Genomic DNA, 227,498 nt, shown 5'->3' on the forward strand with positions numbered 1-227,498 from the left:
CTGGAGCGAGCCGCGGGCGTGGGCCGGTGAGACGGGCCTGACCGGCGGTGGCCGGATGCCGGCCCCCTTCGTCGGCGGAATCCTGCTGTGCGAGTGGCTGCTGCACGGCTGGGACCTGGCCGTGGCCACCGGTCAGGAACTGCGGGTGGACGACGATCTCACCGCTGCGGTGTACGAGAACGTGGCCGCCAGGGCCGAGACGGCCCGACGGTACGGCGTGTTCGGCCCCGAGGTTCCGATGCCCGGTACGGCACCGCTGTTCGACCGCGCCCTGGGCCTGGCGGGCCGCGACCCCGCGTGGAAGCGCGGAACCTGACCGCTCGGCGGCCGGGACCACGCCGGTAACGTGGTCTCACCCGGTTCCCCTCGTCCGCCGCAATGGAGCACCAGCGTGAGCAACTCCCTGTTCGTCAAGATCTGTGGCCTGAGGACCGAGAGGGACGTCGACACGGCGGTCGAGGCGGGGGCCGACGCCATCGGGTTCGTGTTCTCGGAGAGCCCGCGCCGCATCGACGTCGCCACGGCCGCACGACTGTGCGCTCGCGTGCCGGAGGGCGTGCTGACGGTGGGCGTCTTCCGCAAGGAGCCCCTGGACGAGGTGCGGTCCGTGGCCGCCGACGCGGGCATCGGCGCCGTACAACTGCACGGGCCGGAGGACCGCGGGTACTACGGCGAGCTGGCCACGGGCGGGTGGACGCTGATCCGGGCCGCGGCCTTCGGCGACCTGGTACCGCGCTTCGGGGACATGGGCGAGGACATGCTCCTCCTCGACGCGCCCGTGCCGGGCTCCGGCGTCGCCTGGGACTGGAACAGCAAGCCACTCGCGGGGTCCGGAGAGAAGTGGCTGCTCGCCGGCGGCCTCAGCCCGGACAACGTACGGCACGCCGTCGACGCCACGGGCCCGTGGGGTGTCGACGTGTCCAGCGGGGTGGAGCAGAGCCGCGGGGTCAAGGACCCCGCCCTGATCAAGGCGTTCGTGAAGGCCGCCCGCGCACAGTCCTGACGCCGCTCAGCCCGAACCGCGGGACGCCTGGCCCGCCGAGCGGCGGTACTCCGCGTTGATGCGCTGAGCCTCCTCGAGCTGGTCCTCGAGGATGACGATGCGGCAGGCGGCCTCGATCGGTGTGCCCCGGTCGACGAGCTCGCGGGCCCGGGCGGCGATCCGCAGCTGGTAGCGGGAGTAGCGGCGATGGCCGCCCTCGGAGCGGAGTGGAGTGATCAGACGGGCCTCGCCGATGGCGCGGAGAAAGCCCGGCGTGGTGCCGAGCATCTCGGCGGCCCGGCCCATCGTGTAGGCGGGGTAGTCGTCGTCGTCCAGACGACCGCTGAGCGGAGTATCTGCTGTCATGTCACCTCGTTGAACCAACGCGTCGAGGGGCCCTGGCGCCGTACGGCACCAGGGCCCCGAAGGAAATTGAACACCATCTGTCGGCCCTACTGCTGTGCCGACCTGCTACGTCCGCCGCCCGGCCCAGAAGGGCGGGACTGCGGGGATCGCGGCTGCGTGACCGGGGACCACCTTCCAATCCGGGGTCTTGCGGTACCCGGCCCGAGCGTGCTCGGTCCGGGCGATCCTGATGGCGTCTGCTCCTCCGTCCTTCCTTGCGACCAGGCAGTTCGTGTCTGCCGGGCTGTGCTGAACCATGTCTACGAGAGAAACGCTACCTGGGGCATCGGCCAATGTCTACTCCCTCAAAAGTAGATTTGGGCTCAGGGGGGTGCCAGGTATTCTGCGGTTCGCACGGGGGCCGCGCGGCCCGGCCCGGCCGCCGCATAGAATCGGCTTTCATGCCGAACCCTGACGAGCTGCTCATCGCCATCTCCGCCATGGTGGAGTCGGAGCAGAGCAATCAGATGTCGCTGACCGTGGTCGTCTCAGGTGCCGTGATCACCGGCCGACTGGCACCCGAGGCCGTGTGGCGGGAGCGGGTGTCGGAGGTCCTGAAGGACTCGGACCACCTGGGCCCGTTCGCCGACGTCTTCACCGCCGGCCGGGCCGAGCGCCGGCCCGACCCCGGCGAGACGCCCACGCATCTGCACTTCCATCTGGCCCGGATCCTGCAGGGCACCGTCGGGATCCCCGACACGGGCGGAATGTACCGTGTCGCGATCAAGGACGTCAGCGCCTGGACCGTGGGCGACTTCAGCTACTCCGACCAGTGAGAACAGCAGTGAGGGCCCTGCCGACGTCTGTCGGCGGGGCCCTCACTGTCGTCCTGAGGTGGCTTGCGCCCGTCCTCACGCCTCCTGGTGCTCGGGGGTGCCGAGCAGGGCCGACGCGGTCTGGAGCGGGCTGAGGACCGGTGCCACCGGCACGGCCTCGGGGTGCTCGTGACAGGTGAAGCCGAGGCGGGCCATCGCGCGGGTGACCTCGGCGGCGGAGAAGTCGCGGCGGTCCTGACGGGTGATGATCTCGCCCACCTGCTTGACGGGGTAACGGCGACGGCCGATGGTCACGGACTCACCCGTGACGAGTTCGGGCTTGATGCCCTTCATCGAGTCCAGGACCCCCATCTTCGTGAGATCGAAGGGGTAGCGGGCGATGACACAGCGCATGATGCCTCACAGGGAGAAGGGGAACGGGCTGACCGCGTGTCCGCCGAGGATGTCCCGCAGCCGGATCCGGTCCGTGTACGCGGAGCTGGCCCGGAGGCGGGCGAGCTGGGCCCGGGTGATCGAGCCGGTGCTCTCGTCGTCACCGTCGCACACGAGCAGATGCTGGACCCGGGCGCCGACCATGACCGACAGTGCCACTTCGACCGTCATGTCGTCACAGACCCGCGGCCCGGACACGTCCACGTCCACGTCGACCACAGTAGTGGTGGCGGGACCCGCCGAGTGCCGCCGCATCTGAACCGATGTCAAAGAGTGCCTCCTGCGAGATGGCGGACGGGGCGAAGAGGGGTTGACGCCGGTGAGCGGGGGACGGCCCGCCCCAGATGGGCGTGCCGTCCNGACCACAGTAGTGGTGGCGGGACCCGCCGAGTGCCGCCGCATCTGAACCGATGTCAAAGAGTGCCTCCTGCGAGATGGCGGACGGGGCGAAGAGGGGTTGACGCCGGTGAGCGGGGGACGGCACGCCGCAGATGGGCGTGCCGTCCCCCGTGTCTCCGAACGATCGCTACAGGTACTAGGCCGCCGAGCCGTAGGAGGTCCTGCGCCGCGCGGTGCCGCGTCCGGCCTCGCTGGTGGAGCGGCTCTGACCGCCACGGCTCTGGCCGCCCTGACCGCCACGGCTCTGGCCGCCCTGGCCGCCGCGGCTCTGACCGCTCTGCGTGCCGCTCTGTCCGCCCTGGGCGCTGCCGCGGCCGCGACGGCCCCGGGAGGAGGACGAGGACGCGGAGCGACGGGGGCGTTCCACCACCGGGTTGGTGATGACCACCGGGATGCCGGAAGGAGCCTGGGCGCCGGTGATACGGCTCAGCTCCTCCTCGCCCGAACGCACCGGGGTCACCGTCGCGTTGATGCCGGCCGACATCATCAGCCGCGTCATGTCGCGACGCTGATCGGGCGTCACCAGGGTGACGACGCTGCCGGACTCGCCGGCACGGGCGGTACGGCCGCCGCGGTGCAGGTAGTCCTTGGGGTCGGTGGGCGGGTCCACGTTCACGACCAGGTCGAGGTTGTCGACGTGGATGCCACGGGCCGCCACGTTGGTCGCCACCAGCACCGTCACATGCCCGTCCTTGAACTGGGCGAGGGTCCGGGTGCGCTGCGGCTGGGACTTGCCGCCGTGGAGGGCCCCGGCGCGGACGCCGCTGCTCAGCAGGTGCTTGGTCAGCCGGTCCACCGCGTGCTTGGTGTCCAGGAACATGATCACGCGGCCTTCGCGGGCCGCGATCTCGGTGGTCGTCCGCTGCTTGTCCGTGCCGTGGACGTGGAGCACGTGGTGCTCCATCGTGGTGACCGCGCCCTGGGACGGGTCGACGGAGTGCACCACCGGGTCGGTCAGGTAGCGGCGGACCAGCAGGTCCACGTTGCGGTCCAGGGTGGCCGAGAAGAGCATCCGCTGGCCGTCGGCGCGCACCTGGTCGAGCAGGGCGGTGACCTGGGGCATGAAGCCCATGTCCGTCATCTGGTCGGCCTCGTCGAGGACCGTGATGTCGACGTCGTCCAGTCGGCAGTCGCCGCGGTCGATCAGGTCCTTGAGCCGTCCCGGCGTCGCCACGACGACCTCGGCGCCGCCGCGCAGCGCGCCGGCCTGCCTGCCGATCGACATTCCGCCGACGACGGTGGCCAGCCGCAGCTTCACGGCGCGGGCGTACGGGGTGAGCGCGTCGGTGACCTGCTGGGCGAGCTCGCGGGTGGGCACGAGGACCAGGGCGAGCGGCTGCCGGGGCTGGGCGGTGCGACCCGCGGTGCGGGCCAGCAGCGCGAGGCCGAAGGCGAGGGTCTTGCCCGAGCCGGTGCGGCCACGGCCGAGGACGTCACGGCCGGCGAGGGAGTTCGGCAGGGTCGCGGCCTGGATCGGGAACGGTACGGTCACGCCCTCGTGGCCCAGTGCGGCCAACAGCTTCTCCGGCATGTCGAGTTCGGCGAACGCCTCGACGGCGGGCAGAGCGGGGGTGACGGTCTTCGGCAGGGCGAACTCGCCCTGCACTGCGGTCTGTCGACCGCCGCGGCCGGGATTGCCGCGCTTCTTGGAGGCCGCACCCGAGGACATGCCTCCGGTGCGGGTACGGGCGAAGCGGTCGTTTGTGCGGGTGCGCGTGTAGGCGCGGTTCATATGGAACCTTCCTTGATGCGGCACGTACCAAGGAATTCCCGCAGCAGATGAGCAGCGCAGAGAATTGCAAGAACGAGCCGAATGTGAATTCCAACCGATATGATTGAGCAATGGATATCGGGAATTCGATATCCGGTTTCGGGCGCGGTATTTCTACGCGGCGCCCGGGAACGCAGCGAGCTGGGGCCCGCACCCCAAGGTGCGGGCCCCAGCTGCGAAGTCAGCGTCTGATTCAGTGTCAGGCGGGGACGATGTTCTCGGCCGTCGGGCCCTTCTGGCCCTGAGCGATGTCGAAGGACACCTTCTGACCCTCCTGAAGCTCACGGAAGCCCTGGGCGGCGATGTTCGAGTAGTGGGCGAAGACGTCGGGGCCGCCGCCGTCCTGCTCGATGAAGCCGAAGCCCTTTTCCGCGTTGAACCACTTCACGGTGCCAGTAGCCATAATGTTTCTCCTTTGGGACGGTGTTCGGAGTTCGCCGTGTGCGGACTCCGGTCGCCGTGATGATCAGCCCGTCGGAAAAAACCTTCTGGCAACCACACCTGCAACTGAGATCGACAGTAGCAGGTCGCGTTCGGCCGTGCACGGTCGATGATTTCGCCTGGTCGGCCGACCCGGGAATACTCATCGCGCGTCGCGTCGATTTCTCACTTCACGGTCACAGATATTGCTCCCGTGGTCAGCGAATCGGCCGCCGACGGACCCGCCGAGCCCCTCGTGCCGTGATGAAGACCACATCGGCCACGAACAGCACGACACCGATGGCCAACAGGTATCCCAGACCGTCCGCCGCGGCGCCGATGATGCCCAGCGCGACGGCCACGAGGACGAGCAGCAGGAAGATCACCATCGACTCGTACACCTCCCGGTGCCGCGGATGAGGGGTCAGCGGCGCGCGAGTTGGCGTTCGCCGTTGACGCCCGGCCGGTACGGCATGCCGTAGTGCTGGAAGATCGCTTCCTCCCGCTCGGCGGGCAGGACGTCGTCCGTGCCGATGGAAGGGGCCTTCCGCACCTCCCCCTTGGGGTGGGAGACCTGGACGTAGCCGGGGCCGACGACCGCCTCGTCGAGCGGGACGAAGACCAGTCGCCGGCGGGAGGGCAGTCCGGTGCGGACCGTGACCACGGACGGTTCGTCGGTGGTGGTGTCCACGTAGACCGCTTCGAGCATGCCGATCCTGTGGCCCTTCGGGTCGACCACGTCATGGTTGCGCCACTCGCGGATGTCGGCTGAACGGATCATGCCTGCTCCCTGTGTGCTGGCCCACTTGTCATCGTAGGACCGGCGGACCCTTCCGGCATCACCCGCGTACACCTCGTCCGCGGCCTTTCAGCCCAGCCGGACCGGCAGTTCGGCCAGGCCCCGCAGCAGAGTGCTGGTCCGCCATCGGAGTGTCGCCGGTTCGGTGGCGAAGGTGAGGCGGGGGTGGTGCGCCAGGAGCAGGCGTACGGCGATCTCGGCCTCCAGGCGGGCCAGTGGGGCGCCGAGACAGTGGTGGAGGCCGTGGCCGAAACCGAGGTGTCCCTGGACGCGCCGGGTGATGTCGAAGCGGTCGGGGTCGGGGAAGTGCAGCGGATCGCGGGAGGCCGCGGCGAGGGAGACCAGGACCGCGTCGCCGGTGCCGATGCGGGTGCCCGCGAGGTCCAGGGGCTCGGCGGCGAAGCGGAACGCGGTGGCGTGGACCGGTGAGGTGTGGCGCAGCGACTCCTCGACGGCGCGGCCGGTCAGCCCGGGGTCGGCGCGGAGCAGGTCGAGCTGGTCCGGATGGGTGAGCAGGCCGTGGAGGGTTCCGGAGATCAGGTTGACCGTCGTCTCGTGGCCGGCGACGAGGATGAGGAAGGCCATGCCGAGGAGTTCCTCGTCGGTGAGAGGGGCCCCGTCCGTCCTCTCCCTCTCCTCGTCGGCGGACACCGGTTGTTCGCGGGCCGTCGCGGCCAGATCGCCGAGCAGGGTGCCGTCCGGGCCGGCGGCCTTGCGGTCGATCAGCTCGGTGAGACTGCCGGCCAGTGCGCCCGCGGCCGCGGCCGCCGCTTCCTCGGAGGTGGGCATGACCAGCTCGTTCGACCAGGTGTGGAAGGCGGAACGGTCCGCCGCGGGGACACCGAGGAGATCGCAGATCACGGTGACCGGCAGCGGGAGCGCGTACCGGCTCACCAGGTCCGCGGTCCCTTCTCGGGGCAGCGCGGCGAGCAGGTCACGCGCGGTGCCCTCGATCAGCGGGCGTGACGCGGCGACCCGGGCCGGCGTGAAGTGGCCCGCCACCAGCCGGCGCAGCCGGGTGTGCTGCGGGGGATCGCTCTGGAGCATGTTGCGGCCGAGGGCGTGGCCGCCGTCGGTCCGCCAGGACGAGGAGTGCCGGATGTCGTTGCGCAGGCGCGGGTCGGTCAGCGCGGCGCGTGCCGCGTCGCGGGTCACGACCAGCCAGCACTCTCCGCTCCCCGGCACGAGCACGCGGTGCACGGGCCCCTCGACGCGCAGGGCCGCGTAGACGGGATACGGGTCACTGGCCAGGTCGTGGCCGTCGGGGGCCAGCTCCTCCAGGGTGCGGGCCTGCATGGCATCGCCTTTCGTCGAGGGCTGGCGGTCGGCTATCGCTCGCTGCTACGGCCGTGCCATACGTCGGCCACGGTGTCGGCGAGGGCGGTGGCCTGGGCGTGCCCGGCGAGGGCGGCGTCCAGGCGGTGGGCGTCGGCGGTCATGTCGCGTCCCATGGCCCGGCGGGAGGCGCGGTCCGGGGCCAGCAGCGTGACGGCGACGCCCTCGGCGGCGAGGGCGGCGGCCTCCTGCCGCGCGTGGGGGTGCGGTCCGACGGCGGACGGGATCGGAGCGACGGCCACCACCCGCCGACAGCCGCGGGCCAGGTGGAGGTTGGTGGTGGAGCGGCTGCCGCCGTCCATCCAGTGGCGGCCGGCGGCCGTGACGGGCGGCCAGACCAGGGGGACCGCGCAGCTGGCGGCGACCGCTTCGACGAGGGTGAGCGTCGAGTCCGCGCCGAAGGCCGCCACCTGCCCGGTGTGGGCGTCGACCGCGGCGATCCGCAGGGCGCGCGCGGGCCATCGCGACGCCCCGCGCAGCAGTGGTCGCAGGACTTCCGGCAGGTCGGGCCCGGGGGCGGGCCGGGCGGCCAGGGCGGCGCGGCCCAGACGGCGTACGGAGCGGTCGGGGTCGCGGGATCCGAGCGCCGCCCACAGGAAGCGGAGGGTCTGGGCCGCGGTCACGCTCATGACCAGCCGGTCGACGCCGGTGAGTTGACGCTCGTACATCTCGCGCGGCGGCTCCCCGCACGCGAGCCGGGAGCCGAAGATCGCGCCCGCCGAGGTGCCGATGACGACGTCGGCCCGGTCGAGGTCGATGCCGGCGTCCGCGAGACCGGCGAGCACACCGGTCATCCAGGCGCCGCCGACCGGGCCTCCACCGCCGAGTACGAGTGCCGTGCCGCCTGTGCTGTCAGTGCCGCTCGTGGCGCCGGTGCCGCCCGTGCCGCTCATGTCCCGCCCTCCCGAGCACGCGAAATGGGGACTGGTCCCCGTTTTGGGTTCCGACGATAACATCGCTGCCGGGGAGTGCTCCCCACTTCCGGGATTCCGGGGCAGTGCGGCTTCGTGGGTTCGTGGGTTCGTGAGTTCGTGGCTCCGTGCGGAGGGTGACGATGACCGTCGAAGGACACCGGGCGACGCCTCCGCGGCGACGCGACGCGCGGCGCAGCTGGGATCTCCTGGTGGCCGCGGCCCACGAGGTGTTCACCGAGCAGGGGCTCGAAGCGCCGCTGGACGTGATCGCCCGCCGGGCGGGCGTCGGAAACGCGACGCTCTATCGGCACTTCCCCACCCGCGCCGCCCTCATCGACGCCGTCTTCCACGACCTGCTGACGGACACGATGACCGCGGGCGAGCAGGCCCGGGCCGCGCCGGACGCGTGGGCGGGCCTGAACACGTACCTCCGCGCCGTCTTCACCACGCTGGCCGCCGACCGCGGCACCAACGACCTCATGACCACCCGGCTGGAGGGCGTCGACGCGCTGCGGGCCGTGCACGTCCACAACCGGGTGACGGTGGAACTCCTGTTGCGGCGCGGTCGGGACGAGGGCACGGTCCGCGAGGACGTCACCGTCGAGGACGTCCTGTTCGCGCTCGCGGCCCTCGGCCGTGCCGTCCCGGCCCTGACCACCGCGACGACCCCCGACGCCTGGCGCCGCCCCCTCGCCCTGCTCCTCGCCGGCCTGCAGGCCTCGCCGAGCGCGTCCTCGCCCCTCCCCGGCCCGGCCCTCAGTCCCGACCAACTCGGCGATGTTCTACAGGAGTTGGGCCCGCACCGGAACAGCAGATAACCCCCGGGCCATGGGCCGGGGGGTTATCTGCCGTCGCCGTCGCCGCTACTCCTCCGGAGAGGGGGACGGGGACGGGGACGGAGACGCCGAGGCGGCGTCCGAGGGCTTGCCCGGCAGGGGCTCGAAGGCCAGGGCGTCCCAGGCGATCGAGTCGTCGCCGGTGCCGTCGGCCGTGTCCGAGCTCAGCGAGACGCTCGGGGTGCCGTGGAACTCGTACGAGTCCAGGGAGACCCAGGCGTTCTTGCCACCGGTGTCCTGCGAGATCGTCTTCTCCACGACGGTGCCGTCACCGAGGTCGATGCGGTAGGTCGCCTGGCCGGTGTCGGCCTCGTGGTCCGGCAGGTGGACCATGACCCGTGCCCAGCCGTTGACCGACCGGTCGGGCGTCCAGGTGCCGGTGACGACCGAGTCGGTGAGACTCGGCGCCCGGGTGTGGGTGAACCAGAAGTGACCGCCGAAGCCAGAACCCAGCTGGTGGAAGTCGATCTTCGACGGGTAGACGGTCGCGCCGTTCTGCACCGCGGAGCCGAAGGTGAACGTCAGGGTGCCCCGGCTGGTCCAGTTCTTCGCGTCGGCGCAGGGGTTGGTGCTGCCCACCCGGAACTTCACCGTGTTCGGCACGTCGTCCACGATCAGCGCGTTCTGCGGCAGGGAGGAGGTGCAGGACGCCGGTCGGGGCGAGGTGGCCTTCGGCTCGGGGTCGCTCGCCTCGTAGGCCGGCACCTCGGTGCCGCACGTGGTGGCGCAGTCCGTCCAGGTCGAGGACGCGTGCCACCAGCACTTGAAGTCGTCGCGCTGGCAGGGGCCTTCGGGCTGGCTCGAACCTTCCACCTTGCGGAGCTTGGAGGTGTCGCACTCGTTGTCGGCGGGCTTGCAGAAGGCGTCGTGCGGCGGTTCGGCGGCCGGCGCGCCGCCGGCGGGCCAGTCGCCGACGGTGAAGGCCGCACCGGACGCGCCGGTCGCCGGGTCGGTCTTCTGCTGGGAGTACGCCGCCCAGCCCAGGACCCGTTCCGGGTACGTCCACAGATTGGGGTTGCGGGCGTCGTCGTAGCCGGAGGACAGGAACATCTTCCGGTCCGGCGGGTAGAGGCCGTTGGCCGGGTTGTTGAACCAGCCCAGGCCCCAGGGAGCGGCGGTGTCCGACGCGGTCGGCTCGTTGAAGCCGCTGTTGTACGCCCACAGCGCGAACCACCAGTTCTCCAGGTACCGGGGGTCACCGCCGTTGGCGAGGATGCCGTGCGTGTACAGCTGGTTCCACTTGTCCTGGAGGATCTGCAGACCGGCCGCGATGTTCGCCGCGTAGTCGACGGTGATCGCCTTCTGCTGCTCGGCGGTGTACGTGGTGTCCGAGCGGGCCATCCCGCTGGTCACCTGGGAGATGCCGTAACCGCAGTCGGCGGCCGACCAGTCGACGGTGTGGACGCTGCCGCCGTTGCCGTAGTAGCCGCCCTGGATGAAGTTGCCGCTCTCGCCGGCGGCCGCCCGCGAGGTGGCCTGCACGAGGTTGGACTCCTGGGTGAGCACACCGAGCATGATCTGCGCGGGCACTCGTCCGCCGCCCTTGAGCTCGACCGGCGGGAACATCCCCTGGGGGGTGTACGACGAGAGGTCGGTGCCGTTCCATCCGCTACGGCGGCGGACGTCGAGCTCGCCCTGTACGGCGAGGTCCGTCGCCCACTCGACCATGGCGGGGGACGGCTGGAGCGCCTGGAGGCCGGGGTCGTTGCGGGAGACGGCGCAGGCACGGTCCGGGTCGGTGGTGGTGTGCTCCGGGCCGTCGTCGTCGACGCTGTCCAGCCGCATGCCGGCCGACGGACCGTGGAGGCTGTCCGTGCGCATGCCGGCGGACGAGACGTCGAGGCTGTTCGTGTGCATCCCGGCGGACGGGCTCTCGCCGCTGCCCGCGGTGGTGAGGGGGGCCAGGGCCGGGGACTGTTCGGCGCCCTGGCCCTGCTGCGGCGCCCTGGGCTTCACGCGGAAGTCGAAGGTGGCGCCGGTGCCCGTGGCCAGGGCGTTGATGCCGACCGGCTGGGCGGTGCCCGCGGCGAGGGCCCTGCCGACGCCCTTGCCGCCGGCCGCCTCCGCGCCGTTGCCGACACTGGTCAGGGCGAGCGCGCCGGTGGTGGAGACCTCGGACGCGGCCGGGACGTCGAGGACCTTCCAGCCCTTCGGCCAGCTCTGCGGAGTGTTCTCCGGCGAGCTCCGCGGCGAGTTCTCCGGGTGGGCGGAGCCCCGGATGTCGTCCTGGGCGTCCGTCCCGGTGACGAAGACCCGGCCGCCGGTGCCGTGCACCGCCAGCGCGCCGAGCGCGCCTGAGCCGAGCAGTCGGTCGGAGCCGTCCTGCGTGACCCGGCGGACCTGCACCTTCTTCCCGGCGGCCGGGGCCTGGTAGGCGAGGCCGCCGTGCGCGTCCGGCACCAGCCGGAACGGCGTGCCCGCCGTACGGGCCAGGGTGCTGACGTCTCCCCGACGGTTCACCGAGACCACCGAGGTGCCGTTGGCCGCCGCGATGCCGGTGCCGAAGGGCACGGCGGAGGTCAGCTGGCCGGGGACGGTCTGCCGACGGGTCAGCTTCCCCTGCCGCGCGTCGACGGTGAGCAGTTGCGTGCCCTCGCCCTGCGGCCTGGAGAGCACGGCCTGCTCGCCGTCGCCGCAGCCGGGGTTGAAGTAGGCGAGGGAGACCAGTTGCGGCAGCTTGGTCACGGTCCCGTCGGTCAGGTCGACCACGGCCGCGAACGCGCCCTGCTGGAAGCCCTCCTGATCGTTGATCACCTGGCGGGGCGCGTAGACCACCACGGCCCGGTCGCCGGACGCGGTCACACAGCTCTGCCCGATCCACTGGTCGGTGTCGATGCCGGGCTCGGACAGGGTGGCCGCGGTGCGCCATGCGTAGGCGTGCGCGGCGTCGGCGACCAGTACGTGCAGTCCGGTGCGGTCTCCGTCGTACGTGACGATCCGGTCGTCGGACTGCCGCCATCCCGAGGGCAGTTGCGAGGTGTCGGTCACTCGGTCCGGCGGTGGCGCGGCGCCGCGCTGGGGGGAGGAGTCGGTGAAGGCCGCCGATGCCAGTGGGGCGACGAGAGCCATCGCCACCACGGATGTCGCGCCGGCCGCGAGTATTCGGCCGCGTCGGCTCTTCGGCACCCGCCAGCGGTGCCTTCCTCCTGCATTTTCACGAGAAGTGCGCAAGGCATTCCGTCCGGGTTCACTTGTCAAGGTCTGGTACCGGCTTTCATGGTTCCCCCGGGCCGGTGAAGCGGAAGCTATCAGTCCGATATGACGGCGGTTCACGCCCCGGGATCCTTACCGGGGGGTATCCACGAAATATCCACGAGAGGTGAAGAAGTCTTCATCTCCCGCTTCCTGGCGTCGAGTTGGCGAGCGACGCTCCCGCCGTCCGCCTCGTCCTTTCGGCCGATACGCCGGGTGCCGACCGCGCCTACGATGCGGTTCAGTTCACTCAAGCGAATCCGAAGGATCAGCGAACGTGTCGTCGAAGAACAGTCGTCTCAGGGTCGCTCTCGTGGCCCTCGTCGTGGCAGCGGCCGGTCTGGCCATGGCCGGACCCGCCGCGGCAGCCACCCAACAGGCCCCCGCGGCAGTGTCCTCGGCCCTGCCCGAGCAGGAGCCCGCCATACTCACCGGCTTCGTGGACCTGCCCACGAGCGCCCTTCCGGCCGACAGCCGGAAGCACAGGTTCACGGTCACCTACCGCAACGACTCCTCGGTGGACCAGACCGTCGCCCCGCAACTCCTGGTGGAGTCCCCGGACTCGGGACCCTTCCTGGACCCCTCGGACGTCAAGGTCGAGCACCGCACCGCGAGCGGCTGCTGGGAAGCCGTCCAGCTCGGCAGCCAGACCGGCACCCTGTACACCGACCTCTCGACCGCACAGCGCACGCTGCACGCGGGCGAGACCCTCACCGAGCAGTACCGCCTCACCGTCCTCGACCCGGACGCCGAGGGCACGGTGCACCCACGGGTGGCCCTCTACGGCTGAGTCTGACGACTGATCACCTTCTCTCGCACACGGCGAGCGGGCCCGGGTCCCGGACCCGGGCCCGCTCGCCGGGTGGTTCAGGAAGTGACCGTCAGGAAGCCGGTTCGGCGCCGCGTAGGTGACGGCCTGTGCCGTCGGCTCCCCGCTCACGCGGCTGACAGGACGGCGGGCGGCCGGACCGACCGGGGGACCGTCACCGTCACCTTCGCCCGCACCGGGACCGGCCCCGAAACCCGCACCGGCACCGTCGTCCGGCTGCGGCCGGCGGCGAAGACGAACAGGCGCAGGATCAGGAAGCGGCCGAAGCCGGCGAGGCCGGAGGCACCGAGGTAGACGATCTGCTCGGTGAGCATCCCGGGCGACGCCTGGACCAGGTGCAGGACGAACACCGCGGCACAGGTCACCGCGTAGGCGACCGCGGCCGAACCCGCGGACTGCCAGTGGCGCCGCCATCCGGCGCGCCGGCCCGACCCGAAGGTGAAGCGGGCGTGGAGCTCCGTGCACAGGAGGGTGGAGGCCACGGTGACCAGCGCGTTCGCCACCGCCCACGGCATCAGTCCGGCGAGCGACGGTATGGCCAGGCTGGAGAGGACGCCGAGCCCCCCGCCGAGCACCACGAACCGGGCGAAGGAGGCGAACGGTCCGGGTGCGGCCGGGTTCCGGGGCGCGCTGTCCATGGCGGTCTCCATCCGCTCCGTACGCCGCGCCTCGCTCGGCCGCGTATGTTTGCTTGACTTACTCAAACATAAATGGATTGCTTGAGTTACGCAAGTAGATATCGAGGTCAGGAGAGAGCCGTGGCGGGATTTCAGCAGTCAGCGGGCACGGGCCGAAGACGGCGAGGGCGATCTCGCCGGCCGTCCAGGTGCCGCCGATGAAGGAGAAGACGCTCCGGCAGCCGTGGCCGCGTCGTCCGCGTCGTCCGCGCCCGCCGGGTACTCAGCCGGGAACGTCGGGATTCCACTCGTCCCGCGACCACTCGGAGTCACCGAGCGGGTAGATGTACGCGGGACGCCCCACGTTCCCGCTCGTGCGGAAGGGCTTGCCCTTGTCGTCGATGCGTAGGGTGCCCTGTTCGTCGCCGCTGGACCAGTCCAGTTCCAGGTACCAGCTCACGTTGTGCGTCCGCGCGTCAGCGAAGACGTAGAAGACCTCGGGGTCGGACTCGCTCACCTTGTACGGGAAGTCGCGCTGCCCGGCCCTGGGGGAGAGCGCGGGCCGCCCGGCGTCGAGGTCCACACCGAACGCCGCCGTGTCGACACCGCCGCCGCATCCGACGCCCATCGCGAAGTCGTTCCAGGTGAGCGGCGCGCTCTTCTCCACGACCCGCACATGCAGTTCGTCCAGGACGACGGTGGCCTTCCCGGTGCCCTGCACGGTCAGCGCGAGCATCTGCTGCCCGGCGGCGACCCCGCCGAGCGCGGTGACCCAGCCGCGGGCGTCGGGTTCGCCCGGCGGCGGGGGCACCTGTTCGGGGTTCTGGTCGACGAGGTAGTGCTGGCTGCACGGTCCTTCCCACTGGTACGGATTCACGGAGACGGCGGGCGCGGTGGCCCCGCCCTCGGCTCCGCCCCCCTGGACCGCCCCGGCCGCCGCACCGTTTCGGGAGGCGGAGGCGGAGGCGGAGGCGGAAGCCGTGGGGCTGCCGCTGCGCGAGGCGGACGGCGAGGCCGACCTGCCCTTTTGATCCGCCGACTTGGAAGCCGCCGGACTGTCGTCGACGGTCTCGGAGGCGGCCCCCGCGGACTGCTTCCCGCCCTGGTCGTCGTCGCCCGTACCGGGCACGAGGTGCATCGCGAGCGCGACCGACACGAGGGCGGCGGCCACGGCGGCACCGGCGAGGACGGCGGTACGCCGCCGCCGCGTCACGGGCGTCACGGGCGTCTCGGTCGCCTCTGCCGGATCCCCCCGCTCGACCTCGGGAACGGTCTCGCCCTCTGCCGCCGAGGTCTCGTCCTCCGCCGCCGGGGTCTCATCCCCGGCCGCCGGGGTCTCGTCCCCCGCCACCGGAGTCCCGCCCTCCGTCACCGGGGTCTCGTCCTCCGCCGCTGTCGGCGCCGTCCCCCGCGACCGCTCCTCAGCAGGGTTCTCCTCCGCCTTCCGCCCCCGCAGGGCGTCCGCGAGAACCCATCGCCGGTGCAGCTCCACCAGCTCCTCGGGCGTCGCCTTGCACACCCGCGCGAACCGCTCCACGGGCGCGTAGTCCGTCGGTACGGCGTCCCCGTTCACGTACCGGTGAAGCGTGGAGGTACTCGTGTGCAGCCGCTTCCCGAGCACCCCGTAACTGAGCCCGGACCGCTCCTTCAACTGCCCGAGCAGCTCCGAGAACTCGTCCCCCGCCACCGTTCCTCCCCCTCCAACGTCCCGGGCCCCCGTTCCAGGGGCAGGTCATTCCCCCAGGTCAGAGGCGTTGCATGCGTTCCAGCGTCCCGGATGCCCCGGCAGTCGTGGCGGCCGGGACGGATCACCGCACAAGCTTGGGCCATCCAAGCACGCCGCTCCCGGCACCCGGTCGAGCGCCCCGTGCCAACACCCGTACACACCTGGGGGATTCACTCATGTCCGCACGCACCACCCGCGTCCACCTGCTCGCCGCCGCGTTCACCATCGCCACGCTGACCTTGACGGCGTGCAACAACGGAGAGGGCGTCAAGGACGAGGGAGCGTCGGCGGGCTCGGCGTCCACGTCGGCGCCCGCGGCCTCCGCCACGGCTTCGCCCAAGGCGAGCGGCGGAACGTCCACGGGGGCGGGACAGACCGACGCCGGGGGCTCGACCGGCGCCGCCGCCGGCTCGGGCGGTACGGCGGGTTCCACGGGCACCTCCGGATCCACGGGCACGTCGGGCTCGGGCACCTCGGGTTCCCAGGGCACTGCGGGATCCAAGGGCACCTCGGGCTCCTCGGGTTCGAAGGACTCGCCGGCCGCCCCCGCGAACTGCTCCAGCACCGCCACCCGGACGACCGCCACCGTGGTCTCCCGCCCTTTGAACCACCTCCTCCTCACCGTCACCAACACCGGCTCGAAGAACTGCAACCTCACCGGCTACCCCGTCGTCCGGTTCGGCGAGGCCCAGTCCGTCCCGCCGGCCTTCGAGGACTCCAAGCCGCAGGCGGTGGTGACGCTGGCCCCCGGCGAGTCCGGCTACGCGAGCGTTCTCCTCGCGGCCGCGGACGGCAGCGGCTCGAACGGGTACACCGCCAAGTCCCTCGCGGTCTCTTTCAACGACGGCGCGGGCACCGCCCGCCCGTCACTCCCCGCGAAGGGCGTGTACGTCGACGACTCGATCGGCGTCTCGTACTGGCAGGCGACCATGGCCGACGCACTGGCCTGGTGACCCACCGGTGAGTCGGGCACCCCGCGTCGTCGGCGCCGGGTGCCCGCTGTCTCTCCCCCGTCCGGCGATAGCACGTCGGCCTGCCGCGAGCGACCATGGCTGGAGGGCGGGGAGGAAGGACGAACCCATGCCTGAGCTGCCTGACGTAGAGGGGTTCCGCGAGGTGCTCGAGTCCTGCGCCAAGGGCAGACTCATCCAGCGCGTCGACGTCCGCGACGCGGGTGTCCTGCACGAGGTGAGCGTGCGACGGCTGCGCCAGGCGCTGGAGGGCCGGCGCTTCGGCAGGCCGGAGCGGCACGGGAAGTGGCTGCTCGCCCGCACCGACGACGGCCCCACGGTCATGCTGCACTTCGGCATGACCGGCCGCCTGGTCTGCGGCCGTCCGGGCGACGAGATCGAGGCCCACGACCGCGTCCTGTTCACCCTGGCGGGCGACCGCGCGCTCCGGTACCGCGACCAGCGCAAACTCCGGGGGCTCTGGCTGGCCGACGACGACTTTGACGTCGAACGGCTGCTGGACGGGCAGGGCCCCGACGCGATGGCGGTGGATCGTGACGCGTTCGAGGCCGCGCTCGCCTCCCACCGCGGCCGCGTCAAGACCGTCCTCACCGACCAGTCCGTCGTGGCCGGGCTCGGCAACCTGCTCGCCGACGAGATCCTGTGGCGGGCCGGGCTGAATCCCACCGGCCGGGCGAACGACCTCAGCGAGCCCGAACGCCGCCGCCTCTACACCCACATGCGCCGCACCCTGCGCTCCGCGGTCGGCGCCGGACGCGTTCCCCCACGCGACACCTGGCTCACCGGCCACCGCGATGCCCCGGACCCGACGTGCCCCCGCTGCGGCACCTCCCTGTGCCGCACCCGCCTGGCGAGCCGCACCACGGTGTGGTGCCCGCACTGCCAGCCGGACGACTCCTGAGCCTTTTACGGACCCGGTCACCAACGGCCCGGTCAACAATGGCGGGAATGCCACCCTTTCGATTGGCACCCGACAGCCGCCTGGCATGGTCCGTCGCAATTGGATCGACCCTTTTCGCATGATCGTGGCACCCCCCCGTAGCCTTTTCGGAAGGTGTGTTCTGCCGTGACGCCCCCCGTATCCGACCTGCAATTGCCACCGATTTACTGCCCGCTGGAGTCCGCCGTACATCCTCATGTACGGCGGATCGAGAAGCGGGCCGTCGAATGGATCGGCAGCAGCGGCATGTGTGCCACCACGCGGGAAGAGGCGTGGGTGGTGGCCACGCACAGCACCGACTTCTTCGCCCGGTTCGCCCCGGTCGCCGCCGACGACGACCGGCTGCTCGCGGCGGCCCTGTGGGTGTACTGGGGCTTCGCCTTCGACGACGCCCGCTGCGACAGCGGGCCGCTGAGCAGTCGACCCGCGCAGTTCAACGCGCTGGCCGGTCCGGGCACGGGCGGGCCGGCCCAGGCCGGTGCCATGGTCGCGGCCACCAGCGCGAGAGCGGCGCACAGGGCGGCGCGAGTCGTCTGCCGCATCCCGGTCATATTCTTTTCGCTTTCCTTCGTCATCGGTTTTCCACCGTTTGGGCCCGCGGTCGGGGATTCGTATGGGGAGGTGTTTTTGCTTCGTGCTTCTGCCGCTTCGTTCGGGGTAATGCCGCCTTTCTCGGTGTTCTGAGGAGGGCCGTGCTGGCTAGGGTTGCTTTCGCCCCCTCTCTCTTTCTTCTGTCTTTCTGCGTGGAGTTTTGTCATGTCGTTGCTGCTTCGCCGTGTCGCTGTGGTGTCGCTGGCCGCGCTGGCGCTGACGGCGGGCGGGACCGCGGTCGCCGGTGCCTCGGTCGTGCCGGCGCCGGTCGTCGGTTCGCCCGGCTCGGACGGGTTCGGTGGCCACCACCAGCAGCCGTGCACTTCGGCCCGTTCGAGGTCCCGAGGTCCGCCAGCCTCTCCGGCGGTTTCTCCTGGGGCATGGGCCACTAGGGGCCGGTCCCGCCGGATCGCGGATGATGAGGGTCGTCGTCGGACGGCCTTCATCGTCATGTCAGCGCTTCAGGGTGGCGGCGCTGGCGACGAGGACCACGATCACGCACGCCAGGATCAGCAGCGCGTCCCGGACGAACATCCCGGTGACGCCGGTGTGGGTGGCGGCCTCGCCCGCGGCCTGGACGGCGTAGGCCATCGGCATGGCCTTGGCCACGGCGGACAGGGCGCCGTGCATGTCGTCGCGGGGCACGAACAGGCCGCACACCAGGAACTGCGGCAGCACGCCGGTGGGCAGGAACTGCACGGCCTGGAACTCGTTGCGGGCGAAGGCGCTGACCAGCAGGCCCAGGGCCAGGCCGAGCAGCGCCCCGAGCATGGCGATGACCATCAGCAGATAGGCCGGACCCTTGATGTCCAGACCGAGCGGGCCGATGGACAACAGGGTGGACAACACGGCTTGGACCAGCGCCAGGAAGGCGAAGGCGAGGCTGTAGCCGAGCACGATGTCCAGGCGCCGTACCGGCATGGTCAGCAGCCGTTCGGCGGTGCCGGAGGTGCGTTCCCGCAGCGTGGACACGGACGCCACCAGGTACATGACGATGACCGGGAAGATGCCGAAGACCTGCGGACCGACCCGCTCGAAGGTGGGCTCCGCGCTGTGGAACATCAGCTTCAGCAGCACCATGAGCATGCAGGGGATGCCCAACAGCAGGGCGGTGCTGCCGCGGTCGCGGGAGATCTGCTGCAGCACGCGTACCGCGGTGGCACCGGTGATGGTGGGCGAGAAGGGCAGCTGGTCGGCGACGGGTGTGATGCTCACGTGAGGGTGTCCGTGGCGAAGTAGGCCCGTTCGGTGTCGGGCGGGCCGGCCTGGTCGAGCAGGTGCGGCACCGTGCCGCCGTCGACGGCGGCACGCTTCCGGGCGCGCGCCACCGCGGCGCCGGCGGCTCGGACGAGATGCATGAAGGCCTCCTCCACATCGGCGCAACCGGTGTGCTTGAGTACGGTCTCCCGGTCGGCGCTGGCCAGGAGCCGGCCGGCGCGCATCAGCAGCAGCCGGTCGCAGCGGTCGGCCTCGTCCATGACATGGCTGGAGACCAGCAGCGTGGTGCCCGCCTCGGCCAACCGCTGGAAGACCAGCCACAGTTCGCGGCGCACCATCGGGTCGAGGCCGACCGTCGGTTCGTCCATCACCAGCAGGTCGGGCTTGTTCAGCAGCGCCACCGCGAGCGACACGCGCGAGTACTGTCCCCCCGACAGCCGGGCGACCGGCTTGTCGGCGTAGGAGGCGAGGTCCACCTCCTTCACCACGCGGACCACGGCGTCCTCCCGCTGCCAGCCCCGCATGTTGAGGGCGGCCGCGAAGTACCGCAGGTTCTCCAGCACGGTCAGGTCCGCGTACACCGAGGGGGCCTGGGTGACGTAGCCGACGCGGGTGCGCAACGGCCAGGCGCCCGCGGAGTGGCCGAGGACCTGGACGTGGCCGGCGGTGGCCTGCTGGACCCCGACCACACAACGCAGCAGCGTGGTCTTGCCGCAGCCGCTCGGGCCGAGCAGGCCGACGATGGAGCCCCGGGGGATGGTGAACGTGATGTTCCGGAGCACCGGGTGGGAGCCGCGCGTCACCTGCAGTCCGTAGGCGGCGACGGCCGGGAGGTCACTGCTGTGCTCGGTGTCCTGCACGGCTCCACTGTGTTTCGTCATGAGAAGGACCGCGGTGGGAGACCAGGGGCGGTCGGGAAGGGCGGTCGAGGCCGCCGACGGAACAACGGCAGGGCCCGGTGCGAAGTCACGGGGCCCGCCTCGGTCCCGGGGCGGTGGTCCGGCCCGGCGGGGGTGTCAGGACTCGCGCCGGGTCATGGCCTGGGCGATGTCGTGCAGTTGCCGGTACGCGTCCGCCGTCGGCTGCGCGAACGACAGCGCGCGCAGGGCGGCCGTCATCTGCCGCCGCGCTTCCCGCGTGGCGGCTTCCCGCCCGCCCGCCTCCTCCACCAGGCGGCGCACCACCTCGACGTCCTGCTCGTCCAGGGGAAGAGAGGAGCGGTACAGGTCCCGCAGCCGCTCCGCGGCCGCGCCCGTCCCGGCCAGGGCCGCCACCACGGGCAGGGTCTTCTTTCGCGCGGCCAGGTCCGCACCCACCGGCTTGCCGCTTCGTGACGTCCGGCCCCAGATACCCAGTACGTCGTCGGCGCACTGGAAGGCGACCCCCAGCCGCCGCCCGAACTCCCGCAGCCCGCGCACCCGTGCGGCGTCCGCGCCGGCCAGGACTCCGCCCAGGGCGCAGGCGCAGCCCATCAGCGCGCCCGTCTTTCCCTCGGCCATGGCCAGGTACTCCGCGACCGACACCTCGGGTCTCTTCTCGAACGCCACATCAAGGCTCTGGCCCTCCATCAACTCGAGGAGGGCGGCGACGAGTTCCTGCACCGCGGCGCCGGCCCGCCGGGGCGGCGCCGCGGCCAGTGCGCGCATCGCCATCACCAGCAGCGCGTCGCCGGTGAGCACCGCGGCCGGCGTGCCGAACAGGGACCAGACGGCCGGCCGGTGCCGGCGCAGCGCGTCACCGTCGATGACGTCGTCGTGGATCAGCGTGAAGTCGTGTACCAACTCCACCGCCACCGCGCCCGGTACGGCGATCGAAGGGGGCCCGCCCACCGCGACCGCCGACAGCAGCGTGAGAGCGGGACGCACCGACTTGCCCCGGCCGGCGGACGACGGCGGTGTCGCCGTGCCGTCCGCCTCGCACCAGCCCCGGTGGTACCGCGCGACCTGGCTCTCCGCCGCCGGCAGCGCCTCGACCGCCGTCCGCAGGGCCGGGAACAGCAAATCGTCGACCCAGCCGAGTCGCGGAAACGCGTGCACCGGGGCCGGGTCGGTGATCTGCGACATGCACTACTCCTCACAACCGCAAAGACATGGCGGGCGTCGCATAGAGATGCGCCGGATGTCCCGCCAGTCAATCGGTTGCCGCACCGCGTCCAGAACCTCGGCGCACCTCCCGGGGCGTAAGGATCACTGAAGCGGCCCAGCCCTACGACGATGCACCCAGCCGACAATCGGGCCGCCCCCCGCCGGGGGTCAGCTCGGCCGCAGGACGACGGCTTGGCCGCCCGCACCGGCCATGACCACGTCCAGCGTGGTCGCCGACGTGACGGTCTGGGTGCTGACCACGACCGGCGTCCGGTACGGGCTGGTGCCGGGCGCTCCGTCCGCGTACACGGTCGCCGTGTAGGTGCCGTCGTCCAGGAACGACAGCGGGAGCGACAGCGTCCGGGCCGTCTCGTTGGTCATCGCCCCGAGGTACCAGGTGGAGCCGCCTCGGCGGGCCACCGCCACGTACTCGCCGATCGATCCGGCCAGGGTCCTGCTCTCGTCCCAGGTCGTGGGGACGTCGTTGAACCAGGGCAGTCCGGGCCAGCCCGCCTGGTTGGCGTACTTGGACGGCTTGTCGTACCAGAAAAGGAAGTTGAGCGGCTGGTAGTAGACGGCGGCCATCGCCATCTGGTGGGCGTTGGTGGTCTTGTTGCGCGACTGGCCATAGCAGATGGTGTAGTCGAGCGGGCCGCCGATGTTGCGGGCGAAGGGCAGTGTCACGTTGTGGGTGGCGGTCGGGAACTGCTCGTTGCCCCGGACGCCTTCCAGGCTGATCCAGTTCGGGTACGTGCGCTCGTAGCCGAACGGCCGGACGTCGTCGTGCATGTCGATCAGCAGCCGGTACTTCGCGGCTGTGTCGGCCCAGCCGATGATCTGGTCGGTCATCGCCCGGGTGCCGTCGTTGATGAAACCGAGCTTGATGCCCGCGACGCCCCAGCTCTTGTACAGGCCGAACAGGGAGTCCCCGTCGGACAGGGCGAGCCGGTTGACGTAGAGGAAGACGCCGATGCCCTTGGCGGTGGCGTACGAGATGACCGAGGGCAGGTCGATGGCGGCGATGGGGGTCGTCGCGTCGGTGGTGGTGAACTCCGGGCCGTACCAGCCGGCGTCGTACTCGATGTAGTCGATGCCGCGGGCCACGGCGAAGTCGACGCCCGCGAGGCCGGCGGCGGTGGACAGTTCGCAGCGGAAGACCTTGCCCGGCTTGATCCACGAGGTGTCGGGCAGGACGTTGGCCGGTGCCAGGTTGAGCACCAGCTCGGCGTTGTCGACCAGCTCGGCGTGCGTGGCTCCGATGACCACCGCGCGCCAGGGCGTCGCGAAGGGGGTGTCGACCGTGGACGTCGTCTCCACCGGCCCGGTGCCGCGGGCGGTGTGCTCCATCAGGAAGGCCGCCAGGGTGCCCGGCTGCCCGTCGACCGCACCGAGCATCAGGCGGGGGAAGCCCGCCCGGGACGACTCGCAGACGCAGGCGAGGTACCCGTTGGCGAGGGAGGCGGTCAGCGGCAGGTCGGTCAACGGGCCCTGGTCCGTGCTCGACGTGCCGGTGACGGGGATCGAGCCGGGAGCGACCGGGAGGTAGGCGTCCTCGTCGCGGGCGCTGTAGACGGTGGTGCCGTCCGGGAAGGCGAACGTGGTCAGCTCGTCGGAGATGGTGGCGGTGCCCTCGTCGAGCAGGACGTAGCGGAGGGCGACGCCGGTCCGGTAGGCGCGGATCTGGACGGCGAAGCGGATGCCCGAGGCGGTGTCCCTCAGATCCCAGCGCTGCTCCTGGTAGAGGTCGGTGACGGTCGCGTTGCGGCCGTACACCGGAGACCAGGTGTCGTGGACGGTCCGGTACCGGCTCCGGGTCACCGTCACGTCGGCGCCGAGGACGGTTCCGTCGCTCAGCGCGAGCCCCAGGGCCGAGGTGTCGACCACGGTCTGGCCGTTGCGCCTGGCGGACCACCCGAGGGCCCCGTCCACCACCGACATGGTGATGGACGTGCCGCCCATGCGTGCGGTCGCGCGGGCCGCGTCGGCCGGGGTGTCCGCCGCGTGGGCGGGCTGCGTGGTGCCGAGCCCCACCGCCGCCATCCCGACGGTGACGGCCGCGCCCTTGAGCATGCCCCGGCGCGACAGCGCGGGCTGTGCCGGCTCTCCTGGAGTTCTCATCGTGAAGGGACCTCTCCTTCGAGGATCGCGTCGATACGCGCTCGCAGGCGGACGGAATTTGGGTAGTAACCGGTTACTTCCGTGGGAACGTACGCGCCGGGGAATCTTGGGTCAAGGGCTACAACCAACCGCGAACCAGCCCTCGATGCCGGTGACGGGGCTGCGCTGTCGCCGTGGCCTGCTCACGAAATCGCATGGCATACAGTGAAAAAGGGTGAATGGTGCCATAACGGGGCATGTGCAGCCCGGTGGGAGTGAAGAGTTCAGCGAGAGCGAGATGAACGGTCATGGAGCGGCGTTTCGTCGACGACCCGGGAGCGAGCCCCGGCCCGGAGGTCGCCCGTGGGGCGCTCACCGCGCGCGCCACCGTCGACGAACACGGCACCGTGACCGGCTGGAGCGAGGGCGCCGAACACCTGCTCGGCTACTCGTCGCCGCAGATCCTGGGCCGGCCGGCTGCCTCGCTCCTCGCCGAGCAGCCCACGGCCGGTGACCTCCCGCCGCTCTCCGGGCTGCCGAGGTGGCACGGCACGCTCGCTCTCCGGCACCGCGACGGCCACCGCGTCGAGGCCAGGGTCCTGGCGCATCACAGGACGCCGGACGACGGGGCCCGCGACTGGCTCCTGGTCTGTGCCGTGACCGGGTCGCGGCCCCACCCCGACGACGACGCACTCATGCGGCAGGGACTCCTGCTCTCCCCGTTCTGCGCGACATCGGTACACGACACCGATTTGCGCATGCGCAGGTCGAACCGGGCCTCCAGCGGCGCACTGGGCCTGAGCGACGACGAGATGCGCGGGCTGCGCCTGTCGGACATGCTGGACGACCCCATGGTCGGGGAGGTCGAGCGGCTGATGCGGCGGGCCCTGGAGACGGGCGAGCCGCAGTACATGGAAAACCATGCGCGTGCCCCCGGCGAGCCCCGGGAGCACGCCTGGTCGGTCCACCTCTACCGCCTGGAGGACCCGGACGGCCGCGTCCTGGGCGTGGCCTCCACCGGGCACGACATGACCGAGCAGTACTGGGCCCGCAAACGCCTCCAGCTGATCGCCGAGGCCGGCCAGCGCATCGGCAGCACCCTCGACGTGACGCGGACCGCACAGGAACTGGCGGACGTGGCGGTCCCCGACCTCGCCGACTTCGTCAGCGTCGACCTGCTGGCGTCCCTCGACGACCTGCACGAGGAGGCCCCGGCGATCGCGGCGGCGGTCAGCTCCCTCGTCCTGCGGCGCATCGCCCACCAGTCCGTGTATCCGGGGAGCCCCGAGGCGGTCGTGACGCCCGGCGAGGTGGACGAGTACCCGGACGGCTCCCCGCCGGTGGAGAGTCTGCGGTCGGGACGCGCCGTACTGCGCGCGGTGACCGAGCCCGCGATCGCCGACTGGGTGGCCAAGGACCCGCTGCGTACCTCCCGGATCCGCGACTTCGGCTTCCACTCGGTGATGGCCGTGCCCCTCTCGGCGCGCGGAACCACCCTGGGCGTCGTCGTCTTCGCCCGTCACCGGCACCCCGACCCGTTCCAGCAGGACGACCTCGTACTCGCCGAGGAACTCGCGGCGCGGGCGGCCGTCTGCCTCGACAACTCCCTGCGTTACACCCGCGAACGCGGCACCGCCGTCACCCTGCAGCGCAGCCTGCTGCCGCAGAGCCTGCCCGACCAGGCCGCGGTCGAGGTCGCCACCCGCTACCTCCCGGCCGGAGCCCGGGCCGGAGTCGGCGGCGACTGGTTCGACGTCATCCCGCTGTCCGGAGCCAGAGTGGCGCTGGTCGTGGGCGACGTCGTGGGCCACGGCATCCAGGCCTCCGCCACCATGGGCCGACTGCGCACCGCCGTACGCACCCTGGCCGACATCGATCTGCCCCCCGACGAACTCCTCACCCACCTCGACGACATGGTGGGCCGCCTCGCCATCGAGGCGGAGAACACGGAGCCGCGGACCGCCGGGGAGGCGGACACCGCGGGAGACGTCGGAGCGACCTGCCTGTACGCCGTCTACGACCCCGTCTCCCGGCACTGCACGCTCGCCCGCGCCGGGCATCCGCTGCCGGCGGTGGTGAGCCCCGACGGCACCGTGGAACTGCTCGACCTTCCGGCGGGACCGCCACTGGGCCTGGGCGGACTCCCCTTCGAGTCGGTCGACATCGAACTGCAGGAAGGCAGCCTGCTCGCCCTCTACACCGACGGCCTGGTCCAGTCCCGCGACGACGACTTCGACGTCGGCATCTCCCGCCTGCGCCAGACCCTCGCCCGTCCCGCGGTCTCCCTGGACGTCCTGTGCGACACGGTACTGGGAGCCGTACTCCCCGAGCGGCCCACCGACGACGTAGCCCTCCTCATCGCCCGCACCCGCGCACTCGACGCCGACCGGGTCGCCGCCTGGGACGTGGCCCCCGACCCCTCCGCCGTCGCCGAGGCCCGCAAGAACGCCGTGGCCCGGCTGGAGGGCTGGGGCCTGACCGACGCGGCCTTCATCACGGAACTGGTCGTCAGCGAACTGGTCACCAACGCCATCCGGCACGCCCGGCCACCCATCAAACTGCGCCTCATCCACGACAACAGCCTCATCTGCGAGGTCTCGGACGCCAGCAACACGGCACCCCACATGCGCCGCGCCCGCAGCTACGACGAAGGCGGCCGCGGGCTCCTCCTGGTCGCCCAGCTGACCCAACGCTGGGGCACCCGCCCCACCCCCAGCGGCAAGACGATCTGGGCGGCACAGAGCCTGGATCCCGTCCCGCCCCTCGGCGGGGCCTGAGCGGGCGCAGCGGACCCCGGCGAGCCGAGGCCGACCTGCTTACTTGGGCCGTGTATGCCGGTGCGCGCGTCGGCGCACGGTGAGGATGCAGGCGAGCATGCCGAGGCCCCAGGCGATCAGCAGGGCGCCCCACAGCGGCATCGTCACCAAGGGGACGAGGAGGCGAATCTCCACGCTCGCTCGGTTCTCGAAGATGAAGACCAGAGCGATCGCGGTGATCAGAACGAACGGTATGAGGCGACGCACGCCGGGGCGGGACAAAAACGGCGTGTGCGCCTTGTGGTCTGTACTGGGCTGGGTCATGGGGTGTCTCTCCATCACGTTGCCCCTGAATCCAGCGTCCTCTGTCGGCACGCGGCGCGCCACCGAAGGACCGCGAGCGGGCGCGGCGACGCCGGTCCGCGGCTGTCCGACGGGTTCTCGCCGGACGACACCCCGCCTCCCGTCCGATCCGTGTGATCCTTTTCGGCCAGCCGTACAGCCGCGTGGAACGGGACCGTACGCCGACCTGACACCGGTGTTCCGGGCCGAGCGGCGCGGGGATCCTGGAAGCCGAACCGCAACCACAGTGGCTGAAAGTGTGTCTTTGGGTGCATGCTCCGTGCTCCGGGGCGGATGAGTTTCCGGCAGCACGTGCGGCCTGGGGGGCTGGAATGAACACATGGGCAGTGCCCGGATACACCGAGTCACTGGAACTGGGGTCGGGGGCGAGCGGGCGGGTCATCCTCGCCGTGCACGAGGAGACCGGCGTCGAGGTCGCGGTGAAGTACCTCAGCGAGTCACTGCGCACCCGGCCCGGCTTCGTACGCGACTTCAGGGCGGAGGCACGGCTGCTCGGCGGTCTGGAGAGCCCGTACGTCACCGGGTTGTACGAGTACGTCGAGAGCCCGGACGGCGCCGCCATCGTGATGGAGCTGGTGGAGGGCGTCTCGTTGCGGACCCTGCTGACCAGGCAGGGCCCGCTCGGTCCCGAGGCCGCGCTCGTGGTCCTCAAGGGGTCGCTGCTCGGCCTGGCCGACGCGCACCGTGTCGGCGTCGTCCACCGCGACTACAAGCCGGCGAACGTCCTGGTCCTACCGGACGGATCGTCCAAGCTCGTCGACTTCGGGATCGCGGTGGACGCCGGCACCAGCGTCGGCGTGGCGGGAACCCCCGCCTACATGGCCCCGGAGCAGTGGACCGGCGCGCCCGCCTCTCCCTCCGCCGACGTGTACGCGGCCACGGCCACGTTCTTCGAGTGCCTGACCGGCCACAAGCCCTACTCGGGCGACAACCTCGCCGAACTCGCGCTGCAGCACGTCGATGCGCCCGTCCCCGCCGAGGAGGCGCCCGAGGAGGTGCGGGAGCTGGTACGCCGTGGCCTGGCCAAGGATCCGCGGGAACGGCCCGGACACGCCGAGGCGTTCGTCGCGGAACTGGAGACGGCCGCCCGCGTCGCCTACGGGCCCCACTGGGAGGAACGCGGCCGCGGCCGGCTCGCCGCGCTGGTGGCCCTGCTGCCGCTGCTGCTGCCCTCCGCCCGCAACGGCCCGCGGACCACGACGGACACCGCACGCACGGTCCTGAGCCCCGGACCGGGCCTCGGCCCGGCGCGGTCGTGGCGTCCCGGCCGGCCGGGGATGCTGGTGGCCGGAGCGGCCGTACTCCTGGCCGTCCTCCTCTCCTACGGCATCCAGGACACCCCGGGAGCGGATCCGCAGCAGGCGGTGCAGGCCCTGGCCACCACCAGTGCCCACCCCGGCGCGGAGTCGGGAGGGCCCGCCTCCCCGGCCGCGTCGGCGGACTCCTCCTCGCCGCCCCCGACGTCCACCGTGTCCGCCGGCCAATCGCCCTCGGACCTGGCGACGAGCGGCACCGGCGAGCCCTCGGCGTCCGCCGCCACCACGGCTCCGGCCTCCGAGGCGACGACACCCGGCGCGGCGGCCACCGAGGCGACGCCGACGACCGCTTCCCCCACCTCACCGGCCGCTCCCGCCGTCAAGGACGTCGCGGTGTCGGCCTTCCAGCAGACGGGTGCGACGACGGCCTCGGCAACGATCGAGATCACCACGGACGGCACCGGGCCGATCTCCCTCACCGTCTCGTGGTCCACGGGCGACACCGGGCTCCAGCTCGGCACCACCCCGGACGGTGCGTCCCAGACGTTCGAGCGCAGCGGCGCCACCCACTACACGATCACCGTCGACCACACCTTCCAGGGCACCGGCTGTTACTGGGCGGTGCAGGCCACGACCACTCCGGCGTCCGCCGACGGCGGCGCCTCGCAGCAGCTTCTGACCAGGCGGTGTGACATCCGATGACCGCTCACGACGACCGCGCTCCCGCGTCTGCCGAAGACGGGGAACCCACGCGGGTGCTCGGTCCTGGCGACGAGCCCGTCTCGACTCTTCGTCTCGGTCCTGGCGACGAGCCCGTCTCGACTCTTCGTCTCGGTCGCGGCGACGAGCCCGTCTCGACTCTTCGTCTCGGTCCTGGCGACGAGCACATCCCCACCCTCCGTTTCGACGCCGGCGACGAGCACGCGCCGAGTGAGGGACACGCCCCGAGCGACGAACCCGGTTCCGCCGACGCCGAGTACAGCGCGACCGTGCTGGCCAGCCACTGGATCCAGCGCCCCGAGCCGGACGCCACCCTCGTCGGACCGCCTTCCACGGAGATCCTGCCGACGCCGACTCCGACGCCCACGCCGCCGACACGGCCGGATCGCGTGGAAGGCACCGTGCTGCGTTTCGGACCGGGGGTGACAGCCGTCGTCGCCCACCGTCCCCACCTGACGCTGCCGGCGGTGCCGCCACCCCACGTGCCTCCGCGCCGGCGTCTGCGCAGACACGCCCTGCCCGCGCTGGTGCTGGTCCTGGTCATCGCCTTCCTCGTCTGGCAGCGCCATGGACCCGCCGTCGCGGTGCGCTCGGTGGCGGTCACGGCCCGGCCGACGGTTCTGGGGTGTGACGGCACCGCGGACCTCGTCGCCCTCGTCGCCACGAACGGCCGGCCGGGCGCGCTCTCCTACCGCTGGACCCGAAGCGACGGCACCGCCTCGGGCGTCCTGCGCGAAGTGGTGGTCCGGGGCCAGCACGAGGCACGGCTGCACCTGCGGTGGACGTTCCAGGGCAAGGGCCACTACGCGGCACGGGCCGAACTGCGCCTCCTCACCCCTGCCCACGACGCGGTCACGGCCCGCTTCACGTACGACTGCCCCTGACCTCGGCGTCCCCGATTCGGACCGGTATGCAGGTCTTCATCCCTCCGTAGGCGGGTACCCGGCGGCGTGTGCAACGGTCGTCAAACCGTCAGTGAGGAGGAGCCCGTGAGCACGGTGAAGGAAGCAGTAGACGTCGAGGTTCCCGTCCACACCGCTTACAACCAGTGGACGCAGTTCGAGGATTTCCCGAACTTCATGGAGGGCGTCGAGGAGGTGCGGCAGCTCGACGAGCGGCACAACCACTGGACGACCAAGATCGGGGGAGTGCGGCGCGAGTTCGACACGGAGATCGTCGACCAGCTACCGGACGACCGGATCACGTGGCGGGTCGTCGAAGGCGAGACCCGGCAACGGGGGTCGGTCAGGTTCGAGCGGCTGGACGAGACGCACACCCGGGTGGAACTCACCATGGATGTCGAGCCCTCCGGCATGGTCGAGAAGGGTGCGGACATGCTCGGCATGATCGACCGCCGGGTGAAGGGAGACCTGCACCGCTTCAAGGACTACATCGAAGGGCGCCGTGGCGAGACAGGCGCCTGGCGAGGACGGATCCGGCCCGAGGACCCCGGTTCGACCCTCTGACACGCGAAGACGCAAGACGCGAAGGCGCGAAGACGGGCGGCGGGGCCCGTCGCCCCCCGGATCCGTGAGGGCCGACGGCATGCAGACTTTCCTGCCCTATCCCGACTTCAGAGCCTCGGCGTCGGTCCTCGACCGTCGCCGACTCGGCAAGCAACGGGTCGAGGCGCTGCAGGTCCTTCGCGGCCTCATCGTGCCGGGCTACGGGTGGCGTCGGCATCCGGCCGTGCGTATGTGGGCGGGATACGAGGAAGCGCTGGTCCGGTACGGCCTGGAGGTCTGCGAGGTGTGGTGCGAACAGGGTCATCCGGACACCTGTGCGGCCACACTGGTCGCTGATCTCGCGGCGTTCCGTCCTGACGTACCGACACGTGACCAGCCGCGACTGGCGGCCGCCGGGGAACTGCCCCCTTGGCTCGGCGAGGACGCCTTTCACCGCAGCCACCGGTCGGCGCTGGTACGCAAGGACCCGGCCGCCTACGCCCCGCTCTTCCCCGACGTGCCGGACGATCTGCCGTACGTCTGGCCGACGTCGGACCGGGAAAGTGACGCACCGTCCGCCGGGAGACGCAGCTCCGCCCGGTAGTCGCACCCCGTGCACGAACACCCACGGCCCACGAACACTCACGGAGACAACGAGCGAACCCCAGGCCACCGGCCTGGGGTTCCTCTGCGTCGGTGCCGACCGGCCTGCCGGAGCCGTGGGGGCGTCGGTCGTCGCCGGTCTGAGGAGCACAGAGGGGTGCGTGGCGAGGCGTACGGCGAGGCCCCGGGCGTACGCGTGGTCTCAGCGCCAGTCGGGTACGCCCGGGACCGGCGGCAGGTGGGTTTCGATCTTCGCCCGTGTCTCCCGCATCACGGAGACGATCCGGACCTCGTGTTCCGGGGTCAGCCGGGCCACCGGGACCGAGCAGCTGATGGCGTCGGTGGCCGGTGCGTCGTACCGCAGTGCGAAGCCGAACCCGGCGATACCGGTCACCGTCTCCTCGCGGTCGATGGAGTAGCCGCGCTCGCGCACCTGGGCCAGGTCGGCGAGCAGTGCGGCACGGTCGGTGCGCGTGTTCTCCGTGAGGGCCGTCAACGGCCCGAGCCTCGTGTGCAGTTCGTCGTCGGTGCGCTCGGCGAGCAGCGCCTTGCCGAGGGCGCCGGCATGGGCGGGGACGCGGCGGCCGACGCGGCTGATGGTGCGCAGGTACTCGTGGGACTCGCGGGTGGCGAGGTAGACGACGTCCGGGCCGTCGAGCCGTGCCATGTGGATCGTCTCGCCGAGCGCGTCCGACGCCTCGTCGAGGTACGGCCGGACCGCACGGATGCGCCGGTCGCCGTCGAGATAGCTGGTGCCGGTGAGCAGGGCGCGGATGCCGATGCCGTAGAGGGACCCGGTGGCGTCGGTGCGGACCCATCCGCAGTCGGCGAGCGTCTGGAGCAGCTGGTACATGCTGCTGCGCGGCACGCCCAGTTCCTCCGCGAGCTGGTCCAGACGCGAGGGCTGTTCGCCCCGGGCGGCGAGCAGTTCCAGCAGTGCGACGGTCCGGGCCGCCGACTTCACACCGCGGACGCCTCTCCCCTCCGACATGGGCCCATCGTAAATCGGCGCTGATCCGGCGCCGATCCGGGGCGATCCGCGTCGTTCCGCTTCGATCCGAGTCATCCCACCCGTTGACCCACTCCGTTCACGCATCTAGCCTCCATCTGCATACGTAGACGTCGTCTGCATACAGGGATGAGACATGCCAGGCGGCGGCGCGGAGGTCGCAGGGGTCGGGGCAGCAGAGGTCGCCGCCCGGCGAGTGCGACTGCTCACCCAACTGGTCAACGATTCAACAGTTCAAAGGGGAACTGCCTTGCCTCTCCTCGTAGTCGGGATCAGTGTTCTGATCCTGCTTCTCCTCATGACCAGGCTGAGGCTCAACGGCTTCGCGGCTCTTCTGCTCGTGGCGGTCGGCGTCGCACTGGTCCGGGGAATCCCGGTGGCCACCATCCCCGACGTCCTCTCCGAAGGCATCGGGGACCAGATCGGCGACACCATGCTCACCATCGGACTCGGCGCCATGGTCGGCCGTGTCATGGGTGACTCCGGCGCCGCACAGCGAATAGCCGGCAAGCTCCTCGACGCCTTCGGACCGCGCTGGGTCCAGGTCGCCATGGTGGTCACGGCCATGCTGATCGGCGTGACCATGTTCTACGAGGTCGCTTTCATCATCATCGTGCCGATCGCGTTCACCCTGGTCAGGGTCACCGGAACGAAGCTGCTGTGGGTCGGCCTGCCGATGTCCATCGCCCTGTCCACCATGCACAGCTTCCTGCCGCCGCACCCCGGCCCCACCGCCGTCGCCGCGACCTTCCACGCCTCCGTCGGACTGACGCTGTTCTACGGCCTGTTCATCGCCGTTCCCGCCGGCGCGCTCATCGCCCTGACCTGGCCGCGCCTTCCGTTCATCAGGGCGATGAACCCCTCCATCCCCAAGGGCCTGGTCAGTGACCGGGAGTTCACCGACGAGGAGATGCCCGCACTGGGCTGGTCGCTGTTCGTGGCGCTCTTCCCCGTGGCGCTGATCGTGGCCGCCGCCGTGACCGACATGGCCACCTCCGGCGAAAGCCCCTTGCTCCACTTCGTCGCCTTCATCGGCTCGGCACCGATCGCGCTGCTGCTGACGCTGTGCCTGGCGATCTGGGCGTTCGGTCCGCGGATCGGCCGGAGTCTGGAGGACGTCGGTGCCTCCTGCACCTCGGCGGCCCAGGCGATGGCGATGATCCTCCTGGTCATCGGCGCCGGCGGGGCCTTCAAGAACGTCCTCGTCGAAGGCGGGATCTCCGACTACATCAAGGACGTCACGGACGGCTGGTCCGTCTCGCCGATCGTCCTCGCCTGGCTCGTCGCCGTCATCCTGCGCATCGCGCTCGGCTCGGCGACGGTCGCCGTCGTCACGGCCTCCGGCGTGGTGCTGCCGCTCCTGGCGGGCAGCGGGGTCCACCCGGAGATGATGGTGCTCGCCGTCGCCTGCGGTTCCATCGCGTGCTCCCACGTCAACGACCCGGGATTCTGGCTGTTCAAGGAGTACTTCAACCTCTCCGTCATCGAAGCGATCAAGGTCCGTACCACCTATACGACGGTGCTCGCCGTCCTCGGCCTGGGCGGCGTCCTGGTGGCCGAGTGGGCCCTCGACGTCCTCAGCCTGTGACCCGAACCGACTCATCCATGACACAAGGGACTTGGACCAACATGAGCAGTCAGCCGACCGTCACCGAGTTCGCCGTCTACCCCGTCGCCGGCCGCGACTGCATGGAGCTGAACCTCTCCGGCGCCCACGGCCCCTACTTCACCCGCAACGTCGTCGTCCTCACCGACTCCGAGGGCCGCACGGGACTGGGGGAGGTGCCCGGCGGCGAGAAGATCACCCAGACGCTCCGCGACGCCGAACCCCTCGTCCTCGGGGCGACGGTGGGCGACTACAAGCGCGTCCTGCGCGAGATCGGCGACCGGTTCGCCGACCGCGACGCCGGCGGACGGGGCGCCCAGACCTTCGACCTGCGGACCACCGTCCACACGGTCACCGCCGTCGAGTCGGCGCTGCTCGACCTCCTCGGGCAGCACCTCGACGTGCCGGTCGCCGCGCTCCTGGGCGACGGCCAACAGCGGGACTCCGTAAGGGTGCTGGGCTATCTCTTCTACGTCGGCGACCCTGACCGCACCGACCTGGAGTACGTCCGCGAACCCGACTCACCCGTGGCGTGGTACCGGACGCGGCACGAGGAGGCCCTGACCCCGGAGGCGATCGTCCGTCAGGCCGAGGCGGCCTACGACCACTACGGGTTCCGGGACTTCAAGCTCAAGGGGGGCGTCCTGGCGGGCACCGAGGAGGTGGCGGCCGTACGCGCCCTCAAGGACCGCTTCCCCGAGGCCCGGATCACCCTCGACCCGAACGGCGCGTGGTCACTGCGCGAGGCGATCGAGCTGTGCCGGCCCCTGGTCGGCACGCTCGCCTACGCCGAGGATCCCTGCGGCGCCGAAGGCGGCTACTCCGGACGGGAGATCCTCGCCGAGTTCCGCCGCGCCACCGGCCTTCCCACCGCGACCAACATGATCGCCACCGACTGGCGCCAGATGACCCACGCCCTGAGCCTCCAGTCGGTCTCCATCCCGCTGGCCGACCCCCACTTCTGGACCATGCAGGGCTCCGTGCGCGTGGCGCAACTGTGCAACGCGATGGGCCTGACCTGGGGCTGCCACTCCAACAACCACTTCGACATCTCCCTGGCCATGGTGACCCACTGCGGCGCCGCGGCCCCGGGCGAGTACAACGCCCTGGACACCCACTGGATCTGGCAGGAGGGGCTGGAACGGCTCACCACCGCCCCGCCGCGCATCGTCGGGGGCGAGATCGCCGTCCCGGACGGCCCGGGACTGGGCGTCCGCCTCGACATGGACCGGCTCCTCGCGGCCCACGACCTCTACCGCAAGAAGGCGTTGGGGGCACGCGACGACGCCGTCACCATGCAACACCTCATCCCCGGCTGGCAGTTCGACAGCAAGCGCCCCTGCCTGGTGCGCTAGACGCCGGCGCGAGCACCTGTTCTTCGGGTCGGACATGGTGCCGAAGCCACGGGTCGGGCGGGCGGTCCAAGACGCGGGCCCGCCGCCACGGTCAGTGGCAGCGGGCCGTTCTCCTCACCACGAGGGCGTCAGCCGACGGTCCACTTCTGGCTCGTCGCACCCGTGCCCGTCAGCTGGACGACCGCCGCTCCGGTCGTCGTCGCGCTGTTCAGAACCCCGAGGTTCAGCCCGCTGTGCACGGCGACCAGCATGTAGACGCTGCCGGTGTAGCTGCCGACCAGGTCGAAGAAGAACTGCTGGTTGGTGCCGCCGTTGCAGGTCCACTGGATGAGCTGGCGGTTCTCGGCGGTCGACTTGCTGGGGACGTCCAGGCACAGTCCACTGTTGACGTTCTTCAGCGTGTAGATGTTGGCCGAGACCTTGGTGAGCGTCCATCGCTGGTCAGCCCCGCCCGTGCCGCTCGCCTGGATGACATTGGCGTTGGTGGCGGTGGACGCGCCGGTGACGTCGAGCAGCATGGAGCTGCCCGAGTTCGTCAGGGTGTGGGCCCCCGCACTCGGCACGCCGCTGTTCGGTGTCCAGGTGCCCGCCTGGACATCCAGCGACCAGGTCGGGTACTGGCCGAGGTTCACCGTCGTGCCGCTGATGGTCAGCGGCAGCCAGATGAGCTGGGACGTGCCGAGGTCGGAGGCGTTCCAGCGGTCACCGGCGTAGATGTACGTCGTACCGGAGGTGCCGGCCACCGTGATGATGTTGGCGGTCTGGCTGCCGTACGTCTTGGTGCCCGGGGCGGCGAAGTTCCTCATCGCCGACCAGGTGCCGCTGACGGAGGTGGCGGTGGAGTAGACGTTGTCGTTCAGGCTCCAGCCGGTCAGGTGTGAGGCCAGCAGGTAGTAGATCCCGTTGGCCTTGATCATCGCGGGTGACTCGAAGCTGTTGGCGCCGCCGCCGCTGCCGAGGATGGCGACGGTGCTCACCGGGGTGAGGTAGTCGCCGGCCAGCAGGTCGATGCGCAGGCCGTTGTTGCGGTCCTCCGACAGCAGGTAGGCGGTGCCGTCGGTGTCCTGGAACAGGCCGATGTCACGGCTCAGTTGGCCCAACGGGCGGGAGCTGCCCCGATAGTCGTAGGCGCCGCAGGGCGTGCTGCTGGTGGCGACACCGACCTTGGCCTCGGAGTAGGTGAGGCTGTCGATGTGCACGTACATCACGAACTTCTGGGTGGTGGCGTTGTAGATCACCTTCGGCCGCTCGACCACGCGGGACGGGCCGAGGTCGCCGCTGCTCTGCAGGGACAGCGCGTCGCCGCGGTACGTCCAGTTCGCGAGGTCGGTCGAGCTGTAGCAGGCGATGGCCTGGAAGGACGTGTCGGACGAGGTCACGCCCGTCTTGTTCTCGCCGAAGCCGTACCAGGTGTCGCCGACCTTGATGATGCCCATGCCGTGGAGCTGCAGGGCGTTGCCGCTGGTGTCGGTCCGTGCCGCGCCGGTCGTGAAGGTCACGGTGGCGGCCTGGGCGGCCGAGGCGGGTATCAGGAGCGCGGCGACACCTGCCAGCAGGGTCAGGAGCAGGACGCCGGCGGTGCGCCATGGTCCGCGTCCGCGGCTCTGGCCGGAAGACGTTCCTGGGGACATGCTTCAACACCTCTTCTTCGAGGTCCCGGGCCCGCGCTCGGCCGGAGGCAGGCACGGGTGTGCCGCTCGCGTGTCCGAAGCGGGGAGGGAGGGGGCCAGGTACGGAGGAACCCGGTACGGCGGGGGCCTGTTACGACGGCGCCGGGTCCATGACCGGCTGACGGGACGACGTGTTTCCGCCGTATGGCGGGTTAATGACAACTGTCGCCACAAGCTCTGTCAAGACATCGGCGTTGGATTCTGTTTCTTTTTGACTGGCCCAGTCGGGCCCGCGGGGGCGACGAGCCACGCGCCTGACGACCGGTCACATGTCGGCGTCACGCGTTTCCTGACGACCTGGATGCTGACCTCCCCCTGGCTGCCGCAAGGGAAGATGGTCGTACGCTCCGGCACTACATGACGGTTTGTCATGCTCTGGGTCCTCTTCGAGGGGAAACCTTTACGTCGAGCCGTTGACCAGCCGGAAGGGTGACGCGTAGAACAACCCGTGCGAGTCGCCAACAGTTCGTTACTGGTGGGTTTTGTTTGAGGCGCGTCGTCTCGGACCGCAGGGAAGACGCCACGCACGCGCGGTGCCGGATCTCGTCGGCTGCTGCGGCCCTCCCAGAAGAGGTGTCACGCCATGGAAGCTTCCGCATCCGGGAACCTGTCCGACCGCCCGCCCACGACCGAGCGATCCCGGGGAGTGTCCCGACGAGGGCTCCTCAAGGGGGCGTCGGTCACCGCAGGGGCTGTGGTCCTTGGCCTGGGCAACGTGTCCGTGGCCCAGGCGGCGGACGCGTCGATCACGGCGACCTCGCCGGACGGCGCGAACAGGATCACGATGTCCCTGGTCGGCGGGGTGCTCCAGTGGTCGGTGAAGCGCGGCGCCGCCCCCGTCCTCAACCCCTCGGTGCTGGGTCTGGTGCTGAGCAACGGCACCCGACTGGGCACCGGCAACGTTGTGGTGACGAACTACCAGCACTGGACCAAGGACAGCACCTGGACCCCTGTCTTCGGCCGCAACGCGACGATTCGGGACCACTACCAGGAGATGCGCTGGAACCTCCGGGACACCACCAGCGGCGTCAACTTCTCCGTCCAGCTGCGTGCCTACGACACCGGTGTCGCCCTGCGCTACGTCCTGCTCGACGCCGGCAGCGCCACCATCTCCGACGAGCTGACGACCTGGGCCTTCCCCGGCAACACGACGATCTACAGCGCCCGGGACGAGGACGCCTACAGCCCGATCGCGCCGGACGCCATCCCGTACACCGGCACCTCCAGCACCGACAACGGCAACCTCAGCGACCTGCCGCTGCTGGTCACCCTGGCCAACGGGCCGTATGCCACCGTCTGCGAGTCCTCCCGGGTCAACTACCCGCGCTCGATGGTCAGTTCCGTCACCGGCGCCGACAGCACGCTCAAGACGTACCTGATGAAGAAGTCCGCCCGTTCCTCGGGCACCGCGCAGAACACCACGACCGTCACCACGCCGTTCGCCACGCCGTGGCGTGTCCTGGTGCTCGGCGACGAGGCCGGCGACCTGATCGACAACGCCGAACTCGTCCTCAACCTCGCCCCGGCCTGCGCCCTGCCGGACACCTCGTGGATCAAGCCGGGCAAGGTGTTCCGCTGCGAGCTGACCACCGCCGCCGGCATCGAGGGCGTGGACTTCGCCGCGGCCCGCAGCCTGGACTACATCGAGTACGACGCCGACTGGTACGGCCCGGAGTTCACCACCACCGACGCGACGACCCCCATCGCCGCCATCGACCTGCCCTCGGTCATCTCGTACGCCACCGGCAAGGGCATCGGCGTCTTCCTCTACGTCAACCGGATCGCCGCGACGAACCCGGACACCCTGTTCGCCCTGTACAAGAGCTGGGGCGTGGCCGGTATCAAGCTCGGCTTCATCAACGACGGCACCCAGGCGATGACCAACCAGATCATCACCTGGGCCAAGGCCGCGGCCAAGTACCAGCTACTGATCGACATGCACGACGACGTCCGCTCCTGGGGTTACGAGCGCACCTACCCGAACTGGATCAGCCTGGAGGGCGTCCGGGGCAACGAGCAGTTCCCGACCGCCACCAACAACGTCCTGCTGCCCTTCGCCCGCAACGTGGGCGGCCCGATGGACTACACCATCTGCTACGGCCAGTCGCGCGACCAGACGACCAACACCCATCAGATGGCGATGGCCGCCGTCTACTACCAGCCGCTGAACTTCCTCTACTGGTACTCCAAGCCATCCGCCTACGCCACCACGGCCAACTGGCCCGGACTGTCCTGGTTCGACGCGATCCCCACCACCTGGGACGAGAGCACCACGCCCGCGGCCTCCCTCGGCGAGTACGTCGCGGTGGCCCGCCGCAGCGGCGGCACCTGGTTCCTCGGCGCGATGAACAACGAGACCGCGCGCACCGTTTCGGTCCCGCTGGACTTCCTCGACAGCGCCACGTCCTACACGGCCAGGATCTACGCCGACGGCACGGCGGGCAGTACCCCGCACGCGACCCCCACGGTCGTCAGCACCCGCACGGTCACCTCCGCCACCATCCTCGGCGTGACCATGACCAGCGGGGGCGGACAGACGATGGTCCTCACGCCGGTGAGCTGACTCTGCGGGAACCGGGGCACCATCGACCAGGCCCGGGGCTCAGCGCACCGGGAAGCCGAAGGAGTAGCCCTGCTCCTTGAGCCGGGGGAGGATCCGGCCCAGGGCCTCGACGGTCTGGGAGCGGTCGCCTCCCGCGTCGTGGAAGAGGAGCGTCGGCCCGTTGGGCAATTCCCGCTCGACGGTGGCGACGATGGCGTCCGTACCCGGCTTCTCGAAGTCCTTGGTGTCCACGTTCCAGCCCAGCGGGCGCATGCCGCGGGAGGCGGCGAGTGTGCGGCTGTACGGGGTGAAGGCCCCGCCGGGCGCGCGGTAGTACATCGGCCGTACGCCCCCGGACGCCTCGGTGATCATGCGTTCGGCGTCGAGGATCTGCTGCGACTGGTAGGCCTGGGACTGCTTGTCCATGGTGGTGTCGTGCGACACCGAGTGGTCGCACAGCCGGTGCCCGGCCGCGACCACCTTCTTCACGAGGTCCGGGTGGGCCTGCGCCTGCGTCCCCACCATGCAGAACGTGGCCTTCACCCCGTACTCCCGCAGCACGTCCAGCACTTGCGGGGTCCACACGGGGTCGGGGCCGTCGTCGATGGTGATGTTGACGCCGCGCGCGCCCTTGTCCGAGGCGTGCGCGATGGTCACCGCGACCGGCTTGACGTCGTTGACCGGCGTGGCCGACGCGCTCGCCTTCGGCGACGAGCCGCTGTCGACGTCGGCCTGCGCGGTCCACATCGAGGCGCCGGTGGCGAGCAACGTCACCCCGAACGCCGCGCCGAGCACCTTGCCGTACCAGCCCCGCCCGCCGCCGTGTCGCGCCATGTCCGCCCCGATCCCACGCAGTTCCTCGCCGATTCCTCGGTCGCCTCGCGACCAACTGTCAGGACGAGGAACGGTGGCCACGGGATGCGTCCGTTACCGATCAAGGACAATCCCGGAGTGGTTCCCGGACAACCGGCGAGCAACAGGCGTGACCGGGCCGCTCGGGCCGACGGTGGAGTGCCGCTCACACCGGTGGGAGCTCCGCCATGCTCCTCGACCGTCGGCGCCGGCACCGGGAGCGCCTGGACCGCGAAGTGCAGACACGTCGCGCCCTGTACGGCGACTGCCTGGCCTGTCTCTCCGAGGCTCGCCATACCTGCGGGAACGTGGCGCGGGATCCGGACATGGAACTCGCGACGCGCCGGACAACGGCTCGTGAGGCGTTCGGTCCCTGCATCGGCTTGCGGTACCAGATCACCATCGCGGCGCCCGCCGGCGTCGTAGCGGCCTCGGAGACCGCCTTCCGCCGCCTACCCCCACTGGTACCAGAACTGCAGTACCGGCTGCCCCCGGCCGGTCGGCGCGCTGCTCAGGGCTACTACATCGCCCCGCAGTCCTGAGCGGACCGAGTACACCAACAACTCGGCGGGCCCCGCCGGACCTCACGCTCCGGCGGGGCCCGAAGCCGACCAGGCACTCACCCCGGCCCGAGGTCTTCCCGGCATCGCGAGCCCGAGGATCACTTGGGCCAACCGGGGCACCTCACCGAGGCGACTCGCCCTTCCCCGACCGCGGCGGCCCGCGCCGGGTCAGAAGCGTCGTGTGGTGTTCTCGGCCAGGTCGCGCAGCCGTTCTTCGGCCTCCGTGTGCAACGTGCTGTCCAGGGAGAGGCGCGCCAGCCATCTGAAGCCGGCCTCGCGGTGTCCGTCCAGCTGGGCCAGGCACCAAGCCGTCCATACGCGCTCGCTGCCGCCGAAGGCGGTGTCCTCGACGAAGCGGGTCAGCAGAGCTGCCCCCGTCTTCCCGTACTCCTCCACACAGGCCAGCTGCGAGGCCGCCCACACACGTCCGTGGTCGTCGATCGCGGAGTCCTCGGCGAAGCGGACGAGCCAGGCCGCTCCGGCTGCCCGGTGCCCGGGGAGCACGGCCAGCCCCCGTGCGGCCGTCATACGATCCCGCGCCGCGAGGCCGGTGTCCTCGGTGAAACGGACCAACCACTTCGCACCGGCTTCGAGGTGCCCGTCGATCCGCGCCAACGCCTCGGCGACGGCCACACGTTCATCGACCTCGAGCCAGTGGCTCCAGCCGACCCAGTTGGTCAGCCAGGCGGCCGCGTACTCCTGCTGCCCGTCCAGCCGCCCGAGGAAGCCGACTGCTGTGATCCGGTCCCACACCCGGTTGCCGTCGTCCTGCGCGAACCGCTTCAACATCTCCGCACCGGTCTGCGCGTACTCGTCCAGCTGGGCCAGCCACCAGGCCGCGTAGACAGGTGCGTTCAAGGGGTCGTAAATACTCGGGTGCTCGATCAGGTGGTGCAGGCGGCGGATGACGGGCTCCATGGGAAGCCTGGTCATCAGGCCCGCCCCCAGCGCCATGAGCAGCGCCAAGGTCCTCATCTCGCCGTGCTCCGCCAGGACGCGCAGACGCCTCGCTGTCTCGGTCGCGCCAACATCGTCGGCGCCGAGTAGGCCGTCGAGAAGGAACCCCAGGTAGGACAGGGGAACTCTCGCCAGCCGCGGCGTGCCGTCGGTTGCCGGGTCGTACCCGGGAAGCAACTCGTCGAGCAGGTGGGCGCGCGCTGCCTCGTCACGTGTCGCGTAGCGCGCGGCGTGGTGCTCGAGAAACGTTCGATGGGGGAAGCCGAGACCTTCGGCGCGGTGCACGAGCAGCCCGGTGTGCAGGAGCAGATCCTCCAGGAACGCCTCCCAGCGGTCCGGCCGGACCAGGCGGGGACAGCGGACGGCCTCGTGCGAGGTCAGTGCCTCGGACACCGAGGACTCCTGGCCCGTGAACCACCGGTGGGCCATGTATTCGATCAGCTCGGGCAGCAGCACGTGGACCTGCCGCGCGGCCGCGTCCACCTCCTGACGGCCCCGCACGCTCTGCACACTCTCGACCAGACGCCGGATCGATGCCTCGTGGCTGTCCGCGACGTGCTTGCTCTCGTTGCTCTCGTAGAGCAGCCGGGTGAACTCCTGGTACGCCGCCGTGCGGCCGTCGGGCAGGGGGTGTTCGGGATCGACGACATGCAGCTGGCAGAGCATGAAAGCCATCAGCGGGGTGCGGGCCAGCTCCTCCAGGGAAGCGTTGCGCAGCGCCTGTGTGAACTGGCGGGCCCGGACAGCCGCCTCCTGGTCCGGCCACCGGCTGCGGAAGTACCGTTCGGCATAGCGGCTCAGGTCGTCGGCGGTGAACGGCTCCAGCTCGTAGCGCGGTACGTGGCGGCCGAGGACGCCGAGTTCGTCCTCGGCCAGGGGGCGGGTCGCGATGACGCACCGGTAGATCGGTGGATCGCTCGCCACGGCGTTGGCCAGTTTCTCCAGCACCGTGCGGCGTTCGGTGGCGGTGGGGAGCTCGTCGAGGTCGTCGACGAGCAGGTGCCAGTGGGCCCCGGGCCACGGCCGTTCCCGCAGCCGGCTCTCCGACAGCTCCGGGCACCGCCCGTACCGGCTGAGGTTCCTGGTGGCGGCGGCAAGTGCCTGCGCCACCTGGGTTTCCTCGCCGGTGAGCGCGTGTGCGCTCACCCACACCGGAACTGCTCGCTCCGCGTCCCCGGCGGTTCGCCCGCCCCCCAGCAAGTCGGCCGCCGCGTCACGCAACCGCATGCGCAGCGTCGTGGATTTGCCGCCCCCTGGGCCGGCGAGGAGGACGCACAGCCGGTCGGCCCTGTGGAAGACCGTCTCGACCGGCTCCGCCGAAGCCATGTCACGGGCCGCACGTGGCGCGACGATGCCGCCGTCACCGCGGGTCGACGCGGCCTGCCAGTCGCCGGAGACGCGGTTGCTTGCCTGGCGTACGAACACGTCGATCAGGGAAGGCGGCGCGCCCTGGACGAACAGGCTCTGGTACGGATGCCGCTCGCCGGCCCTGCAGGCCGCCTGAAGGTAGTCGCGCATCTCGTCGTGCGGTGCCACTGCCACACCCTCGGCGGTCAGCTCGTCCACGTCGGTACCGGTACCGGGGTGGCCGTGCCGGCTCACCAGGTCGGCGAAGTCCGGGCAGCGCAGGGCCTCGTGCACCGGGGCGGCCTGCAGGCGGCGCCAGGCCATCGTCCGATTGTCCTCGGCCACGACACCGACGAGCCTGCCGTGGCAGAAGACCGCCGAGCCAGACGCTCCGGCCCACGGGCGATCGCCATCCGCGCGCAGCCCCGGCCACTCGTGGCAGTTCAGCACCCAGCCCACCGATGCTGTCGAGACCGCCGGCAGTTCTCCGCGCAGATACTCGAACCGGACGTCAGTTCCCCGGCTGTCATCGGCGAAAGCGGGGAAACCCGCCCCCTCGAAGGGGATGGGGGCAACGCCACCCGGCCGCCCCCACCGTATCGGGCCACCCTCGGTGAGCACCGGCTTCTCAAGCCACAGAAGCGCCACATCCGGAGCGTCGTCGGAGGGAGCACCGCGCTGGGGGTCCGGCCAGCACACCCTTGCCGGCTCCTGGACCGGCCCTGCACCGTAGCGGGGGTGTCCCACCCTCGCCGACACCCGCCGGACCCAACGGCTCCCGTGCCGGACGACGTGCAGCGCGGTCAGGACGAGCTGCGGCCCCAACAGGTACCCGGAGCCGGAACCCTCCGGGCCACCGGTCTGCACCAGGACGAGTCGCTGCGGATCCACTTCACCCTTCCCACGGCCGCCGATGCCCGTCGGTCACGTCGGCTCGTGCGTCGCCGTCGTCCGGCCGCCCGGCGCCAGGTGACGGTTGCGGTGAGTCGTCCTCCGGCAGGGCCGGTCCGCCGACGAGCCGCCGGATCCTGGCCCTCTCGCCACCGACGGCCTCATCGCGCACCTGGAGCGTCAGCGTCAGCGTCTGCCGACTCGTACGGCCCAGCGCGCCACCTGCCTCCGCACCGCCCTTGGCGGCCCACGCGTTCACTTCGACCTTCACTCCGCCGCTGTCGTCCTGGCGGAACTCCAACTCCAGTGACAGCTCGGCCTTCTCCACCTCGAACCGGAACTGCTGCTGCGATCCGTCGGCCTGCGCCGCATACAGTTCGCGCCGCAACTCCGCCAACGCCTCGGAAAGGGAGATTCCCATGCCGTTCGCTTCCCCCCAACAGGTACCCGCTCTGAACGCCCTGGGCGAAGTCTGCCCGAACGCCGCCCGCTTCGGCAGCGGATCCGCTCCCTGCGGTCGATCGAGCTCGGAGTGCTGTCAAGGGGCGGCTCCACGGGACCGTTCTCGTCGAATTTCCTGCAAAAACCTCGCCGTGTCGTACGCCGTGTCCGCCACCCTCCCCCAGGAACCGAGCGGGACATGCCGAACGGGGGCGTCACCCGGGAACGGCGGGCTGAGGGCTCGCCCCGCTCATCTCCGGGAAATTGCAGGTCGGTGCCACTGGGCCATGATCGGGCTGCCATCCCAAGACATCCGTGCCCCTGCGTGCCCGGTCTCGGGGTGCAGAGGCGCCTGACAACGCAGCGACGGCTACGGCTCACCAATAAGCAAGCCCCAGGTCACTGACCTGGGGCTTCAAAGGGAGCGGGTGACGAGAATCGAACTCGCACTCTCAGCTTGGGAAGCTGATGTTCTACCACTAAACTACACCCGCGTAAGACGCCGGATTCGACCGGTGTCGGAACGCACAGTCACTTTACCTCATGTCCGGCCCCCGGCGCTGAAGCCGTGGGGCCGTGGTGCGTTTCGGGGGTGTGACGGGGCTGCGGGGGGCCGGAGTTGGGGCGTACGGTGGAGACGTGGGAGAGGGGCCGGGTGGGTCGGGGTGCCGCCTGGAGGGTCGCTTCTTTGATCCCGTAATGTGGCTTTTGTCGTTCGGCGAGTAGCAGCCGGACGGCGCGGCTCTTGGGGAAGGGACTCATGGACTTGATGGAGCGCACCGTCGTCCGTTGTGCCGATGGGCACGTGTTCAGCACCGCTTCGTTCCCGATGCAGCAGGCCGAGCGGCTCGGTCCCGGGCGGCTCGTCCGGTGTCCTCGGTGTGCCCGGCTCCGCAGTGCGGTGCCGGTGGTGTTGGAGAAGCACTAGCCGGAGCAGGTGTCCTGGCAGCAGTCGTGCAGGTAGTCGTATAGGCCGTCGTACAGAGAGCAGTGCTGGCGCGCGGGCCGTCCGATGGTGGTCGGTCCGCGCGTCTTGCGTATCCTCGGGGCGTGCTTCTCTCAGACAAGGACCTCCGGGCCGAGATCGACGCCGGACGGGTGCGGATCGATCCCTTCGACGAATCCATGGTGCAGCCGTCCAGCATTGACGTACGTCTTGATCGGTACTTCCGGGTGTTCGAGAACCACCGGTACCCCCACATCGACCCCGCCGTCGAGCAGGCGGATCTCACGCGGCTCGTCGAGCCGGAGGGCGACGAGCCGTTCATCCTGCATCCCGGGGAGTTCGTCCTCGCCAGCACGTACGAGGTGGTCACGCTTCCCGACGATCTTGCCTCGCGGCTCGAGGGGAAGAGTTCCCTGGGACGGCTGGGGCTGGTCACGCACTCCACCGCCGGTTTCATCGACCCGGGGTTCTCGGGGCACGTGACGCTTGAGCTGTCCAACCTCGCCACCCTCCCGATCAAGCTCTGGCCCGGGATGAAGATCGGGCAGCTGTGCATGTTCCGGCTCAGCTCGCCGGCCGAGTACCCCTACGGGAGCGAGCGGTACGGGTCCCGGTACCAGGGACAGCGGGGACCGACCGCCTCCCGGTCCTTCCTCAACTTCCACCGGACACAGGTGTGAGTGGCGTGAGCGGTGTCCGGGAGAACCTGACCTACGAGGCGTTCGGCACCGCCGTGCGCGAGCTGGCGCAGGCCATCGCCGACGACGGGTACGAGCCCGACATAGTGCTCTCCATCGCCCGCGGCGGCGTGTTCGTCGCCGGCGGGCTCGCCTATGCCCTGGACTGCAAGAACATCCATCTCGTGAACGTGGAGTTCTACACAGGGGTGGGGACGACGCTCGACATGCCCGTCATGCTCGCGCCCGTCCCCAACGCCATCGACTTCTCCTCCAAGAAGGTCCTCATCACCGACGACGTCGCCGACACCGGCAAGACGCTCAAGCTGGTGCGTGACTTCTGTCTCGACACGGTCGCCGAGGTGCGCAGCGCGGTCATCTACGAGAAGACCCAGTCGCTGGTGAAGTGCGAGTACGTGTGGAAGCGGACCGATGAGTGGATCAACTTCCCGTGGAGTGTCGATCCTCCGGTGATCAGGCGGGCGGGTCAGGTTCTCGACGCCTGACGGACTGAGCGCAGATGAAGCGCAGACGCAGTAGGCAGTAGGCAGTAGGCAGTAGAAGGGGCTCCCCGCAGCATGCGGGGAGCCCTTTTCCTATGCCTCTTTCGTACGGCTGGGGAACCTCAGAACGTGCCCAGCTTCACGATCGACAGCAGTGCGATCAGCTGGATCGCGGAAGCGCCCAGGGCCTTCGGCCACGGCAGGTCGTGGGAGCGGGTGACCATCAGGGTCAGCAGGGCGCCGGCCGCGACCCAGGTGGCCCAGCCCAGGATCTGGACGAAGCTCGCGTCGCCGCCGAAGAACATCGCGACGACCAGGCGCGGGGCGTCCGTGAGGGACATGATCAGCATGGAGAGGCCGACCGTGGGCTGCCAGGCGCCGTCGCCGCCGAGCTGGCGGGCCAGGGTGTGGGTGACCACGCCCAGGACGAAGGAGCTCAGCACCATCGCCACGGCGGTGATCAGGACGATCGGGACCGCGTTCGACAGGGTGGCGTTGATCGCGTCCTCGCGGGCGCCGTCGAAGCCGAAGACCGCGAGCAGGCCGTAGAGGAACGACACGACGAGGGCGGGGCCCCACACCGTGTAGTCGCGCATCTGGAGGAAGGTCTGGTTGGGGGCCAGGACGATGCCCCTCAGGAGTGCCTTCCAGTGCAGGCGGGGTCCGACCGGGGCCGTGGGGGCCGAGCCGGCGCGGTAGGTGCCGCCCTGGTTGTACGGGTCCTCGCCGACCGAGAACGCCTGGGTGTGACCCGGGTTGTTGGCGGCGTACGGGTCGGGCCCGGGCTGCGGCGGGTATGCGCCGCCGTCGCCGAAGTACTCCGGCTCGTCGTAGCCGCCCGCCTGGGTGCCGCCGCCGTACTGCTGCCCCGGGTGGGGCTGCGGCGACGGCGGGTAGCCGTACGACGGGCCCTGGGACGAGCCGTACGGCGGTCCCTGGGGCGCCTGCTGCTGCCCGTACGGAGGTTGTTGCGGTCGCGCGTGAGGAGCGCCGTTGTCCCGGCCGCGTCCGATCCTGAATCCAGCCACGTCTTCGAACGTACCTGGTCCCGGAGAGTGGCGTGCCGGGCCTGGCCTACCGGGCCCTGCTTTGCTGCCGAGCTGTGACATCCCCTAGGGGGACCCCTGGGCCCCTGGGCAGGGGTGTCGGGGGGCCCAGGGGTGCCGGGGTGCCGGTGGTGTTCTGGCTGATGGTGGCCAGGAGGTTGCATGTGACGCCGGACGCGTGATGATGCAGCTGTTCGGTTTGGGAGTCGGGGGAGGGCACTCATGCGCTCTGTGTTGTTCCGGGTGCTGTTCTGGGTGCTGGTCTGGGTCGTACGGCTGTGCGCGCTGGCGGGCTGGGTGGCGACCGCGGTCGCCTGTACGTGGCTGCTCGGCGTCGCGCCCACGCCCCGGCCGTGGAACGGGCCGCTGGTGTGGGGCGCCGTCGCGGCGGGGTGTGCGGTGGTGCGGGCGCTGGCACTGTGGGTGTTGCGGGTGCCGACCGCGGTTGCCTGGTGGCATGGCCGTCGGCGGCGTCCGAGCGGCGTCTCACTGAGCAAGGAGGGGAGTGCGGACCGCCGCTGGGATGCCTGGGGCGGCTGGGACAGCTGGGGCGACTGGGACGACGTCCACGAACTCTCCTTCCAGGGGCACGAGATCTGGACCAAGCTCCGCACCGCCGCCGTATGGCTGCTCGTGGCGTTCTCCTCGGGCGCGTTCTTCGTCGCGCTGCTGTCCGGTTCGGAGGCGGGAGGCAAGGCCGAGACGCTGCGGGACGCCGGCGCCGAGGTCAGTGCCGCGACGGTCGTGGAGAAGCCGACGGCGGTTCGGGCGGACGTCGACGACGAGGACGTCGTCCAGGGGTATGCGTCGAGGCTTGTCGTGTCCGTCGCGGGAGGGCCCGAACGGCTCACCGTGAAGGGCGCGTACACCTTCGAGAAGCCTCGCGAGGGGACCGAGGTCGACGTCCTGTGGGTCCGGTCCGCGACGCGGCTCGGCGGGTTCGTCCACGAGGGCAGGGACCTGCCGACGATCGCCGAGGGGCGCTGGAAGGCTTTCCCGGACAGTGAGTTGGGCGGCGCGATGATGTTCGCCTTCATCCTCCTCGCAGTGGTCTTCGGCGGTGTTATGACGCCCGTCTTCACGCTGGTGGCCGATGCCGACGCCCTCCAGGAACTGGCCTGGTCGCCAATCCTCCAGACGATCCGCGCCGCGCTGGCCGCAGTCGTGTTCCTGGGCTGGCGGCCGCTTCTGCTGGGGGAGCAGCCGCAGGTCGCGGAACTGCTCTTCGCCGGGGGCGGTTTCGTCCTCGTCTTCCTGGTGTACGTCTTCACGTCCATCCGCACCCTGGGTTGACGGGTTGACGGGTTGACGGGTTGACGGGTTGACGGGCGCGCGTACGACAACGCCCCCATGCCCGGTCAGGACATGAGGGCGTGGCGCCTCGACGCACTTGTGGAGTCGGCTACTTCACCGGCTGCGGCTCCGGCTCGCTCTCGGCGTCCGTCTGGCCCGCCGGGGGCTCGTCGTCCACCGGTGTCCTGACGGAGTCCAGGAGCAGCTGGGCGACGTCGACGACCTGGATGGACTCCTTGGCCTTGCCGTCGTTCTTCTTGCCGTTGACCGAGTCGGTCAGCATGACGAGGCAGAACGGGCAGGCCGTGGAGACGATGTCCGGGTTGAGCGAGAGGGCCTCGTCCACACGCTCGTTGTTGATGCGCTTGCCGATCCGCTCCTCCATCCACATCCGCGCGCCACCGGCGCCGCAGCAGAAGCCGCGTTCCTTGTGGCGGTGCATCTCCTGCTGGCGCAGGCCCGGGACGGCGGTCATGATCTCGCGCGGGGGCGTGTAGATCTTGTTGTGGCGGCCCAGGTAGCACGGGTCGTGGTAGGTGATGAGGCCCTCGACCGGCGTGACCGGGACGAGCTTGCCCTCGTCGATCAGGTGCTGGAGCAGCTGGGTGTGGTGGATGACCTCGTAGTCGCCGCCGAGCTGCGGGTACTCGTTGCCGAGGGTGTTGAGGCAGTGCGGGCAGGTGGCGACGATCTTCTTCGCCGACTTCGGCTTCTTCGACTCCTCGGTGAAGTTGCCCTCGTCGTCCATCTCCTCGCCGAACGCCATGTTCAGTGCGGAGACGTTCTCCATGCCGAGTTCCTGGAACAGCGGCTCGTTGCCGAGGCGCCGCGCCGAGTCACCGGTGCACTTCTCGTCGCCGCCCATGATCGCGAACTTGACGCCCGCCATGTGGAGGAGTTCCGCGAAGGCCTTCGTCGTCTTCTTGGCGCGGTCTTCCAGCGCGCCCGCGCAGCCGACCCAGTACAGGTACTCGACCTCGGACAGGTCCTCGATGTCGCGGCCGACGACCGGGATCTCGAAGTCGACCTCCTTCGTCCACTCCAGGCGCTGCTTCTTGGCGAGGCCCCAGGGGTTGCCCTTCTTCTCCAGGTTCTTGAGCATCGTGCCCGCCTCGGAGGGGAAGCTGGACTCGATCATCACCTGGTAGCGGCGCATGTCGACGATGTGGTCGACGTGCTCGATGTCGACCGGGCACTGCTCGACACAGGCGCCGCAGGTGGTGCAGGACCACAGGACGTCCGGGTCGATGACGCCGTTCTCCTCGGCGGTGCCGACGAGGGGGCGTTCGGCCTCGGCGAGAGCCGCGGCGGGCACGTCCTTCAGCTGCTCCTCCGACGCCTTCTCCTCGCCCTCCATGGTCTTGCCGCCACCCGCGAGCAGGTAGGGCGCCTTGGCGTGGGCGTGGTCCCGCAGCGACATGATCAGCAGCTTCGGGGAGAGCGGCTTGCCGGTGTTCCAGGCGGGGCACTGCGACTGGCAACGCCCGCACTCGGTGCAGGTGGAGAAGTCCAGCAGGCCCTTCCAGGAGTACTGCTCGACCTGGGAGACGCCGAACACGTCGTCGTCGCCCGGGTCGGTGAAGTCGATCGGCTTGCCGCCGGAGGTCATCGGCTGCAGGGCGCCCAGGGCGGTCTCACCGGTGGCGTTGCGCTTGAACCAGATGTTCGGGAACGCCAGGAAGCGGTGCCAGGCCACGCCCATGTTGGTGTTGAGCGAGACCGTGATCATCCAGATCATGGTCGTGCCCAGCTTGATCATCGCGGTGAAGTAGATCAGGTTCTGGAGCGTGCCGACGCTCAGCCCCTTGAAGGCCAGGACCAGCGGGTACGAGGCGAAGTACGCGGCCTCGTAGTGCTCCACGTGGTGGATGGCGCCCTCGAGGCCGCGCAGCACGTAGATGGCCAGACCGATGGTGAGGATGACGTACTCGACGAAGTACGCCTGACCCATCTTCGAGCCCGCGAACCGTGACTTGCGGCCCGGCCGCGAGGGCAGGTTCAGCAGGCGGATGGCCATCAGCGTGATGATGCCGAGGGACGTCATCGTGGCGATGAACTCGATGTACAGCTCGTACGGCAGGAAGCCGCCGATCACCGGGAGCGTCCAGTCGGCCTCGAAGAGCTGGCCGTAGGCGGTGATGATGGTCGGCGGCAGCGTCAGGAAGCCGATCGCCACGAACCAGTGGGCGATGCCGACGATGCCCCACCGGTTCATCCGGGTGTGGCCGAGGAACTCCTTCACCAGCGTCACGCTGCGCTGGTAGGGGTTGTCGGTCCGGGCGCCGGCGGGGAGCGGCTGGCCGAGTTTGAAGTACCGGACGAACTGGCCGATGGCGCGTGCGAGCAGCGCGACGCCGACCACGGTCAGAACCAGCGACACGATGATCGCGGCGAGTTGCATTTCGGGCTCCTCGGGCCTGCGAGGGGGGTCTTCACGGGAGATTACTAAGCGGTAACTTATGCAGTCCTCTGAGAGTACCCGCAATCCTGTGTCGCAATGTAGTCAGCCGCTCGGTGATCTGTGCTACTGAGGCAGACCTCAGTAAACCCTGCGTCGACCGGGTCACGCGGCGCGCCGGTCAGGTCCCGCCATTCATACCAAATCATGACATTCGGCTTAGCTTGGGTCCGTGCTCTACGGGATCGCCGCCGCCGTCATCGCCCTCCTCCTCGCCGCCGTCCTCACCGCTGCCCTGCGGGTGCCGGCCCTGCGCCTCGGCGTCCTCGACCGGCGCCGGCAGCGTCCGCTCCCACTGCTCGGCGGGATGGCCGTCGTGCTCGTCACCTGCCTGGTCGCGATGGCCGGGGAGTGGACCGGGTTCGCGCCGCTCGTCGACGGCATCGACACGCTGCTCTGCGGCGGGGCCGCCGTCGCCGCGCTGGGCCTGATCGCCGACCTGCGGCGGGTCAAGATGCGCTTCCTGGTGGGCGGTACGGCCGTGGCGGCGGCCTGTGTGGTGCCGTACGCGGAGACCGGCGTGGCGGGCGGGATGCTCGCGGTCGGCTGGATCGTCTTCGCCGCCGTCGGCTTCCGGGCGCTCGACCACGCGGACGCGCTGGCGGGCACCGTCGGGGTCGTGACCGCCTTCGGGGTGGGGGTGCTCGCGGCGACCGAGGTGCTGGACGGGCTGGCCTCGCTGCTGAGCGTGCTGGCCGCCGCGCTGACCGGCTTCCTGATGCACAACTGGCCTCCCGCGCGCGTGGGGCTCGGTTCGTGCGGGTCCCTGTTCACCGGGTTCGTGCTCGCCTCGGCGGCCGTGGCCACCCGGACCGGGCACGAACCCGCGTCCAACGCGGGGGTGTTGTTCGCGCTGACGGCCCTCGCGGGCGCGGACGTCGCCCTCGTCCTGCTCTCCCGTCGCCTCGCCGGGCGGCCCCTGCTGCGCGGTGGGCCGGACCATCTCGCGCACCGGCTGCGGCGGCTCGGCCTGACTCCTCAGGGGGTGACGGTTCTGCTCGGTGTCGGGGCGTCCGGCGGGGTACTCGTCGCGGTCCTCGTGCATCTGGGATGGATCGCGCGGTCCGGGGTGTTCTGGGTGGCGGCGGGCGCTCTGGTCGTCGTACTCGCCCTGCTGCGGATCCGGGTGTACACCCCTCGCAACCCAAGGCGGCTGGAATCGCCGCAGGTCACAGGGCGGTTGCGTGTAAGGAACGGATAAGAGTTGAGTCCATACGACTCAGGTCTGTTGACCAGGGCTGAGGCGTCGTGCACACTTGAGTCCGTTCCACTCAAGTCATCGCTGGAGGAATCAACCATGGCACGTGCGGTCGGCATCGACCTGGGCACGACTAACTCCGTCGTCAGCGTTCTGGAGGGCGGCGAGCCCACCGTGATCACCAACGCCGAGGGCGCCAGGACCACGCCGTCCGTCGTCGCCTTCGCCAAGAACGGTGAGGTGCTCGTCGGCGAGGTGGCCAAGCGCCAGGCGGTCACGAACGTGGACCGGACCATCCGCTCGGTGAAGCGTCACATGGGCACCGACTGGAAGATCGAGCTGGACGGGAAGCCCTTCAACCCGCAGCAGATGTCCGCGTTCATCCTGCAGAAGCTGAAGCGGGACGCCGAGGCCTACCTGGGCGAGAAGGTGACCGACGCGGTCATCACCGTCCCGGCGTACTTCAACGACTCCGAGCGGCAGGCGACGAAGGAGGCCGGCGAGATCGCCGGTCTGAACGTCCTGCGCATCGTCAACGAGCCCACCGCGGCCGCGCTCGCGTACGGCCTCGACAAGGACGACCAGACGATCCTCGTCTTCGACCTCGGTGGCGGCACCTTCGACGTGTCCCTCCTGGAGATCGGCGACGGCGTCGTCGAGGTGAAGGCCACCAACGGCGACAACCACCTCGGTGGTGACGACTGGGACCAGCGCGTCGTCGACTACCTGGTCAAGCAGTTCGCCTCCGGCCACGGCGTGGACCTCGGCAAGGACAAGATGGCGCTGCAGCGCCTGCGCGAGGCCGCCGAGAAGGCCAAGATCGAGCTGTCCTCGTCCACCGAGACCTCGATCAACCTGCCGTACATCACCGCGTCCGCCGAGGGCCCCCTGCACCTGGACGAGAAGCTCACCCGCTCTCAGTTCCAGCAGCTGACGGCCGACCTGCTGGAGCGCTGCAAGACGCCGTTCCACAACGTCATCAAGGACGCCGGCATCAACCTCTCCGAGATCGACCACGTCGTTCTCGTCGGTGGCTCCACCCGTATGCCCGCCGTCGCCGAGCTCGTCAAGGAGCTCACCGGCGGCCAGGACGCCAACAAGGGCGTCAACCCGGACGAGGTCGTCGCCATCGGCGCTGCCCTGCAGGCCGGTGTCCTCAAGGGTGAGGTCAAGGACGTCCTGCTCCTCGACGTGACCCCGCTGTCCCTGGGTATCGAGACCAAGGGCGGCATCATGACCAAGCTGATCGAGCGGAACACGACGATCCCGACCAAGCGGTCCGAGATCTTCACCACCGCCGAGGACAACCAGCCGTCCGTCCAGATCCAGGTCTACCAGGGCGAGCGCGAGATCGCGGCGTACAACAAGAAGCTCGGGATGTTCGAGCTGACCGGTCTGCCGCCGGCCCCGCGCGGCGTCCCGCAGATCGAGGTCGCCTTCGACATCGACGCCAACGGCATCATGCACGTCACCGCCAAGGACCTCGGCACCGGCAAGGAGCAGAAGATGACCGTCACCGGCGGCTCCTCGCTGCCGAAGGACGAGGTCGACCGCATGCGCCAGGAGGCCGAGAAGTACGCGGAGGAGGACCACGCCCGCCGCGAGGCCGCCGAGACCCGCAACCAGGGCGAGCAGCTCGTCTACCAGACGGAGAAGTTCCTCAAGGACAACGAGGACAAGGTCCCCGGCGAGATCAAGACCGAGGTCGAGGCCTCCGTCGAGGAGCTCAAGGCCGCGCTCAAGGGCGAGGACACCGCCGAGATCCGTACCGCCACCGAGAAGGTCGCGGCCGTCTCGCAGAAGCTCGGCCAGGCCATGTACGCCGACGCGCAGGGTGCGCAGGCCACCGGTGGCGCGTCCGCCGGTGACGAGGCGCCCAAGGCCGACGACGACGTCGTGGACGCCGAGATCGTGGACGACGAGCGCAAGGACGGTGCCGCGTGACGGAGGAGACCCCGGGCTTCGACGAGAAGCCCGACGTCCCTTCCGGCGCCACCCCCGACGACGCCGAGCCGCAGGCCGCCTCCCCCTCCGGGGAGGGGGCGGCCCCGGCCGGGGACGCATCAGCACAGTTGGCAGGCCTGACGGCCCAGCTGGACCAGGTACGCACGGCGCTCGACGAGCGCACCGCGGACCTCCAGCGGCTCCAGGCCGAGTTCCAGAACTACCGCCGCCGGGTCGAACGGGACCGGATCGCGGTCAAGGAGATCGCCATCGCGAACCTCCTGACCGAGCTCCTGCCGGTCCTCGACGACATCGGCCGCGCGCGGGAACACGGCGAACTCGTCGGCGGATTCAAGTCCGTCGCGGAGTCGCTGGAGACCGTCGCGGCGAAGATGGGCCTGCAGCAGTTCGGCAAGGAGGGCGAGCCCTTCGACCCGACGATCCACGAGGCCCTGATGCACTCGTACGCGCCGGACGTCACGGAGACGACGTGCGTGGCGATCCTGCAGCCCGGGTACCGGTTCGGCGAGCGCACCATCCGCCCCGCGCGGGTGGCCGTGGCCGAGCCCCAGCCCGGCGCGCAGGCCGTCAAGGGCGACGAGGCGGAGACGTCATCCGGTGCCTCCGGTGCCTCGGGTGCCTCCGCCGCCGACGACAAGGAGAGCGGTGGCCCGGACGAGGGCTGAGCTTGAATCCACGTGGAAGGAGGGACGTCGAGGATGAGCACCAAGGACTTCATCGAGAAGGACTACTACAAGGTCCTCGGCGTCCCCAAGGACGCCACCGAGGCCGAGATCAAGAAGGCGTACCGGAAGCTCGCCCGCGAGTTCCACCCGGACGCCAACAAGGGCAACGCCAGGGCCGAGGAGCGCTTCAAGGAGATCTCCGAGGCCAACGACATCCTCGGCGACCCCAAAAAGCGCAAGGAGTACGACGAGGCCCGCGCCCTCTTCGGCAACGGCGGCTTCCGCCCGGGGCCGGGCGCGGGCGGCGGCTCCTTCAACTTCGACCTGGGTGACCTCTTCGGAGGCGGCGCCCAGGGCGGCGGCTCCGGCCAGGGCGCCGGCGGCTTCGGCGGCGGCATCGGTGACGTCTTCGGGGGCCTGTTCAACCGCGGCGGCGCCGGCACGGGCACGCGTACGCAGCCCCGGCGCGGCCAGGACATCGAGTCCGAGGTCACCCTCAGCTTCACCGAGGCGATCGAGGGCGCGACGGTCCCGCTGCGGATGTCCTCGCAGCAACCCTGCAAGGCCTGCTCGGGCACCGGCGACAAGAACGGCACACCGCGCGTGTGCCCGACCTGCGTCGGCACCGGGCAGGTCGCCCGGGGCACCGGCGGGGGCTTCTCCCTCACCGACCCGTGCCCCGACTGCAAGGGCCGCGGCCTGATCGCCGAGCACCCCTGCCTCGACTGCAAGGGCAGCGGCCGGGCCAAGTCGTCCCGCACCATGCAGGTCCGCATCCCGGCGGGCGTCACCGACGGGCAGCGGATCCGGCTGCGTGGCAAGGGCGCACCCGGCGAGCGCGGCGGCCCGGCGGGCGACCTGTACGTCACGGTGCACGTGGGCGCCCACCCGGTCTTCGGCCGCAAGGGCGACAACCTCACGGTGACGGTCCCGGTCACGTTCGCGGAGGCGGCGCTGGGCGGCGAGGTCAGGGTCCCCACCCTGGGCGGCCCTTCCGTCACCCTGAAGCTTCCCCCGGGCACACCCAACGGCCGCACCATGCGCGCCCGCGGCAAGGGCGCGGTCCGCAAGGACGGCACCCGCGGCGACCTGTTGGTCACCGTCGAGGTGAGTGTTCCGAAGGACCTGACGGGGAATGCTCGTGACGCGCTAGAGGCGTATCGCGAGGCAACCGCGGACGAGGACCCGCGGGCGGAGCTGTTCCAGGCCGCGAAGGGAGCATGATCGAATGGACGGTCGTCGACGCAACCCGTATGAACTGACCGAGGAAACCCCGGTCTACGTCATCTCGGTGGCGGCCCAGCTCTCCGGCCTGCACCCGCAGACCCTGCGCCAGTACGACCGTCTCGGCCTGGTCTCCCCGGACCGCACCCCGGGGCGTGGCCGCCGCTACTCGGCCCGCGACATCGAACTGCTGCGTACCGTCCAGCAGTTGTCGCAGGACGAAGGCATCAACCTGGCCGGCATCAAGCGGATCATCGAACTGGAGAACCAGGTCGCCGCGCTGCAGTCCCGCGTCGCGGAGATGGAGGCGGCCCTCGAGGGCGCCGCCGCGGCGATGCGGCAGCGCGAGGCGGCGGTCCACGCGTCGTACCGCCGCGACCTGGTCCCGTACCAGGAGGTCCAGCAGACCAGCGCGCTGGTGGTGTGGCGGCCCAAGGGGCGGCAGGACTGACGTAAGCATGTGACAGGGGCCCGGGGGTTCATCCGAACCGCCGGGCCCCTTCGCGTGTCAGCGGCCGAAGAACGGTCCTCCCCAGCCCCGGTTCTGGTCGAGGACGAGGGCTGGTGCCGTGGGGCGGGCGGGCCGCTTGGTTCAGTGGCTCATGGTCAGGCTCCGCTCGGCGGGATCACGACGGGGGAGAGGCCGGAGAAGGCCTCCGAGCCGTCGGCGGCGACGGACGAGACGAGGTAGTGGCTGGTCGTGGCCGACGGAGTCGTGAGGTCGGTGTAGCCGCGGGCGTCGGCGGCCAGGGGTACGTCGGTCAGGCGGACGTACTGGTCGGCCGCGCGGTCCCAGCGGTAGACGTGGAAGCCGGCGGTGGTGCAGTCGGCGCCGGTGCAGGTCCACGAGAGTTTCGCGTGGGCAGACCCGTCCGCCGCGGCGGTCAGGGACCAGGGCGCGGTCGGCGCGGGCCGGTGCGACGGGGTGAGCTCGAACTCGTTGACGCTCACGTTGGCGACGTCGACGAGCGGGGAACCGCTGGTCGTGTAAAGGGAGTTGTTGTTCTTGTCCACCGCGTCCACGAAGTAGACCCAGTACTCGTCGTTCGGCACGTTGAGGTCGGTGAACCGGGTCGTCCCGGGCGGGAGGACGGCGATCCCCTCGTGGCCGCCGCCGTCGGCGGGGGCCCGGTGCACGATGTACGAGGCGAGGTCCGGTGCGGGGCTCTCGTCCCACTCCAGGACCGTGCCGTACTCCGTGCTGGTGTGGGTGAGGCCGGTGACGGCGGGCGGCGGGGTGGTGTCGCGCAGGCCCGCATGGACCGTGGCCGAGGGGGCCGACTCGCGGCCCGCGCTGTCGACGCTGGTGACGTAGTACCCGTAGGCCGTGGCAGCCGCGGCGGAGTAGTCCGTGCAGCCGTACTCCGGGTAGTAGTCGGCCTCGTTGCCGACCCGGTACGTCTCACAGGTGACCGGCGCCGGGACGGCGTTCGCGTCGGACAGGTCCCAGCGGTACGCCCGGTACTGCGTGGGCGCCGCCTTAGACGTCTTCCAGTGCAGGGTGATGCCGGTCTCTTCCGCGTTTGTGCCCGGGGACTCCATGACGGGTACGGCCAGCGGCCGGGCCAGGGAGACGACCTGCGAGGTGGCGGTGTTGCCGGCGGCGTCCTTGGCGACGATCTTGTAGTACGAGGTCTCCCCGTAGGGCGCGGTCTCGTCGGTGCGGCTCGACCCGTAGGAGACGCCGAGCTTCACGTACGGCCCGTCGGCGGAGGCGGCCCGGTAGACGTCGTACGTGACGTCGAAGGTGTCGTCCTGCCAGTCCAGCTGGACTCCGAGCACGGGGTCGTCGGTCGCGGACAGGACCGGTGTCAGCGGGGCGGTCCGGTCGACGGTGGTGACCGGCTTGTCGGCACTGCCCGACGACTCGTTGCCGGCCTTGTCGACGGCCCGGACCTCGTAGTAGTACGCGGCGCCGGTGGGCGCGAGGGTCTCGGTGAAGGAGGTACCGGTGACCAGGTTGCCGCCACTGACCAAGCGGTAGTCCTCGGTGCCCTTCAGCCGCCGGTAGACGCGGTACCCGGCGAGGTCCATCTCCTTGTTCTTCGCCCAGGTGAGTCTCGCCTTGCCGGTGGCCTGGTCGTACGTGACCGAAGCACTCGTCGGGGCGAGGGGCTTGACCTTGTCGACGGTGGCCGAGGTGCGGGGAGAGTAGGCGAAGGAGACGTTCGCTGTCCCGGTCCAGTTGACGAAGTCGACGCGCAGGGTGTGGCTGCCGGACGGGATCGTGACGTTGACGGTCTTCTTCACCGTCGAGGACACGTTCTTCCAGAGGTCGACCTTGCGGACGTTGTCGAGGTAGACGCGGATGCCGTCCTGGGCGGAGACGGGCAGGGCGAAGGGGCCGCCGGAGCCGAAGTCGCGTGTCACCGTCCAGCGGACGCCGAAGTTGTTCGACGGGAGGCCGGAAGCCGGGGCGCCCGTGCCCCAGTTCTGGTCGATGGTGCTGTCGCAGTCCGTTTTCTTCGGTGTACCCGAGAACGTGGTGTTCGCGAAGAACTGCCGCTTGAAGACCGGCGAGGTGCAGGTCGTCGCGGCGGACGCGGGGGCGGCGACGGCGGTGAGCAGGCCGCCCGCGGTGGCGAGCACGACGGCGGTCGTGGCCGCCATGGTCGTGCGTCTGGCTGGGTTCATTCGGTCCTCTGGTCGGTGATCGGAGCGGCAGAGGCAGCCGCTGTGATCACGACTCGCGAGGAATGGACTTGGTTGTACGGATCTTTGCCCTCCCGAGGGAGGGCATTTAATGGAGAGTCCGTAACGGGCGTTTGGAGAAGTTTCGCTATGCCTTCACATGCAAAGCGGAGCGTGGCGTTGCGCACTCGTTAAGTGGTTCCGCTTGACGCTGGGGGACGCCGACGCGTTGTCTTTTCAGACAGCTGGGTCGCACTGCTGCGCCCGCGTCCGAAAAGCACCAAGAAGTGAGCTCCCCAATGCGTCGTATCGCCATAGCCGTGGCCGCGTCCACGATGACCCTCTCGCTTGCCGCCTGCGGCGCGCTCGGGGTGACCGGGAGTGGCAGCGAGGCGAGCCCGACCAAGGGGAACGACATCACGGTCGGCGTGCTGATGCCGGAGAAGACGAACACGCGGTACGAGGAGTTCGACTACCCCATCATCCGGGCGAAGGTCGCCTCCCTCACCGCGAACAAGGGCAAGACCGTGTACGCCAACGGCGAGGCCGACGCGGACAAGCAGGCCAGCCAGATGCAGCAGATGATCGACGACCAGGTCGACGTCATCCTCCTCGACGCCGTCGACTCGCACGCCATCGCCGACACCGTGCAGAAGGCGAAGGACGCGGGCATCCCCGTCATCGCCTACGACCGCCTGGCCGAGGGCCCGATCGACGCGTACGTCTCCTTCGACAACGAGCTGGTCGGCGAGGTCCAGGGCCGCTCGATCATCGAAGCGCTGGGCCCGAACGCCGACACCTCGGACAAGATCGTCATGATGAACGGTTCGCCCACCGACCCGAACGCCGGACAGTTCAAGGCGGGCGCACTCTCCGAGCTGGAGGGCAAGGTGACGATCGCCGAGTCGTTCGACACCAAGGGCTGGAGTCCGGAGGAGGCCGAGTCCAACATGGCCGAGGCCATCAACAAGATCGGCAAGAGCAACGTCGCCGCGGTGTACTCCGCCAACGACGCCATGGCCGGCGGCATCATCAAGGCCCTCGACGCCGCGGGCATCACCAAGCTGCCCCCGATCACCGGCCAGGACGCGGAACTCTCCGCCGTGCAGCGGATCGTCGCGGACGAGCAGTACATGAGCGTCTACAAGCCGTACCCGCAGGAGGCGGAGGCCGCGGCGGAGATGGCCGTGGCCAAGATCCAGGGCAGGGACATCCAGTTCGACGCCCTCGCCTCCGACAAGGTGGACAGCCCCACCGACAAGGACATCTCCGCCCAGCTGGTGCCGGTGGTGGCCCTGACGAAGGCCAACATCAAGTCCACGGTCGTCGCGGACGGCATCTACAAGGTGTCCGACATCTGCACGAGCGACTTCAAGGCGGCGTGCGCGGAGATCGGGCTGAAGTAGCCCCCTCGCAGACCTTCCGACGCCGGCCGCGCGACCGGCCGGCCTGTCAGTCGGCGTCCACGACGTACCGGATCAGGGCGGCGAGGCCGGCGGGGGCGGTGCTCAGGATGACGTCCGGGGTGTCGCTCTCGCGGAGGCGGATCGTTTTGTCGGGGGCGGTGGCGACGTAGAGGCACTCGCCCTGCGGGCCGCCGCTGAACGTCGACTTCTGCCAGGTGAGTTCGGGCATCCGGGCCTCCTCAAAGGGTGTACAGCACGTGCTGGATGAGGGCCAGCGAGTCCTTCACGGAGTGTGCTTCCGGGGCCAACGATACGTCGATGGGGGCGAGGGCGTGCTCGGTGAGGCGCTCGAACAGCGCGCTGTACTGGGTAAGGCCGTCGCGATCGCCCAAGTACCGGAATCCAGAGGGATATTCGAGAACCACCGTGCCAAGTTCGGGAACCTCAGGGATGGCATGGACGAAGTTTCCGGTAAGGGCTGCGTGCGGCTGAGAGGTGAAAGGGTAGATCTGGACGGTCACGTTGGGCAGCCGGGCCAGTTCGGCCAGGCGGAGCAGTTGATCACGCAGCACCTCGGCGCCACCGAACCGCATGTGCAACGCGGACTCGTGGATGACGGCGTGCACGGAGGGCGGATCCTCGCGGGTGAGGACGTGCTGCCGTTCCATGCGGAACCTCAGGGTGTCCTCGATGTTCTCGAAGCCCAGGTCAGGGCTGGTGAAGAGGGCCCTGGCGTAGTCGGCGGTCTGGAACAGGCCCGGGATGAGCAGTGTTTGGTGCAGCCGAAGCGTGACGGCTCCTGCCTCTAGTTCCGCCAGGTTCAGCGGGCCCTGCTCCATGGGCTTCTTGTAGGCGGTCCACCAGCCCTTGCCGGTTGCCTCGGACATGGCGACGAGGGCGTCGACATACGTCTCATCTTTGCATCCATAGAGATGACACAGCTGGCGGAGCCGCTCCGTCAGGATCGTGGTCTTCGCCGTCTCGATCTGGCTCAACTGGGCTCGCCCCATACCGATCCGCTCGGCGACCTCTCCCGCACTGAACCCCGCATGTTCGCGCAGTTGTTTGAGTTCATATCCAAGTCGCCGCTGGCGTTCGGTGATGGTGGTGCGCAGTCCCACGGGTAACTCCTTGTCCAGTCGCCCAAAGTCTCCCTGGATCAGGGGAGTTCGTCCACCGATCTCGCGAACAGCTTGAAAATTGTAAACCTTCACCTCTACCGTAAGTGCAGGATCAGTCACACAGTGAGACGGCCCACCTTCCATCTGCCCATAAGCCGACAGAGCACCCGCACCCCGGGCACCGCCATCGCCGGGCAAACCCCCCTCGTACCCAGGAGCCTCCATGGACCCAGCCCGCCACCCCGCTCACCGTCCGGCCCAACTCACCCACGAATACAGCCTGTTCGCCCCCGGAGACGCCACCGCACCCCGCGTCTGCCGTGACTTCGTACGTGCCGTCCTCTTCACCCACGACCGTGAACTCCTCGTCATGCCCGCCGCCTTGTGCACGTCGGAACTCGTCACCAACGTCCACCTGCACACCAAGGGCACCGCGATGCTCCGCGTCCGCCTCACCCCGGCCCGCTTCCATGTGAGCGTCTTCGACGAGAGCCCCGACCCACCCGTCGTCACGCACCCCGCCGCCGGGGCCGTTGCCTGCTGGGGGAGAGGGCTCGCGCTCGTCGCGGAGATGGCGGACACGTGGGGTGTCGCCGCCGAGAGGGCGGGGCGGTTCGCCAAGGGCGTGTGGTTCGAGCTGGGTGGGGGCGGGGGATCGTTCCGCCCTCGCTCGAACGGATGAACTGGGGGCATGTCCCCTGGTCAGCCGTATAGCCGTACCTACCGTGATCGCGTTGCTTGTGCCCCAATCACGCCCAGCCCACACTTGAGGAGGTGATGCTGCCATGACCGCTCTTGCGCACGAGAGGCCCGAGACCATGCCTGAGACCAGGACCGAGTCCGTGTCCCTAGCCGAGAACGGCCCCGAGCTGGACGAGGTCCTGTGGCAGGTATGGAAGGCGATCGAACTCCCCGAGGGCTACCGCGCAGAGATCATTGAGGGAGCCATTGAGGTGTCGCCCACCGCTCGCCGCTCGCACGGCCTGATCACCAATCGCGTGCGAAGGGCCCTGGACAAGTTCTTGGACGGCGGCGAGTACGCCTGTCATCAGGATGTGAACGTGATCCACAACCGTAAGGCATGGATCCCGGACGCTTTGGTTGCTCCCGAGGACACGGAGCCGTGCGGCGACGAGGACGACATGGGCGTGAGGGCCGACTCAGTGCAGCTCATCGTCGAAGTCGTCTCCCCCGGTAAGCGCAACCAGGACCGCGACCGCATCCGCAAGCGCCGCGAATACGCCCGAGCCGGCATCCCCGTCTACGTCACCATCGACGACTACGACGGCCAGGGCGCCGTCACCCTCTTCACTGGCCCCCGCCCCGACAAGGCCGACTGGGAGGACATCCACCGCGTCCCCTACGGCACCGACGTCACCATCCCCGAAGGCCCGGCCAAGGGCTTCGTGATCGGGGAGACGATCACGGGCCCGAAGCGGGGCTGAGGCGAACCGGCGCCGAAGGGGACAACGCTGTCTCACGCCGCCCGCGTAACGCCCCCCGGCCTCACCCCACCCGCGTGAACTCCACCGTCACCTCCGGCAGCCCGCCCGCCACCCCCCGGTACACACCCTTGTGCGGCGTGACGTCGTCGTAGTCGCGGCCCCGGCCCACCACCACGTGGGACTCGTCGGCCCTCGTCCGGTTGGTGGGGTCGTAGCCGCACCAGTCGCCCGCCCAGTACTCGACCCAGGCGTGGCTCTGGCCGGGGACCGGGCGGTGGAGTTCCGCGTCCTGTTCTGGGTGGAGGTAGCCGGAGACGTAGCGGGTGGGCAGGCCCAGGCCTCGCAGGAGGGCGAGGGTGACGTGGGCGATGTCCTGGCAGACGCCCGCGCCCTGTTCCCAGGCCTCGGCGGCGGAGGTGGTCACCCCGGTGGAGCCGGGGAGGTAGGCGACCCGGTCGGCCACCAGGGAGGACACGACGGCGGCGGTCTCGTGCGGGTCGAGGCCGGCCGCCGCGTCCCTCGCCTGGGCCACCAGGTCGGCGGGGAGCGTCGTACGGGGGGTGTCGCCGGCGAACTCCAGCAGGCGGGAGCGTGCGGTGTGGGCGGCGACTTCCGGCCAGGTCGGTGGGTGCGGGAGGGGGTCCGGGGTGTGGGTCTCGACCAGGCTGGAGGCGGTGATGGTGAGGTCGGCGTGCGGGTCCATGAGGTCGAAGCCGGTGACCTGGGTGCCCCAGTAGTCCCAGTACGACCAGGTGGTGGCCGTCGGGCTGATGGTGACCCGGGAGTCCAGGGTGGTCTGGTGGGGCAGGGTCAGCGGGGTCATGCGGACCTCGTTGTGCGAGGAGACCGCGGCCTGGGCGTAGGAGACCCGGGTGACGTGCCGGATGCGGAGGCGACGAGCCATCTCAGGCTCCTTCCTGGGCCCACTCGACGGGGCCCTGGTAGGGGAAGAACCGCTCGGCCACTCCCTCGGCGGATGCCATGCAGGACTGCTGCAGGTCCCGGAGAAGGGCGGGGAGTTGGTCTTCCATGGCCTGCGAGTCGAGGTATTCCAGGCGGGTGCGCATCCGGCCGATCGGGCGGCGCGCCGGGTCCTGGCGGGGGCGGCCGAGGGCCGTCAGGCACTCCTCGGCGGTGGTCAGGGCGTGCAGGGCCGAGCGCGGGAAGTCGCGGTCCAGGAGCAGGAATTCGGCCACCCGCGGGGTGTCGCCGAAGCCGCTGTGCACGCGCGCGTACGCCTCGTCGGCGCCGGACGCGCTGAGCAGGGTCGGCCAGTCGGGTGCGTGGGCGGCGTCCAGGACGCGCACCGAGAGCAGTCGTACGGTCATGTCCACCCGTTCCAGGCTCCGGCCCAGGACGACGAAACGCCAGCTGTCGTCCCGGCTCATGGTGGAGTCGGCCAGGCCGAAGAAGAGGGCGGCCCGGCGTCGTACCAGCTCCAGATAGCCGTAGGGGCCTGTGCGGCGGGCCGCGAGCCGCTGGTCGGCGAGCGCGTGCCAGGTGGAGTTGAGGCACTCCCACATCTCGGAGGAGACCGCCTCGCGGGCGCTCCTCGCGTTCAGCCGGGCCGCGCCCAACGCGCCCTCGATGGAGCAGGTGGACCGGGCGTCGAAGGCCAGCTGGTCCAGGACCTGTTGCATGTCGACGCGCTGGTCGCCCGCGTCGACGCCGAGGATCGCGTACAGCGACCGGCAGGCCACGTCCTCGTCGCGCCAGGGGTCCTCCAGCATGCGGTGCAGGTAGGCGTCGAGGATGCGGCCGGTGTTGTCCGCGCGCTCGACATACCGGCCGGTCCAGGTGAGGGACTCGGCTATCCGGGACAGGATCACGTCGTTCACTGCTGCTGTGCCCCTTCCTGTACGACGGCGGGGGTGCCGTCGGGTCCGAGCTGGCGGGGGGCCACGTCGGGCAGCGAGCCGGGGGTGGTCGCGGCGGGCTGTTCTGCCGGTCCCTCGGCCAGTACCCAGGTGTCCTTGGAGCCGCCGCCCTGGCTGGAGTTGACGATCAGGTTGCCCTCCTGGAGGGCGACGCGGGTGAGGCCGCCGGGCAGGACCCAGACGTCGTTGCCGTCGTTGACGGCGAAGGGCCGCAGGTCTATGTGGCGCGGTGCCATGCGTTCGCCGGCCAGGGTGGGTGAGGTGGACAGGGCGACGGGCCGCTGGGCGATGAAGCCGCGGGGGTCGGCGGCGACGGCGGCGCGGGTGCGTTCGAGGGTTTCGCGGTCGGCCTTCGGGCCGATGACGATGCCCTGGCCGCCGGCGCCGTCGACCGGCTTGATGACCAGCTGGTCGATCTGGTCGAGGACGGCGTCCAGTTGGCCGGGTTCGTCCGGCCGGAAGGACTCCACATTGGGGAGAATCGGTTCTTCGGAGAGGTAGTAGCGGATCAGGTCCGGGACGTACGTGTAGAGCAGCTTGTCGTCCGCGATGCCGTTGCCGACGGCGTTGGCGAGGGTGACGTTGCCCGCGAGGGCGGCGCCCATGATGCCGGGGCAGCCGATCACCGAGTCGGGGCGGAAGTGGAGCGGATCGAGGAAGTCGTCGTCCAGGCGCCGGTATACGACATGGACGGGTACCTCGCCGCGGGTCGTGCGCATCCCCACCCGGTTGCCGCGGCAGACGAGGTCGTGCCCCTCGACCAACTGGACGCCCATCAGACGGGCGAGCAGGGCGTGTTCGAAGTAGGCGGCGTTGCTCGGCCCGGGGGTCAGGACGACCACCCGCGGATCCGTGGTGCCGTCGGGCGCGGCGGCCCGCAGGGCGGCGAGCAGGCGCTGCGCGTACCCGTCGACGGGCACGACGTGCTGCTCGGCGAAGAGGGAGGGGAAGACCCGGGTCATCGCGCGCCGGTTCTCGATCACGTACGAGACCCCGCTGGGCACCCGGACGTTGTCCTCCAGGACCCGGAAGTCGCCCGCCTCGTCCCGTACGAGGTCGATGCCGGCGACGTGGATGCGGACCCCGCCCGGCGGTTCGACGCCGTGGGCCGCGCGGTGGAAGTGGGGGGAGCTGAGGAGCAGCCGCCAGGGCACCACACCGTCCTCGAAGGCGCGGGCGGGCCCGTAGGCGTCGCCGAGGTAGGCCTCCAGGGCCCTGACTCTCTGACTCACCCCGCGTTGTATGAGATCCCATTCCAGGGCGTCCAGGATCCTGGGCACGAGGTCCAGCGGCCAGGGCCGCTCCTCGCCCGCGAAGGCGTAGGTCACGCCCCGGTCGGTGAACGCCCTGGCCATCTGGTCGGCCCGGAAGCGCAGTTCGCTCGGCTCGATCGGTTGCAGCGCCGCCAGCACCGGCTCATAGGCGGTCCTGACCTCACCCGGCCGCTCGAACATCTCGTCCCACGCGTCGGCCAACGCGTATGCGTCAAATATGTCCGCCATGACCTGACGTTAAGTGCGGTTGGTAACACGCTGATCTCTGCGTGATTTCCGGCAGCTCACGCGGGTGCGGGCGGGATCGTTGTGGTGCCGGGGGCGGGTGTGGCACGCCGGGCGGGGCCGCCCCCGCCCGGCCGCTCCCGCGGCTCGGGCGAAGCGGGTTCCAGCGTGCGTCCGGCGGGTACGGGACACCCCCGTCAGCTTGTTGCAACCGGACCGGTGGAGGCGTGGAGTCAGTGGGGCAAACCGGTGTTTTCTCCCTGTCGCGAAGGGAGGAGCCGTGTTGCGGAGAGGGTCGGGTCCGCGCATAGTGGCGCTGCAAAAGACGCCGGAACCGGGGGTGGGATGGGCGATGGCCGGGCACGGGGCGGAGGAGCATCCACACGGTGCCGACCGACTGTGCGACGCCGGGGACCGCGTGTACTCCCGGGCCGTGCGGCGGGGCCGCGTGCCGCGCGAGGACGCCGGGCCGGTGCCCTGTCTGCTGGAGCTGGCCCTGCTGCACCCGGATCCCGACGACATGGACTGGCTGGTGCCGACGGCACCCCAGGAGGTCATGACACGGCTGCTGCGCGGCATGTACGACGAGGTCAGCGCCAGCCAGCGGCGGGTGGGGTCGGCCGTGGCGGCCTTCGAGTGGTACGCGGGCCTCGGCCCACAACCGCAGGCGGCATCCGCCGAGGGCGGCGCGATCCGCGTCCTCGACGGTCTCTCCCGCATCCAGGCGGCGATGGACGAGGCGACGGAGGCCTGCACGACGGAGGTCCTGACCGTCCAGCCCGGCGGCATCCGCCCGGAACACGAGCTGACCGAGGGCCTGCACCGGGCGCTGGCGCTGCGCGGCCGGGGCGTTCGCATGCGCGACCTGTACACGCACGTGGCCCGGCACGGGCAGGGCCTGCTCAACTATCTGGAGCTGATGGGCGGCACGGTCCAGGCCCGCACCCTCGACGAGGTCATCGACCGCCTGATCCTCTTCGACCGCACGGTGGCCTTCATCCCGGCGAACGCGGACCGCACCCTGGCCCTCGAACTACGCCACCCCGCGCTGGTGGAGTACCTCGGCACGGTCTTCGAACGCCTCTGGCGCCTGGCGATCCCGCTCACCGCCCCCCTCCCCGACACCGGCATCGAGGGCATCTCACACCGGGAGCAGTCCATCGCGGCGCTGCTCGCGGAGGGCCACCAGGACGCGGTGATCGCGGAACGGCTGGGGATAAGCGTCCGGACCTGCCGGGCGCACATCGCGCGGCTGTCGGAGACGCTGGGCGCGGCCAGCCGCACCCAACTCGGCGTGCGCATCGCCCAGGTGGGCCTGGACGGCGGCGCCCGTCCCGCCGACGTGGGGCCGGGTCCGGGGTCGCTCAGCCTTCCTGATCAAGGATCCCGGACCGTCCGATGAGATAACCGAGCTGCGCCCTGCTCTCGCTGCCGAGGGTGGAGGCGAGTTTGGCGATGTGCTCGCGGGCGGTGCGAACGTTCAGGCCGAGGCGGTCGGCGATGACGGCGTCGGTGTGGCCCTCCACGAGGAGAGCGGCTATGGCGCGCTGGCGGGGGGTGATGCCGTTCAGGGTGGGCTGCTGGACCGCCTGGGGGTACATCGGCGTGGCCAGGTGCCAGAGGCGGTCGAAGGTGGTGGCGAAGAAGTCGACGAGCGCAGGATGGCGGACCTCCAGGGCGAGCGCGCGGTCCTTGCTGGCCGGGACGAAGGCGACGGCGTGGTCGATCACGACGAGGCGCTCGGTGACCTGGTCGAGGGTGCGTGCCTCGGCATCACCGTTCAGCCGCTCGTAGCGGGCGATCACGGCGGGCGAATGCCGCTGCGTGTGCTGGTAGAGGGTGCGGATGCGGCCGCCGCGGTCGAGCAGCGCCTGATCGCGGGCCAGGCTCTGGGCCAGACGGTCGGCGGGATTGCGACCGTCGTAGGGCTGGATGGCGAGCAGTTCCCGGGAGGCGTCCGCCATGGCCGTGGTGATGGCCTCGTTGATGCGGTCGAGCCCGCTGAGGACGCTGATGCCCGGCAGGTCCGCCGTCGCCGTGCGCCGCCCGTCGATCCGCATGAGCCGCTCGAAGGTCTCGGACAGCCGTTGCTCGCGCTGTCGTTCGTCGGCGATGCGGTCCGCGGAGGTGCGCAGCATCCGGTGCAGAGCGACGGCCGGAGCGACGGGTTCCAGCCGGTTCAGGTCTGCCACGGCGGGGTGCAGGAGCCCGAAGTCGACCAGACAGGGCGCCGCTTCCGCGTCTGCGGCGCTCACGTGTCCTTCGCGCAGGGCGGTCTCGTACAACTCCTTCGCCGCCACGCACAGGTCTGCCACGTCGTGTTGTGGGTGCGGCGCGCTCACTTCCTCCGTCGTCATAGGGTTGCGGACCGCGCTCACGGATGACCGTCTTCCCTCACGCCCGTGTGATCCTGGTCCAGGATCCCCGACTGCGCGATGAGAAAGCCGAGTTGGGCCCGGCTCCCACTGCCCAGGGCCGCCGCGAGTTTGGCGATGTGGGCGCGGCAGGTGCGGACGTTCATGCCGAGGCGCCTTGCGATCGCCTCGTCCACGTGGCCGTCGATGAGGAGCTTGGCGATGGTTCGCTGGACGCCGCTGATGCCCTCGGGTGTTGATTCGTACCGGACCTCGTCCATGAGGGGGGTCGCTCGCTGCCAGAGCTGCTCGAAGACCTTGGTGAGGTACTGCACGAGACCGGGGTGGCGCAGTTCCAGGGCGACCGTCCGGTCGTCCTGTGCCGGGATGAAGGCGACCGTGCTGTCGCAGATGATGAGCCGCTCGATGAGTTCCTCGAGCGTGCGGATCTCCACCTTGGCGCCGGCCATCTTGTCCATGTACGCGTAGGTGCTCTGGCTGTGCCGGACCGTGTGCTGGTACAGGGTGCGCATGGAGATGCCGCGCTCGATCAGCGGCTTGCTGCGCTTCAGCGCCTGGCTGAGGATGTGCTCCGGCCGGCTGCCGCCGGGCTGGACCGTCAGGACTTCGGTGCGGGCCTCGGCGATCGCCACGTCGAGCGCCGAGTGGATGCGGTCGATGCCTTCCAGCACGGTGATGGCGTGCGTGGTCGCGGGTTTCTGGGCACTGATCTCCAGGAACGGCTGGAAGGTTCCGGCGAGGTCGAGGGTGAGCCGGCGGCGGTCCTGGATCTCGCGTTCCAGGGGCTGGAGTTGCTGGGCCAGCACGACGGACGGCGGAACCGGGCGGAGCCACTGTGCGTCGTCCGGATCGGGGTGGAGCAGAGCGAACTCGAGCAGACACGGGGCAGGTTCGACCTCACGGCGAGAGACGCGTCCTGTGCCGAGGGCGGTGGCATAAATTCGCGCACCTTCCGCACATAGGTCGGCTATGCCATGTGGATGTGTCCCTTTTGTGCTCTTCGACGGCAAATCTCCACCCCCCAGGGTCCTGAACGTGCAGGAACATGATGCATCTCTTCTGTGGCATTGACGTGCCTGAATGAGCCATCGTCTTGTTTCACGGGGGAGAGGAAGCCATCAAGTGAGGACGAAGCCGACTATGAAAAAGAGAATGCTTCGCTCGGTGCTTGCCACTGCCTTCGTTGTTGCGCTGGCCAGCGGTGCGGCCGGTCCTCTCGACGTCGGCTGGGCGAGTCCCACTGGAGAGGCGAGCACGGCCGCGATGAAGGACGTCGGCTGGTCGACCGTCGCCGGTGGCAGTGGCGACGTCGGTTGGGTGATCACCGCAGGCGCCAGTGATGACGTCGGCTGGTCGACCCCGGCGGGCGCGGACGCATGACCACTCCACCCGACGACCGCTCCTTCCGCCGCGAAATGGCTACCGCCTACCGCTCGGGATGGCACTTCATCGACCTGGTCACCGCGATCCCCCACGCCGGTGACTCGTTGATGGTGACCGTCTTCGGTGAGCCGGTCGTCGTGACGCGGGACGAGGACGAGGACGTACGGGCCTATCGGTGCCTGCGGCGCCCCCGGGGTGCGCCGCAGCCCGTGCGGTGTGCCATCCGGTACGGAATGATCTTTGTGAACCTGGACCAGCGGGACCATCGACTGGTGGAGCAGGACGCTCCGCCCCAACGAACCATCTCAGCCACCCCCCGCAGTGCCTGACGCGATTCCCCCGTCGTAACAGATCGCGCAGGTACTTCCCCCCGCAGCGGGGGGGGCCGGGGCGGGNCTGGACCAGCGGGACCATCGACTGGTGGAGCAGGACGCTCCGCCCCAACGAACCATCTCAGCCACCCCCCGCAGTGCCTGACGCGATTCCCCCGTCGTAACAGATCGCGCAGGTACTTCCCCCCGCAGCGGCGTCACCGTGACCTGAACACGGTGACGCCGCTGCAGTTTGCGGACTTTTCCGGGTATCGGGCGAATCCGTGTGTGGCCGAAAATGGTCGCTCTTACGTGCGGTGCGGGTTCAGGCGGCTCTGTGCGGGTCCTGGCGGGCTTCCCGGGCCCGCCGCCCGCCCCTTTTCGGCCTCGCGCCGTCCCGGCCCCGGCCTCAGCTCGTCCTCGGTCCCGTCCTCAGCTCCGGCCTCGTCCTCAGCCCCGGCTCCGGCCTCAGCCCCGGCCCAAGCCCACGCCCCGGCCCCGGCCTCAGCCCCGTCCCATCGCCCGCGTCAGCCGGATCTCGATCGCCACCCGCGTCGGGTTCGGGCGCGGTGGGTGCCCGTAGCGCTCCTCGTAGCGGCGTTCCGCCTCCGTGACCTGTTCCGCCTCCGTGCGGACGAACGCCCGGCCCTCCAGGGTGGCCCAGCGGCGGCCGGCGACCTGGCAGACCGCGACCGGGGCGCCCGCCGGGCCCGCCGCCAGGATGTTGCGCACCTTCGTGCTGCCCCGGTCCGAGATCACCCGGGCAAGTCGGCTCTCGGGGTCGTATGTCACTCCGACCGGTACCACGTGCGGGCTGCCGTCGGGGCGGGGTGTCGTCAGGGTGCACAGGTGCCGTTCGCGCCAGAAGCTGAGGTACGACGCGTCCGGGGCACCCGGGTCCTGAGGATGTGCGGCCATGGCCCCGAACCTAGCCGCCCGGAGTCGCCCCGTGGTCACCTTGAGTGGAATAGACTCAAGTTTGTGTACGTTGATTGAGTCAGTGTGACGGGACGGCTGACGCAGGAACGCCCAGGAGGAGGAGACAGCGAACGTGGACGCCGAGCTGACCAACCGGAGCCGGGACGCCATCAACGCGGCCGGCAACCGGGCCGTGACCGAGGGGCACCCGGACCTCACCCCGGCCCACCTGCTCCTGGCGTTGCTCCAGGGGCAGGACAACGAGAACATTGTCGATCTGCTGGCCGCCGTCGACGCCGACCAGGCCGCCGTGCGGGTCGGCGCCGAGAAGGCGATCGGCGCGCTGCCCAGCGTGACCGGGTCCACCGTCGCGCCCCCGCAGCCCAACCGCGAGCTGCTCGCCGTGATCGCGGACGCCCAGGAGCGGGCCAAGGAGTTCGGGGACGAGTACCTCTCCACCGAGCACCTGCTGATCGGCATCGCCGCCAAGGGCGGCCCGGCCGGGGACGTACTCTCCGGGCAGGGGGCCACGGCGAAGAAGCTGTCGGAGGCCTTCCAGAAGGCAAGGGGAGGACGCCGCGTGACCACCGCCGATCCGGAGGGCCAGTACAAGGCCCTGGAGAAGTTCGGGACCGACTTCACCGCCGCCGCGCGGGAGGGCAAGCTCGACCCGGTCATCGGGCGGGACCAGGAGATCCGCCGGGTGGTGCAGGTGCTGTCCCGGCGGACCAAGAACAATCCCGTGCTGATCGGCGAGCCCGGTGTCGGCAAGACGGCCGTGGTCGAAGGGCTCGCCCAGCGGATCATCAAGGGCGACGTGCCCGAGTCCCTCAAGAACAAGCGGCTCGTCGCGCTCGACATCAGCGCCATGGTCGCCGGTGCGAAGTACCGCGGTGAGTTCGAGGAGCGGCTGAAGACCGTCCTCGCGGAGATCAAGGACTCCGACGGGCAGATCATCACCTTCATCGACGAGCTGCACACCGTTGTGGGCGCCGGAGCCGGCGGGGACTCCTCCATGGACGCCGGCAACATGCTCAAGCCCATGCTCGCGCGTGGTGAGCTGCGCATGGTCGGCGCCACGACCCTGGACGAGTACCGCGAGCGGATCGAGAAGGACCCGGCGCTGGAACGCCGCTTCCAGCAGGTGCTGGTCGCCGAGCCGAGCGTCGAGGACACCATCGCGATCCTGCGCGGCCTCAAGGGCCGCTACGAAGCCCACCACAAGGTGGTGATCGCGGACAGCGCGCTGGTCGCTGCCGCGACCCTCTCCGACCGGTACATCACCTCCCGCTTCCTCCCCGACAAGGCCATCGACCTGGTCGACGAGGCGGCCTCCCGCCTCCGCATGGAGATCGACTCCTCGCCCCTGGAGATCGACGAACTCCAGCGCGGTGTCGACCGGCTGAAGATGGAGGAGCTCGCGCTGGTCAAGGAGACCGACCCGGCCTCGCGCGAGCGCCTGGAGCGGCTGCGCCGCGATCTCGCCGACAAGGAGGAGGAGCTGCGTGGCCTGACCGCCCGCTGGGAGAAGGAGAAGCAGTCCCTCAACCGCGTCGGTGAGCTGAAGGAAAAGCTCGACGAACTGCGCGGACAGGCCGAACGCGCCCAGCGCGACGGCGACTTCGACACCGCCTCCAAGCTGCTGTACGGCGAGATCCCCACCCTGGAACGGGACCTGGCGGCCGCCTCGCAGGCCGAGGAGGAGGCATCCAAGGACACCATGGTCAAGGAGGAGGTCGGCGCCGACGACATCGCCGACACCGTCGCCGCCTGGACCGGCATCCCCGCCGGGCGCCTGATGGAGGGCGAGACCCAGAAACTCCTGCGCATGGAGGAGGAGCTGGGCCGCCGCCTCATCGGCCAGACGGAGGCCGTGCAGGCCGTGTCGGACGCGGTACGGCGCACCCGCGCCGGCATCGCGGACCCCGACCGTCCCACGGGCTCCTTCCTCTTCCTCGGCCCCACCGGCGTCGGCAAGACCGAACTCGCCAAGGCCCTCGCCGACTTCCTCTTCGACGACGAGCGGGCCATGGTCCGCATCGACATGAGCGAGTACGGCGAGAAGCACACCGTCGCGCGGCTCGTCGGCGCGCCTCCCGGCTACATCGGCTACGAGGAGGGCGGCCAGCTCACCGAGGCGGTGCGGCGGCGGCCGTACAGCGTCGTCCTGCTCGACGAGGTCGAGAAGGCCCACCCGGAGGTCTTCGACATCCTCCTCCAGGTGCTGGACGACGGCCGCCTGACGGACGGCCAGGGCCGGACGGTGGACTTCCGCAACGCGATCCTGGTCCTCACCTCGAACCTGGGCAGCCACTTCCTCGTCGACCCGATCACGAGCGAGGCGGAGAAGAAGGAGCAGGTGCTGGAGGTGGTCCGGACCTCCTTCAAGCCGGAGTTCCTGAACCGGCTCGACGACCTGGTCGTCTTCTCGGCCCTGTCGAAGGACGAGCTGAGCCGGATCGCCCGCCTCCAGATCGACCGCCTGGCCCAGCGGCTGGCCGAACGCCGCCTCACCCTGGAGGTCAGCGACGACGCCCTGGTCTGGCTCGCGACCGAGGGCATGGACCCGGCCTACGGCGCCCGCCCGCTGCGCCGCCTCGTCCAGACCGCCATCGGCGACCGGCTCGCCAAGGAGATCCTCTCCGGCGAGATCAAGGACGGCGACACGGTCCGGGTGGACGTGTTCGGGGACGGCCTGATCGTGGGGCCGTCGACCGGCAAGACGCTCTGACAAGACACTCTGAGCGGACCACGACACGGGCGGGGATGCCGGTCTTCCCGGCCCCCGCCCGGGTCACGGTCACGGTCACAGCGTGAACGCCACGAACCGCACCCGGGACCAGTTGGGCCCGTCGTGAGTGATGTCGACCTGTACGGCGCCGTGGTCGCCAAACTCCCCGGGGCCCAGGTTCAGGCAGAGGTCGGCCGTGGCCTCGCCGCACTGCGACGTCCGCGGCTCGGGCCCGCCTCGGTACGTGGCCGCCAGCCAGTCCCGCACCTGGTCGCGGGGCATACGGAAGCGGGCGTCGTAGCGGGTGTCGATGCCGGACTGCACCTCGCAGGCGGCGTCGTCCGCGCCGGAGGGCAGCTTCGCCCCGCCGAAGGCCAGCGCCTCGGCGCAGGGTGCCTTCTTGACCACCGTCCGCCCGGTGTCGTCCGTAAACAGCCACAGGGCGAGCAGCACGAGCGCTCCCGCCACCAGCAGGGCCGGTAACGCCACGATCGCCGCGAACACGCCCCAGCGGGTCCTGCCGGGCGTCCTCGGCTGCGTCACGGGTACGTCGCCGCTCCGCGTCATGAGTTCCCCTCCGTCGGGTACCTGTCGGTACCTGCTTCCTGCTTCCTGCTTTCTGCCTCCTGCTTCGATTCTGCTGACCGGATCATGTCAGCCCAGGGCTGACACACTCGCCTGGGCTTGCCACCCCCCTCCCCGCATGGGGGAGGATGGCAGGATCCGTACGAAGGGAAAATCACGGTGACCATCGACCCGTCCTCGATTCCGAACTTCGGGGGCCAGCCCGAGCCGCAGCCGTCAGGTCCGGCGGGCCCCGTCGTCCCGGATCAGGACCTCGTGAAGCAGCTCCTCGACCAGATGGAGCTGAAGTATGTCGTCGACGACGAGGGTGACCTCGCGGCGCCGTGGGAGCAGTTCCGCACGTACTTCATGTTCCGTGGTGAGGGAGACCAGCAGGTCTTCTCGGTACGGACGTTCTACGACCGCCCCCACAAGATCGACGAGAAGCCTCTGCTGCTGGAGTCCATCGACGACTGGAACCGGCGCACCCTGTGGCCCAAGGTTTACACGCACACGCATGACGACGGCACCGTCCGTCTGATCGGCGAGGCGCAGATGCTGATCGGCACCGGCGTCAGCCTGGAGCACTTCGTGTCCTCGACGGTCAGCTGGGTGCGGGCCGCCATCGAGTTCGACAAGTGGCTCGTCGAGCAGCTCGGCCTCGAGCAGGAGGTCAACGACGCGGAGAAGCCCGAAGAGGACGAGTAGGTCCTCCCGGGCCCGTAACAGCCCGTAACGGCCTGTAACGCCGTAGCGGCGACAGAGAGCCCGACCAGGGCGCCGACCCCCACGGTCGCGTGCCAGGGCCGGGCTCTCGCCGTTCGCGGGGTAACTGAGCCGGAGGGCGCGGCCCGTCATACCGAGGTCGACGAGAACCAGGAGGGTCGCACGACCCGCACCGGTCTTCACGTAAATCCATACGACGCAGCGGTGCGCGGCGGCTACGCCGCCAACCGCCGGATCCCAGTCGAGGCGACGGCCGACGGAGTGCAGGCGATGCCGTGACCTCAACCTGAACACCCCACGCTTCGAGCGTCCTGGCCGTCTGTACCAGGGTGACCCGCGAGAACGGGAACAGGGCGTGGCGTCGGCGGTGAGGTCGGCGCCGTCCTTCAGCGGGATCGCGAAGACGACCTTCCACGGCCGGAAGCCGTCCGGCAGACCGTGCCCCTTGCGGGCCTCGGCCACCTTCTCGGCGAACCGCTTCCTCCCCTCCGGGGAGTTCCGCAGTGTCTGTACGGCGACGAGCGCCTGGTTGAAGAGGTGACTCAGCGCGTCTGAGCCCTTGGCCCGCTTCACCATGACCAGGACGTCATCCGGGCTCAGCAGATCGCAGATCTCCACGCCATTCCGGCGGTGCAGCGCTCTCTGGACGTTGTCGCGGTCGAAGCAGCCATACCCGGGCCGCTGGTCAGGCAAGCTCGTCGACCACATCGACGACACGCTGTGGCCCGGCCTCGTGGAGGCGGTGGAAGCCGGTGACCGGGAGCGCGCGGTTCGGACCCTGGCGGAAGCGTGCGCGGTGGCACGGGAGACCGAAGCCGCCTACAAGCTGTACGAGGTCAACCTTCCAGTGCAGTACGAGTCGTCGCCGATGTCCCTGGGAGCCACGAACGACTACCTGAGCGACTTGGAAACATGGTGGGGACTGCCCAAGGCCGAGTGACCGGCGACGGGTGCCGAGCCGCACAAGTCACGTGGCTTCTGCCCTCCACGGCCAAGAGTGGGGCGCCCGTCCACAGCCTGTGGGCGGGCGCCCTCTTTCCGTGCGGTCCGTCTCAGCCCGCCAGTGCCTTGAGCCGGGCCGCCGCCTCCTCCAGCACCCCCGTCTTCTTGCAGAACGCGAACCGTACGAAGGGCGCGCCCGCCTCCCGGTGGTCGTAGAAGACGGCGTTCGGGATGGCTACGACGCCCGCCCGTTCGGGCAGCGCGCGGCAGAAGGCGAAGCCGTCCTTCTCGCCGAGGGGGCGGATGTCGGTGGTGATGAAGTAGGTGCCCGCGGGCCGGAAGACCTCGAAGCCCGCCTCCGTGAGGCCGCTCGCCAGCAGGTCCCGCTTGGCGAGCATGTCGTCGCGGAAGGCGGTGAAGTAGCTGTCGGGCAGCGCGAGCGCCTCGGCGACGGCGTGCTGGAAGGGCCCCGACGCGACGTACGTCAGGTACTGCTTCGCCGAGCGCACTGCGCTGACCAGCCCGGGGGCGGCCGTCACCCAGCCCACCTTCCAGCCGGTGAACGAGAACGTCTTGCCGGCCGAGCCGATCGACACCGTCCGCTCGCGCATCCCCGGGAAGGTCGCCAGCGGCACGTGCTCGGCCTCGTCGAAGACCAGGTGCTCGTACACCTCGTCCGTCACCACGAGCAGATCGCGCTCGACGGCCAGCTCGGCGATCGCGGTGAGCTCTTCACGGGTGAGGACCGTGCCGGTCGGGTTGTGCGGGGTGTTGACCAGCAGCAGCCGGGTGCGGTCGGTGACGGCGGCGCGCAACTCGTCGAGGTCGAGGCGGAAGGTGGCGCCCTCCTCGGTGACGTGCGGGCGCAGCGTCACCGGCACGCGCGTGCCGCCCGCCATCGCGATGCAGGCCGCGTACGAGTCGTAGTACGGCTCCAGGGCGACGACCTCGTCACCGGGCTCGACCAGTGCGAGCAGTGCGGCGGCGATGGCCTCGGTGGCGCCGGCCGTGACCAGCACCTCCGTGTCGGGGTCGTACGACAGGCCGTACCGGCGTTCCTGGTGCGCGGCGATCGCCGTACGCAGCTCCGGGACGCCTGGGCCCGGCGGGTACTGGTTGCCGCGGCCGTCGCGCAGCGCCCGTACGGCCGCCTCCCTGACCTCCTCGGGCCCGTCCGTGTCGGGGAAGCCCTGGCCCAGGTTGATCGACCCGGTCTTCAAGGCCAGGGCGGACATCTCGGCGAAGATGGTCGTCCCGAACTCGGCGAGCCGGCGGTTGAGGAGGGGGCGTGCGCTGGAGGTCATGCCGGTCATCCTGCGCCCAAGCTCTGGAGTTCCTCAACTCTGCTTTGGCGGGAGTGGCGGAGGGGCATCTCCACGGCACGCACCAAGCGAGGCGCCCACGGGGGGCCGCTTCGGGGGAATCGGAAGGAGGGTGGCGCCATGGTCATCGGCATCATCCTGGCGATCGTCTGCTTCGTTGTTGTAGGGGTTTTCATCGCCGTCGGCAGCCGTCGCCGACGTGGCGCGGCACGTCCGGTGGGCCGCGGTGGGGGTTACCGGTCGTCGAGCGGCGGCAGCCACAACAGCGGCAGCGGCAGCGACGCGAGCTGGTGGGTCGCCGGCGGCGTCGCCACCGGTGACGGCGGTTCGGGATCGTCCGACAGCGGCCCGAGGCATGACGGCGGCTCGTCCGGCGGGCACTCCGGCCACTCCTGCGGCAGTGGGTCGTCGTCCTGCGGTGGCGGATCGTCGTCGTCCTGCGGTGGCGGGTCGTCCTGCGGGGGCGGCGGTGGTGGTGGATGCGGGGGAGGCAGCTGACACGGGGCAGCTGAGCTCCCGGAAGGGGGAACCGCATCCGCATCGGGGGGGCGCGGGGGGGGGGGGGGGGGGGGGGGGGGGGGGGGGGGCNGTGGCGGGTCGTCCTGCGGGGGCGGCGGTGGTGGTGGATGCGGGGGAGGCAGCTGACACGGGGCAGCTGAGCTCCCGGAAGGGGGAACCGCATCCGCATCGGGGGGGCGCGGGGGCGTGGAGTCCGTATCTGGATCGGACTCCACGCCCCCGTTGCCGTGTCCGGCTCCCGGCCGATACCACAGCGCCCCGGCGCACGCCCAGACCGCCCCGGCACACGCCGTGGTTGAACAGTTGAGCTGTGGAGCCCTCGGAGGGATGGAAACCCCACGAAGTTGGGTAAAAACCCTGTGGCGGCGCCACAGTTCATGATTCCCTCTAAATCACCAAACCGGCCCCTCGGACATCCCGCGGACACCCGACCCGACACTCCGACTGGGCCGACCGGGCCGAATCCCCGGTGCCGACCGGGGTGCGCCGGACCCACACCTCCCTTTTTTTGCGTGCTAGCGGAGCCGACCCATGCTCACGACCCTGAAGACCTCCTACACCGACACGCGCGCGGCCGACCTCGCCTGGGCCCTGGGGCGCGAGCCCCTCCCCGCACTGGCCACCCTCGACCTCGAACTGACGGGCGCAAAGCTTCAGTTGAGACTCCTCGGCGCATCGCATCAGGTGCTCCTGGAGGAGGCGCGGGGCAGTTGTTCGGAGACGGTGGCGTGCATCTCGGGCAGCAGCACACCGCTCCCGCTGGGCGTGGCCAAGCGGGTGGGCGACTGGGAGTACGAGTTCGCGGCCCGGGTCGAGGTCCTCTCGCCCGGCTCCTTCGCGGGCCGCGCGCAGGAGTTGCTGGCCCTGGTCGCCGACCATCCGCACGGTCTCGCGGGCGTCTTCCCCGGCAACCCGCACGCCTTCACGGCGCTGCTGGCCCAGCGCCACGAGGGGCACGTGCACTGGCGGACCTGGCACGCGTACCCGCAGGACGGGCAGTTGGTGGCGACCAGGACGCGGGTGGGGATGAGAGCGCCGACGGCCCGCTCCGGGCCGCGGCCGGTGCATCTCGCCTTGTCCGGCGTCCGAGGAGCCCGGCAGGAGGCCGACAGGGTCCCGGCGGGATCTCGGCAGGATCCCGGCAGGATCCAAACCCCCGGATGCTCAACTGACCAAGAGTTCCACACGTGTGGGTGACGAAGCGTGCCGTTGCCGTGACGTAACGTCGCAACGTGATCGAACCGCACGCGCCCGCCCCACCCGGCACCACGCCACCCTGGGCGGGCCCCGCGCGGCTGCCCGTCCGCCCCGGCACGGGCCGGTTCCTGGTCCTCGCCTGCGTCTTCGTCTGCGCATCCTGCGGACTCGTGTACGAGCTCGAACTCGTCGCCCTGGCCACCTATCTGATCGGCGACTCGGTCACCCAGGCCTCCGTCGTCCTGTCCGTCATGGTCTTCGCGATGGGCCTCGGCTCCCTCGCCGCCAAACGGCTGTGCTGGCGGGCGGCGGCCGCCTTCGGAGCGCTGGAGGCGGCCCTCGCCCTCGTCGGCGGATGCAGCGCGATGGCCCTGTACGCCGTCTTCGCCTGGACCGGCGACTGGGGCGGCCTGTGGGCGAGCGGCCCCCGCTGCCTCCTGGTCGCCTTCTCCCTGGCCATCGGCCTGCTGATCGGCGCCGAGGTGCCGTTGCTGATGGAGCTGATCCAGCGCATCCGGCGCCAGGACGCGGGCGGGGCGGTGGCCGACCTGTTCGCGGCGGACTATGTCGGCGCACTCGTCGGCGGACTGGCGTTCCCCTTCCTCCTGCTCCCTCTCTTCGGCCAGCTGACCGGCGCACTGCTCACCGGCACGGTCAACCTCATCGCCGGCGGGGCGCTCGTCCTCGGCCTGTTCCGCCGCGACCTGAGCCGCCGCGCCCGCTGGCTCCTGCTGCTCGGCAACCTCGCCGTGTTCGCCGTCCTCGCCACAGCCGCCGTACTCGTCGACGACTTCGAACGGGCCGCGCGGCACGCCGTGTACGGCTCGGACGTGCGGGTCGCGCTGCAGAGCGACGTCCAGGAGATCGTCCTGACCGGCGGCACCGACGGCAGCCCTCTCGCCCTCTTCCTCGACGGCCGCCTGCGGGTCAGCGGCCGCGACGAGCACCGCTACCACGAGGCCCTGGTCCACCCCGCGATGAGCGGCCCGCACGCGCGCGTGCTCATCCTCGGCGGCGGCGACGGACTCGCCGCGCGCGAGGTACTGCGTCACGACGGCGTCCGCCGGGTCGACGTCGTCGAACTCGACGAGGCGGTCGTCCGGCTCGCCCGCCGCGACCCCGCCCTCGCGAAGCTCAACGGTCATGTCTACGGCGACCGGCGCGTCCACGTGGCGACCGCGGACGCCTTCCACTGGCTGCGTGGGGCGCCGCCGACGACGTACGACGTGGTGATCGCGGATCTGCCCGACCCGGGCATCACCGCGAGCACCAAGCTGTACGCGCAGGAGTTCTACGGTCTGGCCCAGCGGGCCCTGAAGGACGACGGCCGCCTCGTCGTCCACGCCGGCCCGGTCGCCTCGCGCCCGCACGTCTTCTGGACGGTGGAGACGACCGTGCGCGCGGCCGGCCTCCGCACGAGCCCCTACCGCGTGGGCGGCCGCGACTCCGGCTTCGCCGCGGGACCCGACCGCTCGGCAGGCGCGTCGAGAGCCCCGCACGACTGGGGGTTCGTGCTCGCGGCACCGGGGGAGCGGCCGGGCCTGCGGCTGGACCCGGACGGGCCGCGCCCCCGGACGATGACGCAGGCGTCGCTGAGGGCGGACGGCAGGGCGGCGGCGGGGACGCGGATCTCGGGGCTGCCGGTTTCGACGCTGGTGCATCCGCGGTACTGAGGCGGTACTGAGCAGGTACGGACGCGGTGGTGGCGCGTGGTGATGGGCTGGTCGGGCGGTCGTCATGGGGGCGGTGGCGCGGTCGTGGCGCGGTCCTGGCGCGGCTCTGAAGAGGGGCTTCCTCGACGCGCGGTCACTTTCGACCAACGGGGGTGCACGACGGCGCTCACTGGGTAGTCTCGGCTGCTATGGAGCATGAGGTGTTCGTTCCGGTTCCGGTCGATCGGCTCAGGGAGGCGCTGGCCGACCCCGCGCGGGTCGCCCGGGCGGTCCCCGGGCTCCAGCAGGACGCCGGTGCCGAGCCCGTCGCGGGGCGGCTGAAGGTGCGCGTCGGCAGTCACTCCGTCACCTACCGCGGCTCCGCACGCGTCTCCGCGCGGCCGGACGGTTCGTACGCCGTCGAGGGCGACGCCGTCGAGGCCCGCGGCGCCGGCGCGGTCAAGCTCGCACTCACCCTCCGCCTCCGGGACACGGACGGCGGCTCCACGGTGACCTTCGACGGCACGGCGTCGGCGGACGGCCGCGTCACGGAACTCCCGCCGGACGCGGTGGCCTCGGCGGCCGCCCGGCTGCTCGGCCGGTTCGCGGAGAACCTGGGGGCCGCGGCGGAGGAGCCGACGGCGGAGGAGCTGACGACGGTGGACGCCACGGATGCCGTTGACGCGCCGGGTGCGCCGGGCGCGCCGGGTGCGCAGGAGGCACCGGACGCCGAAGCGCCGGACGCCCCTGACGCCGCGGAAGCGCCGGACGTCCCGGCGGCTTCCGAAGCTTCGTCCGAGCCGTCCGAGCCGTCCGAGCCGTCCGAGCCCCCCTCCGACTTCGAGACCGAGGTCCCCCCGCCCGCCCTGTCCGGCGCCTCCGAGGACTTCACGGAGCCCGTCCAGCCGCCAGCCGAGGCGGCGCACGCGCGGCGGACGATGATCGGGCGCAGCGCGGAGGAGGTGGACCACGCCCCGCCGCGCGGCCGGTACGCCCCTGTCCCCGCCCCGCAGAGCTTCGCCCCCCACCAGACGCTGCGCTGGGCGGCGCCGGTCGCGGCGTTGGCGCTGGCCTCGGCGATCGTGGTGAGCAGGGCGTTGCGCAGACGTCAGTGAGGCGGCGTTCCTACCGCCCTCGGTGTCCAGAGTCCTCCGGGACTCCCGGTCCGGCCCGACTGCCCTCTTGATCAGCCCAGTAGGGTCGTCACGTGAGTAACGAAGACATCACGCTGACCGCGGGTGACGCGGAAGTGACCGTGCAGCCGGGCAACGGCGGCCGGGTGGGAGGACTCCGCGTCGGCGGGGTCGAACTCCTGCGCCAGGGCGACCGTTTCGGCTGCTTCCCGATGGTTCCCTGGTGCGGCCGGATCAGGGACGGCCGGTTCCGGGACGGCGCGACCGTCCGCCAGATGCCGCTCAACTCCCCGCCGCACGCCATCCACGGCACCGTGCGCGACGGCGCCTGGCGCACCGCCCGCACCACCGCCGACGAGGCGGTCATCACGTACGACCTCGTCGACCCCTGGCCCTACCCGGGCCGTGTCACCCAGGTCGTCGCCCTCACCGAGGACGCCCTGACGCTGACCATGTCCGTGGAGACGTACGAGTCCTCCTTCCCGGCCCAGATCGGCTGGCACCCGTGGTTCAACCGGAACCTGGGGCAGGAGGACGTGCGGCTCGGCTTCGAGGCCGCCTGGCAGGAGGAGCGCGGCGAGGACCACCTGCCCACCGGCAACCGCCTCGACCCGAAGCCCGGCCCCTGGGACGACTGCTTCGGCATGCCCGGCGGCGTGGACGTCACGCTCACCTGGCCGGGGCAGCTGGAGCTGAAGGTCACCAGCCCCGAGCAGTGGGTCGTCGTCTACGACGAGCAGGAGGCGGCCGTGTGCGTGGAGCCGCAGACCGGGCCGCCCAACGGGCTGAACACGCTGCCGCGCCTGGTCACGCCGCTGGAGCCGCTGGAGGCCTCGACCAGCTGGGCGTGGCGCCGCCTCTAAGCTGGCTGGCATGACGGACGTACGCGGAACGCTGCTGCAGCAGATCAAGGACAAGGCCGTGGTGCACGGCAAGGTGACCCTGTCGTCGGGTCTGGAGGCCGACTACTACGTCGACCTGCGGCGCATCACCCTCGACGGCGAGGCCGCCCCGCTCGTGGGTCAGGTGCTGCTGGACCTGACCGAAGACCTCGACTTCGACGCGGTGGGCGGGCTGACCATGGGCGCCGACCCGGTGGCCGCGTCGATGCTGCACGCGGCGGCCGCCCGCGGCAGGAAGCTGGACGCCTTCGTCGTACGGAAGGCAGCGAAGGCGCACGGGTTGCAGCGGCGCGTGGAGGGTCCGGAGATCGCGGGCCGTCGGGTGCTGGTCGTCGAGGACACGTCCACCACCGGCGGCTCTCCGCTGGCCGCCGTGGAGGCCGTGCGCGAGGCCGGCGCGGAGGTCGTCGCCGTCGCGACGATCGTCGACCGGGCGACCGGTGCGGCCGAGAAGATCGAGCAGGGCGCGGGTGTCCCGTACCGGTTCGCGTACTCGAAGGACGAGCTCGGTCTGGACTGATCCGGCGGTTGTCCGGCCATAGTCCGGCCATAGTCCGGCCATAGTCCGGCCATAGTCCGGCCGTTGGCCGGCCATAGTCCGGTCGGTTATCCACAGGCTGGACACGGGGGAGGGACCATCCGGCCAAGTCTGGAAAGATGGGGCCGACGATGACGTCACCCCCAAGGTCTAGGTCAGGGCCGTAGTACGCAGAACGCCAACCCGCACATACCAAGGAGCGGACAGATGCCCATCGCAACCCCCGAGGTCTACAACGAGATGCTCGACCGGGCGAAGGCAGGCAGGTTCGCCTACCCGGCCATCAACGTGACCTCCTCCCAGACCCTGCACGCGGCCCTGCGCGGCTTCGCGGAGGCGGAGAGCGACGGCATCATCCAGATCTCGACCGGTGGCGCCGAGTTCCTGGGCGGGCAGCACAGCAAGGACATGGTGACCGGCGCGGTCGCCCTGGCCGAGTTCGCGCACATCGTCGCCAAGAAGTACGACATCACGGTCGCCCTGCACACGGACCACTGCCCGAAGGACAAGCTGGACGGGTACGTACGTCCGCTGCTGGCCGTCTCCGAGGAGCGCGTCGCGCGCGGCGAGAACCCGCTGTTCCAGTCCCACATGTGGGACGGCTCGGCGGAGACCCTGGCCGACAACCTCTCCATCGCCCAGGAGCTCCTGGAGCGCGCCCGCGCCGCCAAGATCATCCTCGAGGTGGAGATCACCCCGACCGGTGGCGAGGAGGACGGCGTCTCGCACGAGATCAACGACTCCCTGTACACGACGGTCGACGACGCGGTGCGTACGGTCGAGGCTCTCGGCCTCGGCGAGAAGGGCCGCTACCTGCTGGCCGCGTCCTTCGGCAACGTCCACGGCGTGTACAAGCCGGGCAACGTGGTTCTCCGTCCCGACCTGCTGAAGGACCTCAACGAGGGCATCGCCGCCAAGTACGGCAAGCCGGCCGGCTCCCAGCCGTTCGACTTCGTCTTCCACGGCGGCTCCGGCTCCTCCGCGGAGGAGATCGCGACCGCGCTGGAGAACGGCGTCGTCAAGATGAACATCGACACCGACACGCAGTACGCGTTCACACGCCCGGTCGTCGACCACGTCTTCCGCAACTACGACGGCGTCCTGAAGGTCGACGGCGAGGTCGGCTCCAAGAAGACCTACGACCCGCGCACCTGGGGCAAGCTGGCCGAGGCCGGCATGGCCGCGCGCGTCGTCGAGGCCTGCGGGAACCTGCGCTCCAGCGGCACGAAGATCAAGTAGCGGCAGCGCTCAAGCGATTGCGGCGAGCCCGGTGCCACAGCACCGGGCTCGCTGTATACCTGGGGCATGCCCGATGTCCGGCTGGCCTCGCCGCAAGGCAAGTGGATCCTGTTCACCACCGTCCTCGGCTCCAGCATGGCGCTGCTGGACTCGACCGTCGTCAACGTCGCCCTGCCCCGCATCGGCCGCGACCTCGACGCGGACCTCGCCGCCCTGCAGTGGACGGTCAACGCGTACATGCTGACGCTGGCCGGGCTGATCCTGCTCGGCGGGTCCCTCGGGGACCGGTTCGGCCGCCGGAAGATCTTCGTGATCGGCGTGCTCTGGTTCGCCGCCGCCTCCCTGCTGTGCGGGCTCGCCCCGAACGCCGGTTTCCTCATCGCCGCCAGGGCGCTGCAGGGGGTCGGGGGCGCGCTGCTCACGCCGGGTTCCCTCGCCCTCATCCAGGCCTCCTTCCATCCCGACGACCGGGGCAGGGCCGTCGGTCTGTGGTCCGGGTTCGGCGGGGTCGGGGCGGCGGTCGGGCCGTTCGTGGGCGGCTGGCTGGTGGACGGGCCCGGCTGGCGGTGGGTGTTCCTGCTCAACGTGCCGCTCGCGTTGCTGTGCGCGCCGATCGCCATACGGCACGTTCCCGAGTCCGGGGACGGTCGTACGCACACCCGCTTCGACGTGCTGGGGGCGGTGCTCGGCGCGCTGGCCCTCGCTCTCGTGACATACGCGCTGATCGAGGCGCGGGAAGGCTCCCTGCTCGTCGTGCTCACGGCCCTCGCCGGGGTGGGCACCGCCGTGTTCTTCGTCCTCGTCGAGCGGCGCAGGGCCGATCCGATGATGCCGACGGACATCTTCGCGTCCCGCCAGTTCACCGCGGTCAACCTGGTCACCCTGTGCGTGTACGCGGCCTTCGGCGGCTTCTTCTTCCTCGCCGCGCTCCAGCTCCAGGTGGTCGTCGGCTACTCGGCCCTCGGCGCCGGTACGGCACTGCTGCCCACGACCGCCCTGATGCTGCTGTTCTCCGCCCGCTCGGGCGCCCTGGCCGCCCGCATCGGGCCGCGTGTCCCGCTCACCGTCGGACCGCTGCTGTGCGCCGCCGGGATGCTGCTGATGCTGCGGGTCGGGCCGGGGGCGTCGTACGTCGCGGACGTGCTGCCGGCGCTGCTGGTCCTCGGCCTGGGGATGGTGACCCTGGTCGCGCCGCTGACGGCGACCGTCCTCGGGTCCGTGGACACCGCGCGGGCCGGGCTGGCCAGCGGGATCAACAACGCGGCGGCCCGGGTGGCGGGCCTGATCGCCGTGGCGGCGCTGCCGCTGATCGCCGGGATGGGCGAGGAGGCCTACCGGTCGCCGGTGGCCTTCGACGCCGCGTTCGGACGGGCGATGACGGTGTGTGCGGGCGTGCTGGTGGTGGGGGCGGCGGTGGCCTTCACGACCGTGCGGAACCTTCCGCCGGACTGCCGCAAGCCGGAGTGCATCACGCACGGGTCCGTGACGGCGCCGCCGCTGGAGGGGCAGCGGGCGCGGAAGCGGCTGGCGTAGCGGCACGAGGCTGTCGTGCGGTGCCGTGCCGTGCCGTGCTGGCGCGGAAACGGCTGGCGTAGCTGCACGATCGCGCGCTGTCGTGTGTCGCTCTGCGGCGCGTCGCTCCGTCGGAGGTCGCTCCGTCGCGCGTCGCGCCGTCATGGGGCGCTCCGTCGCGCGTCGGATGGAGGAGACTTGGCCCATGTCCATTCACGAAAACCTTCTCGGGGGACCGCCCCCGACCCACCTCCCCGACGACCCGGAGCCGCGGGAGCTGCTCGCGAACGGCACCGCGCCGGCGGACGTCGCCGCGAAGTACCCGACCTCCTCGCTGGCCTGGGCCCAGCTGGCCGACGAGGCCTTCGAGCGGGGCAGCGTCGTGGAGTCGTATGCCTATGCCCGTACGGGCTACCACCGCGGCCTGGACTCGCTGCGCCGCAACGGCTGGAAGGGCCACGGCCCGGTCCCCTGGGAGCACGAGCCGAACCGCGGCTTCCTGCGCGCCCTGCACGGCCTCGCCCGCGCCGCGCAGGCGATCGGCGAGCAGGAGGAGTACGAGCGCTGCTCACAGTTCCTGAAGGACTCCTCGCCGACGGCGGCCCAGACCCTGGGCTAGACGTCGTACTTCCGCCGGGCCCGTCTGATGTGATCAGGCGGGCCTTGCCATTTCGGAGGACCATCGAAGAGGATGCCCGGCGGGGACCGGGGCCCCCGTGTCGGTAACGGCAGGGGCGGACCGCTACCCGGAGTACACAACAGGAGACAGCGATGTCCCACGAGGCTCACGAATCCCCGGAGCCCGAGACTCCGCATCTCGACTTCGCAGGCACGACGCCGTACGAGGACTACGTCAAGGCGGACGTGCTCACCCACCTCCAGCACACCCTCTCCGACGATCCCGGAGAGATGGTCTTCCTGGTCACGACCCAGGTGATGGAGCTGTGGTTCACCGTCATCGTCCACGAGTGGGAGACCGCGGCACACGCCCTGCGCTCCGACGACGTGCCCACGGCCGTGGCGGCGCTGAAGCGTTCCGTACGGGAACTGGAGGCGCTGAACGCCTCCTGGAAGCCGCTCGGCCAGCTCACGCCGGCTCAGTTCAACTCGTACCGCAGTGCCCTCGGTGAGGGCTCCGGCTTCCAGTCGGCGATGTACCGCCGGATGGAGTTCCTGCTCGGCGACAAGTCCGCGTCCATGCTGGTCCCGCACCGGGGCGCACCCCGCGTCCACGGGGAGCTGGAGAAGGCGCTGCACGAGCCGAGCCTGTACGACGAGGTGCTGCGGCTGCTCGCGCGGCGCGGACACGCGATCCCGGCCTCCGTCCTCGACCGTGACGTGTCCCGCCGCTACGAGCCGTCGCCGGAGGTGGAGGCGGCGTGGACCGCCCTCTACTCAGGTGAGGAGAGCGACGAACTCGCCCGCCTCGGCGAGGCGCTGACCGACGTGGCCGAGCTGGTCTGGCGCTGGCGCAACGACCACCTCGTCGCCACCCGGCGCGCGATGGGCTCCAAGACCGGCACCGGCGGCTCGGCCGGCGTCGCCTGGCTGGAGAAGCGCGCGCAGAAGAACGTGTTCCCCGAGCTGTGGACGGCGCGATCTCATGTCTGACATCACGGAACTCGCCTTCAAGGCACGGGAGTTGGACGCCGGCGACGAACTGGCCGGGGTGCGCTCACGGTTCGTGCTCGACGACGTCGTCTACCTCGACGGGAACTCGCTCGGCGCGCTGCCGACGGCCGTCCCCGGGCGCGTCGACGACGTCGTACGACGGCAGTGGGGCGAGCTGCGCATCCGCTCCTGGGACGAGAGCGGCTGGTGGACCGCGCCCGAGCGGATCGGCGACCGGATCGCCCCGCTGGTGGGGGCGGCGGCCGGGCAGATCGTGGTCGGCGACTCGACCAGTGTCAACGTCTTCAAGGCACTGGTGGGAGCGGTGCGGCTGGCCCGGCTCGGCGACTCGGCCCGCGACGAGATCGTCGTCGACGCGACGACCTTCCCGACGGACGGGTACATGGCGGAGTCGGCGGCCCGGATGACCGGGTGCACCCTGCGCCCGGTGACGCCGGCCCAGGTACCGGGCGTGCTGGGCGACCGTACCGCCGCCGTCCTGCTGAACCACGTCGACTACCGCACCGGACGGCTGCACGACCTGCCCGGTCTGACCGCCGCCGTGCACGCGGCGGGCGCGATCGCGGTCTGGGACCTGTGCCACAGCGCGGGCGCCCTGCCGGTCGGCCTCGACGAGCACGGCGTCGACCTGGCCGTCGGCTGCACCTACAAGTACCTGAACGGCGGCCCGGGCTCACCGGCGTACCTCTACGTCCGCCACGAGCTGCAGGACCGCTTCGACTCCCCGCTGCCCGGCTGGAACTCCCACGCCGAACCCTTCGGCATGTGCGCCGACTACGAACCGGCCCCCGGCGCCCGGCGCGGCCGCGTCGGCACGCCCGACATCCTCTCCATGCTCGCCCTGGAGGCGGCCCTGGAGGTCTGGGACGGCGTCCCGATCGACACCGTCCGGGCCAAGTCCCTCGCCCTGACGGACTTCTTCCTGGAGTGCGTCGCCGAGTACGTCCCGCCGGGCCGGGTGGAACCGCTGACACCGGTGGCCCACGAGGAGCGGGGCAGCCAGGTGGCCCTGAGGTGCTCCGACGCCGGTGAGGTCATGGAGCGGCTGATCGGACGAGGGGTCGTCGGGGACTTCCGACGCCCGGACGTCCTCCGCTTCGGCTTCACGCCGCTGTACGTCGGGTTCGCGGACGTGGAGCGGGCGGCGGGGGTGTTGGGGGAGACGCTGCGGGGCGGTGCGGGAGGCGAGGGCTGAGGCGGGATTCGGGTGGGTAGCGGGTAGCGCCCTGCAAGAGGGCGGGTCGCGGTTCGCCGTGCCGCCCCTGCAGGGCCCTGCCCTGTCGTCCCGGTGTCGGTGCGGTCAGATCGCGGTGGCGTACACACCGGCTTCCGCCGCCGCGACGGCCGCGTCCGCCGCGCGCTCGGCGTCGGCGGGGCCGGGGGCGACGCCGGTGGTGAGGAAGCCGTAGTAGAGGGGAGCCGAGACCGCCCGCACGACGGTCGCCGCGTCCGTGCCGGCCGGCAGCTCGCCCCGGGCGACGCCCTCCGCCACGCATGGCGCCCACTCCGCCACCCGTACCTCGTAGAAGCGCCGCAGCGCCTGGGCCGTACGCTCGTCGCACGCCGCGGCGGCGATGACCGCGCGGAACAGCGCGCCCTGCCGGGGGTCGGCGAGGGTCCGCCGGACCAGCGAGGCGTTCGCGCGCAGGTCACCCCGTACGGAACCCGTGCGGGTACGGGGCAGCGACTGCTCGGCCATGTCGGCGAGCAGGTCGGCGACCAGGCCGGTCACCGAGCCCCACCGCCGGTACACGGTCGTCTTGCCGACCTCCGCGCGCCGGGCCACGTCCGCGAGGTCGAGCCGGTCGAAGCCCTGCTCGGCCAACACGTCCCCCGCGGCCCGCAGTACGGCCGTACGGACTCGCGCGGTACGCCCGCCGGGGCGCACGGTGCCGGGCTCGGCGGACATATCGGCCTCCTTGATCCAGGTGCGGGGGCCACGGTGGACGGGTACGCGGGCCCCGGTGTCAGCGTAACGAAACAGCAGAACCGTTTAACCCTCACCGAGCGTGACATCCCCGTGTCCGCGCACGTCATGAGCCTGATAGCGTCCCCGCCAACGGCCGAGTCTCCCAACGGGATTGCCTCCCGGTCCGCCAAATCCTCCCCAGTGCCGAAAGCCTGGGAGGTACCCCCATCGTCGTTGAGAGGTTGGAGCATGCCGGACGACGCCGCAGCGCGCGATGCCGCAGCTGCCCGTGCCGCCGCCGAAGAGGAGTCGGCCTTCTCGCACCAGGCGGTCGACCCCGATGCCACCTCGGCGTACGGCGATCATCCCGACCAGGTGATCGACTTCTATGCCCCGCACCACGAGGTCGTGCCCGGGGTTCAGGCCCCGCTGGTCGTCGTCCTGCACGGCGGCGCGTGGCGTGCCCCGTACGACCGCCGTCACATCTCCCCGTTCGCGCACTTCCTGACCCGTCGGGGGTTCGCGGTGGCGAGCGTGGAGTACCGGCGGGGGGATGAGGGCGCCGGGGTGGAGGGAGGGGCTGGGGTCGAGGACGGGGCTCCGGTGCACGACGGGGCTCGGGTGGTGGACGACGGGGCTCGGGTGGACGACGGGGCTCGGGTGAGGGCCGGGTCCGAGGCCGGGGCTGGAGGCGGGGTCGGGGCTGGGGTCGAGGTGGGGTCCGGGGCGGCCGCCCCGATCGCGGGGCGCTGGCCGGACACCTTCGACGATGTCGCCGCCGCGCTGGACGCGCTGCCCGCGCTCGTCCGTGAGATCCTCCCGCAGGCCGACCCGCGCCGCATGCTGGTCGCCGGCCACTCGGCGGGCGGTCATCTCGCCCTGTGGGCCGCGGCCCGCCACCTGCTGCCGGCCGACGCCCCCTGGCGCACGGACCGCCCGGTGTCGCTGCGAGGGGTCGTCGCCCTCGCTCCGATCGCGGACTTCGCGGTGGCGGAGAAGCTGGACGTGTGCGGAGGGGCGGTACGCCAACTCCTCGGCGGGCAGGACGCGTTCGCCGAGCGCCAGCCCTACGCCGACCCCGCCCTCCTGCTTCCGACGGGCATCGCGACGACCCTTGTCCAGGGCCGTGCCGACGTGGTCGTCCCGCAGGCGGTCGCCGAGTCCTACGCGGACGCGGCGGCGAAGGCGGGGGAAGTGGTGGGCCTGACACTCCTGGAGGACGTCGGCCACTTCCCGTTGATCGACCCGGCGGCGGACGCGTGTGCGGTGGTGGCGGAGGAGATCGCGCAGTTGGCGTGGTGACGACCCGGAGCGGGGGTGGTCGACCCGGGGGTGCCGGGGGGTGCCGGCCCCCTGGGGTTCCGGCGGTGCCGGGGGGTGCCGGGGGTTCCGGCGGTGCCGGGGGGTGCCGGGGTGCCGGCGGTGCCGGGGGCCCACCCCGGTGGTGACTCTTCCCGGAGGTACCCGTAATACCTGGGAGCTAGGCCGCAGGTGAGCTCCCAGGCGTGACGCGGACGACGACCATGGATCCGTAACTTCCAATCTGGACAGGCCCGATGGGCCGGCGGACTGGGAGGGCGGATGATCGTGGGACGCGAAACGGGGGAGACCTCAAGGGCTACGACTGCGACGACACAGGCATCGGAGCCGACAGCCGCCGGGGCGGGGGCGGCAAGGGCCGCCGGGGCGGGGGCGGCGACGGCCGTTGTGGTCGGGACGGCAAGGGCCGTTGAACTTGCGATGGTTACGGCCGCTGTCGGCGAGACGTCCACGGCCGCCGACGTCGAGACATCCGCGGTCGCTGACGCAACCGGCAGGCGGCGCCGTGCGCAGAGGTGGTGCCGGGGCCTGCTCGCCGCGCTCATCACGGCCGCGGTCGTCGCTCCCCTCTCCGCCGCCGCCCGACCGCAGGTCCCCGCCCCGGCACCGGCCGCCCTCGCCCCGCTCACAGCGGCCACGCTGGACGAGACGTACGCCGCGAACCGGGCCAACGCCGAGGAGGCGTCCCGCATGGCCGCCGCCCACGGCGACCGGGATCGCGCCGCGGCGGACCGTGCGATGGCCGACCCGTCCCGCGACTTCCTCGCGTTCGACGGTCGCGGTTCCGGCCGAGCGACGGAGGTCTTCGGCGACCTGGCCCACGCGACCCGCACAGCGGTCCTGGTCCCCGGCTCCGACACGTCACTCGACACGTACGACCGTTTCCGCGCGACCGCGGCCCACTTGCGGCAGGAACTCACCCGCGAGGGCGCCGGTGCCGACACCGCGGTCGTGGCCTGGCTGGGTTACGAGACCCCGGGCACCATCAGCGCGACGGTCACGACGACGAGCAGAGCCGACCAGGCGGCCCCGCGTCTGCGGGAGTTCATACGGCAGCTGCGAGGCGTCGTCGGCGGGCACGCGCGGGTCTCCCTGGTCTGCCACTCGTACGGGTCGGTGGTCTGCGCCAGTGCGGCCTCCGCCGCCCCTGCCGCTTCCTCGGCCTCTTCCACCCCCGCCGCTTCCTCGACCTCCGCCTCCTCGCCCTCCTCGGCCTCTGCCTCCGCCTCCTCGCCCTCCTCGCCCTCCTCGGCCTCTGCCTCCGCCTCCGAGACCGCGCCCGCCCTGGACGTGGACGACATCGCCCTGGTCGGCAGCCCCGGCGTCGGCGTCGACTCCGCCGCCGCCCTGCACACGCGGGCCCGCGTCTGGGCGGGGCGGGGCAGTGACGACTGGGTACGGGAGGTGCCGCACATCAGGGCGGACCTGTTCGGCACGACCGTCGGCTTCGGCACCGACCCCGTCTCCCCGTCCTTCGGCGCCCGGGTCTTCGCCGCGGGAGACGGCGGCCACAGCGACTACTTCGCACCGGGCTCCGTCGCCCTGACCAACCTGGCCCGGATCGTCCTCGGCGAGACCCCGGAGGTCACCCATGCGTGAGACGGCCCCGCGCCGCGTGTGGGAGGGCATACGAGGGGGCGCCGGCCGGGTCGACGCCGCGACCCCCGCCGACCGGGACCGAGCCGTCGACGCGCTGCGTGCCTTCGCCATCCTCGGTGTGGTCCTCGGCCACTGGCTGGTGACCGCGCTGGTGGCGGACGGCGGCGGACTGCACACCGCGAGCCCGCTCCAGCACATGCCGTGGCTGGCACCGATCTCCTGGCTCTTCCAGACGCTGGCGGTGTTCTTCCTGGTGGGCGGCCATGTGGCGACACGGGGTTACACCTCGGCCCGGACGAGAGGCGCGACCTACGGCGAGTGGCTGACGGCCCGTCTGTCCCGCCTGTTCACGCCGGCGGCGGCCGTCCTCACCCTGTGGACGGTGACCGCGACCGCGCTCCTCCTCACCGGCGCCGAGTTCGAAACGGTCCGCACGCTGGTCAAGCTGGCACTCTCCCCCTTGTGGTTCCTGCTGGTCTTCGCCGCCCTGACGGCCGCGACACCCCTCCTGGTCCGACTCAACCCGCTCTGGCCGCTGGCCGTCGTCCTTCATGTGGACCTACTGCGCTTCGGCCTGGGTGGCCCGTCCTGGCTCGGCTGGGTGAACGTGGCGGCGGGCTGGCTGGTGCCCTACACCCTGGGCGCGGCCTGGACTCGCGGCGAGTTGGACAGCCGCCGCGCGGGCTGGCTCCTGCTCACGGGCGGCGCGGCGACCACGGCATTCCTGGTCGCCTTCGCGGGCTACCCGGCGTCGATGGTGGGCGTCCCCGGCGCCGAGGTCTCCAACCTCAACCCGCCGACGCTGGCCGCCGTCACCTTCGGCCTGGCCCAGTGCGGGCTGGCGCTGCTCCTGCGTGACCGCCTGCGCCGGACCATGCGTCGCCCCCTGGCCTGGGCGGCGGTGGCCCTGGTCAATCTCTCCGCGATGACGATCTTCCTCTGGCACCAGACGGCCCTGATGGCCACCACGGCCACGGCCCTTCTGGCAGGCCGCCTCCCCGGCCTCCACACATCCCCCGACGACCTGACCTGGACAGCCGCCCGCCTGACCTGGCTCCCGCTCTTCGCCCTGGCCCTGGCCGTCTGCTGGGCGGCCTTCCGCAGCTACGAACTGGGCCCCCGCCGCTCCCACAACCGACCGTCCCGGGTTGTTCGCTCCCACCTCCGCCCTCATCACAGCCAAGCGAAGGCGGCCCGAGATGCCTAGGGTTGACGCCGTGAACGCCGAAGGGACGGCCGCCGACGGCGCCAAGCCCGAACAGGGGCCACCCGCTCCCGCAACCGCTCGCCCACCCGTTTCCGTCTTCGCCCCCACCGCCACTCCCACCCTTTTCCCCAACCACCGCTGGCTCCGCCTGCTCACCCACTTCGCCTTCCTCTGGGCAGCGCTGGGCATCTTCCTGTCCGGCGGCCACGAGATGGGCACGGCCTACCGGCTCGGCTCGGGAATGGGTTTGTTCCTCGGCGCGCTCCAGGCCGCCGCCGTCATCCTGGCCATCCGCCTCCCCGGCACCGCATGGGCCCTGTCCCTCAGCACCACGGTCGTGACCGCCGCAGCGGTACGTCCTCACCTCATGGACACCCCGCTCCCCGGCCCCAACTGGCCCTGGAGCACTCCCGCGGTCGTGGCCCAGGCCCTTGTCCTCTTCCTCCTCGCCCTGCGCCCGTCCACCCGCAGAGCAACAGGAGCCCTCGCGGCAACGGCCCTCGCGACCTTCGTCCTCCAGGGCGTCATCGGAGGGCAGCGGTACTCCGGGACCGGCACGACCGCGGTCGCCGTCTTCGCCGTGGCCGTCCTCGTAGGCCTCGCCCTCCGCGGCCGCAGCGAAGCCCGCAGCCAACTCGTGGAACAGGAGACGATGACGGCGGAGGAACGGGCCCGCCGCACCCTGCTGGAGGAGCGCAGCCGTATCGCCCGCGAGTTGCACGACGTCGTCGCGCACCACATGTCGGTGATCTCCATCCAGGCCCAGGTGGCCCCGCACCTCGTGGACAACCCGTCCGAGGAACTGAAGGAGAACCTCGACGGCATCCGGGAGAACGCCCTGCAGGCGCTCGCCGAACTGCGCCGCGTCCTCGGCGTCCTGCGCTCCGAGAACCCCGATGACCCCTACGGCCTGGGCGAGGCCACCACCGGCTCCGCCCCGGACTCCCCGCAGCCCACGCTCGACCGTCTCGACGCCCTCATCGAGAACACCCGTGCCGCCGGACTGGACGTCGTCACCAGCGTCGAAGTCCCCGAAGGAGGCCCGCCCGCCTACCCACCGGGGCTGGAGCTGTCGGCGTACCGGATAACCCAGGAGGCGCTGAGCAACGCCCTGCGGCACGCACCGGGCTCCACCGTGCGCGTCGAGATCCACCACTTCCCCCGCGGGCTGTACATCGGGGTCATCAACTCCCGCCCCCGGCACCCCGTCCCGCCCTCGCCCGGCGCCGGCCACGGCCTGCTCGGTATGCGCGAGCGCGCCGCGATGCTCGGCGGGCACGTCACCGCGACCAGGACGCTCCACGGCGGCTTCGCGGTCACGGTGTTCCTCCCGAAGGACGGCACCGGGGACGACGGCAAGGCACCCTCGCACGACGGCACGCGGCACGCCCCACACCCGTCCCCGACAGGAGAAGAGACCCCATGACGAGCGGCACCGGCGGCACCATCCGCGTACTCATCGCCGACGACCAGCAGATGGTCCGGCAGGGCTTCACCGTGCTGCTCAACACCCAGCCCGACATCGACGTGATCGGCCAGGCGGTGGACGGCCTGGACGCGATCGTCAAGGTCGCCGAACTCGCCCCGGACGTCGTCCTCATGGACATCCGCATGCCCGAGCTCGGCGGCATCGAGGCCACGCGCCGCATCACCGGTGAACGACCGGACATCAAGGTGCTGGTGCTCACCACCTTCGACCTCGACGAGTACGTGTACGAGGCGCTCCGGGCCGGCGCCTCGGGGTTCCTGCTCAAGGACGCGTCCGCGGACAAGCTCGCCGAGGCGGTGCGGGTCGTGGCGGCCGGCGACGCGCTGCTCGCGCCGGGCATCACGCGGCGGCTGATCGCCGAGTTCTCCCGACTGGACGACAGACCCCGCGCCCCTCTCAAGGAACGCGTCGGCGGTCTGACCGAGCGGGAGACGGAGGTGCTCGCCCTGATCGCCCAGGGTCTGTCGAACGCGGAGATCGCCGGGCGTCTCGTCGTCGCCGAGCAGACGGTGAAGACCCACGTGGGCCGCATCCTGGTGAAGCTGGGGTTGCGGGACCGCACCCAGGCGGCGGTGTTCGCGTACGAGTCGGGGCTGGTGCGGCCCACCGGGTACTGAGCCGCGCCGCACGCGCCCGTCGGCCTCGGCACCGCAGGCCCGGCCGGTCGTATTGGCAGACCCGCGGTACCGGCAGAGCCGTCGTACCGGCAGAGCCGCGGTACCGGCAGAGCCGTCGTACCGGCAGAGCCGCGGTACCGGCAGAGCCGCAGTACCCGGCAGACCCGTCGTACGGCAGAGCCGCGGTACCGGCAGACCCGCGGTACCGGCAGACCCGCGGTACCGGCAGACCCGTCCCACCGGCAGACCCGCAGTACCCGGCAGACCCGTCCACCGGCAGACCCGTAGTACCTGAGAGGGACCGCGAAGGACCCCTCTCACTGGTGACGACCGTGACCCCCGCCTCCGCCTACCGTTCTGTACGTGACCGAGACGACCCAGATCCACATCACGCCGTCGGGCGACGGGGCCAAGTCGCGCAGCCCGGAGTTCCGGCTGGCCGCGGATGCCCTGCGCGGGCTGCGGCAGGACCTGTTCCACGACGCCTTCGCCTACCGCCCGCTCCCGCGCATGCGCACGGACGGGCCGCTCACCCGGCGGCTGCCCGACAAACCGCGGGAGTACGCGGCCTGGACGCCGCACGCGGTGATCACCGCGGTCGCCCTGATGGCACTGGCCATCGCGACCATCGACGAGGGCCTGGCCCTGCTGCTCGGCGCGCTCGCGGTGATCCCGATCCTGCTGACCATGGTCCGGCCGGTCGGAGCGTTCTGGCTGTCCATGGCGGCCACCCCGCTCGCCCTCCCGTTCGGCGACCAGTGGGGCGACTGGCCGTGGCTGCCCGGCAGCTTCGCCTGCCACCTGACGGTGCTGACGATCGTGGCCGTGCGGACCAGGCCTCGCACGGCGGGGTGGATGTGGGCGCTGACGGCGGCCTACGGCGTCGTGGCGGAGACTCTCTTCGGCTCGGACCGCTACTACGGCACCAACACCGCGCCGATGCTGGTCTTCTCCGCACTCGTCCTGCTGTGCGTCTCCGTCTGGCACATACGCCGCGACGCCAAGCAGGAGGTGACCGCCCAGCAGACCGTGACCGCGCACGAGCGATCCCGGCGCACCCTCCTGGAGGAGCGCACGACGATCGCCCGCGAGCTGCACGACGTGGTCGCGCACCACATGTCGGTCGTCGCCATCCAGGCGGAGGCCGCCCCCTACCGGGTGGAGAACCCGCCGCCGGAGCTGGAGCGGGCCTTCGTCACGATCAGGGAGAACGCGGTCGCGGCCCTCACCGAACTGCGCCGGGTCCTGGGCGTCGTCCGCGCCGAGGACTACGAGGCCCCGGACGCCCCGCAGCCGACCCTCGCCGACCTGGACGCGCTGCTCGCCAACGTGCGGGACGCGGGGCTGAGCGTGGACAAGACGGTGACCGGCGCGGTACGCGAACTGCCGCAGGGCGTCGAACTGTCGGCGTACCGGATCGTGCAGGAGGCGCTGAGCAACACCCTGCGGCACGCGCCCGGCGCGAGCGCCCGGGTCGAGATCGGTTACGTCCTCGGCGGGCTGGGCCTGCGCATAGTCAACGCCCCGCCGCCGGCGCCGGCCCTGGTGAAGCCCTCGCCCGGCGCCGGGCACGGCATCACCGGGATGCGTGAGCGGGTCTCCATGCTGAACGGCGAGATGACGGCGGGCGCCACGGACGAAGGAGGGTACGAGGTGACGGTGTTCCTGCCGGTGGCCATGGTGAACGAGGACGACGCATGACGATCCGCGTCCTGATCGCGGACGATCAGATGATGGTGCGCGAGGGCTTCTCGGTCCTGCTGAACGCGATGCCGGACATCGAGGTCGTCGGCGAGGCCGTCAACGGGCGGGAAGCGGTCGACCGGGTCCGCGAGCTCACCCCCGACGTCGTCCTGATGGACATCCGTATGCCTGAGCTGAACGGCATCGAGGCGACCCGGGAGATCGTCGCCGCGGACGGCACGGCGAAGGTGCTGGTGCTGACCACCTTCGACCTCGACGAGTACGTGTACCAGGCGCTGCGGGCGGGAGCCTCCGGCTTCCTCCTCAAGGACGCCTCGGCCCGCCAGCTCGCGGACGGGGTGAGGGTGGTGGCGTCCGGGGAGGCCCTGCTCGCCCCCTCGGTGACCAGGCGGCTGATCAACGAGTTCTCCAAGCTGTCCGAAGCACCACGCCTCATGCCCTCCGCGCAGGCGGCCTACGGAGATCTGACCGAGCGGGAGACGGAGGTGCTGGTTCTGATCGCCCAGGGCCTGTCGAACGCGGAGATCGCGGAGCGGCTGGTGGTGGCCGAGTCGACGATCAAGACCCACGTCAGTCGGATCCTCGTGAAGCTGGGCCTCAGGGACCGCACACAGGCGGCGGTGTTCGCGTACGAGGCACGGCTGGTCACGCCCGGCTGAGTACCGTGAGGCCATGGAACAGCGCGTCACGTTGATCACGTTGGGTGTGTCCGATCTCGCGCGGTCCAAGGCCTTCTACGAGGCCCTGGGCTGGCGAGGGCAGGAAGTCGAGGAGACCGTCTTCTTCCAGGCGGGCGGCCTGGGCCTGGTCCTGTGGAGCCGCGACAAGCTCGCCGAGGACTGCGGTCTGGAACCCGGCCCGGCGCCGGCCGGTTTCGGCGGGATCGCCCTGGCCCACAATGTCCGGTCCGACGAGGAGGCCGACGCGCTCCTCGCGACGGTGGAACAGGCCGGCGGCACCATCACCAAGCCCGCCGTCGTGAACGCCGTCGGGTTCTACTCCGGCGCCTTCGTCGATCCGGACGGCCACGCCTGGGAGGTCGCCCACAATCCCGGGTTCCCGCTGGCGGAGGACGGCTCGGTGACCATCCCCGACTTCGGCACACCGTGAGGTGACCCCAAGAGGCCCGTTGAGGCCGCCTCATGAGCCGTCCTCGTGAGGCGGGCTCATGAGGCCGCACCGTGCGCGTGTGCCCCGGTCGGTGGGACACCCCTGGTCAGGCGGGGGGCTGCCGGGCTAGCGTCCGTGCATGGCAGCCTTCGACCCCTGGGACCCGGCGTTCCTCGCCGACCCGTACCCCGCGTACGCCGAGCTGCGTGAGCGTGGCCGCGTGCAGTACTTCGAGCCCACCGGCCAGTGGCTGGTGTCGCACCACGCGGACGTCTCGGCGTTGCTGCGGGACCGGCGGCTGGGGCGGACGTATCAGCACCGGTTCACGCACGAGGACTTCGGGCGGACGGCTCCGCCGGCGGAGCACGAGCCGTTCCATGTGCTGAACGACCACGGGATGCTGGATCTGGAGCCGCCGGACCACACGCGGATCCGGCGTCTGGTGTCGAAGGCGTTCACGCCGCGCACGGTGGAGCAGCTGAAGCCGTATGTGCACGCGCTGGCGGACGAGCTGGTGTCGGCGCTGGTCGAGAAGGGCGGCGGTGACCTGCTGGCGGATGTGGCGGAGCCGCTCCCGGTGGCCGTCATCGCGGAGATGCTGGGGATCCCCGAGTCGGACCGGGCGCCCCTGCGGCCCTGGTCGGCTGACATCTGCGGGATGTACGAGCTGAACCCGCCGGAGGAGGTGGCGACGAGGGCGGTGCGGGCGTCGGTCGAGTTCTCCGACTACCTCCGCGAGCTGATCGCCGAGCGTCGCAAGGAGCCGGGCGAGGACCTGATCTCGGGGCTGATCGCGGCACACGACGAGGGCGAGCGGCTGACCGAGCAGGAGATGATCTCGACCTGCGTCCTGCTGCTGAACGCGGGCCACGAGGCCACGGTGAACGCCACGGTCAACGGCTGGTACGCGCTGTTCCGCAACCCGGACCAGCTGTCGGCCCTGCGCGCGGACCACTCCCTGGTCCCGTCCGCCGTGGAGGAGCTGATGCGCTACGACACCCCGCTCCAGCTCTTCGAACGCTGGGTCCTGGACGACATCGAGGTCGACGGCACGACGATCCCGAGGGGAGCCGAGATCGCGATGCTGTTCGGCTCCGCCAACCACGACCCCGAGGTCTTCGCCGATCCCGGCCGGCTCGACCTGACCCGTGGGGACAACCCGCACATCTCCTTCAGCGCCGGCATCCACTACTGCATCGGCGCCCCGCTGGCCCGTATCGAGCTGGCGGCGTCGATGACGGCTCTGCTGGAGAAGGCCCCGACGCTGAGCCTGGCGGCGGAGCCCCGGCGGAAGCCGAACTTCGTGATCCGAGGGCTGGAGGGTCTCAGCGTCGAGGTCTGAGGCGCCGTTAATGCCTTGCGGTCCGACGCCGAAGTCGGCAGAGAGTTGGGCGAGGTGTCGTGCTCGCACAGGTCCGTGACGCAGGTGGAGTGCGGCAGGGATGGCGAGCAACTAAACTTATGTACCGGTGAGTTGAGGCCCGCCACGCCGAAAGGGCTCGCTGCAGCGGCATTTCGTTTATCAGGCGTTGGCTGCGGATTGCTCGTGCGCGACCGCAAGGTCCGGCGTATTCTGGAATCAGACCGTTCGCGAAAGTGGCGGTACCGATCCGGCTTTCGCTTCGACAGCTAGTTCCCGCGTCAACTTCTTGCTGCGGTCGACCGCGATGCCTCTCGTTGCAGGTGCGGAAGAGAAGTGTTGGCGCCATTGGGAAAGCGGGGCATCTCATGGTTACGCACGCAACATCGGCGCAGGGCGACGTGGACTTCCTGGACAAACTCCTGGAGCCCGACAAGGCCAGTGAAGAGCAGCGAATCATCGATTACACGTCGTTCATTTTCCCGGCACATGGCGTGTTCGCGAGGCGGCTCATCTGCGGCCCTACCCTCAAGTCGTACAGCAGGGCATTCGTGTCGCTGTGTGAAGTCGACACGAACAACCGCCCGTTCCGGGGATTGGCAACCATGAGTGTTGCCAACGTCATTCCGTATGACGACGGAATTCTGGAAATAGTCGGAGCCATTCAGTGGAACTCTGACATCAAGGTGCGGGCCAGCGTGTTCTGGCAGTAGCACAGCCGCGACGCCGCTGCCGCGCGCATCGACGCTTCTCGACAATCGTGAGGAGTTGCTCGCCGGTGCTCACCGGGACCGGATGGTCCCAGTCGGCCACCGGGTCATGTCGCGCGGCAAGGTGTGCGAGCGCGCGTGTGGTTCCCGCGCGATGGGTGTGCGCTGTGAAACGTGGATGCGGCGGCAGGACGACCCTCCGGGAGCGGAAAGTGTCCGACGAAGACGGCGCGGGTGGACAACAGACGCAGGAGAGCCGGCTGTTGGGCCGGTATCCGGGTCTGCGTGAGTACGTCGAGTCGCTGCCGGAGTTCATCGCCTGGAACGAAAGGTCTCCCCTCGTGGAGGTGGACGCCGAGTCGTTCCGGGTCGCCCGGGGTGACCAACTCATGGACCGTGACCAGATGGTGGTCGAGTGGATAAGGATGTTCCGTCCAGGATTGTTGGAAAGGGGAATGGAAAATGACGAATAGCGCCCACGTGCGGCATCCCGAGATCGTCATCGACGGCCAGGTGTTTCACCGGGTGGAGGGCGATCTGCTGCTCGACCCCGACGAACTGGACGTCTACACGGAGACCCAGAAGGCGCTGCGGGCACAGCGCGAGGCCGCTCGGCTCCTGGCGGAGAAGGGAGTCGGCACGGTCGCCAGCCACGCAGGCGCGATCGGGCAGCCGAGCAGCGGGCTGCTCGGCATTGTCGAAGGCGGGAGGATCGTCCGCTGGGACCCGGGCACAGTCCTGAAATACTGCGTTCTGCGGAAGACCTTCCCGAAGGCGGAGTGGTACGCGGCAGTCGTCGAGAACATGCACCTCGCCACCGACGAATGGGCTGCGACCTGCGGCGTGCAGTTCGAGCACGTGGAGGCCGCTGACGAAAGTGATTCGCTGCGGCCACCCGAAGTCGTTTTCCCCGTACGGCACCTCGACACCGGAGGCCAGTTCATCGCTGCGGCCTTCTTCCCGAACGACCCGGAAAACCGTAGGCGGGTGTTCATCGACCCGTCATACCACACCACCAGTTTCGATCCTGTGGGCGTGCTGCGGCACGAACTGGGCCACGCCATCGGCTTCCGCCACGAACACATCCGCTCCGGAGCGCCTGCCGTCTGCCCTGACGAACCCAGCGTCGGAACGGTGGATCTCACGCAGTACGACCCGCAATCGGTCATGCACTACTTCTGCGGTGGCGTCGGATCACGTGAGCTCGCCATCTCCGGGCTCGACCGCGTGGGTGCCCAGAACGTGTACGGGCCTCCGCTGTCCCACTTCAACCTCCGCGCGGCCTAGTAGACGGCGCGGGTGGCAGACCAGGGCCCGGTGGCAGACCAGGCCCCGGTGGCAGGCCAGGGCCCCGGTGGAGACCAAGCCTCTCCACCGGGGCCGGGGCCGGCCAAGTGCCTTGCCGCTATCGCTCCTTGGTCTCCTCCAGCACGGTCCGCCCGATCAGGGCGTACCGCGACGGATCCCGGCGCCTGAGGTACTGGGCGTACCCGATGCCGGTCGCCGCGACCAGTACGACCAGCCATGGCGTCGCCTTCAGCACCAGTGAACCTGACTCCGTGCCGGCCGCCACACCCATGTTGGACACCAGCAGCACGACCACCGCGAGCATGGCCACCCCGCCCACCAGCGGGGCGACGGTGGTCTTGAACCAGTGGCGGCTCTCCGGGTGGTGGGAGCGGAAGTACGCGAGCACCGCGAACGAGCACACCGCCTGCACGACGAGGATCGCCATGGTGCCGAGGATGGCGAGGAGGACGTAGGTACCGGTGTACGGGTCCTTGCCGGCGATCCAGAACCCGGCGATGAGCACGCCGCTGACGATCGTCTGGACGAGGCCGGCGATGTGCGGGGAGCCATGCTTGGCGTGGGTGCGGCCGACGGTGTTCTTCAGGGACGGCAGGACGCCCTCGCGGCCGAGCGCGTACATGTAGCGGGAGGCGCAGTTGTGGAAGGCCATGCCGCAGGCGAGTGAACCGGTGATCATCAGCCACTGCATGACGTCGACCGCCCAGTGGCCGACGTACCGCTCGGTGGGGTTGAAGAACATCGCGAGGGGATTGGCGGAGGAGGCGGCCTTCACGGCCTCCGCCTCGCCGTTGCCGGTGATGGCCATCCAGGAGACGAAGACGTAGAAGACACCGACGCCGAGGACCGAGATCATCGTCGCCTTGGGGATGATCTTCTTCGGGTCGCGGGACTCCTCGCCGTACATCGCGGTCGACTCGAAGCCGACCCACGACCAGAAGGCGAAGAAGAGGCCGAGTCCGGCGCTCGTGCCCTGGAAGGCGTTGACCGGGTTGATCGGGCCGAAGGTGAAGCCGTTCGGGCCGCCGCCGTGGAAGGCGACCGAGAGCGCCATGGCCGCGAGGATCGTCACCTCGGTGGCCAGGAGCACCACCAGCACCTTCTCCGCGACGGAGACGCCGAACCAGGTGCCGGTCGCGTTGACGGCGAGCATCAGGATCGCGAAGAGCCACCAGGGGATGTCGAGCCCCGTCTGGTCCTTCAGGGTGGTCGTCGCGAAGGTCGAGAAGATGCCGATCAGGGCCGGCTCGAAGACGACGTAGGCGAAGGTCGCCAGGAGCCCGGAGGCGAGGCCGACGGTCCGGCCGAGGCCGTACGAGATGAAGCCGTAGAAGGCGCCGGTGGAGGTGATGTGCTTCGCCATCGACGTGAAGCCGACGGAAAAGATTGCCAGGACGACCATTGCGACGAGGTAGCTCGCCGGGGCGCCGATGCCGTTGCCGGACGACACCATGAACGGCACGTTGCCGGTCATCGCGGTGATCGGCGCGGCCGTCGCCACGGCCATGAAGACCACGCCGAGCAGGCCGATGGCGTTGGGCTTGAGCCGGTGAACGGTCTCCTCGCCGCCGGTCTTCGCCTCGGGGGCAACGCCCTCTTGTACTGCCATCGGGTGGCCCCTCTCCTGTCGGCACGCTTGGTCACTGGTCCGGAATCCTGGCGCGCGAATGAGTCACGCAGGAGGCGGAGAGCGTTAAATGCATGTCAACTAGACCTTTAAAATCCGGGCGTGGGGAACACCTTCGTTAACTCTGCGGCAGCTCGTGGACCGCGCCGGACCGCGCCTCGTAGCGTCCTCGGCATGAGCACCTACGCGTCCACCCTCGGCGGCGAGCGCCACCGCTTCGGCTCCCTCGCGCGCCTGCTCGCCGCCGCGAGCCCCGAGCGCTCCGGCGACCGGCTGGCCGGTCTCGCCGCGGCCTCCGCCCGGGAGCGCGTCGCGGCGCGCTGGGCGCTGGCCGAGGTGCCGCTCGCGGCCTTCCTCGCCGAGCCGGTGATCCCGTACGAGAGCGACGACGTGACCCGGCTGATCCTCGACACCCACGACGCGCTGGCCTTCGCGCCGCTCGCCGGGATGACGGTCGGGGAGCTGCGGGAGTGGCTGCTGTCGCCGGCGGCGGACGCCGAGACGCTGGCCGCGGTGTCGCCCGGGCTGACGCCGGAGATGGTCGCGGCCGTGTCCAAGCTGATGGGGAACGCGGACCTGGTGGCCGTCGCGCGCAAGGCGCGCGTCGTGACGGCCTTCCGCTCGACGATCGGCCTGCCGGGCAGGCTCGCGACCCGCCTCCAGCCCAACCACCCCACCGACGACCCGGCCGGCGTGGCCGCGGCCCTCCTCGACGGCCTGCTGCTGGGCTCCGGCGACGCGGTGATCGGCATCAACCCGGCGACCGACAGCCCGAAGGCCGTACGGGACCTGCTGGAGCTGCTGGACGGGGTCATCACGCGGTACGCGATCCCGACCCAGTCGTGCGTGCTGTGCCATGTGACGACCAGCGTGGACCTGATGGAACGCGGGGCGCCCGTCGACCTCGTCTTCCAGTCCATCGCCGGTACGCAGGCGGCGAACGCGTCCTTCGGGGTCACCCTGGGCCTCCTCGACGAGGCCTGCGAGGCGGCGCGCGGGCTGGACCGGGGGACGGTCGGCAAGAACGTCATGTACTTCGAGACCGGCCAGGGCAGCGCCCTGTCGGCCGACGCGCACCACGGGGTCGACCAGCAGACGGTCGAGGCACGGGCGTACGCGGTCGCCCGCCGCTACGACCCCCTGCTGGTGAACACCGTCGTCGGCTTCATCGGCCCGGAGTACCTCTACGACGGCCGCCAGATCCTGCGCGCCGCCCTGGAGGACCACTTCTGCGGCAAGCTGCTCGGCCTGCCCATGGGCCTGGACATCTGCTACACCAACCACGCGGACGCCGATGACGACGACGTGGCAACCATGCTGACGATGCTCGGCGTCGCCGGCGCCTCGTTCGTGATCTGCACGCCGGGCGGCGACGACATCATGCTCAACTACCAGTCCGCCTCGTACCACGACGCGTTGTACCTGCGTGAGGTGCTCGGGCTGCGCCCGGCGCCGGAGTTCGAGGCGTGGCTGGAGTCGATCGGCCTGCTGGACGAACGCGGCGGGATCCGCGAGGTCACCGCACATCCGCTGACGGACATCGGACGGGAGCTGGCGGCATGAGTGACACGGGAGTCGGCGACATGAGTGAACTGGTCGCGCACACCGAGGACTCGACGCTCTGGTCGACGCTACGACGTCACACCCAGGCCCGCATCGGCCTCGGCCGGGCCGGTTCCGGGCTGCCGACCCGGCACCGGCTGGAGCTCCAGGCCGCGCACGCGGCGGCGCGGGACGCGGTGCACTCGCCGTTCGACCCGGACACGGTCGCGGCCGCGCTGACCGGGACGCCGACGGTACGGGTCCGCAGCGCCGCCCCCGACCGGCTCACCTACCTCCAGCGTCCCGACCTGGGCCGCCGCCTGGACACCACCGACCGCGCGCATCTGCCGTCGGGGGAGTGGGACGTGGTGTTCGTGGTCGCCGACGGGCTGTCCAGCCGGGCGGTGCACGAGCACGCGGCGGCGATGGTGCGGGCGACGACGTCCCGCCTGCCGGCCGACTGGCGGGTGGCCCCCGTCGTCCTCGCCGAACAGGCCCGCGTGGCCCTCGGCGACGACATCGCCCACGCGATGGGCGCGGCGATGGTGGTCGTCCTGGTCGGGGAGCGGCCCGGCATGTCGGCGGCGGACTCCCTGGGCGCGTACCTCACGTACGGCCCGAAGCCCGGCGTGACGACCGACGCCGACCGCAACTGCCTGTCCAACATCCGCCCCCCGCAGGGGCTGACGTACGAGACGGCGGCGGGGAAGCTGGCGGCGCTGATGGGCAGGGCGCGGGAGCTGGGGCTGACGGGGGTGGGGCTGAAGGACGAGTCGGACGCGTTGTCGGCGGCCGGGGCGGTTCAGTCCATGTAGGGCTTGAGCCGGTCGGTGTCGAGAGTGATGCAAGTGAGCGATCACCAGGTGCCGCCACCGGCAACGTCAGCCCCTCATGCCACCGGCAACGTCAGCCCCTCATGCCACCGGCAACGTCAGCCCCTCACGCCACCGGCAACGTCAGCCCCCAGGCCCCCTCCCACACCGTCCACGTCCGCCTCCGTACCGGCCCCGACACCACCGCGTCCGCCCGGTACCGGAAGTCCGGCCCGGACACGGTGATCCGGCGCCCCGTCGCCAGCAGTGGGGTCGCCTCCGCGCCCACCGACAGCGGCCGAGCCTCGACCTCGGCCAGCCCGGAGGCGCCCGGGGTGACCGACAGGGCCTCCAGGGGCTGGTCCAGGTCCACCAGGGTGACCCCGTCGACCTCCACGCGCAGGCGGGAGTGGCCGAGGGCGGACGCCGGGGAGGGGGAGCGGGCGGGGCGGGCCGTCACCAGGGTCCGTACGAGGGACTGGCATGTCCGTATCCAGGGCCGGCCGGAGTCGAAGTCGGCGCCGTGCCGGTCCGGCTCCGCCGCGTCCTGAGGCATCCCCAGCAGGTGCGGAATCCGCAACGCCCCCAGCACCACCCCGTCGCTCTCGTCGACGAGCAGGTCCATGCGCCGCTCGGTGCCGTCCAGGACGGTCCGTGCCGCCGCCACCGCGCCCGCGGGGATGCCCAGGGAGCGGGCCAGGGCCTGGGCGCCTCCCACGGGCACCACGGACAGTCCACATCCGGCCAGCTCCCGCCACCGGTGCAGCAGGGACACCGTCCGCACCAGGGCCTGGTCGTCGCCGATCACGACCGGCCTGCGGGAACCTTTTCTCCGGAGTGCCCGGGCGAATTCCTCGGGCCCCTCCGGGAGGCACACTTTCGTGGTCGCACCCGCGCTGAGCACGTCTTTCGCGATCCGTACGGCCTCACCGTCGGTCCGGCGGGCGACCGGGTCTATGACCACCAGGAGCTGGTCGGAAGTCGCCACCTCGGTCATGCCTCGCTTCCTCGGGTAGCATCTTTGTGCAAGAGCCCCTTGCGCTATTGCGCCAGGGGCTTCGTCTATTCCGGGGCATCCGGTCCGACGGGTTGCGGCCAACGAAGGTCGCCGGTGTACGAAACAGGCTGTGCGAGGCACAGTCAATGGCGCGTACGCCTCTGACCTTGGACATGCCCCGCCCGGAAGGGGTGTACGCGCGTGCCCGCACTTGTGCTGCTCGGTGCTCAGTGGGGTGACGAAGGCAAGGGAAAGGCAACCGACCTGCTCGGTGGCTCGGTGGACTATGTGGTGCGCTACCAGGGCGGCAACAACGCCGGCCACACGGTAGTCGTGGGCGATCAGAAGTACGCCCTCCACCTCCTCCCTTCCGGAATCCTCTCGCCGGGGTGCACCCCGGTCATCGGCAACGGAGTCGTCGTCGACCCGTCGGTCCTGTTCTCCGAGCTGAACGGACTGAACGAGCGTGGCGTCGACACGTCCAAGCTCCTGATCAGTGGTAACGCCCACATCATCACGCCGTACAACGTCACCGTCGACAAGGTGACGGAACGGTTCCTCGGGAAGCGGAAGATCGGGACCACCGGGCGCGGCATCGGCCCGACGTACGCGGACAAGATCAACCGTGTCGGCATCCGCGTCCAGGACCTGTACGACGAGTCGATCCTCACGCAGAAGGTCGAGGCGGCCCTCGACGTCAAGAACCAGATCCTCACCAAGCTGTACAACCGGCGTGCGATCGCCGTCGACCAGGTGGTCGAGGAGCTGCTGACCTACGCCGACAGGCTCGCGCCGTACGTCGCCGACACGGTTCTGGTCCTCAACCAGGCCCTGGAGAACGACAAGGTGGTCCTCTTCGAGGGCGGCCAGGGCACTCTCCTGGACATCGACCACGGCACGTACCCCTTCGTCACCTCCTCGAACCCGACCGCGGGCGGCGCCTGCACGGGCTCCGGGGTCGGCCCGACGAAGATCAGCCGGGTCATCGGCATCCTGAAGGCGTACACGACCCGAGTCGGCGCGGGCCCGTTCCCCACGGAGCTCTTCGACGAGGACGGCGAGGCGCTGCGCCGCATCGGCGGCGAGAAGGGCGTCACGACCGGCCGTGACCGCCGCTGCGGCTGGTTCGACGCGGTGATCGCGCGGTACGCGACCCGCGTGAACGGCCTGACGGACTTCTTCCTCACCAAGCTGGACGTCCTCACCGGCTGGGAGGAGATCCCGGTCTGCGTGGCGTACGAGATCGACGGCAAGCGCGTCGAGGAACTCCCGTACTCCCAGACCGACTTCCACCACGCGAAGCCGGTCTACGAGATGCTGCCGGGCTGGTCCGAGGACATCTCCAAGGCGAAGTCCTTCTCCGACCTCCCGAAGAACGCCCAGGACTACGTCAAGGCGCTGGAGGAGATGTCGGGCGCGCCGATCTCCGCGATCGGCGTCGGCCCGGGCCGGACCGAGACGATCGAGATCAACTCGTTCATCTAGGACGGCTTTTCAGCACAGTTGCCTCGTGTGCCCCCGTCCGTTCCCGGACGGGGGCACACGCGTGTGGTCACTTGGAGGAGTTCATCGACGCGCATCGTCGAGCAGGGCTGACACGGCTCACGCCCGCGTGACACGAGTGCGCCCCCGGCCGACATCCGGGGGCGTACCCGTACCTGGGGAACCGGCCTCAGCGCGAGGTCAGCCTCCACAGGTGGTCGGCCGTGCCGTTGTCGGTCCACTGGAGGACCTGGGCGCCGGACGCGGTGCTCATCTGGTCCACGCCCAGCAGGAGCCCGCTGTTGTAGTTGGCGATCTTGTAGTAGCCGTCGCGGGCCGGGATCACCTGCCAGAGGTGGTCGGCGGTGCCGCTGTCGCCCCAGATCAGGGCCGTACCACCGTCACTCGTGCTCATGGTGTTGATGCCCAGCACCAAGCCGCTCTTCTGGTTGACGATCTTGTACAGGCCCGAGCCGGCTCCCACCAGGGTCCAGTTCTGGTCGGTGCCGGTGGTGGACGTGGCCTGGACGACCGAGGTGCCCTGAGCGGTGCCCGCGTTCAGGGTGTCCAGGGCGAGGCCGCTGTTCTTGTTGGTGATCTGGTAGCGCCCGGCCAGTGAGGTGTTGGTGCCGGTCGGGGTGATCACCACGTGGTAGCCGTCGGTGGCGTTCATCGTGACCGGCACGGTGACGGAGCCGCCGGACACCGTGTAGTCGGCGTCCGAGATGGCGATCGGGCCGGGGGACGCCGTGGTGCGGCCGGTGCCCGGGCTGTACTCCACCTTGACGTGGACCGTGCTGCCGAAGGCCGACAGGGAGGAGAGGCCGTTGACCGTCACCGCGCAGGAGCCCGTGCAGCCGCCCGCGACGACGCTGATCTGGTTGCCCGCGCTGTTGCGGGCGGCGATGCCGTCGATGCCGGTCTGCGCCGGGGGCGTGGTGACCAGCATGTTCCCCGACATGTCGCCGTACCACTTGTACGTCCAGTACGACCCGTTGGGCGAGCCGCCGGTGTCGGTCAGGGTGTCGCCGAGGGTGCCGTAGTGGTTCCAGAAGGCGAGTTCGGCGTCCCGTACGCCGGTCCGCTCGAATTTGGCGGCATAGCCGATGAGGGCGCCGGAGTTGCCCATCTCCGCGGGAGTGCCGTACTCCTCGATGGAGATCGGGCGCGGGCTGATGCCGAGGCTCGACTCCAGGGACCGGTACGCGGAGACGTGTGCCGCGATGTCCTTGCTGCCGTTCAGCTCGTGCCAGGCGATGACGTCGGGGACGGTGCCGCTGGCCTTGGCGTCGGTGAGGAACGAGCTCATCCAGGACTGGTTCCACGCCGAATAGCTCGGGCCCTGGATCGGGGTCGTCGTGTCCTTGGCGCGGACCTCCTTGAACGTGCGCGCCCAACCCGCGTTGAAGGCGCCCGCGTTGGTGGTGTCCCAGGTCCAGTCGGGCTCGTTCCACAGCTCGTACGCTTGGATGTTGGTGGCGCCGGAGGACTGAACGGACGCGACCTGCCTGTCGACCGCGGACAGCCAGTCGCTCCAACTCACCCATTGATACGGGAAGTTGGGGTACCAGTCCGGCATGCGGACCACCACCTTCGCTCCCGCCCGTGCAGCCTTCGGCGCTACGACGAGCGCGTCGCCCGCGGGACGGGGCTCGCCGTTGGGCAGCTGGGAGCCGCCCGGGGCCATCTGCACGAAGGTGTTCGGCTTGAGGGCGGTGACCAGGCTGTCGGTGGGGGTGGACGCGTCGGCCAGGCCGTAGAGGCTGCCGGTCGCCACATGGGTGACCGGGCGCAGGGCCTGGTTGGCGTTGACGACCAGGGTGGTGGCGGAGGTGGGGACCGCCTGGGCGGACGGCACGGTGAGGGCCAGTGCCGTGACGGTCAGCGCGGCGGCGCCGAGGGCGGCGGTCAGGCGCCTCGGGGTGGGGGGTCTTGTGCGGCTCATGACAGGGGTTCTCCTCGACGGAGGGGATGGGGGGACAGAGGTCCTGCGCGGCTCAGTCCTTCACCGCGCCCGCGGTGACGCCCGCGGCCACGTAGCGCTGCGCGAGGACCAGCAGCACCGCTGCGGGGACGGACGCGACGACGGCGGTGGCCATGATCGCGTTCCACTCCTGGTTGTTGTTGCCGATGTACTTGTAGATGCCGAGGGTGATCGGCCTCCAGTCGCCGCCGCCGTCGAGGGTGTTGGCGAAGACGAAGTCGGACCAGGCCCACAGGAAGCTGAAGAGCGAGACCGTGACGAGGGCGTTGCGGCTCACGGGCAGGACGATCGACCAGAAGGTGCGGAAGGTGCCGGCGCCGTCGATGCGGGATGCGGCGATCAGCTCGCCGGGGATGCCCGACATGAACGCGGTGAAGATCATGACGCCGAACGGCACGGCGATGGTGGAGTCCGCGATGATCAGGCCCCACCAGGAGTTGAGCAGGCCGAGGTCGAGGAAGATGCCGTAGAAGCCCATCGCCATGACGATCCCGGGGATCATCTGGGCGACCAGCAGGACCAGGCCGAGGGCGCCGCCGCCGAACGGGCGGAGTTTCGCCAGCGCGTAGCCGGCCGGGGCGGCGAGGACGAGGGTGAGGGCGACGGTGCCGAGGCCGATGAGCAGGCTGGTGCCGAGGTAGGGCAGCTGGTCGTCGAGGACGGCCCGGTAGCCCTCGAAAGTGGGATGCAGCGGGAACAGGTCCGGCGGGGTCTTGCGCATGTCCTGCTGCGGGGTGAGGGACACGTTCAGCATCCAGTACACCGGGAACAGCATCAGCGCGGTGAGGACGATCCCGATGACGGTGTAACGGCGGGAGGCCGTGCGCGACTTCACGCTTCCTGCCTCCTCTGGCCGGACTGGACGCGGATGTACAGCAGGCCGAAGACGAGGGCGATGAGGATGAGGATGTTGCCGACCGCCGCCCCCGGGCCGAACTTGGGCAGCAAGGTGCCGAATCCGAGCTGGTAGGACCAGGTCGCCAGGGTGGACGAGGCGTCGCCCGGGCCGCCCTTGGTCATGATCCAGATCAGGTCGAACACCTTGAGGGTGTAGACGAGACCGAGGAGCAGGGTGATCGCCGACACCGGCCGCAGCAGCGGGAAGGTGATCCGGCGGAACTGCTGCCAGGCGCCCGCGCCGTCCAGGGACGCCGCCTCGTACAGCTCGCCCGGGATGTTCTGCAGCCCGCTGTAGAGGATGACCAGGTTGAACGGGATACCGATCCAGATGTTCGCGATGATCACCGAGGTGAGTGCCCAGTCCGGCGAGGTCAGCCAGCCGACCGCGTCCACGCCGAAGAAGTGGAGGAAGTAGTTCACCACGCCCGACTCGCTGTTGAGCATCCACGACCACGAGGACGCCGACACGATCAGCGGCAGCAGCCATGGGATCAGGAACAGGGCGCGCAGGGTGGGCGCCAGGCGGAAGTGCCGGTTGAAGAAGACCGCGAGGGCGAGGCCGATGGCGTACTGGAACGCGATCGACACGAAGGTGAAGATCATGGTGTGGCGCATCGCCGGGCCGAACGTCGGGTCGTCCAGCACCTTCTGGAAGTTGTCCCACCCGGAGAACGGCGCGTCCCCCGACACGAACGACCGGACGGTGTAGTCGCGCAGGCTCAGATCGAGGTTGCGGTAGAGGGGATAGACGTAGAACGCGGCGAGGTAGGCGAGCAGCGGGGCGACGAAGGCGAGCGCGGTGAGCCTGGTCCTGCGCCTTTGCCGGCGCCGCAGCGGCAGGGAGTCGGCCGCCTTCGGTACGACCCGGTCCCGTGGCGGGCGGTCGACTCGGGCGAGGGTCATGACGTGGGACCTAGCCCTTCTCGGCGCTCGACTGGGCCGTGTCCAGGGCGTCCTGCGGGCTCTTGCCGCCGGACAGGGCGGACTGGACGGCGGTCCACATCGGCTGGGAGATGGTCGGGTACTTCGAGCCGAGTCCGCCGCTGGTGCGGCCGCGGGCCGCGGCGACCGCGGACACCCACGGCTTCAGCTTCGGGTTCGCCGCCACCTGCTGGGACTGCACGGCGGCCGTCGGGGCGATGTACGTCAAGGTCGTGTCCGTGGCCAGGAGGTTCACGCCGCTGGTCAGACACGTGACGATCTTCTTGGTGACGTCGTAGCGCGCGGTGTCCTTCTGCACGGGGACGGTGACGAACTCGCCGCCCGTCGGCACCGGTGCGGAACCCCCGTTCTGCGCGGGGACGTTGATGACGCCGTAGTCGAAGCCGGCCTTGTCGGCGTTGCCGAGCTGCCAGGTGCCGTTCTCGCCGAACGCGTAGTCGCCGGTGGCGAACTCCTGCCAGCTGGTGGTCTGCGTGTTGGTGAGGACGTCCTTGGGGGCGAGCCCGCCGTCCACCCACTGCTTCCACAGCGTGAGCGCGGCCACGCCCTTGTCGGAGTTCAGCTTGGTGAGGTCGCCGCCGGCGCCCCAGAACCACGGCAGGAACTGGAAGCTGCCCTCCTCCGTGTTGATCGCGGAGAAGGTGATGCCCTTCTTCCCGGCCGCCTTGACCTTCTGCAGGGCCGCGGTGAGGGACTTCCAGTCCTTGATGGTGGCCGGGTCGACGCCCGCCACCGACAGGACCTTCTTGTTGTAGTAGAGGGCGAGCGTGTTGGCGCCGATCGGGACGCCGTAGGAGGCGTCGTCGATGGTGCCCGCCCCGATGATGTTCTTCTGGATCGACTTGGTGTCGAGGCCGAGGTCGCTCGTCTTGTTGAGGATGCCCGCCTCGACGAGCGTGGAGACGACCGGGTTGTCCACCAGCATCACGTCGGGCGCGTTGCCCTGCTGGGCGGCCAGCAGGGCCTTGTTGCCGAGGTCGGTGGTGTCGTACGCGGTGCGCTTGACGGTCACCCCGGCCTTCGTCCCGCACCCGGTGACGAGCTTGCCCCACGGGGAGGAGGCGTCGAACTGCGGGTAAGGATCCCAGAAGGTGTACGTCCCTCCGGACGCGTCGGAGGAGCCCGACCCGTCGTCGGAGCCGCCTCCGCAGGCGGTGAGGGAGGCGAGGGTGCCGACGGCGGCGACTGCGGCCAGGAGGGTGCGGCGGGTGGATATCACGGGGTGACCTCGTTGTCGTGGAAGAGAGGAAGGCAGGGGGGCTTCAGGAGGTGGGCAGCCAGACGCGCATGCTGCCGTCCTCGCGGTTGGCCCAGGCGTAGTAAGGGACAGCGGTCAACTCGACCGGTTCGCCGCCCTGCTGGGGCGACTCGTCGGCGGAGGCGTACGGCCACCAGCCCGCGTCCGGGAGGTGCCGCCGGCTGCCCGCCGCCACGACCGAGGTGACGCCGCCGAGCAGGTCGGGGCGGTGCTTCACGGCGAGCGGGCGGGTGGTGTCGATGACGATGTCGTCCAGGCCGCCGCCGGGGTGGTCGACCCCTTCGAGGCAGTAGACGAGGGGTCCGCGTTCGATGGCCACGCAGCCGCGTACGGCGTCCACGCGCGGGTCGGCGGCGGTCAGCCGCGGCTCCAGGTGGAGTTCCAGGACGACCTGGTCCCCGGGCGCCCAGGTCCGCTCCAGCCGCAGCCAGCCGTCGGTGACGGGACCCTCGTACGTCTCCTCCCCGCACCGGGCCCGGAAGTCGCGGCACCACTGCGGGACCCGGAGAGACAGGGTCCAGGGGCGGTCGACCGGGGTCTCCTCGACGGTGAGGGCGATGGTTCCCTCCCAGGGATAGTCGGTCTCGCAGCGGACGGTGAGGTCGCCGACGGTGTAGCGGCCGGTGACGTACTGGTGGATCTGGAGGCCCTTGTCGTCACCGCTGGCCAGGTAGTGCTCCAGGGAGGCCAGCAGCCGCATGACGTTCGGCGGGCAGCAGGCGCAGCGGAACCAGCGGGTGCGGCGGGCCGACTGGTCGCCGCCGGGGTCGGTGTGGCCGTCGCGGACCTGGAGCGGGTTGACGTACAGCCAGCCCTCGCCGTCCAGCGACACCCCGGCCAGGAAGCCGTTGTAGAGGGTGCGTTCGATCAGGTCCGAGTAGCGGGCCTCGCCGGTGAGCAGGGCCATGCGCCAGCTCCACTGGACGGAGGCGATGGCGGCGCAGGTCTCGCAGTAGGCGCGCTCGTTGGGCAGCTCGTACGGGTCGCCGAAGTCCTCCTCGTCGTGGTGGGCGCCGAGCCCGCCGGTGAGGTGGGTCTTGGTGGTGGTCATGGCGTGCCACAACCGCTCGGAGGCGGCCCGGAGTCCGTCGTCCCCGGTCTCGGTGGCCAGGTCGGCGGCAGCGGCCAGCAGGTAGAGCTGGCGTACGGCGTGGCCCTCGACGTTCGTCGCCTCGCGCACCGGGACCCGGTCCTGGCAGTAGGCCTCGCCGCCGAGCAGCCCGTGACCGTGCCGGTCGACGAAGTAGGCGGCGAGGTCGAGGTAGCGGCGCTCGCCGGTCTCCCGGTACAGCTCGACCAGGGCGGTCTCGACCTCGGGGTGGCCGTCGATGCCGTCGATGGGTTTGCCGCTGCCGGGCGGGCCGAAGACGGAGTCGACGTGGTCGGCGAACTTCCGGGCCACGTCGAGGAGTTCGGGGCGGCCGGTGGCACGGTGGTGGGCGACGGCGGCCTGGATGAGATGGCCGGCGCAGTACAGCTCGTGCCCCCAGCGCAGGTCCTGGTACCGCTCACCGCCCTTGACCAGCTGGAACCAGGTGTTGAGGTAGCCGTCGGGCTGCTGGGCGGCGGCGACGAGATCGGTGATCCGGTCGACGTGTGCTTCGAGGTTCCCGGCCGGTTCCTGGGCGAGCTGCCAGGAGGCGGCCTCCAGCCACTTGTAGACGTCCGTGTCCACGAAGGGGTACGCGCCCTGGAACTTGCCCTGGAACTCGCCGTCGGCCGCCGCATGCGACAGCGCCTCCTCCGTGCCCGCCGCGAGCCGCAGGTTGTGCAGGTTCCCGGCGGACTCCAGCAGCTGTGGCCCCTGCGGGATGGAGGTGCGTGCGTTGACCTCGCGCCGGGCGTGCCACAGGCCCGCCTCGATGACGGCGGCGGCGGGGCGCAGCGCGGCGCGGGCGTCCGGACCGAGACGGACCGGGCCCGTCGCGGACGGGGCGGCGGGTGTGCGGGGCATGGCTCTCCGAGGGTTGAGCGGTATCTGTCGAGCGGCATCACTGGGTCACTATTTGAGCAACCGTTTTCCTGACGAGAAAGTAGAGGGGAGGCGGAAAGTCCGGTCAAGAGGCGCGACAGGATATTTTCCTGCTTTCTCACCCACTGGAACTCGGCACTGTTGGATGCCACGATGGTGGGCAGCGTTGTCACCCAGGAAAAGGTTTGCTCGTGACCCAGGCTGCAAGTGCTCCAGGCTCTCCCCCCGCCGGCCGGGCCCGGCTCGCCGACGTCGCCGCGCTCGCGGGCGTCAGCGTGGGCACGGCCTCCAAGGCGCTCAACGGCGGCGGGAGGATGCGCCCGGAGACCCGCCAACGGGTCATGGATGCCGTGGCGACGCTCGGCTTCCGCCCCAACCAGCACGCCCAGAGCCTGCACACCGGCCGTAGCTGGACCGTCGGCCTGATGACCACGGACGGCATCGGCCGCTTCAGCACCCCGGTGCTCCTCGGCGCCGAGGACGCGCTCGGCGCCGGCAAGATCTCCGTCCTGCTCTGCGACACCCGCGGCGACGCGATCCGGGAAGAGCACCACCTGCGCAACCTCATGGACCGCCGGGTGGACGGCATCATCGTCACCGGCCGCCGCACGGACCCCCGCCCGCCGCTGACCGGCATCAGCGGCCTGGAGACGATCCCGGTGGTCTACGCCCTGTCACCCTCCACGGACCCGGCCGACACCTCCGTCGTCTCCGACGACCGCGGCGGCTCCCGACTGGCCGTGGAACACCTCCTGTCCGCCGGCCGCACCCGCATCGCCCACGTCACCGGCCCCGAACACCACGCCGCCGCCCGCGACAGGGCCCGCCACGGCGTGGAACACCTGGAGGGCGTGGGGCTCGGTCTGTCCACCGGCCGGGTCCACTTCGGCGAGTGGAGCGAGGCCTGGGGGCGCCGCGCCGCCGACGCGGTGCTGCGTACGGCACCCAAGACGGACGCGTTCTTCTGCGGCAACGACCAGATAGCGCGGGGAGTGGCGGACGCGCTGCGCGAGCGGGGCGTGAACGTCCCCGGCGAGATCGCGGTCGTCGGCTACGACAACTGGGACACCATGGCGCTGGCCTCCCGGCCGCCCCTCACCACGATCGACATGAACCTCGCGGAGATCGGGCGCATCGCGGCGCTGCGGCTGCTGGAGGCGATCGACGCGGAGGAGAGTGCGCCGGGGGAGCACACGGTGCCGTGCCGGCTGGTGGTGCGGGAGTCGACCTGAGGGTCAGCTCTCGGGCGGCGCCTGGAAACCGGTGGTGTCGAGCGTGCAGTTGAAGGGGGTGGGACGGGATGTCGATCTTGTCGCCGAACTCCACGACATGGCCCAGGCCGAGGGCTCGCGGATCAAGAACCTGACGTACGACGGGAAGGCGGTGACCGAGGATCAGGTCTTCGTCGTCGCCGTCAACAACTACCGGGCGAACGGCGGTTCCGGCCCCGCACATCGCCGACGCCGGCATCGCGTACAGCTCCACCGACGAGATCCGTCAGCTGAGGATCGGCTACGTGGCGGGGAAGGGGAACGCTGGACCCGGCGGACCACGCGACCGCCAACTGGAAGTTGACGCAGGACGGCAAGCCGGTGTTCTGAGAGCAGACCGCACCGATCGACCACAGGTGCTCGATCTTCGCATTCAGCACGAGACGAACGTGCGTGCACCAACGATATATATCGGGCATATGGTGTGCGGGAAAGGGAAGGTGATCGCGATGCGCGTACTGCTCAAGGCGTCCATGGACACGGAGAAGGCGAACGAGGCCATCCGGAACGGCACCCTGTCGAAACTGATCGAGGCGTCGTTGGAACAGATCAAGCCCGAAGCGGCCTACTTCACCTCCGAGAACGGCCAGCGCACCGCCTACATGGTCTTCGACATGCAGGACAGTTCGCAGATGCCGGTGATCAGCGAGCCGTTCTTCATGAACCTGGGTGCCAAGATCACCTACACCCCGGTGATGAACTACGAGGACGTGCAGAAGGGCCTCTCCCAGCTGGGGCGCTGACCCTCAGCTGAAGATGATCATCGACCCCTGGGCCAGACTCCGCGTCGCCGCCGCGTGCAGGCCGAGCCACACGTGACGTTCGCGGGCGAAGGGGCTGGGATCGTAGGGCACCGGTGCGGCCGGCTCCTCCAGCTCCGTGGGACCGAGCGGTGCTTCCGGGGGCGCCGGGGGGTTGGCCGGGTCGATGCCGAGTGACGGGGCGACGAACTCCAGCTCCCGCAGCAACGTCTGGGACGAGCCGAGCGGGCCGCCGCCCGCGAGGAGTTCGTCGTTGGACAGCGGGTGCGGGAAGTCCACGGGGACGTACGCGCCCGCGTGGTCGTAGTGCCACACGAGGTGGGACTGCTGGGCCGTCGCCTCGAACATCTCCAGCAACTGCTCGTAGTCGCCGCCCAGTTCGTCCACCGGCGTCACCGGCAGCCCGCAGACCTGGAGCAGGTAGGCGCGGCGCAGGAAGTGCAGCGCGTCGTAGTCGAAGCCCGCCACCGGCGCGACCTCGCCGGACAGTCCCGGCATGTACTGGTACACCGGAACCGGCGGAAGCCCGGCCTCGGCAAGCACCTTGTTGTATTGCGCGAGTTCCTCGGCGAACGGATTGTCCGGGGTGTGGCACAACACGTCTACGAGCGGCACCAGCCACAGGTCACAGGCCAAAAGTCAGCTCCTCGGTCACTCGCAGCGCTGCGGTCGTCACAGTGGTCGTCACACGGTGGTCAAGGCAGGGTAGTCGGTGCGGCACCGGGTCGGCTGCCCCTGTGCACGTCACATACCCGGCCCGGCCCGGCGCTCACCCCGTGGCGAGGCGTTCGATCAGGGCCAGGGCGTCCGCGTTGTACGCGGCGACGACCGAGCGGGCGGTGTCGGTGTCGTGCTCGGCCAGGGCGTCCACCAGTTCGGTGTGGCCGTGCCACAGACTGCCGCGCAGGTCGGTGAGCCGGCGCAGGTGCTGCACCGTGCACACCCAGGACTGGACGCGCAGCCGGTGCAGGAAGTCGGCGAGGTAGGGGTTGCCGAACAGGCTGCTCAGTTCGCGCCAGAAGCGCAGGTCGTAGCCGATCAGCACGGTGAGGTCACCGGCGGCCGCGGCGCGCCGCGCCTCGTCGGCGCGGCGGCGTACTCCGGCCACGGCGGCGGCCGTCCGGGGGTCGTCCAGGTCGCGGTACCCGAGGTGGCCGTTGTCGAGCGCCTGGAACATGCCGTCGGTGACCAGGGTGCGGGCCTCGAGGATGCCCCGGAAGTCCTCGACCGAGTACTCGTGCACCCGAAAGCCCCGGTGCTGGTCGGCCTCCAGGAGCCCCTGCGCGGACAGGTCCACCAGCGCCTCGCGCACGGGTGTCGCGGAGACGCCGTACTGCTCGGCGATCTCCTTCACCGTGAACTCCTGCCCCGGCTGCAGCCGCCCGGCCAGCACCTCGTCTCGAAGCGCGTCGGCGATCTGCTGCCGCAGGGTGCTGCGGGTCACGGCGCCGCTGCCGCTCGGGCCGGGCATGGTCGGGGCGTCTCCCTCGTCGCGGTCGGGTGGCGTACACGTACATGTCTACGAGCACGCCACCTTACGCGTTCGAATCGGCGAGGATGTCGGCCCAGGTGACTACTCCGTGTACTCGTCCGCCACCGACAGCGCCGTGTCCAGCGCGGCCAGCCCTTCCTTCAGCTCCGCCTCACTCGCGTTGCACGGCGGCACCACATGCGTCCGGTTCATGTTGATGAACGGCCACACCCCGCCGGCCTTCACGGCGGCCCCGAACGCGGCCATCGGCGCGTTCGCCTCACCGGCCGCGTTGTACGGCACCAGCGGCTCGCGCGTCTCCTGGTTCTTCACCAGTTCGATCGCCCAGAACATGCCGACGCCCCGGACCTCGCCCACCGACGGGTGCCGCTCGGCCAGCTCCCGCAGCGCCGGTGCGACGACGTCCGCCCCGAGCCGGGCCGCGTTCTCGACGACGCCCTCCTCGGCCATCACGTTGATCGTCGCGACGGCCGCCGCACACGCCAGCGGATGCCCCGAGTACGTCAGCCCGCCCGGGTAGGGCCGCTTCCCGAAGGTCTCCGCGATCGCCCCGGAGATCGCGACACCGCCGAGCGGCACATACCCGGAGTTCACGCCCTTCGCGAACGTCATCAGGTCCGGCACGACGTCGAACAGGTCCGCCGCGGACCACTCGCCGGTCCGCCCGAACCCGGACATGACCTCGTCCAGGATGAACACGATGCCGTACTTGTCGCAGATCTCACGGACGCCGGCGAGGTAGCCCGGCGGCGGGACCATGATCCCGGCGGTCCCGGGAATCGTCTCCAGGATGATCGCGGCTATCGTCCCCGGCCCCTCGAAGGCGATCGTCGTCTCCAGGTGCTCAAGGGCCCGTGCGCACTCCTCCTCCTCGGTCCGGGCGTAGAAGCGGGAGCGGTACAGGAAGGGCGCCCAGAAGTGCACGACACCGGCCGCGGCACCGTCGGAGGCCCAGCGGCGCGGGTCACCGGTGAGGTTGATCGCCTGCTGTGTGCCGCCGTGGTACGAGCGGTACGCCGACAGCAGCTTCGGCCGGCCCGTGTGCAGCCGCGCCATGCGCACCGCGTGCTCCACGGCGTCGGCACCGCCGTTGGTGAAGAAGATCTTGTCGAGGTCGCCGGGGGTCCGCTCGGCGATCAGCCGCGCCGCCTCCGACCTGGCCTCCAGCGCGAAGGCGGGCGCGAAGGTGGACAGGGTCGCGGCCTGTTCCTGGATCGCGGCGACGACCTTGGGGTGCTGGTAGCCGATGTTGGTGTAGACGAGTCCGCTGCTGAAGTCGAGGTACCGGTTGCCGTCGTAGTCCCAGAAGTACGACCCCTCCGCGCCGGCCACGGCGAGCGGGTCGATGAGCTCCTGCGCGGACCAGGAGTGGAACACGTGCGCACGGTCCGCGGCCTTCACGGCGGCGCCGACCTCGGGGTTTGGCTGAGGGGTCATGGACCGAGAGTAAATGTCCGCGATGCGGAAGCGATATCGGCGTCCTGTCTGTGGACGGCGGCTTTCCGCGACAGGTTGTCGAAGAGGTAGGGGTGGCGGGTGCTGACCGGGGGAACTATTGACAGCCTCCTGTCGAAATGACAGCATGTTGTCATCAAGGAAACAGTGAACGGCCCGAGGAGGCAGCCATGAGCCGCAAGCCCGTACATCTCGGCGTGTACGACACCCTCGCCGACTGGGAGACGGGGCACGCGACGGCGTATCTCGCCCGCGCCGGACACGAGATCCGCACGGTCGGCCCGACCCGCGAGCCGGTGACCTCCATCGGCGGCCTGGGCATCCGGCCCGACCTGGCCCTGGACGAGGTACGGCCGGAAGACAGCTCCCTGCTGATCCTCCCCGGCGCCGACCTCTGGGACCTGTCCGACGACCTCGCCCCCTTCGCCCGCAAGGCCCGCGCCTTCCTGGACGCCGGCGTTCCGGTCGCCGCGATCTGCGGGGCCACCGCCGGGCTCGCCCGCGAGGGCCTGCTCGACGACCGCGACCACACCAGCGCGGTCTCCTTCTACCTCGCCGCGACCGGATACGGCGGCGCCGAGCGGTACGTCGACGCGGACGCCGTCACCGACCGCGGCCTGATCACCGCCGGCCCGACCGAACCCGTCGCCTTCGCCCGGGAGATCCTCCGGCTCCTCGGGGTGTACGAGGGCGAGGTGCTCGACGCCTGGTACCGCCTGTTCCACGACTCCGACGCCGAGGCGTACGCCGTACTGGAGAAGGCGGGGGCCCAGCAGTGAGCCGGGAGCGGCAGGACCTGTTCAGTCGCAGCGCGCTCGGCGTCTTCCGGCTGAACGGGCAGTTCCTCGCCGTGGCGGAGGAGCTGGCAAAACCCGCCGCACTCACCGCCGCCTGGTGGCAGGTGCTCGGCGCGGTGCTCGGCGAACCGCTGCCGGTCTCCGGCATCGCCCGGGCGATGGGCATCACCCGGCAGAGCGTGCAGCGCATCGCCGATCTGCTGGTGCAGAAAGGGCTGGCCGAGTACCGGCCCAACCCCGCACACCGGCGCGCCAAGCTGCTGGCGCCCACGCCGGAGGGGCGGGCGGCGATCTCCCGCATCGGCCCCGGCCACGCGGCGTTCGCCGACCGGCTGGCCCAGGCGTACGGCGACGACGCCGAACTCGCCGAGGCCGTCCGGGTGCTGGAACGGCTGTCCAAGGTGCTCGAACAGCTGGGCCCGCCTGTTACGGAACCGTAGACAACGCCCAGCTCACCGCCGGGTGGAGCCGCACTATCCTCGGGCTGTTGCTCACGTGCGGGGCGGGGGAAGGCGGCGCAACGATGGAGAAACTGGGACCTGGGGATCCACAACGGATCGGCGTCTACCGGCTGTTGGCGCGGCTCGGTGCCGGCGGGATGGGGCAGGTGTATCTGGCCCGGTCGGACCGGGGGCGCACGGTCGCCGTCAAGCTCGTACGGCAGGAGCTGGCCGCGCAGGACGAGTTCCGGGCGCGGTTCCGGCAGGAGGTGCAGGCCGCGCGGCAGGTCGGCGGCTACTGGACGGCGCCCGTGCTGGACGCGGACACCGAGGCCGTCGTGCCGTGGGTCGCCACCGGCTATGTCGCCGGACCCAGCCTCCAGCAGGTCGTCGGCCACGACCACGGGGCACTGCCCGAACGCTCCGTCCGCATCCTCGCCGCCGGACTGGCGAGCGCGTTGAAGGACATCCACGCCGGCGGAATCATCCACCGCGACCTCAAGCCGTCCAACGTGCTGGTCACGATCGACGGTCCCCGGGTCATCGACTTCGGCATCGCGCGCGCCCTGGAGACGGTGACGGACGGCGGGCTGACCAGGACCGGCGCACTCGTCGGCTCGCCGGGCTTCATGGCACCCGAGCAGGTCCGGGGCGACCGGATCACCCCGGCGTGCGACGTCTTCTGCCTCGGCTCGGTGCTGGCGTACGCCGCGACCGGCAGGCTCCCCTTCGGCGCCGCCAACAGCGGGGTCCACGCCCTGATGTTCCGCATCGCCCAGGAGGAGCCCGACCTGGAGGGCGTCCCCGAGGGCATCGCCGACCTGGTGCGCAGCTGCCTGAAGAAGGACCCGGGGGCGCGACCCACACTGGACCGCATCCTGGAGCGCACCGGCGCGCACGACACGGTGTCCGGTGGGCGGTCACGGGACCCGTGGTTGCCGGGGGCACTGGTGGCCCAACTCGGGCGGCACGCAGTGGAGTTGCTGGATGCGGAGGACCCGGAGGGGGTGGCGGACGACGGCACGGCAGCCGGCGCGACCCGGGTTCCCGAGGCGTCTCCCGAGCACGCCGCCGTCGCCGACCCCACGCCCCCCGGCCCACCCGTGCCGGGGCAACCGGGAAGTGGCGCGCGGCTGGACCACCTGCCCACCGTCGTCGCGGGCCAGGGCGGCCGGACACCCTCGCCGGGAGCCACGGCAAACCCGGGCGCTCCCGCCCCGGCCCACCCCGCGTACGGCTACCCGCAACCACACCCGCAGCCCTCGGCGTACGGCTATCCGCAACAGCCGGTCACCCCGCCCCCGTACAACCAGTACGGCAGCCTCGGACCAACCCCGCCCTACGGCCCTCCTCCCGCCGCCCAGGGCCCCGGGAACAACCGCCGCTCCACCGCCCTGCTCGTCCTCGTCGCCCTGGTCGTCGCGCTCGGTGCCGGCGGCTCGGTCTACACCCTGATGAGCGGCGACGGCGACAAGGAGGCGGGCGGCGGAGGGAGCCCCACCCCCACCGCGACCGCTCCCACGACCCCCGGCCCGAGCACGCCCGAAGACCCGTCCCCCTCGCAGCCGACGACCTCCGCCACGCCGTCGGACGGCGCGATCCCGGCCGACTACCTCGGCACCTGGACCACGACGATCGAGAACCCCGACGGCCTGCACACCCGCGAACTGACCCTCCAACAGGGCGAGACGGGCGACGCGGTCCTGTCCCTGGTCGCCGACGGCCCCACCGCGAACGGCAGCTACCACTGCGTCTTCAGGGCGGACCTGCTCGAAGCGCCGAGCGGCGATGGCCCGTTGAGCATCGGCCCGTCCGCGGTCACCAGCGGCGAGCCCCGCTCCTCCTGCAACCCGGGAGCACCGACCGAAATCACCCTGCTCCCGGACGGAACCCTGGAGCGCACGAACACGGGTACGGACGAGAAGCTGACATACACCCGACAGTGACCCCTCTCAGCCCGTCCGGCGTTTGAGGACGAGGCCCTTCGGGCCGAAGGCGGGGGTCTGGGGGCGCAGCCCCCAGGGACGGGAAGGGAAGGGGCGGCGGGGGCGAGAAACCCCCGCGCCATCACACCGCCCCCCCCCCCCCCCCCCCCCGGGCCGGGAAGGGAAGGGGCGGCGGGGGCGAGAAACCCCCGCGCCATCACACCGCCCCCCCCCCCCCCCCCCCCCGGGACGGGAAGGGAAGGGGCGGCGGGGGCGAGAAACCCCCGCGCCATCACACCGCACCCCCACCCGCCCCGCACCCCCACCCTCACCGCGGCTCCGGCGGCCGCTGACGAGGCATGTTCGGCCGGGCCCCCGCTCCCGGCGGCAGAAACCGCCCGTGAGAAGCCCCGACGTCCGCCCGTTGCCCCACGGCCACCGCCGACTGGATCCCCAGCGGCGACGCGCCCGTGTGGAACTCGACCATCCAGTCCGCCGTCTCCGTGCGCACCAGCTCCGCCACGTCCTCGGAGAACCTCCGCAGCACCCCCAGACACCGCTCGGCAGCCTCGCTCGCCGTCCCGTCCGCCGGCCCCAGCACCTCCCGCACGCACTCCGAGGCCCAGTCGAACTGGAGCACCTGCAGCCGCCGCTGCACGGCCTGGGCCGTGGCCACATCCCTTATCCAGCCGGAGGTCACCCCGAAGAACCGGTCCCCGGCGACGCACGCGACCGCCAGCAGCAGCGAGAGATACCCCCAGGGCGCGACGCCGGCCACGACCCCCGTCATGTCCAGCAGCGGCAGCGCGGCCCCAGCCACCGCGCCCCCCGCCGCCCCCGCCCGCAACCCCCGCGCCCCCCGCCGCTTCCACTCCCGGTCCGCGAGATACCAGGCCGCCGTCTCCAGCGCCCCGCGCTCCACCCACCGGTACAGCTCGTCCAGCCGTACGGCGGGCTCGCCCCAGTCCCCGAGCGGAAACGCCCGCCCGGTCAGATCGCCCGGCCGCAGCCCGGCCGCCCCCTCGCCCCGCCCGTCCTGAGGTGGACCCTCGGGCTGCATCTCCGGCTGACCCACCCGGCACTCCCTACCTGATCCCGACCGATCACGTTGCGTGACACCTGATGCTGCTGCGTCGGCCCCCTTCCTACCGCCCAATGGGTGGCTAAGGCGTAGCTTTCGTCTCTTTTCCGCCCGGAAGAGTCCCTTGATCAGGTATAGGATTCGCGGCCCACTCACTCGAAAGAGTGCTGGGGCGATGCCTGCGCGGAGCACGTAGGCTCGTGCTGACGGGACTCCGTACTCACCAAGGAGCTGATCGTGATCCCCGGTGGTGGCCAGCCCAACATGCAGCAGCTGCTGCAGCAGGCCCAGAAGATGCAGCAGGACCTGGCGAACGCGCAGGAGGAACTCGCCAGGACCGAGGTCGACGGTCAGGCGGGCGGCGGCCTGGTGCGGGCCACCGTCACCGGCGCCGGCGAGCTCCGCGCGCTGAAGATCGACCCGAAGGCGGTGGATCCGGACGACACCGAGACCCTCGCCGACCTGATCGTGGCGGCCGTACAGGCGGCCAACGAGAACGCGCAGACCCTCCAGCAGCAGAAGCTCGGTCCGCTGGCCCAGGGCCTCGGCGGCGGCAGCGGCATCCCCGGCCTGCCGTTCTAGTCCCTCGGGTCGCACCAAAACCAGTGCCCGGCCCGCCTTACCAACACGGGCACCCGGCAACTACCGTACGTACAGAAGGAACCCAGGAAGGACGGGCAGTCCGTTGTACGAAGGCGTGGTCCAGGACCTCATCGACGAACTGGGGCGGCTGCCCGGCGTCGGTCCCAAGAGCGCGCAGCGGATCGCCTTTCACATCCTGCAGGCGGAGCCGACGGACGTACGGCGTCTCGCGCAGTGTCTGATGGAGGTCAAGGCGAAGGTCCGCTTCTGCGCGACCTGCGGCAACGTCGCACAGGAGGAGCTGTGCAACATCTGCCGCGACCCCCGCCGCGACCTGTCCGTCATCTGCGTGGTCGAGGAACCGAAGGACGTCGTGGCGATCGAGCGCACGCGCGAGTTCCGCGGCAAGTACCACGTGCTCGGTGGAGCGATCAGCCCGATCGAGGGCGTCGGCCCCGACGACCTGCGGATAAGAGAGCTGCTCGCGAGGCTGGCCGACGGAACGGTCACGGAGCTCATCCTCGCCACCGACCCGAATCTCGAAGGCGAGGCGACGGCCACGTACCTCGCCCGCATGATCAAGCCCATGGGCCTCAAGGTCACCCGCCTGGCCAGCGGCCTCCCGGTGGGCGGCGACCTGGAATACGCGGACGAGGTGACCCTCGGCCGCGCCTTCGAGGGGAGACGACTCCTAGATGTCTGACGCCACGCTGCACGAGCGCAGCCAGAATCCCGATGACTTCGCGGTCCAGATCGCGGACCAGATCGAGAGCTTCCTGGTGGCCGTCACCGAGGTGGCGAGGGGCGACGAGCCGGACTCGGCGGTCCCCTTCCTCCTCCTGGAGGTCTCCCAGCTCCTGCTGGCCGGCGGCCGCCTCGGCGCCCACGAGGACATCGTCCCCGACGAGCGCTACGAGCCCGACCTGGGCCCGGAGGGAGACGTCGACGACCTCCGCGAGAACCTCGCGCGGCTCCTCGACCCGATCGACATCTACTCCGAGGTCTTCGACCCCTACGAGCCCCGCAAGGCGCCCGTTCCGGCCCGGATCTCCGACGACCTCGCCGACGTCATGACCGACCTGCGCCACGGCATGGCCCACTACCGCGCCGGCCGCACCTCGGAGGCGATGTGGTGGTGGCAGTTCTCCTACTTCTCCAACTGGGGCTCCACCGCGTCGGCGAGCCTGCGCGCACTCCAGTCGGTGGTCGCCCACGTCCGCCTGAACCAGCCCCTGGAGGAGCTCGACGGCCTGGACACGGACCAGGAAATCGGTGACGAGACCCTGGAGTTCGAGGCGGGCCGTGTGATGGCGGAGGAGATCGGGGGGCCGTTGGGCCTCCACCAGGCCGAGGCCAAATAACTCCGGCCCACCGGCCGCGAGTACCCGCCCGGCCTCCTGCGCCCCGGCCGCCACGGGCGTCATGATGGCCCTATGACGGGGCAGTCGAAGGCGTTGGTGTGGACGGGGATCGGGCTCTGTGTCGCGGGAGCGGCGGGGCTGGTCGTGGGTGGCGTGCTGGACGTGCACGCGGCGGATCCGTGGGCGAGCGTGGCCGGGGGAGCGGCCGGGCTGGTGGGGCTGGCGCTCACCGTCTACGCCCTCTTCTCGGGCGGTGGCGGCACGTCGGCGGTCACCGCCGGCGGTGCGAGGTCCGTCGCCGCGGGCGGGAACATCGGGGTGGCGGTGACCGGTGACGGGTCTGCCGAGCCGACGCCACCCGCGCCCCCTGCCCCTGCCCCTGCTCCTGCTCCTCCCGCTCCCACTCCCCGAGCCGGGGACGTGACCGCCTCCGGCGATCGTTCGATCGCCGCGGGAGGTGACATCGGCTCCGCGTCGACCGGCGACGGGCGATGAGCACGTCGTCGGCGGAGGCCTCCGGGGACCGGTCGGTCGCCGCCTCCGGGGACATCCACCAGGCCCTGACCGGCGACAACTCCCTCGCGATCCACGTCGACCGGAGCACCCACGTCGACCGGAGTACGCACGTCGACCGCCAGGTCGTCCTCCCGCCCGACTCCCCGGGCGTCACGCCCGCCCCGCCTCGCCTGCGCAACATCCCGGCCCGCCTGGGCTTCGTGGGCCGTCGCCACGAACTCGCCCTTCTCGACGAGGCGTTGAGCGCCGCCCGCGGTGTGGTCGTCCAGGCACTGCACGGGCTCGGCGGCATCGGGAAGTCCGCGCTGGCCGCGCACTGGGCGGATCAGCGGGCCGGGCAGTACAACCCGGTGTGGTGGATCGGTGCCGAGACGCGGGCCGACATGGACGCCGGACTCGCCGCCCTGGCCACCGCGTTACAGCCGAACCTCGCCGGGATCCTGTCCCAGGAGGCGCTGTGCGAGCGGGCGGTGCAGTGGCTGGCGTCCCATGACGGGTGGCTCGTGGTGCTGGACAGCGTCGCCGATCCGAAGGACGTCACCTGGCTGCTGGACCGTACGGCCGCCGGGCGTTTCGTCATCACCAGCCGCCGCGCGACCGGTTGGCACGGGGTCGGCGGATCCCTCTCCCTCGACGTGCTCGAACCGGCCGACGCGGTCGCGCTGTTCGGCCGTATCACCGGGTCCGACGACGAGGACACCGGCGCGCTCTGCGCCGAACTCGGCTTTCTGCCCCTCGCGGTGGAGCAGGCCGCCGCCTACTGCGTGGAGACGGGGACGACTCCGGCCGAATACCTCGGTCTGCTGGCGCGGTACCCGGCCGAGCTCTACGCCGACTCCGGCGAGGGGGGCGACAGCAGCCGGACCGTGGCCCGCATCTGGCGGCTGACCCTGGACCGGATCGCCGACGACCCGCTGGCCGGCCGGATCCTGCGGATCCTGGCCTGGTACGGCCCCGACGGCATCCCGTTCCCGCTGCTGGACGGCCTCGGCACCCCGCCCGCCGTGCGGCGGGCCCGCGGCCGGCTGGTCGCGCACAGCGTGATCAGGGCCGACGGCGACGGCCGGTCCGTGGCCGTGCACCGGCTGGTGCAGGCCGTCGCCCGCACCGCCGACCCCGAGGACCCGCACCGCGGACCCGAGGCGGTCGAGGAGGCCAGGGAGCTCGCCGTACGGCAGCTGGTCCGGGCCGTGCCCCTGGCCTGGGCGGACCCCGCGACCTGGCCCGCCTGGCGGGAGCTGTTGCCGCACGTCGACGCGCTGGCCGAGCATGCCCCGCCCGGGACGGACACTGTGGAGACGGCGTGGCTGTTCCACCTGTCGGGTCTCTTCCTGCTCAACCAGGGCGCGGTGGGCCGTGCCGTCGACCGGCTGGAGCGGGCGCTGACGGCCAGGTGGCGACTGCTCGGCGGGGATCACGCGGACACCCTGCGCACACAGCACGAACTCGCCGCCGCGCGGCGGGGGGCGGGTGCGACGGAGCGCGCCGTCGAACTGGCCCTGGAGACGGTGGCGAACTGCCTGAGGGCTCTCGGGGAGGATCACCCCGAGACGCTGAGCGCCTGGACCGTGCTGGCCGACGCGTACCGGGCGACGGGCAACGCACGGCAGGCGATCCCGGCCTACCAGGTGGCGCTGCAGGCCCGCCGACGGGCGCTGGGCGAGGACCACCAGGTGACCCTGGGCGCGTGCAACGACCTCGCCGACGCCTACCGGGCCGTGGGCGGTCTGGAGGACGCGTTCCCCCTGTGCGAGCAGACCCTGGAACGCTGCCGCGAGACGCTGGGCGAGGACCATCCGGAGACACTCCGCGCCTGGCACAACCTGGCCTCCTGCTACCGCGCCGACCAACAGGTGCGACGCTCCGTGGAGTTGGTCGAACGCACGCTGCAGCAGTGCCGTGAGTCCTTCGGCGACAAGCACCCCACCACGCTGTGGACGCAGAACGTCCTGGCCGGCGCGTACCGTGCCGCCGGCGACACGGAGCGCGCCGTCGAGCTGTGCGAGCGCACCCTCGACGTGCGCGAACGCGTCCTCGGCCCCGACCACCCCGACACGCTCGTCTCCCGCAGCAACCTCGCGGCCGCCTACGAGTCGGCGGGGGAGCGGGAGCGGGCGACGAGGCTCTTCGCCCGGGTGCTGGAGGACCGGACGCGGGTTCTCGGGCCGGATCACCCGGACACGGTCCGGTCGCGGGCGATCCTGGCGTCCGCCCAGGGACGTCCCCCTGCGGGCCCTTCCGCGGGCCCTTCCGCGGGCCCTTCCGCGGGCCCCTCAGTGGGTCCCCCCGTGGTGTAGCCCGCTACACCTCAGGTCCGGGAGAACACTCCCTCGTGGCGGCCGCCGGAAAACGGAATCGTGGAGGGCACAAGGTCAACCGGCCCGCAACGGCCCACACACCCCAAGGAAAACGCCATGAAGTCGCTGCTCTCCTCCAAGCCCGCCCTGTGGTTCCTGTTCCTGTTCAACCTCGCCGTCGCCGTCGCCGCGCCGTTCGTCGTGGACGGGACGCAGGGAGTCATGACCGCCGTGGGGATGGGTGTGGTGTCCTTGGGGGCCGGTGTGAGCCTGCTGCGCGGACGCCAGGGAGCCCCCGCCTGAGCTGTGACCGGGCGCTCACGGGGCGTCAATTGGGTCCGTCCTGGCTCTGCCCTGTATCTCGCCTGTACGGGGCCTAACCAGCGAAAAGAGAGTCTGGAGTCACTCCACACCGCACCCCACGCGGAGGGAGGAAGACCCGCCTCGATTCGCAGGAGACAGCGATGACCCGTCGTTCCATATCCAAGCGCGCAGCCATCGTGACCGCCACCGCCCTCGTCGCCGTCGGCACGGTCACCGCCGGTGTCAGCCTGGCCGGCCAGGACTCCCCGAAGAAGGCGAGCAAGAAGCAGATCGCCTCGCTCTTCGACACCTGGAACGCGGCCCTGCGGACCGGTGACTCCGACAAGGTCGCCGACCTGTACGCCAAGGACGCGGTCCTCCTGCCCACCGTCTCCAACAAGGTCCGCTCGGACCGCGCCGAGATCGTCGACTACTTCGACCACTTCCTCGACAACAAGCCGGTCGGCAAGAAGATCGAGACGATCGTCAACATCCTCGACGCCGACTCCGCGATCGACGCCGGCGTGTACGAGTTCACGCTCACCGACCCCGACACCGGCAAGAAGCGGGTGGTCGAGGCCCGCTACACGTACGCCTACGAGAAGATCGGCGGCGAGTGGCTGATCGTCAACCACCACTCCTCGGCGATGCCGGAAGGCTGAGGCCTGAGGCCTGAGGCCTGAGACTGAGCACTGAGCACTGAGGCCCGAGGCCCTGCGGTCCTGCGGCCCTGCGGTCCTGCGGTCCTGCGGCTCCGAGGTCCTGCGGTCCTGCGGTCCTGGGGTCCTGCGGTCTGCGGCCCCGAGGCCCTGCGGTCCTGCGGCCCCGAGGCCGGTCAGCCGGCCGCGCGCAGGCGGATCTCCACGCACAGTCCGCCGCCATGGCGGTCCCCCCGGTCGAGCGAAGCCGAGACGGGGGGAGCGTCCCGGAGCGTCACGGTCCCGCCGTCGTCCGTCACCAGCTGCTTGACGACGGCGAGGCCGAGACCGGAGCCGGACCTGCCGGTGAGTCCCTGGCCGCGCCAGAAGCGGTCGAAGGCGCGGGACTTCTCCGGATCCGACATGCCGGGACCCTCGTCGAGGACCGACAGCACCACTTCGTCGCCCCGCGTCTGCATCCGTACGGTGATCGTGCCGCCGTCGGGTGACACCTCCAGGGCGTTCGAGAGCACGTTGTCCAGCACCTGGTCCAGGTGACCGGGGCTGGTCAGCACCAGCAGCCGGCCGTCGGCACTCCCCCTGAGCGCGACGGTGACTCCGCGCTCGTCGGCGGCCGGCCTCCACACCGCCAGACGCTCGTTGACGATGTCCGGCAGGGACAGCGGCTCCGCCGCAGTCACCTTCGCCTCGGCCCGCGCCAGCACCAGCAGGCCGTTGACCAGCCGGCTCATCCGGACCACCTCGGCGGTCGCCTGCTCCACGTCCTCCCGTACGAACTCGTCGTCCACGCCGTCCGCGATGTTGTCCAACGAGAGCCGCAACGCCGTGAGCGGAGTGCGGAGTTGGTGGGAGGCGTCGGCCACGAAGATGCGCTGCGAGGCGACCAGGGTGTCCAGGCGCTCCGCGCCCTGGTTGAGGGTGCGGGCCAGCGTCTGGGTCTCCGGCGGGCCGGTCACCGGTGAGCGCGCGGTCAGGTCGCCGTCGCTGAACTTGCTCGCCATCCCGTTGAGTTCGCGCAGGGGGCGGGTCAGGCGGCGGGCCACGACCGCGCCGATCAGTGCCGCCACACCGAGCACCGTGACCGCGAGGCCCGCCCGGAAGCCCCAGATCGTCCACAGCCTGCGGGTGAGGCCCGACGTCGAGTAGACGATCCGTACGGCGCCGACGACCTGGCCGTCGGCCTTCGCGGGGACCGTGATCACCAGCTCGCGGCCCCAGATGAAGTCCGATCCCCAGTCGGTGGTCGAGCGGCCCTCCTCCCGGGCCTTCGTCAGTGCCGCGTCCGGCGCGGGGCGGGGTACGGCCGCCGCGCACGCGTCGGTGGCGCTGACCTGGACCTCGTCCTTCGTCTCGGCGGCGTAGGCCCTGGCCATGGTCGTCAGCGCCCGGCAGGACGCCTCGTCGCCGTTGCCCAGAAGCAGTGCCATGGTGGTCGCCTCGCGCTGGACGGACAGCTCGGTGTCGTCCCGCAGCTGCTTGGTGAGCGTGAAGGCCACCGGCACCGTGAACAGGAGGATGGCCACCGCGACGAGCAGGATGTAACTGAGGATGAGCTGACGGTTCATGAGGTGTCGCTGCCGGTGTCTTTCGAGATCTCCAGGCGGAACCCGACCCCTCGCACCGCCTCGATCGTGATCGCGCCCATCAGCTTCCGCCGCAGCGCCGCCACGTGCACGTCCAGGGTCTTGGTCGGGCCGAACCAGTTCGCGTCCCAGACCGCCTCCATGATCGACTCGCGCGACATCAGCGCGCCCGGCTCCTCGGTGAGGAAGGCCAGCAGGTCGTACTCCTTGGGCGCGAGCGCGACCTCCTCGCCGTCCAGGCGGACGCGGGCGGCTTTGCGGTCGACGGTCAGGCGGGTGCCGTAGCGGTCGGGGCCGGCCGCGGCGGCCTCACGCGGCTGCGTGCGCCGCATCACCGCCCTTATCCGCGCGATGACCTCCCGCACCCCGAAGGGCTTGGACACGTAGTCGTCGGCGCCGAGCTCCAGGCCGACCACCCGGTCCGTCTCGTCGCTGCGGGCGCTGATCACGATGATCGGGACGTCGCCGCGTTCCCGGAGGGCCTTGCAGACGTCGAGGCCGTCGGTGTCGGGCAGGCCGAGATCGAGGAGTACGACGTCGTAGGGCTCGGGGTGCGCCAGGGCGGCGGCGCCCGTGGTGACCCAGTCGACCTCGAAGCCGTAGCGGGTCAGGCCGCGGCGCAGGGACTGGGCGACCGGCTCATCGTCTTCCACGAGAAGTACGTGCACAGCCGAACCCTAGTGCTTGAAACTTAATTCACAGCCGGGACCTGTGACGCTTGGCACTTTTCCGGAGGGCCTCTCGTGGGCATGCGCTGACCTGGGCGCCCGAGTCTCACGATGCGATACCTCAGGGGCGAATTTCGGGCGCTCGATAGACTGAGCCGACCGCAGTACATATGCGTATGTGCGGATAGAGACTGACTGAGCGAGGAGCGCACGTGGGCCTTGTCGTGCAGAAGTACGGAGGCTCCTCCGTAGCCGATGCCGAGGGCATCAAGCGCGTCGCCAAGCGAATCGTGGAAGCGAAGAAGAACGGCCACCAGGTGGTCGTGGTCGTTTCCGCGATGGGCGACACGACGGACGAGCTGATCGATCTCGCCGAGCAGGTATCCCCGATGCCGGCCGGGCGTGAGTTCGACATGCTGCTGACCGCCGGAGAGCGGATCTCCATGGCCCTGCTGGCCATGGCGATCAAAAACCTGGGCCACGAGGCCCAGAGCTTCACCGGCAGCCAGGCAGGCGTCATCACCGACTCGGTCCACAACAAAGCGCGGATCATCGACGTCACGCCCGGCCGCATCCGGACGGCTCTGGACGAGGGCAACATCGCCATCGTCGCCGGGTTCCAGGGTGTCAGCCAGGACAAGAAGGACATCACCACGCTGGGACGCGGTGGGTCCGACACCACGGCCGTGGCGCTCGCCGCCGCCCTCGACGCCGAGGTGTGCGAGATCTACACCGACGTCGACGGCGTGTTCACCGCCGACCCGCGGGTGGTGAAGAAGGCGAGGAAGATCGACTGGATCTCCTCCGAGGACATGCTGGAGCTCGCCGCCTCCGGCTCCAAGGTGCTGCTGCACCGCTGCGTCGAGTACGCACGTCGTTACGACATCCCGATCCACGTCCGCTCGTCCTTCTCCGGACTGCCGGGCACCTGGGTCAGCAACGAGAAGCCCGATTCGCAAGGGGACCAGCAGGTGGAGCACGCCATCATCTCCGGAGTCGCCCACGACGTCTCCGAAGCCAAGATCACGGTCGTCGGCGTCCCGGACAAGCCGGGCGAGGCCGCGGTGATCTTCCGCGCCGTCGCGGACGCGGAGATCAACATCGACATGATCGTGCAGAACGTGTCCGCGGCCTCCACCGGTCTGACGGACATCTCCTTCACCCTCCCCAAGACCGAGGGCCGCAAGGCCATCGACGCCCTGGAGAAGGCGAAGAGCGCGATCGGCTTCGAGTCGCTGCGCTACGACGACCAGATCGGCAAGATCTCGCTCGTCGGCGCCGGGATGAAGACCAACCCGGGCGTCACCGCCTCCTTCTTCCAGGCGCTGTCCGACGCGGGCGTGAACATCGAGCTGATCTCGACCTCCGAGATCCGCATCTCGGTCGTCACCCGGCAGGACGACGTCCCCGAGGCCGTCCGCGCCGTGCACTCCGCCTTCGGGCTCGACTCCGACAGCGACGAGGCCGTCGTCTACGGAGGCACGGGACGCTGATGGCCGGGACGGGGTCCGCCCGACCGTCGCTCGCGGTCGTGGGTGCGACCGGAGCCGTGGGCACGGTCATGCTCCAGATCCTGTCCCAGCACGCGGACATCTGGGGCGAGATCCGTCTGATCGCCTCACCGCGCTCGGCCGGCCGAAAGCTGGCCGTGCGCGGTGAGCAGGTCGAGGTGGTGGCCCTGTCGGAGGAGGCCTTCGACGGGATCGACGTCGCCATGTTCGACGTACCCGACGAGGTGTCCGCCCAGTGGGCGCCGATCGCCGCCGCCAAGGGCGCGGTGGTGGTGGACAACTCGGGCGCCTTCCGGATGGACCCGCACGTGCCCCTGGTCGTCCCCGAGGTCAATCCGCACGCGGCCCGTGTCAGGTCGCGGAACATCATCGCCAACCCGAACTGCACCACCCTCTCCATGATCGTGGCCCTGGGCGCGCTGCACGCCGAGTTCGGGCTGCGCGAGCTGGTCGTCTCCTCCTACCAGGCGGTGAGCGGGGCCGGGCGGGCCGGTGTCGAGACGCTGCGCCAGCAGCTGTCCCTGGTCGCCGGTACGGAACTGGGGACCAGCCCCGGTGACGTGCGGCGGGCGGTCGGTGACAACACCGGGCCGTTCCCGGAGCCGGTCGCGCTGAACGTCGTGCCGTGGGCCGGATCGCTGCGCGAGGACGGCTGGTCGTCCGAGGAGATGAAGGTGCGCGACGAGTCGCGCAAGATCCTCGGCCTGCCCAGGCTGCCCGTCGCGGTGACCTGTGTCCGGGTGCCGGTCGTCACCACGCACTCACTGACCGTCCACGCCCGCTTCGAGGACGAGGTCACCGTCCGCAAGGCGCGCGAGATCCTCGCCACAGCGCCCGGAGTCGTCCTCTTCGACAATCCGGAGGCGGGGGAGTTCCCGACGCCGGCCGATGTCGTGGGCACCGATCCGACCTGGGTCGGACGGGTGCGGCGGGCGCTGGACGACCCGACGGCGCTCGAACTGTTCGTGTGCGGAGACAACCTGCGCAAGGGGGCCGCGCTCAACACCGCGCAGATCGCGGAGCTGGTGGCGGCGGAGTACCGGTGAGCCCAGGTCGCGGGCCGGCGTGACGTTTCGTCGGCCTCGTGCGCTTCATGTCGTGTGTGACGTGTGTTGAAGCAAGGGGTTACCGCCGGAAAAGTCCTGGCAGAAACCGCGTACATTTGTAGGATCTGTATGAGAAATGTGAGCCGGCCGTTGGTCCGGACCACTTGAACCGAGCCGCCTCGGCATCCGAAGATTTGGCTCCCCGTCCTCCGCAACCGCGCGGTGGGCGGGGAGCGTCTTTGCGAACGCCCTTCGGGGGCGCGGGGACGCTTGACGGGGCGTGGGGACGCCCTGGCCATTCAGGACACAGGGGAAGAGCGGGTTGGGCATGAGCGGGTTTGACGCACGGTCAGTTGTGCTGCCTGGCAGAAGACGGCCGGTCGCGTACAACCATGACGGGGGGAAGCGTGTCCAACTGGCGTGGCAGAGGTTCTCGACTTCAGAGCGGCGACGCGCGGCACGGCCCTTCGGCCGCCCCGCCCGTCCCTACGACCCCGCATGGCCGGCGCGCCCGGTGGCATGCCGGTGATCGCCCCCATGCCCGCAGCGCGGCCGGCCCGCATCCCTGGACAGCGTGACGGCGCCGAAGAAGCGGTGGCCGCCGGCACGACCGTCGACCATCTCACCGAGACCTACCGGGCGCACTACCGCTCACTGCTGGGTCTCGCCGCCCTCCTCCTCGACGACACCGCCTCCTGCGAGGACGTCGTGCAGGAGGCCTTCATCCGCGTCCACTCCGCGCGCAAACGCGTCCGGGACCCGGAGAAGACCCTCGCGTATCTGCGTCAGACGGTCGTCAACCTCTCCCGCTCGGCCCTGCGCCGCCGCATCCTCGGCCTCAAGCTGCTCTCCAAGCCGATGCCGGACATGGCGAGCGCCGAGGAGGGTGCGTACGACCAGCTGGAGCGCGACTCGCTGATCAAGGCGATGAAGGGCCTGCAGCGCCGCCAGCGCGAGGTTCTGGTCCTGCGCTACTTCGCGGACATGACCGAGGCGCAGGTCGCCGAGACCCTCGGGATATCGCTGGGTTCCGTCAAGGCGTACGGCTCGCGCGGCATCGCCGCTCTGCGGGTCGCCATGGAGGCCCCGGCATGACCGGAGACAACGACGGGCGGCGTCATCTGCACGTCCCCCACGAGCCCTATGAATGGCGCGAGCCGACACAGTCGTCGGACGAACAGGCGCCGAAGCAATCGCACGCTGGGAACGGAACTGTGAACCACGGCCCCGACGACCAGAGCTCCACGGGGTTCGACTCGGACGAGCTGGCACTGCGCAGCCTGCTGCACCAGGCGGTGCGGGAGATCGAGCCGAGCGACGGCACGCTGGACCATCTGCGCAAGGCGGTACCCGCCCGGCGGGCGCGCAAGCGGCAGGCCGTGGTCGGCATGGCGGCCGCCGCCCTCTTCATCGGCACCGCCATCCCGGCCCTCGTGCACGTCTCCAACTCCACCGGCGCCGATGCCGACCCGTCCATGGCCGGGCACTACTCCCAGGCGCAGGGCGGCGCCGGCGAGGGCAAGGGCCCCGACGGCGGCGAGAGCACCTCGGGCGGCTCCGCCGGCAAGACCGAGGACCAGGGCAAGGGCGAGCAGAAGGATCAGGACAAGGGCAAGGGCACCGGCAGCAGCACCGGGGCGAGCAGCGGCACCGACCCCTCCGCCACCAGCGCGGCGGGCGTCCCCGTCTGTACGACCGCCGAGCTCGGCTCGGCCACCCAGAGCGTCGACGCCCCCGACTCCGTCGGCGCGGTGTACGGCACCTTCCACATCACCAACACCTCCGCCATCAGCTGTTCCGTCAACGGCCCCGGCACGGTCACGCCGACCCCGCAGGGCGCGGCGGACACCGCCAAGATCACCACGGCCCGGCATGTCGCCGGGGACGCGGCGGCCTCGCTGCCCGACCCGGCCCTGGAGGTGGCGTCCCTGGTGCTGAAGCCGGGTGCCGCCTACGACGTCAAGTTCGCCTGGGTGCCCTCGGAGACCTGCCCCAAGACCGGCGGTGACACCACGGGCGGCGACACCGGCACCCCGACGCCCGACCCGACACCCACGGACGACACCGCCACCGACGGCGGCACCACCACGGGCGGCGACACCGGCACCTCGACCCAGCTCCTCACCGAGGACGGCACGGCCGACGGCAGCGTGATCGTCACGAACACCGCGGAGGGCGGGGCGCCGTCCGTCTCGGCTGTGGTGTCCAACGCGTGCGCGGGGACCGTGTACTGGACGGGCGTGCTGGCGGGATCCTGAGGGCACCGCGAGCCGGTGCCGGTCTTCTCAGACCGTCACCCGGCCCGCTTGCTCGTCCTGGTCCTCGTCCTGGTCCTCGTCCGGTACGAGCCCCAGCTCGGCGTCCCTGAGGAACTCGATCTCCCGCCGCAGCAGCCGGAACCACATGAACACCACGAACCCGGCGAAGACGAACCACTCCCCGGTGTACCCGAGGTTCTGGAACGCCTTCAGGTCCAGCCCCGTGTCCGCCGGCGCCGCGGCGGGCACGGCCGTCATCCCCGAGTCCGCCTTGGTGAGCGTGATCCACGCGTCGTACACGTCGTACGGCACGAGGTTCACCAGCGACGCCGCGCTGATCGCCGCGGTCTGCCCGGCCGGCAGCCCGCCCTCGGCACTGACGCCGTTGCTCCCCGGCGACTCGGACGCCTGGAGGGCACCGGTCACGGTGACCTCGCCGGTGGGCGCGGCCGGGGCCTTCGCAGGGTCGGGGGTTCCGGGCAGCCAGCCCCGGACGACGGGCAGGGCCTTGCCGCCGTCGGTGCGCAGCAGCGTCAGGACGTAGTAGCCGTTCTTGCCGTCCAGTTCGCGGTCCGGGACGAGGAGCTGCCGGTCGTACCTGCCGGTCGCGGTGGCCGGCTTGCCGGAGGTCACCTTGTCCACGGGCAGCAGCTCGGTCAGCGGACGGGCGGTCTCCCGGCCCGCGGACCCGGCCTCGGCGCTCGCGGCCTGGTGGTCCTGCATCCGGTCCTCGAAGCGGCTCAGCTGCCACGACCCCATGAAGACGCAGAAGGGGATGGCGAGCAGCACGAAGACGTTGATCCCCCACCAACGGGGCGTCAGCAGAAACCGGTACACGCCAACAAAGGTACGGGGCTCCTGCGGGGGCCCGCCCCTGGGGGTCAGTACCGCTCGGCGAGGTGTTCCCGGCCGGCCGGAGGCTCGTACGGCTCCGGCCAGAAGTCGGTGACGGCGGATATCCGGCCGCTCTCGTCCCCCGTGAAGAACGAGATGCCGTGCATCTCCTCCGGTCCCACCGTGACGTGGAGCCAGGTCACCACCTGGTCAGGCTCGGCGACGATCCGCTCGACGCGCAGGTGCCAGTCGCCCGGATACTCGCGGTTGAACCGGACGTACTTCTCCCGTCCGCTGATCCGCTCGCGCGTCTGCGGCAGCGTGTACACCACGTCCTCGGCCAGCGTGTCGGCGAACGTGTCCCAGTCCCGGGCCTCGGCACAGGCCCAGAAGGTCTCGACTGTCCCGCGCAGATCGGTCATGCCGAAGAGTCTGCACCACGCCACTGACAACGGACCGGGAGCGCCGAGGGCTGACGGGTGCGGCGGGCGGCGGGCGGCGGGCGGCGGGGCGAAAGTTATCCACAGGCTGGGGTCCCTGGCCAGCGCGTTGTCGGTCGGTGCGGGCAGTATGGGGCCATGACTGAGAGCAACGGGTCCGCCGCGGCCGAGCGCAACGAGGAGATGCCGGACTGGGAGAAGCGCTTCCGGGCGCCCCGGGTGTCGCTGCCGGACTGGGCGGAGGACGCACCGGACCGCTCCCTGTTCGTGTCGAACGCGACGGGGACGTACGAGCTGTATGCCTGGGACCGCGCGACGGGCGGGCAACGCCAGGTGACCGACCGGCCGAACGGCACGACGGACGGTGTGCTCTCCCCGGACGGCACCTGGGTGTGGTGGTTCGACGACAAGGACGGCGACGAGTTCGGGGTCTGGCGCCGCCAGCCGTTCGAGGGCGGGGAGGACGAGCTCGCCACGCCCGGGCTGGACGCGTCGTACCCGGCGGGCCTGGCGCTCGGACGGGACGGCCGTACGGCGGTCGTGGGCCGGTCGACCGACGAGGACGGTACGACGATCCATGTCGCCCGCACCGGCGAGGCCCCCGTCGAGATCTACCGCCACCGCGAGTCGGCCGGCGTGGGCGACCTCTCCCACGACGGCTCGCTGATCGCGATCGAGCACACCGAGCACGGCGACGCGATGCACTCGGCACTGCGCGTCCTTCGCCCCGACGGCACACCGGTCGCCGAACTCGACGACACCAAGGGCGGCAGCAGGGAGCTGGGCCTCGAGGTGCTCGGCTTCGCGCCGGTGCAGGGGGACACCCGGCTGTTGATCGGGCATCAGCGGCGGGGCCGCTGGGAGCCCCTGGTGTGGGACGTGGCGACCGGCGTGGAGAACGACCTCGCCCTGGACCTGCCCGGCGACGTGAGCGCCGAGTGGTACCCGGACGGCACCGGGCTGCTCATCGCGCACAGCTTCGAGGCCCGCAGCGAGCTCTTCCGCTACGACCCGGCGACCCGCGACCTGGTCAGGATCCCGACCCCGGCAGGCACGGTCTCCGGGGCGACCGCCCGTCCCGACGGCAGCGTGGAGTACCTCTGGTCCTCGGCCGCCGAGTCCTCGACCGTCCGCTCGACGACCGGCAGGGTCGTCCTCGACCCGCCCGGCATGAAGTCCCCGGGATCCGTGCCCGTGCAGGACGTGTGGGTGGAGGGCCCGGGCGGCCGCATCCACGCCCTGGTCCAGAAGCCGGCGGGCGCGACCGGCCCGCTCCCCACGGTCTTCGACATCCACGGCGGCCCGACCTGGCACGACAGCGACTCCTTCGCCGCGGGCCCGGCGGCCTGGGTGGACCACGGGTACGCGGTGGTCCGCGTCAACTACCGTGGCTCCACGGGCTACGGCCGCGACTGGACCGACGCCCTGAAGCACCGGGTCGGCCTCATCGAGCTGGAGGACGTCGCGGCGGTCCGCGAATGGGCGATCACCTCCGGCCTCGCCGACCCCTCCCGCCTCATCCTCACCGGCGGCTCCTGGGGCGGCTACCTCACCCTCCTCGGCCTCGGCACCCAGCCCGGCGCGTGGTCCCTCGGCATCGCGGCGGTCCCGGTCGCCGACTACGTCACGGCGTACCACGACGAGATGGAAGCCCTGAAGGCCATGGACCGCACCCTGCTGGGCGGCACCCCGGAGGAAGTCCCGGAACGCTTCGAGGCGTCCTCACCCATCACGTACGTGGACCAGGTCAAGGCCCCGGTCTACATCTCGGCCGGCGTCAACGACCCCCGCTGCCCGATCCGCCAGATCGACAACTACGTCAAACGCCTGGAGACCAGGGGCGCGATCCACGAGGTGTACCGCTACGACGCGGGCCACGGCTCCCTGGTCGTCGACGAACGCATCAAGCAGGTCCAACTGGAACTGGACTTCGCGGCAAGGCACTTGCCCGTCTAGCCGAGGGCGTCAGCCTGCGGGCAGTCGTGCCGCTGGGGCGGCACGGGTGGGCGTAGGCGGCACCCCGCAGCGCCGGGCTGGGCCGGGGTGGGTTGCGCAGCCCGGCCCAACCCGGACACCGGGTGCCGCCTACGCCCCAGCCCAGCCCGAGCACCGGGTGCCGCCTACACGCCCACCCAGACCCACCCCAGACCCACCCCGGCCACCACCTACGCCCCCGCCCGCTCCCGCCGCGCCCGCCTGCCCAGCAACTCCGCCAGCCCTCGGCGCGTCGCCGCCAGCACCACCCGGTCCGACCCCCGCAGCACATACGTGTCGGGCAGATCCCACACCAACCCGGACGACGCACCCGAGGACCGCACGTCCTCATAGGCCTCCTCCGCGGCCGGCTCCTCCTGCCCGCCCCCGCCCCCGGAGGCCGCCGTGTCCAGCGCGAGCACCCGCCACGCCCCCGCCCGAAACGCCTCCCCGACCGTCTTCCCCTCCAACTGCGGATGCCCGCCCACCTCCACGGCCGCGAACAACAACACCCGCCGCTCGACCGGGATCGCCCCCAGGATCTGCCGCCCCATCATCGCCCCGGCGAACGCGGGCGCCGCCAGATGCGACACACTCCGGCTCCGCGTGGACGCGCCAGGGTGCGCGGCCCGGAGGGTGCGGTACACGGCGGTCGCGAAATCGTCGTCGTACAGCCGCAGGACGACCCGCAGGTCGGGCCGTACGGACCGCGCGTACAGCACCGCCTCCAGGTTGGTCGTGTCCGCGCTGGTCACCGCTAGCAGCGAGTTCGCGCGGTGGATCTTGGCGGCCTCCAGGACGCCCTCCTGGGTGACGTCACCGAGCACCACCGGCACCCGCAGCCGCCGCGCCGTGGCGAGTCCACGCGCGTCGGGGTCGGACTCGACGCACACCACGGGGATGTTCAGTTCGCGCAACCGGGTCAGCACCCGCGTACCGATCTTGCCGAGGCCCAGCAGCACGACATGGCCGCCCAGCCCGCGCGGCGGCTTGCGCAGCGCGGACGCGCTCCGGAAGGTGCCCAGCGCTTCCAGCACCGCCGCCAGCAGCACCGGCAGGAGCAGCAACCCGACCAGACCGGAGAGGAGCTGGAGGATCTGGCGGCCGGTGGACGCGCCGACCGCGGGGTCGTTGATGGCGAAGAGGTCGAGCAGGGTCAGGTAGGTCGCGTGCAGCGGATGGTCGCCGGTGACCAGGGTCAGCGCGACCGCGAGCGCGACCACGCACCCCACCAGCCCGGCCAGCGACCACCGCAGCCGCCGCGAGAACAGCGAGGCGAACGGCGGCACGATCCCGCGCCCGGCGGGCAGGGCGGGCCCGGAGTACGAGACCTGCTCCAGTACGACGGTTCCGCGCCCGGCGGCGGCCCGTACCGTCGCCGCGTCGGGCAGCAGCAGCGGCCCCTGCTCGCCGCTCTCGGGACCGTTCGGATCGCCGGCCAGGCCGCCGTTCGGGCGGCCGTTCGGGTCGTTGGGCGTCGCGGACAGCAGCGCGAGCGTCGCCAGCCCCGGCTCGGCCGTCTCGCCGGGTCTCGGCACCGGACGCTCCACCGCGCGCAGCATCAGCCCGTCGGTCTGTACGACCTTGCTGGTGCCGACGACGGCGCTCGCGGCCAGCGCGGGTGCGGCCGTGTCGGCGTCGGACAGGACCGTCGTGGAGGCGTCGAAGACCGCGGCAGGTCCCGTCGTGCCGCCGGTGGCCAACGCGGCCGCCTGGTCGAGGAGTTCCTCGATGTGCTGTCCCAACCGCCGGTTGTACAGCCGCAGTACGAGCCGCAGGGTGGGATGGAGACGGCGGGCGGTAAGGGCGGCGCGGATGTTGGTCTCGTCGTCGTCGTAGACGAGGGCGAGCGCGGCGGCCCGCTCCACACCCGCCTCGGCGAGCACGGTCTCGGTCACCTCTCCGGCCTCCACGACCACCGGATCGAGCCCAGGGGAGTCCGCCACGACCCCGGTCATCCCGGCCCGGTTGACGGCCGCGTTCACCACCCGGTCCAGCAGCGCCGAGGCCGCGCGGGCACGTCCGACGACCGGTGGCCGTACGGTGCGCTCGGCGGGCGGCACGACGAGGGTGACCTGTTCGCCGTACACACCGCGCAGTTCGGCGGCCAGCCGGTGCGCGAGCCCGTCGTCGCCGCACACCACCATGTGCGCGGCGGGTGCGCCACCGGGCGGACTCTGATTCGGAACGCTCACCACAGGGGAACAGCCTGCCTCACTGGTACGGGTGGTCGTACGGCCGGGTCCGGAGGGACCGGGTCATGATCCCGCGCGGAGTTGAACAACAGAGGCAGAATCCCCGTACAGGAGTAAAGGGATCGACCCCGAAGCCCGGAGGTACCTCGCCCGTGGCCATCACCAAAGCCGCTCCGCGGCAGACGGGCGACGCCCCGAGCCCTCCGCCGCACGGGAGAGACGGGTGGCGGCTCAACTCCCAGCTCGCGCTGACCCTGCTGCTCGTCCTGATGGTCCTCGCCCAGGGCCCTGTCCGGCGCGCGCTCTCCGCACCCGTCATGCAGAGCTGGATGACCGTCTTCGTCGCCGTGATGGTGCAGGCGCTGCCCTTCCTCGTGCTGGGTGTGCTGCTGTCGGCGGCGATCGCGGTGTTCGTGCCGGCGTCGTTCTTCGCGCGGGCGTTGCCCGGAAGGCCCGCACTGGCGGTTCCGGTGGCCGGGATGGCGGGGGCGGTGCTGCCGGGGTGCGAGTGTGCGTCGGTGCCCGTGGCGGGGGCGCTGGTACGGCGGGGGGTCACGCCGGCCGCGGCGCTGGCGTTCCTGCTGTCCGCGCCGGCGATCAACCCGATCGTGTTGACGGCCACGGCTGTCGCGTTCCCCAACGACCCCGAGATGGTGCTGGCCCGCTTCGTCGCGAGCCTGCTGGTGGCGTGCGCGATGGGCTGGCTGTGGCTCAGGCTCGGCCGCGCCGACTGGCTGCGGCCGCCCGCCCGGGAGGCGTACGAGGGGCAGGGCAGGGGCGCCGCGTTCTGGGGGTCGGTCCGGCACGACGTGATGCACGCGGGCGGGTTCCTGGTGGTGGGCGCGATGGCCGCCGCGACGCTCAAGGCGGTGGTGCCGGAGGAGTGGCTGCGTCTCGCGGCCGAGCATCCGGTCGTCTCGGTCCTGGCGCTGGCGATTCTCGCCGTCCTGCTGTCGATCTGCTCGGAGGCGGACGCGTTCGTGGCGGCCTCGCTGACGCAGTTCTCGCTGACCGCGCGGCTGGCGTTCCTGGTCGTCGGGCCGATGATCGACCTGAAGCTGTTCGCGATGCAGGCGGGGACGTTCGGGCGGGGCTTCGCCGTGCGCTTCGCGCCCGCGACCTTCGTCCTCGCCATCGCGGTGTCGGTGCTGACCGGGGCGGTGCTGCTGTGAACCGGCAGGCGCAGGCGGCCGTGCTGTTCCTGCTCGGCGCGGCCCTGCTGCACGCGGGCCTCACCGACCTCTACCTGCGGTACGTCAAGGCCGGCCTGCGTCCGATGCTGCTCGCCTCCGGCGTCGTCCTGATCGCGGCGGCGGTGGCGACGGTCTGGTACGAGTGGCGGTCCAAGAAGGACCAGCAGGCGGAGCAGGGAGAGGGCAGCGGCTCCCACGGCCATGACGGCCCTGACGGTCACGACGGCCACCGCGAACCCCGCATCTCCTGGCTTCTCGTCCTCCCCCTCCTCGCCCTGATCCTCGTCGCCCCGCCCGCCCTCGGCTCGTACAGCGCCCTGCGTACCGGGACGGCCCTGCAACAGCCGTACGGCTATGCCGCCTTGCCCGCCGACGGACCGCTCCGTCTCAACCTCGTCGACTACGCGGGCCGGGCGGCCTACGGTCACGGGCGTTCGCTCGGTGACCGGCAGGTCAAGGTCGCCGGGTTCGTGGCGCTGGACGGCAGGGGGACGCCGTACCTGGTCCGGATGGCCCTCAACTGCTGTGCCGCCGACGCCCAGCCGGTCAAGGTCGGGCTGACCGGCCGGATCCCGCCGGTGCTGGAGCCGGACACGTGGCTCGAGGTCACCGGCACGTACACGACCAAGCGGACCCGGGATCCGGTCAACGGCAGGCCGATCCCGTTCATCGAGGTCAGCGGTGCCGTACCGGTCAAGGCGCCCAAGGATCCGTACGACGAGACCTGGAACAACTGACCGTCGGTCATGGCGGTTGCCGGCCCGGTTCCGGCAGCCGGGCTCTCGGACCTCTCAGCCCTCGTCGTCCGGTTCCTCTTCCCCCTCGTCCTTGCCCTTGCCCTTGTCCTGACCGTCCTGACCGTCTTGGCCCTGCGTCGCGTCCTCCGGTGCGATGGGGGTCGGGGTGAGGGCGGGGGTCGTCGGGGTGGCGGTGGGGAGGGACGAGGTGGGTGTGGGGGAGGGCTGGGGTGGGTCGGACAGGTCGGTTCCGGACGCCGCCTCGGACGTGGCCGCTGCCGGGGCCGTGACAGAGCCGCTCGTGCCGTCCGTACTGTCTGTGCCGCCCGTACCGTCCGTACTGCTCGTGCCGCTCGGCGCGCCGCCTCCGGGGCTCTCCGCCGAGCTGTTGCCCGGTGAGAACCAGAGCATGCCGGCGAGCATCGCGGCCAGGAAGACCAGGACTCCGGCGACCGTCGCCACCACCATCGGCCGGTGCGCGACCAGGCGACGGCCACCCGGTCGGGTCGCACGTCCGGCTCCACGGGACCGGGACGGCCGTACGGCGGCGGACGGCAGCGCGTACGTCGTCGCGAGCGGCGCGGGTGCGGGGGCAGGTGTGGGTGCGGGCACGGCCGCGGGGACCGGTTCCGGCAACGGATCCGACCGTCCCTGCCACGCCCCGCCGCCGAACCACTCGGCGATCTGCGGCGCGGTGGGACGGTCCTCGGGCTGCTTGGCGAGGAGCCCGAGGAGGAAGTTCTCGAAGGCGGGAGGCAGTTCGGGGCGGCTCTTCCGGGGCGGTACGGGGACCGCGTCGAGGTGCTGGTGCAGGATCGCCACCGCGGTGGCGGCCTGGAACGGCGGTCGTCCGGTGAGGAGTTGGTAGAGCAGGCACCCGAGCGCGTACACGTCCGAGGCCGGACCGGCGGCCCGGCCCAGGGCGCGCTCGGGGGCGAGGTAGAGGCTGGTGCCGACGATCTGGCCGGTGGTGGTGAGCGCGCCGGACGGGTCGTCCACGAAGCGGGCGATACCGAAGTCGCCGATCTTGAGGGTGCCGTCGGCGTCCAGCAGCAGGTTGGCGGGCTTGATGTCGCGGTGCACGATGCCCTGCTGATGGGCGGCGGCGAGCCCGGCGGCGGCCTGGGCGGCGATGTGGGCCACCTGCTCGACGGGGAGCGGTCCCGCGGTGCTGAGCCGGCGGTCGAGGCTGTCGCCCTCGACCAGCTCCATCACCAGAAAGAGTCGGCCGTCGTACTCGCCGAAGTCGTAGACCGCCACCACGTACGGGTGGTTGAGCCGCCCGGCGGTCTGGGCCTCCAGGCGGAAGCGCGAGGTCGCCGTGGGATCGGAGTCGTGGGGAAGGAGGAGCTTGACGGCCACCGTCCTGCCGAGCGTCTCGTCGAAAGCCCGCCAGACCTCGCCCATCGCACCGCGTCCGATGGGGTCGTGCAGCCGGTACCGGCCCGCTATCAGCACCTGTGTTTCATCCTCATGCCGTAGAACGTCTCGACCGCCGCAGGACTCAACACACCTCGGTGGCGGGGGCGTTGGTGGGGGGTGCCGCAGCCGGCCCAGCTTACCGGCGCAGGAGTGCCCCGTTTCTCACCCACGGCCCGCCGGCCCTCGCACGGACGCACGATCAAGGCGGTGTGTATTGCTGCCGTCGGGACCTCCCCCTACGCTGAATCTGATGGGTCGTCAGATAAGCGCGCCGGGTGCATCGGCAGGCAGCAGGGGGCAAGCAGTGGTCAGTGTCAGTGTCGACAACAGCAGCGCCAGGGAACTGCCCAAGGTCATCAGCGTGGACGATCACGTGATCGAGCCCGCACACCTCTTCGAGACGTGGCTTCCGGCGAAGTACCGGGACAGGGGGCCGAAGCCGTTCACCGCGGGGATCGGCGATCTTCAGTACGTCGGCGGGAAGTACCGGTTCACCACGGACCCGGACGGCCAGATCACCGACTGGTGGGAGTACGAGGGCGAACTCTTCCCGTACAAGCGCATCATCGCGGCCGTCGGCTTCTCGCGGGACGAGATGACGCTCGACGGGATCACACGGGAGCAGATGCGGCGGGGCTGCTGGGACCCGAAGGCCCGGCTGGAGGACATGGAGATGAACCATGTCGAGGCCTCGCTGTGCTTCCCGACGTTCCCGAGGTTCTGCGGGCAGACCTTCGCGGAGGCCAAGGACAAGGAGGTCGGACTCGCGTGCGTGCGGGCGTACAACGACTGGATGGTCGAGGAGTGGTGCGGCGACAGCGGCGGCCGGCTCATCCCGCTGTGCCTCATCCCGCTGTGGGACATCGACCTGGCAGTCACGGAGATCCGGCGCAACGCCGAACGGGGCGTACGGGCCGTGACGTTCAGCGAGATCCCGACGTATCTGGGGCTGCCGTCGATCCACTCCGGCTACTGGGACCCGTTCTTCGCGGTCTGCGAGGAGACCGGGACCGTGGTGAACATGCACATCGGGTCCTCGTCGCAGATGCCGGCGGCGTCCCCCGACGCGCCCCCGGCCGTCCAGGCCGCGCTGAGCTTCAACAACGCCATGGCGTCGATGATGGACTTCCTCTTCTCCGGCGTCCTGGTGAAGTTCCCGCGACTGAAACTGGCGTACAGCGAGGGGCAGATGGGGTGGATCCCGTACGCCCTGGAGCGCGCCGACGACGTCTGGGAGGAGCACCGGGCGTGGGGCGGGGTCAAGGACCTGATCCCGGAGCCGCCGTCGACGTACTACTACCGGCAGATCTTCTGCTGCTTCTTCCGCGACAGGCACGGCATCGAGTCGATCGACACCGTCGGCGTGGACAACGCGACCTTCGAGACGGACTACCCGCACGTCGACTCGACCTGGCCGCACACCAAGCAGGTCGCCGAGGAGCACGTGGCCGGCCTCCCCTACGAGGTCACGTACAAGCTGCTGCGGGGCAACGCCATCCGGATGCTGGACCTGCCCTTCGACAAGTGAGTCCGGGACGTCCGAAAGAGGCGCCTGAACGGGGCGTTCCACGGGCAGGCACTGTGCATGAAGGTCTCCGTGGATTCCCACCTGTGCTACGGCTCCGGCGAATGCGTCTACCGCGTTCCGTCCGTCTTCACGGCGGCGGACGGATTCGGCGCCGTCATACCCGGCCGCGAGAACACCGGCGACGACCCGGACGTGCGGGAGGCGGCCGAACTCTGCCCGTCGCAGGCGATCACCATCGGCGACAGGTGACCGGTACGGGGTAAACCGGTGGTCGGTGAAGGTGAAGGTGAAGGTGAAGAAGGTGGCGGTGGCGGTGGCGCTGACCGGTCACCGCCGGCCGAAGTCGGCGAGAGCCCGCGCCTACGCCTCCACCACGGCCATCCGCGCCTGCCGCTCGGTGGCGTCCGTGTGCGCCGCCTGTCCCTGCCCTGCCGGATGGGCACCACCATGTCGGGGGAGTGGTGAAGCGCCGGACACGGAAAGGCCCGACCGCTGGCGACGGGGGATGCACCAGCGATCGGGCTAAGGCCCACAGTAACAAGGCTGCTTGTCCCGCGGGAGACGACCAACGAACCATGGCAAGGAGTTGTGAGAGGGATCACGCGGGCGGTCCGCGTCCCCTCCGCAAGCCACCCGTCCCATCCGTCTCATCCGTCTCATCCGTCCCATCCGAGCCCGATCCTCGTCCGTGCCGCGTCCGCTCACCGGCCGCACGGAGGCTCGTACGACAGCCGTGGCAGGTACTCGTGCCACTTCTCCGGCGTCAGAACGCCCCGGGTGGTCGAGCAGATGTGGTTGATCGCGTCGTCGACGTCGAGGTTCCACAGCCGGACGGTGTCGGTGCCGCTGGACACCCCGAGCATGTGGCTCTTGGGGCTGAAGGAGAGGAAGTTGCCGGTCTTGGCGTTGGGGCTCATCGACTGGCCGATGGCGGAGGCGTGGGCGGGGTCGGTGGCGTTCCACAGGCGAACCGTGTTGTCGTTGCCGCCGCTCGCCAGGGTCTCACCGTCCGGGCTGAAGGTCAGCGACACGACCGCCTCGGTGTGGCCGGTCAGGGGCGGGCCCTGGGGTGTCGCTTCGGAGGGGTCCGTGACGTTCCAGAGCCGGACCGAGTCGTCGTCACTGCCGCTGGCCAGTGTCCGGCCGTCCGGACTGAAGGCGAGCACGTTGACGGGTCCGTGGTGGCCGGTGAGCGGTGTGCCGACGGCCTTCGCGTGACGCGGGTCGGCCACGTTCCAGAGCCGGACAGTGCCGTCCGCGCTGCCGCTGATGAGGGTGTGGCCGTCCGGGCTGAAGACGAGGGACAGGATGTAACCCCTGTGGCCGGTGAGCGGCTTGCCGAGCGGAACGACCTGGGACGGGTCGCTGACGTCCCACAACTGGACGGTGCGCTCGTCGTAGGGAGTGGCCAGGGTGCGCCCGTCCGGGCTGTACGCCAGCGCGTCCGGGCCCATGAACCGGGTCCGCAGGGCCACGGGCGCCCCGTAGGAGACGGGCCGGGTCGGGTCGGTGACGTTCCACAGGTGCACCGTCCGGTTGCCGGTGAGCACCGCGAGGCTGTGGCCGTCGGGGGAGAAGGCCGGCGAGCGCTGGCCCCTGTCCCCGGCCATGAACGGCTCGCCCAGCGACACCGGCCGGCCGGGAGTCTCCACGTTCCACAGCCGGACCCCCCCGTCGCGCCCGGCCGTGGCCAGCACCCGGCCGTCCGGGCGGAACGCCCCGCTGCGGCCGACCATGTCCGACGTCGGTATCGACCACAGCCGGACCTTGCTGTCGCCGCTCCCGGTGGCCAGGGTGCGGCCGTCGGGGCTGAAGCCCAGCGCGTACATCTCGCCGCTGCTCCCGGCGAGCGGCTCGCCGACCTGCGAGGGGTACGCCGGATCGCCGACGTTCCACAGGATCGCCGTGCTGTCCGCGCTGGCGGCGGCGAGCATGGACCCGTCGGGACTGAAGGCCACCGACCAGATGGCACCGGTGTGGCCGGTGAGCGGCGAGCCCAGCGCCTGTGCGTGCCGTGGGTCGGCAACGTTCCACAGCCGGACGGTGTTGTCCGCGCTGCCGCTGGCCAGCGTGCGGCCGTCGGGGCTGAAGGCCACGGAGTGCACCAGGTCGGTGTGGCCGGTGAGCGACGGGCCGAGCGCGCGGGCCTGCCGTGGGCCGGCCACGTTCCACAGCCGGACGGTGTCGTCATCGCCCCCGGTCGCCAGTGTCCGCCCGTCCGGGCTGAACGCCACCGAGCGGACGGCGGCCGAGTGGCCGGTCAGGGTGTCGAGTGCCTTCGGCCGGCCGGGGTCGGCCACGTCCCGCAGCCGTACCGTGTGGTCCTCGCCGGCCGAGGCCAGCGTCCGACCGTCCGGGCTGAAGGCGACCAGGTAGATCGTGCCGTCATGGCCGGTCAACGGCTTGCCCAGGGGCTTCGGCCGGCTCGGGTCCCGTACGTCCCACAGCCGGATCGTGCCGTCGTCCGCGGCACTGGCGAGGGTGTGCCCGTCCGGGCTGAAGACCGCGCTGCTCACCCAACTCGTGTGCCCGGTCAGCGGCTTGCCCAGGGGCTTCGGCCGGGTCGGGTCCTTCACGTTCCACAGGCGTACGGTCCGGTCGTAGCTGGCGGTGGCCAGGGTGCGCCCGTCCGGGCTGAACGAGGTGAGGTAGACGGCGCCGGTGTGGCCGAGCAGCGGGGTGGCCAGCGGCGCGTTCACGATCGAGATCAGCCGGTTGTTCGTCCCCTCGTCGCCCGGCCGCAGGTCGTGGGCCACCAGGTCGAGCTGGGCGGACAGCGACGGGTCCGTGTACTGGACGCGGTCCGCCTCGGCGACCACCTGCTCGAACACCGCGTCGTTGCGCTGCTGCCACGCGATCACCGCCGCGCCGACGGCCACCATGGCCAGCACGACCAGCGCCGACACCGCGCCCCGGCTGATCCAGACCGTGCGCCTGCGCAACCTGACCGAGGCGGCCAGGAAGTCCACCGCGCTCCGGGTCAGGAACGTCTCGCCGGCGGACTTCGCCCAGCTGTGGGCCTGCTCCAGCCGCGAACCCCGGTAGAGCAGCGAGGTGTCGCGGTGGGAACCCTCCCAGGCTCGGCCGTCCTCCTCGAGACGCTGGCGCAGCAGATGGTCGCCCCGCCCCTCGTCGATCCAGTCGCGCAGCCGGGGCCAGGCGGTCAGCAGCGCCTCGTGGGTGATCTCCACGGTCTCCGCGTCGAGCGTCACCAGCCGGGCGCGTACGAGGGCTTCGAGCGACTCCTCCGTCTTGTCCGGGTCCCTCGACTCCTGCGCCAACTGCCGTCGCGTTCCGCGCCGACGGGTCGCCTGGGTGTCCTCGCCCAGCCGGACCAGCCGCAGCAGCAGCAGTCGCGCGGCCGTACGGGCCGCCGGGTCCAGCCCGGACCAGGCCTGCTCGGCGGTCGCCGCCACCGCACCCTGGATGCCGCCCGCCGCACGGTATCCGGCCAGCGTCAGCCGGCCCGCCTTCCGGCGCTGCCAGGTGGCGAGCAGGGCGTGCGACAGCAGCGGCAGCACTCCCGCGTCGTGCGCGCCGCGCGGCCCGTCGGCGCTCACCTCACGGGTGATCAGCTCCGCCAGCCCGGGCTCCATCTCCAGCCCGACGGCCTTGGCGGGCCCGGTCACCGCCTCCCGCAGCTCCGCGGTGGTCAGGGGCCCGAGCACCATGTGCCGGTGCTGCAGCGCGTCGGCCAGTTCCGGATACCCGAGGCACTGCTCGTAGAAGTCGGCCCGGATGCCGAGGACCACGAGCACGGGGGCCTGCCCGCCCGGACGGGCGGGCGTGCAGGCGGCGTGCAGGAACTGGATGAACGTACGCCGGTCAGCCTCGTCGGAGCAGAGAGTGAACGTTTCCTCGAACTGGTCGACGATGACGACCGGAGGAGCGGTGTTCCCACGCCCGTTCCCGCGTCGCGTCGCCCACGCCGTCACGGCGTCCCGTACGGCGTCGGGCTCCTCCGCGGCGGCCGTGACCTCCGCGAGCCCCGGTATCCGTCCGGTCAGCTCCGCGAGCGGATCGGCGCCCGGCACGAGCTGGAGCACCTCCCGCGCCGGGACGTCGCTCTCGTCACCCAGCCCGCCGAGTTCCAGTGCCGGCACCAGGCCGGCGTTCAGCAGGGAGGACTTCCCGGCCCCCGAGGCGCCGACGAGCATCACCAGCCCGCCCGTCTTCTCCGCCGCCCACAGCTGGGCGACCAAAGCCTCGGTACTCCGCTCCCGGCCGAAGAACCACCGGGCGTCCTGCTGCCGGTAGGAGGCGAGCCCTCGGTAGGGGCAGACGCCGACCTGCTGCTCTTCCTCCCCCTCCGGAGAGGCGGCGGGACGCTCCCCCGCCGGATCGGCCACCGCCCGCTCCCACAGCCGCTGCCACTGGGCCAGGTCGTACAGCCCGGGCGCCACCGGCGCGGGCCGCTCTCGGCGCGCCTGGGGAATCAGGACCTGCAGTACGGCGGACAGGGCGGCGAACTGGGCGGGCACGTTCTTGGCCCGCCGCCAGTCGCTGATCCGCTGAGCGGACACCCGTACGGCCCGCCCTCGCTCGTCGACCCGCTGGAGTCGTACGACCGCTTCGGACACACTCTTGAGGGGAGGATTGCCGGCCTCTCGGTACAGCAGCGCGAGGCGTTCCGCGAAGGCCGTTCGTGCGAAGGCCGTGCGTGCCTTTGAGTCGGAACCCAAGGCGTCCACCCCTTACTTCCTTCGCGTCGGGACATCCGGACCGGTGGGACGTCCGGACCGGTGGGCCGTTCGGACCACCGGCCGTTCGGACCACCGAGCCGTTCGGACCACTGGTTCCGGCCACCGGGCCGCTTGGACGGCCGGCCGTTCGGACCACCGGGCGGTTCGGACCGGCGGGTCGGTCGGACCCTGGCTTTTCGGGCCATCAGGCCATCAGGCCATCAGGCCATCAGGCCATCAGGCCATCGGGCCAGGCGGGCCGTCGAGCCAGCCGAACCACCGGGCCGTGCGGGCCACCGGACCAGCCGGGCCGTTCGGCCAGCCGGACCACCGGGCCGTTCGGACCGCTGGACCGTCCGGACCGGAAAACCCACTTTATATGGCTGACCTGCGGTTAAGGATCCGGACCGGTACCGGAACCTCCCCATCGGGGCGCCCTGCTGGCAGGATCACGACGCAACAGCGCAGCAAGCGGACGTCGTCCAGACAGGCCACCGGCTCAGCGCTCGGAGAGACCCACCCTGGCGCCGTACGTTCTCGGTCACCTTGCGCCGAAAACACGACACGGCGCGTCGGTCAGCTCCCTTGAGCTCCAAAGCCCCGTGGCGCGCGGTCCCACCCGGACCGCGCGCACACCGACCACGGGCCCGGCCTTCCACGATCCACGCCGACACGGCGTGAATCGACGCCGCCCGCATGGTTCGGCACCGGTCCCCACGAGGGGAGGGACCGGTGCCGAACCATGCGTGGCGCCTGTCTTTCGACCTTGTTCGTCGACATTTATCGACGTTTATCGACGTTTATCGATGTTCCTCGAGTTAGTCGAGGTTCGTCGACTCAGTCCAGTTGGAGGCGGTCGGCCAGCCCGGCGGTCGTGAACGCCTTCACGACGTCCTCGCGGCTCTCGGTGAAGTGGGCCCAGCTGTCGCAGTGCACGGGAACGACCCGGCGCGCGTCGAGAATCCGCGCCGCCTCGGCGGCCTGGGCGCTGTCGAGGACGAGCGGTTCGCCGTCGAAGAGCACCGGGAAGCGAGGGGCTCCGGCGAACAGGACGGCGGTGTCGACCGGGCCGAAGCGCTCGGCGATCCGCCGGACCGCGTCGAGCGAGGCGTTGTCGCCGCTGACGTAGACGGTGGGCAGGTCCGCACCGGTCAGGACGAAGCCGACCACCTGTCCGGTGATCGGCACGACCTCGTCGTGCGTCCCCGGCCCGTGGATCGCGGGCACGCCGGTCACGGTGACCGTGCCGCCGCCCGGCCGGTCCAGCTCGACGGACTCCCAGTCCGCGAGTCCCTTGGCGTTGCCGCCCAGGCGCTGTCCGCCGGCGGGCGTGGTGAGGGTGAGCGGGACGTCGGCGAGCAGGGCCCGTCCGGAGCGGTCGAGGTTGTCGGCGTGCTCGTCATGCGAGAGCAGGACCACGTCGACACGGCCGAGATCGCCGGGGGCGACGGACGGGGGTGCGGTCTTGGTCAGGAGGGGACGGCCGGGCGTCGGGTAGTCCCCGGGCGCGTCGAAGGTGGGGTCGGTGAGGAAGCGCAGGCCGCCGTACTCGAAGAGGGCGGTGGGACCGCCGAGGACACGGACGGGTATGTACTGGTCGGTTCGCTCGCCTGCCTGCTGGTCGGTCTGTTGGTGGGTCTGGTCGGTCTGGTGGTGGGTCTGTTGGTCGATCTGCTTGTCGTTCGTGCGGGCAGCAGTCATGAAGGAAACACACCTCACGGATGGAATGGGTCTATCCGTGAGAGAAGGTAGTCCTGTCTCACGGATAGCCGCAAGCCGTACCATGAGATCCATGAAGGAGACCGTGACCGCCGAGCCCGTACCGCCCCCCGCGCCGGGCGCGGAGCAGTACCTAGCCCTCGACTTCGCCAACACCGCCATCGCGCTGCCCGGCGGCCAGTTCCTCGACCTCCTCGGCACCCCCGCCGCCGCTCAACGGTGGCTGGTGGAACGCGGCCTCGCCCCGACGGACGCCGGACTGCGGGAGATGTGCGCGGCACAACTGCGCTCACTGCGCGAAAACATCCGGGCGCTGCTCGCGTCCCGAGTCGCCGGGCTCCCCGCCCTGCCCGCGGCCCTCGCCGCCGTCAACGACGCGCTGACCCGGGTCCCCACGGCCGCCCTGCTGCACTGGGACGAGAAGAACGGCCCCTACCGCGCCACCCCGCACCCCACCACGCAGATCGTCGACCACGCCCTGGCGACCCTCGCCGCCAACACGGCCGACCTGCTCACCGGCCCCGACGCCGAACGCCTCACCGCCTGCGGCTCCCCACCCTGCAGCCGCTACCTGCTCAAACACGGCCGCCGCCACTGGTGCTCGACCCGCTGCGGCGACCGAGCCCGCGCGGCCCGCGCCTACGCCCGCCGCACCGGACGCGACACGGTGGACTGAACGCGCCTGCTCGACAGGTCGTAGAGCGCCTGGGTATTGCCGCAGGCGCGGAGCAGGCAGAGATGAATCAGTGGGAGGCGGCTGAAGACTCAGAGGCAGGCGGCTGCAGACCGGGTCGGATCCGCTAGAGGCGCAGCACCCGCTGGGTGATCTCCCGGTACTGCCTCAGCGCGAGGCGAAGTTCGGTGGAGTCCGTCTCGGGGTCCCGGCCTTCCCAGCCCTCGCGAAGAAGACGACGCTGTTCGGCCAGAGCGTTGACGATCTGGGCGGTGGCCTCGTCGAAGGCACCTTCTGCCTCCTCCAACGCATCCCGCGGGGCGTCGGCGAAAGCGTTGACGGCGTGTCCGAGGCGCACGCCGATCTTGTCCCGCTCGTCCGACGGGACCAGCGGTTCCGGGCCCTGGGTACGGCGTTCGGAGCGGCCCGAGGTGCGGTCCGCGGGCTGCTGGGCGCGTGTCTGGTCGTACATCATCGGTGCCGCTTCCTGTTCGTCGTGCCGGATGTTCCGGAGCGGCGTGGCTCTGAGCCGTGCCGCCAGTCAACGTCCGACATCTACCCGTGTCAACGCACCCGGAGGACGGTGCACAAGACGAGGACTCTCCGTTTTCCGGTGCTCAAGCCGGTCACGGACCGTCTTCCCGTTTCCGAGCGAGTCCACCCGACCGCTCCTCACCCACCCTCATCGTGGCGGGCTGCCCCGGCCCCGCCATCCACGACCAGGCCGAGGAATCTCACATCTCGCCCGGTTCCCCAGCCCACGGCGGCGCCGATTCCCTCTCCGTCGGACCCTACCCCGCCGCCCCACCCCTACGACGGCACCTTTTCCTTCCCACGGGACGGCCGACGCCCGCGCGGCAGCGAGGAAACCCAGTCGCGTGCGCGAAGGCCCCGCACGGTCATTCATGGGCGTGAAAGCCGTCGGCGCAGGCAGCCACCGCCTCGTGCAGGCCGCTGAACGCGGTGTTCAGCGGTCGGAGACGCCCCAGGCTGGAGAGCCGGATGCGTTTCTGGCCGGGGCACCGCTCGTCGAGCACCCGGGTGGGCAGAACGTGGAAAGTCCACTGGTCGAGGTCCAGCGGGTTGAGGGTCTGCTTGTCCTGGTGGTGCAGGAGGCAGAAGACATACACGTCCGAGGAACGCAGCACGTCGGCCGAGGTCCTACCGGTCTGGGCGTCCCAGCCGGATGCCGGTGCGATGGAGAACGAGATCCCCGAAAGCCGGGACCGGGCCCACGACTGGAGGTAAGCCGCCGACTTCACCTCGACGCGCCACCCTTCCGGTGTGCGGATGTCGACGGCGTCCCATTCGGTACGGGTGCTCGCGGCCGCGCCCAACGCCGTAGCCACGAGGTACTCGGCCAGGACGCCGCGCATGGTGTTGTTGGTCATGTCGGAACATGCCCAGCTCCAGAACTCCCCCAGCGTGCCCACGGATTCGCCCTCGGCCTTTATCGGCTCGCTTCCACCGCGGCGCGTGATGGCCAGCGCACCGAGATCGGCCACGTCCATGCTCTCCCCGCTGTTCGTTCGTTTCAGTAGCGCGGCTTCAGGACTACCACCACCACGACGGCGATGGTGACGAGGGTGCCGAGCTCCGAGTGCGATGGCGCACGAATTCGTTCCGTGAACCTGTCGACCATGCCGAAGGTCCGACCGCGCACCGACCCCGTAGCTCAGCCGGCAGCAAGGAGACAGTCCCTCGATCGGCAGTCGCGGCAGTGTCCGGGGGCGGCGCGGAAGGCCCGTTCGCAGCCGCGCGTGCCGACCACCGCCTGACTGTGCAGGCTGGCCGCCCGGGAGCCGGATCCCGAACCTGGCTCCCAATTGGCTGGCCTAGGCCTTGCCTCAAGGGTCGCTGGCCTGCCTATTCGGCTCCGACACTGTCCACTACGGTCCAGGACCGTCCAATCGCGGCTGTGACGTCTGGCCTCCTGTTCGGCCCCCGGGAAGTTGCGGTGACGCTGCATTTGATGCTGGTCAGAGCTGTGATCAGGCAAGGCGACCGACCTTCCGACGTGGCATGACCCCGGACGCCAGTCGCGCGGTCAGCGCCTGGTCTCGTACCTGGTCAGCAACACGCCGTCGGGAAACGTCCGGGTCTCCACCAGGCTCAGGTTCACCCAGTTGTCCAGGGCTGTGAAGAACGGCGTGCCGCCGCCCACCAGGACCGGATGGGTGACGATCGCGTACTCGTCGATCAGCCCGGCCCGCATGGCCGCCGCAGCGAGTGTGGCACCGCCGATGTCCATGGGGCCGCCGTCGACGGCCTTGAGCCTGGTGATCTCGGTGACCGCGTCGCCGGTGACCAGACGGGTGTTCCAGTCGACCGTGCTGGTCGTAGAGGAGAACACCACCTTCGGCATGTCCCGCCAGCGGCCGGCGAACTCGATCGCCGCCGGTGTGGCACCCGGCTGCTTGTCGGCGGTCGGCCAGTGGGAGCTCATCGTCTCCCACAACTTGCGCCCGTACAGCGCCAGGCCCGTCGCGTCCACCCGGTCGGACCACCACTGGAACAGCTCGTCGCTCGGCACGCTCCAGCCGAGGTCGTCGCCGGGCGCGGCGATGTAGCCGTCCAGACTCATGTTCATGCCGAAGGTCAGTTTCCGCATGGCGTCAGCCTCCCGTGAGTCGGTTTTCGGCGTACAGACCAGCACGGCGCACAGAACTCATCGGTCAGGCCACACCGAGGGCCTGTTGACCACCACGCCAAGCAGATGCTCCGTCACGGCGCGGGAGCTCCGGCACAGCTTCGTGTCCCTGCTCCCCGACCACGGCATCCCCTTGGAGCGGATCGCGCTCTTGGTCGGTCACAGCAGCCAGGCGACTACAGAGGCGGTCTACCGCAAGCAGCTCCGGCCCATGATCACGCAGGGTGCCGAAGCGCTGGATGACGTCTTCGCCGAAGATCAGGAAGGGGAGGACACGGAGGCCGACGAAGAGGGCGACGCGGTGGCCTGACTAAATACGTTTGGCACCTCCGTTTGGCCCCCAGGCATGAAAGAGGCCCATTCGCGATCACGCGAATGGGCCTCTGACCTGCGTCGGGGTGGCGGGATTTGAACCCACGACCTCTTCGTCCCGAATTAGGCCCTGAAAGATCACTGACCGGGAGGCCATGCCAAATATGCAGGTCAGGGTGTCGGGATGCGTTGGTCTCTGTGGGGGCTCGGGGGTCTCCTCCCCAAGATCATCTCCAGGATTTCTCCATGGACCGGTAGGTGCCGCCGACAGCCCTGCAAGGGCGTTCAACGGTGCGTCCTGCGTCCTCACGGAGGGCCACCCTGGCGCAGACGCGTCAGCTGGCGACCGGTCTGAATAGGGCTAGGACATGGGTTCGTCCGGTCTCGAACTCGCGATGAAATGATCATTTTCTGTCTGTACGCACTAATCGCTTGCCTGCACGGCGCTGGTCGGCTGAGACTGGTATCAGTGATGTAGGACACGCGTGCTTGCGTCTCTCTCCGAAGCGCCGACTTCACCGAGAGGGAAACAAGGCCCGTACAGCGCCAGCACTGACTGAGCGCCGAGGCCGAACTACGCAGGCTGGATGTGCTCCTGCCGCTCCCCGTAATGCGGGCCAGGATCCGCAGAGCGTGGGTGCGAGGGCTGGATCGGCGATTCCGGCTCCCGCGTGTATGCCTCCGCGGGAGTGGTTCCCGTGGACGGAATCCACGAGGAGGGCCTCAGATGCCCCTCAGCCTTAATTCCGGTGCAACGATCCGTGGCGAGAAGACCGAACTGCCCAAGCCCGTCCGCCGGGTCCCTGACATCCCGGACTCCGGCCTGCACAAGGAGCTGCGTGCTGCTCTGAAGAAGCACGGCATGAGCGACCGCGCTGCAGGAGCGATCTCGACGATCTGGACCAATCCGGCCGCAGTCCTTCCGCAGGTCCAGAACCCTCAGCGCCGCCGCATCCCGGGTGCGGACCTGCTCGTCATCTCGGGTCAGGTGTACACCGCCCGCCTCGCGCCGGACCCGCTGAACCCACGTAACGCCGACCGGATCAACTTCCGTCTCGCCGGAAATATGGGAGCGCCCCCGGTCGCTCTGACACCTGCGGCCGAGGCAGGCGTAGGTGAGATGTCCGTACGCGTTGCCAGCCGTGCAGCCCTTGCGGACCAACTGATGTGGGCCATGGAGACGACGCGCAGCCGGAATGTCCCGAATCCGGACATTGAAGACCAGGGCATCATGGACCCGCCGATCGGCGTCGCCACTACGGTGTCGTACGACGCAGAGGGTGAGAACCCGACCGCTCACATCTTCGTCCGCGAGGGATCGACGCGTACGAGCCACGGCCTCTACCACCTGCGCGTCAATGCCGATGAAGTCCTGTTCCAGCTGCCTCGTGGCGCGACTGCGATGCAGACTCACATCGACAAGATCAACAGCTACGCGGACAAGCCAAGCAAGAAGATCGAGGAGACGGAGAAGTCAGCGGTGCGGTGCGCCGTCACCGACTTCGAGCTCATCATCGGCGTGGTGCCAGATACCCCGGGCACGGTGGATCTCGGGCAGGCGATTAAGGCTCGCGTTGCCCAGGACCACCTCAACACGAAGACGCCGTGGAGCGACCCTGCGAAGTACACAACGCTCTCAGAGGAGTGCCTCCTCGCGGCACGCGCGGCAGCTGTCGTCCCGAGCGATGCTGAAGCCGACTGGCTGGCTGGCCGGCTGACTCAGGAAGAGGCCGAGCAGAACAAGATCCCGGCCTTCCTGGACGACCGGGCGGCGCGCATCGTGCACCTCTTCACCACACGCGAGCGCAAGATCCATGACGCGGTACGCAAGCCGATCGCCCTGGTTCTCGCCGACGGGGAGCCGCTGAACGGGCAGCGCCGCAAGAACGTGACTCTGAGTGCCAAGCTTCCGCTCGGGGTCGAGATGATCGCCCGGGAGCAGCGGGGCACGGCATCAGAGCCGGACCTGGCGGCCTTCCGCAAGACGCTGGAGAGCGCCCTTCCGTCGAACCTGAGCCAGGCCGACGCGTGGAAGCCGACGCGGCGCACGCCGGAAGCCCTGTTCCAGGCTGCGCTCAAGGAGCTGGAGAGCGGGGAGGCTGGCGGACCTGCGGGCACCGAGCTATGGGTCCGTGCGGCGTACGTCCTCGTAAAGCACAAGGCAATCAGCGGCCCGAGGCACGACATCGGAGCGGGCAGTGACCGCCGCCCTCCGGCCGACGTCATGCAGGAGCTGCTGGACACCAAGCACGGGCTGCACCATCTGCGCCAGGCAATTGAAGATGACCGTGCCGGTCTTCCGCCGCGGCAAGTCGATGCGCAGGGACGTCCCGAGCTGAGTGCAGCGGGTGCGGACATCTACATCAGCAACAAGTTCCTTCGCGAGGAACTCGCCCCGAAGGACAAGGAGAAAAAGGAGCCCCTGGACGAGGCGGCAGCTCTCGAAGCGAAGTACCAGTACTGGCTCACGGAGACGCAGCGTGCGCTCAGGCTTCTGGCTGACGCGATGCGGAACCTCGGAGGCCTTAAGGACGAGAACGGCGTGGCCCTGATCGAACAGCGAGGCCGCGCCCAGGCCCGCCTGCTCAGGGACCAGCTCAAGAACATGCTGGGAACGGCTGAGGACTGGTGGGAGGCGGCCGTAGACGCCGGCCCCTCGGCTGCTGACGACGGGATGATCGAGGACGACGGCACCCAGGACGAGAGCGAGACGGCCTGATGAAGAAGGGCACGTACATGGCGCTCGCCGATCTCTGCGGGGCCAGCCTGCGCAAGGTGATGCCTGAAAGGCAGCCCGTCGCCCCAGACTTCCTGCCCGAGGTGTCCTGTGCGGTCTACGTTGCCGAGGACCCCAGCGGGACCGTCTGCTACATCGGATCGGTCTGCCGACCGCACGATGATGACGGTCTTGCCAGCCACATCAGCGAGTACCTCCACGACCTCCCCAAGGCCCAGAAGTGGGACGGCCTCTACGTCCTACCGCTGCGCTCCACGACACCGGAATCGCAGGTGCGGCGCATCGCAGGCGACATCACCGCCTGGATGCTCCCGTACGACCGGGAACGCTGGCCGACAGCAAGCTGACACACCCGCGCCAGCCAGGGTGGGGCCGTCCGCAGATGAGCGGGGCGGCCCCACCCGTGAAGCCGCCTCATGACAGAACTCCGCTTGTGAAGAAAGAGGAACGCGGGGCGAGCCTGCTTCCCGCGGTTACCTGCGGCGGGTGTCGAACCTGATCGTTCCGGGGACAACGTTCATGAGCTGGGCGATCACCGCCCGGCTTGGGCCCGAGGGGGAGAAGTGCGAGTTACTGAATATTTCAACATCGGCCGATCCCAGCGCGAAGTCGATTTCGTCGATGTTGATGTCGACAGCGACACACTTTCTTTCATCGACCCTCGCGCGCTTGCCGCAATGCCGACACCATGGGCCCACAATTGTGTTTCACGGATCCAGGCGTACTTTCAGGTAATCCTGGATGCACTGATGGACGGTGAAACGTCCAGGGCCAAGTACCTTCTTTCCACGTTGCGCGAACCCAATGAAACGCATCTCGGTTACTCAAAAGGCAGGCCGAGAGGCAGCGGGGTAGGCGAGAAAATTGCCGAGGAAATCTATGAAGCCCTGTCCGCAAGTTCAGCCGTCAGAACCGGGATGCTGCAGGACCTGGAGGAAGCTGCACTCTTTGTCCCGGGGATCGGGCCGGACCGGGTTTCAGACCTCGCTGTCAATATCATCCGCGGCCAGCTGATCGATTTCACCCAAGAGGCCTGCGAGTACTACGAGATCCCGATAGTTGACAGTGTGCCTTCAGGGCCGGTGTGGGATTCCAGGAGGAAAAGGTGGGAGAGCTACTACACCCAACTGCCTCTCGTGTACGACACACCGCTTATCCTGGTCCCTAAGTCTATCGTTCGGCGAAAGCTTCAGTTCGACCCCCAGGATTACTACACCCACCATATTCTGCCCTTCCTTGAGCAGGAGGAGCTTGTTTCTGGCGGCAGCCTAGTGCACCTCCTCAGGAGCGGGCCCAGGGTATATAGGAGGGATCTGAAGCTGAAGTATGGCGTCGGCAAGGAAACGAATACCCGAATCACGGTAGAGAATCCAGAGATCCTTGAGAACTACAGGCGCCTCAAGGATCAGCATCCGCAGCCAGCGATGGATCACGACTGGCTTCCGGGGGCTGAAGCTGAGGAAGAGTTCGACTGGGACGCACTGCTGGATAAGGTTCTGAATACACCTGTAGGGAAAGCGCACGCGGACATCTATCACCGGAACGTCGAGGCACTCCTGTCGGCTCTTTTCTACCCTAACCTCACTTCTCCGCGGCGAGAGTTCAAGATTCATGGCGGCATGAAGAGAATTGACATCGCTTACGTCAACGAGTCCCGCCGCGGATTCTTCTACTGGCTTTCTCAGCATTATCCTGCACCGTTTGTATTCGTCGAGTGCAAGAATTACGGGAAGGAGTTGAAGAACCCGGAGTTCGACCAGCTTGTAGGCAGATTCTCTCCCTCTCGTGGAAAGTTCGGCATCATTACGCACCGAGGGTTCGGAGATAAAGACAAAGTTCTCCGGTCCTGCCGGAATTCTGCCCGCGACGACCACGGCTGGATGGTTGTGCTTGATGATAACGATTTGCGGGCCTTGGTTGAGGAACGCATCGAGCTAGGCGTGTCCGAGTTTTCGCTCATCCGAGAACAGTTTGAAGCCCTCGTCAATTAAAGTAGGGCCTCAGTCCCTGGCGGCGCAGGCAGGGGGTTCCGTTTCTGCGAACGGTGACCGATTTCTCCTGCGCAAGGCCAAATTGAGACTGTGCTTACCGGTTGCAGTCTGCAGCCGGTCAGCAAACCGCTCGCTCCCCTGTTGACCGTCCTGGTCCTTGCCCCGGATGGCCGGGCATACCGCTATCTCTCTACCTGATCAGGGGTCAGGGCCCCGGTCTGGAAGCTGTGTGAGCGATGCCAGGCGTAGTACATGTCGCGCTCCGGCGACCACCAATCGACAGACCGGCCCGCCAAGTGCTCTTCGACGTACTTGGCTACTGCCGGCGCCTCCTCTGTAGCGGGACTGACTCTGATGGCTCCGCCCTCTTCGACCGTGATGAAGCCGTGCTCAAAGAGGCTGTCACAGCCCAGCAGACACGCCAGCATGGCAACGTTGTGAATATCCCAGCGCTCTTCCTCAGAGCAGGCCGTCCGCTTCTTGATGTGCGCGGCGACGAGGAAGGCGCGAGGGAGTGTGCGCCCGCACAATGCGCAGTCTCCTTCGGTACCGGGCAGGAGCGCCTTCTTTATGCGTCCCTGCTCGGCTCGCCGCTGGACCTCCGCTACCGCATCCGTGGGCCCGAGAGGCTGTCCTGCGGGCTGCTCCTCGTCCGGGTCAGCCTGTGGGGCAACTGTCGCGCTGGGCTCGAAACCCACGAGATCGGTCAGGACGGCGCCGTCGTCTTCGCGGAGGGCGACGAATCCCTGGATGTTGCGGTTTACCTTCCAGCCCAGCAGTGAGCGGATCTCTGTCATCGGGAAGGCGATGCCGCGGACGCCGTTCAAGGCGTACATGTGCTCCCATGTCTGCTGGGTGCGCTCATCTACGCCCCACAGCCGCTGAGCCAGAGCTGCGTTGTGCCACGTCAGAGCCACGGTGCCGACAAGGTAGAGCCGCTTGTTGCCGGCGAAGAAGACGGTGTCCCCTGGCTGCATCTTGCGGATCTGCGGCAAGTTGGCGTTGTTCAGACCAGGCGTGACGCCCCAGAACTGCGCACGCCCGGCCGGGAACTGAGACTTCAGCGCCTGCAGCACCTGGGGATCGAGCACATCCACGTGGTCCTCGAAGACAACTGGGTGCAGGATCGTGTCCTCGTAGTGTTCGCGTACGGCCGCGCGTTTGAGGCTGGCCGGCTGAGCGAAGACCGTCATGATGCTCCCCCTCGACGAACCGAGTGTCGCCAGTGACTGTGGGCGACACGGATCATCAGGTGTATCACCTGGCACTGACAGCCCATCAGGCAGGCCAGAGCGGCGCTTGTTCAGCTACCACACCTGGTGAGGTGGCAGCTTCGGCACACGGCAAACTGAAGCGAAGTGCCCACATTCGCGGGCACCCTAGGAGTTGACAGCCGGGTGGCTGATCGCCTCCTAGCTTTGTTGCTCAGCAGATCTATTCATTCGGAATATCGGGTGCCAGAACAAGTTCGTCGCCCTCTTCCGCAAGACGGTAGGCGACTCCCTCAATCAGAGCCTGCTGAGCAACGCTGTCAGGTTCGGCCGGGTAAACCCTGATGGCCACCCATTCGCCTTGCGCAATAGACTCAATCCCGAGCGCAGAAGCGATGGCGCGATGCCTCCTGTGGTATCCGAGGATAAGGATCCCTGAACCTTGGAGTGCAATGCGGGCATCTCGAACTCGTTTCGAACTGTCCTCTTGCGCCGCGACAGTCTGCACAGTGGTCCGATTCACGTGGACTCCTTGCAGTACCCAAAACAGCTCGTTGACTCGTTTCTGGCCGCTTCCGGAGCTAGAGAAAATGGATTCGATTGCCCCGGGGGCTTCCCAGTACAGCTCCATCAGCTGATTGCGTGGATAGGGGGCGTTCCTGAGCAGCCAATGGATTGCACCCTTTCCAGCCGCAGAGAAAGAGCGCTTCCTGTCGCGCGTTTCCTTCAGGCGGAGCAGCTTCTCGTCTGCGCGAACAACTCCCACGCTGAACAGGGAGGTTTCTTCGGACGCCTCCATGACGAGAAGTATTTCTCCAACATTCTTGGGTGCGATCATCCAATCGCCTGTAGCGCTGAACTTCGCATCGACCTCGTGGCCGCCGATCGAGTAATCCAGTGACGCCCCGTAGCCGAAATCGAACTCCTGGCGGGCCAGTATCTCTACCTTGGCTCCCAAATAAGACTTCTCCACAGGCGAAACTGCACTAAAGTCAAAACGCATGGTCCTGCGCCCGTCCAGGATTTCGTCTACGGATGCACGGAAGGTCGCCGCAAAGCGCTGTTCAAGCGCTCCATTCCCCCTGTACTCCAATTCACGAATCACATCATCAAGCGCCGGATCGTAAGCGGCCAGAGGTGTCTCACCCGATATGCCCCGAACGAAGGGTTCCTGAGACTCCCCGAACAGGCTCTCCTGCATTCATCCCCCACAATTTTAATTGTATTTGATCCGAGATTTGCCTGTCCTGGTGCAGTGGCACCTCGGCCGTATGAACCTCTCCCGCCACTCCAGTCTTCACTATTTAGGGAAGCCTTGCTTCAGCCACGTGCGGACCGCCTCGCCAGTGGTGATGCCGTGATGCCGAAGAGCCTCGATGATGTCGCGGCCGCAGACGAGCGCAATAGGATGCCCGTCCTCCCGCACCTCACTCTGCACCTGCCGGTTGAAGTACGACGTGGTGACCAGGACCCCGAAGTTGCGGTGCCTGATACGCGAGATCAGCCGCGACACCTCCCGCACCCCCACGCTGTTGCCGCTGCCGTAGCACTTGGCCTCCAGGGCGAAGTCGATGCTGATCGTGCTCGCCGATGGGCCGAGCACGTAGACGCCCACCGCATCGCGGCCGCCATCCCGGCTTGGACGGGTAATGTCCACGGTGCCGGTCGCAGGAGCGATCATGCGCCAGATGGCGACCGCACAGGCTTCGAAAGCAACTTCCCGTCCATGGAAGTATTGCCGGATCTCGGACAGCATGGCCGTCCCGGCTCGATCATGCGGCAGCTGCTCTTCCGGAGTGCGGATGACAGTGGTAGCGGGCGCCAGCAGCGGGTGGTAGACGCGTCCTTCTACCCAGTTGCGCCAGGCTTCCGGGCAGCCGCCTCCCAGTGAATCACCGCCCCCCAGCACGTGGTTCAGCCAACTACGGGGGATGCACGCCTGGTCCAGCACCGTGAAGCGGGCCCGGTAGTTCTGGAACCGCTGTCGGCTGGTGGAGCGCCAGATGGCCACCAGTTCCTCATCCGCGGTCAGGCTGGGCCCGCCAGGGGCGAGCAGGCCGCGGAAGCGGACAGCACGGCCAGTTGCCTCTGCCTTCTCGAACAGCAGGAACGGAGGGAGCCTGCTTCCCCGGTCGCCCGCGCCTCCATGGGAGTGCATGAAGGCGTCGCGCAGCAGGACGTTGCCCTTGCGCGGGGTCTCGTGCAGCCCCCTGCCCGGTGTTCTGTTGTCGCCGTAGTAGGTGAACGTGCCGGTCTCCGTGTCCAGATGGTCGGGCCAGTCCACCTCGCCTCCGCTGGTGTAGAGCACCGCCAGCCGAACGGTTCCCTTCATCGGCGACCCGGCGTACCGAAAGCCCCCCTGATTACCTGTACCCGGCAGGAGCTTGCCGAGTGGGTCATCCCCGGAGTTCCCTGCTAGGCCACCGGCGTAGACGGCATCAACTATCAGGTCAGCCGTACTGAGCCGTTCAAAGGGCACATCAGACACCACAGATTGCGAGACAGAGGCCATGCGCTAGCTGTATCAGTTGCCACTGACAGCGCGCAGCCAGAGAAGAGCAGTTTTACAGCGAGCTCCGTCAACTGTCTCTCACCTGCGGCTTTCCTCTCCCTTACTCGGACTGGGGGACGTCTGGGGGAGGGCGCCCGCCCTGCACCGCCTCATTGAGTGACCGCCCGTCAATGACTTGTGGTAGCTGCAGCGAGCCGGCAATGCGTCGTCGCGCGGCCTGACGGGCGGGTAGCAGCACTGACCAGCCGACCACGGCCACGGCCACAACCGCCCCTCCACTGAATCGGCCTCTCAATGTAAAGCGCTGGAAACAGTAGATAGTCCCTCATAGCATGAGCACACGCACTGTTACGACTTGCGGGGTGGGTATGGAGGCGTTCGAGAGCGATGGAATTTTCTGGCTCCCGGAAAGTGACGATGTGCAAGTGGCAGGGCGAGTACGCTTCGATCCGGCAACAGGAGTGAAGCTCTCCCTCATAGGCACCCTCGAAGAGGATGAGACTTTTTTCCCAGAACTAAACAGCAACGCTTCCGCGAACGTCATTCACGGAGTGGCCGGTAAGCGGTTCATCACGATGATGGACTGTAGTCGGACCGGGCATCGAGTAGAATCACCAGGCATTCCCCGAGAAGACTACACATGCACCTTCCTATTCGCGGGACACGCCCTCCTCAAGACCGATGGGCAACGTTTCTCAAATGCATACGTGCGGTTCAATAATCTCTTTGACTGGGTAGGCCAAACGGCGGTCTCACGGGAACTCGCATTTGATAATGCAACGGGACACGTAACCAAAGCAGTTCTCACTCTCACGCCTCCGCCGCCAGAGGAGCACCAAGCCAACGACTGCAAAGTATCAATCTCCTCCGCTTGGAGCATCCCCGGAAGCCGGCAGAATCCTGGTTTCCAACAAGACTATTCGGTGGATCTTTCCTATGAGTCCCCTGTGGATTTCGACACAGTGCGCGGCAATATTGCCGTTCTACAGGACCTCATCTCTGCGACCTCAAACACAGCCGCCCTCCCCACTCGATTCTCCCTGCGCTTTGCTGAGGTCAACCAAGCAGGAGCCAAGTCATCACATGTAGTCAGCGTCTATGCGCAACAGGCAGTCGAGCCGCCTGCCGCAGTAAAAAGACGCAAGGAGCCGTTGCTGCGACTTAGCGATATCGGTGGCGCAGCAGCCATGTGCAGATGGCTTGATTTCACAAAAACTCGAAGAATCGTACTCGGGCAAATGCTGGCGTCAACGTACCGAAAAATGTACGTTGAGAATAAATTCTTCAATGCAGTGTCAGCTGCCGAGACGTTGCACAGGATGGAGTTCGCCAACTACGTCTCTCCGATCGACGAGTACAAGCAATTTAAGCGGATGCTGGTGCGGCATGTACCCAAGAAGTATCGCTCTTGGCTGAGCCAGCAACTCACTTTCTCGAATGAGCCGCGCTTGAGAGCGCGCCTCGCCGAGTTGGCAGAGTACGCACAGATCTCGCGGGTATTTGAGTGCGAGGCAGAGATTTGGGCCAAGGCGGTCACGGATGCGCGAAACCGAATGGTGCATCACGATAAAGGCGCTGGAAGCGGAGCTTCGAATGAAGAACTGTATTGGCTGTCCGAATCCTTGAAGATTATTACCCTGCTCTGCTTGGCGAAATTTTGCGGATTCCCTGACTCCAACGTGGACAAAGTGGCTGGACACGCTTCCGTGGGGCTTATCCGAGACCGGCTGGAAGTGACTACGAAAGGCGGACAGGCCCACGAGTGAGACTCCCACAACGCCTACCCGTGGGGAGCGGGACGGGTAGACGACGGCACAGTGTCCACTTGGGTCGATGCTCATGGGAGTCTGGCAGTGACGACTGGCGAACGGAGAGGGAGAGCGAGTGTCGCAGCAGGCCAACCCTCGGGGAACCTTCCTGAAAGTTGCCGACTCCGTGAAGAGGCAGATCGAGGACGACCCGGACATGGCGGAGCTGCCGTCTCTGGCTGAGGTCATGCGCGACCACAAGGTCTCGCGGGGGGTTGCCCTCCGTGCGTTCGGCGTGCTGCGTCAGGAGGGCGTGGCCGAGCCGGTACCGGGCGAGCGGTGGCGCGTCGTACGCGCGGGGGCGCGAGTCGACCGGCGTCCGCTTGATCAGCGGGTGGCAGAGGTCATCGTGACTGACGGACTCAAAGCAGGGGAAGCGTTCCCGAGCACCTCCGTGCTGGCCGAACGGTTCGGAGTGTCACGCCCGACCGTGACCAAGGCGCTGGAAAAGTTGGAGGCCGCCGGTGTGCTGGCGGGTGGAGGACAAGGCAAGGTGCGGACTGTCCGCGCCGCGCCGGCGCGAGAGGGGCGTTCGTAACTTGTCGACGTTGACGGAGTGGGCCTATCCCCTGGCTGAGTCCCTGCTTGCTGAGCCGTTGCCACGGCGCTGGCAGCACTGCTTGGGCGTTGCCGAGAGGGCACGCACGATCGCGCTCATCCTCGACCAGGACGCGGACCTGTTGGAGGCCGCCGCCGTGTTGCATGACATCGGCTACGCGCCGGACCTTGCCAAGACGGGATTTCACCCGCTGGACGGTGCGCGGTACCTCCGGGACGTCGCCGATGCCGACGAACGGGTGACCAACCTGGTGGCTCACCACTCCTGCTCATGGCTTGAGGCAGAGTCACGCGGGCTGCACGCGGAACTGGTCGGAGAGTTCCCCCGCGAGAGCGAGCACCTGAATGACGCGCTCTGCTACTGCGACATGAACACCACTCCAGACGGCACGCCGACGAACCCCGTTGACCGGATCGACGAGATCACCGGGCGCTACGGGCCGGACAGCCTGATCGGTAAGTTCATCCGCCGGGCCGAACCGGAGATCCTCGACTGCACATGCCGCGTCCTTGAACGAGTCGCCGCCGCGAAGCGTCAGCCGATGTAGGGCGCCGTCCGCGTCCGGTCCATGGCGTGCTCGATCCGGAGCCGCATCGTGGGGTGGATGTCCAGCTTCTCTAGGTCCGCTGGGTCGACCCAGCGGACCTGCGTCGTCTCGTTGCTCGTACGCACCTCACCGCCCACCGGCCGCGCGCGGAAGCAGATGCTGAACTGCTGCCGTATCTCCCCGTCGTCGTACTGCATCACGTGACCCGGGTCGGTGTAGATCCCGGACATGTCGACAACTTCGGCCCTGATGCCGGTCTCTTCCCAGACCTCTCGGACCACCGTGTCACTGATGGACTCGCCCACGTCGTGGCCACCGCCGGGTAGTGCCCAACGTCCGTTGTCGGATCGCTGAATTATGAGCACCTGCCCCGCATCGTTTTGGACGAACGCGACGACGGAGGGCACTACCGAGTTGGCCGGCGGGGCGTCCGGGTCGTGCAAGTAGTCGATGCGTCCCATGCTCAAGCTCCCGTGATGTCATGCTCGGTTACTGGCCTGGCGCCTTCCCAGGTCTGCTCAACGCTATTGGCAAAGGTGTGGAACAAGCCGCCACCGGGGACCTGCCGCAGGTGGAACACAGGCGCCATGTAGGCGCCGATGCCGTACACGTGCGTGTTGGCCAACATCTCGTCATCAGCGCGGTAGATCGAGTTGTAGAGCACCGTGTCGTGCAGGCGAAAGGTGATCTCGGGGTGGCTGGTGAACAGCGGGCGGTAGTTGATGAGCGCGTTGCGGATCTTGCCGCCCATGATGCGATGCCCTTCGTCGATCCCGCGCCGGATGACGGCCTCACACTCTGGATCGCCCATGAGGACTCGGATGCGAACACCGCTCTCGGCCTTCTCCTTCAATGACGAGAAGAAGAGAGGGTCTTCCGCGAGGTAGATGCCGGCGTACACGAGGATGTCGATGCACTCGGTGGCGCGCTCGCACATCTCCCGCCAGAGTTCTGACGGCACGACGTGCCGATGAGGGTAGGCGGTCACGATCTCGGCCTTGCTCAGGTCAGTTGCGGAGTCCTGAGTCCGGGAGTCCTCCCAAAGCGTCGTCACGTCCACCTTGAGCGCCGCCGCCGTTGCGTACTGGTGGCGCCTGTAGGGCACCTTGCCCTGCGTGATCCAGCGCTCAACGGTCTTTGAGTTGACCTGGATCTCTTCCGCGAGGCTCTGAACGGTCATGCCACGGGCTAACAGGGCTGATCGCAACCGCTCGTTGGGCATCTGTACCCCCTCGTGGGACATCTAGGGACCTCTTGACGGTAGTTAGCCGATCGAGAGCTGTCCATGCAGGGGGTGACCAAGTCCCCTGACCTGGGGCGATCCTGATTGTGCGCCAAGAAGTCCCGGCGCAAAACCAAGAGGTTCCGTCGCTGTACTTGACGGCCCCCCATGCAGTACCTGTAAAACAGGTACTGCACTCGCTGAACGGAACAACTCGGCGGAAGAGGCTCATGCCGCACGTGCTTGAAAACTGAACAGTGATCGTGCGGGGCTGACGCGAGAGCGGCGGTCACGGCAGGCGCCTAGGGCGAGGGTCCGGGGGCAAACCGCCGCGATGGACGAAGCTCTCCCCCTACGCGCCTGGCAGGCGCCACCCGATCTCGGGTGTGGGGAAGTACAGCGGGGCCCCAACGCACGTGGCGGCAAGAGTGAGACCGCCCCCGCGGCGACCGGGTGATGTCGTTGGCGGCATGTTCAACCACCGGCTCCGGAGAACGCCCTGCACCCTGGGGGCGCCGCCCGGTGTGGGCCGCCCTGCTGGCGTCAGAGCAGTGACGATGACGCACCCGACATCCCCGGCTCGGGACCGGTCCGCCGCGCAACGGCGTACCGGTGAAGCCGTGTCCCTGCGATTCGCGGGAGGTCGGCATGGGCCGACGACATACCAGGACGCCGCCGCGATGGACCGGCCGGCGGCGCCCTCCTTCTTCCGGTCCGTCCTGGCTTCGCAACCTCTGACGTTGCGGCCGGCTGCCTCTCCCGCCCGTACCTCGTTCCGCGCTTGCGGCCGGGGGACGGGCGGGAGCGCGGGGAGCCGGATCTTCCGACTTCAACGGCGTGAGCCCCCGGAGGTGCAACTCCGGGGGCTCTGTTCGGGCCGTTCACCTGTGAGAGGACCACGACCCATGAACCCCATCGTCACTGTTCAGGAAGCCGTTACCGCGTTCGCCGACTTCATCGAGCCGACGGATGCCGAGCTGGACGCGATCGACCGGGAGATGCCGGTCATCCTCGCGGACATCGACCTGCTCGACGCGCACATCGCGACCCTGGGCCGCACCCCGACCGAGCTGGACGAGCGCCGACTGCGCCGGGCCCGCCGCCGGGCGCTGGCCGCGCGGGTGGGGCTGACCAACCTGTCCGCCACGGCCACGGCCACGGGGGTCGGGGCGTGAGGGCGCCAGAGTTCATGGCACAGATGTCCGTGTTCAAGGGCCGGTGGCGGCTGTACGTGGTGCTGCTCGACACCACCGACCCGTGGCCCGAGCACGACTTCGACCGGGCCGCGCCGGTGCCGACGTTCACGGAGCGCTCAGAAGCGCTCAGCGTGCTCGGGTTCGAACCGGTACCGGGTGCTGAGTGGGAGTGGACTGAGGACAGCGACAACCCCGATGACCCTGCCTCGCCGGTGGTGCTGATTGCCGCTGTGCGGGTGCGTTCATGGACGGGGGCGGGCGCGTGAACGCTGTTCAGATCCGTTCAGCCGAGCGGGCATTGTCCGTCGGGACGTGGCTGATCGTGGCGGGCGCCATGCTCTATTCGATCCTCACCGTCACCCCGCTCGCGGCCGCACACACGCCCGATGAGTGGGACTGGACGGCACCAATCCTGCCGCTGGTGGTCGATGCCGCGGTCGTCATCGTGGTCCGTCTCGATTCCGTGCTGGCCCGCCTGGGAGGGCACGGCGGGAAGTGGCCGATCGTGCTGCGCTGGATGACCGGCTGCATGACGCTGGCCCTGAACGTCGCGGACTCCGCGCTGCAAAACGACCTGGTGGGCGTGGCCGTCCATGCGGTCGCGCCGCTGCTGCTGATCGTCACCGCGGAAACCGGTCTGGCCTACCGGCGCGCCATCACCGCCGCCGTCACCGCCCTGGAGGAGCGGCAGCGCACGGAGCGGGAGGCGCGGGAGCAGGCCGCGGCCGAGCGCCGTGAGGCTGCCGCACGCCGGGCCCGTGAGGACCGCGAGCATGCCGCGCTGCTGGCGCGTGAACAGCGCGAGCACGAGGCCCACCTGCTGCGTGAGCAAGCCGAGCGGGAGGAGCGGGCCCGCCGCGAGGAGCGCGAGCGCGACGAGGCCCGGGAGAGGGCCGAGCGCGAAGAGCGTGAACGCCGTGAACATGAGCGTGAACAGCTTCGGTTGGCCCGTGAACGCCACGAGCGCGAGGAGGCCGAGCGGCGCGAGCGGGAGCGGCTGGCGCGCATCGAGCGTGAACGCAGTGAACGGGCCGAGCGCGAGGAGCGGGCCGAGCGTGAACGCGCCGCCCTGCTGGCCGCCGGACCCGCCATCGAGAAGCACCCCGAGGACCGGGCCCGCGCGACCGTCCAGGCCGCGTTTGAAGCCGGTCTGGCAGTGCGGGCGGCTGCCGAGCTGTGCGGTTGGTCGGTCGGGTGGGTCTCCACCCGCTACCAGGAACTCCGCGACGCCGGTCACCCGGCGTCCGTGCCTGCACTGGAAGGAGCAAGCGCATGACGTCTTCCCGAACCACTGCGGAGCCGGTCAAGGCATTCAGCTTCGGGGGCGGGGTGCAGTCGACGACCGCCCTGGCGCTGGCCGCGCTGGGGGAGTTGGACTACCGCACGTTCATCTTCGCCAACGTCGGTGACGACTCCGAGAAGCCTGCCACCCTGCGCTATGTCGAGCAGTACGCACGTCCCTTCGCCGAAGCCCATGGGCTAGAGCTGGTCACCGTCGGCCGGGTGCGCCGCGATGGCACCGGCGAGACCCTCTATGGGCGTATCACTCGGGAAGGCTCGCGCTCGCTTCCGATCCCGGTGCGGCTGTCCCCCAGCGGGGCGCCGGGCACCCGGGCCTGCACCGGCGACTTCAAAATCAAGGTCATCGGCAAGGAGCTCAAGCGGCGGGGTGCGAGCCGTACCAACCCGGCCACGGTCGGCATCGGCATCAGCCTCGATGAAATCGGCCGGGCGAATAAGCGGCGCTGCGAGCCGTACGAGCAGATCGAATACCCGCTGCTCGAACGCGGTATCCGCCGGGCCGACTGCCCCCGCATCCTGCACCGCGCCGGGCTGCCGGTGCCGCCGAAGTCGGCGTGCTGGTTCTGCCCGTTCCACCGGCCGGAGAACTGGCACGACATGCGCCGCGAAGAGCCCGAGCTGTTCGCCAAGGCCTGCGACCTCGAAGCGCTCCTTAACCGGCGCCGTGACGCGCTCGGCAAAGACCACGTGTACCTCACGCGCCTGCTCAGGCCGCTGGCCGAAGCGATCCCGGACGGCGTGGACACGCTGCCGTTCGACGAGTGGGACTCCGGCTGTGACTCCGGCTGGTGCATGACCTGACCAGCTCCCGCGCTCTTGAGGAACAGCGCCTCACACGAATCCACCTCACCCACCTGGGAGTTTCGCTGTGTCCAGTCGTACCCGTACCCGCAAGGTCAGGACCGCCGCCGGCGTCCACACCGTCCAGCTCCCGCGCCAGCGCGGGCGCCGCTCGCAGCCGTTCGTGGTCGTCGTCCCCGAACACCCCTCGCTGACCCGCGAGGCGCTCGGGTTCGTGGGCCGCGGCCTGTGGATGGCCCGCCACGCACTCGCCCCCACCGGCATCGCCCTCCTGTCCCTGGCCGTCACCGGCCTGCTCCACGTCATCGCCTGGTGGTCCGCGCTCGTGCTCGCCCCCACGGCCATCGCGCCGCTGGTGTGGTTCGCCGTCGTCCAGCGCTCTCGCCCCGCGCAGGGCTCAACGCTCGCTTGGCGTATCGCGCTGGCCTGGTTCGCCACCCTCGCGTTCACGTGGGCCGCGTTCGCCGCGGGGTTCGGACCGTGGGCCGGTCCGCTGCCGCTGCTCTGGCTGCTCACCCTGATCGTCGTCCAGACCGCGTGGCTCATCGTCCGCCGTACCCACTGACCCGAGGAGACATCGTCTGATGGCACCCCCGACGCGCAACGGCAACGGCCGCAACGGCGCCGCCACGAACGGTGCGAACAACAACAATGGCAAGGGCAACAAGTTCGCCAACGCGGGCGCCGCCGCGGGCGGTTTCGTCGGTGCGATGGGCGGCTCGTTCGTCCCGCCGATCAACGTCACCGTCAACAACAACCGCAACCGGAGCCAGGCCGGCGGCCGGTCGGGCAACCAGTCCCTGTTGCCTGCGCCGGAGTTCACCTCTCCTGCGCATGTGCGGAACTACTGCAACACCCTGCGGGCGGCCGGCGTGACGCTGTCCATCGAGGTGGCCATGGCCGCCGAGATCCTCGACAGCGTCCTGGCTGCCGTACCGGACCCGGAGGGCCGCGCGTTCGGTTCTCGCATCCGGGCCCGGAAGGTGACCCGCAAGCTGCGCAAGTCCGCCGACAGCCTGCGCGACGCCGCAATGAACGCCGCCGCCTGCTACTCCGCGTTCCAGCAGGAGTTCGAGGAAGAGATCAACCGGGTGCGGCACCGCGCCCGCAAGCCCCAGCAGCCGGTCATGAACTGGGCTCAGCAGTAAGGAGGTTCGCCGATGAGCAGGAACCGAAGCAGCACCACCGCCTACCCCGACGGCATGCCCGGCTACGTCATGGACCCGCACGGCGGACCTGAGAACGGCACCGTCCGCGCGTACCTGCTGCACAAGGCCAAGCCGCATCTGCCGCCGTGGCTCGGCTGGGCCGGTACAGGTCTGGTCGGGGCGGTGGGGCACTGGCGGTGGCCGGACAACGCCGCCGCCGGCGTCGGCCTCACCCTGGCCTCCGTGGCACTGACCGGCGTCACCTGGTGGGCGGGCAAGAACACCAGCCAGCAACGCCGCCTGCACTCGGCCGTCACGGTCGCGTGCGGCTCGGCATGGGTGACCGCCGCCTGCCTCGCCGGCCCGACCGCCGGGCCGGTAGACGACCTCTACCTGATGGGCGGGCCCGCAGTCGCCCTGTCCTGGAACATCCGGATGGGCCTGCGCCACAACACCGACGGCACCTCGGGCAGTTCGGACGGCGGCCTGCTGGAGAAGGTGGGGTTGGCGCGGGCGCAGATCGGGGCGGCGAAGGTGGAGCCGAACCGGGTCACCGCGCCGCTCGCGCTCCAGCCGGGTGAGCAGACGAACGAGGACGTCACCAAGGCGCTGGCCCGGATCGCGTCCGCGCTGGATCTGCCGACGTCCGCCATCCGCTACACCCCGGACGCAGGGTCCGCGCGGCGCGGCGAGCTGGTCATCGTGCCCGAAGACATGCTCTCCGAAGTGGTGGAGTGGGAGGGCCCCTCCAACCTGGGGGGCTCGATCGCTGAGCCGCTGGTCATCGGCCGCTACGACGACGGCTCCGCGCTCGTCATGTGGCTGCCCGGCGACCCGGACGTGGGCCGTAACTCCACCCACGGCTTGATCGCAGGCCAGTCCGGATCGGGCAAGGGCGATGCCGCCCTCAACCTCCTCACCGAGGTCCTCTCCCGCCGGGACGTCATCGTCTGGTTCTCCGACCCCAAAGCCTTCCAGGACTTCGCACCCCTGCGGGCCGGCCTGGACTGGGCTGCGGAGGGCGGCTCACAGACCGAGGTACTGGTCGCGGCCGTCGAGGCGGTCATCCCCGCCCGTACCCGCTGGCTCGGTGCCCACGGCTACCGCCAGTGGGTTCCCGCCGCGGCCGAGGTGCAGAACGACCCGGCCCACTCCTGCCGCACCGACGGAAGCGCCTGTGGCTGCGCAGGGATGCCGTTCCTGGTCGCCTGGTTCGAGGAGGCCGCCAACACCCTGCGCAACCTGGGCGACGACGCGTTCACCGGCATCGCCCAGGAGGCCCGCTCCGCGGGTGTCTCCCTGATCGTGTCGTTGCAGCGCCCCTCCTACGACCAGATGTCCACCTCCACCCGCGCCTCCCTCCCGTCCGTGATCGCGCTCGGCTGCGACCCGCGCGACGAGGGATTCTCGCTGCCGGAGACGGTCATCGACGCGGGCGCGCATCCGGGTGCGTGGGGCAACCGGCGACCCGGCTACTGCTACATGGTCTCGCCCGGTATCGAAGAGGACCGCTACTCCTCACCGGGCCGCACTCAGCGCTTCACCATCCGCGCCGTGCCGGTCATGGAACGCCTCGCCGCATGGGCGCAAGCCAACGGCGCGGTCGCCGACCCGATCACCGCCGGCGCGGCCTCTTCCGTGGCCGGACGCGCTTACACCGGCCGACCCGCTGCCGACGAAGACGGCCAGCAGCCGACCGGGCTGCGGGTCGTTCGCGAAGAGGAGGACGACATGGACGACACCGGACCCCTGATCGACCCCGAGGCCGAGCTTCCCGAGTCGGAGGAGGGCGACGACGCTCCGATTTTTGGCGAAGAGGAGGGCCGCAAGCCGAATCCGGAGGAAGCCCGCCGGCTGTTCGCTGCCGCGCTGGCCGAGTTCGAGGAAGCGGGCCAGATGATCGTGGGCCCGAAGGACTTCATGGACTGGTGCGACCGCAACCACCTCTCCCGACCGTGGGTCTCGGCACGCCTCAAGGAGGCGGCGATCGAGGGCCGGTTGGAGCCGACGAGTGCCACCGGCCGGTGGCGCATCGTCCCCACCCCGAAGGCTGCCTGACACCAGCCTGACGCCTGACACCGTCACGGCCCCCTGACACCCAAACCCCTAGGCAAACCAGGTGTCAGAAACGCGTGACGCCCCTTCGTGACACCCCCTGACACCACTCGCCTGACACCCACCCGCACGGGCCCGCACCACCTCTGTGGCGCGGGCCCGCGGGGTACCCGGAAGGATTACCCATGTCCCCCTCCGAACGGCCCGCGGCCGTCGACGTCCACCATCCCGTTCCGATCACCGCCTACCCGCCCGCCGGCCCCTCGTGTCGGTCCAGCCGGACCCGGCGTCCGCGGTGCAGACGATCGTGCTGCCCAACGGCCACGTCGTCACCGGCTACGCCCTCACCCCCGCGCCCGCCCCGGCACCCGCCGACGCGCGCCCGACCGTCTCCCGCACTGCGGTGAACATCGCACTCGGAGGCATCGGGTTCGGCGCGGTGTGCGGCGGCCTGGTCCTGCTCACCGCGTTCATCGCCGCCCTCACCGCGTTCATCACCCAGCTCATCACCCTCGCCGCGGTCATCTTCGGAGGCTGGATCGCCGTACAGATCTTCGGCACGGGCCGCCACAGCGGCGGTACCACCGTCAACATCGGCAAGGCGGTGATCAAGCGCAGTCACTTCCACGGCTGATCAGACGTGTACTGACTACTGATCGGGCGCCGCCCTGACCGTTAGAGGGCGCCGTCGCCTGGCGGCACTGCCAGGGAGTTGGCCAGTCCCAGGTCCGCGCGCATAACGGCGCGCATCTCTTCCCACCGCTCCCAGATCCACACTAGGTACTCCCCGATGACTTCGAAGGTGTCGCCCTCATCGGGAATGCCCTCTTCCAGGCACATGATCCGGCGGTATCCCTGGGACAGTAACTTGCCGACGTCATCGAGCTGGGCAAGCACCGCAGGAGAGGCCACCATCTGGGCTTCGGCGAGCGCGGCGTGGCCTGCGTGGCGGGCGGCTTCCAGTTGCTCCCTGAGTGCCTCAGTCACGCGGTCACGGCGCACGTGCCACAGGTAGTTCATCTGCTCGGTGCGGTAACGGCGGTAGGCCGCATTCGTCGTGATGTAGCAGGCGCGGCGGAGCGCGAGTTCGGCCTGCTGCTGTTCGCGGTCCCACTGGGCCTGGGTGGCCTGCTGCTGCCGCCCGAACTCCGCTTCCTGCGTCTTCGCCCCGGATCGCTGCGCAAGCACCGGGGCCAGCAGGGTTCCGGTGACACCCACGACAGCGGCGACCAGCGCGATGGCAGTGCTTCCCACAGCATCCCCCCAGCGTCGTGTCGGCTAGGCGTCGGCCCGGTGCGCGTTCCAGTGCGCCGCTAGCCACACCCGGTGTTCGGGCCGCAGGTCGAAGACGAGCGGCTTGCCGTGGAGTTCGGCGTAGACCGGATAGGCGTCCAGCTCCGGGGCGGTGTCGAGCAGGCCCGTTTCCGGGTCGACGGCGATGCGGCCTTTGTCGAACAGGGTGTGCAGGTCACGGCGCAGCAGCAGCCCACCGAAGTCGTGGTGCTCACCGCTTTCGGCGAAGCTGTACAGGTGGGCCGCTTCCAGTACTTCGGCGGGGGCCGGTCCGCTGATGGCGCACTGCTGGCCCTGCTCTGCCAGCAGGGCGGCCCTGAATGCCGCCTGACCCACCCGGGTGCGGACCTTCGCGAACCGGTGGCCGCCCGCGATGGGTACCCGCCTGTGCTGCTGGCCGGACAGCCCGGACACGGCGTCCGCGTTCAGCCGTCCGGTTGCCAGCAGCGCATTTTGCAGCTTCTCCCAGCGGGCGGGGCGCATGCTCAGCTGTGAGTTCGGCGAGTCACACAGGCTGCGCAGTTGCGCCCCGCTCAGCAGGCCGCGCGCGTCAACCCAGCGTCGGCCGTAGCGGGACAGGTAGGTGGTGACCGGTTCCACCTTCTGCCCCGGTGTGTCGAAGGTGGCCCCGCACTGGTTGCAGCGGCAGGCCGGCGTCAGCCGCGACCGCCGCTTGAAGTCGGCCTTCTTGCACTGGGGGCAGAAGTACCGGGTCTTGTCCTCGGTGTCGGTCTCGATGCTGTCGATGGCCGAGACGCCGATCAGTTCCCGCTTGTCCCACAGCGCAACGACGTCCCCCTCGGCCAGACGGGCGTGGTTGGGAACCGTGCTGTCCCAGCGGTAGTACTCGCGCGGGTTGTCCTCGTAGCCGTCGTTCCCGCCGTGCTGGCGGGCATCGCCCACGCTCAGCAGCAGCCACGCGTTCGTCATTGCGCCCCCTCCTCAACCCACAAACCGGGGCAGCCGCCCTCTCGGCAAAAGACCGCGGCTGCCCCTCACCCCAGCTCAACCACAGAACTGGAGAGGTCAAGCATGACCCAACCCACTGACATCCGGCACCGGACGGGCCAACTCCCGCGCCTGTTAGACCTGTTCTGCTGCCAGGGCGGCGCCGGCATGGGCTACCACCTGGCCGGCTTCGACGTCGTGGGCGTCGACATCGCCTCACAGCCGCGCTATCCCTTCACCTTCATCCAGGCCGACGCGGTCACGTTCGTCCTGGAGCACGGCTCAGAGTTCGACTTCGTCCACGCCTCGCCGCCGTGCCAGCACGACAGCGAGTGCCAGCGCATCCAGGGCAACCGGCATCCCGACCTGATCGCGCCCACACGTACCGCGCTGGAGAGCACCGGGCGACCGTGGGTGATGGAGAACGTGCGCGGCGCGGTGCCTAAACTGCACGCTCCGGTGATGCTGTGCGGGCAGATGTTCCGCCTGGCCAACTACCGCCACCGCTACTTCGAGACCGGCGGCGGCTTCACCCTCGACCAGCCCGGGCATCCCGCGCACCTGGTGCCGCAGGCCAAGATGGGACGGCCCGTCCTGCCCGGCCACTACGGCCAGTTCGTCGGCAACTTCTCCGGCGTCGACCTCGCCCGCCGCGTGCTGGGGGTGCCGTGGATGAACCGCGACGGCATCCGCGAGTGCATCCCGCCCGCCTACACCCAGTTCATCGGCCAAGCCGCCCTCGCCCACCTGACCGTGCCCGCACGGGTGCTGGGGGCGGCGGCATGAGCGCGCGCGTGCTGCCGCGGCGGCGGCCGAACGGGTTGCGGGTGCTGGACCTGTGCTGCGGAGCGGGGGGCCTGTCCATGGGCTACTACCTCGCCGGGTTCGACGTCGTCGGCGTCGACAACCGCCCGCAGCCCAACTACCCCTTCACCTTCCACCAGGCCGACGCCCTCACCTTCCCCCTGGACGGCTTCGACCTGATCCACGCCTCCTGGCCCTGCGAGCACTTCGCCAAAGTCACCGCCTGGCGCGGTCGGCACGACAACCACCCGGACCTCCTCACCCCCGGCCGTGCCCGGTTGAAAGCCTCCGGGCTGCCGTGGGTCATGGAGAACGTCCCCGAAGCACCGCTCAGGCCCGACTACCTGCTGTGCGGCACCCAGTTCGCCCTCAACATCCGCCGCCACCGCGCCTTCGAGACCTCCTGGGGAGGCGGTGGAGACCTTCTCCCGCCGTGCTGGCACCGCAAGGGCCTGTTGGCGTTCGAGCACAAGAACGAGCGCGCCTACGCGGACGCCATGGGCTGCATCTGGATGACCAACCTCGAAGCCCGCATGGCCGTACCCCCTGCGTACACCCAGTTCCTTGCCCTGGAAGGGAGGACCGCCGCATGACCACCACCCATTTGCACACCGCGCTGCAGCTCGCGGCGTCTGGCATCCCGTCCCTTCCCCTGCGGCCGGGAAAGGTGCCGTTCGGGAACTGCCGTGCCTGCGCCAAGAACGCGTGCGGCGGGCGCCCGCACATGAAGACCCCCGGCCCCTGCACCTGCCCCGCCCCCTGCCACGGCTGGGCCGCCGCCACCACCGACACCAGCGTCATCAACTCGCCGGCATGGGCGACCGCATGGCAGGGCGCCGCGGCGGTCGCCTACCACCCCGGCGGCGCCGGCCTGGCAGTCGTGGACTGCGACAACGCCGATGCCATCGCGTGGGCCCGCCAGACCCTGCCCGACACCCGGACCGTGCCCACGACCCGCGGCGAGCACTGGCTCTACCTCGGGACGATGCCGTCGGCCAACGGCGTGCGGCCCGGCGTGGACATCAAATCCACCATGTCCTACGCCCGCTGGCTCGGACCTGGCACCGGCACCATGGCGGCGCTGCCCGACGTCGTGCGCGCGCTCACCGCAGCCAAGCCCGCGGCCCCCGTACCCGTCAGGGTTCCCGCGCCGGTCGGGGGCGGGGAATGCCGCCACCGCACCCCCGCCTACCTCGAACGCGGGATCGCCATGGCGGAGCAGCGCATCACCGAGACGTCCAGCGGCGTGCACACGGCCGTGTACCGGACGTTCCTGGCCGTGCTCTCGACGCACGGCCGGTGCGGCTGCCTCACCGAGGATCACATCGCCCGCCTGTTCACCGCCGCGCAGGCCAAGGGCGAAACCGCCCGGCACTGCACGGACGCGTGGACCAACGCACGCACCACGTTGGGGCTTTGAGCATGGACGACGACGACAAGAACCCGGCCCGGAAGGTCATCGCGGACTACGCGCAAGAGCGCTTCCGCTACTTCCGCACCGCGGACGGCACCGTCTACGCACAGCGCAAGGGCCACCCCGTGGCCCGCCCGATCCGCTCCCAGGGCACCACCGGAAGCCACCGCCAAGAACTCATGGTCGGCCTGTTCAAGGACGGGCTCGGCACGTTCAACGGCACCGCGATGAAGGAGGCACTCGACTTGATCGAAGCACTCGCCCTCACCGAGCAGGTCCAGCCCGTCCACATCCGCGTCGCCCCCGGCTTGGACGGGGCCACCTGGCTGGACCTGGGCCGCAACGACGGCCAGTCCGTGCGCATCCACCCCACCGGCTGGGACATCCTCACCCCCGACCCGAGCGAGGTGTGCTGGCGGCGCACCCAGCTCACCGGCGAACTGCCCCTGCCCGCCAAAGACACCAACGGCAAGGGCATCGACCTGCTCTTTCGGCTGTGCAACTTCGCAGGCGCCGAAACCGAGTGCCTGGCCATGGCCTGGCTGATCGGCTGCCTGGAACCCTCCGTGCCTGTCCCCGCCCCCTTCCTCACCGGCCCCCAGGGCGCGGGGAAGTCCACCGGCGGGCGGATGCTGATCCGGCTCATCGAGGGCATGACGGGGGACCTGCGTCGCGCCCCGAAGGACGAGGACAACCTGATCGCGGCCGTGGCCGCGGGATGGGTCACCGCGCTGGACAACCTCTCCCACATGACCCCGGACCTGTCCGACGCCATGTGCTGCATCGTCACCGGAGCCGAGAGCGTCAAGCGCGCCCTGTTCACCGACGGAGACGTCTTCCGCGCCCGCTACCGCCGCCCCCTGCTCCTGACTGGCATCGACGTCGGTGTCATCCGCCCCGACCTCGCCGAACGCCTCCTGCCGCTCCGCCTGGAACGCCCGAAGGTGCGGCGCACCGAAGCGGAGCTGTGGGCGGAGTACGCGGAAGCCCTGCCCGTCATGCTCGGCTCCCTGCTGGACCTGACCGTCAAGGTCCGCGCCGCCACCGCCGTAACGCCGACGGACCTGCGGATGGCGGACTTCGCCCGCCTGTGCGCGCAGCTCGACGAAGCGATGGGCCTCGGAGCTTTGGCGGCCTACCGGGCCGGGCTGGACGACCTCAACGATGACGTCATCGAGGGCGACTTGCTCGCGCAGACCGTGCTCCAGTACGCGGCCGGCATGGAGCCCGGGGCGCAGGAGCGGATGACGTCCGCGGAGTGGCTGCACCTCCTCACCCGGCTCTACAGCGGCGAGGACTGCCGCCCGCTGCCCAAGGGGTGGCCGACCACCGGCAAGGTCCTCTCCGACCGGCTCAAGCGCCTTCAGCCCACCCTCGCTGCGCGCGGCCTGGTCGTGGACTGGGGACGCACCCGCGAGGCCCGCTACATCGAGCTCACCGAACCCGCCCCGACACCCGGGCCGCAACAGGAGCCCGCGTTCTGAACGCGAGGTCACCGCACAACAGCAAGAGGAGCACCCGTCCCGACGCGGTGATGGGTGCTCCTCTTGCTGTTCGGTGCGCAGCACCGCCCGAAGGACGTGCCGCGCAGCGGCTCCTTCTTCGCGCTCTGAGCCGCGCACAACAACAGACACCACCCCCTCTCTTTTCCTAAGTAGGGGAACGCTGCGTCACCTGCGTCACAGGCGACGGAAAACGGCCCCTGACCAGCCGGAAAGAGCGTGACGCAGAGCCGATCCGTCTGCGTCATCGTGCGTCACCTGCGTCACGCCACCGTGACGCAGGTGACGCGGCAGTGACGCACCCCTGCCGGGCTGTGTCACGGATTACCCCAGGTCAGGAGCCTGGATGACGCAGATGACGCTGTGACGCAGAAACCCGAACCTCGGACAGACGCGGGCCCGCCCGCCCTCTCCCCTGAACAAGCGATTCCTTCCTTCCCCGCCGAGGAGGCGTAGCTACATGAGCACTGCTCCGCGACTGGAACCCCCTGTACTTCCCTCCCTCTACCTGCCGAGCGATATCGCTGAGGCGCTCCACTGCTCGGAGTGGTGGGTGAAGGAGCAGGCCCGCAGGGGACGCATCCCCTTCACCAAGCCCGGGGGCAGCTACCGGTTCACAGCTGAGCACTTTGCAGAGATCATGCGCATCTTCGAGAGCCGTCCCGCCGAAAGCAGTAACGCGGTTGCCCCAGCCGTACCTGCACCGCGGCGCCGGGCACCCATAACGGCGGTGTCCGTCACCCCCTTGAAGTCAAGGACCCCGCGTAGGGCGCGGCAGAGTCAATCTCAGTCCGACGCCGCCTGATTCTTTGTGCCGCCCGGTCCCTCAGCCGGGCGGCACACGCGTTTGCTAGGAGATCAAGTTGGGTTACGCCGAGAACCTCGGCAGCTACTGGCGCGGCCGGTACAAGTTCGCGCCCGGCAAGTACGCCACTGTGCGCGATGCCGATGGTGACGCCATCCGGTTCCGGACCAAGGCGTCAGCAAAGAAGGCTGCGGACGCCGAGGAAGCGAAGCTGCTGGCCGGAACGAAGAAGGCGCCTCCCGAGCGGATCACTTTCGGCGCCTATGTGAACCGCTGGTACGCCGCGCAGGACTTGGCGGCGTCCACCATGCAGAACTACCGGCGGCACATCGAAGAGCACTTGTTCCCTGCGTTCGAGGATTTCGCCATTGCCGACATCTTGAGCACCGACATTGCCGCTTGGGAGAAGCGCGAACGCGCCGTTCCCTACGCGGCCACCAGCGTCAAGACATGGCGGGCGACACTGCACCTGATCCTTGCCGACGCCGTTGACGAGGGATTGCGCGATTCCAACCCGGCAACCAAGCGGCGCGGACGAGGGAAGCGCGCCGGCCGCTCTCGCAACCGTGGCCCGGAGAAGGCTGTCACCACGGCGCTCGGCATTCTGTTGCTCGCCGAAAGGATGGCGCTGCTGTCCGGCCGAGACGATGAGTTCGTTGGCGGCATCCTTAAGGGCTACACGGGCATGCGTTGGGGCGAGATCGTTGGCCTTGAGACCGAGTTCGTCCGGCCGAAGAGCATTCGCGTGGAGTGGCAGCTCTACGAGCTGGATACCGGCGAACTGCACCGTTGCCCGCCGAAGGACGACTCCTACCGGGACATTGACACCCCGGATTTCCTCGCTGCACTGGTTGCTGGCCACATCGCCCGGACGAAACCGAAGCCTTGTGAGTGCCACGGACTGGCCTACGTCTTCCGAGGTCACGGCGCCGCTAATGGCTCTGTGAGCCGCCCGGGAGCGAAGCTGGTCGACGTCGCTCGCCGCGCTGGCGTCTCGACGGGCACGGTGTCCAACGTCCTCAACCGTCCTGGCGCTGTGGCGGAGCCGACTCGCCTGAAGGTGCTGGAGGCCATCACCGATCTCGGGTACGTCCGTAACGCGGGAGCGGGGGAACTGGCCGCACACTGGCGGCGCTCGGGCTTCGCCACCTGGCTCTTTCGACCTGCCGCCACGGGACGGTACCCCGGACGCGGCAACCAAGAAGAGCACCCTGTACCGGTCGTTGCTGAGCCGTGGCCCGGGATTCCCGCACGTGGGCGAGGGGCCTCCAAGCGGGCTGAGGCGTGCTGGGTGCCGATCGCTCCTGGACTGACGCCGCACGGACTGCGCCATACGCACAAGACCCTGATGAGAGAGGTGGGAACCCCGCCGAAGTTGATGGACGAACGCATGGGTCACGAAGACGGCTCGGTGCAGTCCCGCTATGACCACATCACGGCTGGCATGCGGCAGGCGCTGATGACCGCGCTCACCGGAATGTGGGAGGAGGCGTTGGACGCGCGCCGGGCGATGAGCCCCGGCTCGCCCGTCGCTGCTCTGGATGCGCTGCTGATGGCTCGCGGGTAGGGCACTGGTCTGGAGGCGATTTCCAAGATCTTCTCCAGGATTTCTCCAGAGAGTCTCTGGAGAACAGTTCAGGCCCGGTGCTGATCTCTCAGCACCGGGCCTGAACTGGTGTTTTTCTGTCGGGGTGGCGGGATTTGAACCCACGACCTCTTCGTCCCGAACGAAGCGCGCTGCCAAGCTGCGCTACACCCCGATTGTCGCTGCTCGTCGCGGCGACGTCGTTTACTTTAGCCCACCGGTGGCTGGAGACGAAATCCGGTTTTCGTGCGGTTGTGGACGGGGTTCGGGCGGGTGTGGTCGAGGGCCACGAGGAGGACGGCGAGGGCGTAGAAGGTGAGGCCGAGGAGGAGGGCGTTGGCCAGGACGCTCTTGTAGCCGTGGAGGTCCACGTCCAGGAACGGGTAGAGGTAGCGGCCCGGGGTGCCCGGTGGGATCAGTTCGCCGCGGGTCAGGGAGAAGGCCAGGTAGGTGAGGGGGTAGAGGAGCCATGTGGTGGCCTGGCGGAGGTGCAGGCGGCCGGGTGGGGTCAGGAGAAGCCAGTCCAGGAGGGCCGCGAGGGGGACCACCGTGTGGAGGATCTGGTTGGTGATCGCGTGCCAGCCGGAGGAGCTGGCCGCCTCGCCCGTCAAGGGGAACGGGTTCGACTGGTTCGCCGGGAGCAGGTGGTACACCAGGCCCGTGATCGTGACGTAGAGGAGGGCCGCGCCGGTCAGGGCGGACGGCAGGGGGTGGCGGGCCGACCACGCCCGGCGGGCCGAGGCCACCATGACCAGCGCCAGCAGGATGCTGCTCTGGATCGTGAAGTGGCTCAGGATCCGGACCGGACTGCCGAGGAGCAGGTCGATCGTCACCGCCGTGGCCGCCACCAGGGCGACGAGCAGGCGGTAGACGGCAGCCAGGGGGCGGCGTACGCGGGGCACCACCGCCCTGGCGGGAACGGACGAGGGCAGCAGCGCGGGCATACCCGGGAGTGCGGGCAGGTCCGGGATGTCCCTGGGTATCGGGGCGGTCATGCCCTCACCCTAGGCAGGGCCGACAAAAGGGGCGATACGGGCGGTCCGTGTGGGTTAATCCGCCCGGGGCGACCCGGGTCGACCGGTCAGGTGTTACTCCCGCCCCACCAGCGTCAACAGTGTCGCCTCCGGCGGGCACGCGAACCGCACCGGCGTATAGCGGTTCGTACCGCAGCCCGCTGAGACGTGGAGGTACGACGTACGACCCTCCGCCGTGTGCGTGGACAGGCCCTTCACGCGGTCCGTGTCCAGGTCGCAGTTGGTGACGAAGGCGCCGTAGAAGGGGAGGCAGAGCTGGCCGCCGTGGGTGTGGCCGGCCAGGATCAGGGGGTAGTCGTCGGCTGTGAAGGAGTCGAGCACGCGGAGGTACGGCGCGTGCACCACGCCCATCGAGAAGTCGGCGCCGCCGGACGGGCCGCCCGCCACCTGCGGGTAGCGGTCCCGCTTGATGTGCGGGTCGTCCAGGCCGGTCAGCTCGATCGAGGCGCCCTCGATCTTCAGCATGCCCCGGGTGTTGGTGAGGTTCAGCCAGCCCGCACCGTCGAAGGCGTCCCGCAGGTCCTCCCACGGATTGTGGATCGCGTTCACGGCGGGCGCGTTGCCGTTCAGGCCGTGACGGCCCTGGGCCTTCTCGAACAAGTACCGGGCGGGGTTGCGGAGTTTGGGGCCGTAGTAGTCGTTGGAGCCGAAGACGTACGCGCCCGGGAAGTCCAGCAGCGGGCCGAGCGCGTCCAGTACCTCCGGCACGCCCTCCGGGTCGGAGAGGTTGTCGCCCGTGTTGATCACGAAGTCCGGGCGCAGGCCGGCCAGCGAGCGCAGCCAGCGCTGTTTCTTGCGCTGGCCGCCGACCATGTGGATGTCGGAGACCTGGAGCACGCGCAGGGGGCGCATACCGGCGGGGAGGACGGGAACGGTCACCCGTCGGAGGCGGAAGGAGCGGGCTTCGAAGCCCGCCGCGTACACCAGACCGGCGGTGCCTGCCGCCACGATTCCCAGGGGTACTCCATATCGCGAGCGCATGCGTCCATCGTGTCAGACCCGGCGAGTGCCACGTGCCCCACCGCCCGTTAAATGAACGGGCGTACGGGATGCGACACCTGCGACAATCAGATCCATGACCACGCTCAAGTCGAAGTTGCAGGAAGACCTCAACGCCGCGATCAAGGGGCGCGACGAGCTCCGCTCCTCGACGCTCCGGCTGACGCTCGCCGCGATCACCAAGGAGGAGGTCGCGGGCAAGACCAAGCGCGAGCTCTCCGACGACGAAGTGCAGAAGGTGATCACCCGCGAGGCGAAGAAGCGTCGCGAGGCCGCGGACGCGTTCGCGCAGGGTGGTCGTGCCGAGTCGGCCGAGCGGGAGAAGGCGGAGGGCGAGGTCCTCGCCGCGTATCTGCCCCAGCAGCTCGGCGACGAGGAGCTGAACGCCATCGTCGCCCAGGCCGTCGAGGAGGCGAAGGCGGCCGGCGCCGAGGGGCCGCGGGCCATGGGGGCCGTCATGAAGATCGTGAACCCGAAGGTCGCGGGCCAGGCCGAGGGCGGGCGCGTCGCCGCCGCGGTCAAGAAGCTCCTGGCGGGCTGACGATCCGGGCCGGTGAGGTACGGCCCCACGGCCCGGTGAGTGAGGCACGGCCCATGGCCCACAGCCCGGGTGGTACGGCCCCACGGCCCGGTGAGGCACGGGCCCGGACTTCACGACCCGCCCGCTGAGACACGGGCCCGGGCTTCCCGATCCGGGCCCGCTCGGCATCATCGGAATCATCGGAAGCGGTCACGGGCCCTCGGGCCGCTGAGACACGGTCCCCACAACACGAACGGCCCCTTTCCCCTCGTACGACATGCATCCGTACGGGAGAAAGGGGCCGCGCCCGTTCTCAGGTCATCGTGTCAGTCGCGGCCGCCGTTGCCGTTGCCGTTCCCCTGGAAGAAGCCCTCCGGGATGGAGAAGGAGGGCGTCGGGAAGGTGCCGCCGCCGTCGCCGTTGTCCCCGTCGTTGTCGCCGTTCCCGTTTCCGTTGCCATTCCCGTTGCCGTTGCCGTTTCCGTCGCCGTCTCCGCGGTCCTTGTCGAGGTCCGGGATGTTGACGAGGTTGAAGGACTCGGTGGTCTTGCCCTCCAGGGCGCCGGTCATGGCGTCCTTCCAGATCGGGCCCGGGACCTCGCCGCCGTAGACGAGCGGGCGGTAGACGCCGCCGATCGTGATGTTCTTCATCTTGACCTTCTGGGTGGCACTGCCGACCCAGACGGCGCCCGACATGTTCGGCGTGTAGCCGACGAACCAGGCGTTCTTCCGCTCGTCGGTCGTACCCGTCTTACCGGCGCTCTGGCGGTCGGTGAGGCCGGCCTGGCGACCCGTACCGGAGTCGACCACGCCCCGCAGGAGCGTGTTGACCGTGTCCGCGGTCTTCTCGCTCATCGCCCGCGAGCACGTGGACTTCGGCACCTCCATCGACTTCCGCTCGTCGCCGACCTTCTGCGTGATCGACTCGATGGCGACCGGCGAGCAGTACATGCCCCGGGAGGCGAACGTGGCGTAGGCGCTCGCCATCGTCAGCGGGGACAGGCCCACCGAGCCCAGCGCGATGGCGGGCCGCTCCGGCAGCTTGGTGCCGTTGCCCTGCCTGACGTGCAGCTTGTCGGTCATGTTGACGACCGGGCACAGACCGATGTCGGAGATCATCTGCACGAAGTAGGTGTTGACCGACTTCGCCATCGCCTCCTTCAGCCGGTACGGCCCGACCTCGGAGGTGGCCTCGTTCGAGACCTTGTCGCCGTCCCGGTTGGTCCACGGCGAGCTGTCACAGGTCTGGACGGGGCTCGGGTACTCCATCTCGTACGGCGACGAGTACTCCTGCGTCGCCGGCCGGCCCTCCTCCAGGGCGGCCGCCGCCACGAACGGCTTGAACGTCGAACCGGTCGGGAAACCGAAGTTGGAGCCGCCGTAGGCCGCGTCGACCGAGTAGTTGTACTCGGTCTCGTTCTTGCCGTAGCCGTACGGCTTCGACTGGCCCATCGCGACGATCTTGCCGGTGCCGGGCTCGACGAGGGTGGACGCCGCGGCGACCTTGTCGCTCTGGTTGATGTGGTCCTTGAGCGACTCCTCGACCGAGTTCTGTGCCTGCGGGTCGAGGGTCGTACGGATCGTCAGGCCGCCCTGGTTCCAGGTCTTCGCCCGCTCCTCGCGGGACTTGCCGAAGACCGGGTCGCTGAGGAAGACCCGCTCCACGTACTTGCAGAAGAAGCTCGCGCCCTGGACGGCCGTGATGCAGCCGTTCTTGGGCTGGCTGATCTTGAGGCCGAGCGGCTGCTCCATGGCCTTGGACGCCTCGGCCTGGGAGACGTCGCCGACCTCGGCCATGCGCCGCAGCACGGTGTTGCGGCGCTTGGTGGCCTCGGTCTCGTCGTTGATCGGGTCGTACCGGCTGGGCGACTGGACGATGCCGGCGAGGAGGGCCGACTCCTGGAGGTTGAGGTTCTTCGCGGACTTCGAGAAGTAGCGCTGAGCGGCGGCCTCGACGCCGTAGGCCTGCTGGCCGAAGAACGTGATGTTCAGGTAGTTCTCGAGGATCTTCTTCTTGCCGAGTTCCTCTTCGACCTGGATCGCGTACTTCAGTTCCTTGATCTTGCGGCCGAGGGTCTGCTGGGTGGCCTGCGCGACCTTCGTCGGGTCGTCGCCGGCCTCCTCCACGAAGACGTTCTTCACGTACTGCTGGGTGAGCGTCGAGGCGCCCTCCGAGACCCCGCCGGTCTGCGCGTTCTTGTTGAGGGCCCGCAGCACGCCCTTCAGGTCGATCGCGCCGTGCTGGTAGAAGCGGGAGTCCTCGATCGCGACGATCGCCTTCTGCATGTACGGCGAGACGTTCTTCAGGCCGACCACCGTGCGGTCGCGCGAGTAGACGGTGGCGAGCTGGCCGCCGTCGGCGTCGAGGATGGTCGTGCGCTGGCTCAGCGGCGGCGTCTTCAAGTTGGCCGGGAGCTCGTCGAAGCTCTCCACCGACCCCTTGGCCGCGAGACCCAGCGCACCGGCCGCGGGCAGCGCGATGCCGGCCATGACGGCTCCCGCGAGCACACTGACACCGAGGAACTTGGCGGCCTGCTGCGTGGAGGACAGACCACCGCCCGAGCGCTTGTTTGGCATGGGGGCAGCCTACGTTCTCATTCGCCGGACACGCGTATATGCCTTGGCCTAAGCTGCTCTCAACTGTCACAGCCGTAGGGCTACGTATCAATACGTCCGGCGACCGCGAATCGTTCCGGCGGTTCCCCAACTTTTTTGACGGGGACGTGTCCGAATCCACCTCGTGTGTCACCTGGTGCCCGTTGTGACGCAATACAACCGTCCCGGTTTGCCGGAACAGTCACGTATGTCGCGGGCTCACTCCCCCGGGTGATCTGCCGCTTACGCATAGTCCGTTCGGGCCATTCAAGATTGGGCCCGAAGGGGGTGTTGCGCTGTGCCCACCTTCCGTAACGTCCTCAACTGGCGGCGGTGAATATGCCGCTGCCGCCGTGGGGGAGCCTCGATTCGGGAGAGGACGGCGCCGGTATGGGCTGGGTAGTCGACTGGAGTGCGCAGGCGGCCTGCCGCACTACCGATCCGGATGAACTGTTCGTTCAAGGAGCAGCGCAGAACAGGGCCAAGGCGGTATGCACCGGATGTCCGGTGCGTACGGAGTGCCTCGCCGACGCGCTCGACAACCGCGTCGAGTTCGGCGTGTGGGGAGGAATGACGGAGCGGGAGCGCCGCGCACTGCTGCGCAGGCGTCCCACAGTCACTTCATGGCGCCGGCTCCTTGAGACCGCGCGTACGGAATACGAGCGGGGGGTCGGCATCCTGCCCCTCGACGACGACGAGGTGTACGAGAGCTACGCGGCGGTGAGCTGAGGGCACCGCCCTCGGGCATCCTCGGGCATCGGTATCTCCGCGCCGGTATCTCAGACGCCGGCAGCGGGCTCGGGCAGCTCCTGGTGAGCAGCCGCGAGTCGGTTTCCGATGTCCCGCAACCCCGTGAGGTCGTGCACGTCGCCCGGCAGCGCGGCCACTTCGGTCACCGCCACCTCGGGGTGGAGCGCGGTGAAGCGGTCACGCGTGCGCTGCTCGCGGAAGAGCAGCCGCATGCGTTCGGCGTGCAGCCTCAGCAGGCCTGCGGTGAGTTGCTGGACGGACATGTCCTGCTCGCTGTCCTGCGTGGGCTCCGGGTTCTGCGTGACTTCCGTTTGGCGTATGTCTCGCGTGACGTCCGTGTCCTGCGTGGCGGCGGGGGAGCCTTCGTCAGGAGTCGGAGTTTCTGACGCGGGAGATTCCGTGGCGGGAGTTTCCGTAGGAGGAGACTCCGCGGCGGGAGACTCTGAACTGCCGTATGTGTCGGGAGAGTTACGAAGACCAGCTTTCCCGTCCCCCTGATCCACAATGCGAGGCTCTTCAAGATTTTCCGCGGCGGCGAGCGCACGCTCGGCCGACAGCCGGTCGGCGCCGCTGCCATGGACCCGGTTGAGCACCAGACCGGCGAGCGGCATGTCCTCGGCCGCCAGCCGCTCCACGAAGTACGCGGCCTCGCGCAGTGCGTCCCGCTCCGGGGCCGCGACCACCAGGAACGCCGTCCCGGGCGCCTGGAGCAGCTTGTACGTCGCGTCCGCGCGCGTGCGGAACCCGCCGAACATCGAGTCCATCGCCGCCACGAACGTCTGCACGTCCTTCAGCAGTTGACCGCCGAGCAGCTTGCCCAACGCGCCGGTCATCATCGACATTCCGACGTTCAGGAACTTCATCCCCGCGCGGCCGCCGACCTTCGCCGGCGCCAGCAGAACCCGGATCAGCTTGCCGTCGAGGAACGAACCGAGCCGCTTCGGCGCGTCCAGGAAGTCGAGCGCGGAGCGGGACGGAGGCGTGTCGACGACGATCAGGTCCCACTCGTCCCTGGCGCGGAGTTGACCCAGCTTCTCCATCGCCATGTACTCCTGCGTGCCCGCGAAGCCCGCCGAAAGCGACTGGTAGAAGGGGTTGCTGAGGATCGCCGACGCCCGGTCGGCGTCCGCGTGCGCCTCGACGATCTCGTCGAAGGTGCGCTTCATGTCCAGCATCATCGCGTGCAGTTCGCCGTCGCCCTCCACGCCCTTCACCCGGCGCGGGGTGTTGTCGAGCGAGTCGATGCCCATCGACTGGGCGAGCCGGCGGGCCGGGTCGATGGTGAGAACAACCACCTTGCGGCCGCGTTCGGCGGCGCGCAGGCCGAGGGCCGCCGCGGTGGTCGTCTTGCCGACGCCACCCGAGCCGCAGCACACGACGATGCGGGTCTTCCGGTCGTCGAGCAGGGTGTCGAGGTCGAGTACGCGCGCGGGGGAGAGCTGGTGACGGGTGCCCTCCTGGGCGAGGGCCGGATCATTGCTCATGACATCCCCTGTTCGCGTAGCTCGGCCGCGAGTTCGTACAGGCCCGCCAGGTCCATTCCCTCGGCGAGCAACGGCAGTTCGTGCAGCGGCAGGCCAAGTTCGCCCAGCGCGGCCCGTTGTTCGTGCTCCAGCGCGTACCGCTCGCCGTACTCCGACGCCTGCTGCAACAACGGGTCCACCAGCCGCTCGGCGTGCCCGCCGCGGCGCGCCCCGCCGAGTCCGGCCGCCGACAGCGACCGGGCCACGGCCGTACGCGGCACGGTCCGTACGAGTTCCAGTTCGGCCGCGTCCAACACCTCGGGCCGCACCATGTTCACGACGATCCGCCCCACCGGCAGCCGCGCCGACCGCAGCTCGGTGATGCCGTCCGCGGTCTCCTGGACGGGCATCTCCTCGAGCAGCGTCACCAGGTGCACGGACGTCTCCGGCGACTTCAGCACCCGCATCACGGCCTGCGCCTGGTTGTGTATCGGACCGATCTTGGCGAGGCCGGCGACCTCGTCGTTCACGTTCAGGAAGCGGGTGATGCGGCCGGTGGGCGGGGCGTCCATGACGACGTAGTCGTACGTGAACCGGCCGCTCTTCTCCTTTCGGCGCACCGCCTCGCATGCCTTGCCGGTCAGGAGTACGTCCCTGAGGCCGGGCGCGACGGTGGTCGCGAAGTCGATAGCGCCGAGCTTCTTCAGGGCGCGGCCGGCGCTGCCCAGTTTGTAGAACATCTGGAGGTAGTCCAGAAGGGCCAGTTCGGGGTCGATGGCGAGGGCGAACACCTCCCCGCCCCCTGGAGCGACGGCGATCTTCCGCTCCTCATAAGGCAACGCTTCCGTTTCGAAGAGCTGCGCGATGCCCTGTCGGCCCTCGACCTCGACGAGAAGCGTCCGCTTCCCCTCGGTCGCGAGGGCCAACGCGAGGGCGGCGGCGACCGTCGTCTTTCCGGTCCCGCCCTTGCCGCTGACGACCTGGAGCCTGCTCACGTATTCGAGCGTAACCAGTCCGTGCGCGGGCTAAGCGGGAGGCTGTGGACAACCTGGGTGAGGTCGGCCGTCTGAGCAGTGTGTCGCAGCGGCTAAAGTCGGCCGTATGACCAAGTGGGAATACGCAACCGTGCCTCTGCTCGTCCACGCCACGAAGCAGATTCTGGACACCTGGGGCGAGGACGGCTGGGAGCTTGTCCAGGTCGTGCCCGGGCCGAACAACCCCGAGCAGCTCGTCGCCTACCTGAAGCGGGCGAAGGCGTGAGCTCGGTCGAGGCGCGGCTGGCCGAGCTGGGGCTGACGCTTCCGGAGGTCGTGCCGCCGCTCGCCGCGTATCAGCCGGCTGTGCAGTCCGGTGTGTACGTCTACACCTCCGGCCAGCTTCCCATGGTGGAGGGCAAGCTTCCGGTCACCGGCAAGGTGGGTGCGGAGGTCACGGCCGAGGAGGCCAAGGAACTGGCGCGCATCTGCGCGCTGAACGCCCTGGCCGCCGTGAAGTCCGTCGCGGGCGACCTGGACCGGGTGGCGCGTGTGGTGAAGGTGGTCGGCTTCGTGGCGTCCGCCTCCGACTTCACGGGGCAGCCGGGTGTCGTCAACGGCGCGAGTGAGCTGCTGGGTGAGGTGCTGGGCGACAAGGGCGTGCACGCGCGGAGCGCGGTGGGCGTGGCGGTGCTGCCGTTGGACGCGCCGGTGGAGGTTGAGGTCCAGGTGGAGCTGACCGGGGCGTAGGGCGGGGTGCGGGTAGCGCCTTCGGGTGCGTTGTGGGTCGGGGCCGTGTCGGGGGGTGTCCGTCCTCGGAACGGCGCGGAATCGGTTCCTTGGAGAGGTGCCGGCGTTGACGCGCCAACCGCTGCGGGCGGACACCCCCCGACACGGCCCCTTGCCGCCGTACGCGGCTGCGGGAACGCTGCTGCTGCGGCGGCTGCGTGCGCCTTGCGACGCCGGTGCGGCCGGGCGAGGATCGCCACTCGGTCGATCGCCTGACCGACCTGCCTACCGGCCGGCCGTGTCGGGCAGGCCCCCGGTCATTCCCTGGGGGTGCAGCCCGGTGGTCGCAGCAGCAACAGGCTGAGTCGGGCGGGAGGTAGAGGCCGTCCCGAGTTCCCACCCACCGGGAATGCATCCCCTCACGGCGAGACCGACCCCTTGACCGACCGAGTCGGGCGGGCTCGGCCCATCCTCTGGGGTACAGCGCGGTGGTCGCTGCAGCTCCTCGAGTCGGGCGGGTGGGTGGGTAGAGGCCATCTGCAGCCCCCAGCCGCTGCGGGCTCAGCCCTTCACGGCGAGACCCACCCCCACGGCGAGGGGCACCTCTCGGCCGAGCGAGTCGGGTGGTGGGTGGGCGTGGGGCGGGGGTCTGGGGGTGGGGCCCTCAGTCGGCGTTCGTGCTGGTGCCGGGGCTGGGTGCTGGTCGGTCTCGAACATCCGCGCGTCAGGAGATAGCCTCCGGCCATGGCAAACGGGCAGTGGTATCCACCGGAGTGGCCCGAGCGTATCCGTGCCCTGGCGGATGGCACGCTTACGCCGGTTGGTCCCAAGCGCGCGGCCACCGTCATGCTGCTGAAGGACACCGATGCCGGCATCGTCGTGCACATGCTGCGCAGACGGGCCTCCATGGCGTTCGCCGGGGGTGCGTACGCGTATCCGGGCGGCGGTGTGGATCGTCGGGACGACGATCATCACGTGCGGTGGGCGGGTCCCACGCGCGCGTGGTGGGCGGAACGGCTCGGCGTGGACGAGACGGCGGCCCAGGCGATCGTCTGTGCGGCCGTGAGGGAGACGTACGAGGAGGCGGGCGTCCTTCTCGCCGGGCCGGCCCCGGAGTCCGTGGTCGGCGACACCACGGGCGCGGACTGGGAGGCGGACCGGGCCGCTCTGGTCGACCGTGAGCTGTCCTTCGCCGAGTTCCTGGACCGGCGGGGACTGGTGCTGCGCTCGGATCTGCTGGGTGCCTGGACGCGGTGGATCACCCCTGAGTTCGAAAACCGGCGTTATGACACGTGGTTCTTCGTCGCCGCCCTCCCGGAAGGCCAGCGCACGCGCAACGCCTCCACGGAGGCCGATCGCACGGTGTGGATCCGGCCCGAGGACGCGGCAGGCTCGTACGACAAGGGCGAGCTGCTGATGATGCCGCCCACGATCGCGACGCTGCGCCAGCTGGCGGCGTTCGGCAGCGCTTCCGAGGCACTCGCCGCGGCACCGGAGCGTGATCTCACGCCCGTCCTGGCGCGGGCGCGTCTCGAGGACGGCGAGATCGTTCTGTCCTGGCCGGGGCACGATGAGTTCACCAAGCACATTCCGACCGATCTCCCGACCGACGTCTCGACCGGTGGAGCCCCCGCATGACGGATGCCGCAGCCCTTCCCGGACAGCCAAGGGGCGCGGTCCTGTCCGGGCCCGCCACTGCGCGTGCCATCAACGTCCTCGCGCCGAACCCCTCCGCGATGACCCTGGACGGGACCAATACCTGGATCGTGGCGGAGCCCGACTCCGAGCTGGCCGTCGTGATCGATCCGGGGCCGCTGGACGACGGACACCTGCGCAATGTCGTCGACCTGGCGGACAAGGCCGGCAAGCGCGTCGCCCTCACCCTCCTCACCCACGGCCATCCCGACCACGCGGCCGGTGCCGCCCGCTTCGCCGAGCTGACCGGCACGAACGTGCGGGCCCTGGACCCGGCGCTGCGGCTGGGGGAGGAAGGACTGGGCGCCGGGGACGTGGTCCGGGTCGGTGGCCTGGAGCTGAGGGTCGTACCGACTCCCGGGCACACCGCGGACTCCCTGTGCTTCCATCTCCCGGCCGATCAGGCGGTCCTGACCGGTGACACCATCCTGGGCCGCGGTACGACTGTCGTGGCGCACCCGGACGGCCGCCTCGGGGACTACCTGGACTCCCTGCGGCGCCTCAGGTCGCTCACGGTCGACGACGGGGTCCATACGGTGCTTCCCGGCCACGGGCCCGTCCTGGAGGACGCCCAGGGCGCCGTCGAGTTCTACCTCGCCCACCGCGCCCACCGCCTCGCCCAGGTCGAGACGGCCGTGGAGAACGGCTACGGCACCCCGTCCGAGGTCGTCGCCCACGTGTACGCCGACGTGGAGCGCTCCCTGTGGCCGGCGGCGGAGCTGTCGGTACGGGCGCAGATGGAGTACCTGGAGGAGCACGGGCTCATCTAGGGCCTGGGAGCTTTGACGCCGTGCACGCGCGCGTACTCCTCGGCGAGCCACGGCCCCAGGTCGTCCACGTACGAGCGCAGGACGGCCGGGTCGCCGTTCGGCTCGTACCCGAGGACGGCCGCCGACCGCATCTGTGCGGCCCGTTCGGGGTAGTACGTGCCGAACACCTCCGCCATCTCCCTCAGGTCGCTCGTCCAGCCGTTCCAGCGGGGCATGACGAGCGTGAAGCCGGTGCGGACGAGGTGCCGGGACATGAAGCGTACGAGGGGGCGGCGGGCCCCGTCGGTGTCAGTGGTGGCGGCGATCCGCGCGCGCCAGCGAGCGAGGAACAGCGCCAGGTCTCCGTTGGTCTCCCGGGCCAGCAGGGAGTCGGGCCGGTAGCGCGGCAGGTACTCGGCGAGGTCGTCGCCGAGCAGGGGGGTGCACAGGCAGGCGATGAACCACCCCAGGTCGTACCTCTCCAGGTCGCTCAGCGCTTGAGCGCGGCTGACCAGCAGGGTGCCGCCCCCGTCGATCTGCGGGAAGTCCTTGTCGAGCGTCTCGTCGACACTGCGGGCGTCGGCCCGGTCGGCGTCGGTGGGCTCGGTGCGCAGCGCGATCAGCAGATCGAGGTCACTGCGCCCCACGCGCGCGGTTCCGCGCGGAATCGACCCGTAGAGGTACGCGCTGTGGAGCCGGGACCCGAACGCGTCGAGCAGACGGTCGCGGGCGGCGGCGACCACGGGGCGGAAGGCGTGCGGGACGTTTCCGAGGGAGCCCTCGCGGGCGATGAAGCCCTGTGCGTCGAGCCCTCGGGAGACCCGCCCTTCGGCGGGGAGTGGGGCGGTTTCGGCCATGGGCCCACTGTGCCGTGAAGGGGGCGGCCGGAGCCGCTCATTTACGAGGCGCGGCTTCCGGCGGTCATGACAACGGCCACCGCCTCACCTCAGAGGAGACGGGGGCCCGTCGTCGTATGCCGTGGTGTGCCTAGCGCGAGCGCTTGGCGAGCCGCTCCACGTCCAGGAGGATCACGGCCCGCGCCTCCAGGCGGAGCCAGCCGCGGCCCGCGAAGTCGGCCAGGGCCTTGTTCACGGTCTCGCGGGAGGCGCCGACCAGCTGGGCCAGCTCCTCCTGCGTGAGGTCGTGGACGACGTGGATGCCCTCCTCGGACTGCACGCCGAAGCGGCGGGACAGGTCCAGGAGCGCGCGGGCGACGCGGCCGGGGACGTCCGAGAAGACCAGGTCGGACATCGCGTCGTTGGTGCGCCGCAGGCGGCGGGCGACGGCGCGCAGGAGCGCGGTGGCCACCTCGGGCCGCACGTTCAGCCAGGGCTGGAGGTCGCCGTGGCCGAGGCCGAGCAGCTTGACCTCGGTCAGCGCGGTGGCGGTCGCCGTGCGCGGGCCCGGGTCGAAGAGGGACAGTTCGCCGATGAGCTCACCGGGGCCGACGACGGCCAGCATGTTCTCGCGGCCGTCGGGGGAGGTGCGGTGGAGCTTCACCTTGCCCTCGGTGACGACGTAGAGCCGGTCGCCCGGGTCGCCCTCGTGGAACAGGGAGTCGCCACGGGCGAGGGTCACCTCACTCATGGAGGCGCGCAGTTCCGCGGACTGCTCGTCATCGAGCGCCGCGAAGAGCGGGTTGCGCCGCAGAACGTCGTCCACGAGTTCTCTCCTTGTCGACCTGCTCAGGGGATCTTGCTCCCCTGCGTACCAGGGGTCCGTGTTCCCCATTTTGCCGGACGTTGCAAACAGTGTGATCTGTCACAAGGATGCCGCACAGGTGTCCCGGGGTAAGCGGCAGGGGTCCAATTGGGGGCTGATCCTCAGGGTCCGGGGCGGGATGTCAGTGCCGGGCTCTAGGCTGGCCGGGTGTCCAAATCGCCGGTGAGAGCACAGGCCAAGGGGGCTGGGCGGGTGGTTGTACGTCGAGATTCCGCCGAGGGCGAACAGGACCCCGCCGGCGGAAAGAAAACGGCAAAAGCGACAAAGAAGGTTGCGGTGAAAGCGGTGGCTCCGACCGGCCCGGTGAAGGTGAATCCGGTGAAGAAGGGCGAGTCGCGTACCGCCCTGGTCCGCCGGGCCCGCCGTATCAACCGCGAGCTCGCGGAGGTCTATCCGTACGCCCATCCCGAGCTGGACTTCGAGAACCCCTTCCAGCTGGTCCTCGCCACGGTCCTGTCCGCCCAGACCACCGACCTCAGGGTCAACCAGACGACCCCCGCCCTCTTCGCCAAGTACCCCACTCCCCAGGACCTGGCTGCGGCCAACCCGGAGGAGGTCGAGGAGATCCTGCGCCCGACCGGCTTCTTCCGGGCCAAGACCAAGTCGGTGATAGGGCTGTCGAAGGCGTTGGTGGAGCAGTTCGACGGAGAGGTCCCCGGGCGGCTCGAAGACCTCGTCAAGCTGCCCGGCGTTGGCCGCAAGACCGCCTTCGTCGTCCTGGGCAACGCGTTCGGGCGGCCCGGCATCACCGTGGACACGCACTTCCAGCGGCTGGTGCGGCGCTGGCGGTGGACCGAGCAGACCGAGCCCGAGAAGATCGAGGCCGCCGTCGGCGCGCTCTTTCCCAAGAGCGACTGGACGATGCTCTCGCACCACGTGATCTTCCACGGCCGCCGTATCTGCCACGCCCGCAAGCCGGCCTGCGGTGCCTGCCCCATCGCCCCGCTCTGCCCGGCGTACGGCGAGGGAGAGACGGATCCGGAGAAGGCGAAGAAGCTCCTCAAGTACGAGAAGGGCGGCTTCCCCGGCCAGCGCCTGAAGCCCCCGCAGGCATATCTGGACGCGGGTGGGAAACCCGCGCCGCCGCTGGAGGCGGGATGACACGTTCTCGGACGTGCCTGTGGGCACGTTCCCAGGAACGATCTCGAGGTCGTCGGGCGTTGGATCCAGCAGGACGAGGGGGGTGGCGATGACGCGCGCGAGCAACACGCAGGGCGGTTCGGTGACGCTCAGCAAGAAGGGCCTGCCGGCCTGGCTCGACCCGGTGGTGCACGCGGTGGAGACGGTCGAGCCGCTGCAGCTCAGCCGCTTCCTGCCGCCCAAGAACGGCGCGGGGCGGCAGTCCGCCGTCCTGGTCCTCTTCGGTGACGGCGACGGCGAGCGCGGCCCCGAGCTGCTCCTCATGGAGCGGGCGAGCTCGCTGCGCTCCCACGCCGGCCAGCCCTCCTTCCCCGGCGGCGCGCTCGACCCGGAGGACGGCGACCCGAAGGGTGACGGGCCCCTGCGGGCCGCCCTGCGCGAGGCCGAGGAGGAGACCGGGCTCGACCCGGCCGGCGTCCAGCTCTTCGGCGTGCTGCCCAAGCTGTACATCCCGGTCAGCGGCTTCGTCGTGACCCCGGTGCTGGGCTGGTGGCGCGAGCCGAGCCCGGTGGGGGTGGTGGATCCGAACGAGACCGCGCGGGTCTTCACCGTCCCCGTGGCGGATCTCACGGATCCCGGCAACCGCGCGACCGCCGTGCACCCCAGCGGCCACCGGGGTCCGGCATTTCTGGTCGAATCAGCCCTCGTGTGGGGCTTCACGGCGGGAATCATCGACCGGCTGCTCCACTACTCGGGCTGGGAACGCCCTTGGGACCGCGAGAAGCAGGTCCCTCTCGACTGGCGCGCATGACAGGGTGTCTGCCGTGCTGTGCAAAGTGATGAGGCGAGGCTCGAACCGGTGAACGTGCTGGACATTCTGTTGCTGCTCGCCGCCGTCTGGTTCGCGATCGTCGGCTACCGCCAAGGCTTCGTCGTCGGCATCCTGTCGGTGATCGGCTTCCTCGGCGGCGGTCTCGTGGCCGTCTACCTGCTGCCCGTCGTCTGGGACGCGCTCACCGACGACGCGGAGGTCAGTACGACCGCGGCCGTCGTCGCGGTGGTCGTCGTCATCGTCTGCGCCTCCGTCGGCCAGGCCCTGACCACCCACCTCGGCAACAAGCTGCGCCGGTACATCACCTGGTCCCCGGCCCGCGCCCTGGACGCGACCGGCGGGGCCCTCGTCAACGTCGTAGCGATGCTTCTGGTCGCCTGGCTGATCGGCTCCGCCCTCGCGCAGACCACGCTGCCGACCCTGGGCAAGGAGGTCCGCAGCTCCAAGGTGCTGCTGGGCGTGTCGGAGGCGCTGCCCAGTCAGGCGGACACCTGGTTCAAGGACTTCACCTCGGTCCTCGCGCAGAACGGCTTCCCGCAGGTCTTCAGCCCGTTCTCCAACGAGCCGATCAAGGAGGTCAGTCCTCCGGACCCGGCCCTCGCCAACAGCGAGGTCGCCACCCGCGCGCAGAGCTCCATCGTCAAGGTCATGGGCACCGCCCAGAGTTGCGGCAAGGTCCTGGAGGGCACCGGTTTCGTCTTCGGCGAGCGCCGCGTCATGACCAACGCGCATGTCGTCGGCGGCGTCGACGAGCCCACCGTCCAGATAGGCGGCGAGGGCAAGAAGCACGACGCGACGGTCGTCCTCTACGACTGGGAGCGCGACATCGCCGTACTCGACGTACCGGACCTGAGCGCACCCGCGCTGAAGTTCACCACCGATGACGCGAGCAGCGGGGACGGCGCGATCGTCGCCGGGTTCCCGGAGAACGGGTCGTACGACGTCCGTGCCGCGCGCGTGCGCGGGCGCCTCACGGCCAGCGGCCCGGACATCTACCACCGCAGCACCGTGCGCCGCGACGTGTACTCGCTGTTCGCGACCGTCCGCCAAGGCAACTCCGGAGGCCCGCTGCTCACCCCCGAAGGGAAGGTGTACGGCGTGGTCTTCGCGAAGTCCCTCGACGACGCCGACACCGGGTACGCGCTCACCGCGGACGAGATCCAGGAGGACATCACCAAGGGGCGCACCGCGAACCAGCAGGTGGACAGCGACAGCTGCGCGCTCTGAGCCCGGGGTTTCGGGAAAACCCGAGCCCCGGGTGCAGAGAGGTGCGGAAAAAAAGGGGAGCGTCAGCCTCGCGGATGACGCAGGCGTACCGAGACCCAACGGGCTCGGCGGCGCAGAATGCGCGGAATGCCCACCCTCAGGTCCGTGCCCGCCATGTGCGGGGGACCGCCTCGTTGGTGGGAGCCCAGGGCGCTGCCCGAGCGTCGATTGCGTGCTGCGTCACTGTAGTCGTGCGTCCAGCCCATACCCGGACGTCTGCCCCTGCCCCAAGGTCGATAACCGCCCCCAGGCCCCCCAATTGGCCTATGCGCCAGGCAAGTGGCCGTTCGTAGGACACGTGTTCAGGTCGGGGCGCCGGGTCCGGATACCGGGCGCATCGGCACGGTCACCGATCGGGTTCGGGATCCTTCAGCCAGTTGATGAGCTCGGTGGAGAAGGCCACCGGGTCCTCCTCGTGCGGGAAGTGCCCCAGTCCGTCGAACAGCCGCCAACGGTACGGCGCTTCGACGTACTCGCCGGAGCCGGCCGCGCTCCGCGTCCGCATCACCGGGTCGAGCGAGCCGTGCAGGTGCAGGGTCGGCACCCGCACCGGCCGCTTCATCCGCCGGTTGAACTGGATGCCGTCGGGACGCGCCATCGACCGCACCATCCAGCGGTACGGCTCGATCGAGCAGTGCGCGGTGGAGGGGATGCAGATCGCGCGGCGGTACACCTCGACCGCGTCGTCGTCCGGCAGGCGCGGGCCCGACCAGTCCCGGATGAGACGGGCGACGAGCGCGCCGTCGTCGGCGGTGAGCTGCCGCTCGGGGATCCAGGGCCGCTGGAACCCCCAGATGTAGGAACCCGCAGTGGTCTGCTTGACGTCCGACAGCATCGCCGAGCGCCAGCGCCGGGGGTGTGGCATCGAGGCGATCGCGAGCCGCCGCACGAGCTTGGGGCGCATCGCGGCCGCCGTCCACGCCAGGTAGCCGCCCAGGTCGTGGCCGACCAGCGCGGCGTCCGCCTCGCCGAGGGAACGGATCACGCCGGTGATGTCGAGGGCGAGGTTGGCCGGGTCGTAGCCGCGTGGGGTGCGGTCGCTGCCGCCGACACCGCGCAGGTCCATGGCCACGGCCCGGAAGCCCGCGTCGGCGAGCGCGGGCAGCTGGTGCCGCCAGGTCCACCAGAACTGGGGGAAGCCGTGCAGCAGCAGGACCAGCGGCCCGTCGCCCATCTCCGCGATGTGGAAGCGCGCGCCGTTGGCGGCGACCTCCCGGTGGGTCCAGGGTCCGTCCGGTCGTACGACCGAGGCGGGCTGGGCCGAAGGTGTCGCAGGATCCGTCATGAGGATGAGCGTGCCACAGCCTCGATGGCCTTGGCGTCCGGGAGCCCGTCCTCCAGGGCCGCCGGGCGGGGGTGCGGCTTGGCGTTCTGCAGGACGCCCGCCGACTCCTTCATCGAGGCGGCGACCTTCTGCGGGCCCTTGCTCTTCTTGGCCTTCTTCGCGAACACGACGCCGATCAGGGCGAGGACGAGCGCGATCAGCACGTTAGCCGCGAAGGAGAGCAGGAAGCAGACCGCGAGGTTCCAGTCGCTCCAGGTGCGGATGCCGTACGCCAGCGCGAAGTTCAGCATCGGCAGCGAGAAGAGCAGGATCGCCCCGGCCACCGTGAAGGCGCCGCCGCTCGTCGCTCCGCGTTTGACGTCCCGCTTGAGCTGCGACTTGGCCAGCGCGATCTCGTCGTGCACCAGCGCGGACATCTCGGTCGTCGCCGAGGCGAACAGCTGGCCGATGCTGCGTTCGGCGCCGACCGGGCTGCCGTCGGGTGCGCTCATCGCGTTCTCCCTTTTCTGCTGTGTACCTGACTGATGTGCCGGACTGATGTGCCTGACGGGGAGCGGTCCTTTTGTGCCGTCCCGTCAGATCATGCCGGACGACCGTCCTCATCGCCTGCCCCGCCCGTCACTTCGGCAAGCGTGTGGCGTTCGGCGACCTTCACTTCGGCGATCCGGCGGTGCTCGGCGGCCTTGCGGTCGTAGATCGCGGCCATCCGCAGGTGGTACTCCGGATCGTCTTCCTCGTAGATGTCCGGGATCCCGTCGAGGTCGTCGTCGCGCTCCTCGGCCTCGCACAGGCGGCGGTACTTGGTGTTCCTCATCTTCAGCAGCACCGTCGCCAGCAGCGCCGCGATGACGGATCCCGTGAGTACGGCGGCCTTGACCTCGTCCGTCAGGGTGGCGTCGCCGTCGAAGGCGAGCTCGCCGATGAGCAGCGACACGGTGAACCCGATGCCGGCCAGGGTCGCCACCGCGAACACGTCGGCCCACTCGAGGTCGTCGCTGAGCGAGGCCCGGGTGAACCGGGCCGTCAGCCAGGTCCCGCCGAAGATGCCGAGCGCCTTGCCGACGACCAGGCCGAGGACCACGCCGAGCGTCTCCGGCTTGGTGAACACGTCGCCCAGCGCGCCCCCGGAGAGCGAGACACCCGCGCTGAACAGGGCGAACAGCGGCACGGCCAACCCGGCCGAGAGCGGACGTACGAGATGTTCGATGTGCTCGCCCGGGGAGTGCTTCTCGCCCTCGCGGGTCGTGCAGCGCAGCATCAGGCCCATCGCGACGCCCGCGATGGTGGCGTGGACGCCGCTGTTGTACATCAGCGCCCAGATGACGAGCGCGATCGGGACGTACACGTACCAGCCGCGTACGCCCTTGCGCAGCAACAGCCAGAAGACGGCGAGGCCGGCCACCGCGCCGCCGAGCGCGGCGAAGTCGATGCCGTCGGTGAAGAAGACCGCGATGATCAGGATCGCGAAGAGGTCGTCGACCACGGCGAGGGTGAGCAGGAACGCGCGCAGGGCGCTCGGCAGGGACGTGCCGATGACGGCGAGCACGGCGAGTGCGAAGGCGATGTCGGTGGCGGTGGGCACGGCCCAGCCCTGGAGCGAGCCGCCGCCGGTGACGTTGGTGAGCGTGTAGACGAGTGCCGGTACGGCCATCCCGCACAGGGCCGCCACGACGGGCAGCGCGGCCGCCTTGGGGTCCTTGAGGTCACCGGCGACCAGTTCGCGCTTGAGCTCGATGCCGGCGACGAAGAAGAAGACCGCGAGGAGTCCGTCGGCCGCCCAGTGCTCGATGGACAGGTTCAGGCCGAGGGCCGCGGGGCCGAGGTGGAAGTGGCTGACGCTCTCGTAGCTGTCGTGTATCACCGGGACGTTCGCCCAGACCAGCGCGGCGACCGCGGAGACGAGCAGCAGGACACCGCCGACGGTCTCGGTGCGCAGCGCGTCCGCGACGAAGGTCCGCTCGGGGAGGGAGAGCCGGCCGAGGGCCTTGCGGGGGGTGGTGGGGCGGGGCGCGGTCACGGGGGAGGCCTCCGGTCGGTGGGCAGCGTGGAGCACTTGCCGACCAGACTTCCCGGCGCACCTGATTGTTCAGTCTATCCACGGTGCGCGGGGAGGAATCCGGCGATCCCTACGTTAGGTGTGAAAAGGGCACCCGGCGCGCTTGTCGCCGGGTGCCCTTGACCGCCGTACTCAGTCCTCGCTGGGGGCGGCCGGGAGCTTCTTCTGGATGAGGTCCATGACGGTGGAGTCCGTCAGGGTGGTCACATCACCCAGCTGGCGGTTCTCGGCGACGTCCCGGAGCAGGCGGCGCATGATCTTGCCGGAGCGGGTCTTCGGCAGCTCGGCCACCGGCAGGATCCGCTTCGGCTTGGCGATCGGGCCGAGGGTGGCGCCGACGTGGTTGCGCAGGTCGGCGACGAGGTTCTCGTCATCGGCGTTCGCCGTGCCGCGCAGGATCACGAAGGCGACGATCGCCTGGCCGGTCGTCTCGTCCGCCGCTCCGACGACGGCCGCCTCGGCGACCGACGGATGGGAGACGAGGGCCGACTCGACCTCGGTGGTGGAGATGTTGTGGCCCGACACCAGCATCACGTCGTCCACCCGGCCCAGCAGCCAGATGTCGCCGTCGTCGTCCTTCTTCGCGCCGTCGCCGGCGAAGTACTTGCTCTCGAAGCGCGACCAGTACGTGTCGAGGAAGCGCTGGTCGTCGCCCCAGATGGTGCGCAGCATCGACGGCCACGGCTCGGTGAGGACGAGGTAACCGCCACCACCGTTCGGCACTTCCCGGGCCTCGTCGTCGACGACGGTCGCGGAGATGCCCGGCAGCGGCGTCTGCGCCGACCCCGGCTTGGTCGCCGTCACACCGGGCAGCGGCGAGATCATCATCGCGCCGGTCTCGGTCTGCCACCAGGTGTCGACGATGGGCGTCCGGTCGGCCCCGATGTGCTTGCGGTACCACATCCAGGCCTCGGGGTTGATGGGCTCGCCCACCGAGCCGAGGATCCGCAACGAGGACAGATCGAACTTCGCGGGGATGTCGTCGCCCCACTTCATGAACGTACGGATCGCCGTGGGCGCGGTGTACAGGATGGTCACCCCGTACTTCTGCACGATCTCCCAGAAGCGGCCCTGGTGCGGGGTGTCCGGCGTGCCCTCGTACATGACCTGCGTGGCGCCGTTCGCCAGCGGGCCGTAGACGATGTACGAGTGCCCGGTGACCCAGCCGACGTCGGCGGTGCACCAGTAGACGTCGGTCTCGGGCTTGAGGTCGAAGACGGCGTGGTGGGTGTACGCGGTCTGCGTGAGGTAGCCGCCGGAGGTGTGCAGGATGCCCTTCGGCTTACCCGTCGTACCGGACGTGTACAGGATGAACAGCGGGTGCTCGGCGTTGAACGCCTCCGGCGTGTGCTCGGCGGACTGCCGCTCGACGATCTCGTGCCACCACACGTCGTGCGCGTCGTTCCAGGCGACCTCCTGGCCGGTCCGGCGGACGACGAGGACGTGCTCGACGTTGTCCACGCGGGCGACCGCGTCGTCGACGGCCGGCTTGAGGGCCGACGGCTTGCCGCGCCGCCATCCGCCGTCGGTGGTGATGACGACCTTGGCGTCGGCGTCCTGGATGCGGGTCGCGAGCGCGTCCGCCGAGAAGCCGCCGAAGACGACGGAGTGCGCGGCGCCGATCCGGGCGCACGCGAGCATCGCGATCGCCGTCTCCGGAATCATCGGCATGTAGACGGCGACCCGGTCGCCCTTCTGAACTCCCAGCTCCAGGAGGGCGTTCGCGGCCTTGGAGACCTCGTCCTTGAGCTCGGCGTAGGTGATGGCGCGGCTGTCGCCGGGCTCGCCCTCGAAGTGGATGGCGACCCGGTCGCCGTTCCCGGCCTCCACATGCCGGTCCACGCAGTTGTACGCCACATTGAGCTCGCCGTCCTTGAACCACTTGGCGAACGGCGGGTTCGACCAGTCCAGCGTCTCGGACGGCTCGGTGGCCCAGGTCAGCCGACGGGCCTGCTCGGCCCAGAAGCCGAGCCTGTCAGCCTTGGCCTGCTCATACGCCTCCGCGGTGACGTTGGCGTTGGCCGCCAGGTCCGCGGGGGGTGCGAACCTGCGCTCCTCACGAAGCAGGTTGGAGAGGGAGGAATTCTCGCTCACTGTCCCATCTCCTCCCTCAGCAGGTTGGCCAGGCTTTCGTTGCTCACGACATCTCCCATTCTCAGGATTGTCCGCTGTGTCCCAGGCCACAGCTCATCAGACCCGGGGGCCCGGTGACAAGGGTCGACGGAAAATTGGTTTAGACCTGTGTGTGCGTCGGTGCACGTCGGTTTCGGCGGCCGGGGTCATCCGTACCCACGGACGACGACCACGCGGAGTTCAGCACTTGTAACGCCTTTCACACTCCGGCCCAAGTGCAGGTGCAGCGCCATGGAGAGGGGTGGAGAGGCATGGAGGAGCGTGGAGGGGAGGGGACAGCGCGTAGAAGCGATAGGGGCGGGCGTCGGGGAAGCTGCCGGTGGCCCGCTGCTCCTCGAAGAGTTCCACAGGCGCCATGTGGACGCGGTGACATCTTTTTGCGGCCCGGCGTGTCGCCGATGCCGACGCGGACGCCCACACCGTCGCGGAACTGACGGCCGGGATCTTCCTCGCTGTCGTGGACCCGTTGACACCTACCGGCTCAGCCGGTGTGGCGAACGGCCGAGCCGGTGCCGCGAACGGGGCTGTGGCGTAGCGGTCTGGCCGCGGCGTACGGGTCTGACTGGCTGTATGGCATCGCCCGCCACGCCGTCTCGTCGGACGCCGCCGCCCGGCCCGCGAGACCGACCTGACCCGGAGGGCGGCACGGGGTTACCTATCGCGTTCTTCTACGCCGCCAAGGGCGAGGTCACGCCTTGCGAACCGGAGTGTGGCCCAGATGCGCGCCGCGGGCGGGTGGATCTGCGCCCCGCCCGCGACGTGCCCCGGCTTCATCACACAGGCACGTCCGCCGCCCGCACTTGGTCGAACACCTCGTCCGCGCCCGCTCCGGTGAGCAGGTAGGCCTGGGCCTCTCCCACGTGGAAGTACATCCCGTGCAGTTCCAGCGCCCCTTCCCGCAGGGCCCGGGCCACCGACTCGTGGGCGGACAGGTGCTCCAACTGCTGGACCACGTTGGTCAGACAGAGCTGCTCGACCGCGTCGGCGGGCTCCCGTGCGGCCAGCCGGGCCCACGGCCGGTCGTTGTCGGCCATGCGCTCCAGGCTCGGCAGCCCGTGCCGCAGCCACCGCTTGAGCGGCGTCTGGGCGCCTCCGGGCTCGGAGTTGAGCAGCGCCTGCATGGCCCCGCATCCGGAGTGTCCGCACACCGTGATGGAGCGCACCTTCAGCACGTCCACCGCGTACTCGATCGCGGCCGACACCGAGTCGTCACCGCTCTCCTGACCCGGCAGCGGAACGAGGTTGCCCACGTTGCGCACCACGAAGAGGTCGCCCGGACCACTGGAGGTGATCATCGAGGTGACGAGGCGCGAGTCGGCACAGGTGAGGAAGAGCTGGGACGGCTGCTGGCCCTCGCGCGCCAGCCGGGCCAGCTCACCCCGCACATGCGGTGCGGTGTGGCGCTGGAACGCGCTGATGCCACGCGCCAGTTCGTGCCCGCTCGCCGCACCGGGCGTGCCGGGTGCGGCGGGTGCGCCGGATCTGCCCGTATGTCCGTCGTGGGGTGGCAGGGGTTGCGGGCGGTCGCACTGGTGGTTGCGCCAGGGTGTCCAGGGGCGACAGCGGCAGTCGGCGGTGCCGGTGGCCGGCTGCATACCGACGGCCTCGGCGTGCAGGTCGACCGCGCTTTCGTGCTCGCCGGTCCGGACCCCTGCGCGGCGGCCGGTGAGTTCGACGGAGCCGCCCCGCGCGGTGTGCGTGTTCTGCCAGTCCTGCAGTGACTCGTACGCCGCGTGGTCCATGAACGACCCGCCCAACTCCACGACGACCTGGGCGCCTTGGGGCACGAGATGCAGGGCCCGGCTGAGCCGGGGCACCGCGAGGAACGTCAGCTGTCCTCGTACGCGTACGTGATGGACTCCTTCCTTCTCTTCGTGCGTGATGTGGGTGCGCGTGAGGCGGTGCAGGGCGACGGCGACGGCCACGGCGATGCCGAGCGTGACGCCCTCCAGGACGCCGAGGAGGACCACGCCGAGTGTGGTGACGGCGTACACCGGCACCTCTCGGTGGCGGGTCACCGTGCGGATGTGGTGCAGGGACACCATCTGGATGCCGACGGCCATCACCAGGGCGGCGAGCGAGGCGAGCGGGATGAACTCCAGGATCGGGACCATCAGCAGCGCGGCGACTACTACGAGAACGCCGTGCAACATCGTGGAGTTCCGGCTCACGGCACCGGCTTGGACATTAGCCGAACTGCGCACGGCGACGCCCGCGACGGGAAGTCCGCCGAGCGCACCGGAGACGATGTTGGCGGCGCCCTGGCCGAGCAGTTCGCGATCCAGGTCGGAGCGTCCGACGCCGGCGGGCAGGCCGGGGCGGCCGGCCACCAGCTTGTCCACGGCGACCGCGCCGAGCAGCGACTGCACACTGCACACCAGCGTGGTGGTGAGCACGGCGGCGACCAGGCCGAGCACCGGTCCCTCGGGAAGTCCGGCCAGGGCGTGGCTGCGCCAGGACGGCAGGTCGACCTTGGGCAGGGTCAGTCCGGCGAACGAGGCGGCGGCGGTGGCCCCGGCGACGGCGACGAGCGCGGCCGGGATCCGGCGCAGCAGGTGCCCTGCCCGGCCGGGAATCCGGGGCCACAGCAGGAGCAGGGCCAGGGTCAGCGCGCTCACCGACACGGCGGCCGGATGCAGGCCCGCCAACTGGGCGGGCAGAGCGCGCAGGTTGTCGAGGACGGAGCTCTGCGGGGTGCCGCCGAGAACGATGTGCAGTTGGGCGACGGCGATGGTGACGCCGATGCCGGCGAGCATGCCGTGCACGATCGCGGGGCTGACGGCGAGGGCGCCGCGGGCCACGCGCAGGCAGCCGAGGCCGAGTTGGACGAGGCCCGCCAGGACGGTGATGGCGCAGGTCGTCCGCCAGCCGTAGCGCTGGATGAGGTCGGCGGTGACCACGGTGAGCCCGGCGGCGGGGCCGCTGACCTGGAGCGGCGCGCCGCCGAGCCGGCCGGCGACGATGCCTCCGACAGCGGCGGCGACGAGGCCGGCCTGCAGGGGCGCGCCGGTGGCGAGGGCGATGCCGAGGGACAGGGGCAGGGCGATCAGGAAGACCGCGATCGAGGCCGACACGTCGGCTCCCGCGACGCGGAAGCGCCGGGATGGTGGCGGTGGCGTGCTGTGGGGTTGGTAGGTGCTCTCCGGCCGAGTCGAGTCGGCGGGGCGAGTGGGGACGCAGGCTGACATGTTTTCCCGTCTCCTCCGGGGCAGCGCGGTCGCGATCTGGTGGTCCCCCGATGGCGGGGGGTCGGGTCGGCGGCCGTGGGTCACGGCGTGCAGCGGCGGGATGAATCAACGCTCAGTAAATGGATCGTAATGCAGAGTAAAGGGCAGGCATAGACTTTCCCGGCAAATGGGTGAATAGGTCACTCCAGAGAGTGAAGCGACTCCTTGATCGGCTTGTCGTACTAATTCCTTCTCGGTCCCGTGCGAGCTTGGCGGCCACAACACGCCCTCACCGGCGTCGGGCCGAGAGAAGGAAGAAGGTGGGCGGAACATGGCCGCCACCCAGAGGATCGCCGCGGGCGCCGTGGTCGCCGCGGTCTGTGCCGCGTCCCTCGCCGGCTGCGCGAGCGGCAGCGACGGTTCCACAGCAGCGCCAGGGCCGCAGAAGGCGAAGCCGGCCCAGGCGCCGCCCAAGAGAGTGGTCCGCCTGATCGGCGACGGCTCCACCTCGTACACCGGAGCCCAGCCCCACCTGCCCAGGCCCGAACGCCTCAAGCCGGGTCAGAAGCCCCCGCAGTTCGTGGTGTTCTCCTGGGACGGCGCCGGCGAGGACGGCCAGAAACTGTTCTCCCACTTCCGCAAGGTCGCCAAGGCGAACAACGCGACGATGACGTACTTCCTCAGCGGCGTGTACATGCTGCCGGAGGAGAAGCGTGACCTCTACCGGCCGCCGCAGCACTCCCCGGGCCGCTCCGACATCGGCTTCAACGACGAGCGAGGCATCGCCGAGACCGCGAAGCAGCTGCGCATGGCGTGGCTGGAGGGCAACGAGATCGGCACCCACTTCAACGGCCACTTCTGCGGCAGTGGCGGCGGGGTCGGCGAGTGGTCGGTGGAGGACTGGAAGGACGAGATCGCCCAGGCGAAGCACTTCGTGAAGTCCTGGAAGACCAACGCCGGCCTGCAGGACGCGTCCCCGCTGCCCTTCGACTACGACAAGGAGCTCATCGGCGCCCGGACACCCTGCCTGGAGGGCCAGAAGAACTTCATGAAGGCCGCCCGCGAGCTGGGCTTCCGCTACGACACCAGCGGTGTCAACGACCAGGTCTGGCCGAAGAAGAAGGAAGGCCTGTGGGACCTGTCGATGCAGCTCGTGCCGTTCCCCGGGCACTCCTACGAGCAGCTGACGATGGACTACAACTTCATGGTCAACCAGTCGGGCACCAGGACCCAAGGTGACCCGGCCAAGCACGACTTCTGGGGCGACCAGATGCGCGACGGCCTCCTCGGGGGCTTCCGCCGGGCCTACGACGGCAACCGCGCGCCCCTGATCATCGGCAACCACTTCGAGTCCTGGAACGGCGGCACCTACATGCGGGCCGTCGAGGAGGTCATCGGGCAGGTCTGCAACAAGCCCGACGTGCGCTGTGTGTCCTTCCGTCAGCTCGCCGACTGGCTGGACGCCCAGGACCCGAAGACCCTCCAGAAGCTGCGCTCCCTGACGGTCGGCGAGGCTCCGAAGCAGAGCTGGGCTTCCTTCCTGTCGGGCGGCCGCCCGGCCCCGGCCCCGAAGGGCGTGCCCGGGGCGCCGACGGCCAAGCGGCAGTAATCCTGAGGCCGTTCGGCGGGAGTTGTCCGGCCGTTCGGCCGTAGTGGTCAGGCGGTGGCGGTCAGGCGGTTGCCACGACACTCTCGCCGAGCACGAAGGAGGGGTCGACCTGCGCTGCCAGGTCGGCCCCGGTGCGCTCGTTGCCCCAGGACTGGGCGTTCTTCAGATGGAAGTGCACCATCTGGCGTGTATAGCGCTCCCAGTCACGCAGGTCGTACGTCGCGTCGGCGGCCGACCGCAACCGGCTCAGGGCGCGGCGGTTGGCTTCCTCCAGGAGCTCGAACCGGGGCGGCCGGCCCTTCTCCAGTGCGCGCACCCAGTCGGAGTGCCCCACCGTCACGAGCAGGTCGTCTCCTACCTCGGCGCGCAGGAAATCGAGATCGTCGTCGCTCTGCACCTTGTTGCCGACGACCTTCAGGGTGACGCCGAAGTCGCGGGCGTACTCCTTGTACTGGCGATAGACGGAGACCCCCTTCCGGGTCGGTTCGGCGACGAGGAACGTGATGTCGAAGCGGGTGAACATGCCGGAGGCGAAGGAGTCCGAGCCTGCCGTCATGTCCACCACCACGTATTCGTCGGGCCCGTCGACGAGGTGGTTCAGGCACAGCTCCACCGCTCCGGTCTTGGAGTGGTAGCAGGCGACCCCCAGGTCTGCGTCCGTGAAGGTGCCGGTGACCATCAAACGGACGGTCCCGCCGTCCAGTTCCACCGGTCGGGCGCAGGCGTCGTACACCGGGTTGTCCTCGCGCACCCGCAGCAGCCGCGAGCCCTCGCCGGGCGGGGTCGTCTTGATCATCGTCTCGGTCGAGGTGATACGGGGGTTGGCGCCGCGCAGGTAGTCCTTGATCAACGGCAGCCGCTCACCCATCGCGGGCAGCGTGGCCGCCTCCGCCTCGTCCAGGCCGAGCGCGGGCCCCAGGTGCTGGTTGATGTCTGCGTCGACGGCGACGACCGGCGCCCCGGTGGCCGCGAGGTGGCGGATGAAGAGGGAGGACAGAGTGGTCTTGCCGCTGCCGCCCTTCCCGACGAAAGCAATTTTCATGTTCACCAAGCGTAGTGGTGCCGTAGCCGTGGGTGCCGGGTGTGCGTGAAGAAGACCACTCCTTCGTGGGGTGGGCGCCCGGGCTGCGTAGGGTCGTACTTATGAGTACGACAGGGGCGACCGCCGATCCGCTCGCTGCCCTGGGTTCGCTGCCCGGTGTGGCCGAGTCCGTGGAATCCATGCGCAAGGCCGTGGACCGGGTCTACGGCCACAGGGTCATGCGCCGTCGCAGCAACGAGATCACCTCCGAGGCCGCCCTGCGCGGCGCGCGCGGGTCGGGGGCACTGTCCGGCGCGGACTGGGCCCTGGAGGAGGTGCGCCGACGCACCGACTTCAGCGGCGACGACGAGGCGCGCGTCATGGGCGGTGCCCTGCGGCTGACCGCCGAGGCGGGGCAACTGCTGTCCATTTGGCGGCAGTCGCCGCTGCGCGTGCTGGCCCGGCTGCACCTGGTGGCCGCCGCGACCTCGGGCGACGAGGTCGGGCGCCCGCGTCAGGCCGGCGAGCCGGTCGACGAGCCGCTCATCGAGCTGCCGCTGCCGAGCGCGGGAGAGGTCTCCGGCCGCCTCGAAGGGCTCTCCGAACTGATCATCGCGGGAGGCTCGGCACCCGCTCTGGTCACGGCCGCCGTCGTGCACGGCGAACTCCTCGCCCTGCGCCCCTTCGTCTCCCACAACGGTCTGGTCGCGCGCGCGGCCGAACGTATCGTCCTGGTCGGCAGCGGCCTGGACCCGAAGTCCGTCTGCCCGGCGGAGGTGGGTCACGCCGAACTGGGCCGAGCCGCCTACCTGGCGGCGCTCGACGGCTACGTCTCCGGCACCCCGCAGGGCATGGCCGCCTGGATCGCCCACTGTGGCCGGGCGGTCGAACTGGGGGCCCGCGAGTCGACGGCGGTGTGCGAGGCGCTGCAGCGCGGGGCTGCGTAGCGAGTCTGCGGAAAGTCCCGAAAGCCCCTGGGAAAGGGTTGCGGCGGTACGAGGATTCGTACCGCCGCTGGCATGTCCACCGGGGTACCAAGCGTCCTCGAATGGTGCCCATCAGGTCGGGAACTTTGCCCGTCCCTGGTGCGGCTGGCCCGTAATCGACGGGTCGACGTCGCGTGGGTGCCCGGTGTCCATGCTCGGTCCGTGGGGCCAAATTGCGTTCTTAAGGTGATCCTTTCGGATGTCCTTGGTCTCGCGGGCCGTTAACCCCTTTGTACTCCTGGACCGGAGCAAGCGGAAGCCCAGGCAGCACTTCTTTACTTTTAGGGTCAAACAGACATTAAGCGGGTCTTGGCATGGTCAGGCTGGAGCCGCGCGGCGCCGGCTGGCGTACCAGACGAGGCCCGCGGTGGCCGCCGCGGCGCCTACCGCCGCGACCGCGACGAGCGCCGGACGGGGCGGTACGGAGAAGGCGGGAAGCCGCTTCTTGAGCCGGACCGGACGGTGGAAATCCAGAATCGGCCACCCGCGCGCGACCGCCTCGCGGCGCAGTGCGCGGTCGGGATTCACCGCGTGGGGGTGACCGACCGAATTCAGCATCGGCAGGTCGGTCGCCGAGTCGCTGTAGGCGTAGCAGCCCGCGAGGTCGTACCCCTCGGACTCGGCCAGCTCCTTGATCGCCTCGGCCTTCGTCGGGCCGTACGCGTAGTACTCCACCTCCCCGGTGAAGCAGCCGTCGTCGCCCACCACCATGCGGGTGGCCACCACACGGTCCGCGCCGAGCATCTCGCCGATCGGCTCGACCACCTCGGCACCCGACGTGGACACGATGACGACGTCGCGTCCGGCGGTGTGGTGCTCCTCGATGAGGGAGGCGGCCTCGTCGTAGATGATCGGGTCGATGAGCTCGTGGAGTGTCTCGGCGACGATCTCCTTGACCTGCTGGACGTTCCAGCCGCGCACGAGTGCGGACAGGTACTCGCGCGTCCGCTCCATCTGGTCGTGGTCCATGCCACCCACCAGGAAGACGAACTGGGCATATGCGGTACGCAAGGCGGCCCTGCGGTTGATCAGCCCGCCTTGGTAGAAGGACTTGCTGAAGGTGAGCGTGCTCGACTTCGCAATGACCGTCTTGTCCAGGTCAAAGAAGGCCGCTGTGCGGGGCAAGGAGTGGTTTTCCACAACCCTGAGCATAGGCGCAGCCCATTCGGCGTAAGGTGGGCGCGTGGGTTTGCCTGAGAAGGCTCTCGGGTACACCATGGAAGTCACGGATCGTTCGCGACCGTGCTAACCCGGTCCGACTCCTCCCCCCCCGAGTCGGCCGTGGAGACGACCCCCGCTCTCCCCCCCGGCGGGGGTCGTCGCATGTCCGGGTGGGTTTTTCCCTTCAGTGAGCGGCCACAGGGTCGTGTCGAGGCGGCTGCGGCCGCCTCTTTCGCATGTTCGTGATCCGTCACGCTCCGTAGCCAACGCGCTGCGCTCCGGAAGTCGCACAGCGGGTGGTACAGCGGTCACTGGTTTGAGTGACGGCGATATTCACAGCCGTTGAGTTGTCCACAGTTATCGACCAAGATCCACAAGATTTTCGGGATCCCTGCACCGTGATTCCCACACGCCCGGCTCGCACCGAGTTCATGGCTGGTTCCGGTTTGTCGGGCGCGTTTGGCCGGTTGGTATCGGCCGTTCATATGGAGGCCGGTTGCCGGTTCTTCACACGTTTGGGAATCGCGGGGCCGTGGAGGCTCCGCGGAAGGGGGATGGACACCGTGGCAGCAGCCGTCACACACGATCCGCCGCCCGCCGCCGGAGGGCGGCAGGGCAAGCCGTTGATCGTCACGGAAGACGCCGAACTACTCGACGACCTGCTGCGCCTGTGCGCGGCAGCCGGCGCCACACCCGAGGTGCACCACGGGGTGCCGGACCACAGAGGCAGCTGGGAGGCCGCGCCCCTCGTGCTGGTCGGCGACGACGCCGCGCGGCGCGTCCGCGGAGCCGCACGCAGGCGCTCAGTGGTGCTGGTCGGCCGCGACCAGGACGACCCCGGAGTCTGGCAGCGGGCCGTCGAAATCGGCGCCGACCACGTCCTGATGCTGCCCGACGGTGAGCAGTGGCTGGTCGACCGCATCGCCGACGTCACCGAGGGCATCGGCAGGCCCGCCCTCACCGTCGGCGTCATCGGCGGCCGGGGCGGGGCCGGAGCGTCCACGCTCGCCTGCGCGCTCGCCGTCACCTCCGCGCGGGAGGGCCTGCGCACGCTCCTCGTGGACGCCGATCCTCTGGGCGGCGGACTCGACGTACTCCTCGGCGGCGAGAGCGCGGAAGGTCTGCGCTGGCCCGCCTTCGCCGCGTCGCGCGGCCGGGTCGGCGGCGGCGCCCTGGAGGAGTCCCTACCGCGACTGCACTCTTTGCGCGTGCTGAGCTGGGATCGCGGCGACTGCGTCGCCGTTCCGCCCCAGGCCGTACGGGCGGTGCTGGCCGCGGCCCGGCGCCGGGGCGGCACGGTCGTCGTCGACCTGCCTCGCCGGATCGACGACGGCGTCGCCGAGGTGCTCGCCCAGCTCGACGTGGGGCTCCTCGTGGTCCCCGCGGAGCTGCGCGCCGTCGCCGCGGCGGGCCGGGTGGCCTCCGCCGTGGGGATGGTGCTGCGCGACCTGAGGATCGCCGTCCGCGGGCCCTACACACCAGGACTCGACGACCGCGAAGTGGCCCGGCTGCTCGGACTGCCCTTGGCCGGTGAGGTGCCGGTGGAGTCCGCGTTGCAGCGCCCGCACGGGACCCAGACCCCACCCGGAGCGGCCGCGCGGGGGCCGCTCGCGCGCTTCTGCAAGGAGTTCTGGGAGCGGGCGTTGGTGGAGGCGGGTGCCGCGTGAGTACGTTCTCCGGGCTTGAGGGGGTCGCCGCCGGGTCGGGCGTCGGCTCGGCGAGTGGGGCGTCCGCGCGGTGGATGCCTGGTGGGGCTGCGTCTGGGCCGGGGTTGGCCGGTGAGGGTGTGTCCGGGCCGGGGCTGGCCGGTGGGGCGGTGTCCGTTCGGTGGGTGTCTGGTGGGGCTGCGTCCGAGGGGTTGTCGGGCGGCGGGGCTGTGGCCCGGCCGGGGGCGGCCGGTGGGATTGCGTCCGCGCGGTGGCCGGTTGGAGGCACGGCTTCGGCCGGGGCCCGCGAGGCGGATCTGTCGCCGGGGCTGCTCGACGGGGTGCGGCAGTGGCTGGTCGAGAGAGGGGCCGAACCGACACCCGCGCGCGTGACGCAGGCGCTGCGGGAACAGGGACGGGTGCTCGGAGACGCGGAAGTCCTCGGCGCCGCGGAACAGCTGCGGTCCGAGCTGGTCGGCAGCGGCCCGCTGGAACCGCTGCTCGCCGACCCGTCGGTGACCGACGTACTGGTGTCGGCCCCCGACCGGGTCTGGGTGGACCGTGGCGGTGGCCTGGAGCTGACCACCGTCTCCTTCCCGGACGCGGCTGCCGTACGACGGCTCGCGCAGCGCCTGGCCGCGGTGGCCGGACGCAGGCTCGACGACGCGCGGCCCTGGGCCGACGCCCGGCTGCCCGACGGGACCCGGCTGCACGCGGTGCTGCCCCCGGTCGCCGTCGGCTGCACCTGCCTGTCCCTGCGGGTCGTACGGCCGCGGGCGTTCACGCTCGACGAGCTCATGGCGGCGGGCACCGTGCCGCCGGGCGGGGACCGGCTACTGCGGGCGCTGGTCCGGGCACGGCTGTCCTTCCTCATCAGCGGTGGCACGGGCAGTGGCAAGACGACGTTGCTGAGCGCCCTGTTGGGGCTCGTCGGGCCGGACGAGCGGATCGTGCTGGCCGAGGACTCGGCGGAGCTCAGGCCGGACCATCCGCACGTCGTACGGCTGGAGAGCAGACCTGCCAACCAGGAGGGCGCGGGCCTCATCACGCTGGAGGACCTGGTCCGGCAGGCGCTGCGGATGCGGCCGGACCGGCTGGTCGTCGGGGAGGTGCGCGGGCCCGAGGTGGTCCATCTGCTGGCCGCGTTGAACACCGGACACGAGGGCGGCTGCGGGACCGTGCACGCCAACGCCGCGGCCGATGTGCCGGCCCGGCTCGAGGCGCTGGGTACGGCCGCCGGGCTCGATCGGGCCGCACTGCACAGCCAGTTGGCGGCCGCACTGTCGGTCGTACTGCACCTCGTACGCGACCGGACCGGGCGGCGCCGGATCGCCGAGGTGCACGTGCTGGAACGGGACCCGTCGGGGCTGGTGCGGACGGTGCCGGCGCTGCGGTGGGGCGCGGAGGGGTTCGCGTACGAGCGGGGGTGGGAGCGGTTGCGGGGGTTGATCCGGGATGAGTGCTGCTTGCGCGAGGCGGGGGAGGGGTGTGACTCGTCCGGGGCGAGAGAGGAGGGGTGCGACGAGTGCGTTGGGCGGTCTGGCGGGCGGAGGGAGGGTGCCCCGAGACACGGATCGGCGGGCGGGCTGAGGGGCGAGTCGGCGGGCGGGCCGAGGAGAGGACGCGGTGGTGAACGGGAGCGGTGGGATGGGTGAGATGAGCGCCATGTCGATGGCGGCGGCTGTGGCGTGTGTCGGGGCTGCTGTCTGCCTGCTCGGTGGGCGGCACCCCGGCGCGCGGCGGGCACAGGTGCTGCTCGCGGGTGGCGGAGTGGTGGGGGCGGGGCCGCCCACGTGGCGTCGGCTGGCCGGGGAGGCGCGGCGGATTCGGGGACGGCTGCGCGCCGAGTGGTGGGCGGTGGCCGTCGGGCTGGCGCTGGCGGTGCTGGGCTCTTCTGTGCTGCCGGTCGTCGCGGGGGCGGCCGGGGTGCCGTTGCTGCGGCGGGTGCGGCTGGCGGGAGAGGCGCGGCGCGCGCGAGAGCGTCGAGGCGATGCGGTGATCGCGATGTGCGGGGCGCTCGCCGGAGAGGTACGGGCCGGGCGGCAGCCGGGGGAGGCACTGCTGCGGGCCGTTCGCGAGGCCGGTGGGCTGGGTGACGTGCGGGCGGGGTTGGTGCAAGGGCTCGGCCGGCCGGGTGACGTGCCGGCAGGGGTGCGAGGCGTCGGGGGGCCTGGTCACGTGGGGTCGGGGATGCCGGGTTCCAAAGGACTCGGTCACGTGCGGGCGGGGGCGCCGGACCTCGGTGGGCTTGTGGGGCTCGACGGCCTCGGCGGGCTCGGTGAGGCTCAGGCGGCCGTGTTGGCGGCGGCGCGGTTCGGCGGTGATGTCCCGGCCGCGCTCGCTGGCGCCGCGCGACAGCCGGGTGCCGAAGGGCTGCTGGGGCTTGCGGCGTGCTGGCGGGTCGCCGTGGATCAGGGCGCGGGACTCGCGGCCGGACTCGACCGGCTCGAAGGAGCATTGCGCGCCGAGCGTGATCAACGGGCAGACCTGCGTGCGCAGTTGGCTGGCGCCCGGTCGACGGCGGTGATGCTCGCGGGCCTACCGGTCCTGGGTCTCGCTCTAGGTACGGCTCTTGGTGCCGACCCGCTGCACGTACTGCTGCACACCGGGGCGGGGCTGGGGTGCCTGTTGGCCGGTGCGCTGCTGGAAGGGCTCGGGATGTGGTGGGCGACGCGGATCGTGCGGGGCGCGGAGGCGGTGTGAGGGATACGGCGAGAGAGCGGGCGGCGGAACGGACCGGGCAGGTCGGGGCGGGAGGCGGCCGAGGGAGGGGTGGCGGAGCCGGCTGGGTGGGCCGACGGGCCGAGGGGCTAGCGGGGTGCCGGGCCAGCGAGGTGCCGGGCCAGCGGATTGCCGGGCCAGAGGATTGCCGGCTGGGCGGGCTGGTGGTTGGTCCGGTGGGCTTCGGTCGAGGGCGAACAGCGCTGGCGGTGGGTCCGGTTGGCCCGATTGGCCCGGTGGGCGTCGGAGGAGGGCGGGCGTGGTGGAAGCGGGAGTCGGCAGAGGTCTCAGGAGGGAGACGGCGGCGTGAGTGCGGAAGTTGTCCACAGGCTGGGGGTTGCCGTGGGGACGGTGCTCGTCCTCGGGTGGCTGGTGCGGTGGCTGGAGTCGGTGCGGCGGGAGCGGAGCGTGCGGCGGCGGTTGGCCGTGCTGTTGGCGACGGTCGGGGAGTCCTCCGAGAGGCCGCGCATCGACGCGCGGGACATGGCTCGGCGGTGGCTGCCGATGGTGGGTGTGGCGTGTGCCGGATGGGTTCTGGTCGGTGGGGTCACAGGAGGGGTGGTGGGGCTGGTCGCCGCGCTCGGGTTGTGGCGGTGGCGGCTTCGGCAGGCGGCGGCCGGTACCGAGGGGGAGTGCGACGCCCGAGAGGCGGCTCGACAACTCCCTCTCGCCGCTGACCTCTTGGCGGCCTGTATCGCGGCGGGCGCCGGTCCCGTGGTCGCGGCGCAGGCCGTCGGTGAAGCCCTCGGCGGTCCTGTGGGAGAAGGACTGGCGCGGGGCGCGGCGGAGGTACGGCTCGGCGGCGAACCGGGCGAGGCCTGGCGAAGGCTCGCCTCGACCCCGGGCGCCGGAACCCTGGCGCGCCTGCTGGAACGGGCCGGCGTCTCCGGGCTTCCCGCGGCCGGACCGGTGGCCAGGCTCGCCGCGGACGCCCGCGCCGACTGGGCGCGCGAGGCGACGGCACGGGCACGGCGGGCGGCCGTCATGGTCGCCGCTCCGGTGGGGCTGTGCTTCCTGCCCGCTTTCATCGCGGTGGGCGTGCTGCCCGTGGTGATCGGGCTGGCGGGCGGGGCGCTGGGAGGAGGTGGTGGATGAGGAGAGACGGGGGCGACGGCAGGTAGAGGGCGTGGGCCGCGAGTGGTCGACGCACGGCAAGTAGTCAGCTGGTCAACGGAACGGCAGCTGGGTCAACGGAACGGAACCTCACGGGGGTCGAGATGTACAAGGCGGTACGGGCGCGGCTGTGTGCCCTGGTGTGCAGGGCACGGGCGGCGCGGAGGGACGCGGGGATGGTCACCTCCGAGTACGCGATGGGCATCGTCGCGGCGGTGGCGTTCGCGGTGGTGCTCTACAAGGTGGTGACGAGCGGCCAGGTCAGTGCGGAGCTGCAGAGCATCGTGAAGCGGGCCCTCGATGCGCAGATGTGAGCGGGAGACGGACCGGGGGTTCGTCACGGCGGAGTCGGCCATGGTGCTGCCGGTACTGGTGATCTTCGCGATGGCGCTGGTGTGGGGGCTGCTCGTGGTGGCCGCGCAGATCCAGTGTGTGGACGCGGCACGGACCGGAGCCCGCGCGGCAGCCCGGCAGGACCCGGCCGAAGCGGTCGTCGCGATCACCCGGGAGACGGCGCCGCGCGGCGCGAAGGTCACCGTCAGCCGGGAGGGGGACCAGGTCCGTGTCGCGGTCGTGGCGAAGCCGCCGGCGCTGCACGGACTGTCCTTCGAGGTGCGGGAGGAGGCCGTGGCGTTGGCGGAGGAGACGGTGGTGGAGGGGAGATGAGCGGCCTTTCTCAAGGGCAGAGACAGGGACAGGGACAGGGGCCGGGTTGCAGCGCCTGGCGGTCCGATCGCGGCTCCGCCACCGTGTGGAGCGTCGGGATGATCGCGGTGCTGTGCGTGGTGTTCGGGGTCGTCCTCGCCATGGGGCAGGTCGTCGTGATCCGGCATCGCGCGGCAGGAGGTGCGGATCTCGCGGCGCTCGCGGCGGCGGACCGCTGGTCGGACGGCGGCTCGGGGGCCTGCGCCCGGGCCGACCGGGTGGCGCGGGCCCAGGGCACGCGGCTGGTGCGGTGCGTGATCGTGGGGGAGACCTCGGACGTGACGGCGGCGTCGGGACGGGGGCCGTTCGCGGCGGAGGTCAGGGCGCGGGCGGGGCCTGCGGGGCCGCCGGTCCCTGCGACCGTTCCAGTTCCCCAGGCACCTCTGGAGCAACACCCGCCGCAGCAGCCTCTCGAGCCTCCCCAGGTCCGTTCGGAGCAGCATCGACCGCAGCGGCTTCCCCCGCCTCCCCAGGTGCCCCCCGCAACAGCACCGTGAGCAACCGCACAGCGCCCCTCTTGTGCAGCGGGTCGTTGCCGTTGCCGCACTTGGGCGACTGGATGCAGGAGGGGCAGCCGGAGTCGCACTCGCAGGAGGCGATGGCCTGGCGGGTGGCGGTGAGCCACTCGCGGGCGGTGTGGAAGGCGCGCTCCGCGAAGCCCGCGCCGCCGGGATGGCCGTCGTAGACGAAGACAGTCGGGAGGAGCGTGTCGGGATGCAGGGGGACGGACACGCCGCCGATGTCCCAGCGGTCGCAGGTGGCGAAGAGGGGCAGCATGCCGATCGACGCGTGCTCGGCGGCGTGCAGGGCGCCGCCGAGGATCTCCGGGTTGATGCGGGCGGCGTCCAGTTGGTCCTCGGTGACCGTCCACCACACGGCACGCGTGCGCAGCGTACGAGGAGGGAGGTCGAGCTTCGTCTCGCCCAGGACCTCACCGGTGATGAGTCGTCGACGCAGGAAGGAGACCACTTGGTTGGTGACCTCGACGGAGCCGTAGCACAGGCGTCCCTCGCCCCACGGGATCTCTACGTCCGTCTCCAGGACGGAGATGGAGGTGATGTCGCGGGCGACCGTCGAGTACGAGGGGCTCGCCTGCTCGACCAGGGCGACGGAGTCCTCCAGGTCGAGTGAGCGCACCAGGTACGTACGGCCCTGGTGCAGGTGGACCGCGCCCTCGTGCACGGTCGAGTGGGCAGCGCCTTCGTCGACCGTGCCCAGGAGGCGGCCGGTGCCGGCCTCCACGACCTGGATCGGCGGGCCGCCTTCTCCGCGGATGTCGGTCAGGTCGGCGGCCCGCTCCCGGCGCGTCCAGTGCCAGGCCTTCGTACGGCGGCGCAGCAGCTTCGCGGCCTCCAGCTGCGGGAGCAGCTCCTTGCACGCCGGGCCGAACAGCTCCAGGTCGTCGTCCGTGAGCGGCAGTTCCGCGGCCGCCGCGCACAGGTGCGGGGCGAGCACGTACGGGTTGTCGGGGTCGAGGACGGTGGACTCGACGGGCTGGTCGAACAGGGCCTCGGGGTGGTGGACGAGGTAGGTGTCCAGCGGGTCGTCCCGGGCGACCAGAACCGCCAGCGCCCCCTGCCCGGCGCGACCGGCGCGGCCCGCCTGCTGCCACAGGGAGGCGCGCGTGCCCGGATAGCCGGCGATGAGGACGGCGTCGAGGCCGGAGACGTCGATGCCGAGTTCGAGCGCGGTCGTCGCGGCGAGGCCGAGGAGCTCGCCGGAGTGGAGGGCCTGTTCGAGGGCGCGGCGTTCCTCGGGGAGGTAGCCGCCGCGGTAGGCCGCGACACGCCGGGCCAAGCTGCGGTCGACCTCGGCGAGGCGTTCCTGGGCGATCACCGAGATGAGTTCGGCGCCGCGCCGGGAGCGGACGAAGGCCACCGTGCGTACGCCCTGGACGGCGAGGTCGGTCAGCAGCTCGGCGGTCTCGGCGGTGGCGGTACGGCGGACGGGCGCGCCCTTCTCGCCCTGCATCTCGGTGAGCGGGGGCTCCCAGAGGGCGAACACCAGTTCGCCGCGCGGGGAGGCGTCGTCGGCGACCTCGACCACCGGAAGGCCGGTGAGGCGGCCGGCGGCGACAGAGGGCTGCGCGGCGGTCGCTGAGGCCAGCAGGAAGACGGGCGAGGCGCCGTAGCGGGCGCACAGGCGGCGCAGGCGGCGCAGCACCTGGGCGACGTGGGAGCCGAAGACGCCGCGGTAGGTGTGGCACTCGTCGATGACGACGTACTTCAGCGACTTCAGGAAGGAGGACCAGCGAGGGTGTGACGGGAGTATGCCCCGGTGCAGCATGTCGGGGTTGGTCAGGACGTAGTTGGCGTACTGGCGGACCCATTCGCGTTCTTCCACCGGCGTGTCGCCGTCGTAGACCGCGGGACGCACGGAATGGCCCAACGGTTGTGAAAGTTCCTTCACGGAACGGCACTGATCCGCTGCGAGGGCCTTTGTGGGGGCCAGGTAGAGGGCGGTGGCCCCCCGGCCGTTCGCGGCCTCGGAGCCTCCCAGGAGGGCCGACAGGACCGGGACGAGGTATGCCAGGGACTTCCCGGAGGCCGTGCCGGTGGCGACGACCACGGATTCGCCGTCCAGGGCGTGCTCGGCCGCGCGAGCCTGGTGGGCCCAGGGGTGTTCGATGCCGCAGGCCTGCACCGCGGCGATGACCTCCGAACGGATCCGGTCCGGCCAGACGGCATGACGGCCCTCACGTGGGGGCAAGTGCTCCGTATGAGTGATGCGCGAAGCCCGGCTCGGCCCCGCGGCGAGCCGGTCCAGGACCGTGCTCGGCGAGAGCCGGGAGACGGGCTGCGCCGTGGGTCGATCGGATCGGTGATTCTTGGCCATCGGCACCGAGTGTGTCACTGGCGTGACGGACAATGGGACCAAGGCGTCGTGCACGCCTGCCGGTAAGTGATTGAATGCCATCGCGGCTGGCGAACCGTCCTGGGGGCTTCAAGCCGAGGTGTCCCAAGGGGCGACCGCTCGATAGCAAGGTGCTGGAGGATCCGTGGACCTGTCTCTGTCGACCGAGACCATCGGCGATCGCACGATCGTCAGGGTCGGTGGCGAAATCGACGTATATACCGCGCCCAAGCTGCGCGAGCAGCTGGTCGAGCTGGTGAATGACGGCAGTTTCCACCTTGTCGTCGACATGGAGGGCGTGGACTTCCTCGACTCCACCGGGCTCGGCGTACTGGTCGGCGGACTGAAGCGGGTGCGTGCCCATGAGGGCTCGCTGCGCCTGGTCTGCAACCAGGAGCGCATTTTGAAGATCTTCCGTATCACCGGCCTCACCAAGGTGTTCCCGATTCACACCTCGGTCGAGGAAGCGGTGGCGGCAACCGACTGACCACCGATCCGGGTGCGGGCCCAGGTCCGTACCCGGGACGGCAGAAGTTGACAAGGGGGTCCGGACGTCCGGCAGTCCGGTCCCCCCACAGCACGCCCGTAGTTCCGAGGGGGATGCATGGCCACCGTTGAGCTCCGCTTCAGCGCGCTGCCCGAGCACGTCCGGACCGCCCGGCTGGTGGCGGCAGCGGTGGCGCGCAGGGCCGGAGTGGACGAGGCCGTTCTCGACGAGGTCAGACTCGCTGTCGGCGAGGCCTGCACCCGTGCCGTCGGACTGCACCAGAACGGTGGCATCACGGCGCCCGTGAAGGTGGTGCTGATCGAGGAGGAGAAACAGTTCTCCATCGAGGTCGGCGACGAGGCGCCGCACCACGCTCCCGGCGACCGGGCATCCGGTGCCGGCGGCGAGGAACTGGACGCCGAGATCGAGGAGGACGAGATGGGCCTCGCGGTCATCAGCGGCCTCGTCGACGACGTGGAGGTCACCGCCGGGGAGCACGGCGGATCGATCCGTATGACCTGGCCGACCACACCATCGGTCGTGGTGCTTCCCTGACGCCACAGAAGTCACAGGCGTCACTGACGCACCCGTAACGCTTCACTTCCGAGGGCCCTGCCGAGCAGGGCCCTCGTTGGTTTTTCAAGAGCATTCCGAATTCGTGAAGTAATTCACGATCAATTTCCGATCATCCAATCGGGTGAAAATGCTTCCGAGGCGTTACCGGGGTTTGTCAGATTCCGTTTCCCACGTACTGTTTTGATCAGGAACAGATCTCTAGAATCCGTCCACATCTTGAGCTCAGCCCAAGCGTCAAGGAGGACGAATGGCGGGGCTTTCTTCCCCAGACCAGATTGATCACTCCACAGCCCTCGCGGCAGCGGTACTGACCGACGGAAACCGAGTTCTGGTGTCGGTCATCGGCGTCGTGGCCCTGGCCGCCCTCGTGGTGGCAGGTGTCCTGGTGCGCCAGGTACTCGCGGCGGGCGAGGGCACCGAGAGCATGAAGGAGATCGCGAAGGCGATCCAGGAGGGCGCGAACGCCTATCTGGCCCGGCAGCTGCGCACGCTCGGCGTATTCGCCGTCGTCGTGTTCTTCCTGCTCATGCTGCTGCCCGCGGACGACTGGAATCAGCGCGCGGGCCGATCGGCGTTCTTCTTGATCGGCGCGGCGTTCTCGGCGGCCACCGGCTATATCGGCATGTGGCTCGCCGTACGGAGCAATGTGCGTGTCGCCGCCGCCGCGCGCGAGGCGACCCCGGCGGAGGGTGAACCGGAAAAGGATCTCACCGCCGTATCGCACAAAGCCATGAAGATCGCTTTTCGCACGGGCGGCGTCGTCGGCATGTTCACGGTGGGGCTCGGTCTGCTGGGCGCCTCCTGCGTGGTGCTGGTGTACGCGGCCGACGCGCCGAAGGTTCTGGAGGGTTTCGGTCTCGGCGCCGCGCTCATCGCGATGTTCATGCGAGTCGGCGGCGGCATCTTCACCAAGGCCGCCGACGTCGGCGCCGACCTGGTCGGCAAGGTCGAGAAGGGTATTCCGGAGGACGATCCGCGCAATGCCGCGACCATCGCCGACAACGTGGGCGACAACGTCGGCGACTGCGCGGGCATGGCGGCCGACCTCTTCGAGTCGTACGCCGTGACCCTGGTGGCGGCGCTCATCCTCGGCAAGGCGGCCTTCGGCGACGCCGGACTCGCCTTCCCGCTGCTCGTCCCCGCGATCGGCGTGATCACCGCGATGATCGGCATCTTCGCCGTGGCCCCGCGCCGCTCCGACCGCAGCGGCATGTCCGCGATCAACCGCGGCTTCTTCATCTCCGCGGTGATCTCGCTCGTGCTGGTGGCGATCGCCGTCTTCGTCTATCTCCCGGGAAAGTACGCCGACCTCGACGGCGTCAGCGACACGGCGATCCTGGGCAAGGGCGGCGATCCGCGGGTCCTCGCCCTGGTCGCGGTGGCGATCGGCATCCTGCTGGCCGCCGTCATCCAGCAGCTGACCGGCTATTTCACCGAGACCAACCGCCGGCCGGTCAGGGACATCGGCAAGAGTTCGCTGACCGGGCCGGCCACCGTCGTCCTCGCCGGTATCTCGGTCGGGCTGGAATCGGCCGTCTACACCGCCCTGTTGATCGGCCTCGGCGTCTACGGGGCGTTCCTGCTGGGCGGTACGTCCATCATGCTGGCGCTGTTCGCGGTGGCGCTGGCCGGTACCGGCCTGCTCACCACGGTCGGTGTGATCGTCGCGATGGACACTTTCGGACCCGTCTCCGACAACGCGCAGGGCATCGCGGAGATGTCCGGCGACGTCGAGGGCGCGGGCGCGCAGGTGCTGACCAACCTGGACGCGGTCGGCAACACCACCAAGGCCATCACCAAGGGCATCGCCATCGCCACCGCGGTCCTGGCGGCGTCGGCGCTCTTCGGGTCGTACCGTGACGCGATCATCACGGGCGCGGAGGACGTCGGCGAGAAACTGTCCGGCGAGGGTGCGCCGATGACCCTGATGATGGACATCTCGCAGCCCAACAACCTCGTCGGTCTCATCGCGGGCGCGGCGGTGGTCTTCCTCTTCTCGGGGCTCGCGATCAACGCCGTGTCGCGATCGGCGGGTTCCGTGGTGTACGAGGTGCGGCGGCAGTTCCGCGAGCATCCCGGGATCATGGACTACAGCGAGAAACCGGAGTACGGCAAGGTCGTCGACATCTGCACCAGGGATGCCCTGCGCGAGCTCGCCACGCCCGGACTGCTCGCCGTCCTGGCGCCCGTTTTCATCGGGTTCACGCTCGGTGTCGGCGCCCTCGGCTCGTTCCTGGCGGGCGCGATCGGGGCGGGCACGCTGATGGCTGTGTTCCTCGCCAACTCCGGAGGCGCCTGGGACAACGCCAAGAAGCTCGTCGAGGACGGTCACCACGGCGGCAAGGGCAGTGAGGCCCACGCCGCGACGGTGATCGGCGACACGGTCGGCGACCCCTTCAAGGACACCGCCGGTCCGGCGATCAACCCTCTGCTGAAGGTGATGAACCTGGTGGCGCTGCTCATCGCGCCCGCGGTCATCAAGTTCAGTTACGGCGACGACGAGAACCTCGGCGTGCGGATCGCGATCGCGGTCCTCGCGTTCGTGGTGATCGCGGGTGCGGTCTACGTCTCCAAACGGCGCGGGATCGCCGTGGGTGACGAAGACAACGCCGAGGAGTCGCCCAAGTCGGCTGATCCGGCGGTCGTTTCGTAGCCGGT

General features: G+C 70.1%; 200 protein-coding genes, 2 tRNA genes and 6 pseudogenes. 124 read left to right on the top strand and 84 right to left on the bottom strand.

Going from position 1 to position 227,498, the window contains the following annotated elements; all coding sequences use genetic code 11:
• The coding region (locus ACWBNA_RS00445) for a TIGR03086 family metal-binding protein (protein WP_482701080.1) at positions 1–316 on the top strand (316 nt) is incomplete at its 5' end.
• Between the two features lie 75 nt (positions 317–391).
• A complete protein-coding gene (locus tag ACWBNA_RS00450; protein WP_482701082.1) occupies positions 392–1,003 on the top strand; it encodes a phosphoribosylanthranilate isomerase in 612 nt (203 codons plus the stop codon).
• A gap of 6 nt (positions 1,004–1,009) precedes the next feature.
• Here the strand turns inward: ACWBNA_RS00450 and ACWBNA_RS00455 are convergent, their stop codons facing one another.
• A complete protein-coding gene (locus ACWBNA_RS00455; protein ID WP_482701084.1) occupies positions 1,010–1,348 on the bottom strand; it encodes a MerR family transcriptional regulator in 339 nt (112 codons plus the stop codon).
• 440 nt (positions 1,349–1,788) lie between these two features.
• Between ACWBNA_RS00455 and ACWBNA_RS00460 the strand changes: the two genes are divergently transcribed.
• Positions 1,789–2,163: a hypothetical protein gene (locus ACWBNA_RS00460; RefSeq protein WP_482701086.1), complete on the top strand. Its 375-nt coding sequence runs from the start codon at positions 1,789–1,791 to the stop codon at positions 2,161–2,163.
• Between the two features lie 75 nt (positions 2,164–2,238).
• Here the strand turns inward: ACWBNA_RS00460 and ACWBNA_RS00465 are convergent, their stop codons facing one another.
• From ACWBNA_RS00465 to ACWBNA_RS00500, 8 genes are all read right to left on the bottom strand, one after another.
• Positions 2,239–2,556: an SCO5918 family protein gene (locus tag ACWBNA_RS00465; RefSeq protein ID WP_482701088.1), complete on the bottom strand. Its 318-nt coding sequence runs from the start codon at positions 2,554–2,556 to the stop codon at positions 2,239–2,241.
• A gap of 6 nt (positions 2,557–2,562) precedes the next feature.
• On the bottom strand, positions 2,563–2,850 hold the full coding sequence (locus ACWBNA_RS00470) for a CBS domain-containing protein (protein ID WP_482701681.1): 288 nt from the start codon (positions 2,848–2,850) through the stop codon (positions 2,563–2,565).
• 280 nt (positions 2,851–3,130) lie between these two features.
• Complete coding sequence (locus ACWBNA_RS00475; RefSeq protein WP_482701089.1) at positions 3,131–4,726, bottom strand: DEAD/DEAH box helicase; 1,596 nt, start codon at positions 4,724–4,726, stop codon at positions 3,131–3,133.
• A 238-nt stretch (positions 4,727–4,964) separates the two neighbouring features.
• A complete protein-coding gene (locus ACWBNA_RS00480; protein WP_030939356.1) occupies positions 4,965–5,168 on the bottom strand; it encodes a cold-shock protein in 204 nt (67 codons plus the stop codon).
• 235 nt (positions 5,169–5,403) lie between these two features.
• Positions 5,404–5,574: a hypothetical protein gene (locus tag ACWBNA_RS00485; protein ID WP_482701091.1), complete on the bottom strand. Its 171-nt coding sequence runs from the start codon at positions 5,572–5,574 to the stop codon at positions 5,404–5,406.
• A 35-nt stretch (positions 5,575–5,609) separates the two neighbouring features.
• On the bottom strand, positions 5,610–5,966 hold the full coding sequence (locus ACWBNA_RS00490) for a PRC-barrel domain-containing protein (protein ID WP_482701093.1): 357 nt from the start codon (positions 5,964–5,966) through the stop codon (positions 5,610–5,612).
• 87 nt (positions 5,967–6,053) lie between these two features.
• Positions 6,054–7,280 carry a cytochrome P450 family protein gene (locus tag ACWBNA_RS00495; RefSeq protein WP_482701094.1) on the bottom strand — a complete coding sequence of 409 codons (1,227 nt, stop codon included), beginning with the start codon at positions 7,278–7,280 and terminating at the stop codon, positions 6,054–6,056.
• Positions 7,281–7,312: 32 nt separating this feature from the next.
• Entirely contained in the window at positions 7,313–8,212 is a 900-nt protein-coding gene (locus tag ACWBNA_RS00500) for a patatin-like phospholipase family protein (protein ID WP_482701096.1), read from the bottom strand.
• Positions 8,213–8,373: 161 nt separating this feature from the next.
• Here ACWBNA_RS00500 and ACWBNA_RS00505 point away from each other — a divergent pair, with 161 nt between their 5' ends.
• The gene (locus tag ACWBNA_RS00505) at positions 8,374–9,051 is read left to right on the top strand and encodes a TetR/AcrR family transcriptional regulator (protein ID WP_482701098.1); all 678 of its coding nucleotides are present in this window, start codon (positions 8,374–8,376) and stop codon (positions 9,049–9,051) included.
• A 45-nt stretch (positions 9,052–9,096) separates the two neighbouring features.
• Here ACWBNA_RS00505 and ACWBNA_RS00510 read toward each other — a convergent pair whose 3' ends face one another.
• Positions 9,097–12,138: a golvesin C-terminal-like domain-containing protein gene (locus tag ACWBNA_RS00510; RefSeq protein ID WP_482701683.1), complete on the bottom strand. Its 3,042-nt coding sequence runs from the start codon at positions 12,136–12,138 to the stop codon at positions 9,097–9,099.
• Positions 12,139–12,538: 400 nt separating this feature from the next.
• Here ACWBNA_RS00510 and ACWBNA_RS00515 point away from each other — a divergent pair, with 400 nt between their 5' ends.
• Entirely contained in the window at positions 12,539–13,051 is a 513-nt protein-coding gene (locus ACWBNA_RS00515; RefSeq protein ID WP_482701100.1) for a signal peptide protein, read from the top strand.
• 146 nt (positions 13,052–13,197) lie between these two features.
• Here ACWBNA_RS00515 and ACWBNA_RS00520 read toward each other — a convergent pair whose 3' ends face one another.
• Both ACWBNA_RS00520 and ACWBNA_RS00525 read right to left on the bottom strand, forming a co-directional pair.
• Positions 13,198–13,728, bottom strand: a complete 531-nt coding sequence (locus tag ACWBNA_RS00520) for a GtrA family protein (protein ID WP_482701102.1) — start codon at positions 13,726–13,728, stop codon at positions 13,198–13,200.
• Positions 13,729–13,990: 262 nt separating this feature from the next.
• A complete protein-coding gene (locus ACWBNA_RS00525) occupies positions 13,991–15,394 on the bottom strand; it encodes a helix-turn-helix domain-containing protein (protein ID WP_482701103.1) in 1,404 nt (467 codons plus the stop codon).
• Positions 15,395–15,609: 215 nt separating this feature from the next.
• On the opposite strand from ACWBNA_RS00525, the gene ACWBNA_RS00530 reads away from it, so the two are divergent.
• From ACWBNA_RS00530 to ACWBNA_RS00540, 3 genes are all read left to right on the top strand, one after another.
• The gene (locus ACWBNA_RS00530) at positions 15,610–16,386 is read left to right on the top strand and encodes a DUF4232 domain-containing protein (protein ID WP_482701106.1); all 777 of its coding nucleotides are present in this window, start codon (positions 15,610–15,612) and stop codon (positions 16,384–16,386) included.
• A gap of 127 nt (positions 16,387–16,513) precedes the next feature.
• Positions 16,514–17,305: an Fpg/Nei family DNA glycosylase gene (locus tag ACWBNA_RS00535; protein WP_482701108.1), complete on the top strand. Its 792-nt coding sequence runs from the start codon at positions 16,514–16,516 to the stop codon at positions 17,303–17,305.
• A gap of 165 nt (positions 17,306–17,470) precedes the next feature.
• Positions 17,471–18,028 carry a hypothetical protein gene (locus ACWBNA_RS00540; protein WP_482701109.1) on the top strand — a complete coding sequence of 186 codons (558 nt, stop codon included), beginning with the start codon at positions 17,471–17,473 and terminating at the stop codon, positions 18,026–18,028.
• Between the two features lie 360 nt (positions 18,029–18,388).
• Here the strand turns inward: ACWBNA_RS00540 and ACWBNA_RS00545 are convergent, their stop codons facing one another.
• The 4 genes from ACWBNA_RS00545 to ACWBNA_RS00560 all read right to left on the bottom strand — a co-directional run bounded on the left by ACWBNA_RS00545 (position 18,389) and on the right by ACWBNA_RS00560 (position 23,355).
• Complete coding sequence (locus ACWBNA_RS00545; RefSeq protein WP_482701111.1) at positions 18,389–19,150, bottom strand: ABC transporter permease; 762 nt, start codon at positions 19,148–19,150, stop codon at positions 18,389–18,391.
• A complete protein-coding gene (locus tag ACWBNA_RS00550; RefSeq protein ID WP_482701113.1) occupies positions 19,147–20,034 on the bottom strand; it encodes an ABC transporter ATP-binding protein in 888 nt (295 codons plus the stop codon). The genes ACWBNA_RS00545 and ACWBNA_RS00550 overlap by 4 nt, the downstream gene beginning before the upstream one ends.
• A gap of 135 nt (positions 20,035–20,169) precedes the next feature.
• Entirely contained in the window at positions 20,170–21,216 is a 1,047-nt protein-coding gene (locus tag ACWBNA_RS00555; RefSeq protein WP_482701115.1) for a polyprenyl synthetase family protein, read from the bottom strand.
• A gap of 189 nt (positions 21,217–21,405) precedes the next feature.
• Complete coding sequence (locus tag ACWBNA_RS00560) at positions 21,406–23,355, bottom strand: glycoside hydrolase family 97 protein (protein WP_482701116.1); 1,950 nt, start codon at positions 23,353–23,355, stop codon at positions 21,406–21,408.
• A 287-nt stretch (positions 23,356–23,642) separates the two neighbouring features.
• Between ACWBNA_RS00560 and ACWBNA_RS00565 the strand changes: the two genes are divergently transcribed.
• Positions 23,643–26,111 carry a SpoIIE family protein phosphatase gene (locus tag ACWBNA_RS00565; protein ID WP_482701118.1) on the top strand — a complete coding sequence of 823 codons (2,469 nt, stop codon included), beginning with the start codon at positions 23,643–23,645 and terminating at the stop codon, positions 26,109–26,111.
• A gap of 39 nt (positions 26,112–26,150) precedes the next feature.
• On the opposite strand, the gene ACWBNA_RS00570 is transcribed toward ACWBNA_RS00565, so the two are convergent.
• Entirely contained in the window at positions 26,151–26,414 is a 264-nt protein-coding gene (locus ACWBNA_RS00570) for a LapA family protein (RefSeq protein WP_482701120.1), read from the bottom strand.
• 350 nt (positions 26,415–26,764) lie between these two features.
• On the opposite strand from ACWBNA_RS00570, the gene ACWBNA_RS00575 reads away from it, so the two are divergent.
• From ACWBNA_RS00575 to ACWBNA_RS00590, 4 genes are all read left to right on the top strand, one after another.
• On the top strand, positions 26,765–28,411 hold the full coding sequence (locus ACWBNA_RS00575) for a serine/threonine-protein kinase (protein WP_482701121.1): 1,647 nt from the start codon (positions 26,765–26,767) through the stop codon (positions 28,409–28,411).
• Positions 28,408–29,313: a hypothetical protein gene (locus ACWBNA_RS00580; protein ID WP_482701123.1), complete on the top strand. Its 906-nt coding sequence runs from the start codon at positions 28,408–28,410 to the stop codon at positions 29,311–29,313. Before ACWBNA_RS00575 ends, ACWBNA_RS00580 begins: the two co-directional genes overlap by 4 nt.
• A gap of 105 nt (positions 29,314–29,418) precedes the next feature.
• Positions 29,419–29,895 (top strand): SRPBCC family protein, encoded by a 477-nt coding sequence (locus ACWBNA_RS00585; RefSeq protein ID WP_482701125.1) that lies wholly within the window; start codon positions 29,419–29,421, stop codon positions 29,893–29,895.
• A 79-nt stretch (positions 29,896–29,974) separates the two neighbouring features.
• Complete coding sequence (locus ACWBNA_RS00590; protein ID WP_482701127.1) at positions 29,975–30,478, top strand: MSMEG_6728 family protein; 504 nt, start codon at positions 29,975–29,977, stop codon at positions 30,476–30,478.
• 201 nt (positions 30,479–30,679) lie between these two features.
• Here the strand turns inward: ACWBNA_RS00590 and ACWBNA_RS00595 are convergent, their stop codons facing one another.
• A complete protein-coding gene (locus ACWBNA_RS00595; RefSeq protein ID WP_482701129.1) occupies positions 30,680–31,468 on the bottom strand; it encodes an IclR family transcriptional regulator in 789 nt (262 codons plus the stop codon).
• 268 nt (positions 31,469–31,736) lie between these two features.
• Between ACWBNA_RS00595 and ACWBNA_RS00600 the strand changes: the two genes are divergently transcribed.
• Together ACWBNA_RS00600 and ACWBNA_RS00605 are read left to right on the top strand one after the other, a co-directional pair.
• Positions 31,737–33,074, top strand: a complete 1,338-nt coding sequence (locus tag ACWBNA_RS00600) for a gluconate:H+ symporter (RefSeq protein ID WP_482701131.1) — start codon at positions 31,737–31,739, stop codon at positions 33,072–33,074.
• Positions 33,075–33,115: 41 nt separating this feature from the next.
• Positions 33,116–34,447, top strand: coding sequence for an enolase C-terminal domain-like protein (locus ACWBNA_RS00605; protein ID WP_482701132.1), 1,332 nt, complete (start codon positions 33,116–33,118; stop codon positions 34,445–34,447).
• Between the two features lie 128 nt (positions 34,448–34,575).
• Here the strand turns inward: ACWBNA_RS00605 and ACWBNA_RS00610 are convergent, their stop codons facing one another.
• Positions 34,576–36,078 carry an RICIN domain-containing protein gene (locus tag ACWBNA_RS00610; protein WP_482701135.1) on the bottom strand — a complete coding sequence of 501 codons (1,503 nt, stop codon included), beginning with the start codon at positions 36,076–36,078 and terminating at the stop codon, positions 34,576–34,578.
• A gap of 622 nt (positions 36,079–36,700) precedes the next feature.
• Between ACWBNA_RS00610 and ACWBNA_RS00615 the strand changes: the two genes are divergently transcribed.
• Positions 36,701–38,680, top strand: a complete 1,980-nt coding sequence (locus tag ACWBNA_RS00615; protein ID WP_482701137.1) for a glycoside hydrolase family 97 protein — start codon at positions 36,701–36,703, stop codon at positions 38,678–38,680.
• Between the two features lie 39 nt (positions 38,681–38,719).
• Here the strand turns inward: ACWBNA_RS00615 and ACWBNA_RS00620 are convergent, their stop codons facing one another.
• On the bottom strand, positions 38,720–39,493 hold the full coding sequence (locus ACWBNA_RS00620) for a polysaccharide deacetylase family protein (RefSeq protein ID WP_482701140.1): 774 nt from the start codon (positions 39,491–39,493) through the stop codon (positions 38,720–38,722).
• Between the two features lie 206 nt (positions 39,494–39,699).
• Here ACWBNA_RS00620 and ACWBNA_RS00625 point away from each other — a divergent pair, with 206 nt between their 5' ends.
• On the top strand, positions 39,700–40,053 hold the full coding sequence (locus ACWBNA_RS00625; RefSeq protein ID WP_482701141.1) for a hypothetical protein: 354 nt from the start codon (positions 39,700–39,702) through the stop codon (positions 40,051–40,053).
• Between the two features lie 189 nt (positions 40,054–40,242).
• Here ACWBNA_RS00625 and ACWBNA_RS00630 read toward each other — a convergent pair whose 3' ends face one another.
• The 3 genes from ACWBNA_RS00630 to ACWBNA_RS00640 all read right to left on the bottom strand — a co-directional run bounded on the left by ACWBNA_RS00630 (position 40,243) and on the right by ACWBNA_RS00640 (position 44,204).
• Entirely contained in the window at positions 40,243–42,702 is a 2,460-nt protein-coding gene (locus tag ACWBNA_RS00630; protein ID WP_482701143.1) for an NACHT domain-containing protein, read from the bottom strand.
• Positions 42,703–43,270: 568 nt separating this feature from the next.
• The gene (locus ACWBNA_RS00635; RefSeq protein WP_482701145.1) at positions 43,271–43,690 is read right to left on the bottom strand and encodes a trypco2 family protein; all 420 of its coding nucleotides are present in this window, start codon (positions 43,688–43,690) and stop codon (positions 43,271–43,273) included.
• Positions 43,691–44,133: 443 nt separating this feature from the next.
• Positions 44,134–44,204 (bottom strand) — tRNA-Gly (locus ACWBNA_RS00640).
• Positions 44,205–44,760: 556 nt separating this feature from the next.
• Between ACWBNA_RS00640 and dcd the strand changes: the two genes are divergently transcribed.
• Together dcd and ACWBNA_RS00650 are read left to right on the top strand one after the other, a co-directional pair.
• Positions 44,761–45,336 (top strand): dCTP deaminase, encoded by a 576-nt coding sequence (gene dcd / locus ACWBNA_RS00645; RefSeq protein ID WP_482701147.1) that lies wholly within the window; start codon positions 44,761–44,763, stop codon positions 45,334–45,336.
• Between the two features lie 5 nt (positions 45,337–45,341).
• Positions 45,342–45,839 carry a phosphoribosyltransferase gene (locus ACWBNA_RS00650; protein ID WP_482701149.1) on the top strand — a complete coding sequence of 166 codons (498 nt, stop codon included), beginning with the start codon at positions 45,342–45,344 and terminating at the stop codon, positions 45,837–45,839.
• Positions 45,840–45,958: 119 nt separating this feature from the next.
• On the opposite strand, the gene ACWBNA_RS00655 is transcribed toward ACWBNA_RS00650, so the two are convergent.
• A complete protein-coding gene (locus tag ACWBNA_RS00655; RefSeq protein WP_482701151.1) occupies positions 45,959–46,945 on the bottom strand; it encodes a Yip1 family protein in 987 nt (328 codons plus the stop codon).
• 159 nt (positions 46,946–47,104) lie between these two features.
• Here ACWBNA_RS00655 and ACWBNA_RS00660 point away from each other — a divergent pair, with 159 nt between their 5' ends.
• Complete coding sequence (locus ACWBNA_RS00660; RefSeq protein ID WP_482701153.1) at positions 47,105–48,175, top strand: hypothetical protein; 1,071 nt, start codon at positions 47,105–47,107, stop codon at positions 48,173–48,175.
• A gap of 109 nt (positions 48,176–48,284) precedes the next feature.
• Here ACWBNA_RS00660 and ACWBNA_RS00665 read toward each other — a convergent pair whose 3' ends face one another.
• Complete coding sequence (locus ACWBNA_RS00665) at positions 48,285–50,576, bottom strand: heterodisulfide reductase-related iron-sulfur binding cluster (protein WP_482701155.1); 2,292 nt, start codon at positions 50,574–50,576, stop codon at positions 48,285–48,287.
• A gap of 229 nt (positions 50,577–50,805) precedes the next feature.
• Between ACWBNA_RS00665 and ACWBNA_RS00670 the strand changes: the two genes are divergently transcribed.
• The 5 genes from ACWBNA_RS00670 (at position 50,806) to ACWBNA_RS00690 (ending at position 56,136) form a co-directional block, all read left to right on the top strand.
• A complete protein-coding gene (locus tag ACWBNA_RS00670) occupies positions 50,806–51,834 on the top strand; it encodes an MraY family glycosyltransferase (RefSeq protein ID WP_482701157.1) in 1,029 nt (342 codons plus the stop codon).
• Positions 51,835–51,930: 96 nt separating this feature from the next.
• A complete protein-coding gene (dnaK, locus tag ACWBNA_RS00675; RefSeq protein ID WP_383875519.1) occupies positions 51,931–53,775 on the top strand; it encodes a molecular chaperone DnaK in 1,845 nt (614 codons plus the stop codon).
• Positions 53,772–54,461 carry a nucleotide exchange factor GrpE gene (gene grpE, locus ACWBNA_RS00680; protein WP_482701159.1) on the top strand — a complete coding sequence of 230 codons (690 nt, stop codon included), beginning with the start codon at positions 53,772–53,774 and terminating at the stop codon, positions 54,459–54,461. Before dnaK ends, grpE begins: the two co-directional genes overlap by 4 nt.
• 33 nt (positions 54,462–54,494) lie before the next feature.
• Complete coding sequence (dnaJ, locus tag ACWBNA_RS00685) at positions 54,495–55,685, top strand: molecular chaperone DnaJ (protein WP_482701161.1); 1,191 nt, start codon at positions 54,495–54,497, stop codon at positions 55,683–55,685.
• A gap of 4 nt (positions 55,686–55,689) precedes the next feature.
• Positions 55,690–56,136: a heat shock protein transcriptional repressor HspR gene (locus ACWBNA_RS00690; RefSeq protein ID WP_482701163.1), complete on the top strand. Its 447-nt coding sequence runs from the start codon at positions 55,690–55,692 to the stop codon at positions 56,134–56,136.
• A gap of 155 nt (positions 56,137–56,291) precedes the next feature.
• Here ACWBNA_RS00690 and ACWBNA_RS00695 read toward each other — a convergent pair whose 3' ends face one another.
• Positions 56,292–58,319 carry a PA14 domain-containing protein gene (locus ACWBNA_RS00695; protein WP_482701165.1) on the bottom strand — a complete coding sequence of 676 codons (2,028 nt, stop codon included), beginning with the start codon at positions 58,317–58,319 and terminating at the stop codon, positions 56,292–56,294.
• Between the two features lie 296 nt (positions 58,320–58,615).
• Here ACWBNA_RS00695 and ACWBNA_RS00700 point away from each other — a divergent pair, with 296 nt between their 5' ends.
• Positions 58,616–59,722, top strand: coding sequence for a sugar ABC transporter substrate-binding protein (locus ACWBNA_RS00700; RefSeq protein ID WP_482701167.1), 1,107 nt, complete (start codon positions 58,616–58,618; stop codon positions 59,720–59,722).
• A 46-nt stretch (positions 59,723–59,768) separates the two neighbouring features.
• Here the strand turns inward: ACWBNA_RS00700 and ACWBNA_RS00705 are convergent, their stop codons facing one another.
• Positions 59,769–59,951 carry a DUF397 domain-containing protein gene (locus ACWBNA_RS00705; RefSeq protein WP_482701169.1) on the bottom strand — a complete coding sequence of 61 codons (183 nt, stop codon included), beginning with the start codon at positions 59,949–59,951 and terminating at the stop codon, positions 59,769–59,771.
• Between the two features lie 10 nt (positions 59,952–59,961).
• The gene (locus ACWBNA_RS00710; protein ID WP_482701171.1) at positions 59,962–60,843 is read right to left on the bottom strand and encodes a Scr1 family TA system antitoxin-like transcriptional regulator; all 882 of its coding nucleotides are present in this window, start codon (positions 60,841–60,843) and stop codon (positions 59,962–59,964) included.
• 223 nt (positions 60,844–61,066) lie between these two features.
• Between ACWBNA_RS00710 and ACWBNA_RS00715 the strand changes: the two genes are divergently transcribed.
• Complete coding sequence (locus tag ACWBNA_RS00715; protein WP_482701173.1) at positions 61,067–61,525, top strand: ATP-binding protein; 459 nt, start codon at positions 61,067–61,069, stop codon at positions 61,523–61,525.
• 103 nt (positions 61,526–61,628) lie between these two features.
• Positions 61,629–62,288: a Uma2 family endonuclease gene (locus ACWBNA_RS00720; RefSeq protein WP_482701175.1), complete on the top strand. Its 660-nt coding sequence runs from the start codon at positions 61,629–61,631 to the stop codon at positions 62,286–62,288.
• 61 nt (positions 62,289–62,349) lie between these two features.
• On the opposite strand, the gene ACWBNA_RS00725 is transcribed toward ACWBNA_RS00720, so the two are convergent.
• The 3 genes from ACWBNA_RS00725 to ACWBNA_RS00735 are packed head-to-tail and all read right to left on the bottom strand — an operon-like array spanning position 62,350 to position 65,667.
• The gene (locus ACWBNA_RS00725) at positions 62,350–63,192 is read right to left on the bottom strand and encodes a transglutaminase family protein (protein ID WP_482701177.1); all 843 of its coding nucleotides are present in this window, start codon (positions 63,190–63,192) and stop codon (positions 62,350–62,352) included.
• Position 63,193: 1 nt separating this feature from the next.
• Positions 63,194–64,126 (bottom strand): alpha-E domain-containing protein, encoded by a 933-nt coding sequence (locus ACWBNA_RS00730; protein WP_482701179.1) that lies wholly within the window; start codon positions 64,124–64,126, stop codon positions 63,194–63,196.
• Positions 64,123–65,667 carry a circularly permuted type 2 ATP-grasp protein gene (locus ACWBNA_RS00735; RefSeq protein ID WP_482701181.1) on the bottom strand — a complete coding sequence of 515 codons (1,545 nt, stop codon included), beginning with the start codon at positions 65,665–65,667 and terminating at the stop codon, positions 64,123–64,125. The genes ACWBNA_RS00730 and ACWBNA_RS00735 overlap by 4 nt, the downstream gene beginning before the upstream one ends.
• Positions 65,668–66,016: 349 nt before the next feature.
• Here ACWBNA_RS00735 and ACWBNA_RS00740 point away from each other — a divergent pair, with 349 nt between their 5' ends.
• Positions 66,017–67,066, top strand: coding sequence for a helix-turn-helix transcriptional regulator (locus tag ACWBNA_RS00740; protein WP_482701183.1), 1,050 nt, complete (start codon positions 66,017–66,019; stop codon positions 67,064–67,066).
• Here the strand turns inward: ACWBNA_RS00740 and ACWBNA_RS00745 are convergent.
• Both ACWBNA_RS00745 and ACWBNA_RS00750 read right to left on the bottom strand, forming a co-directional pair.
• A complete protein-coding gene (locus ACWBNA_RS00745) occupies positions 67,029–68,021 on the bottom strand; it encodes a helix-turn-helix transcriptional regulator (RefSeq protein ID WP_482701185.1) in 993 nt (330 codons plus the stop codon). The genes ACWBNA_RS00740 and ACWBNA_RS00745 overlap by 38 nt on opposite strands.
• A gap of 17 nt (positions 68,022–68,038) precedes the next feature.
• A complete protein-coding gene (locus ACWBNA_RS00750; protein WP_482701187.1) occupies positions 68,039–69,049 on the bottom strand; it encodes a helix-turn-helix transcriptional regulator in 1,011 nt (336 codons plus the stop codon).
• Between the two features lie 154 nt (positions 69,050–69,203).
• Between ACWBNA_RS00750 and ACWBNA_RS00755 the strand changes: the two genes are divergently transcribed.
• Complete coding sequence (locus tag ACWBNA_RS00755; RefSeq protein WP_482701188.1) at positions 69,204–69,419, top strand: 5'-nucleotidase; 216 nt, start codon at positions 69,204–69,206, stop codon at positions 69,417–69,419.
• A complete protein-coding gene (locus ACWBNA_RS00760; RefSeq protein ID WP_217242838.1) occupies positions 69,416–69,751 on the top strand; it encodes a Rieske (2Fe-2S) protein in 336 nt (111 codons plus the stop codon). The genes ACWBNA_RS00755 and ACWBNA_RS00760 overlap by 4 nt, the downstream gene beginning before the upstream one ends.
• 486 nt (positions 69,752–70,237) lie before the next feature.
• Here the strand turns inward: ACWBNA_RS00760 and ACWBNA_RS00765 are convergent, their stop codons facing one another.
• Entirely contained in the window at positions 70,238–70,651 is a 414-nt protein-coding gene (locus tag ACWBNA_RS00765; protein WP_482701191.1) for a pyridoxamine 5'-phosphate oxidase family protein, read from the bottom strand.
• Between the two features lie 133 nt (positions 70,652–70,784).
• Here ACWBNA_RS00765 and clpB point away from each other — a divergent pair, with 133 nt between their 5' ends.
• Complete coding sequence (gene clpB, locus ACWBNA_RS00770) at positions 70,785–73,382, top strand: ATP-dependent chaperone ClpB (protein WP_482701193.1); 2,598 nt, start codon at positions 70,785–70,787, stop codon at positions 73,380–73,382.
• A gap of 75 nt (positions 73,383–73,457) precedes the next feature.
• Here the strand turns inward: clpB and ACWBNA_RS00775 are convergent, their stop codons facing one another.
• Complete coding sequence (locus ACWBNA_RS00775) at positions 73,458–73,949, bottom strand: hypothetical protein (protein WP_482701195.1); 492 nt, start codon at positions 73,947–73,949, stop codon at positions 73,458–73,460.
• A 177-nt stretch (positions 73,950–74,126) separates the two neighbouring features.
• Here ACWBNA_RS00775 and ACWBNA_RS00780 point away from each other — a divergent pair, with 177 nt between their 5' ends.
• The gene (locus ACWBNA_RS00780; protein ID WP_266436239.1) at positions 74,127–74,654 is read left to right on the top strand and encodes a YbjN domain-containing protein; all 528 of its coding nucleotides are present in this window, start codon (positions 74,127–74,129) and stop codon (positions 74,652–74,654) included.
• Between the two features lie 441 nt (positions 74,655–75,095).
• On the opposite strand, the pseudogene ACWBNA_RS00785 reads toward ACWBNA_RS00780, so the two are convergent.
• Positions 75,096–75,380, bottom strand: a pseudogene (locus tag ACWBNA_RS00785) (TIGR04141 family sporadically distributed protein); the annotation flags it as partial.
• Between ACWBNA_RS00785 and ACWBNA_RS00790 the strand changes: the two are divergent.
• Positions 75,322–75,612, top strand: coding sequence for a hypothetical protein (locus ACWBNA_RS00790; RefSeq protein ID WP_482701197.1), 291 nt, complete (start codon positions 75,322–75,324; stop codon positions 75,610–75,612). The pseudogene ACWBNA_RS00785 and the gene ACWBNA_RS00790 overlap by 59 nt on opposite strands.
• Positions 75,613–75,724: 112 nt before the next feature.
• Here the strand turns inward: ACWBNA_RS00790 and ACWBNA_RS00795 are convergent, their stop codons facing one another.
• A complete protein-coding gene (locus ACWBNA_RS00795) occupies positions 75,725–76,927 on the bottom strand; it encodes a pyridoxal phosphate-dependent aminotransferase (RefSeq protein WP_482701199.1) in 1,203 nt (400 codons plus the stop codon).
• A 129-nt stretch (positions 76,928–77,056) separates the two neighbouring features.
• Between ACWBNA_RS00795 and ACWBNA_RS00800 the strand changes: the two genes are divergently transcribed.
• From ACWBNA_RS00800 to kynU, 11 genes and pseudogenes are all read left to right on the top strand, one after another.
• On the top strand, positions 77,057–77,434 hold the full coding sequence (locus tag ACWBNA_RS00800) for a hypothetical protein (protein WP_482701201.1): 378 nt from the start codon (positions 77,057–77,059) through the stop codon (positions 77,432–77,434).
• A 552-nt stretch (positions 77,435–77,986) separates the two neighbouring features.
• Positions 77,987–78,517: pseudogene (locus ACWBNA_RS00805) on the top strand (DUF2617 family protein); the annotation flags it as partial.
• Between the two features lie 170 nt (positions 78,518–78,687).
• On the top strand, positions 78,688–80,325 hold the full coding sequence (locus ACWBNA_RS00810; RefSeq protein ID WP_482701203.1) for a polyamine aminopropyltransferase: 1,638 nt from the start codon (positions 78,688–78,690) through the stop codon (positions 80,323–80,325).
• A gap of 188 nt (positions 80,326–80,513) precedes the next feature.
• A complete protein-coding gene (locus ACWBNA_RS00815) occupies positions 80,514–81,419 on the top strand; it encodes an SRPBCC domain-containing protein (RefSeq protein WP_482701205.1) in 906 nt (301 codons plus the stop codon).
• A 92-nt stretch (positions 81,420–81,511) separates the two neighbouring features.
• Positions 81,512–82,300: an aldose epimerase family protein gene (locus ACWBNA_RS00820; RefSeq protein ID WP_482701206.1), complete on the top strand. Its 789-nt coding sequence runs from the start codon at positions 81,512–81,514 to the stop codon at positions 82,298–82,300.
• A gap of 10 nt (positions 82,301–82,310) precedes the next feature.
• A complete protein-coding gene (pyrE, locus tag ACWBNA_RS00825) occupies positions 82,311–82,859 on the top strand; it encodes an orotate phosphoribosyltransferase (RefSeq protein WP_482701208.1) in 549 nt (182 codons plus the stop codon).
• A 225-nt stretch (positions 82,860–83,084) separates the two neighbouring features.
• On the top strand, positions 83,085–84,116 hold the full coding sequence (fbaA, locus tag ACWBNA_RS00830; RefSeq protein ID WP_217242822.1) for a class II fructose-bisphosphate aldolase: 1,032 nt from the start codon (positions 83,085–83,087) through the stop codon (positions 84,114–84,116).
• Positions 84,117–84,182: 66 nt separating this feature from the next.
• A complete protein-coding gene (locus ACWBNA_RS00835; protein WP_482701211.1) occupies positions 84,183–85,649 on the top strand; it encodes an MFS transporter in 1,467 nt (488 codons plus the stop codon).
• 184 nt (positions 85,650–85,833) lie between these two features.
• Positions 85,834–86,247 carry a DUF3151 domain-containing protein gene (locus tag ACWBNA_RS00840; RefSeq protein WP_482701213.1) on the top strand — a complete coding sequence of 138 codons (414 nt, stop codon included), beginning with the start codon at positions 85,834–85,836 and terminating at the stop codon, positions 86,245–86,247.
• Positions 86,248–86,399: 152 nt separating this feature from the next.
• Positions 86,400–87,239, top strand: a complete 840-nt coding sequence (locus tag ACWBNA_RS00845) for a tryptophan 2,3-dioxygenase family protein (protein ID WP_482701215.1) — start codon at positions 86,400–86,402, stop codon at positions 87,237–87,239.
• The gene (gene kynU / locus ACWBNA_RS00850; RefSeq protein ID WP_482701217.1) at positions 87,232–88,455 is read left to right on the top strand and encodes a kynureninase; all 1,224 of its coding nucleotides are present in this window, start codon (positions 87,232–87,234) and stop codon (positions 88,453–88,455) included. Before ACWBNA_RS00845 ends, kynU begins: the two co-directional genes overlap by 8 nt.
• A 105-nt stretch (positions 88,456–88,560) precedes the next feature.
• Here the strand turns inward: kynU and ACWBNA_RS00855 are convergent, their stop codons facing one another.
• Positions 88,561–89,169, bottom strand: coding sequence for a TetR/AcrR family transcriptional regulator (locus tag ACWBNA_RS00855; protein ID WP_482701219.1), 609 nt, complete (start codon positions 89,167–89,169; stop codon positions 88,561–88,563).
• Between the two features lie 249 nt (positions 89,170–89,418).
• Between ACWBNA_RS00855 and ACWBNA_RS00860 the strand changes: the two genes are divergently transcribed.
• The 12 genes from ACWBNA_RS00860 to ACWBNA_RS00915 all read left to right on the top strand — a co-directional run bounded on the left by ACWBNA_RS00860 (position 89,419) and on the right by ACWBNA_RS00915 (position 101,572).
• The gene (locus ACWBNA_RS00860) at positions 89,419–90,471 is read left to right on the top strand and encodes an alpha/beta hydrolase (protein WP_482701221.1); all 1,053 of its coding nucleotides are present in this window, start codon (positions 89,419–89,421) and stop codon (positions 90,469–90,471) included.
• Positions 90,472–90,909: 438 nt separating this feature from the next.
• Positions 90,910–92,088: an alpha/beta hydrolase gene (locus ACWBNA_RS00865; RefSeq protein WP_482701223.1), complete on the top strand. Its 1,179-nt coding sequence runs from the start codon at positions 90,910–90,912 to the stop codon at positions 92,086–92,088.
• Positions 92,081–93,295, top strand: a complete 1,215-nt coding sequence (locus tag ACWBNA_RS00870) for an acyltransferase family protein (RefSeq protein WP_482701224.1) — start codon at positions 92,081–92,083, stop codon at positions 93,293–93,295. Before ACWBNA_RS00865 ends, ACWBNA_RS00870 begins: the two co-directional genes overlap by 8 nt.
• Positions 93,296–93,305: 10 nt before the next feature.
• Positions 93,306–94,721: a sensor histidine kinase gene (locus ACWBNA_RS00875; protein WP_482701226.1), complete on the top strand. Its 1,416-nt coding sequence runs from the start codon at positions 93,306–93,308 to the stop codon at positions 94,719–94,721.
• Positions 94,718–95,401, top strand: a complete 684-nt coding sequence (locus ACWBNA_RS00880; RefSeq protein ID WP_482701228.1) for a response regulator — start codon at positions 94,718–94,720, stop codon at positions 95,399–95,401. Before ACWBNA_RS00875 ends, ACWBNA_RS00880 begins: the two co-directional genes overlap by 4 nt.
• Before the next feature lie 363 nt (positions 95,402–95,764).
• The gene (locus ACWBNA_RS00885) at positions 95,765–97,102 is read left to right on the top strand and encodes a sensor histidine kinase (RefSeq protein WP_482701230.1); all 1,338 of its coding nucleotides are present in this window, start codon (positions 95,765–95,767) and stop codon (positions 97,100–97,102) included.
• A complete protein-coding gene (locus ACWBNA_RS00890) occupies positions 97,099–97,764 on the top strand; it encodes a response regulator (RefSeq protein ID WP_482701232.1) in 666 nt (221 codons plus the stop codon). Before ACWBNA_RS00885 ends, ACWBNA_RS00890 begins: the two co-directional genes overlap by 4 nt.
• A gap of 13 nt (positions 97,765–97,777) precedes the next feature.
• A complete protein-coding gene (locus tag ACWBNA_RS00895; RefSeq protein WP_482701234.1) occupies positions 97,778–98,215 on the top strand; it encodes a VOC family protein in 438 nt (145 codons plus the stop codon).
• Between the two features lie 139 nt (positions 98,216–98,354).
• On the top strand, positions 98,355–99,557 hold the full coding sequence (locus ACWBNA_RS00900) for a cytochrome P450 (RefSeq protein ID WP_482701236.1): 1,203 nt from the start codon (positions 98,355–98,357) through the stop codon (positions 99,555–99,557).
• 386 nt (positions 99,558–99,943) lie between these two features.
• Positions 99,944–100,288 carry a hypothetical protein gene (locus tag ACWBNA_RS00905; protein WP_482701238.1) on the top strand — a complete coding sequence of 115 codons (345 nt, stop codon included), beginning with the start codon at positions 99,944–99,946 and terminating at the stop codon, positions 100,286–100,288.
• A gap of 209 nt (positions 100,289–100,497) precedes the next feature.
• Positions 100,498–100,758 (top strand): hypothetical protein, encoded by a 261-nt coding sequence (locus ACWBNA_RS00910; RefSeq protein ID WP_482701240.1) that lies wholly within the window; start codon positions 100,498–100,500, stop codon positions 100,756–100,758.
• Entirely contained in the window at positions 100,748–101,572 is an 825-nt protein-coding gene (locus ACWBNA_RS00915) for a zinc metalloprotease (protein WP_482701242.1), read from the top strand. Before ACWBNA_RS00910 ends, ACWBNA_RS00915 begins: the two co-directional genes overlap by 11 nt.
• A 118-nt stretch (positions 101,573–101,690) precedes the next feature.
• Here ACWBNA_RS00915 and ACWBNA_RS00920 read toward each other — a convergent pair whose 3' ends face one another.
• Positions 101,691–103,202 (bottom strand): APC family permease, encoded by a 1,512-nt coding sequence (locus tag ACWBNA_RS00920; protein ID WP_482701244.1) that lies wholly within the window; start codon positions 103,200–103,202, stop codon positions 101,691–101,693.
• A gap of 192 nt (positions 103,203–103,394) precedes the next feature.
• Between ACWBNA_RS00920 and ACWBNA_RS00925 the strand changes: the two genes are divergently transcribed.
• Together ACWBNA_RS00925 and eutC are read left to right on the top strand one after the other, a co-directional pair.
• A complete protein-coding gene (locus tag ACWBNA_RS00925; protein WP_482701246.1) occupies positions 103,395–104,783 on the top strand; it encodes an ethanolamine ammonia-lyase subunit EutB in 1,389 nt (462 codons plus the stop codon).
• On the top strand, positions 104,780–105,577 hold the full coding sequence (gene eutC, locus ACWBNA_RS00930) for an ethanolamine ammonia-lyase subunit EutC (RefSeq protein ID WP_482701248.1): 798 nt from the start codon (positions 104,780–104,782) through the stop codon (positions 105,575–105,577). Before ACWBNA_RS00925 ends, eutC begins: the two co-directional genes overlap by 4 nt.
• Before the next feature lie 124 nt (positions 105,578–105,701).
• Here eutC and ACWBNA_RS00935 read toward each other — a convergent pair whose 3' ends face one another.
• On the bottom strand, positions 105,702–106,571 hold the full coding sequence (locus ACWBNA_RS00935) for a diacylglycerol kinase family protein (protein WP_482701250.1): 870 nt from the start codon (positions 106,569–106,571) through the stop codon (positions 105,702–105,704).
• A gap of 201 nt (positions 106,572–106,772) precedes the next feature.
• Between ACWBNA_RS00935 and ACWBNA_RS00940 the strand changes: the two genes are divergently transcribed.
• On the top strand, positions 106,773–108,056 hold the full coding sequence (locus ACWBNA_RS00940) for an adenylosuccinate synthase (protein ID WP_482701252.1): 1,284 nt from the start codon (positions 106,773–106,775) through the stop codon (positions 108,054–108,056).
• Between the two features lie 187 nt (positions 108,057–108,243).
• Here the strand turns inward: ACWBNA_RS00940 and ACWBNA_RS00945 are convergent, their stop codons facing one another.
• From ACWBNA_RS00945 to ACWBNA_RS00965, 5 genes are read right to left on the bottom strand one after another with little or no spacing between them, the layout of a single operon-like run.
• Positions 108,244–109,998: an RICIN domain-containing protein gene (locus tag ACWBNA_RS00945; RefSeq protein ID WP_482701253.1), complete on the bottom strand. Its 1,755-nt coding sequence runs from the start codon at positions 109,996–109,998 to the stop codon at positions 108,244–108,246.
• A 52-nt stretch (positions 109,999–110,050) separates the two neighbouring features.
• Positions 110,051–110,872, bottom strand: a complete 822-nt coding sequence (locus ACWBNA_RS00950) for a carbohydrate ABC transporter permease (protein WP_482701255.1) — start codon at positions 110,870–110,872, stop codon at positions 110,051–110,053.
• Positions 110,869–111,840 carry a carbohydrate ABC transporter permease gene (locus ACWBNA_RS00955; RefSeq protein WP_482701257.1) on the bottom strand — a complete coding sequence of 324 codons (972 nt, stop codon included), beginning with the start codon at positions 111,838–111,840 and terminating at the stop codon, positions 110,869–110,871. Before ACWBNA_RS00955 ends, ACWBNA_RS00950 begins: the two co-directional genes overlap by 4 nt.
• Positions 111,841–111,850: 10 nt before the next feature.
• Complete coding sequence (locus ACWBNA_RS00960; RefSeq protein ID WP_482701259.1) at positions 111,851–113,098, bottom strand: sugar ABC transporter substrate-binding protein; 1,248 nt, start codon at positions 113,096–113,098, stop codon at positions 111,851–111,853.
• Positions 113,099–113,141: 43 nt separating this feature from the next.
• Positions 113,142–115,091 carry a glycoside hydrolase family 127 protein gene (locus ACWBNA_RS00965; protein WP_482701261.1) on the bottom strand — a complete coding sequence of 650 codons (1,950 nt, stop codon included), beginning with the start codon at positions 115,089–115,091 and terminating at the stop codon, positions 113,142–113,144.
• Positions 115,092–115,300: 209 nt separating this feature from the next.
• Between ACWBNA_RS00965 and ACWBNA_RS00970 the strand changes: the two genes are divergently transcribed.
• The 3 genes and pseudogenes from ACWBNA_RS00970 to ACWBNA_RS00980 all read left to right on the top strand — a co-directional run bounded on the left by ACWBNA_RS00970 (position 115,301) and on the right by ACWBNA_RS00980 (position 117,123).
• Positions 115,301–116,341 carry a LacI family DNA-binding transcriptional regulator gene (locus ACWBNA_RS00970; protein ID WP_482701263.1) on the top strand — a complete coding sequence of 347 codons (1,041 nt, stop codon included), beginning with the start codon at positions 115,301–115,303 and terminating at the stop codon, positions 116,339–116,341.
• Between the two features lie 94 nt (positions 116,342–116,435).
• A pseudogene (locus ACWBNA_RS00975) lies at positions 116,436–116,710 on the top strand (5'-nucleotidase C-terminal domain-containing protein); the annotation flags it as partial.
• 119 nt (positions 116,711–116,829) lie between these two features.
• The gene (locus tag ACWBNA_RS00980) at positions 116,830–117,123 is read left to right on the top strand and encodes a hypothetical protein (protein WP_482701265.1); all 294 of its coding nucleotides are present in this window, start codon (positions 116,830–116,832) and stop codon (positions 117,121–117,123) included.
• Between the two features lie 3 nt (positions 117,124–117,126).
• On the opposite strand, the gene ACWBNA_RS00985 is transcribed toward ACWBNA_RS00980, so the two are convergent.
• The 3 genes from ACWBNA_RS00985 to ACWBNA_RS00995 all read right to left on the bottom strand — a co-directional run bounded on the left by ACWBNA_RS00985 (position 117,127) and on the right by ACWBNA_RS00995 (position 120,070).
• A complete protein-coding gene (locus tag ACWBNA_RS00985; protein ID WP_482701267.1) occupies positions 117,127–117,777 on the bottom strand; it encodes a hypothetical protein in 651 nt (216 codons plus the stop codon).
• Between the two features lie 133 nt (positions 117,778–117,910).
• On the bottom strand, positions 117,911–118,612 hold the full coding sequence (locus ACWBNA_RS00990; protein ID WP_482701269.1) for a GntR family transcriptional regulator: 702 nt from the start codon (positions 118,610–118,612) through the stop codon (positions 117,911–117,913).
• 102 nt (positions 118,613–118,714) lie between these two features.
• Positions 118,715–120,070 carry an aminotransferase class III-fold pyridoxal phosphate-dependent enzyme gene (locus ACWBNA_RS00995; protein ID WP_482701271.1) on the bottom strand — a complete coding sequence of 452 codons (1,356 nt, stop codon included), beginning with the start codon at positions 120,068–120,070 and terminating at the stop codon, positions 118,715–118,717.
• Between the two features lie 188 nt (positions 120,071–120,258).
• On the opposite strand from ACWBNA_RS00995, the gene ACWBNA_RS01000 reads away from it, so the two are divergent.
• From ACWBNA_RS01000 to ACWBNA_RS01010, 3 genes are all read left to right on the top strand, one after another.
• On the top strand, positions 120,259–120,867 hold the full coding sequence (locus ACWBNA_RS01000) for a type 1 glutamine amidotransferase family protein (RefSeq protein ID WP_482701273.1): 609 nt from the start codon (positions 120,259–120,261) through the stop codon (positions 120,865–120,867).
• Positions 120,864–121,325: a MarR family winged helix-turn-helix transcriptional regulator gene (locus ACWBNA_RS01005; protein ID WP_482701275.1), complete on the top strand. Its 462-nt coding sequence runs from the start codon at positions 120,864–120,866 to the stop codon at positions 121,323–121,325. The genes ACWBNA_RS01000 and ACWBNA_RS01005 overlap by 4 nt, the downstream gene beginning before the upstream one ends.
• 83 nt (positions 121,326–121,408) lie before the next feature.
• The gene (locus ACWBNA_RS01010) at positions 121,409–123,271 is read left to right on the top strand and encodes a serine/threonine-protein kinase (protein WP_482701278.1); all 1,863 of its coding nucleotides are present in this window, start codon (positions 121,409–121,411) and stop codon (positions 123,269–123,271) included.
• A gap of 307 nt (positions 123,272–123,578) precedes the next feature.
• Here ACWBNA_RS01010 and ACWBNA_RS01015 read toward each other — a convergent pair whose 3' ends face one another.
• The gene (locus ACWBNA_RS01015) at positions 123,579–124,325 is read right to left on the bottom strand and encodes an SLATT domain-containing protein (protein ID WP_482701279.1); all 747 of its coding nucleotides are present in this window, start codon (positions 124,323–124,325) and stop codon (positions 123,579–123,581) included.
• Between the two features lie 243 nt (positions 124,326–124,568).
• Here ACWBNA_RS01015 and ACWBNA_RS01020 point away from each other — a divergent pair, with 243 nt between their 5' ends.
• From ACWBNA_RS01020 to ACWBNA_RS01050, 7 genes are all read left to right on the top strand, one after another.
• Entirely contained in the window at positions 124,569–124,913 is a 345-nt protein-coding gene (locus ACWBNA_RS01020) for a YbaB/EbfC family nucleoid-associated protein (protein WP_217237067.1), read from the top strand.
• A 103-nt stretch (positions 124,914–125,016) separates the two neighbouring features.
• Positions 125,017–125,616, top strand: a complete 600-nt coding sequence (gene recR, locus ACWBNA_RS01025; protein ID WP_007383602.1) for a recombination mediator RecR — start codon at positions 125,017–125,019, stop codon at positions 125,614–125,616.
• The gene (locus ACWBNA_RS01030) at positions 125,609–126,274 is read left to right on the top strand and encodes a DUF5063 domain-containing protein (protein ID WP_482701281.1); all 666 of its coding nucleotides are present in this window, start codon (positions 125,609–125,611) and stop codon (positions 126,272–126,274) included. The genes recR and ACWBNA_RS01030 overlap by 8 nt, the downstream gene beginning before the upstream one ends.
• Before the next feature lie 72 nt (positions 126,275–126,346).
• Positions 126,347–126,769: a hypothetical protein gene (locus ACWBNA_RS01035; RefSeq protein ID WP_482701283.1), complete on the top strand. Its 423-nt coding sequence runs from the start codon at positions 126,347–126,349 to the stop codon at positions 126,767–126,769.
• Positions 126,766–129,087, top strand: coding sequence for a tetratricopeptide repeat protein (locus tag ACWBNA_RS01040; protein WP_482701285.1), 2,322 nt, complete (start codon positions 126,766–126,768; stop codon positions 129,085–129,087). Before ACWBNA_RS01035 ends, ACWBNA_RS01040 begins: the two co-directional genes overlap by 4 nt.
• Positions 129,088–129,204: 117 nt before the next feature.
• Complete coding sequence (locus tag ACWBNA_RS01045; RefSeq protein ID WP_482701287.1) at positions 129,205–129,390, top strand: hypothetical protein; 186 nt, start codon at positions 129,205–129,207, stop codon at positions 129,388–129,390.
• A gap of 161 nt (positions 129,391–129,551) precedes the next feature.
• On the top strand, positions 129,552–130,052 hold the full coding sequence (locus ACWBNA_RS01050; protein ID WP_482701289.1) for an SgcJ/EcaC family oxidoreductase: 501 nt from the start codon (positions 129,552–129,554) through the stop codon (positions 130,050–130,052).
• A 173-nt stretch (positions 130,053–130,225) separates the two neighbouring features.
• Here the strand turns inward: ACWBNA_RS01050 and ACWBNA_RS01055 are convergent, their stop codons facing one another.
• Together ACWBNA_RS01055 and ACWBNA_RS01060 are read right to left on the bottom strand one after the other, a co-directional pair.
• Positions 130,226–131,614, bottom strand: coding sequence for a sensor histidine kinase (locus ACWBNA_RS01055; RefSeq protein WP_482701291.1), 1,389 nt, complete (start codon positions 131,612–131,614; stop codon positions 130,226–130,228).
• Positions 131,611–132,300, bottom strand: coding sequence for a response regulator transcription factor (locus tag ACWBNA_RS01060; protein WP_482701293.1), 690 nt, complete (start codon positions 132,298–132,300; stop codon positions 131,611–131,613). The genes ACWBNA_RS01055 and ACWBNA_RS01060 overlap by 4 nt, the downstream gene beginning before the upstream one ends.
• 212 nt (positions 132,301–132,512) lie before the next feature.
• On the opposite strand from ACWBNA_RS01060, the gene ACWBNA_RS01065 reads away from it, so the two are divergent.
• The 4 genes from ACWBNA_RS01065 to ACWBNA_RS01080 all read left to right on the top strand — a co-directional run bounded on the left by ACWBNA_RS01065 (position 132,513) and on the right by ACWBNA_RS01080 (position 137,115).
• The gene (locus ACWBNA_RS01065; protein ID WP_482701295.1) at positions 132,513–133,793 is read left to right on the top strand and encodes an aspartate kinase; all 1,281 of its coding nucleotides are present in this window, start codon (positions 132,513–132,515) and stop codon (positions 133,791–133,793) included.
• A complete protein-coding gene (locus tag ACWBNA_RS01070; RefSeq protein WP_482701297.1) occupies positions 133,793–134,857 on the top strand; it encodes an aspartate-semialdehyde dehydrogenase in 1,065 nt (354 codons plus the stop codon). Before ACWBNA_RS01065 ends, ACWBNA_RS01070 begins: the two co-directional genes overlap by 1 nt.
• Positions 134,858–135,376: 519 nt before the next feature.
• Positions 135,377–135,952: a SigE family RNA polymerase sigma factor gene (locus ACWBNA_RS01075; protein WP_383871768.1), complete on the top strand. Its 576-nt coding sequence runs from the start codon at positions 135,377–135,379 to the stop codon at positions 135,950–135,952.
• The gene (locus ACWBNA_RS01080; RefSeq protein ID WP_482701299.1) at positions 135,949–137,115 is read left to right on the top strand and encodes a hypothetical protein; all 1,167 of its coding nucleotides are present in this window, start codon (positions 135,949–135,951) and stop codon (positions 137,113–137,115) included. The genes ACWBNA_RS01075 and ACWBNA_RS01080 overlap by 4 nt, the downstream gene beginning before the upstream one ends.
• A gap of 27 nt (positions 137,116–137,142) precedes the next feature.
• On the opposite strand, the gene ACWBNA_RS01085 is transcribed toward ACWBNA_RS01080, so the two are convergent.
• Together ACWBNA_RS01085 and ACWBNA_RS01090 are read right to left on the bottom strand one after the other, a co-directional pair.
• Positions 137,143–137,952 (bottom strand): SURF1 family protein, encoded by an 810-nt coding sequence (locus tag ACWBNA_RS01085; protein ID WP_482701301.1) that lies wholly within the window; start codon positions 137,950–137,952, stop codon positions 137,143–137,145.
• A 44-nt stretch (positions 137,953–137,996) separates the two neighbouring features.
• Entirely contained in the window at positions 137,997–138,371 is a 375-nt protein-coding gene (locus ACWBNA_RS01090) for a nuclear transport factor 2 family protein (RefSeq protein ID WP_482701303.1), read from the bottom strand.
• Positions 138,372–138,527: 156 nt separating this feature from the next.
• Here ACWBNA_RS01090 and ACWBNA_RS01095 point away from each other — a divergent pair, with 156 nt between their 5' ends.
• The gene (locus ACWBNA_RS01095; RefSeq protein ID WP_482701305.1) at positions 138,528–140,345 is read left to right on the top strand and encodes a S9 family peptidase; all 1,818 of its coding nucleotides are present in this window, start codon (positions 138,528–138,530) and stop codon (positions 140,343–140,345) included.
• A gap of 209 nt (positions 140,346–140,554) precedes the next feature.
• On the opposite strand, the gene ACWBNA_RS01100 is transcribed toward ACWBNA_RS01095, so the two are convergent.
• Entirely contained in the window at positions 140,555–142,510 is a 1,956-nt protein-coding gene (locus tag ACWBNA_RS01100; RefSeq protein WP_482701685.1) for an NAD-binding protein, read from the bottom strand.
• 200 nt (positions 142,511–142,710) lie between these two features.
• On the opposite strand from ACWBNA_RS01100, the gene ACWBNA_RS01105 reads away from it, so the two are divergent.
• Together ACWBNA_RS01105 and ACWBNA_RS01110 are read left to right on the top strand one after the other, a co-directional pair.
• Positions 142,711–143,730 (top strand): permease, encoded by a 1,020-nt coding sequence (locus tag ACWBNA_RS01105; protein ID WP_482701307.1) that lies wholly within the window; start codon positions 142,711–142,713, stop codon positions 143,728–143,730.
• A complete protein-coding gene (locus ACWBNA_RS01110; RefSeq protein ID WP_482701309.1) occupies positions 143,727–144,488 on the top strand; it encodes a TIGR03943 family putative permease subunit in 762 nt (253 codons plus the stop codon). The genes ACWBNA_RS01105 and ACWBNA_RS01110 overlap by 4 nt, the downstream gene beginning before the upstream one ends.
• 54 nt (positions 144,489–144,542) lie before the next feature.
• On the opposite strand, the gene ACWBNA_RS01115 is transcribed toward ACWBNA_RS01110, so the two are convergent.
• A complete protein-coding gene (locus ACWBNA_RS01115; RefSeq protein ID WP_482701311.1) occupies positions 144,543–145,946 on the bottom strand; it encodes a serine/threonine-protein kinase in 1,404 nt (467 codons plus the stop codon).
• A gap of 268 nt (positions 145,947–146,214) precedes the next feature.
• On the opposite strand from ACWBNA_RS01115, the gene ACWBNA_RS01120 reads away from it, so the two are divergent.
• Both ACWBNA_RS01120 and ACWBNA_RS01125 read left to right on the top strand, forming a co-directional pair.
• Positions 146,215–147,438 carry an amidohydrolase family protein gene (locus tag ACWBNA_RS01120; RefSeq protein ID WP_482701313.1) on the top strand — a complete coding sequence of 408 codons (1,224 nt, stop codon included), beginning with the start codon at positions 146,215–146,217 and terminating at the stop codon, positions 147,436–147,438.
• A gap of 57 nt (positions 147,439–147,495) precedes the next feature.
• Positions 147,496–147,687: a ferredoxin gene (locus tag ACWBNA_RS01125; RefSeq protein WP_482701314.1), complete on the top strand. Its 192-nt coding sequence runs from the start codon at positions 147,496–147,498 to the stop codon at positions 147,685–147,687.
• Positions 147,688–148,139: 452 nt separating this feature from the next.
• Here ACWBNA_RS01125 and ACWBNA_RS01130 read toward each other — a convergent pair whose 3' ends face one another.
• A complete protein-coding gene (locus ACWBNA_RS01130) occupies positions 148,140–152,129 on the bottom strand; it encodes an nSTAND1 domain-containing NTPase (RefSeq protein ID WP_482701316.1) in 3,990 nt (1,329 codons plus the stop codon).
• Between the two features lie 828 nt (positions 152,130–152,957).
• The gene (locus ACWBNA_RS01135) at positions 152,958–153,821 is read right to left on the bottom strand and encodes an MBL fold metallo-hydrolase (RefSeq protein WP_482701318.1); all 864 of its coding nucleotides are present in this window, start codon (positions 153,819–153,821) and stop codon (positions 152,958–152,960) included.
• Positions 153,822–153,912: 91 nt separating this feature from the next.
• Between ACWBNA_RS01135 and ACWBNA_RS01140 the strand changes: the two genes are divergently transcribed.
• Positions 153,913–154,515, top strand: a complete 603-nt coding sequence (locus ACWBNA_RS01140; RefSeq protein ID WP_482701320.1) for a CGNR zinc finger domain-containing protein — start codon at positions 153,913–153,915, stop codon at positions 154,513–154,515.
• 124 nt (positions 154,516–154,639) lie between these two features.
• On the opposite strand, the gene ACWBNA_RS01145 is transcribed toward ACWBNA_RS01140, so the two are convergent.
• From ACWBNA_RS01145 to ACWBNA_RS01155, 3 genes are all read right to left on the bottom strand, one after another.
• Positions 154,640–154,987: a hypothetical protein gene (locus tag ACWBNA_RS01145; protein WP_482701322.1), complete on the bottom strand. Its 348-nt coding sequence runs from the start codon at positions 154,985–154,987 to the stop codon at positions 154,640–154,642.
• 424 nt (positions 154,988–155,411) lie between these two features.
• The gene (locus ACWBNA_RS01150) at positions 155,412–156,023 is read right to left on the bottom strand and encodes a hypothetical protein (RefSeq protein ID WP_482701324.1); all 612 of its coding nucleotides are present in this window, start codon (positions 156,021–156,023) and stop codon (positions 155,412–155,414) included.
• Positions 156,024–156,559: 536 nt separating this feature from the next.
• Entirely contained in the window at positions 156,560–157,123 is a 564-nt protein-coding gene (locus ACWBNA_RS01155) for a dihydrofolate reductase family protein (protein ID WP_482701326.1), read from the bottom strand.
• 115 nt (positions 157,124–157,238) lie between these two features.
• Between ACWBNA_RS01155 and ACWBNA_RS01160 the strand changes: the two are divergent.
• From ACWBNA_RS01160 to ACWBNA_RS01175, 4 genes and pseudogenes are all read left to right on the top strand, one after another.
• Positions 157,239–157,472 (top strand): annotated as a pseudogene (locus tag ACWBNA_RS01160) (site-specific integrase); the annotation flags it as partial.
• A 729-nt stretch (positions 157,473–158,201) separates the two neighbouring features.
• On the top strand, positions 158,202–160,193 hold the full coding sequence (locus tag ACWBNA_RS01165; RefSeq protein WP_482701328.1) for a hypothetical protein: 1,992 nt from the start codon (positions 158,202–158,204) through the stop codon (positions 160,191–160,193).
• Positions 160,194–160,210: 17 nt separating this feature from the next.
• Entirely contained in the window at positions 160,211–160,558 is a 348-nt protein-coding gene (locus tag ACWBNA_RS01170) for a hypothetical protein (protein ID WP_482701330.1), read from the top strand.
• 216 nt (positions 160,559–160,774) lie between these two features.
• Complete coding sequence (locus ACWBNA_RS01175; protein WP_482701331.1) at positions 160,775–162,202, top strand: hypothetical protein; 1,428 nt, start codon at positions 160,775–160,777, stop codon at positions 162,200–162,202.
• 182 nt (positions 162,203–162,384) lie between these two features.
• On the opposite strand, the gene ACWBNA_RS01180 is transcribed toward ACWBNA_RS01175, so the two are convergent.
• The 3 genes from ACWBNA_RS01180 to ACWBNA_RS01190 all read right to left on the bottom strand — a co-directional run bounded on the left by ACWBNA_RS01180 (position 162,385) and on the right by ACWBNA_RS01190 (position 165,925).
• Entirely contained in the window at positions 162,385–163,395 is a 1,011-nt protein-coding gene (locus ACWBNA_RS01180) for a hypothetical protein (RefSeq protein ID WP_482701333.1), read from the bottom strand.
• A gap of 241 nt (positions 163,396–163,636) precedes the next feature.
• A complete protein-coding gene (locus ACWBNA_RS01185; protein WP_482701335.1) occupies positions 163,637–164,614 on the bottom strand; it encodes a NaeI family type II restriction endonuclease in 978 nt (325 codons plus the stop codon).
• A 99-nt stretch (positions 164,615–164,713) separates the two neighbouring features.
• On the bottom strand, positions 164,714–165,925 hold the full coding sequence (locus ACWBNA_RS01190) for a restriction endonuclease (RefSeq protein WP_482701337.1): 1,212 nt from the start codon (positions 165,923–165,925) through the stop codon (positions 164,714–164,716).
• A 332-nt stretch (positions 165,926–166,257) separates the two neighbouring features.
• On the opposite strand from ACWBNA_RS01190, the gene ACWBNA_RS01195 reads away from it, so the two are divergent.
• The 3 genes from ACWBNA_RS01195 to ACWBNA_RS01205 all read left to right on the top strand — a co-directional run bounded on the left by ACWBNA_RS01195 (position 166,258) and on the right by ACWBNA_RS01205 (position 168,839).
• On the top strand, positions 166,258–167,691 hold the full coding sequence (locus tag ACWBNA_RS01195) for an ApeA N-terminal domain 1-containing protein (RefSeq protein ID WP_482701339.1): 1,434 nt from the start codon (positions 166,258–166,260) through the stop codon (positions 167,689–167,691).
• A 118-nt stretch (positions 167,692–167,809) separates the two neighbouring features.
• Positions 167,810–168,271, top strand: coding sequence for a GntR family transcriptional regulator (locus tag ACWBNA_RS01200; protein ID WP_482701342.1), 462 nt, complete (start codon positions 167,810–167,812; stop codon positions 168,269–168,271).
• A 1-nt stretch (position 168,272) separates the two neighbouring features.
• Positions 168,273–168,839 (top strand): HD domain-containing protein, encoded by a 567-nt coding sequence (locus ACWBNA_RS01205; RefSeq protein ID WP_482701343.1) that lies wholly within the window; start codon positions 168,273–168,275, stop codon positions 168,837–168,839.
• On the opposite strand, the gene ACWBNA_RS01210 is transcribed toward ACWBNA_RS01205, so the two are convergent.
• Together ACWBNA_RS01210 and ACWBNA_RS01215 are read right to left on the bottom strand one after the other, a co-directional pair.
• Positions 168,827–169,300 (bottom strand): NUDIX domain-containing protein, encoded by a 474-nt coding sequence (locus ACWBNA_RS01210; protein WP_482701345.1) that lies wholly within the window; start codon positions 169,298–169,300, stop codon positions 168,827–168,829. The two genes, ACWBNA_RS01205 and ACWBNA_RS01210, sit on opposite strands and share 13 nt — an antisense overlap.
• Positions 169,301–169,302: 2 nt before the next feature.
• Entirely contained in the window at positions 169,303–170,061 is a 759-nt protein-coding gene (locus ACWBNA_RS01215; protein ID WP_482701347.1) for a helix-turn-helix domain-containing protein, read from the bottom strand.
• 905 nt (positions 170,062–170,966) lie between these two features.
• Here ACWBNA_RS01215 and ACWBNA_RS01220 point away from each other — a divergent pair.
• The 8 genes and pseudogenes from ACWBNA_RS01220 to ACWBNA_RS01255 all read left to right on the top strand — a co-directional run bounded on the left by ACWBNA_RS01220 (position 170,967) and on the right by ACWBNA_RS01255 (position 177,197).
• Entirely contained in the window at positions 170,967–171,236 is a 270-nt protein-coding gene (locus ACWBNA_RS01220) for a DUF6284 family protein (protein ID WP_482701349.1), read from the top strand.
• 14 nt (positions 171,237–171,250) lie between these two features.
• Entirely contained in the window at positions 171,251–171,523 is a 273-nt protein-coding gene (locus ACWBNA_RS01225; protein WP_482701351.1) for a DUF6303 family protein, read from the top strand.
• Positions 171,520–172,533 carry a DUF2637 domain-containing protein gene (locus ACWBNA_RS01230; protein WP_482701353.1) on the top strand — a complete coding sequence of 338 codons (1,014 nt, stop codon included), beginning with the start codon at positions 171,520–171,522 and terminating at the stop codon, positions 172,531–172,533. Before ACWBNA_RS01225 ends, ACWBNA_RS01230 begins: the two co-directional genes overlap by 4 nt.
• Positions 172,530–173,360: a phosphoadenosine phosphosulfate reductase gene (locus tag ACWBNA_RS01235; RefSeq protein WP_482701355.1), complete on the top strand. Its 831-nt coding sequence runs from the start codon at positions 172,530–172,532 to the stop codon at positions 173,358–173,360. Before ACWBNA_RS01230 ends, ACWBNA_RS01235 begins: the two co-directional genes overlap by 4 nt.
• Before the next feature lie 67 nt (positions 173,361–173,427).
• The gene (locus tag ACWBNA_RS01240) at positions 173,428–173,925 is read left to right on the top strand and encodes a hypothetical protein (protein WP_482701357.1); all 498 of its coding nucleotides are present in this window, start codon (positions 173,428–173,430) and stop codon (positions 173,923–173,925) included.
• 19 nt (positions 173,926–173,944) lie between these two features.
• The gene (gene traA, locus ACWBNA_RS01245) at positions 173,945–174,508 is read left to right on the top strand and encodes a plasmid transfer protein TraA (RefSeq protein WP_482701359.1); all 564 of its coding nucleotides are present in this window, start codon (positions 173,945–173,947) and stop codon (positions 174,506–174,508) included.
• Between the two features lie 54 nt (positions 174,509–174,562).
• Positions 174,563–176,566, top strand: a complete 2,004-nt coding sequence (gene traB / locus ACWBNA_RS01250) for a plasmid transfer protein TraB (protein WP_482701687.1) — start codon at positions 174,563–174,565, stop codon at positions 176,564–176,566.
• Positions 176,567–176,748: 182 nt separating this feature from the next.
• Positions 176,749–177,197: pseudogene (locus tag ACWBNA_RS01255) on the top strand (hypothetical protein).
• A gap of 41 nt (positions 177,198–177,238) precedes the next feature.
• Here ACWBNA_RS01255 and ACWBNA_RS01260 read toward each other — a convergent pair.
• Both ACWBNA_RS01260 and ACWBNA_RS01265 read right to left on the bottom strand, forming a co-directional pair.
• Positions 177,239–177,817 (bottom strand): hypothetical protein, encoded by a 579-nt coding sequence (locus ACWBNA_RS01260; RefSeq protein WP_482701361.1) that lies wholly within the window; start codon positions 177,815–177,817, stop codon positions 177,239–177,241.
• A 24-nt stretch (positions 177,818–177,841) separates the two neighbouring features.
• On the bottom strand, positions 177,842–178,786 hold the full coding sequence (locus tag ACWBNA_RS01265; RefSeq protein ID WP_482701363.1) for an HNH endonuclease: 945 nt from the start codon (positions 178,784–178,786) through the stop codon (positions 177,842–177,844).
• Positions 178,787–178,888: 102 nt separating this feature from the next.
• Here ACWBNA_RS01265 and ACWBNA_RS01270 point away from each other — a divergent pair, with 102 nt between their 5' ends.
• The 5 genes from ACWBNA_RS01270 to ACWBNA_RS01290 all read left to right on the top strand — a co-directional run bounded on the left by ACWBNA_RS01270 (position 178,889) and on the right by ACWBNA_RS01290 (position 184,896).
• Entirely contained in the window at positions 178,889–179,590 is a 702-nt protein-coding gene (locus tag ACWBNA_RS01270; RefSeq protein ID WP_482701365.1) for a class I SAM-dependent methyltransferase, read from the top strand.
• Positions 179,587–180,201 (top strand): methyltransferase domain-containing protein, encoded by a 615-nt coding sequence (locus ACWBNA_RS01275; protein WP_482701367.1) that lies wholly within the window; start codon positions 179,587–179,589, stop codon positions 180,199–180,201. The genes ACWBNA_RS01270 and ACWBNA_RS01275 overlap by 4 nt, the downstream gene beginning before the upstream one ends.
• Complete coding sequence (locus tag ACWBNA_RS01280; RefSeq protein WP_482701369.1) at positions 180,198–181,028, top strand: bifunctional DNA primase/polymerase; 831 nt, start codon at positions 180,198–180,200, stop codon at positions 181,026–181,028. Before ACWBNA_RS01275 ends, ACWBNA_RS01280 begins: the two co-directional genes overlap by 4 nt.
• Positions 181,029–181,030: 2 nt before the next feature.
• Positions 181,031–182,506 carry an ATP-binding protein gene (locus ACWBNA_RS01285; RefSeq protein ID WP_482701689.1) on the top strand — a complete coding sequence of 492 codons (1,476 nt, stop codon included), beginning with the start codon at positions 181,031–181,033 and terminating at the stop codon, positions 182,504–182,506.
• An 881-nt stretch (positions 182,507–183,387) separates the two neighbouring features.
• A complete protein-coding gene (locus tag ACWBNA_RS01290) occupies positions 183,388–184,896 on the top strand; it encodes a LacI family DNA-binding transcriptional regulator (protein WP_482701371.1) in 1,509 nt (502 codons plus the stop codon).
• Positions 184,897–185,015: 119 nt separating this feature from the next.
• Here the strand turns inward: ACWBNA_RS01290 and ACWBNA_RS01295 are convergent.
• The 3 genes from ACWBNA_RS01295 to ACWBNA_RS01305 form a co-directional block, all read right to left on the bottom strand.
• Positions 185,016–185,089 (bottom strand) — tRNA-Pro (locus ACWBNA_RS01295).
• Between the two features lie 34 nt (positions 185,090–185,123).
• Positions 185,124–185,909, bottom strand: coding sequence for a Pr6Pr family membrane protein (locus ACWBNA_RS01300; protein WP_482701373.1), 786 nt, complete (start codon positions 185,907–185,909; stop codon positions 185,124–185,126).
• Between the two features lie 93 nt (positions 185,910–186,002).
• The gene (locus ACWBNA_RS01305; RefSeq protein WP_482701375.1) at positions 186,003–186,929 is read right to left on the bottom strand and encodes a metallophosphoesterase; all 927 of its coding nucleotides are present in this window, start codon (positions 186,927–186,929) and stop codon (positions 186,003–186,005) included.
• A gap of 94 nt (positions 186,930–187,023) precedes the next feature.
• Here ACWBNA_RS01305 and ACWBNA_RS01310 point away from each other — a divergent pair, with 94 nt between their 5' ends.
• Positions 187,024–187,488: a GatB/YqeY domain-containing protein gene (locus ACWBNA_RS01310; RefSeq protein ID WP_482701377.1), complete on the top strand. Its 465-nt coding sequence runs from the start codon at positions 187,024–187,026 to the stop codon at positions 187,486–187,488.
• A gap of 305 nt (positions 187,489–187,793) precedes the next feature.
• On the opposite strand, the gene ACWBNA_RS01315 is transcribed toward ACWBNA_RS01310, so the two are convergent.
• Complete coding sequence (locus ACWBNA_RS01315) at positions 187,794–190,043, bottom strand: transglycosylase domain-containing protein (protein ID WP_482701379.1); 2,250 nt, start codon at positions 190,041–190,043, stop codon at positions 187,794–187,796.
• Positions 190,044–190,451: 408 nt separating this feature from the next.
• On the opposite strand from ACWBNA_RS01315, the gene wblA reads away from it, so the two are divergent.
• Positions 190,452–190,790 carry a transcriptional regulator WblA gene (wblA, locus tag ACWBNA_RS01320; protein WP_217241406.1) on the top strand — a complete coding sequence of 113 codons (339 nt, stop codon included), beginning with the start codon at positions 190,452–190,454 and terminating at the stop codon, positions 190,788–190,790.
• Positions 190,791–190,840: 50 nt separating this feature from the next.
• Here the strand turns inward: wblA and bagB are convergent, their stop codons facing one another.
• Together bagB and bagA are read right to left on the bottom strand one after the other, a co-directional pair.
• Entirely contained in the window at positions 190,841–192,295 is a 1,455-nt protein-coding gene (gene bagB / locus ACWBNA_RS01325) for an ATPase BagB (RefSeq protein ID WP_482701381.1), read from the bottom strand.
• A complete protein-coding gene (bagA, locus tag ACWBNA_RS01330; protein ID WP_482701384.1) occupies positions 192,292–193,269 on the bottom strand; it encodes an ATPase BagA in 978 nt (325 codons plus the stop codon). Before bagA ends, bagB begins: the two co-directional genes overlap by 4 nt.
• 106 nt (positions 193,270–193,375) lie before the next feature.
• Between bagA and sp36 the strand changes: the two genes are divergently transcribed.
• The 4 genes from sp36 to ACWBNA_RS01350 all read left to right on the top strand — a co-directional run bounded on the left by sp36 (position 193,376) and on the right by ACWBNA_RS01350 (position 196,442).
• On the top strand, positions 193,376–193,534 hold the full coding sequence (gene sp36 / locus ACWBNA_RS01335) for a Sp36 family protein (RefSeq protein WP_020129281.1): 159 nt from the start codon (positions 193,376–193,378) through the stop codon (positions 193,532–193,534).
• On the top strand, positions 193,531–193,998 hold the full coding sequence (locus tag ACWBNA_RS01340; RefSeq protein WP_482701387.1) for a RidA family protein: 468 nt from the start codon (positions 193,531–193,533) through the stop codon (positions 193,996–193,998). Before sp36 ends, ACWBNA_RS01340 begins: the two co-directional genes overlap by 4 nt.
• A 723-nt stretch (positions 193,999–194,721) precedes the next feature.
• Positions 194,722–195,615, top strand: coding sequence for an NUDIX hydrolase (locus tag ACWBNA_RS01345; RefSeq protein WP_482701389.1), 894 nt, complete (start codon positions 194,722–194,724; stop codon positions 195,613–195,615).
• Entirely contained in the window at positions 195,612–196,442 is an 831-nt protein-coding gene (locus ACWBNA_RS01350) for an MBL fold metallo-hydrolase (protein ID WP_482701391.1), read from the top strand. The genes ACWBNA_RS01345 and ACWBNA_RS01350 overlap by 4 nt, the downstream gene beginning before the upstream one ends.
• Here ACWBNA_RS01350 and ACWBNA_RS01355 read toward each other — a convergent pair.
• Together ACWBNA_RS01355 and ACWBNA_RS01360 are read right to left on the bottom strand one after the other, a co-directional pair.
• Positions 196,439–197,278, bottom strand: coding sequence for a nucleotidyltransferase domain-containing protein (locus ACWBNA_RS01355; protein WP_482701393.1), 840 nt, complete (start codon positions 197,276–197,278; stop codon positions 196,439–196,441). The two genes, ACWBNA_RS01350 and ACWBNA_RS01355, sit on opposite strands and share 4 nt — an antisense overlap.
• Before the next feature lie 130 nt (positions 197,279–197,408).
• Complete coding sequence (locus ACWBNA_RS01360) at positions 197,409–198,083, bottom strand: Crp/Fnr family transcriptional regulator (RefSeq protein WP_030043265.1); 675 nt, start codon at positions 198,081–198,083, stop codon at positions 197,409–197,411.
• A gap of 336 nt (positions 198,084–198,419) precedes the next feature.
• Here ACWBNA_RS01360 and nth point away from each other — a divergent pair, with 336 nt between their 5' ends.
• The 3 genes from nth (at position 198,420) to ACWBNA_RS01375 (ending at position 201,282) form a co-directional block, all read left to right on the top strand.
• Positions 198,420–199,244: an endonuclease III gene (gene nth, locus ACWBNA_RS01365; protein WP_482701395.1), complete on the top strand. Its 825-nt coding sequence runs from the start codon at positions 198,420–198,422 to the stop codon at positions 199,242–199,244.
• 88 nt (positions 199,245–199,332) lie between these two features.
• Positions 199,333–200,034, top strand: a complete 702-nt coding sequence (locus ACWBNA_RS01370; protein ID WP_482701397.1) for an NUDIX hydrolase — start codon at positions 199,333–199,335, stop codon at positions 200,032–200,034.
• Between the two features lie 48 nt (positions 200,035–200,082).
• Complete coding sequence (locus tag ACWBNA_RS01375) at positions 200,083–201,282, top strand: MarP family serine protease (protein ID WP_482701400.1); 1,200 nt, start codon at positions 200,083–200,085, stop codon at positions 201,280–201,282.
• A gap of 62 nt (positions 201,283–201,344) precedes the next feature.
• On the opposite strand, the gene ACWBNA_RS01380 is transcribed toward ACWBNA_RS01375, so the two are convergent.
• The 6 genes from ACWBNA_RS01380 to ACWBNA_RS01405 all read right to left on the bottom strand — a co-directional run bounded on the left by ACWBNA_RS01380 (position 201,345) and on the right by ACWBNA_RS01405 (position 209,983).
• Positions 201,345–201,527: a hypothetical protein gene (locus ACWBNA_RS01380; RefSeq protein ID WP_482701403.1), complete on the bottom strand. Its 183-nt coding sequence runs from the start codon at positions 201,525–201,527 to the stop codon at positions 201,345–201,347.
• 140 nt (positions 201,528–201,667) lie between these two features.
• A complete protein-coding gene (locus ACWBNA_RS01385) occupies positions 201,668–202,606 on the bottom strand; it encodes an alpha/beta fold hydrolase (RefSeq protein WP_482701405.1) in 939 nt (312 codons plus the stop codon).
• The gene (locus ACWBNA_RS01390; protein ID WP_482701407.1) at positions 202,603–203,097 is read right to left on the bottom strand and encodes a phage holin family protein; all 495 of its coding nucleotides are present in this window, start codon (positions 203,095–203,097) and stop codon (positions 202,603–202,605) included. Before ACWBNA_RS01390 ends, ACWBNA_RS01385 begins: the two co-directional genes overlap by 4 nt.
• Positions 203,098–203,186: 89 nt before the next feature.
• Positions 203,187–204,623 (bottom strand): Na+/H+ antiporter NhaA, encoded by a 1,437-nt coding sequence (gene nhaA, locus ACWBNA_RS01395; protein ID WP_482701409.1) that lies wholly within the window; start codon positions 204,621–204,623, stop codon positions 203,187–203,189.
• A gap of 171 nt (positions 204,624–204,794) precedes the next feature.
• Entirely contained in the window at positions 204,795–206,756 is a 1,962-nt protein-coding gene (acs, locus tag ACWBNA_RS01400) for an acetate--CoA ligase (protein WP_482701411.1), read from the bottom strand.
• 812 nt (positions 206,757–207,568) lie between these two features.
• Positions 207,569–209,983, bottom strand: coding sequence for a bifunctional SulP family inorganic anion transporter/carbonic anhydrase (locus ACWBNA_RS01405; RefSeq protein WP_482701413.1), 2,415 nt, complete (start codon positions 209,981–209,983; stop codon positions 207,569–207,571).
• 310 nt (positions 209,984–210,293) lie between these two features.
• Between ACWBNA_RS01405 and ACWBNA_RS01410 the strand changes: the two genes are divergently transcribed.
• A complete protein-coding gene (locus tag ACWBNA_RS01410; RefSeq protein WP_482701415.1) occupies positions 210,294–211,571 on the top strand; it encodes a polysaccharide deacetylase family protein in 1,278 nt (425 codons plus the stop codon).
• Positions 211,572–211,632: 61 nt separating this feature from the next.
• Here ACWBNA_RS01410 and ACWBNA_RS01415 read toward each other — a convergent pair whose 3' ends face one another.
• Positions 211,633–212,613, bottom strand: a complete 981-nt coding sequence (locus ACWBNA_RS01415) for an ATP-binding protein (RefSeq protein ID WP_482701417.1) — start codon at positions 212,611–212,613, stop codon at positions 211,633–211,635.
• A 101-nt stretch (positions 212,614–212,714) separates the two neighbouring features.
• Here ACWBNA_RS01415 and ACWBNA_RS01420 point away from each other — a divergent pair, with 101 nt between their 5' ends.
• Positions 212,715–213,539: a Fic family protein gene (locus ACWBNA_RS01420; protein ID WP_482701419.1), complete on the top strand. Its 825-nt coding sequence runs from the start codon at positions 212,715–212,717 to the stop codon at positions 213,537–213,539.
• A 357-nt stretch (positions 213,540–213,896) separates the two neighbouring features.
• Here ACWBNA_RS01420 and ACWBNA_RS01425 read toward each other — a convergent pair whose 3' ends face one another.
• Positions 213,897–214,730 (bottom strand): HAD family hydrolase, encoded by an 834-nt coding sequence (locus ACWBNA_RS01425; RefSeq protein ID WP_482701421.1) that lies wholly within the window; start codon positions 214,728–214,730, stop codon positions 213,897–213,899.
• Between the two features lie 563 nt (positions 214,731–215,293).
• Between ACWBNA_RS01425 and ssd the strand changes: the two genes are divergently transcribed.
• From ssd to ACWBNA_RS01460, 7 genes and pseudogenes are all read left to right on the top strand, one after another.
• Positions 215,294–216,406, top strand: coding sequence for a septum site-determining protein Ssd (gene ssd, locus ACWBNA_RS01430; RefSeq protein WP_482701423.1), 1,113 nt, complete (start codon positions 215,294–215,296; stop codon positions 216,404–216,406).
• 296 nt (positions 216,407–216,702) lie between these two features.
• On the top strand, positions 216,703–218,040 hold the full coding sequence (locus ACWBNA_RS01435; RefSeq protein WP_482701692.1) for a TadA family conjugal transfer-associated ATPase: 1,338 nt from the start codon (positions 216,703–216,705) through the stop codon (positions 218,038–218,040).
• Positions 218,033–219,088 carry a type II secretion system F family protein gene (locus ACWBNA_RS01440; RefSeq protein WP_482701425.1) on the top strand — a complete coding sequence of 352 codons (1,056 nt, stop codon included), beginning with the start codon at positions 218,033–218,035 and terminating at the stop codon, positions 219,086–219,088. Before ACWBNA_RS01435 ends, ACWBNA_RS01440 begins: the two co-directional genes overlap by 8 nt.
• A gap of 324 nt (positions 219,089–219,412) precedes the next feature.
• A complete protein-coding gene (locus tag ACWBNA_RS01445; protein ID WP_482701427.1) occupies positions 219,413–220,201 on the top strand; it encodes a type II secretion system F family protein in 789 nt (262 codons plus the stop codon).
• Positions 220,202–220,323: 122 nt separating this feature from the next.
• The gene (locus tag ACWBNA_RS01450; RefSeq protein ID WP_482701429.1) at positions 220,324–220,533 is read left to right on the top strand and encodes a DUF4244 domain-containing protein; all 210 of its coding nucleotides are present in this window, start codon (positions 220,324–220,326) and stop codon (positions 220,531–220,533) included.
• Positions 220,520–220,885 carry a TadE family type IV pilus minor pilin gene (locus ACWBNA_RS01455; protein ID WP_482701431.1) on the top strand — a complete coding sequence of 122 codons (366 nt, stop codon included), beginning with the start codon at positions 220,520–220,522 and terminating at the stop codon, positions 220,883–220,885. Before ACWBNA_RS01450 ends, ACWBNA_RS01455 begins: the two co-directional genes overlap by 14 nt.
• A gap of 98 nt (positions 220,886–220,983) precedes the next feature.
• Positions 220,984–221,274 (top strand): annotated as a pseudogene (locus tag ACWBNA_RS01460) (Rv3654c family TadE-like protein); the annotation flags it as partial.
• Here the strand turns inward: ACWBNA_RS01460 and ACWBNA_RS01465 are convergent.
• Positions 221,243–223,840: a DEAD/DEAH box helicase gene (locus tag ACWBNA_RS01465; protein WP_482701433.1), complete on the bottom strand. Its 2,598-nt coding sequence runs from the start codon at positions 223,838–223,840 to the stop codon at positions 221,243–221,245. The pseudogene ACWBNA_RS01460 and the gene ACWBNA_RS01465 sit on opposite strands and share 32 nt — an antisense overlap.
• 82 nt (positions 223,841–223,922) lie before the next feature.
• On the opposite strand from ACWBNA_RS01465, the gene bldG reads away from it, so the two are divergent.
• The 3 genes from bldG to ACWBNA_RS01480 all read left to right on the top strand — a co-directional run bounded on the left by bldG (position 223,923) and on the right by ACWBNA_RS01480 (position 227,493).
• Entirely contained in the window at positions 223,923–224,264 is a 342-nt protein-coding gene (gene bldG / locus ACWBNA_RS01470; RefSeq protein ID WP_024885807.1) for an anti-sigma factor antagonist BldG, read from the top strand.
• A 117-nt stretch (positions 224,265–224,381) separates the two neighbouring features.
• Complete coding sequence (locus ACWBNA_RS01475) at positions 224,382–224,819, top strand: ATP-binding protein (RefSeq protein WP_482701436.1); 438 nt, start codon at positions 224,382–224,384, stop codon at positions 224,817–224,819.
• Between the two features lie 268 nt (positions 224,820–225,087).
• A complete protein-coding gene (locus ACWBNA_RS01480; RefSeq protein ID WP_482701438.1) occupies positions 225,088–227,493 on the top strand; it encodes a sodium-translocating pyrophosphatase in 2,406 nt (801 codons plus the stop codon).
• Positions 227,494–227,498: the final 5 nt, after the last annotated feature.

It is taken from the genome of Streptomyces sp. Q2 (genome assembly GCF_056820935.1).

Bases quoted from the DNA above. Each gene is read 5' to 3' on its own strand.
- ACWBNA_RS00455 (WP_482701084.1), bottom strand. From the start codon at position 1,348: ATGACAGCAGATACTCCGCTCAGCGGTCGTCTGGACGACGACGACTAC.
- ACWBNA_RS00460 (WP_482701086.1), top strand. From the start codon at position 1,789: ATGCCGAACCCTGACGAGCTGCTCATCGCCATCTCCGCCATGGTGGAG.
- ACWBNA_RS00465 (WP_482701088.1), bottom strand. From the start codon at position 2,556: ATGCGCTGTGTCATCGCCCGCTACCCCTTCGATCTCACGAAGATGGGG.
- ACWBNA_RS00470 (WP_482701681.1), bottom strand. From the start codon at position 2,850: ATGCGGCGGCACTCGGCGGGTCCCGCCACCACTACTGTGGTCGACGTG.
- ACWBNA_RS00475 (WP_482701089.1), bottom strand. From the start codon at position 4,726: ATGAACCGCGCCTACACGCGCACCCGCACAAACGACCGCTTCGCCCGT.
- ACWBNA_RS00480 (WP_030939356.1), bottom strand. From the start codon at position 5,168: ATGGCTACTGGCACCGTGAAGTGGTTCAACGCGGAAAAGGGCTTCGGC.
- ACWBNA_RS00485 (WP_482701091.1), bottom strand. From the start codon at position 5,574: ATGGTGATCTTCCTGCTGCTCGTCCTCGTGGCCGTCGCGCTGGGCATC.
- ACWBNA_RS00490 (WP_482701093.1), bottom strand. From the start codon at position 5,966: ATGATCCGTTCAGCCGACATCCGCGAGTGGCGCAACCATGACGTGGTC.
- ACWBNA_RS00495 (WP_482701094.1), bottom strand. From the start codon at position 7,280: ATGCAGGCCCGCACCCTGGAGGAGCTGGCCCCCGACGGCCACGACCTG.
- ACWBNA_RS00500 (WP_482701096.1), bottom strand. From the start codon at position 8,212: ATGAGCGGCACGGGCGGCACCGGCGCCACGAGCGGCACTGACAGCACA.
- ACWBNA_RS00505 (WP_482701098.1), top strand. From the start codon at position 8,374: ATGACCGTCGAAGGACACCGGGCGACGCCTCCGCGGCGACGCGACGCG.
- ACWBNA_RS00510 (WP_482701683.1), bottom strand. From the start codon at position 12,138: ATGGCTCTCGTCGCCCCACTGGCATCGGCGGCCTTCACCGACTCCTCC.
- ACWBNA_RS00520 (WP_482701102.1), bottom strand. From the start codon at position 13,728: ATGGACAGCGCGCCCCGGAACCCGGCCGCACCCGGACCGTTCGCCTCC.
- ACWBNA_RS00530 (WP_482701106.1), top strand. From the start codon at position 15,610: ATGTCCGCACGCACCACCCGCGTCCACCTGCTCGCCGCCGCGTTCACC.
- ACWBNA_RS00535 (WP_482701108.1), top strand. From the start codon at position 16,514: ATGCCTGAGCTGCCTGACGTAGAGGGGTTCCGCGAGGTGCTCGAGTCC.
- ACWBNA_RS00550 (WP_482701113.1), bottom strand. From the start codon at position 20,034: ATGACGAAACACAGTGGAGCCGTGCAGGACACCGAGCACAGCAGTGAC.
- ACWBNA_RS00555 (WP_482701115.1), bottom strand. From the start codon at position 21,216: ATGTCGCAGATCACCGACCCGGCCCCGGTGCACGCGTTTCCGCGACTC.
- ACWBNA_RS00560 (WP_482701116.1), bottom strand. From the start codon at position 23,355: ATGAGAACTCCAGGAGAGCCGGCACAGCCCGCGCTGTCGCGCCGGGGC.
- ACWBNA_RS00565 (WP_482701118.1), top strand. From the start codon at position 23,643: ATGGAGCGGCGTTTCGTCGACGACCCGGGAGCGAGCCCCGGCCCGGAG.
- ACWBNA_RS00570 (WP_482701120.1), bottom strand. From the start codon at position 26,414: ATGACCCAGCCCAGTACAGACCACAAGGCGCACACGCCGTTTTTGTCC.
- ACWBNA_RS00575 (WP_482701121.1), top strand. From the start codon at position 26,765: ATGAACACATGGGCAGTGCCCGGATACACCGAGTCACTGGAACTGGGG.
- ACWBNA_RS00580 (WP_482701123.1), top strand. From the start codon at position 28,408: ATGACCGCTCACGACGACCGCGCTCCCGCGTCTGCCGAAGACGGGGAA.
- ACWBNA_RS00590 (WP_482701127.1), top strand. From the start codon at position 29,975: ATGCAGACTTTCCTGCCCTATCCCGACTTCAGAGCCTCGGCGTCGGTC.
- ACWBNA_RS00595 (WP_482701129.1), bottom strand. From the start codon at position 31,468: ATGTCGGAGGGGAGAGGCGTCCGCGGTGTGAAGTCGGCGGCCCGGACC.
- ACWBNA_RS00605 (WP_482701132.1), top strand. From the start codon at position 33,116: ATGAGCAGTCAGCCGACCGTCACCGAGTTCGCCGTCTACCCCGTCGCC.
- ACWBNA_RS00610 (WP_482701135.1), bottom strand. From the start codon at position 36,078: ATGTCCCCAGGAACGTCTTCCGGCCAGAGCCGCGGACGCGGACCATGG.
- ACWBNA_RS00615 (WP_482701137.1), top strand. From the start codon at position 36,701: ATGGAAGCTTCCGCATCCGGGAACCTGTCCGACCGCCCGCCCACGACC.
- ACWBNA_RS00620 (WP_482701140.1), bottom strand. From the start codon at position 39,493: ATGGCGCGACACGGCGGCGGGCGGGGCTGGTACGGCAAGGTGCTCGGC.
- ACWBNA_RS00625 (WP_482701141.1), top strand. From the start codon at position 39,700: ATGCTCCTCGACCGTCGGCGCCGGCACCGGGAGCGCCTGGACCGCGAA.
- ACWBNA_RS00630 (WP_482701143.1), bottom strand. From the start codon at position 42,702: ATGGCCTGGCGCCGCCTGCAGGCCGCCCCGGTGCACGAGGCCCTGCGC.
- ACWBNA_RS00635 (WP_482701145.1), bottom strand. From the start codon at position 43,690: ATGGGAATCTCCCTTTCCGAGGCGTTGGCGGAGTTGCGGCGCGAACTG.
- ACWBNA_RS00655 (WP_482701151.1), bottom strand. From the start codon at position 46,945: ATGTCACAGCTCGGCAGCAAAGCAGGGCCCGGTAGGCCAGGCCCGGCA.
- ACWBNA_RS00660 (WP_482701153.1), top strand. From the start codon at position 47,105: ATGCGCTCTGTGTTGTTCCGGGTGCTGTTCTGGGTGCTGGTCTGGGTC.
- ACWBNA_RS00665 (WP_482701155.1), bottom strand. From the start codon at position 50,576: ATGCAACTCGCCGCGATCATCGTGTCGCTGGTTCTGACCGTGGTCGGC.
- dnaK (WP_383875519.1), top strand. From the start codon at position 51,931: ATGGCACGTGCGGTCGGCATCGACCTGGGCACGACTAACTCCGTCGTC.
- dnaJ (WP_482701161.1), top strand. From the start codon at position 54,495: ATGAGCACCAAGGACTTCATCGAGAAGGACTACTACAAGGTCCTCGGC.
- ACWBNA_RS00690 (WP_482701163.1), top strand. From the start codon at position 55,690: ATGGACGGTCGTCGACGCAACCCGTATGAACTGACCGAGGAAACCCCG.
- ACWBNA_RS00695 (WP_482701165.1), bottom strand. From the start codon at position 58,319: ATGAACCCAGCCAGACGCACGACCATGGCGGCCACGACCGCCGTCGTG.
- ACWBNA_RS00700 (WP_482701167.1), top strand. From the start codon at position 58,616: ATGCGTCGTATCGCCATAGCCGTGGCCGCGTCCACGATGACCCTCTCG.
- ACWBNA_RS00705 (WP_482701169.1), bottom strand. From the start codon at position 59,951: ATGCCCGAACTCACCTGGCAGAAGTCGACGTTCAGCGGCGGCCCGCAG.
- ACWBNA_RS00715 (WP_482701173.1), top strand. From the start codon at position 61,067: ATGGACCCAGCCCGCCACCCCGCTCACCGTCCGGCCCAACTCACCCAC.
- ACWBNA_RS00720 (WP_482701175.1), top strand. From the start codon at position 61,629: ATGACCGCTCTTGCGCACGAGAGGCCCGAGACCATGCCTGAGACCAGG.
- ACWBNA_RS00725 (WP_482701177.1), bottom strand. From the start codon at position 63,192: ATGGCTCGTCGCCTCCGCATCCGGCACGTCACCCGGGTCTCCTACGCC.
- ACWBNA_RS00735 (WP_482701181.1), bottom strand. From the start codon at position 65,667: ATGGCGGACATATTTGACGCATACGCGTTGGCCGACGCGTGGGACGAG.
- ACWBNA_RS00740 (WP_482701183.1), top strand. From the start codon at position 66,017: ATGGCCGGGCACGGGGCGGAGGAGCATCCACACGGTGCCGACCGACTG.
- ACWBNA_RS00745 (WP_482701185.1), bottom strand. From the start codon at position 68,021: ATGACGACGGAGGAAGTGAGCGCGCCGCACCCACAACACGACGTGGCA.
- ACWBNA_RS00760 (WP_217242838.1), top strand. From the start codon at position 69,416: ATGACCACTCCACCCGACGACCGCTCCTTCCGCCGCGAAATGGCTACC.
- ACWBNA_RS00765 (WP_482701191.1), bottom strand. From the start codon at position 70,651: ATGGCCGCACATCCTCAGGACCCGGGTGCCCCGGACGCGTCGTACCTC.
- ACWBNA_RS00775 (WP_482701195.1), bottom strand. From the start codon at position 73,949: ATGACGCGGAGCGGCGACGTACCCGTGACGCAGCCGAGGACGCCCGGC.
- ACWBNA_RS00795 (WP_482701199.1), bottom strand. From the start codon at position 76,927: ATGACCGGCATGACCTCCAGCGCACGCCCCCTCCTCAACCGCCGGCTC.
- ACWBNA_RS00800 (WP_482701201.1), top strand. From the start codon at position 77,057: ATGGTCATCGGCATCATCCTGGCGATCGTCTGCTTCGTTGTTGTAGGG.
- ACWBNA_RS00815 (WP_482701205.1), top strand. From the start codon at position 80,514: ATGGAGCATGAGGTGTTCGTTCCGGTTCCGGTCGATCGGCTCAGGGAG.
- pyrE (WP_482701208.1), top strand. From the start codon at position 82,311: ATGACGGACGTACGCGGAACGCTGCTGCAGCAGATCAAGGACAAGGCC.
- fbaA (WP_217242822.1), top strand. From the start codon at position 83,085: ATGCCCATCGCAACCCCCGAGGTCTACAACGAGATGCTCGACCGGGCG.
- ACWBNA_RS00835 (WP_482701211.1), top strand. From the start codon at position 84,183: ATGCCCGATGTCCGGCTGGCCTCGCCGCAAGGCAAGTGGATCCTGTTC.
- ACWBNA_RS00840 (WP_482701213.1), top strand. From the start codon at position 85,834: ATGTCCATTCACGAAAACCTTCTCGGGGGACCGCCCCCGACCCACCTC.
- ACWBNA_RS00845 (WP_482701215.1), top strand. From the start codon at position 86,400: ATGTCCCACGAGGCTCACGAATCCCCGGAGCCCGAGACTCCGCATCTC.
- kynU (WP_482701217.1), top strand. From the start codon at position 87,232: ATGTCTGACATCACGGAACTCGCCTTCAAGGCACGGGAGTTGGACGCC.
- ACWBNA_RS00855 (WP_482701219.1), bottom strand. From the start codon at position 89,169: ATGTCCGCCGAGCCCGGCACCGTGCGCCCCGGCGGGCGTACCGCGCGA.
- ACWBNA_RS00860 (WP_482701221.1), top strand. From the start codon at position 89,419: ATGCCGGACGACGCCGCAGCGCGCGATGCCGCAGCTGCCCGTGCCGCC.
- ACWBNA_RS00865 (WP_482701223.1), top strand. From the start codon at position 90,910: ATGGTTACGGCCGCTGTCGGCGAGACGTCCACGGCCGCCGACGTCGAG.
- ACWBNA_RS00870 (WP_482701224.1), top strand. From the start codon at position 92,081: ATGCGTGAGACGGCCCCGCGCCGCGTGTGGGAGGGCATACGAGGGGGC.
- ACWBNA_RS00880 (WP_482701228.1), top strand. From the start codon at position 94,718: ATGACGAGCGGCACCGGCGGCACCATCCGCGTACTCATCGCCGACGAC.
- ACWBNA_RS00890 (WP_482701232.1), top strand. From the start codon at position 97,099: ATGACGATCCGCGTCCTGATCGCGGACGATCAGATGATGGTGCGCGAG.
- ACWBNA_RS00895 (WP_482701234.1), top strand. From the start codon at position 97,778: ATGGAACAGCGCGTCACGTTGATCACGTTGGGTGTGTCCGATCTCGCG.
- ACWBNA_RS00900 (WP_482701236.1), top strand. From the start codon at position 98,355: ATGGCAGCCTTCGACCCCTGGGACCCGGCGTTCCTCGCCGACCCGTAC.
- ACWBNA_RS00905 (WP_482701238.1), top strand. From the start codon at position 99,944: ATGGTTACGCACGCAACATCGGCGCAGGGCGACGTGGACTTCCTGGAC.
- ACWBNA_RS00915 (WP_482701242.1), top strand. From the start codon at position 100,748: ATGACGAATAGCGCCCACGTGCGGCATCCCGAGATCGTCATCGACGGC.
- ACWBNA_RS00920 (WP_482701244.1), bottom strand. From the start codon at position 103,202: ATGGCAGTACAAGAGGGCGTTGCCCCCGAGGCGAAGACCGGCGGCGAG.
- ACWBNA_RS00925 (WP_482701246.1), top strand. From the start codon at position 103,395: ATGAGCACCTACGCGTCCACCCTCGGCGGCGAGCGCCACCGCTTCGGC.
- eutC (WP_482701248.1), top strand. From the start codon at position 104,780: ATGAGTGACACGGGAGTCGGCGACATGAGTGAACTGGTCGCGCACACC.
- ACWBNA_RS00935 (WP_482701250.1), bottom strand. From the start codon at position 106,571: ATGACCGAGGTGGCGACTTCCGACCAGCTCCTGGTGGTCATAGACCCG.
- ACWBNA_RS00945 (WP_482701253.1), bottom strand. From the start codon at position 109,998: ATGAGCCGCACAAGACCCCCCACCCCGAGGCGCCTGACCGCCGCCCTC.
- ACWBNA_RS00955 (WP_482701257.1), bottom strand. From the start codon at position 111,840: ATGACCCTCGCCCGAGTCGACCGCCCGCCACGGGACCGGGTCGTACCG.
- ACWBNA_RS00965 (WP_482701261.1), bottom strand. From the start codon at position 115,091: ATGCCCCGCACACCCGCCGCCCCGTCCGCGACGGGCCCGGTCCGTCTC.
- ACWBNA_RS00980 (WP_482701265.1), top strand. From the start codon at position 116,830: ATGCGCGTACTGCTCAAGGCGTCCATGGACACGGAGAAGGCGAACGAG.
- ACWBNA_RS00990 (WP_482701269.1), bottom strand. From the start codon at position 118,612: ATGCCCGGCCCGAGCGGCAGCGGCGCCGTGACCCGCAGCACCCTGCGG.
- ACWBNA_RS00995 (WP_482701271.1), bottom strand. From the start codon at position 120,070: ATGACCCCTCAGCCAAACCCCGAGGTCGGCGCCGCCGTGAAGGCCGCG.
- ACWBNA_RS01000 (WP_482701273.1), top strand. From the start codon at position 120,259: ATGAGCCGCAAGCCCGTACATCTCGGCGTGTACGACACCCTCGCCGAC.
- ACWBNA_RS01010 (WP_482701278.1), top strand. From the start codon at position 121,409: ATGGAGAAACTGGGACCTGGGGATCCACAACGGATCGGCGTCTACCGG.
- ACWBNA_RS01030 (WP_482701281.1), top strand. From the start codon at position 125,609: ATGTCTGACGCCACGCTGCACGAGCGCAGCCAGAATCCCGATGACTTC.
- ACWBNA_RS01035 (WP_482701283.1), top strand. From the start codon at position 126,347: ATGACGGGGCAGTCGAAGGCGTTGGTGTGGACGGGGATCGGGCTCTGT.
- ACWBNA_RS01040 (WP_482701285.1), top strand. From the start codon at position 126,766: ATGAGCACGTCGTCGGCGGAGGCCTCCGGGGACCGGTCGGTCGCCGCC.
- ACWBNA_RS01045 (WP_482701287.1), top strand. From the start codon at position 129,205: ATGAAGTCGCTGCTCTCCTCCAAGCCCGCCCTGTGGTTCCTGTTCCTG.
- ACWBNA_RS01050 (WP_482701289.1), top strand. From the start codon at position 129,552: ATGACCCGTCGTTCCATATCCAAGCGCGCAGCCATCGTGACCGCCACC.
- ACWBNA_RS01055 (WP_482701291.1), bottom strand. From the start codon at position 131,614: ATGAACCGTCAGCTCATCCTCAGTTACATCCTGCTCGTCGCGGTGGCC.
- ACWBNA_RS01070 (WP_482701297.1), top strand. From the start codon at position 133,793: ATGGCCGGGACGGGGTCCGCCCGACCGTCGCTCGCGGTCGTGGGTGCG.
- ACWBNA_RS01075 (WP_383871768.1), top strand. From the start codon at position 135,377: ATGCCGGTGATCGCCCCCATGCCCGCAGCGCGGCCGGCCCGCATCCCT.
- ACWBNA_RS01080 (WP_482701299.1), top strand. From the start codon at position 135,949: ATGACCGGAGACAACGACGGGCGGCGTCATCTGCACGTCCCCCACGAG.
- ACWBNA_RS01090 (WP_482701303.1), bottom strand. From the start codon at position 138,371: ATGACCGATCTGCGCGGGACAGTCGAGACCTTCTGGGCCTGTGCCGAG.
- ACWBNA_RS01095 (WP_482701305.1), top strand. From the start codon at position 138,528: ATGACTGAGAGCAACGGGTCCGCCGCGGCCGAGCGCAACGAGGAGATG.
- ACWBNA_RS01100 (WP_482701685.1), bottom strand. From the start codon at position 142,510: ATGGTGGTGTGCGGCGACGACGGGCTCGCGCACCGGCTGGCCGCCGAA.
- ACWBNA_RS01125 (WP_482701314.1), top strand. From the start codon at position 147,496: ATGAAGGTCTCCGTGGATTCCCACCTGTGCTACGGCTCCGGCGAATGC.
- ACWBNA_RS01135 (WP_482701318.1), bottom strand. From the start codon at position 153,821: ATGACTGCTGCCCGCACGAACGACAAGCAGATCGACCAACAGACCCAC.
- ACWBNA_RS01140 (WP_482701320.1), top strand. From the start codon at position 153,913: ATGAAGGAGACCGTGACCGCCGAGCCCGTACCGCCCCCCGCGCCGGGC.
- ACWBNA_RS01145 (WP_482701322.1), bottom strand. From the start codon at position 154,987: ATGATGTACGACCAGACACGCGCCCAGCAGCCCGCGGACCGCACCTCG.
- ACWBNA_RS01150 (WP_482701324.1), bottom strand. From the start codon at position 156,023: ATGGACGTGGCCGATCTCGGTGCGCTGGCCATCACGCGCCGCGGTGGA.
- ACWBNA_RS01155 (WP_482701326.1), bottom strand. From the start codon at position 157,123: ATGCGGAAACTGACCTTCGGCATGAACATGAGTCTGGACGGCTACATC.
- ACWBNA_RS01165 (WP_482701328.1), top strand. From the start codon at position 158,202: ATGCCCCTCAGCCTTAATTCCGGTGCAACGATCCGTGGCGAGAAGACC.
- ACWBNA_RS01170 (WP_482701330.1), top strand. From the start codon at position 160,211: ATGGCGCTCGCCGATCTCTGCGGGGCCAGCCTGCGCAAGGTGATGCCT.
- ACWBNA_RS01180 (WP_482701333.1), bottom strand. From the start codon at position 163,395: ATGACGGTCTTCGCTCAGCCGGCCAGCCTCAAACGCGCGGCCGTACGC.
- ACWBNA_RS01185 (WP_482701335.1), bottom strand. From the start codon at position 164,614: ATGCAGGAGAGCCTGTTCGGGGAGTCTCAGGAACCCTTCGTTCGGGGC.
- ACWBNA_RS01190 (WP_482701337.1), bottom strand. From the start codon at position 165,925: ATGGCCTCTGTCTCGCAATCTGTGGTGTCTGATGTGCCCTTTGAACGG.
- ACWBNA_RS01195 (WP_482701339.1), top strand. From the start codon at position 166,258: ATGAGCACACGCACTGTTACGACTTGCGGGGTGGGTATGGAGGCGTTC.
- ACWBNA_RS01210 (WP_482701345.1), bottom strand. From the start codon at position 169,300: ATGGGACGCATCGACTACTTGCACGACCCGGACGCCCCGCCGGCCAAC.
- ACWBNA_RS01215 (WP_482701347.1), bottom strand. From the start codon at position 170,061: ATGCCCAACGAGCGGTTGCGATCAGCCCTGTTAGCCCGTGGCATGACC.
- ACWBNA_RS01220 (WP_482701349.1), top strand. From the start codon at position 170,967: ATGAACCCCATCGTCACTGTTCAGGAAGCCGTTACCGCGTTCGCCGAC.
- ACWBNA_RS01225 (WP_482701351.1), top strand. From the start codon at position 171,251: ATGGCACAGATGTCCGTGTTCAAGGGCCGGTGGCGGCTGTACGTGGTG.
- ACWBNA_RS01235 (WP_482701355.1), top strand. From the start codon at position 172,530: ATGACGTCTTCCCGAACCACTGCGGAGCCGGTCAAGGCATTCAGCTTC.
- traA (WP_482701359.1), top strand. From the start codon at position 173,945: ATGGCACCCCCGACGCGCAACGGCAACGGCCGCAACGGCGCCGCCACG.
- traB (WP_482701687.1), top strand. From the start codon at position 174,563: ATGCCCGGCTACGTCATGGACCCGCACGGCGGACCTGAGAACGGCACC.
- ACWBNA_RS01265 (WP_482701363.1), bottom strand. From the start codon at position 178,786: ATGACGAACGCGTGGCTGCTGCTGAGCGTGGGCGATGCCCGCCAGCAC.
- ACWBNA_RS01270 (WP_482701365.1), top strand. From the start codon at position 178,889: ATGACCCAACCCACTGACATCCGGCACCGGACGGGCCAACTCCCGCGC.
- ACWBNA_RS01275 (WP_482701367.1), top strand. From the start codon at position 179,587: ATGAGCGCGCGCGTGCTGCCGCGGCGGCGGCCGAACGGGTTGCGGGTG.
- ACWBNA_RS01280 (WP_482701369.1), top strand. From the start codon at position 180,198: ATGACCACCACCCATTTGCACACCGCGCTGCAGCTCGCGGCGTCTGGC.
- ACWBNA_RS01285 (WP_482701689.1), top strand. From the start codon at position 181,031: ATGGACGACGACGACAAGAACCCGGCCCGGAAGGTCATCGCGGACTAC.
- ACWBNA_RS01300 (WP_482701373.1), bottom strand. From the start codon at position 185,909: ATGACCGCCCCGATACCCAGGGACATCCCGGACCTGCCCGCACTCCCG.
- ACWBNA_RS01305 (WP_482701375.1), bottom strand. From the start codon at position 186,929: ATGCGCTCGCGATATGGAGTACCCCTGGGAATCGTGGCGGCAGGCACC.
- ACWBNA_RS01310 (WP_482701377.1), top strand. From the start codon at position 187,024: ATGACCACGCTCAAGTCGAAGTTGCAGGAAGACCTCAACGCCGCGATC.
- ACWBNA_RS01315 (WP_482701379.1), bottom strand. From the start codon at position 190,043: ATGCCAAACAAGCGCTCGGGCGGTGGTCTGTCCTCCACGCAGCAGGCC.
- wblA (WP_217241406.1), top strand. From the start codon at position 190,452: ATGGGCTGGGTAGTCGACTGGAGTGCGCAGGCGGCCTGCCGCACTACC.
- bagB (WP_482701381.1), bottom strand. From the start codon at position 192,295: ATGAGCAATGATCCGGCCCTCGCCCAGGAGGGCACCCGTCACCAGCTC.
- sp36 (WP_020129281.1), top strand. From the start codon at position 193,376: ATGACCAAGTGGGAATACGCAACCGTGCCTCTGCTCGTCCACGCCACG.
- ACWBNA_RS01345 (WP_482701389.1), top strand. From the start codon at position 194,722: ATGGCAAACGGGCAGTGGTATCCACCGGAGTGGCCCGAGCGTATCCGT.
- ACWBNA_RS01350 (WP_482701391.1), top strand. From the start codon at position 195,612: ATGACGGATGCCGCAGCCCTTCCCGGACAGCCAAGGGGCGCGGTCCTG.
- ACWBNA_RS01355 (WP_482701393.1), bottom strand. From the start codon at position 197,278: ATGGCCGAAACCGCCCCACTCCCCGCCGAAGGGCGGGTCTCCCGAGGG.
- ACWBNA_RS01370 (WP_482701397.1), top strand. From the start codon at position 199,333: ATGACGCGCGCGAGCAACACGCAGGGCGGTTCGGTGACGCTCAGCAAG.
- ACWBNA_RS01380 (WP_482701403.1), bottom strand. From the start codon at position 201,527: ATGGGCTGGACGCACGACTACAGTGACGCAGCACGCAATCGACGCTCG.
- ACWBNA_RS01385 (WP_482701405.1), bottom strand. From the start codon at position 202,606: ATGACGGATCCTGCGACACCTTCGGCCCAGCCCGCCTCGGTCGTACGA.
- ACWBNA_RS01390 (WP_482701407.1), bottom strand. From the start codon at position 203,097: ATGAGCGCACCCGACGGCAGCCCGGTCGGCGCCGAACGCAGCATCGGC.
- ACWBNA_RS01405 (WP_482701413.1), bottom strand. From the start codon at position 209,983: ATGTCAGCCTGCGTCCCCACTCGCCCCGCCGACTCGACTCGGCCGGAG.
- ACWBNA_RS01410 (WP_482701415.1), top strand. From the start codon at position 210,294: ATGGCCGCCACCCAGAGGATCGCCGCGGGCGCCGTGGTCGCCGCGGTC.
- ACWBNA_RS01415 (WP_482701417.1), bottom strand. From the start codon at position 212,613: ATGAAAATTGCTTTCGTCGGGAAGGGCGGCAGCGGCAAGACCACTCTG.
- ACWBNA_RS01420 (WP_482701419.1), top strand. From the start codon at position 212,715: ATGAGTACGACAGGGGCGACCGCCGATCCGCTCGCTGCCCTGGGTTCG.
- ACWBNA_RS01425 (WP_482701421.1), bottom strand. From the start codon at position 214,730: ATGCTCAGGGTTGTGGAAAACCACTCCTTGCCCCGCACAGCGGCCTTC.
- ssd (WP_482701423.1), top strand. From the start codon at position 215,294: ATGGACACCGTGGCAGCAGCCGTCACACACGATCCGCCGCCCGCCGCC.
- ACWBNA_RS01440 (WP_482701425.1), top strand. From the start codon at position 218,033: ATGGGTGAGATGAGCGCCATGTCGATGGCGGCGGCTGTGGCGTGTGTC.
- ACWBNA_RS01450 (WP_482701429.1), top strand. From the start codon at position 220,324: ATGTACAAGGCGGTACGGGCGCGGCTGTGTGCCCTGGTGTGCAGGGCA.
- ACWBNA_RS01455 (WP_482701431.1), top strand. From the start codon at position 220,520: ATGCGCAGATGTGAGCGGGAGACGGACCGGGGGTTCGTCACGGCGGAG.
- ACWBNA_RS01465 (WP_482701433.1), bottom strand. From the start codon at position 223,840: ATGGCATTCAATCACTTACCGGCAGGCGTGCACGACGCCTTGGTCCCA.
- ACWBNA_RS01475 (WP_482701436.1), top strand. From the start codon at position 224,382: ATGGCCACCGTTGAGCTCCGCTTCAGCGCGCTGCCCGAGCACGTCCGG.
- ACWBNA_RS01480 (WP_482701438.1), top strand. From the start codon at position 225,088: ATGGCGGGGCTTTCTTCCCCAGACCAGATTGATCACTCCACAGCCCTC.